The 230,686-nt window shown below is 47.7% G+C and carries 196 protein-coding genes and 1 tRNA gene (2 of these 197 cut by a window edge); 82 read left to right on the top strand and 115 right to left on the bottom strand.

Annotated features, from left to right (window positions below):
- Both GJR95_RS14510 and GJR95_RS14505 read left to right on the top strand, forming a co-directional pair.
- A protein-coding gene (locus GJR95_RS14510; protein ID WP_232541189.1) for a CsgG/HfaB family protein crosses the window boundary here: on the top strand, positions 1-459 show its final stretch. 957 nt of this gene lie to the left of the window's left edge; 459 of the gene's 1,416 nt are visible here — the last part of the coding sequence; the start codon falls outside the window, past its left edge; its stop codon occupies positions 457-459.
- A gap of 34 nt (positions 460-493) precedes the next feature.
- Positions 494-2,002 carry a carboxypeptidase regulatory-like domain-containing protein gene (locus tag GJR95_RS14505; RefSeq protein ID WP_162386547.1) on the top strand — a complete coding sequence of 503 codons (1,509 nt, stop codon included), beginning with the start codon at positions 494-496 and terminating at the stop codon, positions 2,000-2,002.
- A gap of 111 nt (positions 2,003-2,113) precedes the next feature.
- On the opposite strand, the gene GJR95_RS14500 is transcribed toward GJR95_RS14505, so the two are convergent.
- From GJR95_RS14500 to GJR95_RS14450, 11 genes are all read right to left on the bottom strand, one after another.
- Positions 2,114-2,692, bottom strand: a complete 579-nt coding sequence (locus GJR95_RS14500) for a hypothetical protein (RefSeq protein WP_162386546.1) — start codon at positions 2,690-2,692, stop codon at positions 2,114-2,116.
- A gap of 159 nt (positions 2,693-2,851) precedes the next feature.
- Positions 2,852-4,294, bottom strand: coding sequence for an efflux transporter outer membrane subunit (locus tag GJR95_RS14495; RefSeq protein WP_162386545.1), 1,443 nt, complete (start codon positions 4,292-4,294; stop codon positions 2,852-2,854).
- Between the two features lie 24 nt (positions 4,295-4,318).
- Positions 4,319-7,525: an efflux RND transporter permease subunit gene (locus tag GJR95_RS14490; protein ID WP_162386544.1), complete on the bottom strand. Its 3,207-nt coding sequence runs from the start codon at positions 7,523-7,525 to the stop codon at positions 4,319-4,321.
- A 44-nt stretch (positions 7,526-7,569) separates the two neighbouring features.
- Positions 7,570-8,778, bottom strand: a complete 1,209-nt coding sequence (locus GJR95_RS14485; RefSeq protein WP_162386543.1) for an efflux RND transporter periplasmic adaptor subunit — start codon at positions 8,776-8,778, stop codon at positions 7,570-7,572.
- Positions 8,779-8,967: 189 nt separating this feature from the next.
- On the bottom strand, positions 8,968-9,312 hold the full coding sequence (locus GJR95_RS14480) for a hypothetical protein (RefSeq protein ID WP_162386542.1): 345 nt from the start codon (positions 9,310-9,312) through the stop codon (positions 8,968-8,970).
- 88 nt (positions 9,313-9,400) lie between these two features.
- Positions 9,401-9,748 (bottom strand): hypothetical protein, encoded by a 348-nt coding sequence (locus tag GJR95_RS14475; protein WP_162386541.1) that lies wholly within the window; start codon positions 9,746-9,748, stop codon positions 9,401-9,403.
- Between the two features lie 75 nt (positions 9,749-9,823).
- Positions 9,824-11,410, bottom strand: a complete 1,587-nt coding sequence (locus GJR95_RS14470) for a hypothetical protein (protein WP_162386540.1) — start codon at positions 11,408-11,410, stop codon at positions 9,824-9,826.
- A 354-nt stretch (positions 11,411-11,764) separates the two neighbouring features.
- A complete protein-coding gene (locus tag GJR95_RS14465; RefSeq protein WP_162386539.1) occupies positions 11,765-11,923 on the bottom strand; it encodes a DUF5615 family PIN-like protein in 159 nt (52 codons plus the stop codon).
- Positions 11,920-12,141 carry a DUF433 domain-containing protein gene (locus tag GJR95_RS14460; RefSeq protein ID WP_162386538.1) on the bottom strand — a complete coding sequence of 74 codons (222 nt, stop codon included), beginning with the start codon at positions 12,139-12,141 and terminating at the stop codon, positions 11,920-11,922. Before GJR95_RS14460 ends, GJR95_RS14465 begins: the two co-directional genes overlap by 4 nt.
- Positions 12,142-12,193: 52 nt before the next feature.
- Positions 12,194-13,765, bottom strand: coding sequence for an alpha-amylase family glycosyl hydrolase (locus GJR95_RS14455; RefSeq protein WP_162386537.1), 1,572 nt, complete (start codon positions 13,763-13,765; stop codon positions 12,194-12,196).
- A gap of 165 nt (positions 13,766-13,930) precedes the next feature.
- Positions 13,931-14,524 (bottom strand): Maf family protein, encoded by a 594-nt coding sequence (locus GJR95_RS14450; RefSeq protein ID WP_162386536.1) that lies wholly within the window; start codon positions 14,522-14,524, stop codon positions 13,931-13,933.
- A 94-nt stretch (positions 14,525-14,618) separates the two neighbouring features.
- On the opposite strand from GJR95_RS14450, the gene GJR95_RS14445 reads away from it, so the two are divergent.
- From GJR95_RS14445 to GJR95_RS14430, 4 genes are all read left to right on the top strand, one after another.
- Positions 14,619-15,149, top strand: a complete 531-nt coding sequence (locus tag GJR95_RS14445) for a GNAT family N-acetyltransferase (protein WP_162386535.1) — start codon at positions 14,619-14,621, stop codon at positions 15,147-15,149.
- Positions 15,150-15,307: 158 nt separating this feature from the next.
- Positions 15,308-17,233 carry a BamA/TamA family outer membrane protein gene (locus tag GJR95_RS14440; protein ID WP_162391710.1) on the top strand — a complete coding sequence of 642 codons (1,926 nt, stop codon included), beginning with the start codon at positions 15,308-15,310 and terminating at the stop codon, positions 17,231-17,233.
- 61 nt (positions 17,234-17,294) lie between these two features.
- Positions 17,295-17,750 carry a MarR family winged helix-turn-helix transcriptional regulator gene (locus tag GJR95_RS14435; protein WP_162386534.1) on the top strand — a complete coding sequence of 152 codons (456 nt, stop codon included), beginning with the start codon at positions 17,295-17,297 and terminating at the stop codon, positions 17,748-17,750.
- 49 nt (positions 17,751-17,799) lie between these two features.
- Entirely contained in the window at positions 17,800-18,405 is a 606-nt protein-coding gene (locus GJR95_RS14430; protein ID WP_162386533.1) for a YceI family protein, read from the top strand.
- Positions 18,406-18,586: 181 nt separating this feature from the next.
- Here the strand turns inward: GJR95_RS14430 and GJR95_RS14425 are convergent, their stop codons facing one another.
- Positions 18,587-19,030 carry a type I restriction enzyme HsdR N-terminal domain-containing protein gene (locus GJR95_RS14425; protein ID WP_162386532.1) on the bottom strand — a complete coding sequence of 148 codons (444 nt, stop codon included), beginning with the start codon at positions 19,028-19,030 and terminating at the stop codon, positions 18,587-18,589.
- Between the two features lie 108 nt (positions 19,031-19,138).
- Here GJR95_RS14425 and GJR95_RS14420 point away from each other — a divergent pair, with 108 nt between their 5' ends.
- The 4 genes from GJR95_RS14420 (at position 19,139) to GJR95_RS14405 (ending at position 22,560) form a co-directional block, all read left to right on the top strand.
- On the top strand, positions 19,139-19,909 hold the full coding sequence (locus GJR95_RS14420; protein ID WP_162386531.1) for an AMP nucleosidase: 771 nt from the start codon (positions 19,139-19,141) through the stop codon (positions 19,907-19,909).
- Positions 19,910-20,173: 264 nt separating this feature from the next.
- On the top strand, positions 20,174-20,626 hold the full coding sequence (locus GJR95_RS14415) for a carboxymuconolactone decarboxylase family protein (protein ID WP_162386530.1): 453 nt from the start codon (positions 20,174-20,176) through the stop codon (positions 20,624-20,626).
- 294 nt (positions 20,627-20,920) lie between these two features.
- On the top strand, positions 20,921-21,268 hold the full coding sequence (locus GJR95_RS14410; RefSeq protein ID WP_162386529.1) for a YciI family protein: 348 nt from the start codon (positions 20,921-20,923) through the stop codon (positions 21,266-21,268).
- A 56-nt stretch (positions 21,269-21,324) separates the two neighbouring features.
- Positions 21,325-22,560 carry an RNA polymerase sigma factor gene (locus GJR95_RS14405; protein WP_162386528.1) on the top strand — a complete coding sequence of 412 codons (1,236 nt, stop codon included), beginning with the start codon at positions 21,325-21,327 and terminating at the stop codon, positions 22,558-22,560.
- Positions 22,561-22,796: 236 nt separating this feature from the next.
- On the opposite strand, the gene GJR95_RS14400 is transcribed toward GJR95_RS14405, so the two are convergent.
- From GJR95_RS14400 to GJR95_RS14390, 3 genes are all read right to left on the bottom strand, one after another.
- Positions 22,797-24,011 (bottom strand): PQQ-dependent sugar dehydrogenase, encoded by a 1,215-nt coding sequence (locus GJR95_RS14400; protein WP_162386527.1) that lies wholly within the window; start codon positions 24,009-24,011, stop codon positions 22,797-22,799.
- 119 nt (positions 24,012-24,130) lie between these two features.
- On the bottom strand, positions 24,131-24,844 hold the full coding sequence (locus tag GJR95_RS14395) for a LytR/AlgR family response regulator transcription factor (RefSeq protein WP_162386526.1): 714 nt from the start codon (positions 24,842-24,844) through the stop codon (positions 24,131-24,133).
- The gene (locus GJR95_RS14390; RefSeq protein ID WP_162386525.1) at positions 24,844-25,890 is read right to left on the bottom strand and encodes a sensor histidine kinase; all 1,047 of its coding nucleotides are present in this window, start codon (positions 25,888-25,890) and stop codon (positions 24,844-24,846) included. Before GJR95_RS14390 ends, GJR95_RS14395 begins: the two co-directional genes overlap by 1 nt.
- A 277-nt stretch (positions 25,891-26,167) precedes the next feature.
- Here GJR95_RS14390 and GJR95_RS14385 point away from each other — a divergent pair, with 277 nt between their 5' ends.
- Positions 26,168-26,992, top strand: a complete 825-nt coding sequence (locus GJR95_RS14385) for a hypothetical protein (protein ID WP_162386524.1) — start codon at positions 26,168-26,170, stop codon at positions 26,990-26,992.
- Between the two features lie 206 nt (positions 26,993-27,198).
- On the opposite strand, the gene GJR95_RS14380 is transcribed toward GJR95_RS14385, so the two are convergent.
- Together GJR95_RS14380 and GJR95_RS14375 are read right to left on the bottom strand one after the other, a co-directional pair.
- Positions 27,199-28,119 carry a helix-turn-helix domain-containing protein gene (locus GJR95_RS14380; RefSeq protein WP_162386523.1) on the bottom strand — a complete coding sequence of 307 codons (921 nt, stop codon included), beginning with the start codon at positions 28,117-28,119 and terminating at the stop codon, positions 27,199-27,201.
- Positions 28,120-28,131: 12 nt separating this feature from the next.
- Positions 28,132-29,055, bottom strand: a complete 924-nt coding sequence (locus GJR95_RS14375) for an NmrA family NAD(P)-binding protein (protein WP_317167060.1) — start codon at positions 29,053-29,055, stop codon at positions 28,132-28,134.
- Positions 29,056-29,652: 597 nt separating this feature from the next.
- Here GJR95_RS14375 and GJR95_RS14370 point away from each other — a divergent pair.
- Positions 29,653-29,925 carry a DUF4242 domain-containing protein gene (locus tag GJR95_RS14370; protein WP_162386522.1) on the top strand — a complete coding sequence of 91 codons (273 nt, stop codon included), beginning with the start codon at positions 29,653-29,655 and terminating at the stop codon, positions 29,923-29,925.
- A gap of 300 nt (positions 29,926-30,225) precedes the next feature.
- Here GJR95_RS14370 and GJR95_RS14365 read toward each other — a convergent pair whose 3' ends face one another.
- Complete coding sequence (locus tag GJR95_RS14365) at positions 30,226-30,402, bottom strand: hypothetical protein (RefSeq protein WP_162386521.1); 177 nt, start codon at positions 30,400-30,402, stop codon at positions 30,226-30,228.
- 222 nt (positions 30,403-30,624) lie between these two features.
- Between GJR95_RS14365 and GJR95_RS14360 the strand changes: the two genes are divergently transcribed.
- The 9 genes from GJR95_RS14360 (at position 30,625) to GJR95_RS14320 (ending at position 37,564) form a co-directional block, all read left to right on the top strand.
- Positions 30,625-31,611, top strand: a complete 987-nt coding sequence (locus GJR95_RS14360; RefSeq protein WP_162391708.1) for an aldo/keto reductase — start codon at positions 30,625-30,627, stop codon at positions 31,609-31,611.
- 22 nt (positions 31,612-31,633) lie between these two features.
- Positions 31,634-31,807, top strand: a complete 174-nt coding sequence (locus GJR95_RS14355) for a hypothetical protein (protein WP_162386520.1) — start codon at positions 31,634-31,636, stop codon at positions 31,805-31,807.
- Positions 31,808-31,891: 84 nt separating this feature from the next.
- Complete coding sequence (locus tag GJR95_RS14350; protein ID WP_162386519.1) at positions 31,892-32,770, top strand: helix-turn-helix domain-containing protein; 879 nt, start codon at positions 31,892-31,894, stop codon at positions 32,768-32,770.
- 122 nt (positions 32,771-32,892) lie between these two features.
- A complete protein-coding gene (locus GJR95_RS14345; protein WP_162386518.1) occupies positions 32,893-33,648 on the top strand; it encodes an SDR family oxidoreductase in 756 nt (251 codons plus the stop codon).
- Positions 33,649-33,756: 108 nt separating this feature from the next.
- Positions 33,757-34,170, top strand: coding sequence for a cupin domain-containing protein (locus tag GJR95_RS14340; RefSeq protein WP_162386517.1), 414 nt, complete (start codon positions 33,757-33,759; stop codon positions 34,168-34,170).
- Between the two features lie 255 nt (positions 34,171-34,425).
- Positions 34,426-35,469, top strand: coding sequence for an NAD(P)-dependent alcohol dehydrogenase (locus tag GJR95_RS14335; RefSeq protein WP_162386516.1), 1,044 nt, complete (start codon positions 34,426-34,428; stop codon positions 35,467-35,469).
- 66 nt (positions 35,470-35,535) lie between these two features.
- A complete protein-coding gene (locus GJR95_RS14330; protein ID WP_162386515.1) occupies positions 35,536-36,114 on the top strand; it encodes an NAD(P)H-binding protein in 579 nt (192 codons plus the stop codon).
- Positions 36,115-36,954: 840 nt separating this feature from the next.
- Positions 36,955-37,245, top strand: coding sequence for a hypothetical protein (locus tag GJR95_RS14325; protein ID WP_162386514.1), 291 nt, complete (start codon positions 36,955-36,957; stop codon positions 37,243-37,245).
- Between the two features lie 109 nt (positions 37,246-37,354).
- Positions 37,355-37,564, top strand: a complete 210-nt coding sequence (locus GJR95_RS14320) for a hypothetical protein (protein ID WP_162386513.1) — start codon at positions 37,355-37,357, stop codon at positions 37,562-37,564.
- A 136-nt stretch (positions 37,565-37,700) separates the two neighbouring features.
- On the opposite strand, the gene GJR95_RS14315 is transcribed toward GJR95_RS14320, so the two are convergent.
- A tRNA-Ile gene (locus GJR95_RS14315) sits at positions 37,701-37,774 on the bottom strand.
- 127 nt (positions 37,775-37,901) lie between these two features.
- On the opposite strand from GJR95_RS14315, the gene GJR95_RS14310 reads away from it, so the two are divergent.
- The 5 genes from GJR95_RS14310 to GJR95_RS14290 all read left to right on the top strand — a co-directional run bounded on the left by GJR95_RS14310 (position 37,902) and on the right by GJR95_RS14290 (position 43,499).
- Positions 37,902-39,155: an HD domain-containing protein gene (locus GJR95_RS14310; RefSeq protein ID WP_162386512.1), complete on the top strand. Its 1,254-nt coding sequence runs from the start codon at positions 37,902-37,904 to the stop codon at positions 39,153-39,155.
- A gap of 178 nt (positions 39,156-39,333) precedes the next feature.
- Positions 39,334-40,362: a UDP-3-O-(3-hydroxymyristoyl)glucosamine N-acyltransferase gene (lpxD, locus tag GJR95_RS14305; protein ID WP_162386511.1), complete on the top strand. Its 1,029-nt coding sequence runs from the start codon at positions 39,334-39,336 to the stop codon at positions 40,360-40,362.
- Positions 40,363-40,478: 116 nt separating this feature from the next.
- The gene (locus tag GJR95_RS14300; protein ID WP_162386510.1) at positions 40,479-41,873 is read left to right on the top strand and encodes a bifunctional UDP-3-O-[3-hydroxymyristoyl] N-acetylglucosamine deacetylase/3-hydroxyacyl-ACP dehydratase; all 1,395 of its coding nucleotides are present in this window, start codon (positions 40,479-40,481) and stop codon (positions 41,871-41,873) included.
- Between the two features lie 100 nt (positions 41,874-41,973).
- Entirely contained in the window at positions 41,974-42,768 is a 795-nt protein-coding gene (gene lpxA / locus GJR95_RS14295; RefSeq protein ID WP_162386509.1) for an acyl-ACP--UDP-N-acetylglucosamine O-acyltransferase, read from the top strand.
- 98 nt (positions 42,769-42,866) lie between these two features.
- On the top strand, positions 42,867-43,499 hold the full coding sequence (locus tag GJR95_RS14290; RefSeq protein WP_162386508.1) for an ABC transporter ATP-binding protein: 633 nt from the start codon (positions 42,867-42,869) through the stop codon (positions 43,497-43,499).
- Between the two features lie 14 nt (positions 43,500-43,513).
- On the opposite strand, the gene GJR95_RS14285 is transcribed toward GJR95_RS14290, so the two are convergent.
- The 31 genes from GJR95_RS14285 to GJR95_RS14135 form a co-directional block, all read right to left on the bottom strand.
- Positions 43,514-45,046, bottom strand: coding sequence for an NADH-quinone oxidoreductase subunit N (locus GJR95_RS14285; protein WP_162386507.1), 1,533 nt, complete (start codon positions 45,044-45,046; stop codon positions 43,514-43,516).
- An 86-nt stretch (positions 45,047-45,132) separates the two neighbouring features.
- On the bottom strand, positions 45,133-45,945 hold the full coding sequence (locus tag GJR95_RS14280) for a TerC family protein (RefSeq protein ID WP_162386506.1): 813 nt from the start codon (positions 45,943-45,945) through the stop codon (positions 45,133-45,135).
- 171 nt (positions 45,946-46,116) lie between these two features.
- Entirely contained in the window at positions 46,117-47,658 is a 1,542-nt protein-coding gene (locus tag GJR95_RS14275) for a C1 family peptidase (protein ID WP_162386505.1), read from the bottom strand.
- A gap of 45 nt (positions 47,659-47,703) precedes the next feature.
- Complete coding sequence (locus GJR95_RS14270; RefSeq protein ID WP_162386504.1) at positions 47,704-48,663, bottom strand: hypothetical protein; 960 nt, start codon at positions 48,661-48,663, stop codon at positions 47,704-47,706.
- A gap of 116 nt (positions 48,664-48,779) precedes the next feature.
- Complete coding sequence (locus GJR95_RS14265; protein ID WP_162386503.1) at positions 48,780-49,280, bottom strand: hypothetical protein; 501 nt, start codon at positions 49,278-49,280, stop codon at positions 48,780-48,782.
- A gap of 99 nt (positions 49,281-49,379) precedes the next feature.
- Complete coding sequence (locus GJR95_RS14260) at positions 49,380-49,679, bottom strand: PAAR domain-containing protein (protein WP_162386502.1); 300 nt, start codon at positions 49,677-49,679, stop codon at positions 49,380-49,382.
- A gap of 83 nt (positions 49,680-49,762) precedes the next feature.
- Complete coding sequence (locus tag GJR95_RS14255; protein WP_162386501.1) at positions 49,763-50,902, bottom strand: hypothetical protein; 1,140 nt, start codon at positions 50,900-50,902, stop codon at positions 49,763-49,765.
- Between the two features lie 71 nt (positions 50,903-50,973).
- A complete protein-coding gene (locus GJR95_RS14250; RefSeq protein WP_162386500.1) occupies positions 50,974-51,822 on the bottom strand; it encodes a TssN family type VI secretion system protein in 849 nt (282 codons plus the stop codon).
- 81 nt (positions 51,823-51,903) lie between these two features.
- Positions 51,904-52,869: a type VI secretion system baseplate subunit TssG gene (locus GJR95_RS14245; RefSeq protein WP_162386499.1), complete on the bottom strand. Its 966-nt coding sequence runs from the start codon at positions 52,867-52,869 to the stop codon at positions 51,904-51,906.
- Positions 52,870-54,672 (bottom strand): type VI secretion system baseplate subunit TssF, encoded by a 1,803-nt coding sequence (locus tag GJR95_RS14240; RefSeq protein WP_162386498.1) that lies wholly within the window; start codon positions 54,670-54,672, stop codon positions 52,870-52,872. It abuts the gene before it with no gap.
- Between the two features lie 10 nt (positions 54,673-54,682).
- Entirely contained in the window at positions 54,683-55,105 is a 423-nt protein-coding gene (locus GJR95_RS14235; protein WP_162386497.1) for a GPW/gp25 family protein, read from the bottom strand.
- 5 nt (positions 55,106-55,110) lie between these two features.
- Positions 55,111-55,644, bottom strand: coding sequence for a hypothetical protein (locus tag GJR95_RS14230; protein ID WP_162386496.1), 534 nt, complete (start codon positions 55,642-55,644; stop codon positions 55,111-55,113).
- A 1-nt stretch (position 55,645) separates the two neighbouring features.
- Positions 55,646-57,517 (bottom strand): type VI secretion system Vgr family protein, encoded by a 1,872-nt coding sequence (locus GJR95_RS14225; protein WP_162386495.1) that lies wholly within the window; start codon positions 57,515-57,517, stop codon positions 55,646-55,648.
- A gap of 60 nt (positions 57,518-57,577) precedes the next feature.
- Positions 57,578-58,258: a hypothetical protein gene (locus tag GJR95_RS14220; protein WP_162386494.1), complete on the bottom strand. Its 681-nt coding sequence runs from the start codon at positions 58,256-58,258 to the stop codon at positions 57,578-57,580.
- Positions 58,259-58,312: 54 nt separating this feature from the next.
- Positions 58,313-58,813, bottom strand: a complete 501-nt coding sequence (locus tag GJR95_RS14215) for a hypothetical protein (RefSeq protein ID WP_162386493.1) — start codon at positions 58,811-58,813, stop codon at positions 58,313-58,315.
- Positions 58,814-58,888: 75 nt separating this feature from the next.
- Positions 58,889-59,281: a type VI secretion system tube protein TssD gene (gene tssD / locus GJR95_RS14210; protein WP_162386492.1), complete on the bottom strand. Its 393-nt coding sequence runs from the start codon at positions 59,279-59,281 to the stop codon at positions 58,889-58,891.
- A gap of 39 nt (positions 59,282-59,320) precedes the next feature.
- Complete coding sequence (locus GJR95_RS14205; protein ID WP_162386491.1) at positions 59,321-60,694, bottom strand: type VI secretion system contractile sheath protein TssC; 1,374 nt, start codon at positions 60,692-60,694, stop codon at positions 59,321-59,323.
- 42 nt (positions 60,695-60,736) lie between these two features.
- On the bottom strand, positions 60,737-61,192 hold the full coding sequence (locus GJR95_RS14200; protein ID WP_162386490.1) for a hypothetical protein: 456 nt from the start codon (positions 61,190-61,192) through the stop codon (positions 60,737-60,739).
- A gap of 28 nt (positions 61,193-61,220) precedes the next feature.
- Positions 61,221-62,267 carry a hypothetical protein gene (locus GJR95_RS14195; protein WP_162386489.1) on the bottom strand — a complete coding sequence of 349 codons (1,047 nt, stop codon included), beginning with the start codon at positions 62,265-62,267 and terminating at the stop codon, positions 61,221-61,223.
- Between the two features lie 118 nt (positions 62,268-62,385).
- Positions 62,386-62,841, bottom strand: coding sequence for a hypothetical protein (locus GJR95_RS14190; protein WP_162386488.1), 456 nt, complete (start codon positions 62,839-62,841; stop codon positions 62,386-62,388).
- 195 nt (positions 62,842-63,036) lie between these two features.
- Positions 63,037-64,041 (bottom strand): hypothetical protein, encoded by a 1,005-nt coding sequence (locus GJR95_RS14185; RefSeq protein WP_162386487.1) that lies wholly within the window; start codon positions 64,039-64,041, stop codon positions 63,037-63,039.
- Positions 64,042-64,130: 89 nt separating this feature from the next.
- On the bottom strand, positions 64,131-66,662 hold the full coding sequence (locus GJR95_RS14180; protein ID WP_162386486.1) for an ATP-dependent Clp protease ATP-binding subunit: 2,532 nt from the start codon (positions 66,660-66,662) through the stop codon (positions 64,131-64,133).
- A 237-nt stretch (positions 66,663-66,899) separates the two neighbouring features.
- On the bottom strand, positions 66,900-67,373 hold the full coding sequence (locus GJR95_RS14175; RefSeq protein ID WP_162386485.1) for a hypothetical protein: 474 nt from the start codon (positions 67,371-67,373) through the stop codon (positions 66,900-66,902).
- A gap of 101 nt (positions 67,374-67,474) precedes the next feature.
- Complete coding sequence (locus GJR95_RS14170; RefSeq protein WP_162386484.1) at positions 67,475-68,227, bottom strand: caspase family protein; 753 nt, start codon at positions 68,225-68,227, stop codon at positions 67,475-67,477.
- A 27-nt stretch (positions 68,228-68,254) separates the two neighbouring features.
- Positions 68,255-69,403, bottom strand: coding sequence for a caspase family protein (locus tag GJR95_RS14165; protein ID WP_162386483.1), 1,149 nt, complete (start codon positions 69,401-69,403; stop codon positions 68,255-68,257).
- Positions 69,404-69,489: 86 nt separating this feature from the next.
- Positions 69,490-70,017, bottom strand: coding sequence for an OmpA family protein (locus tag GJR95_RS14160; protein ID WP_162386482.1), 528 nt, complete (start codon positions 70,015-70,017; stop codon positions 69,490-69,492).
- A gap of 13 nt (positions 70,018-70,030) precedes the next feature.
- Positions 70,031-70,804 carry a hypothetical protein gene (locus tag GJR95_RS14155; protein WP_162386481.1) on the bottom strand — a complete coding sequence of 258 codons (774 nt, stop codon included), beginning with the start codon at positions 70,802-70,804 and terminating at the stop codon, positions 70,031-70,033.
- A gap of 35 nt (positions 70,805-70,839) precedes the next feature.
- Positions 70,840-73,215, bottom strand: a complete 2,376-nt coding sequence (locus GJR95_RS14150) for a hypothetical protein (protein WP_162386480.1) — start codon at positions 73,213-73,215, stop codon at positions 70,840-70,842.
- A 254-nt stretch (positions 73,216-73,469) separates the two neighbouring features.
- The gene (locus GJR95_RS14145) at positions 73,470-74,630 is read right to left on the bottom strand and encodes a caspase family protein (RefSeq protein ID WP_162386479.1); all 1,161 of its coding nucleotides are present in this window, start codon (positions 74,628-74,630) and stop codon (positions 73,470-73,472) included.
- A 64-nt stretch (positions 74,631-74,694) separates the two neighbouring features.
- Positions 74,695-75,486, bottom strand: coding sequence for a hypothetical protein (locus GJR95_RS14140; protein ID WP_162386478.1), 792 nt, complete (start codon positions 75,484-75,486; stop codon positions 74,695-74,697).
- 13 nt (positions 75,487-75,499) lie between these two features.
- The gene (locus GJR95_RS14135) at positions 75,500-76,642 is read right to left on the bottom strand and encodes an outer membrane protein assembly factor BamB family protein (protein ID WP_162386477.1); all 1,143 of its coding nucleotides are present in this window, start codon (positions 76,640-76,642) and stop codon (positions 75,500-75,502) included.
- A gap of 501 nt (positions 76,643-77,143) precedes the next feature.
- Here GJR95_RS14135 and GJR95_RS14130 point away from each other — a divergent pair.
- Positions 77,144-82,225 (top strand): translocation/assembly module TamB domain-containing protein, encoded by a 5,082-nt coding sequence (locus tag GJR95_RS14130; RefSeq protein ID WP_162391707.1) that lies wholly within the window; start codon positions 77,144-77,146, stop codon positions 82,223-82,225.
- A 6-nt stretch (positions 82,226-82,231) separates the two neighbouring features.
- Positions 82,232-84,709 carry a translocation and assembly module lipoprotein TamL gene (tamL, locus tag GJR95_RS14125; protein ID WP_317167059.1) on the top strand — a complete coding sequence of 826 codons (2,478 nt, stop codon included), beginning with the start codon at positions 82,232-82,234 and terminating at the stop codon, positions 84,707-84,709.
- A gap of 99 nt (positions 84,710-84,808) precedes the next feature.
- Here the strand turns inward: tamL and GJR95_RS14120 are convergent, their stop codons facing one another.
- Positions 84,809-85,522, bottom strand: a complete 714-nt coding sequence (locus GJR95_RS14120) for an arylesterase (protein ID WP_162386476.1) — start codon at positions 85,520-85,522, stop codon at positions 84,809-84,811.
- Positions 85,523-85,740: 218 nt separating this feature from the next.
- Between GJR95_RS14120 and GJR95_RS14115 the strand changes: the two genes are divergently transcribed.
- From GJR95_RS14115 to GJR95_RS14105, 3 genes are all read left to right on the top strand, one after another.
- A complete protein-coding gene (locus tag GJR95_RS14115; protein ID WP_162386475.1) occupies positions 85,741-86,430 on the top strand; it encodes an ABC transporter ATP-binding protein in 690 nt (229 codons plus the stop codon).
- A 112-nt stretch (positions 86,431-86,542) separates the two neighbouring features.
- Positions 86,543-89,044, top strand: a complete 2,502-nt coding sequence (locus GJR95_RS14110; protein ID WP_162391705.1) for an ABC transporter permease — start codon at positions 86,543-86,545, stop codon at positions 89,042-89,044.
- Positions 89,045-89,268: 224 nt separating this feature from the next.
- The gene (locus GJR95_RS14105) at positions 89,269-89,955 is read left to right on the top strand and encodes a class I SAM-dependent methyltransferase (RefSeq protein ID WP_162386474.1); all 687 of its coding nucleotides are present in this window, start codon (positions 89,269-89,271) and stop codon (positions 89,953-89,955) included.
- Between the two features lie 72 nt (positions 89,956-90,027).
- Here GJR95_RS14105 and GJR95_RS14100 read toward each other — a convergent pair whose 3' ends face one another.
- Together GJR95_RS14100 and GJR95_RS14095 are read right to left on the bottom strand one after the other, a co-directional pair.
- Positions 90,028-90,165: a hypothetical protein gene (locus tag GJR95_RS14100; protein ID WP_162386473.1), complete on the bottom strand. Its 138-nt coding sequence runs from the start codon at positions 90,163-90,165 to the stop codon at positions 90,028-90,030.
- An 85-nt stretch (positions 90,166-90,250) separates the two neighbouring features.
- The gene (locus GJR95_RS14095; protein WP_162386472.1) at positions 90,251-91,189 is read right to left on the bottom strand and encodes a PLP-dependent cysteine synthase family protein; all 939 of its coding nucleotides are present in this window, start codon (positions 91,187-91,189) and stop codon (positions 90,251-90,253) included.
- Between the two features lie 315 nt (positions 91,190-91,504).
- Between GJR95_RS14095 and GJR95_RS14090 the strand changes: the two genes are divergently transcribed.
- Positions 91,505-92,992: a hypothetical protein gene (locus tag GJR95_RS14090; RefSeq protein ID WP_162386471.1), complete on the top strand. Its 1,488-nt coding sequence runs from the start codon at positions 91,505-91,507 to the stop codon at positions 92,990-92,992.
- Positions 92,993-93,063: 71 nt separating this feature from the next.
- Here the strand turns inward: GJR95_RS14090 and GJR95_RS14085 are convergent, their stop codons facing one another.
- Entirely contained in the window at positions 93,064-94,701 is a 1,638-nt protein-coding gene (locus GJR95_RS14085; protein WP_162386470.1) for a CotH kinase family protein, read from the bottom strand.
- Between the two features lie 132 nt (positions 94,702-94,833).
- On the opposite strand from GJR95_RS14085, the gene GJR95_RS14080 reads away from it, so the two are divergent.
- Positions 94,834-95,103, top strand: coding sequence for an ArsR/SmtB family transcription factor (locus tag GJR95_RS14080; protein ID WP_162386469.1), 270 nt, complete (start codon positions 94,834-94,836; stop codon positions 95,101-95,103).
- 96 nt (positions 95,104-95,199) lie between these two features.
- Positions 95,200-96,294: an alkene reductase gene (locus GJR95_RS14075; RefSeq protein ID WP_162386468.1), complete on the top strand. Its 1,095-nt coding sequence runs from the start codon at positions 95,200-95,202 to the stop codon at positions 96,292-96,294.
- A 92-nt stretch (positions 96,295-96,386) separates the two neighbouring features.
- Here the strand turns inward: GJR95_RS14075 and purQ are convergent, their stop codons facing one another.
- From purQ to GJR95_RS14035, 8 genes are all read right to left on the bottom strand, one after another.
- Positions 96,387-97,073, bottom strand: coding sequence for a phosphoribosylformylglycinamidine synthase subunit PurQ (gene purQ / locus GJR95_RS14070; RefSeq protein WP_162386467.1), 687 nt, complete (start codon positions 97,071-97,073; stop codon positions 96,387-96,389).
- Between the two features lie 138 nt (positions 97,074-97,211).
- Positions 97,212-98,135, bottom strand: a complete 924-nt coding sequence (locus tag GJR95_RS14065) for a bifunctional metallophosphatase/5'-nucleotidase (protein WP_162386466.1) — start codon at positions 98,133-98,135, stop codon at positions 97,212-97,214.
- Positions 98,113-98,859, bottom strand: a complete 747-nt coding sequence (locus GJR95_RS14060) for a 5'-nucleotidase C-terminal domain-containing protein (protein WP_232541187.1) — start codon at positions 98,857-98,859, stop codon at positions 98,113-98,115. The genes GJR95_RS14065 and GJR95_RS14060 overlap by 23 nt, the downstream gene beginning before the upstream one ends.
- Before the next feature lie 110 nt (positions 98,860-98,969).
- Positions 98,970-100,634: a M1 family metallopeptidase gene (locus tag GJR95_RS14055; RefSeq protein WP_162386465.1), complete on the bottom strand. Its 1,665-nt coding sequence runs from the start codon at positions 100,632-100,634 to the stop codon at positions 98,970-98,972.
- A gap of 37 nt (positions 100,635-100,671) precedes the next feature.
- A complete protein-coding gene (locus GJR95_RS14050) occupies positions 100,672-101,817 on the bottom strand; it encodes a hypothetical protein (RefSeq protein ID WP_162386464.1) in 1,146 nt (381 codons plus the stop codon).
- Positions 101,818-102,024: 207 nt separating this feature from the next.
- Positions 102,025-103,335: an adenosylhomocysteinase gene (ahcY, locus tag GJR95_RS14045; protein ID WP_162386463.1), complete on the bottom strand. Its 1,311-nt coding sequence runs from the start codon at positions 103,333-103,335 to the stop codon at positions 102,025-102,027.
- 312 nt (positions 103,336-103,647) lie between these two features.
- Entirely contained in the window at positions 103,648-103,857 is a 210-nt protein-coding gene (locus GJR95_RS14040) for a hypothetical protein (protein WP_162386462.1), read from the bottom strand.
- 30 nt (positions 103,858-103,887) lie between these two features.
- Positions 103,888-104,352, bottom strand: a complete 465-nt coding sequence (locus GJR95_RS14035; protein WP_162386461.1) for a RidA family protein — start codon at positions 104,350-104,352, stop codon at positions 103,888-103,890.
- Between the two features lie 137 nt (positions 104,353-104,489).
- Here GJR95_RS14035 and GJR95_RS14030 point away from each other — a divergent pair, with 137 nt between their 5' ends.
- A complete protein-coding gene (locus GJR95_RS14030) occupies positions 104,490-105,464 on the top strand; it encodes a bifunctional helix-turn-helix transcriptional regulator/GNAT family N-acetyltransferase (RefSeq protein WP_162386460.1) in 975 nt (324 codons plus the stop codon).
- 27 nt (positions 105,465-105,491) lie between these two features.
- Here GJR95_RS14030 and GJR95_RS14025 read toward each other — a convergent pair whose 3' ends face one another.
- On the bottom strand, positions 105,492-106,151 hold the full coding sequence (locus tag GJR95_RS14025; RefSeq protein WP_174260205.1) for a GDSL-type esterase/lipase family protein: 660 nt from the start codon (positions 106,149-106,151) through the stop codon (positions 105,492-105,494).
- Between the two features lie 149 nt (positions 106,152-106,300).
- On the bottom strand, positions 106,301-107,650 hold the full coding sequence (locus GJR95_RS14020; protein ID WP_162386458.1) for a UDP-N-acetylmuramoyl-tripeptide--D-alanyl-D-alanine ligase: 1,350 nt from the start codon (positions 107,648-107,650) through the stop codon (positions 106,301-106,303).
- Positions 107,651-107,775: 125 nt separating this feature from the next.
- On the opposite strand from GJR95_RS14020, the gene GJR95_RS14015 reads away from it, so the two are divergent.
- Complete coding sequence (locus GJR95_RS14015) at positions 107,776-110,037, top strand: FG-GAP-like repeat-containing protein (RefSeq protein ID WP_162386457.1); 2,262 nt, start codon at positions 107,776-107,778, stop codon at positions 110,035-110,037.
- A gap of 116 nt (positions 110,038-110,153) precedes the next feature.
- Positions 110,154-110,516 carry a hypothetical protein gene (locus tag GJR95_RS14010; RefSeq protein ID WP_162386456.1) on the top strand — a complete coding sequence of 121 codons (363 nt, stop codon included), beginning with the start codon at positions 110,154-110,156 and terminating at the stop codon, positions 110,514-110,516.
- A 103-nt stretch (positions 110,517-110,619) separates the two neighbouring features.
- Here the strand turns inward: GJR95_RS14010 and GJR95_RS14005 are convergent, their stop codons facing one another.
- The gene (locus GJR95_RS14005) at positions 110,620-112,176 is read right to left on the bottom strand and encodes an ATP-binding protein (protein WP_162386455.1); all 1,557 of its coding nucleotides are present in this window, start codon (positions 112,174-112,176) and stop codon (positions 110,620-110,622) included.
- Positions 112,177-112,613: 437 nt separating this feature from the next.
- Here GJR95_RS14005 and GJR95_RS14000 point away from each other — a divergent pair, with 437 nt between their 5' ends.
- From GJR95_RS14000 to GJR95_RS13965, 8 genes are all read left to right on the top strand, one after another.
- The gene (locus GJR95_RS14000; RefSeq protein WP_162386454.1) at positions 112,614-112,841 is read left to right on the top strand and encodes a heavy-metal-associated domain-containing protein; all 228 of its coding nucleotides are present in this window, start codon (positions 112,614-112,616) and stop codon (positions 112,839-112,841) included.
- Positions 112,842-112,898: 57 nt separating this feature from the next.
- A complete protein-coding gene (locus GJR95_RS13995) occupies positions 112,899-115,169 on the top strand; it encodes a heavy metal translocating P-type ATPase (RefSeq protein ID WP_162386453.1) in 2,271 nt (756 codons plus the stop codon).
- Positions 115,170-115,446: 277 nt separating this feature from the next.
- Positions 115,447-117,372: a CocE/NonD family hydrolase gene (locus GJR95_RS13990; RefSeq protein WP_162386452.1), complete on the top strand. Its 1,926-nt coding sequence runs from the start codon at positions 115,447-115,449 to the stop codon at positions 117,370-117,372.
- A 267-nt stretch (positions 117,373-117,639) separates the two neighbouring features.
- The gene (locus GJR95_RS13985; RefSeq protein WP_162386451.1) at positions 117,640-117,987 is read left to right on the top strand and encodes a hypothetical protein; all 348 of its coding nucleotides are present in this window, start codon (positions 117,640-117,642) and stop codon (positions 117,985-117,987) included.
- A gap of 107 nt (positions 117,988-118,094) precedes the next feature.
- Positions 118,095-119,408, top strand: a complete 1,314-nt coding sequence (locus GJR95_RS13980; RefSeq protein ID WP_162386450.1) for a cryptochrome/photolyase family protein — start codon at positions 118,095-118,097, stop codon at positions 119,406-119,408.
- Positions 119,409-119,562: 154 nt separating this feature from the next.
- Entirely contained in the window at positions 119,563-120,744 is a 1,182-nt protein-coding gene (locus GJR95_RS13975) for a beta-alanine-activating enzyme beta-propeller domain-containing protein (protein ID WP_162386449.1), read from the top strand.
- Between the two features lie 73 nt (positions 120,745-120,817).
- Positions 120,818-122,011: a DUF4249 domain-containing protein gene (locus GJR95_RS13970; protein ID WP_162386448.1), complete on the top strand. Its 1,194-nt coding sequence runs from the start codon at positions 120,818-120,820 to the stop codon at positions 122,009-122,011.
- A gap of 30 nt (positions 122,012-122,041) precedes the next feature.
- Positions 122,042-124,438, top strand: a complete 2,397-nt coding sequence (locus GJR95_RS13965; protein ID WP_162386447.1) for a TonB-dependent receptor — start codon at positions 122,042-122,044, stop codon at positions 124,436-124,438.
- A gap of 14 nt (positions 124,439-124,452) precedes the next feature.
- Here the strand turns inward: GJR95_RS13965 and GJR95_RS13960 are convergent, their stop codons facing one another.
- The 5 genes from GJR95_RS13960 to recQ form a co-directional block, all read right to left on the bottom strand.
- Positions 124,453-125,670, bottom strand: coding sequence for a lytic transglycosylase domain-containing protein (locus GJR95_RS13960; protein WP_232541186.1), 1,218 nt, complete (start codon positions 125,668-125,670; stop codon positions 124,453-124,455).
- Between the two features lie 143 nt (positions 125,671-125,813).
- Complete coding sequence (locus GJR95_RS13955) at positions 125,814-127,076, bottom strand: lytic transglycosylase domain-containing protein (protein ID WP_394369992.1); 1,263 nt, start codon at positions 127,074-127,076, stop codon at positions 125,814-125,816.
- A gap of 40 nt (positions 127,077-127,116) precedes the next feature.
- Positions 127,117-127,491 carry a hypothetical protein gene (locus GJR95_RS13950; RefSeq protein ID WP_162386446.1) on the bottom strand — a complete coding sequence of 125 codons (375 nt, stop codon included), beginning with the start codon at positions 127,489-127,491 and terminating at the stop codon, positions 127,117-127,119.
- 406 nt (positions 127,492-127,897) lie between these two features.
- Positions 127,898-128,983, bottom strand: coding sequence for a lytic transglycosylase domain-containing protein (locus GJR95_RS13945; protein WP_162386445.1), 1,086 nt, complete (start codon positions 128,981-128,983; stop codon positions 127,898-127,900).
- Positions 128,984-129,165: 182 nt separating this feature from the next.
- Entirely contained in the window at positions 129,166-131,298 is a 2,133-nt protein-coding gene (recQ, locus tag GJR95_RS13940) for a DNA helicase RecQ (RefSeq protein ID WP_162386444.1), read from the bottom strand.
- Positions 131,299-131,509: 211 nt separating this feature from the next.
- Here recQ and GJR95_RS13935 point away from each other — a divergent pair, with 211 nt between their 5' ends.
- The 6 genes from GJR95_RS13935 to GJR95_RS13910 all read left to right on the top strand — a co-directional run bounded on the left by GJR95_RS13935 (position 131,510) and on the right by GJR95_RS13910 (position 139,670).
- Positions 131,510-132,202, top strand: coding sequence for a hypothetical protein (locus GJR95_RS13935; protein WP_162386443.1), 693 nt, complete (start codon positions 131,510-131,512; stop codon positions 132,200-132,202).
- A 214-nt stretch (positions 132,203-132,416) separates the two neighbouring features.
- Positions 132,417-132,989 carry a DUF1572 domain-containing protein gene (locus GJR95_RS13930; RefSeq protein ID WP_162386442.1) on the top strand — a complete coding sequence of 191 codons (573 nt, stop codon included), beginning with the start codon at positions 132,417-132,419 and terminating at the stop codon, positions 132,987-132,989.
- A gap of 130 nt (positions 132,990-133,119) precedes the next feature.
- Entirely contained in the window at positions 133,120-133,896 is a 777-nt protein-coding gene (locus GJR95_RS13925; RefSeq protein WP_162386441.1) for an META domain-containing protein, read from the top strand.
- A 164-nt stretch (positions 133,897-134,060) separates the two neighbouring features.
- Positions 134,061-137,483 carry a ThuA domain-containing protein gene (locus GJR95_RS13920; protein ID WP_162386440.1) on the top strand — a complete coding sequence of 1,141 codons (3,423 nt, stop codon included), beginning with the start codon at positions 134,061-134,063 and terminating at the stop codon, positions 137,481-137,483.
- Positions 137,484-137,878: 395 nt separating this feature from the next.
- Positions 137,879-139,135 (top strand): hypothetical protein, encoded by a 1,257-nt coding sequence (locus tag GJR95_RS13915; RefSeq protein ID WP_198424842.1) that lies wholly within the window; start codon positions 137,879-137,881, stop codon positions 139,133-139,135.
- Between the two features lie 250 nt (positions 139,136-139,385).
- Positions 139,386-139,670 carry an osmoprotectant transporter permease gene (locus tag GJR95_RS13910; RefSeq protein WP_162386439.1) on the top strand — a complete coding sequence of 95 codons (285 nt, stop codon included), beginning with the start codon at positions 139,386-139,388 and terminating at the stop codon, positions 139,668-139,670.
- A gap of 31 nt (positions 139,671-139,701) precedes the next feature.
- On the opposite strand, the gene accC is transcribed toward GJR95_RS13910, so the two are convergent.
- On the bottom strand, positions 139,702-141,210 hold the full coding sequence (accC, locus tag GJR95_RS13905; protein WP_162386438.1) for an acetyl-CoA carboxylase biotin carboxylase subunit: 1,509 nt from the start codon (positions 141,208-141,210) through the stop codon (positions 139,702-139,704).
- A 223-nt stretch (positions 141,211-141,433) separates the two neighbouring features.
- Between accC and GJR95_RS13900 the strand changes: the two genes are divergently transcribed.
- Together GJR95_RS13900 and GJR95_RS13895 are read left to right on the top strand one after the other, a co-directional pair.
- Positions 141,434-142,738 (top strand): aminotransferase class I/II-fold pyridoxal phosphate-dependent enzyme, encoded by a 1,305-nt coding sequence (locus tag GJR95_RS13900; protein ID WP_162386437.1) that lies wholly within the window; start codon positions 141,434-141,436, stop codon positions 142,736-142,738.
- A 143-nt stretch (positions 142,739-142,881) separates the two neighbouring features.
- Positions 142,882-143,067: a histone H1 gene (locus GJR95_RS13895; protein WP_162386436.1), complete on the top strand. Its 186-nt coding sequence runs from the start codon at positions 142,882-142,884 to the stop codon at positions 143,065-143,067.
- A gap of 73 nt (positions 143,068-143,140) precedes the next feature.
- Here the strand turns inward: GJR95_RS13895 and GJR95_RS13890 are convergent, their stop codons facing one another.
- Complete coding sequence (locus GJR95_RS13890; RefSeq protein WP_162386435.1) at positions 143,141-143,557, bottom strand: MaoC family dehydratase; 417 nt, start codon at positions 143,555-143,557, stop codon at positions 143,141-143,143.
- A 193-nt stretch (positions 143,558-143,750) separates the two neighbouring features.
- Between GJR95_RS13890 and GJR95_RS13885 the strand changes: the two genes are divergently transcribed.
- Positions 143,751-144,992: an acyltransferase family protein gene (locus GJR95_RS13885; RefSeq protein ID WP_162386434.1), complete on the top strand. Its 1,242-nt coding sequence runs from the start codon at positions 143,751-143,753 to the stop codon at positions 144,990-144,992.
- Between the two features lie 18 nt (positions 144,993-145,010).
- Here GJR95_RS13885 and GJR95_RS13880 read toward each other — a convergent pair whose 3' ends face one another.
- Positions 145,011-145,508 (bottom strand): YybH family protein, encoded by a 498-nt coding sequence (locus GJR95_RS13880; RefSeq protein ID WP_394369991.1) that lies wholly within the window; start codon positions 145,506-145,508, stop codon positions 145,011-145,013.
- Between the two features lie 68 nt (positions 145,509-145,576).
- Here GJR95_RS13880 and GJR95_RS13875 point away from each other — a divergent pair, with 68 nt between their 5' ends.
- The 7 genes from GJR95_RS13875 (at position 145,577) to GJR95_RS13845 (ending at position 152,232) form a co-directional block, all read left to right on the top strand.
- Complete coding sequence (locus GJR95_RS13875; protein ID WP_162386433.1) at positions 145,577-146,314, top strand: beta-ketoacyl-ACP reductase; 738 nt, start codon at positions 145,577-145,579, stop codon at positions 146,312-146,314.
- A 168-nt stretch (positions 146,315-146,482) separates the two neighbouring features.
- On the top strand, positions 146,483-147,361 hold the full coding sequence (locus tag GJR95_RS13870; RefSeq protein WP_162386432.1) for a diacylglycerol/lipid kinase family protein: 879 nt from the start codon (positions 146,483-146,485) through the stop codon (positions 147,359-147,361).
- Between the two features lie 9 nt (positions 147,362-147,370).
- On the top strand, positions 147,371-147,526 hold the full coding sequence (locus GJR95_RS13865; RefSeq protein WP_162386431.1) for a hypothetical protein: 156 nt from the start codon (positions 147,371-147,373) through the stop codon (positions 147,524-147,526).
- Between the two features lie 156 nt (positions 147,527-147,682).
- Positions 147,683-148,897, top strand: a complete 1,215-nt coding sequence (locus GJR95_RS13860; protein WP_162386430.1) for an argininosuccinate synthase — start codon at positions 147,683-147,685, stop codon at positions 148,895-148,897.
- Positions 148,881-150,137 carry a glycosyltransferase family 4 protein gene (locus tag GJR95_RS13855; RefSeq protein ID WP_162386429.1) on the top strand — a complete coding sequence of 419 codons (1,257 nt, stop codon included), beginning with the start codon at positions 148,881-148,883 and terminating at the stop codon, positions 150,135-150,137. The genes GJR95_RS13860 and GJR95_RS13855 overlap by 17 nt, the downstream gene beginning before the upstream one ends.
- Positions 150,138-150,258: 121 nt before the next feature.
- A complete protein-coding gene (gene argC / locus GJR95_RS13850) occupies positions 150,259-151,239 on the top strand; it encodes an N-acetyl-gamma-glutamyl-phosphate reductase (protein WP_162386428.1) in 981 nt (326 codons plus the stop codon).
- Between the two features lie 45 nt (positions 151,240-151,284).
- Positions 151,285-152,232, top strand: a complete 948-nt coding sequence (locus GJR95_RS13845; RefSeq protein ID WP_232541185.1) for a hypothetical protein — start codon at positions 151,285-151,287, stop codon at positions 152,230-152,232.
- An 80-nt stretch (positions 152,233-152,312) separates the two neighbouring features.
- Here GJR95_RS13845 and GJR95_RS13840 read toward each other — a convergent pair whose 3' ends face one another.
- The 6 genes from GJR95_RS13840 to GJR95_RS13820 form a co-directional block, all read right to left on the bottom strand.
- Complete coding sequence (locus tag GJR95_RS13840; protein WP_162386427.1) at positions 152,313-152,525, bottom strand: DUF4926 domain-containing protein; 213 nt, start codon at positions 152,523-152,525, stop codon at positions 152,313-152,315.
- A gap of 11 nt (positions 152,526-152,536) precedes the next feature.
- Entirely contained in the window at positions 152,537-152,872 is a 336-nt protein-coding gene (locus GJR95_RS42100; RefSeq protein ID WP_232541184.1) for a DUF6883 domain-containing protein, read from the bottom strand.
- Between the two features lie 32 nt (positions 152,873-152,904).
- A complete protein-coding gene (locus GJR95_RS13835; protein WP_162386426.1) occupies positions 152,905-154,176 on the bottom strand; it encodes a replication-associated recombination protein A in 1,272 nt (423 codons plus the stop codon).
- A gap of 94 nt (positions 154,177-154,270) precedes the next feature.
- The gene (locus GJR95_RS13830; RefSeq protein WP_162386425.1) at positions 154,271-154,870 is read right to left on the bottom strand and encodes an RNA polymerase sigma factor; all 600 of its coding nucleotides are present in this window, start codon (positions 154,868-154,870) and stop codon (positions 154,271-154,273) included.
- A gap of 101 nt (positions 154,871-154,971) precedes the next feature.
- A complete protein-coding gene (gene ade, locus GJR95_RS13825) occupies positions 154,972-156,675 on the bottom strand; it encodes an adenine deaminase (RefSeq protein ID WP_162386424.1) in 1,704 nt (567 codons plus the stop codon).
- 3 nt (positions 156,676-156,678) lie between these two features.
- Positions 156,679-157,824 carry an acyltransferase family protein gene (locus tag GJR95_RS13820; protein WP_162391699.1) on the bottom strand — a complete coding sequence of 382 codons (1,146 nt, stop codon included), beginning with the start codon at positions 157,822-157,824 and terminating at the stop codon, positions 156,679-156,681.
- Between the two features lie 188 nt (positions 157,825-158,012).
- On the opposite strand from GJR95_RS13820, the gene GJR95_RS13815 reads away from it, so the two are divergent.
- Together GJR95_RS13815 and GJR95_RS13810 are read left to right on the top strand one after the other, a co-directional pair.
- Entirely contained in the window at positions 158,013-159,686 is a 1,674-nt protein-coding gene (locus GJR95_RS13815; protein WP_162386423.1) for a UxaA family hydrolase, read from the top strand.
- A gap of 99 nt (positions 159,687-159,785) precedes the next feature.
- The gene (locus GJR95_RS13810) at positions 159,786-160,559 is read left to right on the top strand and encodes an SDR family NAD(P)-dependent oxidoreductase (RefSeq protein WP_162386422.1); all 774 of its coding nucleotides are present in this window, start codon (positions 159,786-159,788) and stop codon (positions 160,557-160,559) included.
- Between the two features lie 52 nt (positions 160,560-160,611).
- On the opposite strand, the gene GJR95_RS13805 is transcribed toward GJR95_RS13810, so the two are convergent.
- Complete coding sequence (locus GJR95_RS13805) at positions 160,612-163,857, bottom strand: Ig-like domain-containing protein (RefSeq protein WP_162386421.1); 3,246 nt, start codon at positions 163,855-163,857, stop codon at positions 160,612-160,614.
- A 183-nt stretch (positions 163,858-164,040) separates the two neighbouring features.
- Here GJR95_RS13805 and GJR95_RS13800 point away from each other — a divergent pair, with 183 nt between their 5' ends.
- The 14 genes from GJR95_RS13800 (at position 164,041) to GJR95_RS13735 (ending at position 179,852) form a co-directional block, all read left to right on the top strand.
- A complete protein-coding gene (locus tag GJR95_RS13800) occupies positions 164,041-164,901 on the top strand; it encodes a fumarylacetoacetate hydrolase family protein (RefSeq protein ID WP_162386420.1) in 861 nt (286 codons plus the stop codon).
- 73 nt (positions 164,902-164,974) lie between these two features.
- On the top strand, positions 164,975-165,799 hold the full coding sequence (locus tag GJR95_RS13795; RefSeq protein ID WP_162386419.1) for an amidohydrolase family protein: 825 nt from the start codon (positions 164,975-164,977) through the stop codon (positions 165,797-165,799).
- Between the two features lie 75 nt (positions 165,800-165,874).
- Positions 165,875-166,660 (top strand): L-fucose dehydrogenase, encoded by a 786-nt coding sequence (locus tag GJR95_RS13790; protein WP_162386418.1) that lies wholly within the window; start codon positions 165,875-165,877, stop codon positions 166,658-166,660.
- A gap of 124 nt (positions 166,661-166,784) precedes the next feature.
- Positions 166,785-168,176, top strand: coding sequence for an L-fucose:H+ symporter permease (gene fucP, locus GJR95_RS13785; RefSeq protein WP_162386417.1), 1,392 nt, complete (start codon positions 166,785-166,787; stop codon positions 168,174-168,176).
- A gap of 2 nt (positions 168,177-168,178) precedes the next feature.
- The gene (locus GJR95_RS13780; RefSeq protein ID WP_162386416.1) at positions 168,179-168,505 is read left to right on the top strand and encodes an L-rhamnose mutarotase; all 327 of its coding nucleotides are present in this window, start codon (positions 168,179-168,181) and stop codon (positions 168,503-168,505) included.
- 129 nt (positions 168,506-168,634) lie between these two features.
- Positions 168,635-169,102 carry a hypothetical protein gene (locus GJR95_RS13775; protein ID WP_162386415.1) on the top strand — a complete coding sequence of 156 codons (468 nt, stop codon included), beginning with the start codon at positions 168,635-168,637 and terminating at the stop codon, positions 169,100-169,102.
- Positions 169,080-169,280, top strand: coding sequence for a helix-turn-helix transcriptional regulator (locus GJR95_RS13770; RefSeq protein ID WP_162386414.1), 201 nt, complete (start codon positions 169,080-169,082; stop codon positions 169,278-169,280). The genes GJR95_RS13775 and GJR95_RS13770 overlap by 23 nt, the downstream gene beginning before the upstream one ends.
- 184 nt (positions 169,281-169,464) lie before the next feature.
- Positions 169,465-171,645, top strand: a complete 2,181-nt coding sequence (locus tag GJR95_RS13765) for a hypothetical protein (RefSeq protein WP_162386413.1) — start codon at positions 169,465-169,467, stop codon at positions 171,643-171,645.
- A gap of 111 nt (positions 171,646-171,756) precedes the next feature.
- Positions 171,757-173,295: a sulfatase family protein gene (locus GJR95_RS13760; RefSeq protein WP_162386412.1), complete on the top strand. Its 1,539-nt coding sequence runs from the start codon at positions 171,757-171,759 to the stop codon at positions 173,293-173,295.
- 70 nt (positions 173,296-173,365) lie between these two features.
- A complete protein-coding gene (locus tag GJR95_RS13755; protein ID WP_162386411.1) occupies positions 173,366-174,631 on the top strand; it encodes a helix-turn-helix domain-containing protein in 1,266 nt (421 codons plus the stop codon).
- 74 nt (positions 174,632-174,705) lie between these two features.
- Positions 174,706-175,404 carry an ABC transporter ATP-binding protein gene (locus GJR95_RS13750; protein ID WP_162386410.1) on the top strand — a complete coding sequence of 233 codons (699 nt, stop codon included), beginning with the start codon at positions 174,706-174,708 and terminating at the stop codon, positions 175,402-175,404.
- A gap of 15 nt (positions 175,405-175,419) precedes the next feature.
- Complete coding sequence (locus tag GJR95_RS13745; RefSeq protein ID WP_162386409.1) at positions 175,420-177,828, top strand: FtsX-like permease family protein; 2,409 nt, start codon at positions 175,420-175,422, stop codon at positions 177,826-177,828.
- Between the two features lie 241 nt (positions 177,829-178,069).
- Positions 178,070-178,588: a GNAT family N-acetyltransferase gene (locus tag GJR95_RS13740; protein ID WP_162386408.1), complete on the top strand. Its 519-nt coding sequence runs from the start codon at positions 178,070-178,072 to the stop codon at positions 178,586-178,588.
- A 343-nt stretch (positions 178,589-178,931) separates the two neighbouring features.
- Positions 178,932-179,852 (top strand): metallophosphoesterase family protein, encoded by a 921-nt coding sequence (locus GJR95_RS13735; protein ID WP_162386407.1) that lies wholly within the window; start codon positions 178,932-178,934, stop codon positions 179,850-179,852.
- 49 nt (positions 179,853-179,901) lie between these two features.
- On the opposite strand, the gene GJR95_RS13730 is transcribed toward GJR95_RS13735, so the two are convergent.
- The 3 genes from GJR95_RS13730 to greA all read right to left on the bottom strand — a co-directional run bounded on the left by GJR95_RS13730 (position 179,902) and on the right by greA (position 184,703).
- Entirely contained in the window at positions 179,902-183,597 is a 3,696-nt protein-coding gene (locus GJR95_RS13730) for a M12 family metallo-peptidase (protein ID WP_162386406.1), read from the bottom strand.
- Positions 183,598-183,749: 152 nt separating this feature from the next.
- A complete protein-coding gene (locus GJR95_RS13725; RefSeq protein WP_162386405.1) occupies positions 183,750-184,139 on the bottom strand; it encodes an HIT family protein in 390 nt (129 codons plus the stop codon).
- Positions 184,140-184,229: 90 nt separating this feature from the next.
- On the bottom strand, positions 184,230-184,703 hold the full coding sequence (gene greA / locus GJR95_RS13720) for a transcription elongation factor GreA (protein ID WP_162386404.1): 474 nt from the start codon (positions 184,701-184,703) through the stop codon (positions 184,230-184,232).
- 317 nt (positions 184,704-185,020) lie between these two features.
- Here greA and fmt point away from each other — a divergent pair, with 317 nt between their 5' ends.
- The 3 genes from fmt (at position 185,021) to GJR95_RS13705 (ending at position 187,579) form a co-directional block, all read left to right on the top strand.
- A complete protein-coding gene (gene fmt, locus GJR95_RS13715) occupies positions 185,021-185,944 on the top strand; it encodes a methionyl-tRNA formyltransferase (RefSeq protein ID WP_232541183.1) in 924 nt (307 codons plus the stop codon).
- A gap of 75 nt (positions 185,945-186,019) precedes the next feature.
- Entirely contained in the window at positions 186,020-187,006 is a 987-nt protein-coding gene (locus tag GJR95_RS13710; RefSeq protein ID WP_162386403.1) for a polysaccharide deacetylase family protein, read from the top strand.
- Between the two features lie 51 nt (positions 187,007-187,057).
- Entirely contained in the window at positions 187,058-187,579 is a 522-nt protein-coding gene (locus GJR95_RS13705) for a dihydrofolate reductase (RefSeq protein WP_162386402.1), read from the top strand.
- 58 nt (positions 187,580-187,637) lie between these two features.
- Here GJR95_RS13705 and GJR95_RS13700 read toward each other — a convergent pair whose 3' ends face one another.
- Genes GJR95_RS13700 through GJR95_RS13680 form a run of 5 tightly spaced genes read right to left on the bottom strand, consistent with a single transcriptional unit; the run spans position 187,638 to position 197,469 of the window.
- Entirely contained in the window at positions 187,638-188,651 is a 1,014-nt protein-coding gene (locus tag GJR95_RS13700) for a bestrophin family protein (protein WP_162386401.1), read from the bottom strand.
- 34 nt (positions 188,652-188,685) lie between these two features.
- Positions 188,686-189,858 (bottom strand): PP2C family protein-serine/threonine phosphatase, encoded by a 1,173-nt coding sequence (locus GJR95_RS13695; protein WP_162386400.1) that lies wholly within the window; start codon positions 189,856-189,858, stop codon positions 188,686-188,688.
- 42 nt (positions 189,859-189,900) lie between these two features.
- Positions 189,901-190,767, bottom strand: a complete 867-nt coding sequence (locus GJR95_RS13690; RefSeq protein WP_162386399.1) for a sensor histidine kinase — start codon at positions 190,765-190,767, stop codon at positions 189,901-189,903.
- Between the two features lie 32 nt (positions 190,768-190,799).
- Entirely contained in the window at positions 190,800-194,594 is a 3,795-nt protein-coding gene (locus tag GJR95_RS13685; RefSeq protein WP_162386398.1) for an ATP-binding protein, read from the bottom strand.
- Between the two features lie 25 nt (positions 194,595-194,619).
- Positions 194,620-197,469, bottom strand: a complete 2,850-nt coding sequence (locus tag GJR95_RS13680; protein WP_162386397.1) for a HEAT repeat domain-containing protein — start codon at positions 197,467-197,469, stop codon at positions 194,620-194,622.
- A 204-nt stretch (positions 197,470-197,673) separates the two neighbouring features.
- Between GJR95_RS13680 and GJR95_RS13675 the strand changes: the two genes are divergently transcribed.
- Positions 197,674-198,444: a hypothetical protein gene (locus GJR95_RS13675; RefSeq protein ID WP_162386396.1), complete on the top strand. Its 771-nt coding sequence runs from the start codon at positions 197,674-197,676 to the stop codon at positions 198,442-198,444.
- Here GJR95_RS13675 and GJR95_RS13670 read toward each other — a convergent pair.
- The 23 genes from GJR95_RS13670 to GJR95_RS13560 all read right to left on the bottom strand — a co-directional run bounded on the left by GJR95_RS13670 (position 198,377) and on the right by GJR95_RS13560 (position 222,234).
- A complete protein-coding gene (locus GJR95_RS13670) occupies positions 198,377-201,070 on the bottom strand; it encodes a TonB-dependent receptor plug domain-containing protein (RefSeq protein ID WP_162386395.1) in 2,694 nt (897 codons plus the stop codon). The two genes, GJR95_RS13675 and GJR95_RS13670, sit on opposite strands and share 68 nt — an antisense overlap.
- A 12-nt stretch (positions 201,071-201,082) precedes the next feature.
- Positions 201,083-204,232 (bottom strand): WD40 repeat domain-containing protein, encoded by a 3,150-nt coding sequence (locus tag GJR95_RS13665; protein WP_162386394.1) that lies wholly within the window; start codon positions 204,230-204,232, stop codon positions 201,083-201,085.
- Between the two features lie 26 nt (positions 204,233-204,258).
- The gene (locus tag GJR95_RS13660) at positions 204,259-204,684 is read right to left on the bottom strand and encodes an ATP-binding protein (protein WP_162386393.1); all 426 of its coding nucleotides are present in this window, start codon (positions 204,682-204,684) and stop codon (positions 204,259-204,261) included.
- 262 nt (positions 204,685-204,946) lie between these two features.
- Positions 204,947-205,261 (bottom strand): STAS domain-containing protein, encoded by a 315-nt coding sequence (locus GJR95_RS13655; RefSeq protein ID WP_162386392.1) that lies wholly within the window; start codon positions 205,259-205,261, stop codon positions 204,947-204,949.
- A 124-nt stretch (positions 205,262-205,385) separates the two neighbouring features.
- The gene (glgX, locus tag GJR95_RS13650) at positions 205,386-207,503 is read right to left on the bottom strand and encodes a glycogen debranching protein GlgX (protein ID WP_162386391.1); all 2,118 of its coding nucleotides are present in this window, start codon (positions 207,501-207,503) and stop codon (positions 205,386-205,388) included.
- A 2-nt stretch (positions 207,504-207,505) separates the two neighbouring features.
- Positions 207,506-207,844 (bottom strand): STAS domain-containing protein, encoded by a 339-nt coding sequence (locus tag GJR95_RS13645; RefSeq protein WP_162386390.1) that lies wholly within the window; start codon positions 207,842-207,844, stop codon positions 207,506-207,508.
- A 108-nt stretch (positions 207,845-207,952) separates the two neighbouring features.
- Entirely contained in the window at positions 207,953-209,848 is a 1,896-nt protein-coding gene (locus GJR95_RS13640; RefSeq protein ID WP_162386389.1) for an AGE family epimerase/isomerase, read from the bottom strand.
- Positions 209,849-209,901: 53 nt separating this feature from the next.
- A complete protein-coding gene (locus tag GJR95_RS13635; protein ID WP_162386388.1) occupies positions 209,902-210,324 on the bottom strand; it encodes a VOC family protein in 423 nt (140 codons plus the stop codon).
- A gap of 92 nt (positions 210,325-210,416) precedes the next feature.
- Positions 210,417-210,986, bottom strand: coding sequence for a DJ-1/PfpI family protein (locus GJR95_RS13630; protein ID WP_162386387.1), 570 nt, complete (start codon positions 210,984-210,986; stop codon positions 210,417-210,419).
- Between the two features lie 96 nt (positions 210,987-211,082).
- Positions 211,083-211,508: a hypothetical protein gene (locus GJR95_RS13625; RefSeq protein WP_162386386.1), complete on the bottom strand. Its 426-nt coding sequence runs from the start codon at positions 211,506-211,508 to the stop codon at positions 211,083-211,085.
- Positions 211,509-211,621: 113 nt separating this feature from the next.
- Complete coding sequence (locus GJR95_RS13620; protein ID WP_162386385.1) at positions 211,622-212,014, bottom strand: nuclear transport factor 2 family protein; 393 nt, start codon at positions 212,012-212,014, stop codon at positions 211,622-211,624.
- 17 nt (positions 212,015-212,031) lie between these two features.
- Positions 212,032-212,697 carry a hypothetical protein gene (locus GJR95_RS13615; protein WP_162386384.1) on the bottom strand — a complete coding sequence of 222 codons (666 nt, stop codon included), beginning with the start codon at positions 212,695-212,697 and terminating at the stop codon, positions 212,032-212,034.
- A gap of 32 nt (positions 212,698-212,729) precedes the next feature.
- On the bottom strand, positions 212,730-213,137 hold the full coding sequence (locus tag GJR95_RS13610; RefSeq protein ID WP_162386383.1) for an ester cyclase: 408 nt from the start codon (positions 213,135-213,137) through the stop codon (positions 212,730-212,732).
- Positions 213,138-213,189: 52 nt separating this feature from the next.
- Positions 213,190-213,627, bottom strand: coding sequence for an ester cyclase (locus tag GJR95_RS13605; RefSeq protein ID WP_162386382.1), 438 nt, complete (start codon positions 213,625-213,627; stop codon positions 213,190-213,192).
- Positions 213,628-213,709: 82 nt separating this feature from the next.
- Positions 213,710-214,147 (bottom strand): ester cyclase, encoded by a 438-nt coding sequence (locus GJR95_RS13600; protein WP_162386381.1) that lies wholly within the window; start codon positions 214,145-214,147, stop codon positions 213,710-213,712.
- A 90-nt stretch (positions 214,148-214,237) separates the two neighbouring features.
- Positions 214,238-214,645, bottom strand: coding sequence for a hypothetical protein (locus GJR95_RS13595; RefSeq protein ID WP_162386380.1), 408 nt, complete (start codon positions 214,643-214,645; stop codon positions 214,238-214,240).
- Between the two features lie 66 nt (positions 214,646-214,711).
- Positions 214,712-215,500: a nuclear transport factor 2 family protein gene (locus GJR95_RS13590; RefSeq protein WP_162386379.1), complete on the bottom strand. Its 789-nt coding sequence runs from the start codon at positions 215,498-215,500 to the stop codon at positions 214,712-214,714.
- 31 nt (positions 215,501-215,531) lie between these two features.
- A complete protein-coding gene (locus GJR95_RS13585; protein WP_162386378.1) occupies positions 215,532-215,945 on the bottom strand; it encodes an ester cyclase in 414 nt (137 codons plus the stop codon).
- Positions 215,946-215,979: 34 nt separating this feature from the next.
- The gene (locus tag GJR95_RS13580; RefSeq protein WP_162386377.1) at positions 215,980-216,855 is read right to left on the bottom strand and encodes an ester cyclase; all 876 of its coding nucleotides are present in this window, start codon (positions 216,853-216,855) and stop codon (positions 215,980-215,982) included.
- A gap of 72 nt (positions 216,856-216,927) precedes the next feature.
- The gene (locus tag GJR95_RS13575; protein ID WP_162386376.1) at positions 216,928-218,445 is read right to left on the bottom strand and encodes a GMC family oxidoreductase; all 1,518 of its coding nucleotides are present in this window, start codon (positions 218,443-218,445) and stop codon (positions 216,928-216,930) included.
- 146 nt (positions 218,446-218,591) lie between these two features.
- The gene (locus GJR95_RS13570; RefSeq protein WP_162386375.1) at positions 218,592-220,295 is read right to left on the bottom strand and encodes a thiamine pyrophosphate-binding protein; all 1,704 of its coding nucleotides are present in this window, start codon (positions 220,293-220,295) and stop codon (positions 218,592-218,594) included.
- On the bottom strand, positions 220,285-221,112 hold the full coding sequence (locus tag GJR95_RS13565; RefSeq protein WP_162386374.1) for a type 1 glutamine amidotransferase domain-containing protein: 828 nt from the start codon (positions 221,110-221,112) through the stop codon (positions 220,285-220,287). The genes GJR95_RS13570 and GJR95_RS13565 overlap by 11 nt, the downstream gene beginning before the upstream one ends.
- Before the next feature lie 336 nt (positions 221,113-221,448).
- Positions 221,449-222,234 carry a response regulator gene (locus tag GJR95_RS13560; RefSeq protein ID WP_162386373.1) on the bottom strand — a complete coding sequence of 262 codons (786 nt, stop codon included), beginning with the start codon at positions 222,232-222,234 and terminating at the stop codon, positions 221,449-221,451.
- Positions 222,235-222,640: 406 nt separating this feature from the next.
- Here GJR95_RS13560 and GJR95_RS13555 point away from each other — a divergent pair, with 406 nt between their 5' ends.
- Positions 222,641-224,437 (top strand): tetratricopeptide repeat protein, encoded by a 1,797-nt coding sequence (locus GJR95_RS13555; protein WP_162386372.1) that lies wholly within the window; start codon positions 222,641-222,643, stop codon positions 224,435-224,437.
- A gap of 28 nt (positions 224,438-224,465) precedes the next feature.
- Here the strand turns inward: GJR95_RS13555 and GJR95_RS13550 are convergent, their stop codons facing one another.
- The 4 genes from GJR95_RS13550 to infB all read right to left on the bottom strand — a co-directional run.
- On the bottom strand, positions 224,466-226,439 hold the full coding sequence (locus tag GJR95_RS13550; RefSeq protein WP_162386371.1) for a HAMP domain-containing sensor histidine kinase: 1,974 nt from the start codon (positions 226,437-226,439) through the stop codon (positions 224,466-224,468).
- Between the two features lie 475 nt (positions 226,440-226,914).
- The gene (locus GJR95_RS13545; protein ID WP_162386370.1) at positions 226,915-229,002 is read right to left on the bottom strand and encodes a BatA domain-containing protein; all 2,088 of its coding nucleotides are present in this window, start codon (positions 229,000-229,002) and stop codon (positions 226,915-226,917) included.
- 88 nt (positions 229,003-229,090) lie between these two features.
- Entirely contained in the window at positions 229,091-229,795 is a 705-nt protein-coding gene (locus GJR95_RS13540) for a metallophosphoesterase (RefSeq protein WP_162386369.1), read from the bottom strand.
- A gap of 365 nt (positions 229,796-230,160) precedes the next feature.
- On the bottom strand, positions 230,161-230,686 hold the 3' portion of the coding sequence (gene infB / locus GJR95_RS13535) for a translation initiation factor IF-2 (protein WP_162386368.1). The gene runs 2,951 nt beyond the window's last position; 526 of the gene's 3,477 nt are visible here — the last part of the coding sequence; its start codon lies beyond the right edge, outside the window; its stop codon occupies positions 230,161-230,163.

Raw genomic sequence — 230,686 nt, 5'->3', positions numbered from 1 at the left:
CACGGTATCCGGACGGGCTACGGACTGACCGCCGACGTTTATCTGTCCAACTCCTTTGGTATTCAGGTTAATGCGAGCGTTGGAACACTCGCCAGTGATCAGAAATTCAGTTGCCCGGTTAGTACCCTCCAGGGCAATCTCATTTATCGATCCCTGCCTTTCCGGCGTATAACGCCACTGGTATTTGCGGGCATCGGCGTTATCGGATGCCGCACTGGAAGTTCGCCCGTCGATGTAGGTGGCAAACAGTACGTTTTACTGAATGGCGGTATCGGCACCGAATATGCCATCAATCATGTATTTGGCCTTCGAACGACGCTTGATTATCAGCAACCCATGACCGATGCGCTGGACGGAATCATGTCTGGAAGCCACAAAGACTATTATCTGCGCGGCTCCGTTGGTCTGTCTTTCTACCTCGGGCGTTCCGTTCGGCGCCCCGCTCCCCTTCATCGATAAAAATACGTCTCCATTAAACTGATCAACCAAAGTCATGAAACGTTTACACAATTTTATATACCTGATTCTGCTGCTAACCAGTATTTGGGGCTGCAATGAAGAGATTTACGTAGAGCCGCTGCAATATGGGTCTATCAGCGGCCAGATTCTGAGCAAAAAGGATGGCAAGCCCGTTCATAAAGTATCGGTTCGCTTGAATCCGTCGGGTAGAACCCTGCAGACAGACACAACCGGCCGGTTTCGCTTTGATACGGTTCTGGCGGGCAAATACACCTTACAGGCCACCAAAGAGGCATTTCGCGATGAACTAACGACGGTTGAAGTCGGTGGTAACTATGGAACGGCCACGGTGATGTATATCGTGAACGAAAATCCACTTCCTACAGAACCTGCTCTACTTAATCCGACAGCCGGGAGTAGTTCGGTATCGACCACAACCGTTTTAAAATGGAAATCTACCGATCCGAATAAAGATCCGCTTACCTACGATGTTGCCATAACCCGAGAAGGAAGCACGGTGCCTACGCAAACGGCTACAGGTCTTACTGCCGATTCGCTCGTGCTGAAGGGACTGGATTATGGAACCACATATTATTGGCAGGTAACCGTTTCGGATGGTGTGAATTCAGTGACCGGTAAGACGTGGAGCTTTCGGACAAATCCGTTTCCTGATGTTGCCTACGTGTTTGCCCGGCGCGTAGATGGTCGTTATCAGATTTTTGCTTCTACGGATGGTATAAGTTGTATTCAGCTTACACAGTCTGGCAGCAACTGGCGCCCTGTGGTCAGCCCCAACCGGAAACAGATCGCATTCATTTCCAACGCCGAGACTGATTTACACCTCTTTGTCATGAATTTTGACGGCAGCAACTTACACCGGGCCACAACCGTGCCGGTGTCGGGCCTGATGCCCACCGACTTGTCATTCTGCTGGTCGCCCGACGGTACGCAATTGCTCTACCCAAGCAACAACAAGCTGTACGCGGTGCAGGCTGATGGTTCGGGCAATGGCTTACGACTGGTTTCGCAGGCCCCCGCCGGGCGCTTCTTCGCCGGATGCGACTGGACAATGCAGGGCGACCGAATTATCGCACGAACAACTGGCTCCAGCGTTTATGACAATCGGTTTGTATTGATGGCGGCCACGGGTAAAGACACCTCAACGGTATGGACTCGGGTAGGCGGACGCGTCGGAAATCCGGTTTTTTCGATTACCGGCGAAAAGATCCTCTTCTCGTATGACAAAATTCCTTATCAGAATTCGCAGGGCCGACAATTGAATGCGTTGATCGCTTTGCTGACGCTTAGTAATAAACAACTCACGGATGTAATGGCTTTGGGAACCGATGCCAAAGCAAACAAACCAGCAGGGACGAATGATCTGGAACCCCATTTCTCGCCAAACGGTGCGAAAATAATATTCACCAATGTCAGCAATACCGGAACCGGTGAAGCGACAGTAACAACGGTCGATTTTAATGGGGAGACTGGCCAAAATCGAGTCCCTTTGATCAATGTCGCAGAAATGCCCTACTGGCGATGAATGCAGTTCGCATGAAAACGTATAGTAGGGCGTATGCCTGCTGGCCAAAACCAGATTTGGCCAGCAGGCATACGCCGATAAATTGGAGGTTCAATTACAGGCGATTATAGCTTAATGAGGTCCGCGGGGTGCGCCTTGCGGACCGTGCTCGCTTCCGCGCGGATTGCTGCCATTGGATCGACCCACCTTATCGTGTTCCGGGCGGGCATTACCGTTACTTCGCCGATTTCCTCGAACAGCCTGATTATGAAGTGGGTGGTTATTGATCACAAAGTATTTGGAATCACGACTGTCGCGGATAGGTTGCTGGTCGTAGCGCCCCTTAAATGACGCATATTGGGACCGATAATCGGAGTTGCGTAAATAAGGCTGTTTGTCATTGATGACAACCTTGTGCAGACGGTATAAATCATACTGGCTGTAGCGGGGTGGGAGCACTGTCGTCGTAATCCAGCGTCTACCGTCAAAATAAATCCACTGCTGAAGCGGAACGTAATAATAGATATCCAGGTCTGGCAGGTAGTAGTAATTGACATAATTATAGCCAGTAGGGCCCCAAAGTGGCTGGCTACCAATATTGATGTTGACATTTACCTGTGCGTAACTGATCGAATACATACCCATACCAGCCATCAGGCCCAGCATAAGCAGCAGGTTTTTCATAACGGAGATTACTCGTAATTTCTTCATGATTTTACACTGAGTTTAAATTTATGCCTTCGATTGAGAGCCGTGCCACGGTTACTGATGATGGCCAACAAACCGTGGCACGGCTCTCAGTCATTTATCCATCTGTACTCAGCCGTTGCCACCAGCGTTGCTAAGGCGATTGTAATTGGCTTTGTTTTCTTATCGCCAGCCACCACCCAATGCCCGATAGAGGGCAACGGTCGCCTGGAGTTGCTGCAATCGGTCGTTTACGCCGTTGAGTTGAGCCGCCAAAAGGTTCTGCTCGGCGGTTAGCACATCGGTGAAATTGGTGTTTGCTGTGTATGTCAATAATTCTTTCGTGAACGAAACTGCCTTTTGCAGAGCCGCCAATTGTTGCTGTCGGGCATTGGCTTTGTCGACCGCCATCTGGTATGAATACAAGGCGTTGGAGACTTCCTGCCCGGCCGTCAGCAAGGTGGACTGGTACGTATAAAAGGCTTCTGACTGAGCGGCTTCGGCCCGGTTCAGTCGTTGACGATTAATGCCCTGATTGAAAATGGGTTGTGTTAGGCCGCTGATCAGGCTGCCGTAGAACGTTCCGGCAAAGAACCCGGTCAAGGTGTTCGCGGTTGCAAAGCCACCCGTGCCGGTAATGGTAAGGGCGGGGTAGAAATAGGTACGGGCAACATTCGTTAGTTCGAAGGTATTCCGGAAGGAAAACTCTGCTTCCTGCACATCGGGTCGATTGCCCAGTAGTTGGGCCGGAATACCCGTTTGCAGGGAGCCAATCGGTTGCTGGGCTTCTAATCGAGTGCGCGCAATGCTGTCGGGCGGTGTAGCCAGTAAAATACTGAGCGCATTTTCTGTTTGCCGAATATTCTGCCGAATGTCGGGTAGGGTTACTTCGGCTGCATAGCGATTGGCTTCACTCTGAGCCACATCCGCACCCGTCACCACATCCCCTTCCTTCAGGGCTTTCATGGTTTCTATCTCTGTCTTGCGGTTCTCGACGGTTTCTTCGGTGATCTGTAATTGCTTATCGTAAGCGAGGAGTGCGTAATAGTCGCTGGCAATGTTGGCAATCAACTGCGTTTGAACAGCCCGACGGTAGGCTTCACTTTGCAGATAGGCGGCCAGATTGGCACGTTTCGTACTGCGAAGTTTCCCCCAGACATCGGCCTCCCAACTGGTACTTGCCGTCAGTGCATACTGCTTTACAGTCGGAATGGCCGTTGTGCTAACCGTATTGGAGCCTGATTCGGTATTCTTGATATTCAACGACCGTAACTGCGCCGACGACGATTTGGAAATGGTAAAAGCTCCATTGGTACTTAGCGTCGGGAAGAACGCCAGCTTACTTTGCTGCAAATTCGCTTCAGCGGCCTGCATCCGGGCCACAGCAATTTTAAGGTCCAGATTGTTGGCCAGTCCCCGCTCAATTAAGTGCTGTAAAACCGAATCGGCAAACATCTGCCGCCACGGAACCGTCGCTAAGGTGGTTGAGTCGGTCGTCTGGTGGCCACGGTATAGACCATTCGTGGTGATATCTGGTCGCTGATAGGGTTTGGTGATGCTACAGGATGCCATCAGCATTCCAAGCAGAAAAACCATCAGTTGCTGTTTTATTGGTAACGTTTTCATGGTGATTGTCTCCGGAGGATTCGTCTAGGCACCAATCTTATTGATTACGATAGGCTTGTGGTTGGTTTCATGGCCTGATCGCGTGCTGGTATCGTCGTCATCGGGGTCGTGCAGACCGGGTGGGCCACTGATTTTCTCCTGTAATCCCTGGAAAATGATAAACAGCGTTGGGATCACAAAGACCCCGAGCAACGTGCCGAACAGCATACCGCCAATGGCCCCCGTACCAATCGACTGATTGCCTTTTGCTCCGGCTCCGCTGGCAAACATCAGTGGCATCAGCCCAAACACAAAGGCAAAAGAGGTCATCAGAATTGGTCGGAGACGGGCTTTGGCACCTTCTACCGCCGATTCCAGCAGACCCATGCCCTTTTGCCGACGCTCTACGGCAAACTCGACGATCAGAATGGCATTCTTGGCCAGTAAACCAATGAGCATAATGAGCGAAATCTGCATGTAGATGTTATTGTCGAGCCCAAATAACCGCGCAAATACGTAAACACCCGTTAAGCCGACCGGCATCGACAACAGGACCGCGAAGGGCAGCAGATAGCTCTCGTACTGCGCACTCAGGAGCAGGTAAACAAAGGCCAGACACAAGACAAACACATACAGCGTTTGCGACCCCACATTCTGTTCCTCACGGCTAATGCCCGAGTACTCAAACCCGTATCCGGCCGGGAGCGTTTGGGTAGCCACTTCCTGAATCGCGCTCAGTGCCTGACCAGTACTGTAGCTGGGATTCGGGGAGCCGTTGACCGATATGGACGTGAAGAGATTAAATCGCGATACGCTTTCTGGCCCGTATATCCGTTTGAGGGAAATGAATTCGGTAATGGGAGCCATCGTATTGCTGGCCGTTCTCACCGCTATTTTGTTCAATCGGTCGGGGCTGGCCCGGTAGCTGGTGTCGGCCTGCATAATGACGCGGTACTGCTTGCCGAACTCATTGAAGTTGGATACGTACGAACTGCCATAAAACACCTGCATGGCATTGAGCACATCGGTCACGGTAAGTCCTGCTTCTTTGCATTTCGCCACATTCACATCTAATTGATACTGCGGGAAATTTGGATTGAAAGGCGTAGCTGCATACTGGATCTCAGGTCGTTTACTCAATTCGGCCAGGAAATTCTGCGACACTTTATAAAAAGCGTCGGTCGTATGACCACCCTTATCCTGCAACTGAAACGTGAAACCGCCACTGGTGCCAAAACCCGTAATGGTAGGCTGCTGCATGAAAATGACGCTGGCATCGCGAATGGTGGCCGTTTTCTGCTTTAACTGCTGGATTACATCGTCGTCGGTTACGCCAGGGCGTTCATCCCAGGGTTTTAATTTCAGAATGATCATGCCATAGGCACTGCCGCTCCCGGCTATGAAATTCTGCCCCAGATTTCGCAGGCTGTTTTGCACCTCAGGGATCGTGTGAGCAATGCTGTCCAGCTTGTTGGCCATAGCCGTTGTTCGCTCCATCGACGACGCGGGCGGAAGCGAAATATTTACGAAAATGACACCCATATCTTCTTTGGGAACGAAGCTGGATGGTGTGGTTCGCATCAGCCAGTAAAAGGCACCACCAAACAGACCAATGGCCATCAGAACCAGCCATTTCCTGGCGGAGAGAAACGTGACCGATCGGCTGTATTTATCCGTAATGGCATCGTAGGCTGCGTTGAAACCGACCCCAAATCGCTGGAGCAGGTTTCTGTCTTTGGGGTCGTCGTCGTGGTGGGGCGGTTTGAGGAAGAGAGCAGCCAGGGCCGGGCAAAGCGTTAAGGCATTAACGGCCGAAATGATGATGGCGATCGCGAGAGTAATGCCAAACTGTTTGTAAAACACGCCTGCCGAACCTGTAATAAACGTAACGGGCAGGAACACTGAGGCCATGACCAGTGTAATGGAAACAATGGCGCCCGATATTTCGCTCATGGCATCAATGGCGGCTTTTCGGGGTGATTTATAGCCACTTTCCAGTTTAGCGTGGACAGCTTCTACCACCACAATGGCGTCATCGACCACAATCCCAATGGCCAGTACTAACGCAAAGAGGGTTAGCAGGTTGATGCTGAAACCAAACAGGTATAGAAAGAAAAACGTACCGGTAATGGCCACCGGAACCGAAACGCCGTGAATGATGGTGGAACGGAAGTCCTGCAGAAAAATGAAGATGACCAGAAACACCAGCGCAAAACACTCGATGAGCGTATGGATAACTTTGCTGATGGAGGCATCCAGAAACTGATTGATATCGACCAGGTAAACGAAATGGATGCCCGCCGGAAATGACTGAGATGCCTGTTCAATTACCTTTTTGGAGTTATTGATAACATCGCTGGCGTTGGAGCCGGGCGTCTGGCTCACCGAAATACCAACCGATTGCTTTCCATTGGTGGTCGTGAAACTGGAGTATGTCTGCGAACCCAGTTCGATTCGGGCAATGTCTTTCAGGCGGAGGAACTGCCCGTTACCCGTCGATTTTATGATGATATTCCCAAACTGATCTGTCGATTGCAGCCGACCACTGTACCGGATCACATACTGAAACGATTGGTTATCATTTTCGCCAAACTTACCGGGAGCTGCATCGACGTTTTGTTCCGTGAGTGCATTCGATACATCGTCAGACGTAACGCCATAAATAGCCATTACGTCGGGCTTGAGCCAGATCCGCATCGAATAGGTTTTGGCTGAGCCGAAAACGTTGGCGCTCCCTACACCATTTACCCGCTGGAGCTGAGGAATAATGTTGATGGCCGCATAGTTCTGCAAAAATGTCTGATCGTACGCGGGATTGTCACTGTAGATCGACATAATCAGCAGGTTACTACTTTGTTGCTTTCGAACCGTAACCCCCGCTTTTGTAACCTCCTGTGGCAAGAGGCTGGTAGCGGCTGAAACTCGATTCTGTACATCGACGGCAGCCTGATTGGGGTCGGTGCCCACCGCAAAATAAACGCTGATGCTGCCTGCTCCATCATTTGTGGCTGTGGAGGTCATGTAGGTCATGCCTTCCACGCCGTTGATCTGTTCTTCAAGTGGAACGATCACACTTTTCAGAACGACGTCGGCATTGGCACCGCTATAACTGGCCGATACCTGTACTGTTGGCGGGGAAATATCCGGATATTGGGCAATCGGAAGCTTTACCAAGCCCAATACGCCCAGTAAAACGATGAGTACCGAAATGACGGTACTGAGAATAGGCCGTTCAATGAATATCTTAAGCATAATTCGCGGCTTTAGTCGAAGAAAACGCCACTGACAAACGGCAGTTATTGGGCTATATGCTGTTTATCAGCGTTATACGCACTATCGGGGTTAGCTTCTACAGGCTTTATTTTGGTTCCATCCTTGATGCTGTTTCCCCCATCCAGTACGACCCGGTCGCCCGCCCTGAGTCCCTTTTGCACGACGAAATACTGGCCATCGGGTGTTGCCGTGACCGCCACGGCAACGTTTTTAATCGCGTTGTTTTTGTCGACGACATAGAGAAAATGTTTATCCTGAAGCTCATAGGTCGCGCTCTGCGGTACAACCAAGGCCGCTGCGATAGTGCGGGGGATACGAACGGTACCACTGTTGCCACTACGCAGCAACGACTGCGGATTAGGAAACGTAGCGCGGAAATTACTGGAACCGGTTTGGGTATCGATCTGACCAATAGCCGTTTTTACACGGCCTTTGTAGTTGTAGAGCGACCCATCGGCCAGCAACAGCAGAACGTCAGGCATTTTAGCCAGTTTCTCCTGTAGCGTGTTGCCGCTAACATCGCGGGTGAAGTCGAGTAGCTGCTTTTCATTCAGCGAAAAATAAGCGTAAACCTCACGAATGCTGGAAATGGTGGTGAGCGGATTGGTGGTGGAGCTGGTTATCAGACTGCCAATTTTATAGGGAATGGAACCGATCACCCCATCGACAGGACTGGTCAGACTGGTGTAACCCAGATTGGTTCGGGCATTGGCGAGCGTGGCTTCGGCCTGCGCCAGGGCCGCTTGTTTGGACTGGAGAGTATACTGCGCTGACTCCAGTTCGTACTTGCTGATAATGTCTTTTTCGACCAGTGGCCGAACCTTATTGACGGCCATTTCTGCTGCGTTGACATCAGCCTGAGCGGTTTGGATACCCGCCTGTGCGGTGCGAACATCCTGGGCATACTGAGGAGCATTGATGCGGAAAAGCCGTTGCCCTTTTGTAACGGTTGCCCCCTCATCCACGAAAATAGCTTCGACATAACCATCTACCTTGGGCCTGATTTCGACGTTCTGCTGGCCCTGAATAATGGCAGGGAAATCGGCGTAGAGGGTTGTTTTGCGGGGAGTTACAGTCAGTACTGAATACGTCTTTGGCTGATCCTGAGCCTTTGTGTCCGCTTTTTTGTCGCCTTTACTACAAGCCGTCAGGAGCCATCCACTCAACAGCGAAGCGACAATAACCTGACGGGCGTATGTAAATAGGGTAGCATAATTCGTTAAAACCTTCATAACGCGTCCTGCCCTGATGGGCATTAGGTACGCCACAAAAGTCATTGCAGGCAGTTACTTCGGGAAACGAAAGTCTTGGAATCCGGGATTTTTCAGCGTGAATCGGCAATTTTAGCCGCTGAATGACGAAACTATGTAGATTAAAATCCGATTAATAGTGACTTGGTCGACTGGTGCTCAAGTTATTTCTCACTTCTCCTTATTAAAAGCTATAATCATAGATTTTACAGAGCGGTTAGGAGCATCTATCTTATTCTCCGTCCGAGTCCAGTAGTAGGCGTGAAATTTTACTCCGTTCGCAATGATATAAGGCTTTTCAAAATGTACCTCAGAAGTCAAGCAAGTCGTAACTGGAGGGGTAACGAATTGTCCTTTATCTTTTAATTCCCAATAAAAATTGATGGGGATGTCAGGCATATTTCCAATTTCTTCCTGTATGATTGAAAAGTGCTCATCAGTTTCTGACTGGAAAATGCCATTTTTCTCGCATGAGGAACAAAAGAGAAGGGAAATTATAATAATAAAAGCTCTCATTTGTTTAGTTATTTTTACAACTATTTGAACAACGGAACCGAGGCTCAGAGTGGGTAATGTAATTGTATGTTATACTGAGTAAATTCAGTTAATTCTCATGATTAAAAGCGATAAGTATTAAGTCTACTTTAAGATCATGCCCAACTAACTTGTTCTGTGTACGAGACCAATAGTATGCATGAAATTTAACGCCGTTTGCAATAATATAGGGATACTCAAAACGGACTTCCTCAGTTGAACAAGAAGTAATCTGATTAGTTTGGAGAGAATCCCATGAAGCAGGCTCCCAATAAAAACTAATTGGAGTTTGTGGCATGCTGGTAATATCCTCTTTTATGATAGAAAAACGTTCATCCGTTTCAGAACGAAAAATATCTTTCTTTTCGCATGAAAAGCAAAAAAAGCAAAAAAAGAAAACAATCACAATTGACCTCATTTTTATGAAAATTTTACAGTAAAATTCGATAAAGTGTCTAAGAAAAATTATTCTCTTAGACACTTTATTTTTTAATTAATACACGCGTAAAATAAACTCTGTGTTGCCAGTGCTAACAGGTGATTTAAATGCCCCATACTGCCCGTTGTAATCAATTTGTTGCTCGAACACATTGTCATCACCATCTAACCAACTCACCGTAGATTTGCCTCCCATATTCCCAGTGAAACTTAGATTGCTGCCATCTTTTTTGGCAGGCGCTGCTGTAAGGCCAACTGACCAAGTTCTTTCTTCAGTGTGAGTTACATTACCATCTTTTTCTAATACAAACAGTATCGCTTTATTACCATAATCTTCAGCGTCCCAAGTAAATATTTCCGCACCTCTCCAATCTAACCATATTCCACTATTTGCTGATGAACCACGGTTGTCAAATAAAGTATTATTATTTCGATACTCATTAAACTTATCCTGATATGGATTAACAGTATGGCAGCCCCAAAACGTATTGGGTACACAAACGCTACCCCATCCTGATTCGACTTGTTCAGCAAAGCCAGGGACAGTGAACTGTGCAGCTAGCCGCTCGAATGAAATATTTCCAAATGAACGACTTGTGAAAGATTCAGGAACTCGACCAGCGATAAGTACTCGACCAGTCAGTTCTAAGTTACCTTCTGCCCAGTTTTCACTAATGTCCTGTATTTTTCCATCAGTCAAAAATCGCAAAAAACCTATTCGATCTTTCACCGTATAGTCTAGCTGTCCAGGAAAGAGTTCACTCATATTGGTCATTAGTTGACCATTACTATAATAAGTCTTATAATAAGCATATCCACGGGGTGCTTCAGGACGGTAAAGATGAGAGCGATACTCAGGAGAATCTGATCCCACATTAAAATCAATACCTATTGCTTTTAACTTGGCTCTCTTATTGATTTGAGACCGTAGACTTCTTTTCGATTTGTTGAAATTGATACTTTGATAATAATAATACCGACCGTTATCAGTCATTAAATAATCCCATTGAGCCTTTTCAGTATATTTGCTTGAAGACACACGGAGACCACTTGGACTAACATCAGATACTTCAATCCTTTCGTTATCTTTAACAACTAGTATTAGTTCGTCAGGATCTCCTTTCGCCTTGATTTTATGGCCCTTTCCTTTGCTATCATAAGCTGTTACATCGTGCCGGTCGTCATTTATATGAAAAAAGGCCACTTTGGGTATGAAATGCTCAGTATCCCATGTTGCCGCTGAATTATAATACCTTTCGTTTAAAAGCTCAGGAATAAGAATAGTCAACTTGGGGAGGCTTTCAGTAATGTCAATAAGATCTTGCTTTGAACTATTATAAGACGCGAGGATATCAAAAAAGGTAGTATTACCTGTTACAATCTGGTTTTTCTGAGCGTGAAATAAAATGTCATAATCTTCATCAAACTGTTCTAGGGCTTTAGCTTTTAAAAAATCTCGTAACTCTTTTCTTACAAGCGCCTTTGCTAATATTTGTGCAAAGGCGTCTCTGGCTTCTTTCTCACCCTTTTTGGAGAAAGAGATACGTGCATTTGAGGGGTCAGCTACTTCAACTTCTGGGGCATTACAGGCAGCCATTAATGTGACAACCCCGATACTGAGGTAATATGTAATCTTTTTCATTAACTTTACAAAGTTTAGTGTTTGACATTAGACAATTGATGAAAGCCCTACTTTCGGTCGCCAAACTGCTGTGGGGCTTTCTTTTTGTGACAATATTTGCTATATTGTATATAAATAACAAGCTAGATTTGCTCGTTATTAGAAAATTTATAAATTGTAATCGTAAATAGAATTAATGTTACAATAGATAATTGCCTTAAAAGATCAAGCATAATGTATCTTTATGTTCATTTAAGGTACTTATCGTGATGGCTTTCTAAGTGATGTTTTACTATAATATATTAGTAAGTTCTTTAAAAAGAACAATTTAATCTGCTGAACAAATATGGCTATGGTCGCTGAGAATGATAAAGCCTATTCGACCCTCTCGTCAGCCATGCTTCGTTCACAAATGTAATTGTCAGGTATGTGCTCGTTGGTGAGTAGAGTCGTAACGTGAACGGTATCAAAGCCTTTGGTTTGGAGCCAACTGGCAAGTAGATGAGGTAGCTGCTCATCGATAAGAAATTTCATGCAGCTAATGACAGTGTACTAAAGTGGGCCAACTGAACGGCATAGGTCAGGCATTCCTGAATATCGCCGTACTCCAAACCTGGGTAATCTGCCAGAATTTCATCCCATGTCATCCCACTTGCCAGCAGTTCCAGAATGGTTGTGACCAATAACCGGGACCCACGGATAGTGGGTTTGCCGTGGCATACAGTTGGATCAATGGTGATGCGTGTAAGCATTGTGTTGATTTTTTGTAAAGTTAAGTCAGGGAATACGTATTCACAATCGACCTTATTCGACCACCACACAACTATAACCGGGTACTGTAATCCGACCATCGGTGAAGGAACTGCCGGGCAGCGTTTCGAAAACAATACACCGACACCATTCCTCCGTTGGTGAAAATACGACGTCAATGGGTTGGCTGGTCAGGTTATGAACCACCAAAATACATTTACCACCGGTAGGTTCCTGCCGAATAAAAGCAACGATACCACCCTGTCGAATACCAGCCTGAAGCAGTCGACTAAGATTATTATTCAGAATGGAATGACTATTACGATACTGAATCAGGCGTTTGTAATGATTCAGTAGCGAACTCGGATCGGCTTGCTGTTGCGCCACTGCACGAACCGTCTGGCTGGTGCTGTATTTGCCCCGACGCCAGCGCGTCCGTTGGGTATCACGTTCGCGCGTGTTCCATAGAAATGGTTCACGTATGTTTTCGTCAGGTTTCTTACCCAGCATTCCAATTTCTTCACCATAATACAGATACGGTAAACCGGGTAAGGTCAGCAGCAGATTCGCGGCTACCTTTAAATGATCTAGATTGCCGCTGAGCAAGCCTCCAATCCGGTTCTGGTCGTGGTTCGACAGGAGCAGCGCATCAATGAAGTTCGGGTTGATGGCTCCAAAGCTGGCATGTACATACGACAGAAATTCGACCAGGTCTTCCGTATCATTTTCATTCCGAACAATTTCCGGAATCATCAATTGAAGATCGAAATTGAAGTTAGCTTTCAGGCCCCGAAAGTAAGGGGCAATTCGATCAGGACGTGTCCAGACCTCGCCAACGGTATAGGCTCCGGGCTTAGCCGCTTCGACCACCCGACCGAACTCTTCCCAGAACTCATAGTTTTTCGACTCTTCCGACTCGCGGTAAAGATGACGGGCTGCATCGAGCCGGAAACCATCTACTCCCATCTCGTTGAGCCAGTAATGGGCGATCTTGAACACTTCATCGCGCACCGGCTGGTAATCGAAATTAAGGTCGGGCATTCCGCTCCAGAACATCCCATAATATTGTTCAACGTAGGTTGCGCCACGCACCGAATGCCACGGACTGCGTTCGCCCGAATCGGCTGTAATGTCGCGGGTGGCCAGGTTGCGCCGTTTGATTTCGTCGGGACGGAGCCATTTGTAATAGTTTCTGTATGGATTATCGAGGCTTTTGGAGGCTTCCTGAAACCAGGGATGGTAGATGCTGGTATGATGCAATACCAGATCGATAATAACGGCAATTCCCCGCTGATGGGCCTCGGTCACCAGGCGTTTAAAATCATCGACAGTGCCATAATCCGGATCGATTCCGTAATAATCGGTAACATCGTATTTATGGTAGGTCGGCGACGGGCTGACGGGCATAAGCCAGATTGCCGATATACCAAGATCCTTCAAATAATCGAGGTTATTGGTAACCCCATTAAGGTCACCGATGCCATCGCCGTTCGAGTCGGCAAACGAGCGAACGAAGATTTCGTAGTGAACGCCAGTCCATCCCGTCGAAGGTTTAGGAATGGGAAAAAAGCCTGACTTAATAGGAGCAATTGATCGATCCGATTGAACGGAAGCTGTTGCCGTCATTGGTATAGGTTAAGCATTTTTAAACAGAACAAGTACGACAGGTGATGAGTTTGGCAAAGAACATGAAACTTGGATAAATTTAGTTAGAATGTCAATTGATTTGCACAAGGACTGCCTGAAATTGAATTATTTGTAGTTATTTGTGACAGGGATTACGACAAGGCATCAATGGCTATACGGTTTCAACGCCTGATAAACCCGGTGGGTTGGCAGACCCATTACGGTATAAAATGAACCTTCCAGTCGTTCAATGCCAACTAACCCGATGAAATCCTGGGCTCCATACGACCCTGCCTTATCGAATGGAGCGCACACTCGAATGTAATAGGAAATTTCTTCATCGCTGAGTGACACAAACCGAACCGTCGTTTCGTCCGTAAATGAGTGGATGTTTGGTTCTGTCGTATCGTTTGATGGGGCCAGAATAGCGACGCCCGTTCGCACTCGGTGTGTTTGTCCCGATAAGGCCCGAAGCATCTGGCGGGCATGTTCTTCGTCCTGTGGCTTATTCAGAATCTGGTTATCCAGAATCACGACTGTATCGGCGCACAGAATGATCCGATTTCCGGCATCGGCCATAAACTGGTCAGCTTTTTGTCGGGCCAGGTATTCAGCGACCTCATCGGCAGGCATTGTCTCGGGAAAAGTCTCCTCGGTGGGCCGTGTTTCAATGGTGAACTGGAAGCCAGCATCGCTCATGAGCTGTTTTCGGCGAGGTGACCCCGATGCCAGCACGAGTGGGAAGCGTAAGGTTAGCATGTACTGATTTTATCCGATATGAGTGTACGATTTGCGGGTAAATTTCGGGCTATATTCGTAAATCGCATGTTGTATCCTATAAATATCACGTCACTTGCCGATCCGAACCGCTACTCTTGCCGATGCAACACTGCTTTCTGAGCTTGCTTCTACAACCATGCGTGAAGCATTTGGCCCGCCCTACAACACCGCTGAACTCGTGGAGGAATATATACAATCGTCTATATCACCAGCTATTCTTGACGATGAACTTGCCGATCCCAATTCAATATTCTTCATTGTCGAACTCGCCGATAAAACACCTATTGGGTACGCAAAACTTCGGCGAACGAAGCCGCCGAGGCAAATGACTTCGGAGTTCCGGCAAATCGGGAAGGCGATTGAAATTCAGCGTATTTATTTAGTACAAACCCAGGTAGGGCAGGGGCAGGGCCGGCTATTAATGGACTATTGTTTAAACTGGGCTCGCCAGGCGGGGTATATAGCTGTTTGGCTCGGCGTTTGGGAGCGAAACGAACGGGCCCTTGCCTTTTATCAAAAAATGGGTTTCGAACGCATCGGGTTTCATTACTTCCAGTTTGGCTCCGAACGGCAGCGGGATTTTTGGTTACAGAAACAGTTATAGCCTAACAAATCGTTATAGACAATGCGTATTGACGCAGCGAAACCGGCAACGACAACGTATTGAAGATAATTCGCATCTTATCTAAACGAATCGCAGTTTTAACACTCTAAGAAAAAAAAGTTACAGTGAACCGCTCCTATCTGAACCTGTTACTGCGTATGCCAAGCCATTGGGTGGTATGGTGTGTGGCATTACTAGGAATAGGCGCTTATGGACAGAATGACTCGACGCGCTATGTGTCGAAAAAGACGAACGATTCACTGGCGACGAAGATCTCACCGGCAATAATTGACACTGCCCTGATGCAGCGCGACAGCATGTTTTACAATCGGCTGAAAGCGAAAATGTATAAACATCGGATGACGCGCCAACTGTATGATCTGGTTTTTCAGGATGTTTATAACAGTCAGGCCAGAACGGGGGAAGTTAGTCAGATCGAAGTAAATCCATTTAAGCCCTTTGAAGGGCGGATCATTGGGGATATTTACATTCGCCGGTTAGGCGTATTTGGCCAGTCGGTTTATGATACGCTTCGACAGCCCGGTAACTGGGTAGAACGAACCGGTAATCGACTGCACACCAACACGCGCGAGAATATTATTCGCCGATCGTATTTGCTGTTTAAAGAAGGTGATGCATTAGATCCGACCATATTGCGCGATAATGAGCGACTGTTGCGCACAACATCAATTTTCCACGATGCCCGTATTTTGGTATTGCCGCGGCCGGGAAGCCGACAATTTGTGGATGTATACGTAATCACACAGGATGTTTGGTCGCTTCTGCCTACCGGTGGTGTTGGGTCGCTAAACCAGTTCAGTCTGGGATTTGAACAGAATAACTTCCGGGGACTTGGTCATCAGCTCCATGCTCAGGTGGCGTATTCCGGGGCCGACCCACGCCAGAAAATTGAATATCAGGGCCGATACACCGTGCCGTTTATTGGTAAAACATTCCTTACCGCTCAGGCTGATTTTATTTATTTACGTGATCTCAAACAGATCGCGTTTCGTTTATACCGCCCGTTTCTGACGCCGGATACCAAATATGCCGGGTCGATTGAAGTGAACCATACACGGGTAAACAACCGGCTGGTTGCCCGAAATGACAGTGTGCTGCTGGTGCCACTGAGTTATAACTATTCTGATATCTGGATCGGCCGATCATTTCGAATTTTCTATAGTCCGAATGACGCCGAAGGGAAGGGTCGATCGAGGCTGGTTTTGGCCATTCGCAATACCAATTATGAATATTTTGAGCGGCCGACGGTTACGGCCGATACAAATCAGCTTTACCAGGATAGTCGCACAACGCTCTTTACGATAGGATACTCCCGGCGGAAATACGTTCGTGACGTGCTGATTTATGGATTTGGTCGTACGGAAGACGTTCCTGTCGGTGAGGCCATATCAGTTGTTGTTGGATTCGACAATGCAGAGCTAGGGCCACGAAAGTATGCCGGTTTGAATTTCTCACAGGGCAAATACCTCAATAAGGCGGGCTACCTCTATGCGTTGGCCAGCCTAGGAGGTTATACCCGTAACCAACGAATTGAACAGGGTGTATTCTCGTTGGAAGGAAATTATTTTAGTCCGCTCATGACTACCAAGTGGGGGAATATGCGCCACTTTTTCAACAGCCGGTTCACCGTCGGTATTGATCGATTTGATAACGAATACATTACCCTGAATAGCAGTAGCGGAAGTGGTATCAATACCGACGGAATAGGAATCAACAATGATGCCTTGCGCGGAACAAATCGCTGGTTGATTAATTATGAAAACATTCTGTTCTCGAAACTGAATCTGGTTGGGTTTCGGGTTGCCTTTATTTCATTCGCAAACTTAGGGCTGGTCAGCTTTCAGGAGCGATCTCTTCTTCGCGGACCTATTTATCAGGGGTATGGTATCGGATTTCGATTACGAAACGAAAACTTGACATTCAACAGTTTTCAAATTAGATTAGCTTATTATCCAAATATCCCGAATAATGCCTATCCATTTCGATTTGCCTTCGAGGGAATACCCGTTTTACGCTTCAGAGACTTCGATTTATCAGCTCCTCAACTTATTCCCTACCGGTAGGGAACTAATAAAATTGTATATAATGTTGATACATTAAATGTTGTTGCATTATATTTGCACCATGTCAATAGAAACCGACATCAAACAAACCACGCCGTTTAAGACGCCATATCATCGGGTAATGGTCAACCTGATGTATACCAGCAACTGGGTAGCCGATGCTCAGATGCGCGTGTTAAAACCATTCGGGTTAACCTTGCAACAGTACAATGTCCTGCGGATATTACGCGGGCAGTATCCTAACCCGGTGAAAGTAAGTGACATTACCGAACGGATGCTCGACAAAATGTCGAACGCATCACGGTTGGTAGACAAACTGGTCGCTAAGAAGTTCGTGTTAAGAACCGAATGCCCGAGCGACCGACGGGCAGTCGATGTTGTCATTACAGACAAAGGGCTGTCATTGCTCAAACGATTGGATATCCACCAGGCTGATCTGGACGAAAACCATCGTAGTAAGCTTACAGAAGAAGAGGCTGTCTATCTCAGCCAGTTGCTCGACAAATTGCGGGCATAAGTTGCATCAATTTCAATTTAATATACAACCAATAAACAAAACAAGTAGAATGAAAACGCGTCAATTTTTAGTAGGGCTGGTAGCTGTAGCAGTAATGGCTGGAACATCGGCTTTTGTTGGCCCAAAAAAGGTATCTACATTTAAAGTAGATACACAGAAAAGTGGTTTAAACTGGAATGGTAAGAAGGTAACAGGCGAACACTCTGGAACGGTTAAATTAACGGATGGTTCGTTGGCAATAGATGGTGGTAAACTGACGGGCGGAACGTTCACATTTGATATGAACAGCATCGTTTGTACCGACCTGACCGATGCTGGCTACAATGCCAAATTCATCGGGCACATGAAGTCTGAAGATTTCTTCAACACAGCGAAATACCCGACGTCAACGTTCAAAATCACGAAAGTAACGCCAAAAGGTGGTGACGCATATGACATCACGGGTAACATGACCATCAAAGGCATTTCTAACGCTGTTACCTTCCCGGCAACGGTTAAAACAACCGCCAATGGTATTGAAGCCAGTGGTAAAGCAACGCTCGACCGCACGAAATATGACATTCGTTATGGTTCGAAATCGTTCTTCGAAAATATTGGTGATAAAGCTATCTACGATGATTTCACGGTAGAAATCAAAGTTGTTGCTGCCAAATAAATTCAGATCGGCATTAGACCGACCCTGTTTAAACTGAACCTCAGTAGAGCTTTGTAAAATAAGCTGAAACGGTTTAATCCTGAAAATCCCCGATGCTCATAGTGTCGGGGATTTTTTGTGGCATTCAGGAACAGAATCGTAGCGGAGCCTACAAAAAAGCCAGTGGGCGATGTGCGGCAATTTATACAAATGCCGGAAAATCATCCAGAAACCGGACTTCAGATGTCGTATAATCGATGCCGCAGCAGTAATGCGTTAGCCCATTCGTAATAACCAGATAAGGAGCATTGTGAACGTGATTGTACCGGGCAACCTGGTCAAATACGGCCTGGGTCAGAGGAATATGGGGAGCTTTACATTCAACGACCAGAAAGGGCTGCCCCTGTCGATCGAAGGCCACCACATCGGTGCGTTTTTGGGTCATGTTCAGCGTCAATCCACCTTCGGTACGAATCAATGCTTTGGGGTAGCTATAATGCGTAAGAAGCAGGTTGACGATATGTTGCCGTACCCATTCTTCGGGCGACAACCGGACATACTTTCGGCGCAACAAATCGAAAATATACGGTTTCCCGTCGACTTGTTTAGTTTTGCAATCAAAATCAGGCAGGTTCAGCGTAACCATGTTCCAAATATAAAAGGCGGAAGAGTGAATGAGTAAAAGATTTATTCTTTTTATCATTGCTTTTGCTTCGGCCCGGCGCACCGGTTTCACTCATTCACGTTTACTAGGATGAAGACCAAAGAAGAAATAGTCCAGAACTGGTTGCCACGTTATACGGGCACTCCAATCGAACAATTCGGTGAGTATATTTTGCTGACCAATTTTATCAATTACGTCGATCTGTTTGCTCAGAAATTTAACGTAGAGATATTTGGTATGGGGCGAGCTATGCAGACGGCAACGGCCAATAACATCACGATCATTAATTTCGGGATGGGTAGCCCCATGGCGGCAACGGTTATGGACCTGTTGTCGGCGGTTGAACCGAAGGCCGTTTTGTTTTTAGGAAAATGCGGTGGTCTTAAAAAAACGCAGATTGGCGATCTGATTCTGCCCATTGCAGCCATTCGGGGTGATGGAACCAGCAACGACTACATGCGACCCGAAATTCCGGCACTACCGTCGTTCCGGTTGCAGCGCGCGGTTTCGTCAACCATAAAAAAATACGAGCTGGATTACTGGACTGGTACGGTTTATACGACCAACCGGCGTATTTGGGAACACGATGAGGAGTTTAAAAACTACCTGCGCGAAATTCGGACGATGGCTATCGACATGGAAACGGCCACTATTTTTACCGTTGGTTTCGTAAATTCCATCCCACACGGAGCGTTACTGCTGGTTTCTGACAACCCGCTCGTGCCAGAAGGGGTTAAAACAGAAGAAAGTGACAAACGTGTAACCGGACAATTCGTTAACAAACACCTCGAAATTGGGATTGATGCCCTGCTTGAGCTCGAATCGTCCGGGGATTCGGTGAAACACTTAAAATTTGAATAGGGCTAATTACAATGTCTCTACAAGGAGCCTTGCTGAGTCTCCTGTTCATTAACGTACAGTTAATGAACAGGAGACGTTTCGTTTAGATAGAGGGATTTCGCTTATCTATCATCAGTAACCGTGGCACGGCTCGAAGCGAAAGCCCTGAGATCGTTAGGTACATCTTAAACCAATTATCAATCACACCGAAAAAAAGTTTAGCTACTTTGTCCAATCCTGAAAACTCGATTGTCATTGGTTTTTACAATTTGAATTTTCAACGAAATGGAACAGCGACTGAACGTCCACGAAAAAGGGCAAAATGCCCTGAAAACACTTTATGGTATGGGTGTTTACTTGAAAAAATCACCCCTTGAGCCCGCGCTTAGAGAACTGGTCTATTTCCGGGTATCGCAACTGAATGGTTGTGCTTACTGCCTCGATATGCACTACAAAGATGCACGGGCCAAAGGCGAAACCGAACAACGGTTGTATGGTTTAAGCGCCTGGCGAGAAACGCCCTATTACACCGACCGGGAAAGAGCGGCATTAGCCTGGGCAGAAGCCGTAAACCAGTGTCATGTACCTGATGAGGTGTACAGTCAGGCCAACGAACAATTTTCTGAGGAAGAACTGATCGATCTGACGCTTGCTATTGCCAGCATCAACTCCTGGAACCGCATTAACCTTGCCTTCCCCAATACGCCGGGTACTTATCAAGTCGGACAATTTGGGTGATTGGTGGTATTGCCCGAATTTTGAGCGGAACTCAGGCTACCCGCTAGCTGATCACCGACACATGTGCACTCTCTTTGGTGTAGCGCTAAACGATCAATCACTTAGGATAACCCACGCATCGGAACAATCCGGGATGGTGGCTGGTTAAGCCAATCTTTGGTGAAGACATAAACTGATAAAACCGGGTGAACGTATCGTTTGCCGAATCGATCGTAAATTATATGTTAGCCCGGTTTATATCTTTCCTGTTTGACAAGACTTTTTAATTAATTCCTATCGCTAAAAAACCACGACATGAACGAATTCCTATTAGTAATCCATAGAGATCTGACCAGTAAAGACGCCACGCCATCACCAGAGCAGATGCAAGCTTCCATCAAACCGTTTCAGGATTGGATCGGTGGTATTGCGGCTCAAAACAAACTGGTTAATCCACCCCAACGATGGGATCTGGGCGGCCGGGTTATAAAACAAAACAGTACCGTACTAAATGGACCTTATGCTGAAATTAAAGAATCGGTTGGGGGACTGTTTTTGATTCGGGCATCGGATTATGACGAAGCGGTCGAAATTGCAAAAGGCTGCCCCGTTTTAAAATGGGGTGCCGTTGTAGAAGTGCGAATGGCAATGCCAACGGCATAATGGATTGACTTAAACAGACAACTGTCTTTTCGTAAACAGACAGTTGTCCAGTTGGTATGGAAGCGAACGAACTATTGCCCCAACTATTTAGAACAGAGTACCGAAAACTGGTATCCGTGCTTTGCTATTTATTTGGTATTGAACATATTGAGCAAGCTGAAGATATTGTTAGTGATACATTTCTTTCGGCCACTGAATCGTGGAGTCTGAAAGGATTGCCCGAAAATCCTACAGGCTGGCTCTATACCGTGGCGAAAAATAAAACCAGGAATTACCTAAAACGGAATACACTTTTTGAACAGAAACTTGCTGCCGAACTGAACTATAATGCACCCCAGGGTGAAGAGATTGATCTTGACTTGTCCACTAAAAATATTGCCGACAGCCAGTTGGCTATGATCTTTACGGTTTGCAATCCTTGTATTTCCAATGAGTCACAAATTGCCCTTGCACTCAATTTGCTTTGTGGATTTGGCATTCAGGAAATAGCCGACGCCTTTTTAACGACGAAAGAAGTCATTTATAAACGCGTAAACCGGGCGAAGGAAAAACTGAAAGAAAGTCAGATAAAGATTCAACAACCAACTTTATCTGAAATAAATGACCGACTGGAAACGGTTTTGACAACCTTGTATTTATTGTTCTCCGAAGGATATTACTCAACGTCTCAAAACATTCCCCTGCGTAAAGATCTGTGCGCAGAAGCCATGCGTTTAACGCATTTGCTGGTCGAGAATGAAACCACGGCTAAGCCTGTCGTTAATGCGTTGTTTGCCTTGATGTGTTTTCATGCATCCCGCTTTGAAGCACGAACCAATGAACAGGGTGAAATTATTCTGTATCAGGATCAGGACGAAACCCTCTGGAATCAGGATCTGATTGACCAGGGCACCTATTATTTAAACCAGGCTTCCACCGGTACAAAACTATCAACGTATCATTTGGAAGCAGGCATTGCTTATTGGCATACTCATAAAGAGGATACCCCTGAAAAGTGGGAAAATATATTGCAACTCTATAATCACCTACTCATTTTAGAATACTCGCCTATTGCAGCCTTAAACCGGACATTTGCTCTGGCTAAGACCAACGGAAAACAGGAAGCGATACGTGAAGCCGAAAAACTAAAGCTCACGGATAATTATTTTTATTATTCATTGCTGGGAAATCTGTATACCAACCTCGATAATAACAAAGCATTAACACAGTACGAAAAAGCCCTGGCGCTCGCGAAATCTTCGGCCGACAAGGCACTTCTACTCAAAACTATTTCTTGCCTTATTGATCCGTGAATTCGGCTGAAAAGCAGTCGATGTGGTGTCAGTTTCTTAAAACTGACACGGTGCGGTTTCTCAAAACCGACAGGACAAGGACGATTCGCCGATGCGATGGTTCGCCGTGGCGTTTCTCAAAACGGCAGAGGGCAGGTTGAAGAACCTGCCCTCACACGAATCAACCTGACTTCATGCTACTACCCGCTAAACGGTGTCAAACTGCTAGCCATGATTTGCAAGGCTTTAGACCGACGTTATTTTTTATCGACTCGATATAACCGACCCTGGTCTGTAATGGCATACAAGGCACCATCCTTACCCTGAGTGATATCACGAAAACGCTGAAAATCAGCCGACAATAATCGTTCTTCGCCCACTACTTTATCATTTTTAATGATAAGCCGCAGGATGTGCATCCCGCTCAGCGTCCCAATAAAAAGGTTGTTCTTCCATTCAGGAATGTGGTCACTATTGTAGAACGTCATACCACTGGGCGATACGACCGGATCCCAATAATAAACGGGTTGTTCAAGTCCTTCTTTTTGCTGAATGGCATCGCCCACTTTTTCACCACTATATTCGATCCCGTAGGTAATGGTCGGCCAGCCATAATTCTTGCCGGGTTTAATATGATTGAGTTCATCACCCCCTCTCGGACCGAATTCAGCTTCCCACAGATCGCCCGTTGCTGGATCAAAAGCAAGGCTTTGAACGTTCCGATGCCCATAGGAATACAACTCTGGTCTAGCTCCCGCCTGGCCTGTAAATGGATTGCCGGGAGCGGGTTTACCTTCTTTGGTAATTCGGATGACTTTTCCCAGACCCGAATTGAGCGACTGAGCCTGTGGGCGTGTTACTTTATCCGAACGCTCTCCAGTGCTAATCAGCAGATTGCCATCTTTATCGATCAGAATCCGGCCGCCGTAATGCAGATTACCTTTATAAGCTGGTTTTGCCTCATAAATGACCGTTGCTCCTTCAATCTTTTTTTCATCTGCCGACAATTTTCCCTTGGCAACCGCCGTCAGATTTCCCTCAGGAAGGGGTTCCGAAAACACCCAGTATACCATTCGGTTTGTCTCAAAAGCTGGATCAACCCGAACACCCAGAAGTCCGCCCTGGCCGGAGGGATTAACCTTCGGAATGCCAGTAATGGCTTCTCCTACTTTACCCGCTGGCGTGACGATGCGCATCGTGCCTTCTTTTTCTGTAATGAGCAGTCTCCCATCTGGCAGGCTCGTAATGCCCCAGGGACTCTTAAGCGCTTCTGTCAATACTTTCCCTTCGTAATTGGTAGCTGATTTTACCCCTGCAATTCTGGTTTGGCCTGGAAATGCAGATTTATAGGCTGAATTTGGTTCCTTGGTTTCTACGGGAGGAAGAGAATTTCTGGTATCAGTCGTCGTTTGGCCAAAGGATGCTAACGTTAGCGAGGTGCCCGCCAGGGTTAGTAGAATACTGTTTTTCATTTTTGTTCGGATCTTGTGCTTATTTAAGGTGAATTAGAGGTTATCTAGTAATGGACTAGACAAACATACGAAGCCCGGCGCCAAATTATAGTAGGCTTATTTAAAACAAAGGACCTGGATCAATCCCGCTGGAGTACTTCCTCCAGCTTGGCTTTATAGATTCGCCCAATAGGAATTTCTTCATTGTTGATCCGAATATACGTTGCGCTGACGGCCTGAATATGGTCCAGTGCTACAATAAACGATTTATGAATCCGGGCAAACCGATCCGGAGGCAATTTCTCTTCCAGATAACTGATTCGCAGATAAGATACCAGCGTGCCCGACACGGTGTGAATCTTTACGTAATCCTTCAGCCCTTCAATCCATAAAATATCCTCCAGAAAGAGTTTGACCATCTCTTTGTTAACCTTGAAATACTGATAGTCTTTGCTGGCTTTAATCGGCTCCGGCGATTCTGGTAGGATGGGGACCGCTGGCGAAAATCGGTAAATTTTTCCCACTGACTGGAGAAACCGCTCGAACGAAATGGGTTTTACCAGAAAATCCAGCACGTCAAATTCATAGCTGTCGAGCGCATACTCCCGAAAAGCCGTCGTAAAGATTACTTTCGGCCGATAGCCCAATGGACGCAGTAAATCGAATCCACTCAGCCGGGGCATCTGAATGTCCAGAAAAAGCACATCGACCGGCATTTGCTGCAACGTTCGTAAGGCTTGCGTTGGACTGTTGGAAACACCAATCAGTTCCAGATCAGGCAACCGACTGATGTAATCTTTCAATAAATCAGTTGCCAGGGGTTCATCATCCAGCACAAAACAACGAATCGCCATCAGTCTACATTAAATTTCAGGACGGCCAGAAACTGGCTGTCCTCCTGGAGTGTAACTAATTCATAGCTGTCGGGAAAGAGAATGTCCAGTCTTTTTCTTAGGTTGGTTAACCCTAAACCCGTTGTTACCGGGCTGGACACTCCATCGGGTATCGAGTTTTCGGCCGAAAAAATCAGGCGCTTACCACTTCGCGAGAGCTGCAATTGAATCCAGCAGGCTTCTTCGGTTTGAGCGGCCCCATGCTTAAAGGCATTCTCCACAAAGGGCAACAGCAGCATCGGTGGAATCATCAGATTCGTCAGATTGGTGAGCTCACTAAAATTCGTCTGTACATCCAGGCGATCTCTATAGCGAATTTGTTCCAGCGAAATATAGTCCGTCAAATACGCTAGTTCTTTGGTGATCGCTACGGTTGGGCGGTGGCTTTCATGCAGTTGGTAGCTGAGTAATCCGGCCAATCGTTGCAGTAAGTGCGGCATCTGGGCCGGTTGATGCAAAGAAACCGAGATCAGGTTATTGAGCGTATTGAACAAGAAATGGGGCTGGACCTGCGATTGGAGAAGACGGTATTCGGCCGAGAGTTTTTCTCTTCGGTAGGTCTCGCTTAACTGCTGCTGGTGAAGCGCATGCCGGACCAGATTCACCGCCACAAAGAGGGCAACCACTAAATGCAATTGCACGGCTTCGGCCAGAATTTTAGGCCAGTACAAGTAAGGTTTAAGCAAGCCTTCCGGATAATAGACGGGATAGTACCAGGTATAACTGATGGCGCGCCGGAACAGGCCGAAAACCAGTAAGCCGCCGATCAAACTAATCCAAAAGCCAGTCAGTCGATTCGACAACAGAAAGTGACGGACCGTAATGAGAAGATGCCAGTAGCCTGCAACTATTAGCAGCGGTAAATTCAATGTAATGTAACAAAGGCTTTGCTGGAAGTCATCCATGTAGGCTCCGGTATTGAGCCATTCGAACAGGAAGTAACCTAGCCAGAAAAGCCCTTGCGCCCCTATTTCCCGGTAAGGCTTAAGCATACTAAAACGGGCCATTGTCCATAATGTGTTTCACTGGGAAAGAGTAAATTTACGTTCTCTCCTAATTTGAAACCAGCTAATTAGCTCAACAACGTCTGTAAGCTCCTCAACAGTGGAAGCCCTCGACCAACAACGGATTTTCTCGACCAACTGCGCTGAGTGAGCATAAGCTGTCATGTGAAGGGGCTGTCGAGTCGTACGTCTAAAATCGCTTACGCTTACGGAAATAGTCAATTGCTTTGCTACTATTAATACAACCTTGACTAGTGTGTTTGTTAAACAACTCCTTGCTATGCTACTCCATCGAATCAGTTCACGCCAATTGCTTGCCAATCCCGCCTGCTTTGTTTCAGGTTTCAGCCGGACCTGTTTTGTGTGGCTTCCTGTTTTTATGTTACTGATGCTGACCCAGACAGGATACGCTCAGATTGACCAGACAACTCCGGAAATCGCAGCCGGAACCGATCCAGATCGGGGTTATTGGCGGCTTAAAACACAGGCGGCTACCCGAAGCACACTTATTCAGTTTTTTGGACTGAATAAGCAGCTCCTTTATGAAGAAATCCTACCTGAAAAGTGGGTCAAACTCAGCCGGAAAAATCAGAAACAGTTCGACCAGTTATTAGCGCAGCTTCTGGCGAATCAACTCCTGGCAGACCGAATCAAAACAGAACCCTTACCTCCGACACTGGTAGAACCAGTTCCATCCCAGGTAGCTGTACGGTCGAATACATCTCACTATTACTCGTCGACAATGGCGGCTTATCGAGTCCATGCCTACGTCAATCCGACGGGTAAGCTGTATCTTATTGTGGATAATCCCGACCGATTGCGCTATAAAATTCTGGTGTCTGATCAACATAATAGGGAGGTCTACGAGGAGTTTACCAATCACAATAAATACATGCGAAAGCTGGATTTATCAGCCCTGCCGTATGACTCCTATCAGCTTATTGTTCAGATTGATAATAAACCGTTTATCTATAAAATAAGCAGACGGGATACCCGGTTTGCCTATAGCATTCAGTCACCGGATTTCGTGAATCAGCAGACGGCCAATGAACAAAAGCGAGAAGTTAATAAACCTTCGCCTGTACCCGATAAGATCGATTTATAAAAGTTAGGCCTTTCGCATAGAGCCGTGACACGGTTCAAAACCGTGTCACGGCTCTATGCGAAAGGCCTAAAAATATCAGATTCCTAAAGATTTTGCCCCATTCTCCCCGTTCGTATGCCCTTGCCATTCACCCATAATTGGTTTGCCGATTATTACTTGAGAACATTTGCTTGAAATCGATTGCTGCTTTTAGGGTGCTAGGTTTTTTAATTGAATGACTGTCTGAATTCCAACGGCGACACATTGGTTTTTATCTTGAATAGTTTGCTGAATGACTGTGAATGTTCAAATCCTAATTCAAAGGCGATTTCGCTAATTGATAAATCGGTAGTAGACAGTTTTTCTTTTGCCTTTTCAATCAACTTGTCGTGGATGTGCTGCTGGGTACTTTGCCCCGTTAATACTTTAAGTAGCCCACTTAAATAATTGGGTGAAACATTTAATAATTCGGCAATATAGTGAACAGTTGGTAAGCCTTTGTTTACCAATGAATCACTATTAAAATAAGCAGTAAGAATATTTTCCAGGCGATTGAGGATGCTGTGGTTCGTAATTTTTCGTGTTATGAATTGGCGATGATAAAATCGCTCCGAATAAGAGAGCAATAATTCCAGTTGAGCGATAATAATGTTCTGGCTGAATCTGTCAATAGTTGAGTGATATTCCTGCCCGATATTTTGCATAATATCGACAATAATTGTTTCTTCTTTCTCTGAAAGATGTAAAGCTTCGTTAGCCGAGTAATCGAAATATTCGTATTGCTTTATGGCTTTTGCCAAAGGGGTATTCCATAAAAAATCAGGATGGATGAGTAAAATCCATCCTGAATGTTTTAATGCGGGCTCTTTATTAACCTCAATGCTAAAAACCTGACCGGGTGATATGAAAAACATGATACCCTCATCGAAGTCATATTCCTGCTGACCATATTTCATTTTAGCATTGAAATCCCGTTTAAGCGAGATCGAATAAAAATCGAATACCCAGCTTACCGGATTATTTTCGGGCGAATGTTTGATCGATCCATAATCGATCAAACTGATTAACGGATGTTCGGGTTTGGGTAATTCCCTGAGCCGATGATATTCGCTTATCGTTTTAATCCTGTGAAGTTGTTTGGTTACCATGTTACAATATACTTATTCTTGTTTAAACGAGGCAGCAAATTCCTTGGCAAAATCCGTCAGCTTTACGTTGCCCATAATCGCTGGTTTATTGCGGTAATAATCCTCGGTTAATAAGCCACTATGCTGGCTTGCAAACATGGCAATCAAACCGGCAGCGATGCGCGGATTCATCCCGGCCGCTTCTAAACCACGCTGCCATTGTTCACCAGGAATAAGTATCCATGTCAAATCCGGCTTCCCGATAGCCGCCCCTAAAATTCGGGCCGTTTCATTGCCGGTAAGTTCATCGCTTACCACATACCGTACCTTTGTGCCAACCAGTGGTGTTTCGAATTCTTCAGCAATGGCGGCAGCAATATCGATTGGAGAAACCCATACCAGTTCTTCTTCTGCCCCATAATTTGCCTCGATAAAGCCCTGCTGTTTTATCATCGGCACGAAGCCATACAAATTGTAATAGAAGCCAACAGGCCGCATATGCGTAATCGCTAGGTCAGGCAATTGGTTGTTTAAAATTTGCTCTACATCGTGAGCACCAATTAAAATCCCGTTGCCTTTGTCTAAATGAGCCCCAACGCTACTGAGATTAACCACACGCTTTAGGCCCGACTGCCCGATGGCTTGTGCATAGTTAGTACCGATTCTGCGATAATACGCCGTCAAATCGAGGGTATGATCGAAGTAGTTGGCTGGTGGTACCATTGTATAGACGGCATCTGCACCAGTAAAAGTGGTTGTAAGAAAATCGACATCTTCCAGCGAGCCGATGGCTGCTTTGGCACCCAATGCGTCAATGTCTTTTTGTTTTTCGGGCTTGCTGCTGATAACCGTTACAGCATGTCCTTTTTGCACCAATTCTTCGGTCAGTGGCTTGCTGATGTGTCCTAATGAACCCGTCACTATGATTTTCATTTTTCTATTTTTTTGTTTCTGCAAAATTCAGCAGCCACAAAAAAATCGACGTAGCCAAATCTATGGTTGTTGTAGTCAAAACAGGTTTAGCTATACCCACTTCAGCAGGGAATCACGATTTTAGCGCTTCCCATTATATTAGGCATTACACCCGTTTCACTCAGCCGAATAAAAAACCGGAAATAATCGGGCTCTTAACAATTGTTATCGTTTTCTCGCGACTAGATGATGGATGTTTTTGTCAATTTATACAAACAGATAAGTCGTCTTTTGGAGCTGTGGTTGCCTCTGCTATAAGCAATGGAACGATGAATCGATTCAGAGAATTTTATAACCAGGGACGGATTCATTCGGGGCTCGGCTACCGAAGTTCGTATCAATTCCTATTAGCCAGATGATCATTGGGCAGTAACTAGTTACCCAATCACCCGCTTCGCAGGAAGGACAGTATGATCGGCGTTACTCAGCCGGAGCTGACTGTCATCCTGATAATGCCTCTGCCTTGATTTTCAAGTGGGCCGAATTCAGACCATTTGTTTAAAAATATCCGGTTGCCTTTCGAAGTCAGCTTACCAGTTGGCTATCTTCTTATACTCCTTACAACTTTAAACCCGAACGACTATGCCTAAGTATGTTATTGAACGAGAAATCCCAGGAGCAGGAAACTTAACCCCCGACGAATTGAAAGGGATTTCACAAACCTCTTGTGATGTTCTAAGAGCGATGGGTCCTGAAATTCAGTGGGTAGAAAGCTACGTCACGACGGATAAAATCTATTGTGTTTACAATGCGCCTGACGAAGCCCTGATTCGGGAACATGCAAAACAAGGCGGATTTCCGGCCAATGTCGTCAGTAAGGTCTCAGCGATTATCGATCCGACAACGGCAGAATAATTCAGTTCATAAATAGCTAACTTAAAACGGGTAACCAGTAATTCGACATTGTCTGGCTATCTGATACCCCGGTGATGCACATTACGTGAAGTAACGTTTACCCGTTTTCACAGGCCTACTTCACTGGAAACTCATATAACCCCTGGAATGGAGACAAACGTTAACCCTACAAAAGCAGCTTTCATGCTCATAAAGCTTTGTATTGTGTGACAGCGGACCGCAGCCACAGTAGTTATAGAACCGGGTTGGGAAAAATCCAGTAGTGATATACTATTTCACTACTGGATTTTTTGTACGTTGTTACTCATCGCTCTCATCTTGCGACTTTGCATTTGCTGACCGTTCCTGATCTGCTTCTAAAGCGTTCTCAGCTTCTGTTTGCTCCCGTGAGAGTTCCTGGAAAAGTTCTTTCTGCTGGTGTTCAAGGTCTTGCTGCTCCTCTCGCCTTGTTTCTTCTTTCCCCTCGTTGTCAGTCATAGCTATACAATTTTCGTACACAATTGACTAAATTAAAACAAACTAATTCACTTACACGGCAGACTAAGTGATAAAATACAATCCTGGGTATTTAAATAGGCCGCTTGTGAAGGACTTATCCTGCTGCACAGCATTCGGCAAACTGGTTGATTTTCATTATTAAACGATTTGCCGCCCCAGTAGTTTTGTATGGTAATTAATAGACACGTTATGAGTACAACAATGCAAACGCGCAAACTGGGAAACAGCGGTCTTGAGGTATCTGCCCTTGGTCTGGGCTGTATGGGCATGAGCTTTGGCTATGGCCCCGCTAAGGACACTAAAGAAATGATTTCGCTGATTCATGCTGCTGTGGAACAAGGTGTTACCTTCTTCGATACGGCTGAAGTATACGGTCCGTTCACGAACGAAGAACTGGTCGGCGAGGCCCTTGAGCCGTTCAAAGGCAACGTGGTAATTGCTACTAAATTCGGCTTTAATTTCCAGGATGGGAAACAGGTTGGATTGAATAGCCGTCCGTCAACCATCAGAGCAGTGGCCGAAGCGTCGATGAAGCGGCTCCGAGTAGATGCAATTGATTTATTCTACCAACACCGGGTTGACCCGAATGTACCAATAGAAGACGTAGCGGGAACGGTGAAGGACCTGATTCAGGAAGGTAAAGTGAAATACTTCGGTTTATCGGAAGCGGGCGCGCAAACCATCCGCCGGGCGCATGCCGTCCAGCCAGTTAGCGCTCTGCAAAGCGAGTATTCGCTCTGGACCCGCCAGCATGAAAAGGAGATCATGCCAACGATCGAGGAATTAGGCATCGGTTTGGTAGCGTATAGCCCGCTTGGAAAGGGTTTTCTGGCCGGTAAAATTGATGAAAGCACCAAATTTGCCGAAGGCGATATTCGTAATGTTCTGCCGAGATACACCGAAGAAGCTCGTATGGCCAATAAAGCCCTGCTGGATTTGCTGGACCAGTTTGCCGAACGCCGGCATGCTACGCCTGCTCAAATTGCCTTAGCCTGGGTGTTGGCGCAGAAACCCTGGATTGTTCCCATTCCGGGCACCACGAAGTTGCACCGCCTGACGGAAAACAACGGAGCCGCTGCTATTCAGCTAACGGCGCAGGAACTTCAGGAGATTGAGGATGCCTCTGCTCAAATTGATGTGGTCGGGTCTCGATACACCGAACAAATGGAGAAATCGACAGGGTTGTAAGGTATAAAGCGAAATAAGTCACGTGCGCATCAACGAAGTTCCTGAAATCGAAGTGCACATTCTGGCAGAAGGTGGTAAAGCAAAAGGGGTGGGCGAGCCGGGATTGCCCGCTTTGGCTCCTGCACTGGCCAACGCCATTTTTGCTGCTACAGGTAAGCGGTTCTGTAAGATGCCCTTTGCGCTAGACGGTGTTTAGAATCATCTGGTTCGATCGTTTCTCAAGCCAGGTATGTTATTCATAGCCTATCAACTCAACGTTTGAATTTATTAACTTTGCAGCATGGATAATCCTGGTGCTGCCCCTGGTTCTGATTTCAATGCTGACCTTAAACTCAAAGGGTTTAAGGTATACGAAATAAAGAGCGAGAGTAATATTGTTCGCAATTACAATCGGAAAGACTTTTACAAAATTTGTCTGAACACCGGTAAGAACATTATTCATTATGCGGACCGGAGCTTTGAAACCGACGGCAGCGTTTTGTTTTTTGGGAATCCCCATATCCCGTATTCCTGGGAAATCGTTTCACCATCGTATAACGGCTACGCCTGTCTCTTTACGGAAAATTTTTTAAAAGGGCATGACCGCTCGGAAAGCCTTCAGGAATCGCCCTTATTCAGAATAGACGGAACGCCTATTTTTTCGTTAAGCTCTGAACATAAGGACTTTATCGCTACGATATATCAGAAGATGATCGTAGAACAAGACACTGACTATGTCTTTAAAAATGATCTCATTCGGAACTACATCAATTTGCTTATTCATGAAGCGCTAAAATTGCAACCTTCAGAAAACTTTTCTAAACACAAAAATGCGGCAGAACGGATTGTCTCCTTGTTTCTTGAACTACTGGAAAGGCAGTTTCCCATTGAAAGTATCGAACGTCCGTTGCAATTGAAAACGGCACAGGATTTCGCGAATACGCTGGCTGTACACGTTAATCATCTCAATCGTTCGGTTAAAGAGGTTACCGGCAGGCCAACGACCGCCCATATTGCCGAACGAATTATCAGCGAAGCCAAAGCCCTGTTACACCATACCGACTGGAGCATTGCCGACATTGCTTATGGGCTGGGCTTCGACTATACCACTTATTTTAATAATTTCTTCAAAAAAATGACCGGAACAGCTCCCGGAGCATTGCGTGTGCAAGTTGTTTGAAATTCTTAAGTTTTGGTTTGATAATCTTTACCCGCACATGAATGGGCTATGCTAGTTTTGTCCTGGGTTTACTCAAGTACTCAACTAAACGTTAAAGCCGTTACGGCAAACGTAGCCAAACCATGAGCAATAATAGCAATAATATAGAAGGCAAGGTGATCGTCATCACTGGAGCTAGCAGCGGTCTGGGCGAAGCAGCAGCCAGACTTTTATCGAAAGAAGGTGCCATTGTCGTGCTAGGTGCCCGGCGCACTGGCCGTATCCAATCGTTGGCCGATGAACTGACAACTGCCGGTGGCAAGGCCCTGGCGCTGGAAACCGACGTTACCGACTACGAGCAGGTGAAGAAACTGGTCGATATCGCCATTCAGACCTACGGGCGTATCGACGTAATGATCAACAATGCGGGCCTGATGCCGCAATCCCTGCTGGAGAAACTCAAGATCGACGAGTGGAACCAGATGATCGATGTCAACATTAAGGGTGTTCTCTACGGAATTGCTGCCGTACTGCCGCACATGAAGGCCCAGAAGGCAGGCCATATCATCAATGTATCCTCCGTAGCCGGCCATCGGGTTGGTCCGGGGAGTGTCGTTTATTCCGCTACCAAATATGCTGTGCGGGCCATATCGGAAGGGCTTCGTCAGGAAGTAAAACCGTACAACGTCCGCTCAACCATCATCTCGCCGGGTGCAGTTGCGACCGAACTACCCAACACCATCACCGACGAAGAGACGGCCCAAAACATCAACGCATTTTACGAGCAGTATGCTATTCCGGCCGATTCGTTTGCAAGGGCAGTCGCTTTTGCCATCAGTCAGCCCGAGGACGTGGACATTAACGAGATTCTGTTCCGACCTACCAGCCAGAAGTCGTAGGCCGATATGAGCTAAACGGATGCATTTCTGTTTGAAATCCTTTGTTCGCTACAATGGATTTCTGTTTCAATTTGTCCGCTGTTTATACCTGCAAAACAGGAAAGACCTATGAATACCACAGAAAATCAAAACGCCATTTTTACGAAAGGCGAAAAAGTGCCGTCTGAATACTTCACGGGAACGGCCTGGCTGAACATGCTGGTTTCGAACAATTCTGTGTTCAATACCACTGTGGGCAACGTCGTTTTTGAGCCGGGTTGTCGAAACAACTGGCACAGCCATAAAGGCGGTCAAATCCTGATTTGTACCGATGGGGAAGGCTATTACCAGGAAAAAGGCAAGCCCATACAGTTGCTTCGCAAAGGCGATGTAGTACAAATCCTTCCGAATCTGATACACTGGCATGGGGCTACACCTGACAGCGAATTTACGCACATTGCCATCGGTCCCAATTCGCAATTAGGTGCTGCAGATTGGGTGGAACCGGTGACAGATGAAGAATACAACAGCTATCAGCCATAAACCGCTCTGGCAAACCGTAAAAACTAGCGTTTATGGAACCTGAAACCTAGCAAAATACCACCCGACCTGTAACAACCATAACCGAAGCGGCCAACCGGAACCACGAGAAATTACCGCCCTACGTAGGCTATCCGCGCACCCTGACGGCGTTAACATGCCTGAATGAGGTTGTGAAGGAATAGGGATTGGCTGCGCAGTGAAAAATTTGATTCTCCGCTTACCTAACGTTTTTTATTAACTAACTAACCGACAAGTATGATAGCTGCAAAAGGCTATGCCGCTCAAACTAAAGATACCCAATTGGCACCCTGGAATTTAGACCGACGTGACGTTGGTGCACACGATGTTCAATTTGATATTACGCATTGTGGTGTTTGTCATTCTGACCTTCACCAGATACGGGATGAGTGGGGCGGTGGCATTTTTCCGATGGTTCCCGGACACGAGATTGTAGGCCGGGTAGTAGCGGTCGGCAACCAGGTGACTAAATTTAAAGTTGGCGATCTGGCAGGTACCGGCTGCATGGTCGATTCATGCCGTGTCTGCGCTAATTGCCAGCACGGATTGGAGCAGTATTGCACCAACGGTAATACGCTCACCTACAACAGTCTGGAGCAGGATAAGAAAACGCCTACCTACGGAGGCTACTCGAATACCATTGTGGTACACGAAGATTTCGTACTCCACATTGCTGAAACGCTGGATTTGGCGGCCGCGGCCCCACTACTTTGTGCGGGTATCACGACGTACTCTCCCCTCCGGCACTGGAAGGTAGGCAAAGGGCATAAACTGGCCGTTCTGGGCTTGGGTGGCCTTGGACATATGGGGATAAAATTCGGTGTGGCGTTCGGTGCGGAGGTGACCGTTCTGAGTACCTCACCCCAAAAAGAAGCAGACGCCCGAAAGCTGGGTGCTCACAATTTTATCGTTACCAGCGACCCGGCCCAACTGGAATCTGTAACGGGTTATTTCGATTTTATTCTGGATAGTGTTTCGGCTGAGCACGACTACAATCAGTATCTCGCTCTGCTGAAAACCGACGGTGTACACATTTGCGTCGGCGCTCCTCCAACCCCGTCTGCCCTGTTGGCATTCAGCCTGATTCCCGGTCGAAAAAGCATCGCAGGATCAAGTATTGGTGGCATTGCAGAAACACAGGAAATGCTGGATTTCTGCGCTGAAAACAATATCGTATCCGACATTGAACTGATTAATATCGAAGACATACACCCGGCTTACGACCGTATGCTGAAAGGGGACGTCCGATACCGGTTTGTGATCGACATGGCGTCGCTGTAAAATCAATAAAAGCTGCTTCACCCGGTGAGGCAGCTTTTATTGATTTTACAGATTAACGAGTTGACAATGAAAAACGTAATTATTCTGGGTGCGAGTGGTACGATCGCGAAACAGGTTATTGATCTGTTAGCAAAAAAAGAGGATATCAACCTGACATTGTTTCTACGAAATGCCCGCCGATTAGGGAGCAGGGATGTTTCCAGCTATCGCGTCATTGAAGGCAATGTACTGGAGTATAACCAGCTAAAAAAAGCTATTTCCGGTCAGGATATCGTGTATGTGAATCTGGCAGGCGATCTGGCAGCAATGACCAAAAACATAGTAAAGGCCATGCATGAAGAATGGGTCAAAAAAGTCATCTTCATCAGCTCGATTGGTATTTATGATACGCCCTTAAGACCCGTTTTGACACCTTACCGCAAAGGGGCCGATGTGTTTGAAGCTTCAGGCCTTGACTACACGATTTTACGCCCAACCTGGTTTACCAGTGCGGATGAAGTGGATTACGAAACTACCCGAAAAGGCGAACCTGAGAAAGGTTCGGTCATTTCCCAGAAAAGCCTGGCAACGCTGATCGTCGATATTATTGATCATCCTGAAAAATATGCCCGTGAAAACCTGGGTGTAAACAAACCCAATTCGTAATCTCGATCTAATGGGTTTAATACAGTTACCCCTACTCATCGCACGGTGCCACTCTACGGGTAACCTTACACATACAGCAATTGCCATCAATAATAAAAAAGGTGGGCGGGTTGTAAAAAGTAATTGACAAGGAATACAGTAACGTAAAAGAAAAGTAGAGATTCATTATCTGTGTGCTACTACGGATTGAATAGGCTAGCTAATAATAGCATCAGAATATTGCCGCGCCACGCGGCTTCGTAAGGCACATCTCTGTACCTAACATTCCTATACAAACACCAGCTTATACCTCCGGTTGTCGTGATTGGCAGGCTACTTAGGAAAATAATGTAGATAGGCCAAAATGAAGGCTTATCCATATCGATGAATAAGCCTTCTTAGATCAGTTGTAGCCTACCCTGGGTTCGTTGAATGTCGTGCAGAGGGCATCCGATGATTTGTTGTCCCGGAACTCTGCTTAAGGATAGGGGGAAAGCAGCGCTTGGCCTCAACTCCCTTGACTAATCTGATCCTGTAGTCCGGCAAACTTTCGGTCTTAATCCGATTTGTAATGGATTTCCGCATAGGGGCTCTGCACTCGGTAACATCAATCCGGCCCGATACCAGTCCATTAATCGCATGAAATTGCTCCACGTAGTGATGCATAGGGCTGTTGTTTTGAGGATACTAATACGATCAACCGACTCCAGTTAGAATGAAAGAGTAAATAATTGTTAGTTGTAACAATTATTATAGACGAAAATTACGCGATTCTAACAAATAAACCAAATTCTTTTTGTTAGATTTGCGTAATTCTTAGGCAACGACTACACAGCTAGTCCGACTCAACCGGTTGCGAGCATGAAAAGTGATCCTGAAATTCGGAGCAGACTGAGGAAAGAATTTAAACGCATCGGTGTTTCCATCGAGGATGTCGCCGTGGCATCGGGTATTGCCAAAGGCACGCTCGATAACATTATGATTGGCCGGGTGGAATCGATGAAGGATGTTCACCTGAAGGCGCTATGGCAGGCCTATCCTATGTTGCGGGTTCAGTATATCTTGACGGGTAGACTGGAAGAACAATTGGCACCTTCGGTCTATATTTATAAATCAGGAGTTGTCAATGTCGAAATTCGGGGTGAGCATTAACGTGTGGTAATCCGCACGGATAACTCCAAGAGACTGACCGACTTGCTGTACGATCATAACTTTCTACTCAATTTTCTGCTTTATTAGTTAAATCGCTGATATCATCCTTATGAAAAAGCAAGTAGATACCGATAAAGAGCAGTTAGCTAAGCCGATAGGAACGGATAATTCGGGCACACCAGAATCCGATCAGGTGCATTATCCTGACCCTAGTGATGGTATTCCCATGCATATTGAAGAGCTAAAAGAAAACCTGGAGGCAATTAAGGAAGAAACGGGTATCGACCCGAATCTGCTCCCGGAAATTGAGCAGGAGTGAGTAATAGCTGTTAGCTTCAGGAGTGTACTGCGGATTAGTAAAGGACAAACCGGCGATATAAGACGCAAAAAAGCCCATGATCCGAATTGGAAATGGGCTTTAGGGATGACGGAAAGAGATTGATAATTTCGAGTTGTGGGCCAGGCAGGGCTCGAACCTGCGACTTACTGATTATGAGTCAGGCACTCTAACCGACTGAGTTACAAGCCCATTGCTGATCGATTACTCAGATTCAGCGGTGCAAATTTACGATTTTTTCGACAGAATTGCAGTATGTTGCTAATTATGGTGAAAAAATCCTGTCAATCCTGTTCGCTCATCTGCCTATCTTTGCTGAATGTCAGCGCATAACAAGAAGAAAATACTCAATGATCCGGTTTATGGATTCATTAGCATCCCGACCGACTTGTTGTTCGATTTGGTAGAGCATCCATTTTTCCAGCGATTGCGCCGGATTAAACAGTTAGGATTGTCGGAATATGTGTATCCGGGGGCACTGCATACCCGTTTTCACCATGCCCTGGGTGCCATGCACTTAATGGGGCAGGCTACCCAGACACTCAAAGGGAAAGGTCATTATTTGTCCGACGATGAATGTGAGGCCGCACAGATCGCTATTCTGCTTCACGATATTGGCCATGGGCCGTTTTCGCATGTGCTGGAATGTTGTCTGCTCGACGACGTACACCATGAAAAAATTTCGCTGCTGCTCATGCATGAACTGAATCGGCAGTTTAATGGCCGATTAACAATGGCCATCAGCATGTTTGAAGGAACGTACGAACGCCCATTTTTCCATCAACTGATTTCGAGTCAACTGGATATGGACCGTATGGACTACCTCAACCGCGACGGTTATTATACGGGCGTGGCCGAAGGAGCCATTGGTGCCGAGCGGATTATTAAGATGCTCGATTTGGTTGATGACCAGCTTGTAGTAGAAGCTAAAGGTATTTTGAGCGTCGAAAATTTTCTGAACGCCCGACGGTTGATGTACTGGCAGGTTTATCTGCACAAAACGTCCATTTGCTGCGAATCGATGCTGATTCAGATTCTGCGTCGGGCCCGGTTTCTTATCCGGCAGGGAGAGACGGTTTTTGCACCCCAGACGTTCATGTTGTTCTTACGCGAAAGCGTTTCGCTCGATGCTTTTCTGGCAAGCCCGGCCTATATCGAAGCCTTTACCCAATTAGACGATTACGATGTCTGGGGATGCGTTAAACAATGGGCATTGCACAACGATTCTGTATTGTCGGCACTTTGTCAGATGCTGCTCGATCGGCGTCTGTTCAAAATTATGCTCTCAACCGAACCGTTTGCGGGCGAATTGCTCAATGAACTCGAAGAGCAACTGCGTCAATTGGGTTTACCAGACGAAGAACTATCGTATTTTCTGGTAGAGGGCCAGGCAACGAATGCGGCTTACCTGCCCTCCGGCGACCGGATTAACATAAAGCTTAAATCCGGGAAGGTGATTGATATTGCCGATGCGTCTGATCTGTCAAATATTCGGGTGCTAACCAATATTGTCCGCCGATATTATGTTTGCTGGGCGAAAGAACTGAAAATAGATAACTGGGTAGGTAAATGAGCTGATAACCGGGGAGTTTACGGCCGATCATGCTATCGCCAGTTTGCCGAATCCACCAATTACCCAACCACACAACACTATTTCCGGGGATTTTATCCGAAAAGTGCAATTTGTTACCTACCTTAGCGCCCAAAATAGTCGGCATAAGCGACTGTTTTGCGATGGTCGTCATACGCATATGGAGTTTACAGTCAAGCAGATTGCCACGTTACTGGGAGGTGAGGTAGCCGGGAATGATACACTGGCCATTACTAAATTAGCTAAAATAGAGGAAGGCCGGCCCGGTGATATTTCGTTTTTGTCGAACCTCAAATACGAACCGCATCTCTACACAACGCAGGCATCGGCGGTGATTGTTGATCGTTCGTTTCAGCCTCGAAAACCCGTTGAGGCAGCGCTTATCTTTGTCGAAAATTCGTACTCGGCCTTCACGCGTCTCCTTGAAGAGTATCACCAGCGAATGAGCTTTGCGCGCGTTGGCGTAGAGCAGCCCGCATTTGCCGGTGATGGTGCCCAGTTTGGTGAACAGGTTTACCGGGGAGCGTTTTCTTACGTTGGGCGAAACTGCCGCATTGGACACAACGTTAAGATTTATCCCCATGCCTACATCGGCGATAATGTCCGCATTGGCGATAATACAATTATTCATACTGGCGCTCGCATACTGGACAATTGCATTATCGGGCAGTATTGCGTTATTCATCCAAACGCTGTAATTGGCAGCGAAGGATTTGGCTTTGCACCCCAGCCCGATGGTACGTATAAAACCATCCCGCAGCTTGGCAATGTCATTCTGGAGGACTTTGTCAATGTGGGCTCCAATACCACAATAGACTGTGCCACAATGGGGTCGACCATTATCCGGCAAGGGGTTAAACTAGATAACCTGATCCAGATTGGCCACAATGTTGAAATTGGTAAAAACACGGTAATAGCCGCGCAAACTGGCATTTCTGGCTCGACGAAAATCGGCGAAAATTGTACAATTGCCGGTCAGGTGGGCTTTGCCGGCCACCTCACTATTGCCAATGGTACTAAAGTGGGTGCACAGTCGGGCGTCGGTAAAAATGTGTATGAAGAAGGGACGGCCCTCAACAGTTCTCCCGCTTTTGGACTAAAAGAAAGCATGCGTTCACTGGCCGTTTTCAGGCGCTTACCAGACCTGGAACGACGACTGACTTATTTGGAAAAGAAAACAGAAAAATAGTTTACACCGGGCCGCCGGTGCGGTTTGGAGTTTTTAGGGTTCAGTAAAGCGTTCCGGTCTGCCGGGGCGCTCAGTCAACTGAAAACTGAGAACTGAAAGCTGAGAACTGGATAAGAATGAATACCAAACAACAGACGATTCAAAAAGCCGTTTCGGTATCAGGTGTAGGCTTGCATACGGGCGTTTCGGCTACGATGACATTCCTTCCCGCTCCGACTAATCACGGCTATAAATTTCAACGCATTGACTTGCCTGGGCAGCCTATCGTCGATGCCGATGTCGACAATGTAGTCGACCTGTCACGCGGCACGACCATTGAACAGAGTGGAGCGCGCATTCATACGGTCGAACATACACTGGCTGCATTGGTCGGTTTACAGCTAGACAATGTGCTGATTCAACTGGATGGGCCAGAGCCACCAATTATGGATGGTTCGTCGATTCAATTTATCAATGCACTTCAGGAAGCTGGAATCGAAGAGCAGAACGCAACACGTAACTACTTCGAAGTCAATGAGTATGTTCATTATAAGAACTCCGAAAAAGATATCGAACTGGCTGCGCTTCCGCTCAATGATTACCGACTGACGGTGATGGTTGATTATAATTCGCGGGTGATCAGCAGCCAGCATGCTTACCTGAACGACATTAGCCAGTTTCCTGAACAGATTGCCAGCTCCCGAACATTTGTCTTTCTGCATGAGCTGGAAGCCTTATTCAAACAGAATCTGATTAAAGGGGGCGACCTGACCAATGCCATTGTTATTGTAGACCGCGATGTTGAAGATGGCGAACTGGACTACCTGGCCGATCTGCTTCACAAACCCAAGGTCAGCGTGAATCGGCGGGAGGGTATTCTGAATAATACGCAGTTGCATTACCCGAACGAAATGGCTCGCCATAAACTGCTGGACGTGGTTGGTGATCTGGCTCTGATTGGTCGGCCTATCAAAGCACAGATTCTGGCGGCTCGCCCTGGACACGCGGCTAATGTCGCTTTTGCCAAAAAAATCAAGAAACTCATCCAGAAAAACGCGGCTAACCAGGTACCTCATTACGATCCCAAGCAGCCACCTGTTCTGGACATCAATCGTATATCGCAGTTATTGCCGCACCGCTACCCATTCCAGATGATCGATAAGATTATTGCGCTGGATGAAAATAGCGTAGTGGGTATCAAGAACGTGACAATGAATGAGCCATTCTTCCCTGGCCATTTTCCGGGCAATCCGGTAATGCCGGGTGTAATGCAACTCGAAGCAATGGCGCAAACAGGTGGTATTCTGGTTCTTAGCACGGTGCCTGATCCAGAAAACTACTGGCCTTACCTGATCGGTATTGAGAATTGCCGTTTCCGTCGCAACGTTTTGCCAGGGGATACCGTAATCTTTAGATGTGAATTTACGTCACCAATGAAGCGGGGAATCGTAAAAATGCAAGGACGTGGTTATGTGAACACCAATCTCGTTTGCGAAGCCGATATGATTGCCAGTCTTGTCAAAAAGAAATAGTTTTCAGTTTTCAGTTTTCGGTTTACAGTTAGCCGACGGCGCTGCTAGTTAAGTCCAGGCAACTGTAAATTGTAAATTGAAAGCTATTTGAACTGAAAATATGATTCAACCATTAGCCTATATTCACCCTGAAGCGAAGATTGCGCAGAACGTGGTGATTGAGCCGTTTGCCATCATTCACAAAGACGTTGAAATTGCCGAAGGAACGTGGATTGGTTCGCACGCCGTTATTAACGAGGGAGCACGTATTGGTCGTAACTGTAAGATTTATCCGGGTGCTGTTATTTCATCAACACCACAGGATTTAAAATTCAATAACGAATACACCCGGACATTCATCGGTGATAATACAACCATTCGGGAGTATGCCACCATCAGCCGGGGTACCGAAGAGCACTGGAAAACCGAAATCGGTGCCAATTGTCTCGTCATGGCTTATGCACACGTAGCGCACGATTGCCGTATCGGAAATCATTGCCTGATTATTAACAACGTACAGATGGCCGGTCATGTCCATATGGGCGACTGGGCTATTATTGGCGGGTCAAGCTCGGTGCATCAGTGGGTTAAGATCGGCGCTCATGCCATGATTTCGGGCGGGTCGCTGGTTCGAAAAGATGTCCCGCCTTTCACAAAGGCAGCTCGTGAGCCACTCTCTTATACGGGAATCAATTCGATTGGGCTCCGTCGTCGTGGTTTCGATAACGACAAGATTAATCAGATTCAGGAAATTTACCGCTATATCTATCTGCGTGGGCTGAATAATGCTGAGGCTTTAACTCAGATTGAGCTGGAGTTACCACCGTCCGACGAGCGTGATGAAATTGTGAATTTTATCCGTAGTTCGGAACGAGGTATCATGAAAGGCCCCTCAACAAACGGAGATCGGGAGTAGGGTTAATGGATAGTATAAATGGATACGGTAAAATGACAAGGTGAGAAACGTCATTTTACCGTATCCATTTATACTATCCATTTATACAAAATTCGTTTATGGTAATCAGAGCTGAGCAGTTAGGGAAAAAATACCGGAAAGAGTGGATCTTTCGCCGGGTTGACCTAACCCTCACTGCCGGAACAAGTTACACATTCGTCGGGCCGAATGGCAGTGGAAAATCAACGCTATTACAACTACTTGCTGGCAACTTGCCCGCTACGGAGGGGAAACTGGTGTATAGCCGACAGGATAAGATAATTGACCCCGATGATTGGTTCCGACAGGTGAGTATTGCGGCTCCTTATCTCGAACTGGTTGAAGAACTTTCGCTTGATGAGTTATTGACCTTTCACCAGACGTTCAAGCCTTTTAAAGCCGGCCTTACGCCCGAGCTGGTTGCCGAACGGTTAATGCTGACTCATGCCCGCCATAAAGAGATCAAGTATTTTTCATCGGGTATGAAACAGCGGGTTAAACTCGGTCTGGCTTTTTTCTCTGAATCGCCGGTCGTTATTCTCGATGAACCAACGTCCAATCTGGATCGACAGGGCGCAGCCTGGTATAAAGAGCAGGTATTACAACTTACCGGACCAGCCAATCATTCTCCCCAGCTTCTGCTCATTGGCTCCAATCAACCAGATGAATATGATTTCTGTCCGAATGTTCTGGACGTCATGCAGTGGAAATGAGTTGGTCTGATCCATTACCATCCCGTCAGAAATTGCAGTAACCAGTCTGGCTTTAAGAAAAGCCCAATGATTGGCACGACCAGCCCCACCGCCAGCCAGACCGCCGGTTTCGCTACGTTTTCGGCTGATGGTTGCTCCGATGAAGCGAGGGCTGGTCGGAAGAAGAGCAGAAAGGGGATTTTCAGGTAATAAACCAGCGAAATCAACGCATTTAGCAAGCCCAGTACGAAAAGTGCCAGTAGCCAATTATCACTGGTATGCTGGTAGGCATCGAAAAGTGCCGAGAATGCCAGGAGTTTTGCCGTAAAGCCAACGGTTGGCGGCAATCCTGTTAGCGCAAGCATAACGACCGTCAGCGCAACCGACAAGAGCGGAAATTTCGGGCCAAGACCCGCGAACTGGCTAATGGTTAGGTCAGTACCATTGGCACGAGCCAGCAAATCGATCAGAAAGAAAGCTGCCAGTGAAATGAACAGATACGTTCCGGCATAAAACAGAACGGCCTCAAATCCAGCTTCCGTTAAGGCTACAACACCTACTAGCAGGAAGCCAGCATGGGCAATCGTAGAATAGGCGAGTAGTCGCTTGGCATCTGTCTGGCGAAGGGCCGATAGATTTCCGATCAGAATACCGGCCAGCGCCAGCACAGCCAGTGGTGTTTGCAGAGAAATGATCGTTGTTCCGGTCAGTGTTTGCGCTATCGATGAGCCAACGGGTAAGGTCGTTACGATCCGCATTAGAACCAGCACAGCGGCTGCTTTGGGGGCAACGGAGAAAAACGCGGCTACGGGTACGGGAGCTGCCTCATAAGCATCGGGTGTCCATACGTGAAACGGAACGCCAGCTAATTTAAACAGTAAGCCAGCCAGGGTGAGTAAGATGGCAACGGTAGCGACGGCCGCATCCTGACTGGCGAGTTCGATACCGAACGTTTCGGCCGTAAGGTCGAGGGTTCCCGTCATACCATAAAGCAATGACATACCGTATAGCATGACAGCTGAGCTAACAGCCCCGAATAGCAAGTATTTAATGCCGCCCTCCGACGCTTTCCGGTCGGCGGTGAGGGCAGTGAGCAGGTAGGAACAAATGGAAACCAGTTCGATACTCAGATAGATACTGAGCAGGTTTACCGATACGGTCATTAGAAATAGCCCCAATGTCATTGCCACCAGAATCGAATACCATTCTACCGGGAGCAAACCTTCTTTAGGCTGGTGTAGGGGCCGGGTGGTCAATAATTCATACAGTAGGACAAATACGCCCGCTAAGGCAATGACTACCTGGAAATAAATAGCCTGGTTATCGACAAACAGCAGGTGCATAAACAAAAAACCTCGTGTGGGCGATAGCACCGTCCATACGCCAGCGAGTAGGATCGAGGTAATGCTTAGACCAGCCAGCCAGTATCGCGTTTTAATCCGCGACGTTGACCGTATTAGAATAAGTTCAGTGATTAATAGTCCACAAAAAGCCGCCGACAACCAGGCCATAGGCCCGAAGCCGCCAAGACTTCTCAGAATGTCGTTAAGCTGGTCGGTGAGAGACAAAATAACTAAAGTTGTTGATCGATAGGCGTCAGTAGTCAGCAGGATTTTCTGGCCTGAAACGCCTGACTGACGCCTATCGATTCAAATTAAATCATACCCTCGCGATGCGCTTCTTCTTCGTAGCCGTGCAGTTGAATAGGGTCCTGCTTTTTCCGAAGACGAATGTTGAGGAATTCTACTAGCAGTGAGAACGCGATCGCAAAATAGAGGTACCCTTTCGGCACCGTACCAACTTCCTGCTTGAAAATGACGACTTCGGAGAGGTGTGCACCTTCAGCTACGAGCATAAAGCCAATCATAATCAGGAATGCAAGCCCCAGCATCTGAATCGTGGGATGGTCGTTGACGAACTTACCGACCGGCCCCGCAAAAAACATCATGATCAGAATAGAAAGCACCACGGCAATCATCATGATCGCAACATTTTGGGTCAGACCGATAGCTGTCAGAATGGAATCGATCGAGAATACAATATTGGTAATGGCAATCTGAGTGACCACACTGGCCACGGTTGATTTCCCTTTGGCACCCCCTTCGGTTTCTTCGTGCTCACCCCCTTCCAGCTTGTGGTGAATTTCGGAAGTCGCTTTATACAACAGAAACAATCCACCCGCAAACAGAATCAGGCTCTGGCCCGTGAAAGCAGCCTTGAACCAACCCGCATCAATGTGGGTAAAGGGCTTGCTGAGCGAGATCACAAATGAAATGCCAAGCAGTAAGATCAATCGGAAGGCCATTGCCAGTGCTAATCCGATGTTGCGCGCTTTAGCCTGATCCTGGCGAGCCAGTTTGTTGGCGGCAATAGAAATGAAAATGATGTTATCGATTCCCAGGACAATTTCCAGAAATGTCAGGGTCAGTAAACTGACAATCGATTCGGCAGAGAAGAGATCGGTCATGGTTGAACAAAAGTACAGCCCAAAAATACCGGCTGCAAGCCGTGTCTGCAATATCTTGTTCAGGAATGAACGCCAAACCGTACGAAAGGTGCTAAATTGGGGTGATTGGTAAGCGGGAAATTAGCGTAACGGGGTAATGCCGTACTAACCTGATTACCCCGTTACGCCTAACTACTTGTATTGTAATTCAATAATTAGTGGAACAACATTGCCCGTAACGCCGGGCTTAACCTCGAACCCAACCTGATTATCGCGATAGCGGATCTGGTCCTGTTTGACCAGCTGGTCGCCCAGCACATCGGCCACACGTTTATCGAGCGGACCTTTTTTGCGATCAAGCGTTTTGATGAAACCGTCCATATTTAGCGGGCGCTTGGCAAACAGAATCAAGAGATAGTCTGCCTTATTGCCCTTGTGCTTTTCCATCACGATCGAACTGTTTTCCGACGGATAAGCGATGGTTGTGTTGGGGCCCAGCAATGGGCTGGTCAGTTCGTCAGCCGGAAACAGTTTTTCGATTTCACCGTCTTTTTGCGTCGTAAGGGCATAGACATAGGCGTTTTCAGAATTGTTCAGATAGAACTTGAACCGGGTTCCGGAATCGTAGGCTTTAGCCATGCGATAGGGTCGGATGTCGGTAGGAGCCGACTCATCGGAGACAACTTTCAGGTCGCGCGTGGCCTGACGGGTTACTTCCATAACTGAACCATCATTCAGCTTAAGCTCAGCGGAGCCTCGGCGCAGATCGTCGCCCGGCCGGATTTCCGCTTCTTTATTCCCCTTGCTGGTGCTCGTCAGCACTACCGTTCCAGGGCGATTACCCGCTTCCTGAACCGCTTCGTAAACCTGAAACGCATTCAGCACAAATTTCCCGAAGTACGTATAGGGAATCCAGCAGAACCCTTTTTCGCCCCAGCCGGTATTCCAGCTATTGACAATCCGGAAAGCACCCCCATATTGTTTATCACTATAGCCGATTACGCAGATAGCCTGGTTATACAGAATATCCGTGGCTTTTTCGTTGGGGGCTGGTTCCCAAACAGTTCGGGCTTCTTCGAACGACAAAGGCGCACCAATACCGGCTACAACCGGATTGCCTTCGGCCAGTGCTTTCTTTACCGCCAGTACTTTCTGAGCCGACTCGGTCTGTTCGGTAAATAACTGCTGATAATCACCAATCCGGAATTGAGAGGCTTCTTTAGCCGCCGTAGGTGGAATGGCCTGATTACAAAGCGGATACGTTAACGTGCGCAACTTAGGTACACCGTCGACTTTCAATACGTCCAGGGCTTCTTCGATGGTACCCCCTCCCTGGCAATTCACGTCTTTCGGGTCCCGGATTTTATCGTAAACAAAGGTCGGCGAAAAGCGGGCATCGTCAATCTGTGGCTTTTGGGTGAGGTTCTTTTCCTTTCCCTCCATGATTGTCCGCAGGTAATAGGCTGTCGCAAAGGCAACCGATGTTTCCTGTTTCCCCTGGTCGCCAACACTCGGGCAGAACTGTTCGTAAGACACCTGGGCGGGCAGGTTTGCAAAACTGCGCGTTGCCAGTGGAGCTTTGGTCATGACCGTCAGCGAGCGCGTTCGATTCAGGCGCATTCCTCCCGCATATTTACGTACAGGTTTATCCTGTGCCTGAGCGGTCAGTGTTGCCAGTCCTGCCAGAACGAAAACGGCAACCCCGTATCGTTTCAATGATGTGTTTTCTTTCATGGGAGTAGTAAGGTAAGTAACTAGCCTAAGCTGGCTACGTTAAACTCATTCTTTTTCTAACTCGACTTTAATCTGTTTTTTTAGTTGAATTGACAGCGCACTTCCACCCGTAGCTCCAATATCGAGCCCGGTCGTATTACCATTTATCATTAGGGTCATTAGCCCTTCAGCAATGGCAAACTGATCTTCCTTTGTGTTTTTATCGATATAATTGATTCGCCAGGGTGTCCGCTCCGGAACCGATAATCCGACGATTTTAAACCCAGGAGGAGCGGTATAGAGCTCTTTTCGTTCGGTCACTTTGGCCAGGGTTCCGGCTTCGGCACCGCCGGTTTCAAAGTATACGGCCAGTACTACCTGATGTTCGCGAACAATCATGAATTGTACGGAAGCGTTGATCTCAGGTTGGTTTTTGCCAAATTCGCCAGTTCCTGAAATGAGCAATGGTTTGAATGGGCCATACAGCCCTGGATTAATGACCGGGCCTGCCGGTGCGGCAGGCGCTGGTTTAGCTCCGCCTGGTTTCGGCGCTGCGGCTATTTCTTTCAATTCTTTACCGGTAGCCGCCATGGCGGCCAGTAATGCGGCTTTTTTTGCTTCAAGTTGAATTTTTTGCGAATTCAGCAGTTGAACGCCTTCGTCACCCACCTTACGGGCATTCTCATACTCACCAGCCAACTGTCGGTAGCTGTTGGTGGTAGCCATAAATAATGGTTTCGGAAATTGCTGATCCAAAGCACTGGCATTGGCGTAGAACGTTCTAAGCCAGTTATCGGTCAGCGGAGCGCCCTGTTCGATGTCGGTCAGCATCTTGTCCGTTCCGGTGAGTTGTTTCCGATAAGCCATCAATTCCTGCATGGTTTGATTTTGCTGTACGCTGGTTAATTGCGGAATCAGGGCCAGTGATAACCACCAGCTCAATGCCGTTAGTAGGAGTAGAGTGGCATATAGGCCGAGAAATTGGCCCCACCGTTTCGTTCGTTCAACTTGATTAAGTGGCTTCATAGAGTGTGTAAGGCAGGAAGTATTTACAGGAATTACGGATAAAGAAATCAGGCATTACGATCACTATTGTCTGATTGCTTTTACGTTAACCTTCTCGTTTGCTTCCTACATAGAAATTACGGTTGGGTGGCTTTAATGGTGCGCAGGTTTTCCAGACTCGATTGTTTGAGCATTAATTGGGTTTCCAGACTTTGAACCTCCGTTTTTAACGTAGCGACCTGATCCACCAGTTGATCTTTTGTTTCGGCTTTCGACTGGCGATCAGAGGCTTGTAGCGCAACTGTACCCAATAACTTGCTGTAATTCCGGCCCGTTACCTGCGAGAGCGACCGAAAAACGGTATCGGCTTTATAACCCGTTTCCATGCGGCCAATTGCTTCTTCCTGCCTGAAGCGCAGGGAGGAAAACTCACTGGCCTGCTCGGTAGGATCGGTTTTTTTGAGTTTTATGTGTAAGCTGTCGGCTTGCCGGACATCGCTCAGGAAATGCTCTTCCTGCTCTACGGAAGTACCCTTACCATCTGACGGACCCTGCCCGCTCAGTGCATAAAAAATAGCTCCGATACCTCCGCCCAGGAAAAGTGTTACCAGCAGAAATTTTATAAAAGATGCATTCATGGTTATTATGGATACTGGACTTTGGGTTTTTAAGATGCTGGATGTGCTCCGTCAATTCGCCCGGAGCTATTACCCTTGACGAATTGACGGAGCGCTGTATCAGCCAATCATGACCGTTGGCAGCCCCAACGTAATCGTGCCACCGTGAGCAGTCGTATCGCCCATTCGAGCGGCTGGCTTTCCGCCAATCAGGACCGTCATGGAACCCAGGATAATGCTATCGGGTGGGCCAACGCAGACACACATATCGCCCACACAGGCGGCTGGTTGCCCACCAATCAGAACCGTTATGGCACCGGGAGGTAAAATAGGTCCCCCCACGTGCGGAATGGGTGGAACGCCCGGTGTAACCATCGGGCAAACGTGCAAATCGCCCACGCGGGCAGCTGGCTGTCCCATACTTGACTTTTGTTTAGTAATTGAGTGCTTTGGGTTTCTATACTTCAGAAACCAAAGCACTCAATCAGTGACTATAAACTAGTTTATCGACCCCAAAAACTAGGCTTAGGGCTGGGTTTGGCAGGAGTATCCTGCCGATCCACAAAAAATTCATCTTTATCCTTTTCGACGTAATTCAACTGACTTAGCTTCCCATAAAGCGCAATCACTACGTCGCATAGCCGAATGATGGAAGCCAGAACCGGTTGGCAATCGGCATGAGCATACTCCATATCCAGCACTTCCTGCATGGCTGATTCGAATTGTACAGGACTAATACCACACCAGTTTTTGAAGTAATTGAACATAGCCTCTTTCTCTCGGTCGGGCGTGCTGCGGATCATCAGCGTCATGGCGCGGGCAAACCGCATCCCGAATTCTGCCACGAACACCGGCGACTCATACGTACCCCGTAACTGGAAGGCATCCAGATTGTCGGCGATGGTTCGTACGGTAGATTCTGCCAGATAACCGATGGTGGTAGCCAGTAAATTCTGTTGTCCTGAGCGGGCATTGGTACGTACGCGTACGATGATGGACGTCGCAAATCCCGCAATTTCACCCATACGGCTACCAATCGTCAGATAGTGCTGCTGCATGGCTGGCAGTACACCAACCATCCGACACGGAGGCAGGTAATCAGGTGCCAGACTAAATACGCCATTGGCGAGCAGTAACCGACCGACCGGCATATGAAAAGCGGCCGACAGTGGGCTGGCAAGCGCCGATTGCGGAACCGCCCCCAACCGATAGCCGGGCGTTGTAAATGGATAGCGCAGCGGGACTTCTTCAGGATCTGGCTGCCCCCAGGGTTGTGGCTCGAACGGATTTACTTCGACAACGGCATAACCCGTTGACTGCCCTAACCGTATCCACTCATCACGAGCAGCGCTTAAGGCCAGACGCAGGGGCGGTTGAGATGCATCCAGTTCAATCCTTGCCCCACCGGGTGTTACGGCCCGGCAAACACTCAAAACCATCTCATGGCCATCGCAAATTATTGCCAGTGGACTGTCTTTCCCGGGCGATGGTGGTAATAAACCGTACGTTAACGGGCTTAGCAACATGCCCCCCGCATCCCGAACCGCATCGCGAAAGGCGTTGTCGTTGCCCAGCAAATGCGACCGGGTTATTTTCATTCCATCGGCCCAGTTGACTGGCCAGTGTGAGAGTTCAGGTAACATAGATTGGGTTTTCTGAGAATTGGGTAAATGATTGATCAGACAGGTTTAAGGTACTAAATTGCCTGATTACTTTATTCAGTACTGACAAAACTCCGGGCGATAATAACGTCATTGGCTTTTATCCCATTACGGGTTAACGTTAGTGCCGGATCCAGAAACTGTTTCGAAATACCGCCAAACGACTCTTTATAAAAAACCCATCCCAGTAAGCTTCCTTCGTGGTTTTGCTCATAATACAGAATGGGCTGTTCCGGATTCTCTTCGGCGTTGTGCGAATAAATCATATAGTGGAATAGATCATGGAGTGTTCGGTCGATGGGTGCTTTGACGGTGTAAGTGGCCAGTTCTGTAACATCCGGTGCTTTGGCTACGCGGAAATTAAGTCGAACTGTATCGTTTAGCTCAATAAGCGGTACGGCCCGGTCGATCGGATAGAACCACTTCCGATAAATTCTGGGTGGAATGGCTAACCAGGCCATGTAAGCATACAGAAATAGCAGTGGTAGCAAAAACGGCAACAGACCCGAAGCCAGGGCGGGCAGAAACCGGTCAGATCGTTGAAGGCCCTGAAAAAGTCCGGTAAATGCCCCTGCGATCAAAAACAGGATGGCCCCCGTAAACAATAGTTCTGACCAGAACCCACCAGTTGCCTGAAACAGAAATAGCTTTCTGGAAATCAATACATGAGCAATACCCAGCATCAAGGCCAGACCTTCGAGCCAGTAGAATACGGTTACGAGCGATTCTGAACGGGCAAAAGCTGCGCCCAGAGCGGCAGCAATCGCAAGTGCCCCTACTGAATACATCAGCAGTTTTTTCGTAAACACGTCTTTCGCCGAATGTCGCATGAACAGGCCGATCAGGCACAAGATCGCCATAACGACGTAAAGTGAAACGGTCAGTATAACGTCTGTTTTCATCGATAATGTGGGTTCCTTTGAGTCAATTTGTTAGTCGTTTCTCCCTTCATTTTTGCAAACCACCGTTGATTGAATGGCCGGTTAACTCAGCGTTGAGGTTAAACCCAGCCGTCCGGCAGTTCCACTTGCCGAGAGCATAAAGGCTTCGTTTACCGCGTCGGTCAGTATATCCATTCGCCAGTCGGCATCGACCGGGAATAAATACCCGGCCAGCAACTGAACATGCTTTAAACCCCGGCCACCCGGCAAAAAACCATGTAATTGGCTGTCTGTCAATGGGCCAATGGTTAACCGGATAAGGCCTCCATCGTCCAGCATGGCTGGTTGAGGCAACACCCAGTCTAACCCAAGTCGACCGTCGCCCAGCCGATTCGGTTGCCAGCTGCTTGCCGAGCCTGCTGGTCTGTTTACGGCAACCACTTGCCGACCATACCGAATCTGAACGGGTGCCTGTAAAAAACTACTGAAATAATAGGCAGTCAACTCCCAGTTGCCTACAACCTGATACGCCTGACTAATCAGCAGAAATAGGGTCAGTTTCTGCTGATTAGTCAGTGAAAACGTTTCGGCATCGGGGGCTACCAGCTTCAGTAATTCGGAAACGAGTAATTCATCGTCGCCAGCCAGCGTTCGGGTTTCAAACCGGGCAATGGCTGCTCGCTGATGATTGAACTCGCTATCGAAAGGTAAAAAAAACTCCCGCGATTCCTGCTCCTGCTTCTCTTCCTGTTGCCGTATTTCGGCCCATTCGTCTTCGTCTTTGGTACGCTTTTTTGCCCGATGAAACAGCCGCTCCGGCAATGTATCATAGAATCCGTCGCGCGGAATCCCGATTTGCCAAAGCTTTTCGTGCTGATCATTCGATCGGTCACGGATTTCCTGAATGTCGCGTTCAAAATTATAGGCCGATGTTCGTTCGGGGCTAATCACCAGTTCATCTTTGGCAATCAGTCCATCGTCCAGCAATTCGTTCACAATATTCTCGAATCGTAGCCGCCGGGTAGCCGCCTGATTCAGTAATGATTCGATATCGGTTGTTTGTGCCATTTACTTTTTCAGCATAACCCGGTAAGGCATCGCTGCAAACGACTGTTGTTCAATAAGATGTTTTAGGCGATGACAATAATCCTCCCATTGCTCTGCCGTTACTGGTTTGGCCGGATTAGGCATTAAGATCACATCAATAGTTCGCGTTAATCCCTGTGTTTTCATGGCCCCGGTTGAAAGCCCTTTGGTCACCCGAACACCACTTAGCTTGTCGCCGAGCTCAGCAAAGCAAACGGCTTTTATATCTTCGATCGTTACGACCCGTCCTCTGGTGAGCAAAGCCTGCCGGAAGGCGGGTAGGTTTTCGTCCGGTTTCAGCCGTTGTTTGCCGCCGGTTGAGGTGGTCAATAATACGGTTTCGTCGTCCGAAAAAACGATCTGGCTGCGATCTTTGCTAAGTTTGGTTCCGAAGGGAATCCGGTTGGCCAGATCGCCTTTCGTACTCCAGAATTTCACGGTTAGCCGTCCGGTTTTTTCGGTCGTTTTTACGGTCAGAAAGGTATTCTGATCATTCCCTTCGCCAATGGCGGTGTTGATTTTTTCGAGCCGTTTCCTGATCTCCTCGACCTCACTTTCCAGTTCACTCCGCCCTAAGGCCATAAACATGGCACTTTCATCGCGCAACAGGGTAATCAGGTACGACACAATATCGTACCCATCTCGTTCGTCGAAGCGTGTAATACCACCCTGACGCAGCACATACTGATTCTGGGCATCGCGGGTAATTTGTTGCGCCTGACTGATTTTCTGCCCGTTATTCGTTTCGAGATCGATCATTTCCAGAAATGACTCCTGCGCTTCAAGTCGAACCGGAAAAACGTTGAACAACGGGCGCAGGTCGTGCGGATCGATGCAGAGTTTGCGATTCACGACCGGAAAGGCATTGACGTCAATTTGTGTTCGGTAGGTAACGTCGTCGGAGAGGCTTTCCGGAAATTGCAATTTTAGCCAGACTAACTCCTGCGAGAAAAATTTAGCGGATTCTTCGGCAGACAGGCCCTGACTTAATTCTGCGGGACATTTCTGGCGATTTTCGGCCAACGAAAGCGGCTGGTCCGTTTTTTTTGAGACACTGCTGATCGACAGGAAATGTCGGCCATAATACCGGCGGGTATGCTCGTGAAGCTGACTGGAAAGAGAATTGTCACTGAGCAGATAACTCTCGGGTAAGCCAGGAGTCGCGTTAATCTCCGTCTGGCCCAGATACAGCCGGATGTCGGCTACCTGATCGAGGTGTACGGAACGAAGGGGGTCGTTACGCCAGTCGAAAAATAGGAGCAGATTTTCGAACGAATCAAGATCGGGGTCAACGGTCAACCCTACCCAGCATTGGTTGCCGGGCAGAATCTGGTTCATGAACGATTCTTTAGCCGATGGACCGTATTCCTTGATTTTGTTCTGAACGACAACGGTTTTGATTTTTGCGTTGAAGAGCGGGAACGATCCAGCCGCCGAAAAATGGATCTCCCGACCACCTACACTACACGAAAAAGGATGTGTCGGCAGTACCTCAAACGAAGGGTCGATGACGTGCGTCCGCATGATCGCATGAGCCGGTTGCGGGCCGGTCATCACATCGGGCGTGAGTAGGGTGGCCAGCCGTTGCACGATGCGACTGCGCGAGTTCTGCAATTCGTGGTGTAGCCCTTCGATCCCGGTGGCAAACGCACCCAGCAGCATGCCGACCAACGGGTCGAAGCTCTCGACGGCCATATCAGACTCATCATAGCTCCAGAGCCTGGCTACTTCCTGAATCATTTCGCTGCGAATGGCCTCGCGAGATCGTTGGCGTTGCGGAGTCATAGGTATGATTTTATGAATAACGCACTACCCGAAACTTCATTTCGGGTAGCATTTCACGGGTTTGGGTCAATCGGCAGCGAACCACGATCTGCACATAGCGGCAGATACGCGGATTACGGCCATCTATTTTTTCTTCTACGTCAGCTACTTCAATCGCTACCCGCTCTGGCTCGATTCGTTTATCGAACTTACGCAGGTAGTCTTCGATGGAGCGTTTGATCTGGTCTTTACTGGGCGTTTCGTTGAGTTCCTGAAATTCGTAGTTGTGAATAATACAACCATAGGCCGAATCGAAGTGATACTCGCCGGGCCGGGTCGACAGGTAGAGTGCAATGTTCTGTCGCACGGATTCGTCGAGCGGTAGTTTGTCGAGTGACTGGCGTTTGACCAGCGCACCGAATGAGGGCGGTATGGCGTAGTAGTCGGCTGGCATTGGCTTTATTCGTAAATTCCCAGATAGATCGTTCGATGCATAAAAAAGTGTATGACATGGAGCTTTCGCATATTCCAGACCATACGAATTGTTTTCGTACCGGGCGATCGTGGACCGGCTATTGTACTTCCCCCGAAAATCAGGGGAGCATTGTGCGGGCCGATCCGTTTCGACAACACAACGGCAACATGGCCTTCGCTCTGGCCGTAGTCGATGCTATTGGTTGCCGCAATGATCAGCCGTCCCTGCTGGGCATAACTGATCGCTTTGCTTAACCCTTCTTTACCTACGCCGAGCTTTTGCCATAAAGAAACATAGTTGTTATTGACCGTCATCATTTCCAAATACGCAAGAATACCATCGGCTCGCAGATTAGGCACATAAAAGCCCATTTCCTGGCCTAACGACTTGAGGAAGCCTGAGCAGTTTTCACTGTTCGGTGGTAAGGCCTCATTGAAGCGGCTTTTATACGCTTTCATCAGTACCTCATTTGCGGTCACCATTCCGGTTTCCTTATCAGTCGTTCTGGAGTCGGCCATATTAGTTGATCATGACAATTGTTCCTTTCAACGATGCCTGGCCACTACTTTCCAGTGCCAGCTGGGCATTGGCTTTGATCGACGCTTTTGCCTGGGCTTCTATATCAATCGTTGCCCCTTCTACTTTTACGCCAGCCTGACCCGCCACTTCAACCTTGGCATTTGCATTTATTTTCATGCCCTGATCGTTGTTAATTTCGGATTTGCCTGCTTTTACTTTCCATTCCTGATCAGCAGTCATATCAATCGTTTTAGCCTTCATCGTAATCGTGTCTTTGGCCTCGATGTTGATATTTCCCTCGCTTTTTATGTTGATAGTCGTTCCGCCGTCGAGCAGCAGTTCGATGGTATTTTTCTGATCCTTGTTGTAAATTTTAATGCTCTCCTTGCCCGATTCGTCATTGATCAGGATGTGGTTACCACTTCGGGTAATGATTCCTTTGATGTTGTTGTCTTTGTCGAATAGTGGGCCTGGTGTTTTATCGCCGTGAAACATACTGCCCCGCACAAACGGTAGATCGGGGTTGCCCATCTCAAAATCAACGAATACAACTTCGTCAATTTCCGGAATAAAATAGACACCCTGGTCTTTATAGGCCATGGACTGGGCCACGCGAACCCAGGGAGTTGTCTGGCTACTATCCTGTTGCCAGGCAAACTGTACCTTCACGCGCCCCAGGCTTTCTTCGTCGTCTACTCGCTTCACAATGGCAGGCTGCGGGGGAGCACTAGGCGAACTGATCTTGTAATCGACGGGCGGAAAATCAATATCCTGCGGAATAGCCTCAAAATTAGCCTGATAAATACCTCTTGAATCGAGATAATGGCTTAGGCGCGTAATCAGAAACGTGCCATAGTCAATGGTTTCCTGCAACTGAGCTCCCTGGCGGGCATCACTGACGCCATAAATCTCATCTTTGACTTTGACCGTACCGCCGATTTTCAACTGCATTTCGGAGGTTCGCCCTTGTAGCACCGCTAATTTGTTGGAAATTTCACTGATTTTGAGTTTGGCAACGTCTTTCAGTGTATTGTCTTTCTGGTGGTTCTGATAGCCCAGTTCAACGGGGTTATCTTTGAATAAGGCACTGGATTTGTCACGAACCAGTTTGGCAAATTCCTGTAAACCATCGACATCATTGCTCGTTACTTCGGCTGATAAATATTGATCGGTGGAGAAATCATAGTACTTCGCGTTCATCTTCATTGGAGCCACGCGCAGGCTATACTCCATATCGAAGAAGTTACTGCCATGAACAAGCGTGACGCCTGTGTCGGCCGACTTTTTACCATAGTATAGCTTTTCACCATCGTAAAAGAACCATTGACCGTAAGCTTCAGCCAGCCGCTGGACAAAATGGAGGTCGTCTTCTTCGTATTGCGTAATGTAAGGCAGTACGGGATTACTGGTGGCCGAAACAGTAACGCTTAGCCCCAACGAGGAAATGATCTTTTCGACAATAGCACTCGGTGTCATTTCATCGAACGAGCGGGTTGTACGGCCTGCATTTAGCAGGAGTGTGGGGCTGCTGCCGCTAATGAGAATGGATTGGGTGGCAGACTGACCCTTGGAGAGTTGTACGCCCGTAACAATGCCTTTAAAGGTTAAATTTTGTTTTTCAGATTTAAGCGTTCCTTTGTCCATTTCGCCCTGTTTGAGCTTGATGGTAGCTAACTCGCCTACAAATTTCTGTCCTAATTCTTTCAGCTTAACCGTTGCCGTTCCACCATCGAGCATATCGGGCGAAAGGCTTAGTTCAAAATCATGATGGCCGTCAAAACGCTGACTGATCCGAACGCTATTAAACCGCTTCAACGGAGTGCCATTGATCGTTACTTCGGCTACTGCAATATATTGATTGGTGGAAGACATAATCGATCAAGGGTAGTAATTAACAGGTTATACTAGGTTGAGTATTCAGGTACTTCGGGGTTAAAATACCATCGGTTTCATGGCCCAGACTGGATAATATAATGTGCTGATCTGGTAAAAGCCATCGGCTTCGCCCGCTAAAACAGCGGCTGCATTCTGAAAAAGATGAATGTTTGCCTTGTTGCGCGGAATCACTCCAGGATTACCCGCTTCCCGAATCCGGCAATTGTCGGCGGCTACATCAAAATCCATTCGTTCGCAGGCTCCGGCAAACAGTGTCCACTTATGCAAATTGCCTGGCCCCATTGCCCATGCCATGCTTAAAATCGCCATTTGAGCATCGGCAGGCCAGTTATCAAAATTCTTAAATGGTTTCTGTCTTTTAAGGAAGCTTTCATTTTGTAGGAGCCGATTCTGAATCAGTTTGTTAATAGAATCGTCACTTAGTTCAAGATTCGTAAATTTCTCACAGGCGCGATGGCCTAATTTTGCCAGTTCCTGTTTGCCTTTCAAAAGTTTCCACTCGGCTTCGATCACGTTCGTAGCGGCAGGTGCGCCCGGTGTTTTAATACCAGGCTTGTTTTTATATTGAAAGGGTAGGCTTAAAGCTGCACTTATTGGGTCGATGAGATTGCCAACTCCCACCGTAACTAATCCTAGAATATCAAGGTACATGAACCGAACAACGCCTTCGAACGGCTCATTGAATGCTCTAAATGACTGATTAACGCTGGTGTGCATAGCTGTAATGGACTGATTAGTTGATCGATGACCGATCCGACTTTAAACCGATAGCTAGAGCTTCTTTTGAAAGCGGGCTTTATCGAATGTACCACGCGCTCCACAATACACCTCCCGGCAGTACATGCCCGAGTCCTGCAAGGTTATTATCGCGCCGTTGATTCGGAGCACAAGTTGACAGGGCTTGGCTTCATCGAGACCATCGGCCTTTACTGTTAGCTGGCCGTTGCTCCAAACGGCATCGCCTTCCAGTTCACAACTCTGGCCTTTATCAAATGTCATCGAAATCGTCACCTTCGCATCGGCCGTCGAGCTTCTGGAAATCTGTATTTTATCCGTTTTTTTAGTCGGCAGATATTGACCACTCGATTTGCTTTTGTCTGTAAAGCCGACATACTCGCCGAAAATAGTTGCCGGTGGTTTGGCCGCACAGGCTGAATATGCACTTGCCAAAAACAAGGCCAGTCCGGCGAAAAGACCTACCCAGTAGCTAACAGAGCTTATTCGCTGGGTGTATCGAGGTCGATATTTTTTTTGGCGTATTGACGTTTTCATGCACTTGCATAAACCTATAAGGTCTCTAAGACCTTATAGGTTTTGGGTTTAGTTCGCTTTCCTGGACTAGATGCTTTATTCGCGCAGTAGCTTCAGCTTCTGGCCATTCACATCCAGATCGCGTGAACAGATCGTGAAACTCTGTGTACCTGTGCCACTGCCCGACAAACTGAACGACTCGCTGAAGTTGATAATGGCCGAGTGGTCGAACTTGATGGTTCGCAATTCTTCGCCCTTCTGGTTTTTCAACTCGATGCTTCCGCTTACATCATCTTTATGAGGAAGGACCATCAGTTCGATAATCTTGGCGTCGGCGTTGCGGGTTTCAATCGATACATCGATGTTACCACCAAATACTTCCGAAGTTGTTTCGTTCGTGTTAGGATTGACATGTTGGTGAAAACTGTAAGAAAGGGAGAGTACTTCAAACTCTTTACCGTCGATTTTGAGGGTTGACTTGTGAGCCATTGTCGTAATTAGTTTTACGTGATTAAAAATTGGTTTGGTTTATTGTTTTAAGTCGGCATCCCATTGACCTTTGGTTCCGGTCAGGTTGATTTCAAATACTTTAGCTGGGAAGAATGGTTTGAGTTTTACATTCACAATGACGTGGGTCGGAATGGTTGGATGCCGACGGATGTCAAGATTGCTGAAGTCTTCGATGATCTTGCCAGGTCCCCGGATGGTGGCTAAAAAGCTGGCCACCTGTCCTTTGATTTCTTCGATCATCTTATTGTCGATATTCTCGAATGTCCGACGATTCAGAAAATCCTGAAATACTTTTCCGATCCAATCGAATACCCGTACAACGCTGTAGGTTTGCAGGCCTACGTTGTCACCGTTGAAGAGCGTTTTGGCCGAGAATGGAATTACCCGACCATATTCATAGACCATTGGAATCAGACCTTTGTCTTCCAATTGGGCAATTTCACCTTTACGCATGCTGAATCGGACACCACTGGCCATTTTGAGCTTACCATGCTGTACACCGGCCGATGGCTGGGCAATGTGCCCTCCCCAGAGCATTCCGGCCAGGGCCATGGCAGGCGACACATACAGGTGTTCTTCCTGACCCAGTTCGGTGTAGGCTTCGCGACCTACGATCCAGTTACACGGCATCATCACGTTGGCTTTGTGCGGATCTGCGCCGGTTAGTTTGTCGCGCTCGAAAGTCGCTTCAACGCTATCCGGGTCATCCAGGTGACGATAGTCCGTCAGCATCATCACCTTGTTCTGATACGCCAGCGAAGCCCATTTGTCGACAATGACATTTTTCTTGAGCCAGCCCGGTAATACCAGCAGCGAGTAGTTTTCGGAGAGATCTAATTTATCGTACCCATCACGCAGTTCTTTCGCAACCTGTTCGAAAATGCCCGTCGGATTGCTGAACCCATCGGCGTCGGTTGTCATGTCATTACCCGCATCGAACAACACAAGGTTTTTGACCTTTTCTGACTCAGCGTTCTCGAAAAACAGCGACAATGACCGATAAGATGCCTCTAACTCTTCGGTTTGAGTGAGCACAGTAGCCAGATTCTTTTTCAGCGTATTGCTGGCCGAAGCAGCCTTTTGTTCGGCTTCGGCAATCATGTCGGCTACATTGTCGTGTGCGGCCAGTAAATCGGCAAAATCCCTGAGCCGTTTTTTGAGTTTTTTTCGGTCCTGTTTGTTGTCCTCCTCCGTCAGAAAGATCGACTTACGTGCTTTTTTAGACGGGTCCATATTTTCGGTACCGTCTACGACCGTTTTAATGAACTCAAATCCGCCAAATTTGGTCAGTTGCTGAACGCTTTCGGTGAGTGAACGCGTAGGCTTTTGTTGTTCAACTACGCGCGCTCTGAGCAAGGGCGCATTCTCCGGATTCTGTTCTTCTTTTGCCATCGTTGCAATGCGTTTTATGCGATGAGTGGGGATGATTGGAAATTAATTTGCGTCGGCGTCGTCTAGCTCATTGGCCATCACATTCAGGGCGTCGATAAACGCCTGTTTCGCCTGCGGATCGGCCAGTAATTTTTGAAAGGCTTTGTTCGACATGAGCCGTTTAATCAGGCTCTGGTAATTGTCTTCCTGCGACTGAAGGGCTTGTAAAAACGCGCTCTGGTCAATGATGCCCTGCTTGCTGAAAGCCGTCAGATTCTGAAAAAACAGGGTTTCATTGACTTCTTCGCCATCTTCGGTCTCATGTGTTACATCGACCTCCGGCTGAAACGTATCGAATGCGTCCTGTAATTTCTGTACCCCTTCAACAGGAGCCTGACTCATGGAATCGGCCGTAAATTTGCCAACCATTGCCGTTTTATTTTCCTGGAGGAACTTGATAGCCTCGCTGGTTTCTTCGGGGATAATGACTCCCCCGATCTGGGGTTTATTGACTGCCATGTATGCTGGGGTTTAATAGAGTTTTTGATTAAAGCATGTTGTCCATAATTCGGATTCGTTTCGTCCATGCGCCGGGTTGAGCCGCGTGATAAATAGCGGTGTCGGTAACGCCAATCGGCGAATCGGCGGCCTGTACGATTTTTGCCGTTTTGCCTTCCATATAGACCATACCGATGTGGTGCCAGCCGCCCTTTTCGCTATACTGAGCAATGATATCGGCATCGAGCACATCGGTGGAATCAGCTACGACAACGAAACCATAATTGGCTGGTCGGGTCATGAATTCCACAATACTAGTCCCAAAGGGATACTTGCTCTGGGCTACAAACAGACTGTAGCAATAATTAACAAAGCCAATACAGTCGAAGTGTTTCACATTCTCGCACCCTCCGCCCCACACGATTCCGTTGTGGCTAACGCCAATCGGCTTCACCTCTCCATTGAACTTATAAAGCCGGGGGGTCACGTTAATCAGTGGCAATGGCATATCACCGACCTGTTTGCGTAACGCGAGATAATCATTAGTGGCTTGTGTTGTCAGTTGAATCACTGTATTCGACGAGCCAGCACAAGTATTCCGTCCGCCAATGTCGGTGAAGGCCGTCTGAACGGATGGTTTTTTCGTATCAAAGGAATCGACCTGCATTTTTACGATGGAAGGGCGGTATTTAGCACCATCCGACATTCCCGGCGAATTGCCCGCTGCTCCCCACAGGTAATGGGCCTTCCCGGCATGACTACGGGCTTCATTGACAATGGCCTGCCGTTGCACTAATTTTCCCTGCGGAGTGAACATTTTTTTCGTCACCTTCACCCCAATCGGGATGGCATAATCGAACAGGCCCGCATAGGCATGGAGGATGGCATCGCCGGGTTTTAAGCCGGTTAACTCAAAATAGCGGAAGTTTTTTCCTGGCTTTTTTTCCTGCATTTTCACCAGACTCTGATCAATGATAACCCCCAGATCATTTCCGAAGAAATCGCCACCAAAAAGGCCAACCGTTTTTTTCTGACCTACCTGCAGAGGGCAGTCGACTAGTGGAGCGGTTGTTGTTGCATCAAAGAAATGTGCCATGATTCTAACCCGTAACGTTGTTATAATTGGACTTCCGAACGCGAAACGTCGTATTTCGTTGGTCGCATTTTTACGTAATTCGAGAAACTACCAACTGAGTAAACGGTCTTGTTTGGCTTTATTTGGGTATTGGCCTGTAAAACCACCAGCTCCCGCCCAGCGTAACACTGTCCGTATTCTTAAAATAGAGGGTTGATTTTTTGACCGGCCCTCCATCCGGAATATTCTGTTCATAAACAACTACTTTCCCGCCAGCACCTACCGAAGCTACAATGGCGGTATGCCTTGGCTCACCCCGACCTTCTTCTCGCCAGCTTCCATCTGCGTTGTCGATGTGCATGGTGTAGTAATTGAATTGGACAATGTCGCCCGGTTGAAGGTTGGCCAGCGATGTCTCGGTGCCCCAGACGTAATCAGCGTCAGAATTCACCCCGTCGGCACCCATAATATCATTCGATGTTTTGGCATGCGCATTTTTAAGGGCTTTTTCGGCCAATGTCCAGCACTGTCCATCGCCATCGCGGTGCCCAACTTTATTGGCTGCGTACTGCACGATTACTTGATTGACACCCATTTTTTGGTTGTTTAAGGACCATTATCTTCGTTAATGCAGTAAATTCAGTTAGCTACCACACCAATTTTGAACTTATTGATGGCTCTAGGCCAAGGCGCTATTTATGTTATGGCGACATGAGATTTAGAAGTTTATTCTGTCAAGCTTATTTTTCATGAGTTTTGGGGCCGTTCAAGGTTTGAATTTTGCTCACTATTAATTAATTGATAGGTTAATTAATCGATAGGATTCTCTTATTTTAGCAGTTTCCCAAACAGCCTTTTCTGTAAGTCTCAATAAATACTGGTATCCGAGTTCATATCCTGATCTAGACCATTCATTTAATCTTCCATTTCTACCAAAGACACCAATGTAATCAAGGTGGTCTTTTATTTCGTTTCTATTGAGATAATCTAGCTGGCCATTATGCCTAATTGAGACCATCCAGAATAGCCATAAATCCTGTTCAATTTTCCTGGCTGATGGAAGAAGAAATTTTCGAGCTGTGTTGTATGTTTTTTCTATATCAGAGGTTAAATTATTTAGGTCGTAGGTGCTTAATTTTTCTCTATACTTAATTAGTTTATTTTTTGCTTCAAGTAATTTTGGTAGGGTATAATCTGTAGACAGACCGTTTTTCATTAATGCAAACTGGCCTTGTAGCCTTTCGGCCATACCAAAAGCCAGTCCAACATTTTGATAGAAATATTGAATTTTCTGAAAATTGTCGTAAGAAGTAGCAAGATTTTTCCATAATCTTGATCCTATTACACCTGGATGAAGCCCCGTTGGTTGTAAATCAGCCCCATTTACTTCTGTTAATGATTTACTGGCAACTCCTATCGAAGCTTCAATTACTTCTGAACCTACCCCAATTGCTAATGCCGCTGTTCCGGAAATCGTTGCAGTCAGTAAGCCACCTCCTAAACCTAGTGCTACCCCAATTGCTAACCCCGCTAAAATTTCTATAATTTCCTGCTCAAATTTGGCATTCATTCGTACTATCATCATTACATCAGAATAAGAATCATAAGCTTGACTATATATTTCACTAAACCGCACAAAATTATATTTTAAGTAAGTGGTGCATAATTGTCCCCGAACGTTAAAAAGTTTAAGTTCAGCTTGTTTTAGGTAAAAATCATTACTTAACTGCTGCATTTCCCGCTCCAGTGTTGAAGCCTGTATTCGATCAGCCTCACTGTATTTATTTTTACCCATTGCCTTATTGGTTTTTTTCTAGGAACAAAGTTGCTTTTTATCAACTTTAGTCAAGTGAAAATTCCGTTTAAGCAAACTGCACCAATTAGTTAAACGGTCATCTGTACCGTTTCAAAACTCAATTCGCCTAACTCATTCGTTACCAGCTTAAGGTGAGAGCCTTTGCCGATCTCTCCCGACACAATCATGCGTGAGAGCGGTCGGCGGAGCCGATTCCGGATCACACCCCGCAACGGTCGTGCACCATATTTGGGTGTGTAGCCTTCGAGCGCCAGTTGCTTGCGGGCTGCATCGTCGATAGTGACCGTGATGCCTTGTTTATCAAGCATTTTGAGGAGCGATTTCAACTGAATATTGAAAATGCTCACAATCGCTTCTTCTGAAATGGGCTGGAAGGGAATAATTTCCGTCAGACGTCCCAGGAATTCCGGCCGGAAAAAACGGCCCATTATTTCCAGCAGATCGTTCGATGCGGCTATCTCACCCTTAGCGGCTTTTTCCACCACATAATCACTCCCAATGTTGGAGGTGAACAGGATGATCGCGTTCGAAAAATCACCCTCCCGGCCAAGCCGGTCGTGAAGCAATCCTTCATCCAGAATTTGCAGGAAAATATCGAATACCGATGGGTGCGCTTTTTCGATCTCATCGAATAGGACAACCGCAAAGGGCTGTTGCCGAATTTTGGTTACCAGCAAACCCCCTTCTTCATAGCCTATATAGCCCGGAGGGGCGCCATAGAGCAGGGCCGCTGAGTGTTCTTCCTTAAATTCAGACATATCGAACCGGATCAGGGCGCGCTCGTCGTTGAAAAGAAAGTCAGCCATTGATTTTGCCAGTTCGGTTTTACCGGTCCCGGTTGGACCGGAGAAGAAAAACGAGCCAATTGGCTGTCCCGGTCGGCTAAGACCCGATCGGTTTTCCAGAATGGCATCGGCAATGATCTTCACGGCATGATCCTGACCAACCACGCGCTGTTTCAGATGCTCATCCAGCGCCAGGAGTTTATCGCGCTCTTTCGACTGGATTTTGCCAAGCGGAATTCCGGTACGGTTCGCAACCACAGCGGCCACTTCGGCAGGTTCGACCTTATCCCGAACCTGTTCACTTAGGGCTTCGAGTTTCGTAAGCAGATTGGCCAGATGGTCGGCCAGGGCATCAGGTACTTCAAATGAATCGGTATGCAGATCTTCTTCGACCTGACCGAGTAGAACAGGGCTAAGCCGGTTCTTCATCTGAAGCTCAAACCACCTAACGTTAGGCATATACGTCAAAGGGTCTGCTATGTCTGCATTTTTGCGTATATCGGCTAGTTCGGTCCTCAGTCGATCGATTTCGGGCTGAGTGGTTTCTGCGGCCATTTTCATCGCAGCCATCGTTCGGTCGATGAGGTCAATGGCAGCATCAGGCAATCGTCGGTCTTTCAGATATCGTTTGGCAAGACGAACGGTTTCGGCAACGGTTGTTTCGGCTACACCGATCTGGTGATGTTTCTCGAATAACGGGAGAATGGTTTGCACCATCCGGGTAGCCGTCTGTTCGTCGGGCTCTTCAACGGCCAGCACCTCAAATCGGCGGGCAAAGGCTTCGTCTTTTTCGAGGTATTTGCGGTATTCGTCGTTGGTCGTTGCGCCAATAAGCGTCAGTTCACCCCGCGCCAGTTCGGGCTTAAGCAGGTTTACCGTACCAACTGCTCCTCCGTGTGGGTCCATCAGCACATGAATTTCGTCGATAAAGAGCAGAGCCCGGTCAAACTGTTTCAGGTCGGCCAGAATTCCTTTAAGCCGGTCTTCGATTTCGCCTTTGTAGGATGCTCCGGCAATGAGCGATCCCATATCCAGTTGAAATAACTGGGCATTTTTAAGATGCGGAGGAACATTGCCAGCCACAATCTGCTGGGCTAAACCTTCAACAAGTGCGGTTTTGCCAACGCCGGGTTCTCCCGTAATAATGACATTTGGTTTGAGCCTGCGCCCAAGGATTTCGATCATCTGGCGGGTTTCGCGATCGCGCCCAACAATAGGATCTAGTTTACCTTCACGGGCCGATGCTGTTCGGTCGGTGCAGAATTTAAAGAGCGTTTTACCCGTTGCGCCTGAATCACCAGCCCCGGCTGAAACAGAGCTGTTACTGACCTTCCCGTTGCCTGCTACACCTCCCGTTTGGCCATTGATAGCCTGCTGAAAGCCAACATCCTGCATGGCTTTTTCGAGCAGTTGATTCTCGGTTAGTGGAAAGGATTTAAGCTGGTCACGTGTGAAAGCCACATCGGGTTTGCACATGGCCGTTAGTACAGCCATTGGGGTGAGTTCGTGCTCACCGAGTTTCATCCGAACCACATCCGACACTTCCATCAGAGCCTTGACCTGCGTGTCACCGGCGGGTTCCTGGGTTGTTCGGGCCGATTTCGGATAGCTTTCGACACGAATATCGGCCCAGTCGCGTAAATAGGGCACATCGACATCCCAGACGGTCAACTGCGAAGCCAGCCCAACGTCGTTATGAAGCAGTCCAGTTAGCAGATGTCCCGGTGAGAACGTCAGGTGCTGGTGTTCTCGCGCAATGGCCTGAGCAATGCTGACGGCGCGTCTTAATTCTTCAGTGTAAGCAAGGGTTAGCATGGTCTGGACGGTTTATTTTGCCCCAAACGTGGATTCAACTTACCGATTTGTTGCCCGTGGTCGGTGGTCGTTTGAGTGAATGGCGGTTTGATTGAGTGAACGGTCACAATTGCCTAACGATCAATAGATTTGTTACTCATTGATACAGGAAACGGCAACTATGTCTATAGACACTTTGTCTTAGTCGGTCAAATTGCGGTTACGGAAAACAAGAAATAGTCAATTAGTCAGCGTAACCTAGGTTATGGAAAGGGTCAAGGCAGTTCCCGTTCCGAGTTTGTCTACCTTAAAGGCACCATACCGTCCGTCACTTGTCTGGTAAGCAATGACAATTCCTGCTTTTATCGGTGTGCTGGAATCGGTAGCAATCGAATTATCTGAGTACGTTTGTTGCGTTTGTGTTGAATACAACATTGATCGGGACTGTTGCAAGACGGTTTGAGCCAGTATGGTTGTGGCAAATTTTGCTCCATTATGGGCATACAGTTCTCCTCTGGGTACTTTTGTGAGCTGCTCAACATTCCAGTAAAAATCAGCTGGTGTCGACCCATCGGCCAGTACACTGCCTCCATCAAGATCATAGCCTTTTAAGATAGGAATTTCCACCCGCCCTTTCGAAAAAATCCCATAATCAGGATTTCCGCCAGTAGGGATTACTTTAGGCTCCAGGCTCCATTTGTAGCCTGGCATCACTACTAATAAGATTTTCATAACGCGATAATTTCATAGAAACTTTTTTGCTATTGATTGCCAGCATTATTGCCTTCTCTCATGCATTTACGTTACCGTTGCGTTACAGGCAAACAGCCTATTTACTTCCGTCGGAAATAGAAATCGCTCGTTAGTGAGGTCGACTCCCAGGGTAGCTGCTTGTTGTTTGACTGTTTAATCACATGTGCCCGAACAGTCTGAAACATCTGAATCAGCGTTTGATCAGGGATTGCCATTGCCTGTAACAATGCTTCGGTATAGAGGCTGTTTCGGCCTTGGTTATCAACCAGCGCTTTGCCTGGCGCGGTTGAATAAGCCACGACAAACCCTAATGGAGTGTCTAACGAACGGGGTGAGTTACGAGTGTACATTGATTCAACAGGATTGGTGCGGTCGGCGTCGATCAGAATGATATTGACAGGTACTTTCGCAGCCGCCACTTCCTCGACGAGCTGACTAAGGGGCAGACACATGGACTTTATCGCGTCCGTTTTACTGAAATCGGCGTCTATTGGTACCAGATACTCCTGATTTTCTGCCTGAATACCGCTCCCCGCGTAGTAAATCATGCCTACCTGATAGCCCTTTAGTTTAGCGCTGAATTCGCTGATCGCCCGTTTCAGAAATGTCTTGTCGACATTTGTAAACAGCATGACTTCGAATCCTGCCCGTGGCAAAGCGACAGCCATATCGTTGGCATCATTGATCGCCTTGGGCAACGATGCCCCATTGGTGTAGTCGCCATTGCCAATAACCAGCGCCAGTCGCTTTTCATTGGCCTGCCCCGAATTACCCGTTTGCGCAAGGCAATCCAGGGCAAAGCTGGCTACAAGCAGAAGGCATATAATTTTCATGAAGGAATGAACAATAGGAGAAGCTCATCACTTGCGCCGGAAATAGAAATCGCCAGTTAGTGATGTTGACTCCCAGGGTAGTTGTTTGTTGTTCGATTGCTTAAGCACTTCGGCCCGAACCCGCTGAAAGAGCTGGGTCAGTGGTTGATCAGGAACTTGTAGTGCTTTTAACAAGGCGGCTGTATATAAGCCATTGCGACCGTTTCCGTCGGCCGCCGTTCGGCCCGGTGAGGTTGCATAGGCAATCACCGATCCAACAGGGGCATCCATTGTTGTAAGTCCAGTATTTTCACTACCTCCCCGGCTCCAACTGCGTTCGAAAGGATTGTCGCGGCAGGCATCCAGTACCACAATGTTGGTGCGTGTGCGGGCATCCTCCATTTTGGTCAGTATCCGGTCGGCCAGAAAACAGTCATACTCAATTTCGTTTTCGCTTTCGGGTTTTGCGTCAATCGGTACCAGGAAGTTGCGGCCTCTGCTCTGCACACCATGACCCGCATAATAGAACAATCCGACCTGGTAATCCTTAAGTTTATTGCCGAATTCATCAATGGCCCGACGCATGGATCGAACGTCCATATTCGTGTGAATCATCACTTCAAAACCCACATTTTTAAGGGCTTCGGCCATATCATTGGCATCATTAGCCGGGTTGGTCAGGCGATTTGATGATGGATAATCGGCGTTGCCAATCACTAAAGCCAGCCGTTTTTCGGCAACAATTGCTGCGGGTTTATCATACCTGATCAGAAACGATTCAGATGTAATACCTCCTTCGTTTTGGGCTACCAGTTTAAGCCGGTTGTCGCCTTCCCGAAGCTGAACGGTTTGTGAAAGGGCCTGATCGCACTCCTTTTGAGCCCCGTCGGATTGTACTTTCAGTTCCCGACTGGCCTGTTGTAAGGCATCGTTCACAAACAGGTTTAGGCGGGTTAGGGGCTTGCTGGTTTTGATGCATGCTTTTACAACAATTTCATCGGTCTGAACTGTACTGCTTTGTCCATCGCCCATTTGAAACGTAATCTGCGGAACATTGACCGTTTCGGGGGCGTAGAAGCTTTGCGTATTTATTTTTTGACGACTACTTCGAGAGGTTGAAATACCAGGTTCCGATTCCTGTGCCTGTGCTGTCTGCACGACCAGAAATCCGATGAAGAACAGTATATTTAGTTTCATGATATTAAGAGGGTTATTGTGTATTGGTCTGGCTAACATTGGTTTATGATTCGTTGGCCGTTCCTTTATTGCTAGCTAGTTGACTGTTATTGTTTCAATACATACATCTCTACACGCCGGTTTAGCTTTCGTGTCGTTTCGGTGCTATTACTGGCAATCGGGCGAGTCGGACCATAACCACGTGTCGTAATGCGACTGGACGCAATGCCATTTTTTACTAAATAATCCTTCACTAAATCCACGCGTTTTTTCGAGAGCAGCACATTCTGGTCGAAATCGCCCTGATTATCGGTATGACCAGCCAACTCGATTTCAACAGTTGGCTTACTTCGCATAAAGGCTACTAACTCTTCGAGCGCCGGCTGGGAACTGGGCAGGAATTCGGCCTGGCTCTGCACAAACTGTATGGCTTGCAATGGATTGGCCGCTTTCTCCTCCGATGGATTTGTCCCTTTCGGTTTTTTCGACGATGCTGCTGGCTCGGGAACATAAAGGCTTTTGGTACTGATCTTCTGACGTACACTACGAGAGACCGAGACACCATCTCCCGATTCCTGCGCCTGAGCTGTAAACACAAGTAAAAGCCCGGCTAAGAAAAGTCCAATTAGTTTCATCCTATTGAGCGGCTTAAAACGTATGCACCAGACCAACACCCATCGATTGGCTGGCAGGTCTGATCTGCCAGGCAGTACGTAGTTGGTTCGGTTTGCTATTCTGATTTGATTTACGAACGACGGTATACACAATATTGGCGATGAGCAGGGCGGCCGTAGCCCCCGCTACAATGGTCACCGTTCCCCGGCGGCTATCGATGTCTTTTCGCTTGTCTTCGGCAGTGTTCCATTCTGCCAGGGTATTGGCCACTGTTTTCTGGTTGTAGGCATCAACATCTTTGTTGAGACCCGAAGCCAGCACAAACGTATAGGCTGCCAGACCACCCGTAGCGATCCAGCCAATAATGGGAAGCGGTGATTTTTTCTGTACGCTAACCACGGGAGCCGGAACGGGTGGTTTCGGTTTGGCCGCCGTGGCTGGTCGGGTAACGTTTACGCCCCGTACGAGCCGGATAATTACCTCCACCTCTTCGTCGAGCTGGATCTTGTCGCGGACAATGTCCCAGTAAATGGTTTTATTTCGACCAGCCGTGATTGCTTTCCCAACATTGCCACTAACGGAAATAGGCCGTAAATGCCGCCCCGAAGCAGTCTCTATCTCGACGTAGAGCGAATCGCCGGGTTGTACACTCAGCAAGTCGTACTGGATAACCAATCGCCTGGTTTTCTCGTCTGGCGAAATCCGGATGTTGGTTGCTTCAGATGGTGCCTGTTGTGCATGAACGGCCAGGCTGGTGAGCAGTATGACCAGAAAGGGAAACAGGCGATGATATAAAACTCGATTCATAGTATTGAGTTGGCGTAGATGGTTATAGCGCGGTTTTAGGGTGTGAACTCCCACCAGTCAGCATTCCGAAGGCCGAAGTAGGCTTTTGTACCGACCCCAACACCGATACCAACGGTTCCTGTCGGGTTGTTAAGTGTAGCAACTTGTGTGGGAATAGCCTTGGTAGTTAGATCGAAAACCCACGTTTTGTGACTACAATCGACGATATAGGCTTTTGTGCCAACCACAAATGCCGTGTATTGCATCCGTCCGCCGGTGTCGCCGGTTGGGCCTGTGCTGGAGCAATCGTTAAAGGTGGTAGGGAGCAGAGCCACCTGTTTCAACTCACTCGTTTGGGCATTATAAGACCAGATTTGTCGGCTGTTGAAATAGGTGCTGTAGGGTAGATTGGCACCTACGGCATTATAGGCGCTGGCGATCAAACCGCCCCCAAAATAGACTATGTTGCCATCCTGAAAATAAAAGGCTGCCGAGCGTGCTGCTGAATAGATCACGTTGTTGGCAAGCCCTTTGTCATTCAGAGGGAAGCTGACATCCCAGGAGCCATTGCTTCCGGCGGATGGATCAAGTCCATACAGTGAATTATAAATATTGGTCAGATTAACATCGTTGTTGTAGGGGCCTCTGCCAAATAGGGCATACACTTTGTTGTTATACGTAAACGGAATGGCGCCAGCCTGTAGATTATATACACCCTGTCCGCCGACCTTTGTGGCTGGGGGAGTGCTTAATCCGCGCCAGTTATCCGTAGCCGGGTCATACTCCCAGGCATCGGATGTATAGGTTACCTGGCTGGTATTGAGTCCTATACCAAAAAGAACGTACGCTTTGTTGTTCAGTACCGTCACGGTGGGCTCTATGCGGGCTGTTCCCGGCAGGTCTTTCTTTTTAGTCCACATGTTGGTTTCTGGGTCGTACTCATACAACTGCTTGAAATAACTGTAATTTACCCCGCTACCAATAGCCTGCCCGCCTACATAAACTTTACCGTTTATTGTAAACAGTGTGTTGTAGACGCCAGCCAGTTGAGTAGGTAAATTGGCTAGTTGTCGCCAGTTGCCACGTGGTCCATACTTAGTCTGAAAAGCTGCAAATTCCTTCGAAAAGACAGTCTTACCCGTCGCATCTTTCGCAAAAGCTACGGCATAGTAAGGCGAATTTTCGGTTAGGTCTTTTATCTCAAAATCAATTTTGCCGTTAGCTGGAGCAGCTGTAACAAATCGCCGTAAGGGTGCGGCAGTCCCGGCCATCAATGCACTTATTTGATTCGGATCAGGCGTTAATACCATGCCGTATTCAGTAACCGCAGCGGCCGGGTCTACTGTAAAACTGACCGTGGCGGATATATTGCCTAATAGTAGCGGTTTGGTATTGAGTAATGCCACGGTACTGACAGTTGGTGTCGCTGCTCCCGTCTTGAGCTGCTTGACATCGCCGTAGGTCGTAGTTCCAGCTCCATTGGTGGCATACGAACGGTAGTAATACGTCGTGTTGGGTTGCAGATTACTGATGATCAGGGAAACCGATGCACCCGTAACTCCCGACGCAACGGCTTTGCTGTCGGCGATAGTTGGTGTTTGGCTGGTAGGCGAATACACGACTCCATACTCTTTTAACGTAATCTGACTGGCATTACTCACCTGAGCCTGCAGTACAGCCGAACTCGAAGACGGTGTACCAACTGGGTCCTGGGTTTGAACTACCGGAGCTGGCTCGCCCGTTTTAATCTGCTTGGTATCACCATAGCTCACATCGCCCGTACTGGTGATGGCATAGGCCCGATAATAATAGGTGGTATTTGGCTGTAGATTAGTAAGCGATACGGGTGTGGTTGCACCCGTGGTGCCCGTAGCGAGTACTTTGGTGTCGGCTGTAGTGGGCTGTTGATTCGTTGTCGAATAAACGATACCATATTCTTTAAGGGTAACCGTGCCGGTATTCGTAACCTGCACCTGTACCTGAAAGGACGTTGCTCCCGGAGTTCCTACCAGATCAAGGGTTTTAACTTCGGCAATGACCGTCGCTGTCTTGAAGGATAACGTTTCCCCATAGCCAATCAGCCCCTTATTATTGATGGCATACGTACGGTAATAATACGTCGTGTTGGGTTGCAGCCCGTTCAGAACGACCGGTGCACTGCCACTGGTTCCGGTTGCAACTACTTTGGTATCGCTGGTTGTGGGTTGTTGATTGGATGTGGAATAGACAACGCCAAACTCCTGAAGAGTATTGGCACCTAAGGCTTCGATGACGCAATCGACCTGCACAGAAGTAGTAGCCGGACCAGCAGGAGGAGTTCCGGTCTTAACTTGCGGAATTAAATCATACGGATCGAGTTTCCACTTAGAGCAATTGATCAGCAACACGCCGACTGCCAATAGAAGTAAGAGCTTTCGTAAAAGAGTAGGCATGGATGAATGATCGTATTAACTTCTTGTATATCAATTAATTGGAAACAAATATAGCTAACTGCCTGAACTATGACAATACCACTTTCACGGTATTTTTAGGGTAGAAATACGGGACTTGTTTCCCTTAAATTCCCGGAGTGTATTTTAGGCTTATATAGGTTCCCTTTTTGTTGCCTCAGCGGAGAAAATCGCTGAGTAGTAGAGATACTGGCATAGCCTAACGTAACCAAGGTTACTTTACGAAAAGTCTAGGCTTATTTCCGTTGGAAATAAAAATCACCAGTCAGGGAGGTCGACTCCCAGGGCAACTGCTTATTGTTCGATTGCTTAAGTACTTCAGACCTGACTTGCTGGAAAAGCTGAATGATGGTTTGATTCGGGGCTTGTAACGCTTTTAGTAAAGCGGCTGTGTAGAGTCCGTTACGTCCATTCCCATCGGCGGCTGTACGGCCCGGCGAGGTAGCATAGGCAATCACGGAACCCATGGGGGCATTCATACTGGCCAGGCCCGTATTATCCTTGTCAGTACCACGGCTCCAGCTACGATCCAGAGGATTGTTTCGGCAGGCATCCAGTACAACGATATTGGTGCGCGTGCGGGCATCTTCCATTTTAGTCAGAATGCGATTCGCATCAATGCATTCATACTCAATCTCGTTTTTGCTTTCGGGTTGGGCATCAATCGGAACCAGGTAGTTGTTTCCATTATTCTGTACTCCATGACCCGCATAATAGAACAAGCCAACCTGGTAATCGCGGAGCTTTTCGCCGAAATTGTTAATGGCCTGCCTCATTCCTTTATTATCGAGATTGGTAAAATGAAGCACTTCGAATCCTAATTTCTTCAAAGCCACTTCCATATCATTGGCGTCATTAACGGGGTTAGTCAATTTGTTGGCTCCCAGGTAACTCGCATTGCCGATAACAAGGGCTAGCCGTTTTTCGAGGACGAGCACGGGCGGCTTTTTGTAGGTAACGTTCAGATTAGAAGCCACTTCTGCTCCGTCTGTCATGTAGGCGACCAGGCGCAATTTATTCTCACCTTCAATGAGTTGAACTGTCTGATTGAAGGCCTGCGGACAATCTTTGTCGCGTTCAACTTTAAGATCGCGCGCCTGTGTCTGCACTTTATCGTTCATCAGCAGGCTATAGCGAACAACGGGTTTGGCCGAAGTGACGCAGGCTTTTGCAAGAAAAGTCGGTGATGAAACGGTCTGGTCGGCTTCCATGTCGCTCTTCCAGTCGATACGCGATGCAACAGTTGGAGTCGGAGCATTTGGGAACAGAGGCAGTGTATTCAACCGCGTAGTCGGGCTCTGGAACGTAGCGACAGGCTTCGGCCCCGATGGGGTAGACTGTGCCAATAACGAACCGGCTATCAACAAACCACAGATAGAAAATAAAAACGATTTCATGGGAATTGATAAGCGACTTAAAGGTTTTGGAAACTGGTTCAGCGTTGAATGCCAGCCAGGAGCGTTAAAACGTACGACTCAAACCGACACTCGTTATGCGATTGCCCGACTGAATCAGGAGTGATGTACGAGCTGGTTTGGGTTTTGCCACGAATGTATAAATCACATTGGCGATGGCGACAGCCGCGGCCGCTCCTGCAACTATGGTAAAGGTGCTTTTATTCTTATTGACCTTTTCTTTGAGGTCATTGAAGCGCTGAAGATCGGCTGCATCATCTGCAAATGGCTTGCTGTTGTATTCATCTACATCCTTATTAATGCCAAGTGCCAGTACCGTTGCATAGCCCGTTAATCCCGCTGTGGCAATCCAGCCGATGAGGGGTAGGGGCGATGATTTACGAACCACGCTACCGGGTTCGGCAACCCGGTCGGAAGTTGGGCGGGGAGCTTCCGTGACTGGCGTTGTTGTTTTGACAGTGGGTGGGGCCGCTGCCACGGTGGCAGGACTGGCTACGGTTACCATCCGGGCTACCCGCAGGAGCACTTTTACGTCTTCATTGATGCGGACATTATCGCGCACAACGTCCCAGGCGATTAATTTAGTCTTGCCCGGTTTGAGTGCTTTGCCAACATCGCCATTCACGCTAACTGGGCGAATAATAAGTCCTGATGCTGTTTCAAGTTCTATGTAGATCGAGTCGTCAGGCAGTACCTGAGGCAGCTCATATTCAATGATAACCTTACGTACAGTGGCATCGGTGCGCAGGCGGATATTACTGGCCGACGTCTGAGCCTGAACTAGCTGGCTGGTCAGAAGCATCAGGAGCGTAAAGAGAAGTTGGTATAAAGGCTTCATGAGGTTGAGGCAATTAATTGACGATTCCACTGATGGTAGGATAGTCACCGGCAACGGCACCACTGTTCAGAACCAGCGGAGTAGCATAGATTTGATCACCCGTGGCAAACTCCCATTTTTTTGTCCCATTGGTCGCATCCAGACAGTACATCTTGCCGTCGTTACTGCCAATGTAAACAAAACCATTGGCCACCACCGGGCTCGCATATATTTCGTTATTTGTGGCAAATTCCCACCGCTTGGTGCCATTGGTCGCGTCGAAAGCGTACACTTTGTTATCGCCACTACCCACATAGACCAGCCCGTTGTTGTAGGCAGGACTACCTCCTACAAAGCTGCCTGTTTTGGCCGTTGTCCATAAAATCGCACCCGTTGCTGTGGCTACGGCGTAGAGTTTAAAATCGTCGGTGCCAACGTAAATAGTGCTGCCAACGACTAGCGGGCAGGAGTTAACTTTATCACCCAGTATGGCTGCCCATTTTTGTTTGCCCGTTGTGGCATCAATGGCATAGAGTTTTTTATCACTGCTGCCGATGTACACCGTTCCACTCACTACGGTTGGGCTGGATAAAATATAACCGCCCGTCGGGAATGACCATAAGGTGGTACCGTCTGACTTGAGCGCATAGACTTTAGCATCGCTTGAGCCAACGTAAATGATTCCACCGCTAACTGCCGGGCTGGGAATGATTTTATCACCAGCTGTAAAACGCCATTTTTCGTTGCCCGTTGCCGCATCGATCGCAAAAAGTCGTTTATCGTCGTTCCCGATATACAAAACACCATTATCAATGACGGGACTACTTTCAAACTTATCGGCAGCCGCTTGTCTGGACCATTTACGGGCACCTGTTGCGGCATCGATCGCATACAGATAGGCATCGAACCCGCCTACATAAACAGTTCCATTGAGAAAAGCAGCGCTGGTGTTTACCGTACCACCATTGGTAATAAATTCCCATTGTTTCGCTCCCGTAAGGGCGTTGAGCGCATACACTTTCTTGTCTTTACTACCAAAAATGACAAGTGAGCTGGGCGGTGTTCCAGTACCAGGCCCAGGGTCGGTAGGCTTGATGGTTTTATCCGCAAGATTCCATTTCGAACAGCCTGCCAGCAACAGACCGACCAAAATTGGCGTATATAGAGTGTGACGCATAATCAGTTTGTGTTTCAATCAAAAACCAACGTCATCAATCAACAGGTGCGACTGAGTTCTGATTAGTAAATGACTCAGCTTTTGCGGCTTACAGAACATGCCGGAGAAAACAAATCAACATCTATTTTTGGTTAATTAGCCATTGATTTGAGCATTCGGTCGGTTCTCTTGAGTATTCGGTAAGTTTGGGCTTAGCGTTCCCGTGTTTATCGTATGACGCTAGATTAGTCGCAGCTTGCGATCGATAGGGAAACGTAGAGGTGGTCAGAAAAAAGTGGACCACTTAATCGGTATAATTATTGAGAGGTCTTAAAAGGGGTTACTGACCGGGCCAATTTCTGTGCTGAAGAGATAATATCTCTTCGGATCATTCAGTAGCTTTGGGGCCGTCTGGTAACATATTCCCTTCATACTCGTTATAAAGGCATACTTTGTTGCCGTAAACAACAAGAAGACTGGCTTCGTGTCTGCCGGAAAACCCAATATCCACGACGAATGTCTGTGTCAAAAACGCTTGTCCGTGTTCTGATTGGTTTGCTTGCCCTCATCTTACTGTTGGCAGGTTTTGTTATGCTCGTGGCTACCACGCCCTGGGGCCAGCAGTTCGTAACAAACCAGGTCAATTCATACCTGGCCCAACGATTACAGTCCCCTTTTCGAATTGGACGGATCACTTACACCATTCCTGACTGGATTGAACTCGAAGATGTTTATTTCAAGACACCCAAGGGGGATACACTCCTGAATGGTGGCCGGATGCGCGTAGACCTCGATATGTGGGGGTTGCTCAACAACCGGGTATCCATCAATCAGATTGAGCTGGAACGAACACAGGTGAATATCAGCCGTACGCTACCCGATACGGCATTTAATTTTCAGTATATTCTCAATGCGTTTGATACGGGTTCGTCGGAGCCTGAGCCAGCGGATACGGTATCGACACCAATGGCAATCAACCTGAAAGGAATTATGCTTCGGGACGTTCGCATCAAATACCGGGATGATGTGGTCGGAGCCGATGTAAATACGTTTGTCGATAGCCTGAAAGCCACCTTCGATGAGACCGATGTGTCAAAGTCGCGGTATCATTTGGCGAGCGTAACGGTTGATGGCTTAAATGCCAATACGCGATTATATCAGGGTTTGCCAACACCGCCCAGCCCGCCCGGCAAGCCGGGCGATACGCTCGATATTGGGCTGGGTAAATGGCAGATCAATCGGGCTAAATGGGATGTTCGGGTTGAAACATCGGATTTCCGGACGCAGGGTAGCGTTGGGAAATTGGCAATGGAATCGAATTACTTTTATCTGGAAGGTGAAAAAATCGGCATCAAATCGCTTGACCTGGCGAATGCCGACATTGCGGCCATTCTAACAAAACCCGCCAGCAAATCGGCTTCCCGAACTACACCCACGGCCACCGCCAGTGCCTCTTCCGGCGCTCCGGGCTGGCAGGCTAGAGTAACGAATGTACGGTTTGCCAATAACCGGATTCGTTTCGACGACGAGACCGCACCCCGGCAGAAACGAGGGCTCGATTACGGGCATCTCGATCTGCAAAATCTGGGTATCGATGGAAAGTTTCTGAGCTATGCCGATCTGGGCAAACGCGGTCAGCGGATCAGTGGTCAACTCCGGAATGGCCGTTTTCGGGCCACGAGCGGATTTGTGCTCCAGAGCCTGAACGGCGACGTTTTATATACGGATACGACGACAACCCTGACCCGTCTGTTCATTCAGACACCAAACTCTGTCATTCGCGATCAGGTCGTGTTGCGTTATGATTCGCTGGGTCAGTTAAGTAATCCGCGTTTTGCGAAACGGGTAGGTGTTCGGGTGAATCTTCGCCAGAGCCGTCTGTCGGTAGACGATGTGTTGCAATTAGCCCCTTTCCTGGCCGATACGCCACCCTTTGCGGGTAATCGTGGGGGCGTGTTCCGGGCCGATGCACAGGCCGTTGGTACACTGGCGGTCCTAAATCTGCCCAAACTTCAGTTCGATATGCTGTCGGGTACACGAATCGTAGCCAGCGGGCGGCTAACGAACGTGACCGATCCTGAACATCTGGGTGTTAATGTGGCCGTTAAGGAAGCGACGACTCAGTTGGCCGATATTACTAAACTGGCACCCAAAGGTTCGATTCCATCGTCGATTGCATTGCCTCCTGCCATTAAGTTAACCGGGCTCGTTAAAGGCCAATTGAACGACCTGATTCTGGATGCCAAAATCAATACCGACTGGGGTACTGCTGCGTTTGATGGACGGCTGGCCGGTTTTGTGACAGGTAAAAACCAGACCTACAAAGGAACCCTCAATCTCAATGATTTTAATGCGGGCAAGTGGCTGAAACAGGAGGGAACGGTCGGCAAAGTAACCGGGCGGGCAACCGTCGATGGTAAAGGGATCGACGTAAATACACTGGCAACCCGTTTCGATCTGGCCGTTCAATCGGCTGATTTGAACGGCTATCGGTATCAGAATTTTGATGCCAGGGGTAACCTGGTCAATGGTAATCTCGACATTACAGGGACTCTTAAAGACCCCAACGCAAACCTGAGCCTGGACACGAAAGTGGGCCTGAAAGGCGATTTCCCGAGTGTTATCGGCGAAACAGTTATCAATGAGCTGAACTTACAACAGCTAAAACTCTACAAAGACCCACTTTCCCTGAAAGGGCGCATCGTGATGGATATGGTATCTACCAATCCCGCTAAACCCGTAGGTACGATTTCGGCAAACGATGCGGTGATTACCTTACAGGGAAAGAGTTACCCGATTGACTCGCTCTATGCCCGATTAACGGCCGATGGGACCGAGAAAGGGGTTGTTGCCCGATTGCCGGGCGCGCAAATGAGGCTAAACGGCCAATTTGAGTATGCTCAGCTGTACGATATTGTCGTGGGTGAAATCAGCAAGTACATTGCTTTGCCCGCTCTGACCTATAAAACCATTCCGCCCCCTCATGCTTTCACGATGAACCTGAAGGCCTACCAGAATCCACTCCTGCAGGCGTTCGTTCCGGCTTTGACCCGACTGGATACAGTTCGTCTGGATGCCTATCTTGACAACCAGAACCGTGACACGACACTTTCGGCCACGATTCGAACGGGTGTACTCGTCTATGATACAACGACCGTACAGGGAAGCCGTTTCGCGCTGCGGGGGGTAGGTAATCAGCTACTGGTAAACGGGCGCATCGATGGTATTCTGTATGATGGGCTGAACATTCGGCAAACGGATCTGGCGGGAACAGCGTCCAATAATCAGTTCCGTTTTTCGGTTGTCAATAAAGATTCAATCAATCAGGATCTGCACGGACTGGCGGGAACACTCAGCATTGTTGATTCCAGTTATCGCTTCCGGTTTGCGCCGAACGGGCTGCTCACCAACTACCAGCGCTGGCAAACCGACACCAGTGGATTTGCTCAATACGGGAACGATGGTGTCCTGATCAATAACGTACGTATTGAAACCGGTCAGCAATCGCTTGAAATAAACAGCACGGAGCAATATGCAAATGCGCCGATTCGGGTTACGGCACGGGCTATTGAAATCGCTAACCTGGCTCGGTTAGCCAATCAGGATACAACCCTGGCGAGTGGTCAGCTAAATGGCACGGTGATCGTCCGGGACTATATGGGTCAGGATAGCAATCTGTCATTCCTGGGTTCCGTTTATGTCGATAGCCTACAGGTGATGCAAAAACCTATTGGTAACCTTACCGCCCGGTTTAGTAATAACTCTGATGGCCGAATCAGCGTAAACACAACCCTGACCGGCCCCTACAACGACGCTACCGTTACGGGCTTTTATAATCCGGCAAACGCCAAGGAAGCGCTCGATCTGGCCATTAATCTGAAACGGCTGGATGCTCGCACCATTGAAGCATTTAGTTTCGGTGAATTGCGGCAGGCTCGGGGAAAACTCACGGGTTCGTTCAGCGTAGCCGGAGCTACGGATAACCCGGAACTAAGCGGTAGCGTCGCGTTTGATTCGGTGGCGTTCAATATCAAACAACTCAATGCTACGTATCGCATCGATCAGGAAAAGTTAGCGTTCTCGGGCCAAACGATCACATTGACGGATTTCAACGTGCGCGATACACTTGGCCGAACCCTAACGACCGATGGAACCGTCGTTCTGAAAAACCTGCCGAATGCTGCTTACAATCTGCGGGTTCGAGCCAACAATTTTCAGGTTCTGAACGCGGCCCGGAAAGATAATGATTACGCCTATGGTCAGGCTGCGGTCAGCGCCGATCTGCGCATTAAGGGAACGGGCTCCAGTCCATCCATAAACGGTACTGTTCGTCTGGAAGATGGCAGTAAAATTTCAATGGTTTTACCCGACGAATCGATGGATGTGAGCGAATCGAGCAAGATCGTTACCTTCATCAATCACAACGATTCATTAGCAATTGCCAAATACCTCTACAAGCCCAAGCGCGATACGGTAGCAACACCCCGTTTAGAGTTTGATCAGCTTAGCAACGCTACGATTTCTCTTGACCTCGAAGCCGACGAAAAATCGGAGCTTACCATCGTGGTCGATGAACTGAATGGCGATTATCTGCGGGCAAGGGGAAATGCCCGGCTAAATGTGGGCATCAACGCGGCCGGACAACTGACTGTGCTGGGCCGCTACGACGTGACCGAGGGCGAATACTCGATGACTTACGAAGTGCTTAAACGCCAGTTCAAGATTCAGAAAGGGGGCTATATTCAGTTTACCGGCGATCCGTTAAAAGCCGATATTAACATTACCGCGATCTATCAGGTATCTACCTCCCCTGCCGATTTGATTGGCAATGAATCGACTACGGTCCCTACGACAGCAACTAATCGTAAGCTACCATTCAACGTTGCCCTAACCATGAGTAATAATCTGGCGGCACCGAAACTGGATTTTGATATTCGGCTACCAGAGGTTGAAGACGCCAATAGTGCAGCCGCATCGAGCGCCTTTGGGACAACGATCGAAAATAAATTGAAAACGTTGCGCCAGGATCAATCGATGATGAACAAACAGGTCTTTGCCTTGTTGATTTTAAATCGATTCCTGCCCGAAAATACCGCCGATTTCTTCTCCGGTTCGAACAACGGCGGGCTGGATACGCAGGCGGAGGGCATTGCCCGGAACAGTGTTAGCAAGCTTATCTCGGATCAGTTGGGCCGACTGGCTTCGGGCATTCTGAAAGGGTTTGACGTTGACTTTAACCTGCTCTCGCAAACAGGAAGCGCCAACACCGGCGGAACAACCAATGGCGCACGAACTGATCTTAATGTCGGCCTGTCGCGGAGTTTTCTGGAAGGGCGGCTTACGGTTGCGGTTGGTCGGAATTTTGTGCTTGAAAATGCGGCAAATAGTGCTACCCGTAACCCGAATGAAGTATTCGACAATGTGTCGCTGAACTATAACCTTACCCGCGATGGCCGATATGTATTGCGTGGCTATCGGCGAAACGACTATCAGGCCGTGCTGGATGGCTACATCATTGAAACGGGTGTTGGGTTTGTCATTACCGTCGATTACAATACCCTGGCCGACATCCTGCGCCGGTCGCCTGGCCCGTCGCTGAATTAATTTATTATGGTGTATTTGTTCAAAATTATAATTGGGTTTATTGGGAATCGTATCCTTGCTGCAACAGGCACCGCCCGGCGGCTCAACGGGTTTCCGACCCGTAGTGCCAATAGGAAAAGGCTGGCGTGGCATCGGGTACAGAGAGGGCATTCATCGCTTTTTTCGGTTGGTATCCTGATCGCCATGACGTGCCTGCTCAATGCCTGTAATATTGGAAAGCATTTGCCAGCCAAAGAACGCCTTTATGCAGGAACGGATATCAACATAAAGGCAGATTCGACCATTTCTAAAGATAATCAAAAGGCAATTCAGGAGCAGCTGGCCGGATTGGCTCGCCCAAAACCAAACAAGCAACTATTCGGATTCCCGTATAAAGTTGGTCTCTATTATCTGTTTGGAGAGCCTAAAAAACCGAAAGGGTTCCGGTCCTGGTTTCGGCGGAAATTTGGCGAAGAACCCGTTTTGGCCAGCGCCAAAGCGATTACATCCAACATACCCATCTGGAAAGCTACCTTACAAAATGACGGATACTTTGGCTCGGAGGTAACCGGTGAATTAAAGGAAAGTGGCTACAAGGCGCGGGGTGTTTATGAGGTCGATGTGAAGCCGCGTTATTCTATTGATTCGGTTGCCTTTCTGGTCGATTCGACGCCGGTTCGAAAAGCGCTGTGGGCATCGGCTCGCCGGACAGTTATTAAAAAAGGCAGCCCGTATAGCTTCGATAACATTAAACTGGAGCGGGAGCGTATTAGCCAGGCGCTTAAACAACGGGGGTTTTATTATTTCCTGCCCGACTACGTGGCTGTTATCGCCGACAACGACTCAAGTATTCACCGCACCAAGCTCTATTTTGCCATCAAGCCCGAGATACCTGCCGCAGCGGGGGTTCCGTATTCCATCCGAAACGTATTTATTTACCCGAACTATAATCTGTCTACGGCCCGTCAGGATACGAACAAACTTCAGGCTTATCAGTCTGAAGAACAATTTCATATCGTTGACTCCACCCGACGCTTTGATCCACGGCTTTTCCGGGATATTATGGCCGTTCAGCCGGGAAGACGTTATAATAGCCGGGCTCAGGATTTAACGCTTTCACGCTTTATCAATGTTGGTGCGTTTAAATTTGTTCGTAACCGTTTCGACCCGGCTCAACAGGGCGATTCGGCCGTTCTGGATGTTCATTACTACCTGACGCCCTACCCGACAAAATCGGTACGGCTGGAAATTGACGGCACCTCACGCTCCAATAATTTTAACGGAACGCAGGCTATACTTAGCTGGCGAAATCGGAACTATTTTAAGCGGGCTGAACTACTGACCCTTAATGCGAATGCGGGTATCGAATTTCAGGTAGGGGGCGGAGCGCAGAGCATAACGAATTATCGCTTTGGGGCTGATGCGCTCTTAAGCTTTCCGCGTTTGGTGAGTCCAGTAAGGTTTCGCTATGACCAACGACAGGCGTTACCCAAAACAAACGTTACGTTGGGCTATCAGCTCATCAGGCGGGGTGGGCTCTATGACCTGAATTCGTTTCAAACAACGTTTGGGTATGTATGGCGGCAAAACCAACAGATTGAACATGTTTTCCAGCCATTTAATATTACCTATGTCCGTCCGTCGAACATCAGCACTGCCTTTATTGATTCAGCAGCAAACAACCCGTTTGTGTTTCGGCAGTATTACGCCATACAAAATTCAAAGCAGCTTATTCTGAGTACGTTATATACGTTCAATTATAATTCTTCACCGCGTTCAGCGTCGCCAACAACCTTCCGATTATCGGCTAATATAGAGCCCGCTGGAAATCTGGCTAATGTGTTGTTTGATAAGCGGGACGACAATGGTGATCAAATTATCTTTGGTGTTCCATTTGCTCAGTTTGTGCGTGTCGATGTCGATGCCCGTTTGTACCGGAAATTATCGAAGAATGTGACCTGGGCGAATCGCATTTTTGCTGGTTTAGGTGCTACCTATGGCAATTCCAAGGGAATGCAGCTACCGCTGACCAAGCAGTATTTTGTGGGTGGTCCGAATAGTATTCGGGCTTTCAGATCACGGGCTATTGGCCCTGGCCTGTTTACGCGCGATACGCTTCGGGAACTACAGTTATTTCAGGATGGTGGTGGAGACATCAAGCTGGAAGCCAATACCGAAATTCGGGCCAAGTTTACTAAGTTTCTTGAAGGTGCCATTTTTGTGGATGCTGGCAACGTCTGGACATTCTCGAATAACGATATTTTAGGGGCCGAAGCGCAGGCCAAATTCAGCCCGGAATTCTACCGGCAAATCGCCATTGGTACCGGTATCGGTCTGCGTCTTGATCTATCATATTTTCTGATTCGCTTCGATCTGGCCACACCGCTCCGAAAACCGTATAAAACCGATGGAAGTGAATGGGTCATTAATCAGATCAATTTCCGGGATTCGGAATGGCGGAAGCAGAATATTGTCTTTAACATAGCCGTGGGCTATCCGTTCTAAAGGCTTGTGCCTACAAAGGCAGGACTTTTATTCAGCACCCTGGTACGATACCGAACAAAAGTCCTGAGAAGACACAAAACTGTCATTCTGGGAGAAACCTTACTGCAATACCGGCTGCAATACCTTCCATACCGTTTCGGCCACGATTTTATGACCGGCTGGGGTAGGGTGGATGCCATCGGGTTGATTAAGTTTCGGTATACCGCCAACTCCTTCGAGCAGGAACGGGATCAGAACCAGTTTGTTCTTATCCGCCAGTTCTTTAAATAAACCTCTGAATTCCCGCGTATAATCGGTGCCCAGATTGGGTGGAATCTGCATACCGGCCAGCACGATGGTTGCCTGTGGGCTTTTCAGCCGAACGGTGTCGATAATGGCTTGCAGATTTTGCCGGGTCGATTTGAGCGGAATGCCTCTAAGTCCGTCATTGCCACCCAGTTCAAGTACAAATATGGCAACGGGCTGTCGCATAACCCAACTGATGCGACTTTTGCCACCCGCTGTTGTTTCGCCACTGAGCCCGGCATTGACAACCTGGTAGTTCAGCCCGGCGGAGTCTATTTTCTGGCCTACCAATGCCGGGAATGCCTGCGATGGCTCAACACCGTAGCCTGCGGTCAGGCTATTGCCATAGAACAATACGATTGGTTTTTTAGCGGTTGTCGCTGATTTGGTTTCAGCGGATTTCGAGGCACTGGTGGTCGATGCTGATTCAGTTTTTGAGTCAGACGATCCGCATCCCCACGCCGTTAAGAGCAGCATCAGGCCGCTTATCACAGAATACGACGTTTGGCGAATGTGTAAGAACTTCATTGGTTTTATGGTGGTTACGATTTAAACACGGAGCAAATAGAAGATTACAGGCTATAATCCCAAATTTTCTATAGGAGTTTGTTTCAGTGAACGCGGTACCACGGTAAAGCCGGTCCATCCATAAACCGTGATACCACATTCCGCGTAACGAACTCCTGATTTATGTGCTCTGTGTAAATCTCCGTTATCTCTGTGTTTAGAACAACCTTTTTGGTTCCATGAGTATTCTACACGTCGAAAATCTTACAAAAACCTATCAAAGTGGTGGCCGGGAACTAACGGTTCTGCATGGCGTCAACTTTACGCTCGAACCGGGCGATACGTTTTCCATTGTTGGCCCATCGGGTAGTGGCAAAACCACCTTACTTGGGCTTTGTGCGGGATTAGACCGTGCTTCGTCGGGGAGTGTCTATCTGAACGATATTCGGTTGGATACGCTCTCGGAAGACCAGCGGGCGGCTATCAGGAACCAGTACGTCGGATTTATCTTCCAGAATTTTCAGCTTCTGCCTACCCTTACGGCCCTTGAAAACGTAATGGTGCCGCTGGAGCTGAGGGGCGAAAAAGGAGCACAGAAAACCGCCCAGGCCCTTCTGGAACGAGTTGGTTTGGGCCAGCGCGGGCATCACTATCCCACTCAACTCTCAGGTGGTGAGCAACAACGGGTTTCGCTCGCCCGTGCCTTTGCGAATCGGCCTAAACTGCTGTTTGCCGATGAACCCACCGGTAACCTCGACGCCGACACCAGCGCGACGGTTGTCGATCTACTCTTTAAGCTGAATCGTGAAGCAGGCACAACACTGGTTCTAGTCACACACGATTTGGAGTTAGCTGCCCGCACCCAGCGGGTTATTCGCATAAAAGGAGGCACCGTTGTCTCTGATTCGCTCCAATTAGTAAATGAGTGATCAGGTGAATTGCTGACCTCTATTTTATTCTCTCAGTTACTCCTCAATAATGGACTCACCACGATTTTATTCGACGCTGTATCCGAAGCCCGGTTTCTCGTGGCTTTTTCGAATGGCCTGGCGCGATAGTCGCCGGAGTCGGCAGCGGTTGCTCCTGTTTATGTCGGCCATTGTGCTGGGTATTGCGGCTTTGGTTGCTATCAACTCCTTTGGCGATAATCTGGCCCGTAGTATCGACGATCAGGCTCGTGAACTGCTCGGCGCTGACCTGACACTCTCCTGGACGCGTCCGCCTTCGGCCAAAACCCTGCAATTGGTTAAAACGATGGGTCGCGACCGGGCCTATGAAGTTTCGTTTGCGTCACTGGTATCGATTCCTAAAACGGGCGGTGTTCGACTGGCCCAGATAAAAGGTCTGCAAGGTAATTTTCCGTACTACGGAACCTGGGAAGTAGCACCTGCTTCAGCTATTCAGACATTCCGACAGGCGCAAAGCCGTATTGCTCTGGTAGATGATGGCTTACTGGTTCAACTTGGTGCCCAGCCAGGCGATTCGGTGAAGGTTGGTAAACTATCGTTTCTGATTGCGGGCCGGGTTACCAAAACACCGGGACAGGCGGCCATTGCCGCTACGGTTGCGCCGACGGTATTTATTCCAAGTCAGTTTCTGGCCAGTACGGGGTTGCTGGAGCGCGGTAGCCGGGTAGCCTACAAATACTACTACCAGTTTGCGCCCGGCACCGATGTGTCGGCATACATCAAGAAATATGCAACAAAACTGGATAAGGAAGGCGTCAACATCGACACCGTTGCTGATCGTAAACGTCAGACAGGTCGTTCGTTTGCCGATCTGACCAAATACATGAGTCTGGTTGCGTTTGTGGCGTTGTTGCTTGGTTGCGTAGGGGTTGCCAGTGCAGTGCAATTGTATGTTAAGGAAAAGATTACATCGGTAGCAATCCTGCGAACACTTGGGGCCAGCGGACGACAGGCCTTGCTGATTTATTTGTTCCAGACCGCCCTGATGGGGTTGATTGGGGCAACAGTTGGGGCTCTGGTTGGCTCGGCAGTACAGCTGGTATTGCCGCAGGTGTTCGGCCGGTTTTTGCCGGTTGCTGTCGATACCACGTTATCGGCTCCGGCCATACTGGGTGGCATCGGTACAGGATTACTTATTTCCGTGTTGTTTGCTCTTCTGCCCTTGCTGGCGATTCGGAATGTGTCGCCCCTGCGAACCCTCCGAACGTCTTATGAAGATGATTTGAGTGGTCGTGATCCGTGGCGATGGCTGGTATACCTGCTTGTTATCGGATTCATCGTTGGATTCGCCTATTTACAGACGAAAAACCTGATGCTGGCTATTGGTTTTACCGGTGGACTAACCGTGGCGTTTGGCATCCTGACCGTGCTTGGTTTGGGATTGATCTGGCTCGTTCGGAAGTTTTTTCCAACCTCGTGGAGTTACGTCTGGCGGCAGAGTCTGGCCAATTTATACCGACCCAATAACCAGACGTTAATTCTGGTGACGGCCATTGGTCTGGGTGCCTTCCTGATCGCAACACTCTACCTGACGCAGGGGTTACTACTCGGCCGGGTCGAACTATCGGGTAGCGGCAATCAACCGAATATGGTTCTGTTCGATATTCAGAAGGAGCAGGTCGCGGGCGTGCGTGCGCTGGTTAACCAGCAGAAATTGCCGGTTTTGCAGGATGTGCCTGTCGTGACCATGCGCCTAACGGACGTTAATGGAAAAACGCCTGAATCCGCTAAAAAAGATACTACCCTAAAAACACCCAACTGGGCATTCACCCGCGAATATCGGGTTACGTATCGTGATTCATTGATTTCATCGGAGAAACAGGTTTCCGGTAAAGTACCTTATCAGGCCAATGGCAACATCTATGTCTCCATCGAGAAAGATTTTCTGGATCGGTTGCACGTGAAGCTCGGCGATACGCTCAATTTCAATGTGCAGGGTATGCTGATACCGGCCATTGTTGGCGGAACGCGGGAGGTAGAATGGAATCGGGTACAGACTAATTTTCTGGTTGTATTTCCTTCGGGCGTGCTCGAACAGGCTCCTCAGTTTCACGTCCTGATGACACGTGTACCCGACAGTCGGACCTCGGCTATACTACAACGCGGCCTGGTCAGTCAGTTTCCGAATGTTTCCGCTATTGATCTTGGGTTAATCTTAAAAACGGTAGACGAAATTCTGGATCAGATTTCATTCGTCATTCAGTTTATGGCCCTCTTTAGTATCCTGACTGGTTTGCTGGTACTGGGTAGTTCGGTGGTTATCAGCAAATACCAGCGATTGCGCGAAAGTGTCCTGCTTCGAACGCTCGGGGCCAGCCGCAATCAGATTCTGCGCATTACCGCGCTTGAATATGGTCTGCTTGGTCTGCTGGCCGCGCTGTCGGGCATTCTTTTGTCGATACTCGGTACCTGGGCGTTGGCCCAATTTGTGTTCGAGGTGCCGTATCGACCCAATGCGGTACCGTTGATCATTGTCGCTTCTATCGTAACGATTCTGACCGTATTGATCGGTCTTTTCAACAGTCGCGAGGTATTGGTACGCCCACCGTTAGATGTTTTGCGCTCGGAAGTGTGAGAATAAGTTAGTTAACAAAGTCAGTTTCAACTCGGCTGTTGGCAGAAGAAAGTAGCTTCTGCCAACAGCCGAGTTGCTTTAACGGAATTTGTCCGTGATTTTCCGCTGTTGAGTACGGGTAATTACGCATTTTACAAAAGCCGTGAATTCGCGCTAAAACAAAGCGGAACTGATTCGGAACTTTGTGACATCAAACGCATTCCGAAACGGCATCCTCTTTTATCATGGAAAAAGCATTTTGGTTCAACTCCTGGGAATTGGAAGGACATTATACCAGCTTTCATCGTAAAGACATTCACCCTTACGCCATTAAATACCTGCCTCCTTTCGCTCTGGAAGGACAAACCGTATTTGTACCACTCTGTGGTAAATCGCTGGATCTACTGTATTTCAGCCGGTTTGCAACGCGGGTCATTGGGGTAGAAATTGTTGAGAAAGCAATCCACCAGTTTTTTGAGGACAATCAGTTGGCCTACCGCCAGATCGGAAGCCGTTTCGTGTCGGGTAATATCACCATTCTCTGCCGTGATTTTTTCTCGCTGAAACGCGAAGATATTGGACCATTCGATGTTGTCTATGACCGGGCCGCGCTGGTCGCGTTACCACGCCCGTTGCGGATGCGTTACCTGCAAACGCTCGAATGGCTGGCACCAGTTGGCACGCTGAGTTTCCTCAATACGCTCGAATATGCACCTACGCTGGCAACACCACCGTTCAGTATTTCGCCGGATGAGGTAGCCAGTTATTTCCCGAACTACGCCATTGATCATGTGGAATGTCAGGAGGTTCCTACTCACGGAATGGTGCGCAAATACAACCTGTCGTATTTGAAAGAACACGGTTTCATGATGCGTAAACTATATGATTCGCCCGTGTTGATCGATATTGAAGATCTGATGGAAACAGCGTAGGCTATTTCGATCAATAAACGAATCACCCGCTGTAGTTCAGTTTCGGAGACTATAGCGGGTGATTCGTTTATTTTAACGATACTCATCAGGATTACTGACCATTTGTTGAAGTACTTTAACGTCATTAAACAAGGGCTGATGACCCCTCTTAAGGAGCGTCTTGATTGGATAGATGAATAATTCCAGGGCTTTGGCTTCGAGCCGTGCCACGGTTCTTGATGACGATTAATAAACCACGGTCCGCCGTGCGGTGGCACGGTTCGAAGCCAACGCCCTAAATCTAATACTGAGATTTTTAGTCTGTGTATAAACTGCCTGATAAATATTTCATGCCTGAATCGCAGGCAACCGTAACGACCGTATGCCCTGGTCCCAGCTCCTGAGCTAACTGGAGGGCCGCCGTAATATTTAAACCGCTGGATATTCCCGCAAAGATGCCTTCCTTTTTTGCTAGCATTCGGGCCATTTGCCGCGCTTGGATTTCATCTACCGTTCTGACTTCATCGTAAAAGTCTTTCGACAGCAATGGGGGAACCATACCAATGCCAATACCTTCTACGGTATGTGTGCCGCGAGTACCTGTCGATAGCAATGGGGCCGAAGCGGGTTCCAGCGCAATAATTCGGGTGGTCTGGTTCGCTTCACGAAAAGCACGGGAAACGCCCATCAGCATACCCGCCGTGCCGACGCCACCGCAAAAAGCATCCACGGGTCGGTCAAGTTGCTGAAGAATCTCCTGGCCAATGCGTGAATACCCTTTCATTGAATTTGGATTATTGATCTGGTCCGTAAAATAGGTTCCGTCGGTTTCCGATAACTGTCGGGCTTTTTCGCGCATGGATGGGATCAGATCGGGTGTAATCCTGCCGCCTTCGCTGGCTACAATGATCAGATCAGCGCCAAACGCCCGCATGGTTTGCAGTTTCTCCTTCGCGAATGCATCCGATGTTACAACCTGAAAAGAGTAACCTTTTACGGCGCAGACGAACGCGAGCGACGTTCCGGTGCTACCTCCCGTACATTCGACAACGGTCATACCTGGTTTCAAAGCCCCACTCCGTTCGGCCTCTTCAATCATGGCCAGTGCCATTCGGTCTTTGTAAGATCCGGTTGGGTTATAATATTCCAGTTTGACAAAAACGTCGGCGCTGTTTGGCGGAACGACCTGATTTAACCGGACCAGTGGCGTATTGCCGATTGCCTGGAGTGTTGTCGATGCGTAGTTGTCTAGCATAAAAATAAGGGCGAAGAATGATGCTGGAGACTACCGAGTGATGGCTACTAGAGAATTGATACCAGCTGGTCAAATTTAAGTCTATCACCCTGATTTTCTTGCAATTAATTAGTAAGCGTGCTGGGCAGAGATTTTCAGATCGGGTTATCTGGCCAAAAGCTGTCAAACCAAAAGTTGATTGATAAAGCAAACCGATAAAGCCAATTGTCGTTTCGTAGAGCATCATCAAAACTTTTTTTCTAAAATCCATTCACGCTCTGCACTGACTGCCTATTAACGGGTAGTGAAGTTCACGTTTATCCCTAAATCTGTTTTATGAAAAACAAGTACGAAGCGCTAACGAGCTGTAGAGAGCTGGTTATGCTGATTTTGAGTTTGATTCTGGCCATGCCTTTTACGGTAGTAGCCCAGGGCCCGTTAAGAATGACTGCACCTTCCTACAACTGCCAGACCGGGGCTATCACTTTTAACACCGCCGATGGTGATGGGTCGACCATTATTTATTCGGCTCCGGGTATTACGCGGGCGTCGGTGACCGATAATTCTGGTATCGTTGAACAGGGGTTGCGAAACGATCCGAAACCTATTACGATTCAGGCGACCCAGAGTGGACATACTGCTACCTATATCTTCAACTTTGCTGCCTATTGTGCCAGTCCACTGTTACCCGTGCCGGTTTGGTCAGCCATCCCTGATCGAACATTTACGGTCGGCCAGACGATAACGGCTTACCCTGACTTCCAGATTGGCAGTGGTTTCTATCAGGAGGGAGAGCCGTATAATTATTTGACCTGGCCTATTAGCGCAACGGGCTTACCGCCTGGAATGAGTTTATCGAGCGGCCTGCTGTCAAGAACGGCCTTCTATGTGGGAATAGGCGGGAGTCCGACTACCGCGGGGACTTATCCAGTGACGGTTACGGCGATTAATCCACGCGTTCCAAATAACCCTCCGTTTACAACCAGCTTTACAATTACGATTATTAATCCATCAGGCAGTTCGTTAACACTGCTGGCTCCCACCTATAACTGTGCTACCGGGGCGATTACCTTTAACACAAGCGGTGGCAATGGATTACCCATTACCTATAGTGCACCCGGTATTTCGCGGGCATCTGCTACAGATAACTTCGGTATAGTAGAACAAGGATTACGAAATGATCCAAAGCCTATTACCATTCAGGCAACCCAAAGTGGCCAGACCGTGAGCTATACATTTGATTTAAGCGCTTATCTGGCTTCCAATTGCAACAATCCCCAGCCTCCTGTGGGGAATGGTCTATGGCTACTGGCCCCCACTTATGACTGCACTACGGGGGCCATTACCTTCAATACCTCAGGTGGGAATGGATCGCTGGTTGAGTTTAAAGCCGTTGGTATTACCGATTGGACAACCAATCCCGCCCAATTTGTGGACAAAGACAGCCGGACAGCCAATGATGTGCAACCTTTTACCTTGATGGCGCGTCAGAGTGGCCAGACCGTCACCTATACCTGGGATCTGAAAGCGACCTGTGGACGGGCTCGTGCTGGCGTACCGGAAACGAGCGCTAATTTATCACTGACCCTGATGGGAAATCCAGTCCAGAAACAAGTACGCGTACTGATCGAAGGAGCACAGGGACAGCCGGTGAAACTATGGCTAAGTGACCTGACTGGCCGCTTGCTGGAAAGTCGGCAAATTGAGTCGGCAGGTGTGTATGAAGAGCAGCTATTTCGGCTAGACCAGCAAGCCCCAGGGTTGTTGTTACTAAAAGCGGCTACTAGTCATCAAGTGCGTACAGTGAAGATTATCAGGCAGTAAGTACCTGTTATCGTGAACCAGGCAGACCACATTACCGGATCTGTCTGGTTCATTAACTGGGATTGTGTTGCTTAAAGCCTAAGGATTTTTCGGCTGACGGGTTGTCCGTCGGCATCTAGTTGCAGCAGGTAAGTGCCTGGCGCCGTTGGAAGACTTTGCGTTGGCAGGGTTTGCTGGTGTTCGCCCGCAGCCTGACCCGGCCAGAGGATAGTTCGGAGCGTTCGCCCGGTTGCATCGGTAATGGTCAGCCGGAGATCGGAGCGGTGGACGAGCCGGTAGTGTACCGTTATATCGCCCGCCGACGGATTCGGATTGATTTGCAGATCAAACGCATTCGTTGGCTCTATTGCCAGAATGTCGGTGCCGAACGGTAAAATAGCCGTGTCCATCCAGCTTAAACGTTGTCTTATCCATGACTTCAGGTAGCTGGTTTCTTCCTCATACGTTTTGCCAACGAAGTTATTTGGCCAGACGGCTACGCCAATAACTGGCCATCGCTGAAAATTTCGAACGCGGGCCTCGGTCAGCACCGTCGCTACTGAATCGATATACGTGTTTATGCGATCAGTTGTTAAGATCGTTTTGCGTAAAGCCTGATAGTTTACTCGCACCTTTTTGGCAAAGGCCCGGTCACTCAGTAACCGATCCCACCAGAACGGCATCTGATACGAATCAGTCGGGCAAGTACGGTTGAAATCATAAGCCCAGCCCTGATACGAGTCACCCGCGCAATAGTTCGCATTGCCGTAGGTCAGATTATAATCCCAGATAGGCCCCATAACCAGTTTGCCGCCTTTTGAGTCGCGATCCTTATAAAAAAAACTACTGAGCCGATAACCGTCTACATTCTTACAGATCTCCGTTAATAACAGGTAATCAACAAACGAGTCATCCTTGATGTAGTTGCGGTAACCAGCCGTCGAATCCTGGTATTGATCTCCCCGTAAGGCATTTTCGAAATCAGTTATAAATTTTTTCGTGTATTGAAACTGCTCTTCGGCTAAATCTTCGGGTTTTGGTCGATCAATCTGAATCGGAATACGTTGGCCCTGAGCACCCGTATAGGGCGAAACCCAGGAGCGAGAGGGTGAACCTTCTGTTTTATCGACTTTAAAAATATAACCGCCTGTCAGGGCATCGCCTGACACGTCGGTTTTTTTGATACTGGAAATATCGACGCGATTTTTGTCACGCTTGATTTTTTCGAACAAAATGTAAATTCCTTCGTAACTGTTGTTTAAAATAACCTCACAATAGCGATACCGGGGTGTATAATACTTGCTCAGTTGCCGGTTAAGATCATACGTAAGCGTTTCACGGATAAGTGTTTTATCATTGTAAGTAGCATTAAGCACCCAATCTGATTCCGATGGCATACCCAAAACAGACGCATTGATCGAATTCAGCCCCGATGTGTCGCGTAGTTCGATGCCGTATGGTTTTTTAGGGAAAAATTGCTGTGAAGTAGCTCCTCTTTTTTCGATGCCTATTTTGCTGATGAAAGAAGGTTTATCGGTTACATTATTTCGCTTACCAGCTCCGTTATCGATAATTCGCAACTCAGCCACGATCTTAGGTTCATCCTGAATGGCTTGCCCGTTGGTATTGATCAGTATAATGGGTAGATTGGAAGAGCTAAGCGTCTGGGCAAGAGTTGATGTAACTACTAGGCTCAGAAAAATAACCGGAAATATACAATAGGTTCGCATAGCTGGTAAAATTACCTCGTGTTTAATTTTTTTATGTAAAAATATAAATATTTTTGGGCGAATTTGTTGGGCACCTTGTTGGCGCAGATTTTGTTAGATTTGTTCAGAAAAGCGGAGTTAAGCCGCATCGCAATGGAGAATCGTTTTGTTGAAAAAGCTACGGGTGCTATTTCGGATAAATACCGACTGGCAATTTTATTGGAACTGTCTAACAAAGGAAGCATGACATCTTCCGACATTCAGGAACTAACCGGATTATCGCAACCTTGTGTATCCCACCATGTTAAGCTGCTGACAGACAGTGGATTGGTTAATGCGCAAAAAGAAGGTAGAAACCTACATTTGACCTTAAATAAAGAATCGCTTCAGCAGTTATCGGGCTTCATCGAAAAGCTCACCTGAGTTTTTTTATTTCAATACATTCAAACTTTTAAATATTTGATTGTGTTCCATGCAGGAAACAAACCTTAAAAACCGTTTCACTACGGCTAATAAATTATGGTACAAAAGCTTTTCTCTGAAACTAAACTTGGCAACCTGACTCTCCAGAACCATGTCGTAATGGCTCCTATGACCCGGAACCGGGCAACGGCCAATCACTTGCCAACCGACATTATGGCAACGTATTACGCTCAGCGGGCATCGGTTGGGCTAATTATTACAGAGGGCGTTGGCCCATCGCCCAATGGTGAAGGATATGCCCGAATGCCGAGTATTTATAGCGCAGCGCAGGTCGAGGCCTGGAAAAAGATAACAGAGGCTGTTCATGCGAAAGGAAGTAAAATTTTTGCTCAGCTGATGCACACTGGCCGTATCGGGCATCCGAATCACCTGGCCGAAAATGCTGAAGTTATAGCCCCGTCGGCGGTGGCCGCGGCTGGCGAAATCTACACCGATGAAGCAGGTATGCTGGCGCATCCAACCCCTCGTGCCCTAACCACCGACGAAGTTAAACAGACTATTCAGGAGTTTGTAACAGCCTCTGAAAACGCTATTGAAGCAGGTTTCGACGGCGTGGAACTACACGGAGCGAATGGCTACCTGATCGAACAGTTTATCAGCCCCGATACTAACCAGCGTACTGACGAATACGGTGGCAGCAGCGAAAACCGCAGTCGTTTTCTACTCGAAATTGCCGAAGCTGCCGGACACGCAATCGGGTTCGATAAAGTGGGCGTTCGTTTGTCGCCTTATAATATCTTCAACGACATTAAACCCTATGCCGATGTCGATCAAACCTATGAATACATCGCTCAAAAATTGAATGAGTTAGGCCTGGTCTATATCCACCTTGTCAATCATTCGTCGATGGGAGGGCCTGTTATCCCCGATTCAGTTGTCAACGCAATTCGTGACGCCTACAAAGGGGCACTGATCCTGAGTGGTGGTTATGATGCACAACGGGCTGAAGATGATCTGACGAATGGGCCTGGTGATCTGATCGCTTTTGGGCGGCCCTTGATCGCTAATCCTGATTTTGTTGAACGCCTGCAAAGCGGTGCTGAATTAAATGAGCTCGATTATTCAACATTCTATACAACCGGCGAAAAAGGCTATACCGATTACCCTGTTCTGGTAGAGGTGAATGGATAGTAAGTTGATTCGTTCGTAAAGGCAAATGAGTGATTAGATAACTGGCTAACAACCAGATTTCTAATCACTCATTTGCCTTTATGGATTAGTGATTAAACCAAAACCGCTTTCAGTATTTGGTCGAGAATCAGTCGCCCATCCGTATTGCCGAGCAGAGGATCAGCCGCACGTTCGGGGTGGGGCATCATGCCAAATACGTTTTTGCCTTTATTGGTAACCCCCGCAATATTTTCCAGACTACCGTTCGGATTGGCCGATTCGACGATTGCACCCGTTTCGTCGCAGTAACGGAAGAGAACCTGCCCATTGTCATTCAGGGCTTTGAGCGTATCGGCATCGGCAAAATAGCGTCCTTCGCCGTGGGCCATTGGAATCTTATAAGCCGGACGATCGAGCCCTACTGTTAAGAGTGCATCGGGCGATTGAGGAGTCAGGTAAACGTTTTTGCAGACGTACTGCTGATTGGAGTTCCGCAACAGCACACCCGGAACGAGCCGGGCTTCGGCCAGAATCTGGAAACCATTGCAGATACCCATCAGATAGCCTCCCCGGTTTGCATGGGCAATGACTTCGTTCATGATTGGCGAAAACCGGGCCACTGCGCCCGTACGTAGGTAGTCGCCGTATGAAAAGCCGCCCGGAAGGATTATAAAATCGCAACCTTGCAGGTCGTGGTCTTTGTGCCAGAGTTTAACGACCTCCTGGTCCATTAGTTCCAGCGTATCGACGGCGTCCTGATCGCAGTTAGAGCCGGGAAAAACAACAACGCCAAATTTCATAGGGGTGAAAGAGCGAAAGAGTGAAAATGCAAAGAGTGAACAAACGAAAGAGTGAAAGAGAAGCGTCAGCCGGTATGCCGAGCCATCACGTTTTATGCTTTCACTTGTTCACTCTTTAGATAAGCAAAGGTACGAACTTTACTTTACTTCAACAGACTTTCCGGTACTGGAAACGGCCTTGCCCTGCTCAAATGCCAGATCGAGCCGTCCCAGATTGATACCTGCAAACCCAACCTGATTGATCCATACGGGTTGTCCATCCGGATTATTGACGGCTACTGGCGCATCGAGAAAGGTGTGCGTATGACCGCCGATGATGAGATCGATGTTGCGGGTTTTAGCCGCCAGAACGTTATCCGAAACGGTCGGTTCATTGTATTTAAAACCCAGATGAGACAGACAGATCACGTAATCGCATTTCTTGTCTGAACGAAGCTGGGCTGCTATGTCATTACCAATTTCGATCGGATCGAGGTATTTGGTTTCTTTATAGGCATTTTTCGGAATGAGCCCTTCGGGCTGAATACCCAGTCCGAAAACACCGACCCGAACTCCTTCCTTGTCAAAGATTTTATACGGCATCGAACGGCCATCCATCACCGTATTCTTGAAGTCGTAATTGGCGATTAACAGGGGAAAGCTGGCTTTACCAAACTGCGTAACCATGTTGTCAATACCACCGTCGAAGTCGTGGTTTCCAATCGTTCCGGCATCATAACCGAGCTTGTTCATGGCCAGCACTTCCGGTTCGCCTTTATACAGATTGAAGTAGGGAGTTCCCTGAAATACATCACCTGCATCGAACAGCAGCACATTTTTTTGCTCCTGCCTGATTTGCCTGATCAGGGTAGCCCGGCGAGCAACACCACCTTTACCCGCATTGCGGCTGCCATCCATCGGGAATGGGTCGAGCCGACTATGTACATCATTCGTATGGAGGATGGTGAGTGATGTCGTTTTGGCTTTACTCATTGCCAGCACATTCGGAGCAACCGAACCGACAACGGCGGCTGTGCCCAGTAATTTCAAAAACTGACGTCTATTCGAGGCTAATGCGTCCATCAGAAACAGGATTGATAGGTTGACCGGTTTTGCCCTGATTGCGGAAATAGTCGATCAGGGCATCACGGATTAAATAGCTAATGTTTTCGCGCTTGACCGGATTCTTGAGGAAACCAGCATCATCGCCCCCGTCGGCCACATAGTCACTCATGGCTACGGTATAGGTCTCGTTGGGTTGAAGTGTTCGACCGTTGTTGAATGTTACCGAAGTGGCCTGTCCATTGTGAATTTTAGCCCGCAAACCACCCACAACCAATTTATTGCCAACGGCAAAATGGTTCAGCATCTGTTGCAGCATATCGCCCTTAAGCGTAAGAACAACAAGCTGATTATCAAAGGGCATAACCTCAAAAACTGAGCCAGTCGTGATGTTGCCCTCAGGCAGGTTATTGCGAATGCCGCCGAAATTGAGATGGGAGCAGTCAATTGGCTTGCCATATCGTTGGCTTGACTGTTTCAGCAGTGCATCGGTTAGCAGGTCGTTGAGTGGACCGTCGGGTTGCCCTTTTTCGATACGCCCGGTTGATCGGGCCAGCACCTCGTTCATGGCTTTGTCGAGGCCCTGCCGGTAGGGTTTCAGGAAGTTGGCAATGCTGCTATCTGCCGGGGCCGCAACAGAGTCTACGCCTATGCGGTTGGCCGTTCGGTTGGTGAGGTGATAGCCGCCAGGGTTACAGGCCGATAGACCAACAAAGGCCAGTAACAGTAGGTGTTTCTTCATCATAAGTGCAAGTTCGGAAAGTCTTGGCAATCGTGTGTTAATAAATGGTTAGAAACCCCGGCCTTTGGGGTAATACAGGCCATCATTAGTGAGCTCTGACGCGGTTACTGGCTTTATTCCACCGTTACTGACCGTGTCGTGAACAGGCCATTGTCCACATTGATTGCCACCGTACCGGTTGTGTTGACGGTAGTCGTTTTCCAGTCGCTGGTAGGGCGAATTGTTTGCCATTTACCCTGCCCAACCCGAACCGTTACCGGCAGATTAAAGCCATCAGCGTCGGCCACCCACCGGTAGCTCAGTATCAGTTCGCTGGTATTTTTCGCATTGATCTTATACTCCAGCGAAGGCAGATTGGGATGGCGGAGGTATTGATTAAACAGCGGTTTTAGATCGACTTCTGTTTTTTTGCTCAGGAAATCAACGATTTCATCCGTGTAAACGATCGATAATCGCTTTTCCGTCGTCAGCGCTTTGAGGGCTGCGAACCATTTTGCGTCGTCACCTACCGCATTCCGGATCGTGTGAAGCATCCACGTTCCTTTGAAGTAAATGTCGGTATCTTCCTGATCGTAATTGACACCCAGTGGACCCAGCATGGGAAATTTATTCCGGATCAGTTTTCGCTGGGTATTCAGGTAGTCAACGGCCTCTGTTTTGCCTTGTGTATACTCAACAAACAAAGCTTCTGCGTAGGTTGTAAACGCTTCGTGAATCCACATTTCAGCATGGTCGGCGCAACTCAGGCTATTGCCAAAGTACTCGTGCCCGCTTTCGTGGATGATGATGAAATCGAAGCCAAATGGATTGTTGTAATAATGATTGCCGTAAGCAATGGCGCTCTGGTGTTCCATGCCCCAATACGGTGTTTCGACGAGTTTATACCCGTCGCGCCAGAAAGGATATTTCCCGAAATATTTTTCGAAGCAGCCGAGCATTGTTTTCACTTGCTCGAAATGAATTTTGGCTTTCTGAACATTACCCGGCAATACGTAGTAATCCAACGCTAGTTTCTGTCCGTCGCGGGCGGTATACGTATCGGCAATATGGGCGTAATCGGTGATGTTGAGCGTAACGTTATAGTTGTTAATGGGGTAATGCACGAACCAGGTCCATTCAGTTTGATGGCCATCCTGAGTCGGTTGCTGACTGATTAGCTTTCCATTTGAAACGCAGGTCAATCCGGCCGGAACCCGGCAGCGAATCCGCATGGAATCGGGCTCATCGGAGAGATGGTCCTTGTTGGGCCACCACAAGCTGGCTCCGGTTCCTTCGCAGGCAACGGTTATCCAATCCGGACTTTTAGCGGTTGTCGTATCGGTGCGCCAGACAAATCCGCCACCCCAGGGCGGGTTTAGGGCAATCTTCGGACTGCCTGAGTATGTAATGGTCAGTTCCCGAATTTGTCCGGCGGGTTGTGTATCGTTCGTGGTAATAAAAATTGCGTTTCCATCGCGGGTGTAGGCGAGTGATTTCCCGTTTTGCTGAATGGACTTTATCGCCATATTCGCGAAGAGGTCAATCTGCATTCGCCGGAAAGAGCGAACGGCTTTGTAACGAATGGTATTTGTTCCCGTAATGCGTTTTGTCGTTGGATCGACGCTCAAGCTCAGGTCGTAGAATGTTACATCGTAGCAGGTTCGCTCCGGACGAAGGCTCCCGCGTAGAGAGTCGGCATGACTAAATGGCTGCGGAGAGACAGTCGCTTCCTTAGCCATTCCCGACAAGGTGAATAAGCTGAAGAGCAGTCTTAAAACAGCTTTTCGAGATCGATTCATAAGTACGTACCGACGTAGAATTAGCGAAAAATACAGACTAAAGTATACTACCTGGCAGCGGAATAGCGGTCCGTTCGGGCTTATAACTGACTTTACGGATTCGGCCAAAACCACCCAGCCCGATTTGCAGATTGATCAACCCGCCCGAAAATGGAGCTGTCGCCTGAACCGGACTGACGGAAAGTTTGGTCCGTATGAACCAGAAGCTATCTTCCGATCGATCGGGTTTCTGGGTATTATCGCCTAATTTAAAATCGAAAATAAGACCTGCAGTGGGGGCATGATTTGTCAGCGAATAGCCCTTATACCGCTCATCGTTGCGGTCGCGGGGCGATAGATCGAGCAGGCGATAACCAACATACGGAATTAACCGACTACGAGGTGAATCATACACAACACGCCCGATGCCTACTTCAAGTAAGGACGGCCGAACACGCATACCCTCTTCCCACGACTGATTCTGGTGCATAAATCCCTGGGTCAGCTTCGAATTATACTGGGTCGGATGGAGCAGCAGTATCGTGCGCCGAAAGGCAATATCCAGACCCATTGCCAGGCCAGCGGGTGGAGTGATTGTTTCTGCCAGCGGGCCGGTTGGTAAGGCCCCGCTTACACCAAAGAAAACGCCAAAGCCGACTTTCGACGAATGGAATGTTGTTACCAGATCGGGCGTATCATAGAGTCGCTGTACAACCTGACGTTGCCAGCGTTGCAAGGCTTCCAGATCGTCGCCCCCGCCGGTTTCGCCCCTGAAGCGGTTGACTTCGGAGCCCAGTTCCGAATTGGTCAGGTATTCGATTTGTTTGGCCTTTTGTTTAAAATGCCGATCGGCCCGCAGCGAAATCAGTTTTGCCTTCATCTGCCGGGCATGTACTTCGACCAGATCAAACAGCACCTGATTATAGGCCAGTGTACGCTCATTTTTGGCCGTTTCCGAAACCCACGACAGGTTCCGAAACATCAGGCAGTAGGCATCAACGGCGGGTTCGCTCCAGAGTGATGTTGGGCGTACCTCATAGCCGAGCTGATAATAAAATTCTGAACCACCCAGACCCGGTTGTGTCGGGGAACGGAAGTCAGAAAGCTGTAATCGTCGGGTCGCGCTCCAGTGTAGCGTGTCAATCGTCGCCTGCGCCGAAACGAGCAAGGGGGACAGAAGTAGCACGTAGAGCAGACGGTTCATAGGCAATAGAGCAACGCTGGGACATAAAAGTAATAACAAGAGCCTTATGATAAGATAGTCAAGCTATTCCTTGTTTCAATACTAACAAATTTTACGCAAAAATGGCGCGACTCGTTGCAGATGTCGCGCCATTTTTGGCAAATGGGTAAGTATGTAAATAAGCTAATAAGTGTAAATAGTAGCCTATTTTTAACCCGTTTTATTAACTTAATACCGGTACATTTCAGATTTGAAAGGCCCGTCTAATGTAACACCAATATAATCAGCCTGTTCCTGCTCTAGTGGTTCGAGTCTCGCACCGACGTGAGCCAGGTGTAAAGCGGCTACTTTTTCATCAAGTTTTTTGGGTAGAACATAAACTTTGTTCTCATACTTCTCGGAGTTAGCCCACAACTCTAGCTGAGCCAGTGTCTGGTTTGAGAATGAACACGACATCACGAAGCTGGGGTGGCCCATAGCGCAGCCGAGGTTAACCAGGCGGCCTTCTGCCAGAACGATAATTTCTTTACCTTCTACTTCATACATATCCACCTGCGGTTTGATCTGGCTTTTCGTATGACCGTAGTTTTCATTCAGCCATGCCATGTCGATTTCGTTATCGAAGTGGCCGATGTTGCAGACAATCGCTTTGTCTCTCATCGCCTTGAAATGCCGATCCTTAATAATACGAACGTTACCGGTCGCGGTTACGAAAAGCTGGGCGCGAGATACCGCTTCGTCCATCGGTACGACTTCGTAGCCGTCCATAGCAGCCTGTAACGCGCAGATTGGATCGATTTCAGTGACCAGAACCCGGCAACCAGCACCACGTAACGACTCTGCTGAACCTTTACCTACGTCACCGTAGCCAGCTACAACCGCCACTTTACCGGCAAGCATAAGGTCGGTAGCCCGACGAATCGCATCGACCAGCGACTCACGGCAACCGTATTTATTGTCGAATTTCGACTTCGTAACGGAATCGTTTACGTTGATAGATGGCAGGTGAAGCGTCCCGTTTTTCATCCGGTCATACAAGCGGTGAACACCGGTCGTGGTTTCTTCCGACAAGCCTTTGATGCCCTCAATCAGTTCAGGATAAACATCAAAAACCATGTTGGTCAGATCGCCACCATCGTCAAGGATCATGTTGAGCGGCTGGCGATCTTCACCGAAGAATAATGTTTGTTCGATACACCAGTTGAACTCTTCCTCGTTCATACCTTTCCAGGCATACACAGGGATACCGGCGGCTGCGATTGCGGCTGCTGCGTGATCCTGAGTCGAGAAAATATTACAGGAAGACCAGGTTACATCGGCACCCAGTTCAACCAGCGTTTCGATCAATACTGCTGTTTGAATCGTCATGTGCAGACAACCGGCAACACGGGCACCTGTGAGGGGCTTCGACGGACCGAACTCTGCGCGAAGGGCCATTAGGCCAGGCATTTCGGCTTCGGCCAATTTGATTTCTTTACGGCCCCACTCGGCCAGCGCGATGTCCTTAACTTTATAAGGAACGTATGTGGAAGTTTGCATACTGCTTAGTGAAATACGAAGAACGTGTACTGATATAGTGAGAAACAGCCTTCGCGGATTTGGATTCTTAGCAAAATACAAAAATAACGACCAACATCCAGAATCCCTACCTGAAGCGGAATACTTTAGCATCCGGCGTTCGTAACTTCAGAGAATTCGTGCGTAGTTCAACGAGTGATAGCGTATTTAACCCTCAGAAATCAGTTACTACTAAGTTGTAAGCGGGCCAATTAACCATCTATCGCGGTGACTGACACGTCAGATTTTTTAGGGTAAAACCCGCATTGTCGTAGCACTGGATAACTTGTGTGCCTAGTTTGCCGGTCGGGTTTGGCGATCAATAGCAGAGGGCACTACGTCGTCGGTTGGAATAAAGATAACACCATCGCGTTCGACAATGGGCGATGGAATGATTTTATAATCGTATTGGCAACATACGAACCAGACGATTAGAGGACTTTCGCTCAGATGCGTGCCACCGCTGCGTGCCACCGCACGGCGGACCGTGGTTTGTTTGCGCATCAGTAGTAACCGTGGCACGCATCTGAGCTATTATTTCAGAACGACAATTGCTTCTATTTCAATCAATACATCTTTATCATATAGCCCCTGAACGCCAACATAGGTACTGGCCGGTGGATTGGGACCTGTGTAAAATTGATTGCGTACTTCCCGTACAATCCCTATTTTCTCCTCATCGGTATTGACAACATAGGTCGTTAGTTTGGCTACATCGACAAACGTAGCGCCCATTGAGGCCAATGCTGTTTTCAGGTTTTCATGCACCTGCCGGGTCTGCCCCCGAAAATCGCCTTTATGAACAATTTCTCCTTGGCTATTGGCCGAAACCTGCCCGGAAATGTAGGCGACCCGGCTTGCCTGCGTGACAACAATCTGCGTGTAGTTTTTAGAAACGGGCAGTCCGGGCGGGTTACTATACTGAATTTTTTGAGCAACCAACTTGTGGGCACTTAGCAGCAGACAAAACCAGAAAAGTAGTTGACGAAAAGAGTTCATAAGGTTCAGGATTAGCTTTTACAAAACTATTCAGTTAGTCGATAAATCGCTGTCTGAAAAAATAATTGCCGATTTCCTTGCCGAACTAAGCAGCGTTCATTAACTATGTAAGAAATTACGTAAGTACTTACATAGTTATGGATTTTATGGCCGAAATGGCCGAACTGGCTCTTGCAAGTCGGCTTCGGCGGTTAAGTGATCTGTACTGGCAGGGTGTAACAGCCACCTATCGGCAGTCGGGGGTTGACTTCGATGTTCGCTGGGCAACCATTTTTGTCCTGATTGCCCGACAGGGACCGGTAGCTGTTATGGAAATAGCCGACCGGTTAGGTATTACGCATCCGGCTGTAATTCAGGTTATTAATGAACTCGAGAAACATGGCCTGATCGTATCGGCCAAGTCGGAGCAGGACGGGCGTAAACGACTATTGTCGCTGAGCCAAACCGGGCAGGACATGCTTCCTAAGCTTCAGCCACTTTGGGATGCATTTATTACTGTCAACCAGCAAATGCTGGCGAGGCAGACGCACAATATGCTGATTTCGCTTCAGGAAATGGAAGCACAATTAGCCGAACGTACCTTTTTTGATCGAATTCAGGATCAATTAAACATCAATAAATCGCTGCAACTGGCCATGAGTAACATTGCTATTGTTCCTTACTCGCCTGAATATCAGTCTGACTTTAAACGACTGAATATTGAATGGATTGAAACGTATTTTCGGGTTGAACAGCACGATCTGGAGCAACTGGATCATCCCGAAATCTATATTCTGCCGAATAAGGGCCAGATTTTCTTTGCAAAAGCTGATAACCAAATTATTGGTTGCGTAGCTATGGTCAATACCGGAACGACAGACCGGGGTGATTCAAGTTTCGAACTGGCAAAAATGGCTGTATCACCCGATGCTCGCGGCAAGGGTGTTGGTAAATTACTGTGTTTAGCGGCCATCGATTATGCCCGGCAGCTAGGCGTCAAAACGGTCTGGCTTGAATCGAATCGGGTACTGACTCCTGCTCTGACCATGTATGCAAGTGTAGGTTTCCGCGAAGTGCCCCGCGTGCCAACACCTTACGCCCGTGCTGATATTCGTATGGAAATAAACCTGTAAGCCCTGAAATAGCAAGCAGCATATTCGTCACTTCAGGTAAGGTTTCAATACCGGAGCCCAGCGTTGATAACCTGCATCGGTCATGTGCAGGCTGTCCGATTTGAATAAAGTGCCTAAAGGTTGATTGTTTGGGCCAAGCATCGATGGCCTGATATCGACAAATTTTGCGTCCGTCTGCTTCGCCAGATACTGACTGATGCGTTGGTTCGTCTCGTTAACCACAGACCAGAACTGCCGACGCGACGGGCTGTGCTTGATGGCAATATAGACAAAGGGAACGCCCGGTAGTTTTTGACGGACGTACTGGAAGAGATCAACGAAGTTGTCGTAGGTCTGCTGGGCGGTCAGTTTGCTGGACGCAATATCGTTTTCACCCGCGTAAAGTACGATTTGTTTGGGGTTATACGCTATAATGGCGCGGTCAGCAAAATAGCGCACATCACTTAGTTCCGAGCCGCCGAACCCTCGGTTCAAGACCACTTTATCCGGAAAATATTGTTGCAGATCAGGCCAGAGCCGAATAGACGAACTACCCACAAACAGAATAGGCTGCACTGGTGGTGGGCTTTGTTTATCCTGGGTTTCAAAGGCCTGGATTTCGTTCTCGAAACGATGGGTCTGCGCTGATGTACAGAATGTTAGTAACAGCAGGCCGAAAAAAATGAATGCTTTTTGTACGTGATTCATACGTGTCATGCAATCCGGAATCTAAACGAGTTGATCAGGCTCCCTGTCTGATTAACTTCTTCGAGCATGATCAGCTCGTCACATCCACAAGTTTCCAAACAGTAAAAACTACTGAAAAATACGCGTTGGTTTTATCCGAATCTTGCTTCTTATAAAAACGGCAGTACCGATTCCAGTCCCATACCTCTTGACCCTTTGACCAGAATATGTGTATCGGTCATGGGGTGATCCATCAGCCAGTTGTGCAGCGAAAACTTATCGGGAATGTAATAGGCTTTGGGTAACCAGCCCAGCGCATATTTCATGTCTTTCCCGGCTAAAATCACCAGATCGAACTGACTTTCGGCAACGAGTTTGCCAAGCGCTGCGTGTTCGGCTTCGCTTTCCTGGCCGAGTTCGTACATATCGCCCAGAATCACCACTTTACGCCTGGCGGGCATAGCGGCAAACTGACGTATCGCAGCGGCCATTGAACTCGGATTGGCGTTATAGGCATCGAGCAGAATGGTGTTGGTGCCTTTATGAATAACCTGTGAGCGATTATTTGTCGGGTTGTACTCAGCGATAGCGCGGTTGGCATCGTCTCTTGAGACACCGAAATAGCGCCCGATAGTCAGCGCCGACAGCATATTTTCAAAATTATACTGGCCAGGCAGGTACGTAATGACTTCATAGCCAGCCTCATCCCGATAAATGACCACCGGCGATTCCTGAATGAGTTCAATCGTCTGCTCGGTCGAATCGACGGCGGGATAAAAAATGGCTTCGGCAAAAACGGTTTCCGAACGTAAGGATTTCAGCCGTTCGCGGTACATAGCCATTAATACTTTGTCGCGGGAATTGATAAAAACCGTTCGGCCATGCTGAGCCAGATAGTCATATAGCTCACCTTTTCCTTTCCGGACGCCTTCCACTCCGCCGAAACCTTCCAGATGGGCTTTGCCAACGTTGGTGATCAGTCCGTGTGTTGGCTGAGCAATCGAGCAGAGCAGCTCGATTTCTTTCTGATGATTAGCGCCCATCTCAACAACGGCCATTTCGTACGGTGCTGTCGGTCCGTCGTTACGGATCGACAGCACCGTCAGCGGAACACCAATGTGATTATTGAGATTACCCACCGTGGCGTAGGTTCGGTAATTTTTCGACAGTACGGCGGCAATCAATTCTTTCGTAGTGGTTTTGCCATTGGTGCCCGTAAGACCAATTACCGGAATCGTCAATGTCTGACGGTGGTGGCGGGCCAGATCCTGAAGGGCCAGCAGACTGTCTGCCACCAGCAGGCAGCGGAGCTCCTGACTGGCTACCGCCGGATCATCGACAAGCGCATAACGGGCTCCGGATGCCAGCGCCTGTTGGGCAAACTGATTCCCATTGAAGTTGTCTCCTTTGAGGGCAACAAACAGGCAGTTGGCCGTAATCTTGCGCGTATCTGTCGAAACGCCAGTGCATTCCTGAAATTTCGAATAAAGTTCTGCCGTTGAGAGCATACTCGTAGACATAAATGAAGTAGCAGTTCGTTCTTTTCTGTGAATCCGGTCGGTGTTTCGGGCTAACCCCATTTTGTGAACAATGGGTCTACAGCGTTCACAAAGCCGCCATTTTACAGAGAATTGCCCAAAATTAGATGAAAAAGCTGTTTACGCTTTGTTTTTTCGTTATTCCGCTATTCGACTATGCCCAGTCGGCAACACCGGCGTTTAGCTTTCAGTACGACCAGCGCCCTACGGTCAGCATGAATGGTCGTGCGTTGCTTAATCCGTGGGCGGGTGGCCTGAACGCAACGCAATATGCAACCATGCGCCTGAACGACGACACGCGTGATGATCTCGTCGTGTACGACAGGGCAACCGGTAAAGTCAGTACGTTCGTTGCCATTGATAACCCAACCGGGAGCGGGATTGCGTGGCAATATGCACCCGCCTACGAGCCTGCATTTCCAACCATTAATGGCTGGATGGCGCTCATTGACTACGACGCCGATGGGCGAAAAGATTTATTCTCTCCCGGCCCATCGGGCAATATAAATGTTTATCACAATGATTCGCAGACCGGGCGTGTAGCCTTTGGATTGGCCGTTAGTTCGCTCACAACCGTAGGCTTTGGCGGCAAACAGAATCTTTATGTATCGCCAACGGATTCGCCAGCTATTACCGACTTCGACGATGATGGCGATGTCGACATTCTGACCTTCGACTCATCGGGAAACCTGATTACGTATCAACAGAACATGAGCGTAGAGCGAACAGGCAAAAAAGATGGACTGGATTTTAAACGGGCTGATTGCCAGGTGTGGGGGCATTTTATTAAAGAATTTTGTAATGATTTTACGTTCGGCATCTCGTGCGACGGTACGGTAGGTATGGGCAAAGCCAATCCGGTGGTGGGCGTTGCCAAACCGAGCGGAGCCCGACCCTTGCACTCCGGCAATACACTCACGATACTGGATGCCAACGGCGATGGCAAAAAAGACATGCTGTTCGGGTTCGTTTCCTGCGATAATATCGCTGTTTTACACAATGCCGGATCAAATAACGAAAACGCGAATTTTACCTCGTTCGATAGTCTCTTTCCGGCCCAAAACCCAATTACGTTTCCAGCCTATGCGGCAACGTATTGGGAAGATGTTGACGGAGATGGTATTAAAGACTTGCTGGCTTCGACCTATTCTGACTTCAACGAAAACAATGTGTATGATTTTCGGGCGTCGGGTTGGCTTTACCATAACGCTGGCACGAATCAAAAGCCGGATTTCAAACTGATCCAGAAAGATTTTCTACAAAGTGACATGCTTGATCTGGGCGAGAAGGCAGCTCCGGCTCTGGCTGACCTCGATGGCGATGGTGATGCAGATTTGCTGGTCGGGTATAGTGGTGTCCGCAGTGGAACGAGCTACCGCGCTGGTTTATGGCATTTTGAGAATAAAGGAACGACTCAGAATCCGGCCTTTGTGCTCATCACGACTGATTACCTTGGGCTAACGCAAGGACTCGGATTGAGTGATGTAATTCCGTCATTTGCCGATGTAGATGCCAATGGTAGCATTGATCTGGTGCTGGTCGGAACGGGTAAAGGGTCCGAAATTCGGGTATTTTTGAATAGTGCGTCCAAAGGCGCTCCCGCGCAGTATACGCCTACTGGCGCGATTCTCTGGCCGAATCCGGGCGGACAGATGATTCCCGGTGAATTTCCTACCCTGACCGATGTGGATCATGATGGTAAGCCTGATCTGTTGATTGGCAAAAGCGATGGAACAGTTCAGTATTATCGCAATACCGGAACGGCTACCAATCCGGTTTTACAATTGCAAAATCAGACGTTCGGTGGATTCACCAATGATAATTCGTACTACGACCGTGCCCGGTCATTGGTCGTTGCTGATATAAATGGTGATAAGAAAGACGAACTAATTACGGCATCGAACAACGGGAAGGTGCGAATTTACCAATTTCCCGATAAGCCGGATCAATCGTTGATCGTGCTCGATTCATTGCCTGCTTTAGGTTTGCCGGGAACGGGGTTAATTGCCGCAATGGCGGATCTTGACGGCGATCAGTTGCCAGACCTGATGCTGGGGAGCATAGCCGGTGGGTTGCGGTATCTGAAAAACACCTCTCAGAAAATAGTCGTCACTGGCTTACCCGAGGAGCCAACCGGCCCCTGGGCCTTCCCAAATCCAACGGATCGCTTCCTGACAGTTCGGCCAGTTTTTGCCGGCCGTCTCGATCTGGTGTCGATGTCGGGGCAAACCATGTTACCTGTTCAGGACGTTCGGGTCGATGTCGAAACGGTGATCGATCTGGGCAGTTTGCCCGACGGCACCTACTTGTTGCGGCTTTCGGCTGACAATCATCCGGCAATGGTACAAAAAGTAGTTGTGTGGAAGTAGTGAAAACTCTTTCTGGTCTCAGTCGTTACTAACGTTTAGAATGGGTTCGCTAATAACAACCGTGGCACGGCTTATCGCCAGCGACCCCATTCTACCGACTCTTGATTTAAATCACTATGGAAAATACCAACAACTCCGATCAACAACGCGTCGACCAGAATTCGGGTGGCCCACTAGAGGGCATGTCGCCCCAAAATACCAACATCCCCGAAAATAACGACGAAGAGGACGCTGTCGTTTATGCCGGTCTGGGCGTTAACAACGATCCCGATATTCTGAATCCCGGCGACGAGGAAGCTTCTGATACGTTGCTCTATACCGATACGCTTACAGCGCGTCATGCCACTGATGAAGTATCGAACGATGAAGATATGGACGATATTCCCGAGGATTTACTGGAGGATATTTCGGACGAGGAGCTGGATAATGAGATTGACGAGCTCGCCGAAGAAGAGGAGGAAGGCAACGAGCGGTATTAACCAGGGGAGCAGTTTTCAGTAGGCAGTTGGCAATCGAATGTTTGCTGCCTACTCTGCCTACTACCTATTTAAATTCAAGCGCTAAACGTAGGAAGAGCTTAATTCATAGATGGATCTGGTCTTCCAGGCTGCGCTGGTCGGGCAGGTAAACCGTAAACGTTGCGCCATTGCCCGGCTGGCTGTGTGCGCCAATATAGCCAGTATGGTTTTCAATAACTTTCTGTACAATAGTTAAACCAATGCCAGTGCCCTGGTATTCCCGGCGGGTATGGAGCCGTTGGAAAACCGTGAAAATCCGGTCTAGATATTTCTCATCGAAGCCAATCCCATTATCGACAATACTTACGGCAAAAAAAGGCTGATCCAGATCTATTTCGGCTACTTTCTGGTTTGGCAACGGAACAATTTCACGGCCTGTCAATTGCTCACAGTCTACACGAATACGCGGTACAGTTCCCGGTGGAACGAACTTTATCGAATTGCTCAGTAGATTTTGAAACAACTGACGAAGCTGAAGCGCGTCGCCCTGCACAGCTGGTAAAGTCGTTATATCAATGAGGGCTTGCTTATCGCGAATAGAGGTTTCGAGGTCAATCAAAACATCATCCAGAACGTCCTGAAGGTTAACCTGTTGGAGCGTACGTTTTTCGGAAGAGAGCCTTGAAAAGGTCAGCAGGTCATGAATGAGTGTATTCATGCGTGTGGCAGCCGACTGCATCCGGGTAATCAGGTTGAGGTTGTATTCATCAAGAGCGCCCGATGGCTGATTGCGAAGCATATCGCCAAATGACAGGATCTTTCGCAGCGGCTCCTGTAGATCATGACTGGTTATGTAGGCAAACCGCTCCAGGTTTTCATTCGACTGTTTCAGGTTATTGATAAGCTTCTGTAGTTCCTGCTCATAACGTTTTGACGCTGAAATATCCATAAACGTTAACAGCATGCCATCGCCAAGTTTACTGACTGACAGGTCGAACCAGGCATTTAAACCGTCGAACGTATATAGGCTCTCAAAACGCTGCGCTTCCCCCGTTTCTATTGTTTTGCGGTAACGATCAAAGAGTCCTGATGCATATACGGTCGGATACTGATTCGCCATTGTATCATTGACCATTTGTTCGACTGGAACCCCGGTTATGCGGGCTGCTGCATCGTTAGCCAGCCGAATACGGAGGTCCTGTATCTGTCCGGTTTCATCACGGATGGCTTCATAAGCGATCATGCCGTTTATGGACCCGTTCAGAACGCTTTCTATCAGATTAGCCTCCTGTTTTAAGCTGGTAATATCAGAAAACGAAACCGCTAAACCATCGCCGTGTTTCTGAAGGAGCACCGAATACCAACTTCCCGAAGAGTGGTTACTGGGTTGGCAGCTGAGTTCCGTTTTATATGGATCTCCTGTGTCAATGACCCGTTCGGCGTTCTGATTGATTTCGGTCTTTTCAGGAAACAGATCAGTCATTGACTGACCAAGGCTTTCCTCTTCGCTCTTTCCAATAATTTCTTCGGCGGGGCGATTCGCCAGTATGAGTCGAAAATCATGAATAGCCCCCGTTGCTGTACGCAGACAGTCAAATAACATAACACCGTTGCCAGATAAATTCAGTGCGGCCCGGAGCAGAACCGGGTTGTCGGTAGGTGCCATTGGTAGACTTTTCATGACTATTTTGCTGAGTTACGGTACTGACTTTTGGGAAAGTCACGTTATGCAAAACGGACTGATCGATTATTTTGTTTTAGTTATTAATTAAATGGTTCTCATATGCCGCAGAGCTGAGGGCTTTTGTGCTAGCTCGTAGTTGTCCTGCCAACAAAGCTCATACCAAACTAGCTTACTCCCCGAAGTATGCGTAAACAAATGCCAAAAATTAATTAATGGGCTGTTTATTAGATAATTGTATTTTGGTGGTGTCGTGATAAGCAACGCAACTCATTCAGCCTGTTTTAGGTTATTTTATAAAGCTCAGAAGGAATTCTATAACATAAATTGATCTGGTCGATACGACCTTTGTAACGCCAATCTGATCAGAAAATCAATCAGGTAATGAAGCTGATCATCGATAAGTCTGACATCAGTAAGCATAAAAAAATACGCTTATGGAAACGATAAAACAAAACAGTGTCCGGTTCAAAACCAATATCAAATGCGGTGGCTGCATTGCCACAGTCACCCCTTATCTGAACGAAGCGGTTGGCGAAGGCCATTGGCAAGTCGACATTCAGGACCCAAACAAGGTATTGACGGCCGACACCACATCGGCTTCTGCGACCCAGATTAAGCAGGCCATTGAAAAAGCGGGCTACAAGGCCGAACCACTGAATTAAACGGGTTTAGGATCTTCAGTTTATAGACATAAACTGAAGATCGAACCACAAAAACGAATGAACACACTTCTTAACGAACCGAAGGCAAAACCGTCGGCTTCGGACATAAAGAAAACGTTTCCGGTGCTGGAGATGACCTGCGCAGCCTGTGCTGTGAGCGTGGAGTCGATGCTGAAACATACACCGGGTGTAAGCGATGTGAGTGTTAACTACGCTAATCAGAGCGCCCTGGTGCAGTTTAATCCAGCCATTGTTAGCCCCGAAGGTTTACAAACGGCGCTGCGTTCGATCGGTTATGATCTAGTTATTGACACCGAAGATCCACAACGGGTACAGCAGGAAGCCCAGCAACGGCATTATGAAGCGCTGAAAAAACGGACGATCTGGTCCATAGTCTTATCGGTGCCTATTGTGCTGATCGGCATGTTTTTCATGGAAAGCAGTATGGTTTCGGTATCGTTCGGAAACTACACGATGATGGTGCTGGCTGCTCCAGTGGTGTTTGGACTAGGTCGATCTTATTTTGTGAACGCCTGGAAGCAGGCCCGTCATGGGAAAGCCAATATGGATACGCTCGTTGCCCTCAGCACGGGTATTGCCTTTTTATTTAGTGCCTTTTCAACGGTAAATCCCCAATTCTGGATGAATCGTGGCCAACACCCGCACGTTTATTTTGAAGCGGCTGCGGTCATTATCGCCTTTATTTCGTTGGGTAAATTGCTGGAGGAGCGGGCTAAATCGACTACATCGTCGGCCATAAAAAAACTGATGGGGCTTCAACCCGACACGGTACGACTCGTTGACGGTGAAGTAGAGCGCGACATACCTATTACTCAGGTACAGGCTGGAAACTTGCTGCTGGTTCGCCCCGGCGAACGTATTCCGGTGGATGGAGAGGTGCAAACAGGGGCGTCGTTCGTCGACGAAAGCATGATTAGCGGAGAGCCGGTGCCGGTTGAGAAAACCGCTGGAGCCACTGTGTTTGCCGGAACGATCAACCAAAAGGGCAGTTTTCGGTTTCGTGCCGATAAAGTCGGTTCCGATACCGTGCTGGCCCGGATAATTCGCACGGTGCAGGAAGCCCAGGGAAGTAAAGCCCCCGTCCAGCGATTAGTGGATAAAATCGCGGGTATTTTTGTGCCGGTTGTACTGGTCATTGCCATCCTGACATTTGTGGTCTGGATGGTAGCCGGGGGTGATAATTCACTAACAACGGCCCTCCTGACTTCTGTAACGGTGCTTATTATCGCCTGTCCCTGCGCGTTGGGGCTTGCTACACCGACGGCAATCATGGTTGGCGTAGGAAAAGGTGCGGAGAATAACATTCTGATTAAAGATGCGGAGAGCCTGGAATTGGGTTACCGCGTCAACGCTGTGGTTCTGGACAAAACGGGCACTCTGACCGAAGGCAAACCAACCGTAACGGATTTGCATTGGTTAATACCAGCCGATGAGCAGGTCCAATTGGCACCCGTTTTATATGCACTGGAAGCACAGTCGGAACATCCACTGGCTGAAGCCGTGACTGACTATTTGAAACGGACTGGTGTTTCGGGCGTTACGGTGAGCCGTTTTGATAGCATAACAGGGCATGGCGTAAAGGCTGATTATCTGGAAAATACGTATGTAATTGGAAATCGGCAGTTGATTGAAAACCAGGGCATTTCACTGGACGAATTGGTTGAGCAACGAGCCAATTCATTCTATACAACGGCGAAGACAGTCGTATTTTTTGCAAACCAGAAACAGGTTCTGGCCATAATTGCCATTGCCGATCCCGTCAAAGCGACATCCCGACAGGCGGTTGAGACCTTACAGCGTCGGGGTATTGCGGTTTATATGCTCACCGGCGACAATGCGCAAACCGCAGCGGCTGTAGCCAGCCAGGTTGGTATAAGCCACTATCGGGCTGGTGTATTGCCGGCAGATAAATCGTTATTCATTCAGGAATTACAGGCGCAGGGCAAGGTCGTAGCGATGGTTGGCGACGGCATCAATGACTCGCAGGCACTGGCGCAGGCCGATGTAAGCATTGCAATGGGCAAAGGCTCCGATATAGCGATGGATGTAGCCAAAATGACACTCATTACCTCCGACCTGAGTAGTGTTCCGAAGGCGCTACAACTGTCGCGAAAAACCGTTCTCACCATCCGGCAGAATCTATTCTGGGCATTTATCTATAACCTGATTGGTATTCCTATTGCAGCAGGAGTGCTCTATCCGGCGTTCGGTTTTCTGCTCAACCCAATGATTGCCGGGGCAGCAATGGCCCTTAGTTCCGTGTCTGTCGTTAGTAACAGTCTTCGACTACGGTCGGCAAGGCTTTAATAAATCTGTATTCAGAATGCTTCGGGAAGGCCAAACTCACAACTGAGTTTGGCCTTCCGATGTTTTATGGAGTTAGGCCTTTGGCATGGAGCCGTGCCACGGTTACCTATCAGAATAAATCAAACCGTGGCACGGCTCCATGCCAAAGGCCAAGGAGTAATTGGTTTGCGTGTTTTATCTGGCAAAGAACCGCGCGTAGGGAAACACAAAGTTGTTTCTTAGAGTCCTTTGCACCTAATTCGTATTCTTTGCTGCTAAACCAAAAGAAAACTAATTCATGATTCGTATACAACTACTCATCATCATACTGCTAGGTGGTTTTTCACTTAGCTATGCTCAATCGACCACATCTGATTCGTTGTTCGTCCGGCAGAACTATACGAAGCTTGACCGGAAAATCTCAATGCGCGACGGCACCAGACTTTATACCGTCATATACGTACCGAACGATGCCAGTCTGGCCAATCGCTACCCAATTCTGATGGAACGGACGCCTTATTCGGCTGGTCCCTATGGAGAAAGTAAATACCCTTCGGCTGGCCCTGGCCCGAACAAAGACCTGTCGCAGGAAAAGTACATTTTTGTTAATCAGGATGTTCGGGGACGCTATATGAGCGAGGGCAATTTCGAAGAGATGACGCCCGCCATAACCACATCGGGTCAGAAGGGGGTAAATGCCAAACAGCCATCGTCAGCCGGAGGTGCCAAAAAAAGCAGCCCGCCCGTTTTGGCGACGGATGAAAGCACCGATACGTATGACACCATTGAGTGGTTACTCAAAAATATTCCGAATAACAACGGTCGTGTTGGCCTTACTGGCATTTCTTATCCCGGTTTCTATGCATCGGCAGCCCTGCCAAATGCCCATCCGGCCCTGAAAGCGGTTTCGCCACAGGCTCCCGTTACCGACGAATTTATTGGTGATGATGCCCGTCATAATGGTGCGTTTTTTCTGCTCGATAACTTCTCGTTCATGAACTACTTCGATGCCCCGCGCAAAGGGCCGGTGGAGGACTATGAATCCTTATTTACGTGGAAGCCAACGGATGCGTACCAGTTTTTTCTCGATCTAGGCCCGATCAGGAATGCCAATGGACCAAATTATTTTAATAATCGCGCCAAGATCTGGAACGAGTATCTGGAACATGACACCTATGATGATTACTGGCAAACGCGCAATATTCGGCCACACTTAAAGAATGTTAAGCCCGCTACGCTGGTGGTTGGCGGCTGGTTTGACGCCGAAGACCTGTTTGGCGCTTTACGGACCTATGAAGCGATTGAAAAACAGTCCAGCGGAAATCGGAATACGCTCGTTATGGGGCCCTGGACACACGGGGCATGGGCGCGCGACGACTGGAGCCAGTTTGGACCACTTTCGTTCGGCCAGAATACGGCTAAATACTACCGTGATAATCTGGAATCGAAATTTTTTGCGTTTCACCTAAAAAATAAAGGAGACTTCAATGCCGCTGAAGCAATGGTCTTCGATACGGGTACAAACGAATGGAAATCGTTCGATACCTGGCCACCTAAAACCGTTCAGTCACGGCATTTTTATCTGGCACCGAATCGGAAACTAACAACCGATAAATCAACCGGGAATGATTTATTTAAGGAGTATATCAGTGATCCGGCCATACCTGTGCCTTATACAAGCGGTGTACAGACCCGGCGAAACAATCAGTATGTCATTGAAGACCAGCGATTTGTTGCCGATCGGCCTGATGTTGTCGTCTTTGAGGGCGAACCACTGACCGAAGACCTGACGGTGGCAGGCCCGATCAATGCCAAACTATTTGTATCGACAACAGGCACGGATGCCGATTTTATCGTTAAAGTCATTGATGTGTTACCTGATTCATCGGCGAGTCCCGATCCGAAAGGTAATTACCAGCGTTTGGTACGGGCTGACGTATTGCGCGGGAAATTCAGAAACAGCTTCACAACGCCAGAACCATTTAAACCGGGCGAAATAGCAACAGTTACTATCCAGTTACCCGATGTTATGCACACGTTCAAAAAGGGCCACCGGCTGATGGTACAGGTGCAGCATTCGTGGTTCCCGATTGTTGACCGCAACCCGCAAAAGTTTATGAATATTGCAAAAGCCGATACTGCTGACTTTCAAAAAGCCACCATGCGCCTGTATTATGACAGGAATCATCCCTCAGAAATTGAACTGAATAGTCTTGTAAAATAATGGTTTGTTAACATTGACATAATGTTGGAAATTAGGAGAGGTCGCTATAAAGTGGCCTTTTTTGTTTGTATAGTTCTGATAATTAGTATGTTATGTAAAATTTTGTTTTCTGGCAATATGGGCTGGAGAGCTTTCCAATATTAAGTTTTTCGATTCAGTTAACATTTGCGTAATATTTAAGTAATATTACGATAACATTAGTCCTTACGACTCGCGAGAGGGATTCGGGCGAGTGGGCATTGTACTATTTTTAACAAACATGAAGTCATGAAAAAGTCACTTTTTCTTCTTACGCTGGTAGGCTTCCTGGCGACGCAAGCCTACGCTACGCCGACAAAAATTCGCAAAACTAAAGCCCCTAGAGCTAATCTGGAGCAACAGTTAGCAAAGTATATATCCTATCCCGATGCGCTTAGACCGACCCAGCGGGCGGGCGTCGTTGTGATTCAATTTCGTGTCAATTCCGATAGTGAATTGTGCCAGTTAGAAGTATTTAGCAAGAATGAGCAAATCAATAATGCACTGCTTCGGCAACTGACAGGCAAAAAACTGGCTGGTTATGGCAGCGATGCCAGCGAACTACATACGGTTCGGCTTCGGTTCCAGCCTGAATAGTTTATCGATTACAAAAAGGCCTTTCGTCAATCGTTGGACGAAGGGCTTTTTTATGCCCGAACAATTCGGATAAACGAGCAGTTAGCCCTCAATTAACCACTCGTTCTATGTCTGAAACCCTATCGCTGGTCTGGCTCAGACGCGATTTACGTTTGCACGATAATGCGGCTTTATACCATGCGCTCAGAAGTGGCCGTCCTGTTCTTCCCCTATTTATTTTCGACCGTATTATTCTCGATGACCTGGAAGATCGGCACGATCGTCGTGTTGAGTTTATCGTTCAGGAGATCAACCGTCTGCGCGATGAGCTGGCTCAAATGGGCACTGCGCTTATTGTCCGTTATGGCAAACCGATTGATGTCTGGAAAGAACTTGCGGAGCAATACAACATTGGCGATGTGTTTACGAATCACGACTATGAGGTTTATGCAAAAGACCGCGACAAAGCAGTCGGCGAGCTATTGGCCGAACGAGGAATTGGCTTTCATACCAGTAAAGATCAGGCGATTTTTGAGCGCGATGAGGTACTGAGCGGCAGTAAATCGCCTTACACTGTATTTACGCCTTACAGCCGAAACTGGCACGGGAAGCTAAATGCATTTTATTTGAAATCATACCCGACGAAGCAGTACTTCAGGCAATTCTACAAAACTGGCGCATTGAGCGTACCAACGTTAGATGAAATGAATTTTCGACCAGTAGGGGAGCCTTTTCCGGCACGGACGGTTGCCGATAAGCTACTAAGCAAGTATGACGAAACACGCGACTTCCCGGCTTTGCCGCACAGTACGAGCCAATTGAGCATTCACCTGCGATTTGGCACAATCAGCATTCGTGAGCTGGCGAGGCAGGCAAAGAAAGCCGACGACAGGACTTTTCTGAATGAGCTCTGCTGGCGGGACTTTTACTTTCAGGTTCTCGACCATTTTCCACACGTTGAGAAACACTCGTTCCGGCGCGACTATGATCACATCAGATGGCGCAATAAGGAAAACGAATTTGAGGCCTGGTGTCGGGGCGAAACGGGTTATCCACTGGTAGATGCTGGTATGCGCCAGTTGAACACTATTGGCTGGATGCACAACCGCGTCCGGATGATTACGGCTAGTTTTCTGTGCAAGCACCTCCTCATTGACTGGCGGTGGGGCGAAGCGTATTTCGGTAAAAAACTGCGGGATTATGATCTTTCGGCCAATAATGGTGGCTGGCAGTGGGCGGCTGGTTCTGGAACAGATGCCGCTCCGTATTTCCGGGTTTTCAATCCAACACTACAGGCTCAGAAATTTGACCCCAAAGGTGAATACATTCGCCACTGGATTCCTGAATTGAATAGTCTGAATTATCCACAACCTATCGTTGAGCATGCTATGGCGCGGCAACGGGCAATTGATACGTATAAGAAAGGATTGACAAAAGATTGAAGAGCAGGTCATTATGAAAAAGCATTCTGGCTAAACTTAAATCAATGGAAGTCGCCAGCCGCTATACATTGACGCGAGGTTTTGATAAATTATTTCATGATTTTGTCATAAATTGCCCATCTATGAATAGTTTACTCAATCGTCTATCAATCATATGCTACCTTTTTTATCCTTGCTTCGTTTTATAGGAGGTAGTGTTTTGGGAGTACTGCTCTTGAGTGGGCTAACAGGATGTGAAGAGACATCCAGATCGAGTGTAACGCCAGTTGTCACCATACCAACATCGGCTACCGTTACTAAACCACCATCCGTATCGATAATAGCCCCTTTACTCTACGTAGCCAGCTTTGATAATAACCTCTATGCACTCGACACCACAACGGGTGCACAACGCTGGGTATTTCGGGCTGATACATCCATCCAATCCAGCCCCACAGTTGCCTACGGGATGGTTTATGTTGGGAGTAATGATTATAATTTATATGCCATTGATGGCACAACCGGCCAGAAGCGCTGGCAATTTAAAACGGGTGCTATGATTTACTCAAGCCCGGTGGTTGCCGATGGGGTAGTTTATGTCGGAAGTCAGGATGGTAAATTATATGCTATTGACGCCACAATTGGAAACCTTCATTGGGTATTTACGGCGCCATTAGGGCTCTACTCCAGCCCCGCAGTGGCTAATGGCATGGTATATATTGGCGCGCAGGATAACCAGGTATATGCCCTGGACGTCAATACAGGCGTGTTGAAGTGGCGATTTAAAGCACAATACTTCATTTTATCGAGCCCAGTGGTTGCCAATGGACTCGTCTATATTGGTAGTCAGGATCACAAACTTTATGCCCTTGATGCCGCCACTGGACGACTACGCTGGGCATTTACAACCGGCAGCGCAGTCGATTCCAGCCCGGTTGTTGCTGATGGTGTTGTCTATATAGGGAGCGCTGACCAGAAACTTTACGCGTTAGATGCCGCAACGGGTAGCCAGCGATGGGTCTACAATACAGGTGGAGTCATCTATTCAAGCCCGGTTGTCGCAAACGGAGTCGTTTATATTGGCAGTCGGGACCATAAGCTTTATGCCGTCAATGCTGCTACCGGGCAACTGCGGTGGGCATTTAGTACCAATTTTGATATTTATTCTACTCCTATGGTCGCCAATGGAGTTGTCTATGTGGGAAGTAACGACTTTAATCTTTATGCAATTGATCGCATTACGGGCAGGCAGCGTTGGGCATTTCGAACGGAGGGGATTGTTATTGCCAGTCCGGTCGTTGCCCAAAAGAGCGTAGTAGCGGGTACCTATCCAACAATAAGTGGAGGAGGTAAGTGAACGATATCATGAATCAATCCACTACCTGCTGGTGCTAAGCATGTGGTCTTATAGTTATTAATAGCTGTTCAGAATGCGTCTACTCATTTGTTGGGGTATTGTTTTTGGTTTACTGGCTGTCATGCAGAGCTGCATTGAGGCTTACGACCCAAATGTGGCACTAAATGCTAATTTAGTTGTGGTGAGTGGCATCGTAACGGATCTTGACGAACAGCAAACAATCAGCTTAAGCCGGTCTTTGTCTTCTGCTGATAGTGCCAATGTCAGTATGCCTATTCAGGGAGCCACCGTTACTATAGTGGTGAATGGTACAACACCGATTTCACTACTAGAGACCCAACCCGGCACGTACAGCTTTCCGGCTGGTTTTCGGGGAAAGCTCAGTAATAGCTATCAGCTTCGTTTCCAGACGCTCGAAGGCAAAACGTATGAGTCGTCTGTAGAAACAATGGTATCAGTACCACCTATTTTAAAAACCTACGATCAGTTTAATCCTGAGGGCCCTAAAAAAACTGCGAACGGGTTGCCGATCCCTGCCAATGATGTTTATGTCGATTTTCAGGATCCCGTCAATGAGCGTAATTTTTATTTATGGCGCTGGAGGCTTTATGAACAGCAAGCCTGGTGTGCTACCTGTCAACAGGGGCGATATGTGGTCTCAGATATCGGTCCCATTGGGGCAGGTCCTTTAAATGTGATCGGTTGTGTTCGGGATACGACACTGAGCACATTCAATTTATTCGATTACCCGTGTCGGGGTTTATGCTGGGATATTTTCTACAACACGACTATCGATATTTCATCGGATGTGTATACGAACGGGCAAACACAAATTGGGCATAAGGTTGCCAGCATACCTATTTATCAGCGCGACCCGGCGCTGATCGTGGTTGAGCTATTATCGCTTTCTCCCAACGCCTATCGCTATTATAAACTCTTTGCCGACCAAACCCAGAACACGGGCACCCTGGCTGATTCACCACCGGCTCCCCTTGCGGGTAATGTACATAATTTGGCCAACCCGACGGAGAATGTCGTTGGTTATTTTTCTGCGGCATCAGTGGCCGTCAATCGGCATAAGATTAACCGTCAGGATGTAGCTTCGGGGATGTTTCAAGGCCTGTTCTTTGCCATCAATGGTCGGGTACCTCGAACGGAAGCTGATTTGCCAGGCAGTAACAATCCATTTGGTACAAGTTCATCTTCTTCCTTGTGTATTCCTAGCCAAAGCCGAACCGATCAACTTCCGCCCGGTTGGAATGATTAAATGAAAGTTCTATGCTTTTTCTACGTTCCAATGATCCGATTTATACAGTTACTTCTTGTAAGTCAATTGCTTAGTCTGGCCGTACACGCTCAACTTATGGTAAAGGTGAGTGGAGTTGTCCATGATTCGACTACAGGAAGCCCACTCGCCGGGGCCGCTATTGTTATTGACTATCGTAAAAATCTTACCGGAACGCATACCAATACGGAAGGGTATTACGCTATCAATCTGCCTGCCGGTGAACACATTTTGGTAGCCCGGCTGGTCGGTTATACGCCAGTCCGTAAGGTTTTTAGGGTCGGATCAGGTCCTGTTGTTGTAAACGTGAATATGGCCTCTGTTGTGAGTCAACTGGAAGAGGTAGTCGTCACTACTAAAGGCTTTGATCAAACCATACGTCAGCCTATGCTAGGTGTTAATCAGTTGAATATTAGTGCGTTAAAAAAACTTCCGGCAGCACTGGGCGAGGTCGATTTGTTGAGAGGGTTACAGATGCTTCCTGGTGTATCGAGCGTTGGAGAAGCGTCTAACGGTGTCAATATTCGGGGAGGCACGACTGATCAAAATCTGATTCTACTTGATGATACGCCGATTTTTAACCCAACACATATGTTTGGGTTGTTTTCTGTATTCCCTACCGATGCCATCAGCACCGTTGATCTCTATAAAGGGAATGTACCCGCTCGTTTTGGTGGCCGGGCGGCCTCTGTGCTTGATGTAACACTGCGAAACCCTAACCTGGATAAATTTAGTCTGTCGGGTGGAATAAGTGTGGTTTCAAATAAGATCACGGCGGATATTCCTATTGTGAAGGGTAAGTTTGGCATTCTGGTTTCGGGGCGCGGAGCCTTCAATGATTTTCTGCTGCCTCTGGTGAGCGATAAGCTGGCCAATATTCGAGCTAAATTTGGTGATGGAGTGCTGAAGGCTTTCTGGCGAATGGATGATCGAAATACGCTAACCTTTACGGGTTATGCGAGCAAGGATTTATTTCAGACAGATTTGTTAGCTAATCTACCCAATGTGAATGGAACGGCTTCCCGATACGATCATCAAACGGTTAATCTGATGGCCCGCTGGTTTAGGGCAATTTCGCCCCGGCTAAACATGCAGACCTCGGGCATTTACGTACACTATGTTCCGCGTATTCTATCGCCCGAATTAAATGGGAATATTGTTACACTGCGGTCGTCGGTTTTGCAACGGCAGATAAAGTCAAATCTGAACTATCAGCTTACAAACCAGAAAATCGAAGTAGGCATCAGCGGAACGCATTACCGGGTAGAACCGGGAACCTTGCTGCCTGGCAGGAGCGAAAGTGTCAATTATGTAACTACGCCTACCGAAAATGCACTCGAACTGGCCATTAATGCCGATTATGAACGAAGTGTAGGTGAAAAACTAGCTATTTCAGCTGGACTTCGTTACTCGCATTTTCTGTCGCTGGGTCCATCGCTGGTGAGACAGTATGCCGTAAATGAAACCCGCGATGAATTTTCGGTAATCGATTCCACCCGCTACGGTGCGGGGAAGATTGCGAAAGGATATGGTGGCTTTGAGCCTCGGTTGGGTATTCGTTACACTTTAGGAACCAACTCGTCCCTGAAGTTTGGCTATAATCTAATGCGACAATACCTGCAGGTTGTTACCAATACAACAACACCATTACCGACATCACGCTGGAAAACATCAGACCCCAACATTCGGCCACAAATCAGTCAATTGCTGACGGCGGGTTATTTCCTGACGTTTAAAGAAAATATTTATGAACTGACCGTCGAAGGCTACTGGCGTGCTACAAAAAACATTATCGACTACCGGCCAGGAGCCGATTTTCTGCTACAACCTTACCCAGAAACACAGCTATTGCAGGGGAAAAGCCGCGCTTACGGGATTGAGACAATGATTTCGAAGAAAAAAGGAGAGTTAACGGGTTGGCTTAATTATACCTATGCCCGGACACTTAACCAGGTTTATGAAGGGCCAACTGTGGAGCAGAATGTAAACGGCGGTGATTGGTATCGGGCGAATTATGACCGGCCTCATACGGTCAATGCGAACATGACCATCGATGTAGATCGCCATAACAGTTTTGGGTTTACATTCGCTTTCAGCACAGGCCGACCGTATTCTGCACCAACGGGTTATGTAACAATTGATGGGGCGCAATATCCGTACTATGGTGTCAGGAATAACGAACGACTGCCAGCCTATCACCGACTGGATTTTACCTGGAATATCTACAACCCCGGCATGCGTAACCGGCGTTGGGAGGGGCGCTGGGCATTTACGATTTATAATCTATACGCCCACAAAAATGCTTACTCCATTTTCTTTAAAGCCGAAGATGGAAAAACCAATGCTTACAAACTGCAGATTTTCGCGGCTCCTATTGCGTCTCTATCGTATAACTTCGTGTTCAAATAACCTAGCCATTTAGGCTACAACTTCCACTGGACTACCCAACCCGGCCTGATTGTTTTGGGCCGTGGAATTCCGGCGAAACCGGTGGCCGGATTCATGGCGATTAGCGTAAGAGGAATCACGCTTTTGGTTTCAGAGGAAATAAGTTTGGTAGCCCGGAAGAACAGATTACCCTGAGCATCGATTTCATCTACGACGGCATATAATGCGTCGCCTGTTTTTAGCGCATCTTCGCCAATCTGAACATCTTCAGTTAAAGAAAATGTCCAGCTTTGGCCTACTTTAAGCTGGCCCGCCCGGATTAATTTCGCGGACAAATCACCCAGGAAAACAGGCGATGAAACTGACTTGCTTTTAAGCAACTCATTCAGAACACTATCCATGGCAATAGCCTCAGCTCGGGCGCTAACGCCAGCGGCCTTAGGCAGCGACTCAATCGGTATACCAACGGGCTCCGGCTCTTCATCCTGAAGCCAGCCCATCCGTCGGGCCTGAGCCCGTTCCCGTTCGTAAGCATTCCCTGATGCAATGAGCATGGTCGTACTCATCCCATAGGTAGGATTTGTGAAAAGCTCTTTCATGGCCAGAATCCGATACAGATAATAGCCTGTTTCGGCATTCATACTCATAGCATAATAATCGCGATGGCCAACGCGTGTTATTTTACGTTGTACCATACCGACGCCACCGTTGTAAGCTGCCGCAACGAGTGTCCAGGAGCCTAACTTCCGATAAAGAAACTGGAGATAACGGCAGGCTGCTTCGGTCGATTTTCGAAGGTCTGTTCGTTCGTCATTGCCAGGGGCAATCGAAAGTCCCATATCCTGGGCAGTATCGTCCATGAATTGCCAGTAACCAACGGCACCCGCCGACGAAACAGCATTAGACTGCCATGCACTTTCGATGAGTGGTAAATATTTAAAATCGTTGGGTACACCGTGTTTGCTCAGGATGGGTTCAATAACGGCGAAATAGGGAGCCGATCGGGCTTTTAGGCCATTTACGTGACTGCTGTAACCAGAACTACCAGCCAGGGCGAATGCTAGTTTTGTAGACACGTCGCCCTGTTCGGTCGGAACGGTTTCCCCACAAAAATGAAGCCTGGTTAAACCAACGGTGGGCCGTGGTTTTGGCATCGCCGGACGAATTGCACTTTTTTTCTGAGCAAACACAGCGGATTTACCTAGTAAACCGATGAGAATCAATATAGAAGCGAATCGTATGGCAGAAGTCAAAATAGTTGGTTGATGGTTCAGCCCGTAGACAACAAAACCAATGAAAGGTTTAGTTCAGGCAATTAGGTTACGTTGGGGTTATATTCGGCAAGCCGATCCCCAAAACTCACCAGAGAGTTTTCCAGATAGCAAAAAACACAGACCTATAAGGCCTTCCAGGTCAGAATCCAGCCCGATTTGACCTGATCCATATCGGGCAGTTTAATGCCAATGCGCCCTGTTGACGCATCTACCGCTGCGAGCGCAAGATTATAGGTATGTTTTTCATTGGCTGAGTACAGTCTGTCGGCCCGAAGGAATAATTTTCCTGTCTTCGTGTCAATGTCTTCCACAACAGCATAAAGAACGTCTCCTTCATCCACATCCTTCCCTCCGGCAATGCCGTCGCGGGTGAGGTGAAAGACCCAAACCTGACCACGTTGCAAACTTGACGATTCTGATAACCGCGCCTTTATCCCACCCAGAAATACATCGGCCGCGTTAGGTAATGGAATATCGTCAGTACGACCGTTTGCTACTATCTGCGATCCCTGAACAGGCGTATTCACCGCTGATTGCGTGGCTTCATCCATTACAATTTCTGAGAGTAAGACTTCATCACCGGCCTCATCTGAATCTGGGGAAAGAGGCTGACTCAGGTAGGCTATCATCTGATCGGAAAGTAGGCTCTCGTAACACCGGTAATTGGAAAATAACTCTTTGAAGGCCAGAATCCGATAAAGGTATTTTCCCGTCTCCGCATTTAGTCGCAGATAATAATAATCACGCTGCTGTTGCCGACGAATATTTCCCAATAAAGCACCAATACCATTGTTATAGGCGGCAGCGGCCAGGGTCCAGGAGCCAAGCCGATTATACAGGTAGTTTAGATACCGGCAGGCCGCTTCGGTCGATTTTACCAGATTTCGGCGTTCATCATAGCCAGGTCGAATCGATAAGCCTAATTCGCGGGCAGTAGCCGGCATAAACTGCCAGTAACCAACCGCTCCCTTGGGCGAAACGGCAAAGCCAGTTAAGGCACTTTCAACCAAAGGAAGGTACTTAAAATCCGACGGTATGCGATGACGAGCCAGTATCGGTTCAATAATAGGAAAAAACGAAGCAGCTCGTTGCCGGATACGGTATAAAGCCTGGTTTTGATTTGTATTGACTACTAAAGCCGATACCAGCCTTCGGGCAACCGTTTCCTCATGAAGTGGCACTGACTCTCCACAGAAATAAACGGGGGGAAGCAGTGGTTTCAAATTGGGTTCAAAAGAGATGCCAAATGTGGAAGCGGTGACAGCAACTTGTGAACTAGTCGGTACCGACAAATTGAACGCGTACGATTGACCAGTTAACGCTAGTAATCCTGTCGCCAGCGATAACGAAACTAAGAAATGCATCAGGACTGTGAGTACTTTCATCTATAGGTTATACTATTCAGACTTTACTTTTTGTCTACAGTTACACTATAGTATGGGTATTTTTCACCCCCAACGAAATAGGCCGTCCCGTCAATCCAGTATACTTGATGGGTGGTGATCCTAACGCGAAGCGCCATTTTTGAGCGGCTGAAAAGAAATCGTGGGGGTAGCCTGCACCCCAAACGATACTAATCTCTGAAACGGGTGAAATTTTCTGTTTGGTTATGGAGACCCTATTTTGGTCATTGACAAACTGTACAATGGCGAATAAGGTCGCCCCGTAGAAGTCGTCAGGCTGCCATTGACATAACCGGGAATTGCCAACCGAGGAACGGGCTAATCGATTAAATGCCAGGGGTTGGTCGGGAATTGGCAAGCAGGGGAGAAAAAACGAACTGTGAGTAGAGATGTTCATACATATAGATTAAATTCTGTCCACTAAGGGTATTAATCAAGATGTATGCCTTTGGCTTGGAAAAAAAAGTACTATATTTTTTTGACTTATGTAAGCCCAGAAAAAGGTATGAAAATGCTTTTTACCTTTATGAAACGATCACCTGGCTTGACTGAAAGCTAATTTAGAATAGATAAGAAGCTACAATTGGATTACAATTTGCTTATACCAACTCAGGCTATGTGTTGCGAATTCTAAACATAAACTTATGTCAGATTCGTAGCCTTCCCAACATCCTCAAAGTAAAGCCGAAGGGTACTTTATTCGCAGCGAATAAAGTACCCTTCGGCTTTAGAATCTTCTCTGGACTTACTTATTAATAGCTAGCCAATAAGCGTGGCAAGCTGACTATTGATTATAAAATAACTTAGAGCCAATCCCAGAAGTGGAGGGGGCGAATGCCTTCACCTTCCCCTTTTTTCCATTGCAGGATACGCGGCCGACGGAATCGCAGGACCATCAGACCCATCATCAATTTTTTGATGGGTAAGCCTGAATTTTGCTTTTCCAGATCCGCATTTGGCATATCCGATAGCTTTTTTGCCGACGTTGCCATGGCAATAAATTGTTCCGTATCGGAAGGGGCTTTTGTCAGTGCCGTATTAGGACGTGGTCCCCAGGTAGGATCAGTGTAGTCGGCGTCGACGAGTTCAACGGTTGGGGCGTCTTTAATTTTCTTCGGAAGCGCCAGTGGTTTGTGCCAGCTTGGCAATGGCTTCATCAATTGCTCAATCGTGGACGTGCGAAGCAGCAAGGCATACTGACGGGGGTTACTCAATAATTCTTTATAAGCCAGAATGCGGAACAGATAGTGGCTCGTTTCGCGGTGTAGCCGTAACTTATAATAATTTGAGTGGCCCTGCTGCTCCATTTTGTTCTGGATATGCGTAATACCACCATTATAGGCAGCGGCAACAAGCGTCCAGGAACCTAATTGACCATACAACTGGTGGAGGTACCGACAAACAGCTATGGTCGCTTTTTCAAGGTCATATCGTTCGTCAAGTTTCTTGCTCACTGTAAGCCCCAATTCCCGGGCGGTTTCGGGCATTAGTTGCCAATAGCCCGATGCGCCTTTAGGCGATACGCAGTCATTGACCAGCGCACTTTCGGCAAGTGGCATAAACCGAAAATCACGCGGAATTTTGTACTTCCGAAGGATCGGATCGATGATCGGAAAAAAGGTCGAAGCCCGACTGCGGAGATCGAAAAGGCATTCTTCCTGAGCGCCGTATGTGCGTAGGGTTTGCAGCCACCGGCGTGATACGCGGGGTTCGTGAACCGGAACTTCTTCTCCGCAAAAATAGATGGGGAAAACGCGTCTGGAGGAGTCGACAACCAGTAACGCGGGGTTGTTCAGGCCGTTTGACGACGGAAGCGATCGGCTCGTATCGGCCCCCCATTTGGGTGGGGCGACAACCGGCGTAGCAACGCTCGGTTTTATCGCGGCCATGAGCAGTGAAAAACTTACTTCTTTAATCAAGATAACGGTATTTGCTGTGAGACATAAGACGAAAAAACCCGTACCGAAGTAGCGGGTCCGTCCAAGAACATTATACGAATATAACTGATAGTCTGGTATATACCAAATGATTGATCTAAGAATTATCCAGCGGTCAGGCAGAAAATAGGATTTTATTTGTCCATAAGGCCTACTACAATGGTCAATTTACTATAGTCGTATCGGCCTCCTAAATGATCGAAAACGGGCTTTAAGCGCCCTTCGTCAAGGCCAACCATTGTGATTGCTTTTTCTATTTCGCGTCGTTCGGCAGGGCTGATTAATGACTCCAGATCAATAGCGTAACCCGCCTTTGAGAGTTGTACTAAGTGACCCGCAATAGAGCCTGTTGTGAGTTTCCGTTCGGCAGCGATCTGCTCAATTGTCATGCCGTTGTTGTAGAAATCGAGGGTCATTAATTGAGTTGAACCTTTCGGCTTTTCACCGGCCTGTACCCGTCCGCGAACATAACCGATAATTTCGTCGAGGAATCGTTTGCCGAACAATTGCAGCTTCCGCTCACCAACCCCGCTGACATTACGCAAAGCATCTGGAGTAATAGGGCGCTGCCGGGCCATATCTTCCAGAGTGGTATCCGTAAAGATAACGTATGGTGGAACGTTCTGCTCGTCGGCGAGTTGTTTGCGAAGTGCCCGTAATCGCTCGAAGAGTTCGTCACGATTGGTTTCAGTTTTGGTCTTTGTTTTTTCGACCACTGCTTTGGGTGCATCATCGGGCCGCACAAGATCGATCCTGCGGTTACCATAAAGAACCTGATCGGCCAGAATACCCCGGCGCAGGGCATAATGCTGATCGTAAGCAACTTCAATAACGCCAATGTTGATAAGCTGGTGCAGGTAGTTACGCCAGTCCTCAAAGCGAAGATCACGACCGGCACCATAGGTTTTAATTTGATCATATCCACCCTGCAACACTTGCTGGCTGCGGGAGCCGCGAAGAATATCGATCAGCAGGTTCATTGGTACGCGTTCGTGTGTGCGAACGATAGCCGACAGCGCTTTTTGGGCGAGAATCGTACCATCGAAGGTTACGCGTGGATCACGGCAGACATCGCAGTTGCCGCAGGGCTCAGACAGTTCCTCCGAAAAATAGGAGAGGAGTATCTGACGGCGACAGGTATGCGCATCGGCATATTGCTGCATGCGCTCCAGTTTGGCCAGTTGAAGACCCAGATTGGCCGGACTGTTTTCGGCCAGCATTTCCTTATACGTTGCTACATCGGCGAAGCTATAGAACAGTACTGTTTGGGCTGCGGCTCCATCCCGACCGGCCCGCCCGATTTCCTGATAAAAGCCCTCAATGTTTTTTGGCATGTTGTAATGAATCACCCACCTTACGTTCGATTTATCGATCCCCATACCAAAGGCAATCGTTGCACACATAATTCGAACATCATCGCGGAGGAATGCCTCCTGCGTACGGGAGCGGTCGGCGGGGTCCATGCCCGCGTGATAAAAGGCCGCATTGAAGCCTTTTTCCTGCAACTTAGCCGCCAGCGATTCCGTGGACTTTCGGCTCAGGCAGTAAATAATGCCGGATGTGTCGGGTTTCTGCTGTAAAAGTTTAAAAATCTGCTGGATACGGTTCTGACCCGGCAATACCTGCAAGCTCAGATTCGTCCGGTTAAATGAGGCCACAAATACGGCAGGATCATTCATGCCAAGCCGTTGCGAAATATCCTGCCGGGTGAGTTTATCGGCGGTAGCAGTCAGGGCAATGGTTGGTGTATCCGGGAACTGCTCCTTCAGAATATTCAATTGTGTGTATTCAGGCCGGAAATCATGACCCCAGGAAGAAATACAGTGTGCTTCGTCAATAGCGAAAAGCGAAATTTTGATGCGTTTCAGGAAATGGAGAAACGATTCGGTCAGCAGTTTTTCGGGTGAAACGTACAGCAGTTTGAGCTTGCCACTGAGTGCATCCTCTTCAATGTCCCGTTGCTCACGGCCATGTTGAGTACTGTTGATATAAGCGGCCGGGATGCCGTTCATATGCAGTGCACCCACCTGATCTTTCATGAGCGCTATCAGCGGTGAAACGACTATGGTAATGCCGGGAAGCATCAATGCCGGAATCTGAAAGCAAACCGATTTGCCACCCCCCGTTGGCATCAGAACGACCGTATCCCGCCCACCCAGAATGGATTGGATGATGTCCTCCTGCATAGGCCGGAACACATCATAACCATAGTATCGTTTTAGGTAGTCAGCAGGATTCTGAGAGCGGATTGGAGCTTCACTGGTCATGGAATGAATTCTATACGTAGTTCGTCGGATAAAACGACGTTCAACAGTAAATACAAAGCGCTATTATCCAATGGCTAACAGGCTTTAGTCTTTCTGTCAAATTTAAGAAAAATTTAAGTGGTTTGCGTAACCAGAATGGTGATTTTATGCTCATCTTTCCGTCGCAATACCCTTAATCCAGTGTTTTTCTAACAAATTCTAATTAGTCATTATGAAAAAGACGTTCGTTATGCTGAGCCTTGTACTCAGCCTTTTAGTCGCTTTTAACGGTGTGGCTCAGGACGAAAAGCCGGGTAAAAATAAGGCTAAGAAAGAGCTAAATGACGCTGATAAAGCGGCTAAGAAAGCTGCCAAAGCTGAGAAGAAAGCAGCCAAGGAAGCAACCATGACCGACGATGAAAAGGCAGCAAAAAAAGCGGCAAAAGCAGAAAAGAAAGCCGCTAAAGAGGCTACCATGACCGACGCTGATAAAGCGGCTAAAAAAGCAAAGAAAGCCGAGAAGAAAGCGGCTAAAGAGGAAAAGAAATCAGCATCGACTGATGCCACTAAACAAGCAGCTGTAGAGGATCGGATGGCAAAAGCCAGAGCAGCCAAAGCCGCTAAAAAGGTCGCTGCGGATGGAGCCGCTACAACTGATAACGCAACGGCTAAAGCATCGAAAAAGGCCGATGAGGTTGCTGGACTGAAAGACGATAAAATGAGCAAGTCGGCGAAGAAAAATGCCGATGAAAAGGTCGCAAAGTTGCCAAAAGAAGAAAAAGCGACTCCTGCCGACTACAAAGCTCCCGTCGACAAAGCCACGAAAGGGCCAGACGGGTCAACAGTTTACATTGGCCCAAGAGGAGGCAAATACTACATTAATAAGAACGGTAACAAGACTTACCTGAGCAGTGTGAAAAACTAACCGGAACGGGATGTTTGCTGGAGTCGGGCCTGGACACTGCTCCGATCAGGCTACAGCAGACATCCCGTTTTTGAAAGTTTGTTGTTATATATCTCTAGGACTTTCGCTTCGAGCCGTGCCACGGTTAGTTTATCCATCAGTAGTAACCACGGTCCGCCGTGCGGTGGCACAGCTCGAAGCGAAAGTCCTAATGTCTTAAACAAATAGCAAAACAATGACTTCGGACTATCTTGAAAGTGCACGAAAACAGTTTGAGTATTATAAACTGCTCGGCGAAAAGACATTTTCTCAGGTTTCGGACGAACAGCTGTTCTGGCAATATAACGAGGCCAGCAATAGCATTGCTACCATTGTCAAACACCTTTGGGGCAATATGCTCTCCCGGTGGACCGATTTTCTGACAACGGATGGCGAGAAAGAGTGGCGGGACCGGGAGGCCGAGTTTGATAACGATATTGCGACGAGAGAAGAACTGCTGACCAAGTGGAATCAGGGCTGGGACTGCCTGCTGAATGCGATTGGTTCCCTAACAAATGAGGATCTGGAAAAGGAAATCTATATTCGGAATATGGGCCATACCGTAACGGAAGCCATTAATAGACAACTGGCTCATTATCCGTATCACATTGGCCAGATCGTTTTTATTGGTAAAATGGTTTGTGACGATAACTGGACATCCTTATCGATTCCAAGGGGTAATTCGAGTACTTATAACGCCGGAAAATTTGCAAAACCCAGGCATAAAGAACACTTCACGAATGAATTTTTAAATACCCGATCAGAGTAACCAGTATAGCTGGGTTGAGCTTGAGTTTGGCCGACTGATTTCATGTGGCCATTCGATTGGAAAAGCCAGGGTTTAAAAGGAATCTGCTCTTAAGATTGTTCTGCTGATAAGGCTCTTATACCCATTTGCCATGCGACTCATTCTGCTCAGCGTTTTACTCCTTTTCGCATCCTGCCGCCGTCCTTCCAAACAGTTGGCCGCTATGTTTACGCCAACGAATCAGTCCGAAATAGCTGATTATACCACGCACCTGAAGGCAGGCGACGAACTTCTGGCCGTAGGCAACGAGCCTTCCTGGTCATTGACCATTAACTCCTCGAAAAATACGCTGCGGTTTAAATCGATGGCTGGCGATAGCCTGAACATACCAGTACCGGAGCGCCAGGCTGATTCAGATGGTTCCTTTCGTTTTGATGCGCCCGTTGAGTCAGGGCGCCTTAAAGTACTATTCGCGCTCGATAGCTGTGTCGATAAACTATCGGGTCAACGGTTCGATTATCGCGTTGAAGTCGATCTACGGGGTAAAAATTATTTGGGGTGTGGTGTTTCCCTGCGTCGAGTCGCACTCCTACAGGACATTTGGGTGCTGACGGACTTGCAGGGTCAACGCATTACAACGAATAGCTCGAAAAGCGAGGCTCCCCGCCTGGAAATTTCGCTCACCGAAGGGTGCGTAACGGGCACAACGGGCTGCAATCGGCTGAATGGGAGCGTACGGGCCGATAGTCGGCTGATTCGGTTCGGGCCGTTGGCAACAACCAAAATGGCCTGTGCTGGTGACGTGAATACGATCGAGGCAAAACTCCTGACCAGTCTGTTGCTCCCCTTGGCGTATCAGGTTGGTGAAGGGAAGCTGATTTTACTACAACAGGGCAAGCCAATAGCCGTATTTAAAAAGGTTGATTAACGGTTCACTGATCGGTTAATTCGAGCGGAGATATCTACTATAGCGTTAGGTTTTTCGTTACTTTTGCTTCTTACTAAAAGACAATCGAATAATCGAATAAGTTAACCTTTGATTTTCTTTCAGGCTGTTTTTACCTAACCAATCTGCAAAAATCCCGAATCTCTATGAAAAACTTCCGGCTCCCCTCCCGCGCGATGTTGCTGGCGGGCGTGCTGGCTGCTTCTGTGCCTGGTATGGCGCAAACGACAGCTAAGCGCAACATAGCCACCAAACCAGCAACGACTTCGGCTCAGGCACCTGTTGCCCTTAACCGGGTGCTGGTTTTCTCGAAAACAAAAGGCTACCGTCACGCATCGATTCCGGTCGGTAAGGTAGCTATTATGAAACTTGGTCAGGAAAACGGATTTGCTGTCGACACGACCGAAGACGCCAGCAAAATCAATGAAGCGAATCTGAAGCAATACAGTGCCGTCATTTGGCTTAGCACGACGGGTAACGTACTCGATGATGCCCAACAGGCGGCCTTTCAGCGATACATTCAGGCAGGCGGAGGGTACGTCGGTATTCACGCAGCCGCCGATACAGAATACGACTGGCCGTGGTATAATCAGTTGGCTGGGGCTTATTTCCTGAGCCATCCTAAACAGCAAAACGCCGAAATTGAGATTATAGACAAAAATCACCCATCAACGAAAATGCTACCCGACCGCTGGAAACGGTGGGATGAGTGGTATAGCTACAAGAATATTCAGCCTGATTTGAAAGTACTGGGTAAGCTGGATGAAAAAACCTACGAAGGCGGTAAAAATGGCGATAATCACCCATTTATCTGGCACCACGATTTCGACGGCGGTAAAGCGTTCTACACGGGTGGTGGGCATACGGATGAATCCTATAGTGATCCGCTATTTTTGCAGCACATTCTGGGTGGTATCAAATCGGTAATGGCCACCAGCCTCAAATTCGGTCAGGCAAAAACACAGCCTTATCCCGAAGAAAACCGTTTCGAACGGCAGGTACTGACGGCCAATCTCGATGAACCAACTGAGCTGGTCGTGCTTGACAACGGTAAGGTGCTTTTTGCCGAACGCAAAGGCGCTCTTAAACTCTGGGACCCTCAGAAAAAATCGGTTAAAGTAGTTGCCAACTTTCCGGTATTTACCAAGTTCGAATACGGCTTGATGGGTTTAAACATCGATCCGAATTACAAACAGAACAAGTGGGTATATGCTTACTATTCTCCGTTGACCGGAAATTCGGTTGCCGATACGGCCCAGCACCTGTCGCGCTTTGTTTACGATGATGTTAAAGACACACTACTGCTGAATACGGAGAAAGTATTACTGACCATTCCGGTAAAACGCGACGGCTGCTGCCATACGGGTGGCTCGATTGCCTGGGACCGGAAGGGTAACCTCTATCTGTCGGCGGGAGACGACACGAACCCTTTTAACTCCGACGGATACGCTCCCATTGATGAACGGCCAGGTCGTAGCGGTTGGGATGCTCGTCTGACGTCGAGTAATACCAATGATCTGCGGGGTAAAATCATGCGGATACACCCCGAAGCAGATGGCACTTACACCATTCCTGAAGGTAACTTATTCCCGAAAGGAAACCCCAAGGCTCGCCCCGAAATCTACGTCATGGGCAACCGCAACCCGTACCGTATTTCGGTCGATCAGCGGACGGGTTTTCTGTACTGGGGTGAAGTTGGCCCAGATGCTGGTAACAACAGCGAAAAGTACGGTCCTCGTGGTCACGACGAAATCAATCAGGCCCGAAAGGCGGGGTACTTCGGCTGGCCTTTATTTGTTGCCGACAACCGCCCTTACCACACACGTACCTTTGCCGACAGCACCGTAGGGCCTCTTTTCGATCCACAGAAGCCCATAAACGATTCGCCCAACAACACTGGTCTGCGCGAGTTGCCGCCGGCTCAAAAAGCATTTATCTACTACCCCTATGCTGATTCGCCGGAATTTGGTGAGATCGTCGGGAAGGGTGGCCGTAACGCTATGGGTGGCCCTGTCTACTATTACGACGACTATCCGGAAACACCCGTTAAATTTCCGCGTGCCTATAACGGAAAATTCTTTGCCTACGACTGGATGCGAGACTGGATTCACCCCGTCACGATGAAAGAAAACGGCGATTTTGTGCAGATGGAGCGTTTTTTGCCCAGCACGAAATTCTCGCATGTGATCGATATGCAGTTTGCTAACGATGGATCGCTTTACACGCTCGAATACGGTCAGCAGTGGTTTGCCGCCAATGCTGATGCACGCTTATCACGCATTACCTATAATGCTGGTAATCGCAAACCAGTTGCTATGGCCAGTGCGAACAAACTGGTTGGGGCGGCTCCGCTGGTTGTGAAGTTCGATTCGAAAGGGTCGATGGATTACGACAATGATGCGCTCAAATACGAATGGTCGTTTGGGAATGGATTGCCCAGGCAGGCAACCGCGAACCCGACCGTGACCTTCAGTAAGCCCGGCACTTATACCGCCATGTTGAAGGTTACTGATGCTGCCGGAAACTCGGCTACAAAAGCAATGGATATTAAAGTGGGCAACGATGAACCCAAAGTTGAGGTCGCTGTTGCTGGGAACAGAACCTTCTATTTCCCAAATAAACCCGTCAAATACGCGGTAAAGGTTGTTGACAAGGAAGATGGTTCCCTTCAGAAGGGAATCAGCCCTGAAGACGTTACGGTAACGATCGATTACCTCGAAGGCTTTGATAAAACAATGCTGGCTCAGGGGCATCAGGCCAACACGGGTTCAGCTACCGGAAAGCGTTTACTTGAACTGAGCGATTGTAAAGCCTGCCATTCGATCGATAAAAAATCAATCGGACCTGCGTATATCGACGTTGCCAAAAAATACAAAGGTGGTTTTCAGGTCGAAGGAAAACTGGCCCGCAAAATCATCAGTGGCGGTGGCGGTGTGTGGGGTGAGCAATCAATGAGCGCGCACCCACAGTTGAAAGAAAGCGAAGCCACCGATATGGTTCGTTATATTCTGTCGCTGGCAAATGAGAAGCCTGCTAACCGGCAGCCACTCGCGGGCGATTACGTGCCTGCTCAGCAGAAAAAAGATGGCTCCTACGTACTTACGGCCAGCTATACCGACCGGGGCAATGGCGACATTGGTCCAAACACGGGTTCAACAACACTGGCTCTGCGGTCGCCCCTGGTGAAAGCGGTTTCGGCCGATGTAAAACAGAATATCTTTGAGTACGACATTCCAAAGATAGGCCCAGCTGCCATCGGTACGCAATCGGGAAGCTTTCTGGCGTTTAACGATGTTGATTTGACCGGTATTCAGGGACTTACCCCAACCGTATTTGCTTCGAATGAGCAAGTTGTCGGTGGAAAACTGGAAGCACGGCTGGATTCTCCTACTGGCACGTTATTGGGAGAAGCCGATGTAAAACAGGGAACAATGGGGCCCGTGAGTTTGCCATTCCGTCAACCGGTTCAGGGCGTTCACAAATTGTACCTGATTTTTGTAAACCCTGATGCTAAACAGAAATCGTTGTTTGCCGTAGATAAAGTACAATTCTCTACCCAGGGAATGTAACTACAATCTGTTTAAAAAAGGACATTACAACCTGTTTTGTACACGGCCCGCTCTGGCGGGTCGTGTTTTTTTATACGCTAGTGTGTCCAGCTAGAGCCACCGATTCGTGTATTCAGTGATGTTTTTGAGCTGTGGCAGTCTGCTCAATATATGAAAATTATTGCCCTACTGGTTAAGCAAAATTTGATCAGGTAAATGTTTACTTTTTACCGCAAAAATTAAGTAACTTGTGCCCTTATAAATCGCCCTGATGAAAACGATTTATAAGGCTGGAAACGCTCCGCAAGGCACGTTGAAAAGCTGTTTAGTTTGCCCCCCAACAAATCCTGAATTTCTTATTTTGACTGCTTACGAAAAGCAGCCTGGCGCACTTATAGTATCACGTAGTTTCATCTATGGAAAAAATTGTTCGGGTCACAGATCCGGTGGTTTGCAAAACGCTTAATAAAATAGGGTGTGCCAAAGAGCTGGCGATTGATGCCAACTTTGCCTTTGATGAGTCAGTAAAGCAGTTTCTGCGCGATTGGATAGAAGATAATTCAGGTTTATCAGCTGCCCAAAATCTGAACAACGAGACTAGTCTTGAGGAGTTCATTGAGAACGGTGCCCTTTATAACTTCTTTAAACACACGAATAAGGCATTGGAGTGTTTGCTGGAACAGCCAGCTATTGCCCACCATTTACTCCGGCCCGTTACTGAAGTCTACTTTCAGGGGGATGCTTATGAGCCTTTATTTGCCAAATTTGAGCAGCGAATCTACAATCTGGCCCTACAGCGCGAGCAAGCTGAAATACCATTTCGGTATAGCCCTCCAAGCCGGCATGGCGTTTACGGCGACACGATCGGACTTGCGGAGATGCATCCAGATCACAGGAGAGAAGATATTGGGGTCTATTTCGGAACCCGGCGTTCCGATCAGACAGCGCTGACCATTCTGGCTCGACAGCTTCGTAGCGCCGTTTCCCCGGCTTCATCGTTGCCGGTTCATGTCATTACGGAAGGGTACATGGAAGATTCGCTTCGTATGGTCAAAAAAATGACCGAGCGCCTACAGGAAGACGAAGTAGCTGAACCGCACTGCTTCGTTATCCAACGACGTCATGCAGCAGACGACCGGCACCTGGGGGCTGCACTGCTGATCATGCAGCCTCAACAGCCTGGCAGGCCACAGCGCATTATCTTCTGCGATACACTGAATCCGTCGGGGATTCCTCCCTGGTGGAATTCGTTCAAGCGAAAAGTAGATGCGGTTTTCCCACAGCCAGACGGAATCTCCCCGGTTTCGGCGATTCTGGAAGATGGTGGCGTTAAACTTCAGCGACTTCATGATGGTGTGCCCGTACGACACCAGGACATTGATTGTGCCTTTTATACGACCTCAATGGTTCGTGCACTAATTCAGATCGCCCAATCTAAGCCAGATGTAATTTTAGAAAGACCTATCGAGGTTGTGGTAAGCCAAATGACGGCCCGAATGTCTGACTATTATGCAGCAGCAAACCAGCCTAAAGAGCAGGAGGTTGTTCGGGAGGTTAATGTCCACTGCCGCTGGGAGACAGGTCGGGAAGCGTTGACCAATATTTTATTAAGCAGACTGACTGAATCGCCACCGCATCAGCCATACGTTGCTGAATTGACATTAAAATTCTGATCGTGCTTTTCGGCCACTCTGCCGATTAGCTAAATTCAATAATTCGTATACTTGTAAGCCGTGATCGAGCATTTACTGTACTCGATCGCGGCTTACAAGTATACCCAGAAGTCTCCTGAAATAGTTCTTCCGTTAGTTATTCGTCGATCGCTACCAGTTATGAACTTCGGCTTGATTGTCAGTAGTATATCGGCCAATTTGCCTGCCAAAACAATGGCCTGCCTCCTGGCTATTTAATCAAGGCTAAACCATGTATCTCTTTTGGATTTTATGGAGTATCGATGCGATAATCTCTCTGGTTTTTGTCTACTTCTTCTTTATTGGCCTGGCTGACAGTACGATTTCATCATCTAATGCAGGGACCTGGGTTCTGATTCTAAGCGGTTTCGCATCGCTTCTGATTGCCAGCTATTGGCTACAGGCCCATCAATATGGAGTTCTGGCCAAGATTATTCTGTTACTACCAGCGGTGCCGTGTTTGTTATATGGCCTGTTCCTGCTTTTGATGTTGAACTCAAAAGCGAGATGGAACTGACGGCATTTTGATTGACTACAATACCTGAAAATTACCCCAATCGATTTGCTTTCCACTGGCTTTTTTTCGTGCCACTTGCCGTGCCGTTCGACATTGACTGAGTTGCTTTGGGCTTCGTATTTTCCAGTAGGTAGGCGGCAAGAACAGCTGCCAATGCGGATTCGGTTGTATTGGCCGGTGTCGCAAGTTTCTCCGGTGTGAAATACTTACTCACAAAACCCGTATCGAACTGGCCGGATCGGAACGCTTCGTGTTCCATCACAAACCGACCGAAAGGCAGCGTCGTCTGAACGCCCGAAATCTGGTATTCATCGATGGCCCGGATCATTTTCCGGATGGCTTCGTCGCGCGAGTCGCCGTAGGTAATGAGTTTGGCAATCATCGGGTCGTAATAAATCGGAATGGCCATACCCTGTTCGAAACCATCGTCAACCCGCACACCATTGCCCTGTGGCCGAATGTACGTATCGAGTGTACCAACATCAGGCAGGAAGTTATTGGCCGGGTCTTCGGCATAAACGCGTACTTCGACCGCATGGCCTTTAATCTGTAGGTCTTCCTGGCGGATGGTCAGCGGTTTGCCCTCAGCGATATAAATCATCTGCTTCACCAGATCGACGCCTGTGATGAGTTCCGTAACAGGATGCTCCACCTGAAGGCGCGTGTTCATTTCCAGAAAATAGAAATCGAGCGTATCATTCACAATGAATTCGACGGTTCCGGCTCCGTAATAGCCACAGGCACGGGCTACGTCGACAGCGGCCTGGCCCATTGCGTTACGGATTTCGGGCGTTAGAATAGCCGACGGCGCTTCTTCTACCACTTTCTGATGACGGCGCTGCACCGAACATTCCCGCTCGAAGAGGTGAATAATATTCCCATGCTGATCGCCCAATACCTGAATTTCGACGTGCCGGGGCGAGGTGACGTATTTCTCAATGAATACCGATCCATCGCCAAAGGCCGACAGGGCTTCACTAACCGCCCGGTCCATCTGCTCATCGAAGTCGGCCTCGCTTTCGACCACACGCATGCCTTTACCGCCCCCGCCTGCACTGGCTTTAATAAGTACCGGATAGCCAATTTGAGCGGAGATCACTTTGGCCTCATCGCGGTCAGTAATGGCCGACGGGGTTCCCGGAACCATTGGAATATTATAATGGGCCACAGCGGCTTTGGCTGCCAGTTTACTACCCATAACTTCAATACTTTCGGGTGAAGGCCCAATAAAAAGTAGACCTGCATCGCGGACTATCCGTGAAAAATTCGCATTTTCGGATAAGAAACCGTAGCCAGGGTGAATGGCATCTACGTTTAGTTTTCGGCAAACCTCAATAATCGTATCCGCCTTCAGGTAGGATTCGGATGAGGGGGCCGGGCCTACACAAACTGCTTCATCGGCATAGCGGACATGCAAGGCATTTCTGTCGGCTTCGGAGTAAATGGCTACCGTTTGAATGCCCATTTCCCGGGCTGTACGCATGATTCGGAGGGCAATTTCACCCCGGTTGGCCACTAGAATTTTCTGGATGGTAGGCATAAAGGATGTAGGGTAATAGAGTCTGGACGCTGGATTTTTGGCTGTAATTGGTTGGCTACAATCCAGAGTCTATTGTCCAAGATCTTCCCAAATTAAAGCAATTGTAACAAAACGATTATAAAACTGAATTTTCGGGGATGAATTTGTACTCCCAAAAGTTAAGCGTATTTTTGCACTTACCGCGTAAAAAAGAAGGGATTAGCCCATTAAACAATAAAAAAAAGTGGATTTATTTGAGAAACTGCGCACCAATCTAGGCCCAATCGGCTCGCCATCCCGCGAGTTCAACGGCCACCATTATTTCGCGTTCCCCAAACTTGAAGGCGAACTTGGTCCCCATATGCGCTTCCAGGGCAAGGATATGCTCAACTGGAGCCTGAACAATTACCTGGGGCTGGCTAACCACCCCGAGGTTCGTAAGGCCGATGCGGAAGCAACTGAGAAATGGGGGTTGGCTTACCCGATGGGTGCCCGGATGATGTCGGGTAACAGCGATCTCCACGAACAGTTCGAAAAAGAACTAGCTCAATTTGTTGGAAAAGAAGATGCGTTCCTGCTTAACTACGGTTATCAGGGCGTTATGTCGGCCATTGAGGCTGTTGTTGATCACCGCGACGTGATCGTTTACGACGCCGAGTGCCATGCTTGCCTCATTGATGGTATCCGGCTTCACAAAGCCAAGATGGGCGAGTACTACAAGTTTAACCATAATGACATGGCTAGCCTGGAGAAAAATCTCCAGCGGGCTACAAAAAAAGCGGCTGAGAAAGGCGGCAGTATTCTGGTCATTACGGAAGGTGTGTTCGGTATGTCGGGTAAAGTGGGTAGCCTTGACAAGATTGTAGCACTCAAAAAAACGTATAATTTCCGTTTGCTGGTCGACGATGCGCACGGCTTCGGTACGATGGGTGCAACCGGCGCGGGCGTTGGCGAAATGCTCGACTGCCAGGATGGTATCGATCTGTATTTTTCGACGTTCGCCAAATCGATGGCAGCTATTGGCGCGTTCATCGCCGGCGACCACGACATCATCATGTACCTCAAGTACAACATGCGGTCGCAGACGTACGCCAAAGCCTTACCGATGCCTTATGTGGTGGGTGGCCTGAAACGGCTCGAAATGATCCGGAACTCCGACGAGTTTCGCGAAAAGCTCTGGACGAACGTGCGGGCGTTGCAAAACGGTCTGCGCGAACGTGGGTTCGACATTGGTGATACCCAATCGCCGGTAACGCCCGTGTTGCTACAGAATGTGAAGGGGGGTATTCCGGAAATTACCGCTCTGATCCGTGACTTGCGGGAGAATCATGGGATCTTCTGCTCAATTGTTGTTTATCCGGTAGTGCCGAAAGAGATCGTTATGCTGCGAATCATCCCAACGGCTGCCCATACGCTCGACGATGTACACTATACACTCGAAGCATTCTCGGCAGTAGCTGAAAAGCTGGCTAAAGGCGAGTACCAGCAAAAAACGACCCAAATCGCTCCAGAAACCCTGGAAGTATCGGCTGAAGCAGCCACTGAGTAGGGTTTTTGTCAAAAAGTTGCATTTTTTTGTTATTTTTTTGGCTAACCTATTGCGCTGTATGGGAGAATGACTAAATTTCAGCCGAAAACCGCGTTTTTAGCGGAATTTGGGCATTTTTCACACTTAAACCCATACATATCGATATGGCTCGCTTCGATGAAGTAAAAAATCTGGTTATGTCGCTGGAAGGCGATTTTGAAAAGTTCTACGAGAAGAATAACCAGGCTGCCGGTACTCGTGTTCGGAAAGGGATGCAGGATTTGAAGACGCTGGCGCAAGCCATTCGTTCGGAAGTTCAGGACACCAAGAACAATGCTGAAAAAGCATAGTCGGGTCTCTTTGCGAACATAAAACTCCCTCGTCAGGCATGGATCTGGCGAGGGAGTTTTATTTGATCGATTACTATACGATTTTTTCGCGGTGCATCAGGGTCGCGATTCCGCGGGTCGTCACTTTTTTGGTCTGAACATCGCGAATCTCGCCTAAAATCTGGGCTGTATGTTTAGCTGCATCAATCGACTGTACCGTAAATGTGGCTTCATAGTCGGTATCAACGAACATAGGACGCAGAAACTCCAGGGTCTGGCTCAGATAAACCGATCCGTAGCCCGGAAATTCGGTGCCGAGTACTTTGGTGAATACACTTGCTCCGAGCATACCATGAATAATGGGCCGTTTGAAAGGCGTTGTCGCGGCAAAGTCAGCGTCGAGGTGAAGCGGATTATTATCGCCCGTAACTCGGGCAAAATCGGCTACCTCGGCTTGCGAAAACCGGAAAGCATACTGATGAACGGCGTTTAGTGCGAATTCTGGAATCATAATGAGTAATGAATATAGGACTTACTTTGGCTAGGAGCCGTGCCACGGTTGCTAGTGATGCGTAAACAAACCGTGGCACGGCTCCTAGCCAAAGCCCTGGAATAATGAAACAAAAGTCGGTAAAATTCGGGACGTACCTCTAAATCATTCGCCATTTATCATTCATTATTCTCCCGTACCTTCGCGGATAATTATGCTTAAAAACCTGTTTTCCCTCAACACGTCCCAGACGAAGCGCGTGTTTGGGTTAGATGTCATGCGGGCAATCGCGATCCTGGTTGTAGTCGACGCCCATGCACGAGTTGCTCTGGGTGACTACTATAGTGGCGCATTCTGGCATCAGCTTATCCCCGATGGCGTAGAGCTTTTCTTTGTGTTAAGCGGCTTTTTAATCGGCGGTATCCTGATTCGATCGTACGAAAAAAAAGGTCGTTTCGATGGCGATTTGCTCCTTAATTTCTGGACGCGCCGGTGGTTTCGCACGTTACCCAATTACTACCTGGTTCTGGGTGGGTTAATTGCTATTACGCTGCTGCGCGCGTGGCGCAGTGGACTACACCATACATTGCCCGCCAAAGGGATACTGATCAAGTATTTTTTCTTCCTTCAAAATTTTGCCAGTTTCGTTCCTGATTTTTTCCCGGAAACATGGAGCCTGGCGATTGAAGAGTGGTCATACATTACCCTGCCGCTGGTATTATGGATCATGCACCTGGTGTTACCTGCCCGTTGGCCACGTCAGCGCATTGTGCTGGTAACGATCCTGTTTGTCATAATCGGAACAAATCTGTATCGCTTCATTACGGCATTGCAAGTGCCTATTTCGGCGGGTGAACTGGGCTATCGGGGCATCGTTCTGGCCCGGCTGGATGCGATCTCATACGGTGTACTGGCCGCTTATGCCAAGCAGTATTTTCCAACTCAGTGGACTAGTCAGCAAGTCCGGCAACGATTGCTTACCGTCGGCATTATTCTAACGGTACTGGCTGCTTTTTCAGCGTCTATCTATATTCTGCGGTTCTATGTGGTCTCGGGCATTTACCCTGCCTACGTTTTCTACAAGCGAACGTTTTATTTCCCATTTATTGGGCTGAGTATGGCTCTGGTAATGCCGTATATGGATGGATGGCGGATGGCTGGTGGTGGCTGGGCGCGTTTTGGTATCGCACGCGCCATTACGCACATTAGCCTGATTTCGTATTCCATGTACCTGCTCAATCTGACGCCCATTATGATGACAGTTATTGAGCATTTTCCGACAACGTCACTTACTGTCGGCTGGTTGAAAGTGGCGATTTTCTGGGTGCTGGTAGTGGGATTATCGACGCTGTTGTTCAAGTATTTTGAAAAACCTGTCACCGAACTACGCGACCGGATATCGAAGAAAGAACCGACTTTGCTGACTGAGCGGAAAGGAGAACGGGTAAATGAGTGAGTTAGCTCGTTCGGTTTTTTAGCTCGTATGATCGCTGACAATAATCCAGCGTTTTTTGATTTTACGCCAGAGCAATGTAAAATGACCGCCCTTGTCGCCGATCTTAGGCCGGTTTAGGTGCCAGCGGCCAATGACGTAAGCAACGTTGGGCGCCGGAAAATCCATTTGCAGGATGTCGAACTTAAGCGTTCCCATCGAGTCCCGGTCTGGATAGCGTTTTTTGTAATTGGCCAGTGTAGCCATATAGCCATAAGTGATGCCTGTTTGGCTGACAAAAGTAAGCGAGTCGGAAGGCCAGTAGGTACTCATAAACCGATCAACTCGTCCGGCGTTCCAGTCGTTGGTCTGTTGCTTAAGAGCCAGTAGAATCGCCCTCCGGTCGGTAGCCTGTTGACTGAAAGCGGGGAACGTAACTAAACTGAGTAAGGTAAGAATGAAGAATTGCTTTATCGTTGACTGCATTTTTCGCAAGATCTGAGCAGGAGAGACATAAATAGAAAGACCAAGATTTAGCATAATTGATCGTTGATAGAATTTATTCAATCATAATACCGTACACTTAGTTTATTGTTTATTTCTAAGCCATGCGATTACAGGACAAAGTTGCTATTATTACCGGCGGGGCTCGGGGTATTGGCCAGGGAGCTGTCGACTTATTCTGCCGTGAAGGAGCCACCGTCATTATCTGGGATTTGCTTGACGAAGGCGAGGCAACAGCCCAATCGATGCGGAATCAGGGTTTTCGCGCTGATTTTATGAAAGTCAGTACGACCGATGTACCCGGCATTGAAGCGGCTGCCCGTGAGGTATTTGACCGATACGGCCGTATTGACATTCTAATCAATAATGCCGGTATTACGCGCGACAAAACCCTGCTCAAAATGTCATTTGCTGAATGGCAACAGGTTATTGATGTGAATCTGACGGGTGTATTCAATTGTACGAAAGTCATTGCGCCCTATATGGTCGAGCAGCAATACGGTCGGATCATCTGCACCTCGTCTATCAACGGCGTTCATGGGGCTTTTGGCCAAACGAACTATGCGGCTGCCAAAGCCGGAATCATTGGCATGGTTCGGTCGTGGGCGAAAGAACTCGGTCCGAAAGGCATTACGGCTAATGCAGTCGCGCCGGGCTACATCCGAACACCGATGACCGACGCTATGCCCGAAGAGGTTAAAAAACAGGCGGTGTCCACTATTCCTGTTCGGCGTATCGGCGAACCACAGGATATTGCCTATGCTTATTTGTATCTGGCATCAGACGAAGCTTCATTTGTGAATGGGCATGTTCTGGCCGTTAATGGTGGACAAGCCCTGTAAGACCGAATACGACAAACTGATTACCTTTACAGAAGGATTCAGCATTATGCCTCTATGAACCGAATCAGAAAATTCTACAGGGAGTACAAGCCATATATTTTTTCGGATGGCTGGTACTACGTTTTTATTGTCGTTTTTATTCTCATACTTTTTATTTTCTTTTCCTGAGTGGCCACTTTATCGTCCGTTCTGGCCATCATCAACCCGCTGTCGGGCACAACGACTGCCGAGCAGAAAGCCTTGCTGCGTGATGCGTTTCTGCGTAAGGCCGAGGCACTCGGTTATGCTCCCGAAGTTGCCATGACCGCCCATGCCGGTCATGCAACTGAACTGGCAGCCGACGCTGTTCAGCGGGGTTTTAGCCGGGTATTAGCCATTGGCGGAGATGGTACAATTAATGAAACGGCGCAGGCATTACGTCGATCGGCCACCGCGCTGGGAATTGTGCCGATCGGTTCGGGAAATGGACTGGCCCGGCATCTGGGCGTTCCACTCAATCCGATGAAAGCCGTTGAACGAGCCCTGAACGGCAGACCCGTAGTGATTGATAGCGCCGAAATCAACGAGCATCCATTTTTCTGCACCGCCGGATTGGGCTTCGAGGCTCATGTTGCCCATGCGTTTGCGCAGCAGGCCGTTCGTGGTCTGCCTACCTATATGCGAACCGCATTTCGGGCATTCTGGGCTTATAAACCGACGCGATTTTTACTCGATGGTCAGGAAAAAGAACTGTTTTCGCTTACGTTTGCCAATGCCGGTCAGTTTGGTAACAATGCCTGGATGGCACCTAAAGCCAATATTGCCGATGGGCGGCTGGAACAATGTGAAATACGCCCTTTCCCGGCGCAGGCTACCGGTATATTAACCTGGCGACTTTTTAATAAAACAATCGATCAATCAGCCTATTGGCGCGGCCGATCCATTACGAAAGCTATTGTTCAGGCCGAAGGACCGTTGCTCATTCATGCCGATGGCGAACCGTTGACATTGCCCGACGGGAAGGCCGAGGTTCGAATAGTACCAGGGAGTTTATTGGTGCTGTTATGATTATATTCTATGCCCAGACCAAGCCGTAAACTAGTCGTTACGGAAGCGATTGGAAGCGGGGAAATTCCCATAAAAATAGGGTATAAATCGATCTATGGCGAACAGTGGCGTTTCGATTCAACTCCCCAGCGAATCGAACTTCGAAACATTAAAGTTGATGCGTAAGCAATTAAAAACAGCTAATCTGACCGCCAATTAAAAACGATAACAAATTCATTGGCGCAACATAACGCTGAAAGCCCGATATTTGCCCCTCCAAAACTATCCTGATGGCGGACAGGCAAACCCAAAGCGGTTCAGTGTCCGGTGTCCAATGTCTAAATGTCTCAGAAAAAAGTAGTTCTTGCCTTCAGCGGAGGCCTCGATACCTCCTTTTGCGTTAAATATTTGTCCGAAGACCGGGACATGGAAGTTCACTCTGTACTGGTCGATACGGGCGGCTTTTCGGATGCCGAAATCAAGGCTATCGAAGAGCGTGCCTACTCGTTAGGTGTAAAATCTCACGCGACTATATCAAAAACAGATGACTACTATCAGCAATGTCTGAAGTTTCTGGTATTTGGTAACGTGTTGAAGAACAATACCTACCCACTAAGCGTAAGTGCCGAACGGATCTTTCAGGCTATTGCGGCTGCTGAGTACGCTCGGGAAATTGGTGCAACAGCCATTGCCCATGGTTCGACCGGAGCAGGTAATGATCAGGTGCGATTTGATATGGCCTTCCGGATCATTATTCCCGATGCCGAAATCATCACGCCCATCCGTGACCTGCGCCTATCGCGCGAAGCCGAAATTGAGTATCTGAAAGCGAAAGGTGTTGTTCAGGAATGGCATAAAGCGGCTTACTCGATCAACAAAGGATTATGGGGTACATCGGTTGGCGGCAAAGAAACGCTCACATCGGATCAATTCCTGCCCGAATCAGCCTGGCCTACGCAGGTCACAAAAACAGAACCCGAAACCATTACGCTGACTTTTCAGCATGGTGAAATTAAGGCGATCGCCGGGTCGACGTTCGACGACGAAACGTTTGCCAATCCGGTTGATGCGATCCGTAAACTGACCGCACTGGCAGGGCCTTTTGGTATTGGCCGCGATATTCACGTTGGCGACACCATCATCGGCATCAAAGGTCGTGTTGGTTTCGAAGCACCGGCTCCGCTGATCTTGATCAAGGCGCATCACACGCTCGAAAAACACGTGCTGGGTAAATGGCAGATGTACTGGAAAGAGCAACTCGCCAACTGGTATGGCACGATGCTTCATGAGGGGCAGTTTATGGACCCCGTTATGCGGAACATCGAAACCTTCCTGAGCGATACTCAGGGCCACGTATCGGGTAAAGTTCATGTGCAGCTGGCACCTTACCGTTTTCAGGTACTGGGTATCGAATCGGATTATGACCTCATGTCGTCGGTTTTTGGTAGTTACGGTGAAATGAACAATGCCTGGACGGGCGACGACGTGCGGGGCTTCTCGAAGGTAGCTTCGAATCAGGTCATGATTTACGAGAAAATCCGTGAACATAATTCTTGACGCCAGCCCGCTGGGTATTGGGTTTTATCACCGGCAGGCTCGAACCGGCATCAGCCGCGTTGTTGAACAGTTAGTTGCTGGTCTGCAACAGGCTGATGGCGTTAATCTGCTATTAGCCGCACCGACACACCTGGCCGAAACGATGCGCTATGCGCAAACCGCGTTTGGAAACCGGGTCCCGTCGTTTGCAAATGCCTCTGGCGAACAGTCGCTGGCACGGTTTGAAAACAGCCTGCTGAGCCCTTTGTCTCCAGATGGTAAACCGTCTAAAGCTATTCGGGAAATGGCTTATCGGACGCGTCGTGCCTTTGGGCGGGAGGTGTCGCGTTTTGAGGTAGCTCAGTTGCCAGATAATTCCGTATACCACGCTACCTTTTTTCCAGCTCCTGAAGTGCTGCGCAAAAATCAGCGTATTCCAGTCGTGCAGAGTGTCTATGACATGATTCCGATTTTACACCCGGAGTGGTTTACTTCCGGCGAACAAACCGTGAAGCAGGTGTTGGCGACGCTTCCGGCCGATGCCTGGGTAACGACCATTTCTCAGGCAACAAAAGACGACTTCTGCGAGCATACGGGTTTCGATTCTAAGCGGGTCGTTCCGATTTTGCTGGCGGCTTCACCAGCGCTGTTTTATCCCGCCGTCGATGAAGATCGAAAACGGGCCGTGCGGCAAAAGTTAGGCATTGGCGATGAACCCTATCTGCTGAGTCTGGCTACGCTGGAGCCACGCAAGAATATTGCTCATCTCATTCGCTGTTTTGGTCAGCTGGTCGATGGAGGAGAACTGCCCGCTGATGTGAGACTGGTATTGGTCGGTACCAAAGGCTGGAAATTTGACGAGATAATGGCAGAGGCCAGTAAAAACCCGGCGTTAGCATCACGGCTAATTTTTACGGGTTTCGTGCAGGACGAAGAGCTGGCTCCACTCTATGGTGGAGCAACGGCATTCGTTTATCCTTCTTTATACGAAGGATTTGGCCTGCCACCGTTAGAAGCTATGCAATGCGGGCTGCCGGTGATTACGTCTGATATACCGGCCATTACGGAAGTTGTGGGCGATGCCGCCATTCGCGTTTCGCCAACCGATACCGATGCGCTTTGCCAGGCTATAACTACAGTGGTAAAGTCACCGTCGATCCAGGCTGAATTGACGGCAAAAGGGTTAAAACAGGCAACCTTGTTTTCATGGGACAAATTCACCGCAGAACACGTTGTCTTATACAAACGAATCCTTGGCTAATGGTTTAGTCGGGGAAACGATATCTCTTTTCAGTGGCGTATGACTCGAGGCTCAAGAGAAGAATCAGGAAAACAATTGAACTACGGGTTAGAAGACGCATTAACTGGCCCTGCAAGATAGTATGGAACTGAATGTTGGTATCATTGGTGGAGCTGGCTACACGGGTGGCGAATTGCTTCGAATTCTAATTAATCACCCATTTGTTAACGTAGCTTTTGTGCATAGCAAAAGCCAGGCGGGAAAACCCGTTTGGGTAACCCACACCGATCTGCTGGGTGACACGGACCTGACGTTTTCGGGAGAAGAACCGGCAGTTTTATTGGCTCAGGAAGGGCTGGATGCTGTTTTTCTATGCTCTGGGCATGGCGCATCCGCTACGTTCATGGCCGAAAATGAAATTTCGGACGACATTACCGTCATTGATCTTAGCACCGATTTTCGCGATGAGCACGACGATTTCGTTTATGGCATGCCCGAACTTCAGCGTGAACGGATTCAGGAAGCCACGCGAATTGCGAATCCGGGTTGTTTCGCAACCAGTATTCAACTAGCCCTGCTGCCCTTGGCCAAAGCGAGCCTTTTGCTGAATGACATTCAGGTTAGTGCCATTACGGGCAGCACCGGTGCAGGGCAGGCTCTCGTACCAACCACGGGCTTTACGTGGCGCAATAATAACATTTCGATTTATAAAGCATTTACGCATCAGCACCTGACCGAAATCCGCCAGAGTCTAACAACACTCGACCCGGCTTTTACTCACGCGATCAATTTCATACCCTACCGGGGGGACTTTACGCGCGGTATCATGGCAAACGTCTATACGCCGTTTGCGGGTACGCTGGATGAAGCTAAAGCCTTGTACAAGACTTATTATGCCAATCACCCGTTCACGCACGTAAGCGATACGGCCGTAGATGTAAAGCAGGTGGTGAATACGAACAAATGCTTTCTGCATCTCGAACTCCATGACGGGCAATTGTTGATCACAAGTGTCATTGACAACCTAACCAAAGGGGCTGCTGGTCAGGCTGTTCAGAATCTGAATCTGGTGTTTGGCTTACCCGAAGATACGGGGCTACGCTTGAAATCCGTAGCATTTTAGCGCAAAAACAAGTAGAATTACCAGCTCACCTCTGGTTCAACTTGTATGCAATCCTTGCTTGGAAAGGCTTCATTGGTAGCCACTTTGATTGGTTTATTAGTGGCCTGTCGTTCAACGAAAGAACTTTATCCGCAAACAAAATTCGGGAGCGATTACTGCGCTCCCGTTTTGCAGTATACCTACAACCCGGCCTACCTGCCCCGCCCCGACATTGATTCTATTCTGCTGATTGATACCAGTCTGACCAACCGGTATACACGACATGATTTGCTCATGGCTAATGCCACGGGCGTTTTGCCTTTATTGCAGGAACTGAATCAGTTAGTGAAACGGGTGCCTACAACGGATGTACGCTTAGAGCAGGTTATAAAACGACAGCAAATCCAGCAACGCTTATCGCTGGCATCGACGGAGCTGTCGAGCTTTGCGGCCGAACTGGATTGTGAAGGCGAACGCGCCGATCAATTGGCTACTTATCTGGACCAGAAAGATACCCGACGCATTCGCCGACTAACAATTTTTTCGGTCGTTGTCGGTGCGATCACAACGGTAGCGACTGCACTAATTGAGGCCGATAACGCGTCTAAGATTGTGGGCATATCGGGTGGTCTGGTCAGTGCTACAGCCGGTGGACTTGCCGCGTTTTCGTCTAACAAGACCGTTTACTTTGCGCATAAACGGAATCTGCTGGCCGATCTTTGGTACCAGCCTAAACAATCGTCGGTTTATCCACCGCTCATCTGGTATGTACTCAACGAAAAATCATTCAGCAATGGCGGTCAGACATCTATCAGCCACAATACACGCCAACGCTGGCAGGGTTTTGTACTGACTGGAACAGCTAAAGATCAACAGGAGTTATATTTTGGATCGGGCGGAAATTATCAGGCCGACGACCTGCATACACGGGCTAATATGCTGAATCAACTCCAGTCGTCAGTCCGGTCAATAAACCAGGATTTGCAGGGCTTAATGCTAAGTTTGGCAAATTGATCTCGCTCCTCAATAGCCATACCACTCTCCCCCCCATTTCTGTAAACTCCGGCGGATTTCGGCCTCGCGGGTGTTATAATTTAAGCGGCAATGGGCTTCTGATATACTTTCAATAGCTGAGTAGCTGGCAAAACAGGCATAGCGTAGGTAGCACCGTTTAGATCAGCAAATTCAACAAGAAAATTTCCATTATCAAACGTCTCTACAATAGTTCCCAAACTGCCTTTTCGCAATTTTTCGGCTGGAATATCGGTGAGCAGTACAACGACATCTAATAAAGTGGGCGAATCCATAATTTATTGCGCTAATCGTTTATATAACAACTGACTAATCGGGGAAACGATTCATTAAATATAATAATCCATGCTGTTCTAATTGTAGCTGTTCGTTCCTGGTGAGTCATTGTAAAATCTACCGTATATAAATCACCTTGCTGATTTGGGCCAGCCGCTTGCACCTCGTTCAACAGTATTTCCGTTAAAATCGTCTCCTTAAGTAAGAGGTAATCGGTTGCAGTAAGTCCCAGAACTGATTTAAAAACGCGGGCCTTATGTTTTCCCGTGATATGGGTCTCGGATAAGCAGTAATCAACTAACTTTTGGTCGTCAATATAGGCCTTTTCGGCAAAAGGTAGGAGCATGGGACAAATGTAATAAAACAACTATTGGTCACTCAATAGCCATACCACTCTCCCCACCATTTCTGTAAACTCCGGCGGATTTCGGCCTCGCGGGCATTCTGGCCGGGTTCGTAGAGTTTATGGCCTTTCAAATCATCAGGCAAAAAGTTCTGCTGGGCAAAATTACCTTCGTGATTGTGTGAATACTGATAATCTTTGCCATAACCGATTTGCTTCATCAGTTTTGTAGGTGCATTCCGCAAATGGAGAGGCACAGGCAGATGGGCAGTCTGTTCGGCCAGGGCGATGGCGTCGTCAATCGCTACGTAACTAGCATTGCTTTTGGGCGAGGTCGCCAGATATACGGCTACCTGCGACAGAATAATCCGGCCTTCGGGCATGCCAATCGCTCGAATCGCCTGCACCGCTTCCGACGCCATGATCATGGCTGTAGGGTTCGCATTTCCAATATCTTCCGACGCCAGAATCAGCATGCGTCGGGCAATGAAAATCGGATCTTCACCGGCTATAATCATCCGGGCCATCCAGTAAAGAGCTGCATTGGGGTCTGAACCACGCAGCGACTTGATAAAAGCTGAAATGATATCGTAATGCTGCTCGCCTGATTTGTCGTATCGGGCAATGTTCTGCTGGGCAACGGTTGTTACACCCTCGTCAGTAATAACCAGCGGATCGGTTGAAATGTGGGCCGAAGCAACCAGTTCCAGAAGGTTCAGCAGTTTACGCCCGTCGCCACCCGACAAACGAAGCAGGGCGTCATAGGATTCGACCGTTATTTGTTTCGACTTCAAAAATGCATCCTGCTCAATAGCCCGATCCACGACCTGAATCAATTCGTCGCGGCTAAGGACCTCCAGAATGTAAACCTGACAGCGCGATAATAAAGCACTATTTACTTCGAAGGATGGGTTTTCGGTGGTTGCCCCAATGAGCGTAATCTGACCTTTCTCAACGGCTCCCAGCAATGCATCCTGCTGACTCTTGTTGAACCGGTGAATCTCGTCGATGAAGACCACCGGAGGAAACATGCCCGACGGGCGGCTCAGCACATCCCGGATTTCTTTGACGCCCGAATTGATGGCACTCAGGGCGATAAATGGTCGTTTAACGGCTTCGGCCAGCAATAGAGCCAGGGTAGTTTTTCCGACGCCGGGTGGTCCCCATAAAATCATGGATGGCAATCGTCCGGCATCGACCGCCCGACGCAGGGCGCCTGATGGGCCTATAAGTTTACGTTGACCAATAACTTCGTTGATGGTGCGGGGGCGAACCCGCTCGGGTAGTGGCGTTGAGTCCGTATTCATCTGGCGAAGTTACATACAAAAAACGGTAGCCACTTGCGTAGCTACCGGGTTCAGAAAAGGTTTAGGAATAATCAGGGGTTAAGAATAGTCAGGGTTATAGGGATACGTTTTCGGGTGTGATATAGCGCTTTAGATTGCTCATGGCGCCAAAAATCAGATTGTAAACAGACTGGATATTGATTTGCATCAGGCTTGAAATTTCTTCATTACTCATGTTTTGAAAGTAGCGAAGATGAACGGCTTCACGCTGACGGCGGGGAAGTTTTTCGAGCGCCTGATGCAGGCAGTCATTCATGTAAGAGTCTTCTTCAAAGGCAATTAGCAGGTTTTCGTGAGAAGGGTCTGCGCCGGGAAGGGTATCACCCACTCGCCGACCGTTGCTTATTTCATCCTGGCTTACTAGTTTCTGTTCTGCGGTTAAGTGACGAACTAATTTACGTTTAATCGAGGCCATCAGATAAAACCTTACTGATGTTGTTGGACCGATGGTTGTTCGGTGTTTCCAGAGCTCAACAAACAGATCATGGATGCAATCTTTGATCAACGCTCGGTCGGTTGCAAAATGGGCGCAATAATGGTAGAGCGTTTGAACATAGTTTTGATACAGGCGGGCGAATGCAGTTTCATCGCCACTGCGAAACTGGTTCCAAAGAGTTTCGTCGTCAGGTCCGGTTTGCGTACGGGAACGAGGCATGAGCAGGTAGGTATAGGTTGAGGAACGCGAAAGAAGTCTGTAAACATATTGATAATAAATTGAATTTAAAATGGTATGGCAAATAAAATTTTTTTGTGGCCTTATTTAACAATTTGAAGAGGGGTGAAAGAGAACGTTTTACCATCGAACAACCCCTTGTCACTTAACTTCAGCGCCGGAATTACCAATAAGGCCATGAACGACAATGTCATAAATGGGGCTTTTAATGTACTGCCTAACACTTGTTTGGCGAACTGATCCAGAGTGGCATATTGAGTGGCTACCTCATAACCATCTACGTCAGTCATGAGTCCGGCAACAGGCAATGGAAGCAACTGTGTTTCGGGTGTTGTTGTGATGTGCAAAAATTCACGTCGGCTCATTAGTTCTGCATCGTGCTCGTGCGGATGTGATCCTGATACCGCCGATAGCCCGCCTTTGGCGTCGATAACCAGATTAATGGCCCGGCAGATAGACTCGTCATCGCAGCCTACCGCCGTGATGTTATGCGAGTCGTGCCCTACCGACGATGCAATGGCCCCATGTTTTAGCCCAACGTTTTTAATGAAGGCAATGGCTGGCGGAACATTCATGTACCGATTGACAACAACCAGTTTGAGTATGTCACGCTCCCGATCGGGTACGATCTTCGTATGCTCTATTTTGGGTTCAAGATGGAGTTCGTTGGTGATGAGCTGGCCATCAAGGGCTTCAATAACGCGAATTAGGGCTGATTCAGAATCGGCATGAACGGCAAACTCATCTGCTGTTTTTGGCGCGCAGTTGAATTGATTGAGGTGTTCGCTCCGTAAATCAGGAATCATAGACGTACCATTCTGGGCAACGATCTCACCATTGATGACGGTTTGCTGTATCTGGAAGTTTTGCAGATTATCAACGATAAGATAATCGGCGGGGTCACCTTCGCGCAGCAGACCAACAGGTAAGCGATAATGTAGAACCGGATTCAGACAGGCGGCCCGCAGGACATTCCAGAGCGAGTGGCCTTTGGCTAACGCCCGCAAAACCAACTGGTTAATGTGCCCTTCCGCGAGTGTATCCGGGTGTTTGTCGTCGGAGCAGAACATAATCTGTTCCGGGAATTCGGCCAGTAGGGGAATAAGAGCCTCGAAGTTTCGGGCCGCACTTCCTTCACGAATCAGAATACACATACCGCGCTGGGCCTTGTCGAGCCCTTCTTCGTAGGTAAAACACTCGTGATCAGTACTGATACCCGCGTCGATGTAGCGTTGCGCATCATCGCCGGTCAGACCGGGGGCGTGGCCGTCGATGGGTTTGTTAAAGGCATTGGCGAGTGCAATCTTGGACATAACATCCGGGTCTTCGTGCAGAACACCCGGAAAATTCATCATCTCGGCCAGATAACCAATCTCTTTAAGGCCAAGCAGATACCGTACATCGCGAACACTGATGGCTGCCCCAGCCGTTTCGAAACTAGTAGCCGGAACGCATGACGGAGCACCGAACATAAACTTAAAGGGTACTTTCGCGGCTTCGCGAAGCATGTATTCGACACCGGCAACGCCTAACACGTTTCCGATCTCGTGCGGGTCTGATACAGTGGCAACCGTACCATGAACCACGGCCAGCCTGGCAAACTGGGGAGGAGTGAGCAGCGAGCTTTCGACGTGAACATGGGCATCGACGAAACCCGGTAATATATACGGTTCGCCAGTCTGCTCAGGGCCGAGTCGTTCGATACGGGCAATACGACCATTGTCGACGGTTAGAGCGCCATAAAAGATCGTTTGGTCGAAGAGATTCAGAATGTTGGCCGTGGGCATAATTTAAATTCGGATAAAGAGTTTTCGGCGGTACATCCACCAGAGAATAAGGTAAAAAATGCCTAACGTGGCAGCTCCAACCAGTAATTGTTCATAAGCAGGGCCAAATAGCTGAAATGGACTATGGCCTAAATGCGTGTAAAGAGAGGTAATAATAAATCGGTCGATCAGATGAACCAGGCAATAAATAGCAATCGAATTCATACCCACTACAACCAATGGAAACGCCCAACTGCGCCGTTCCGATACATCGATAACGTAATAGAAAAAGGCCAGTAGCCAAAAACACCAGCCACCACTGAACAATACCCAGGCGGGTGTCCAGATTCGCTTGACAATTGGGCATATACCGGCAACATGGAGCAGAACTCCTCCTGCCAGGCCAACCGCTCCGGCAATAAGAAATCGTTTCAGAAGGTCAGCAGGCGATAAGCCGGACCGAAGCCACCGGCCAGCCTGTAATCCCAGCAGCATGGTGCCCAGCGTTGGTATAAAGCTAAGCGTTGCATATCCTCCTCCATTAAACTCAAACGGACTTTTACGCGGGAAAAGATTAAGAAACCAGCGGTCGAAAGCCCAGGCCAGGTTACTGTTCTTATTAAAATGCGCCATTAGACCTGAATAATGCTCCGGCCAGTTTGCCGGAACACCGACCTTACTATAATCAAAAGACGTGCCTGGCGTGTACAGCACAAACGCCAGCCAGTAAGCGAATAAAATCAGCCCCAGAGCAAGCCAAACGGTTCGGGAATTCGTCTTGCCAAGCAGAAACAGGAAAGGGTAGCCGAGGCCGATTTGTGTGAGCGTATCTTCGAATGTAAAGTACGTTTGATCTGAATGAGTGGAGCGAAGAAAAATACCAAGCAAAATTAAAATCAGCGATCGCCGAAGCGCATGGGCAAACTGAAGGCGAAACGGTTGACCCTGTGCCGCCCGACTGGCGACCGAATAGGGGAGAGCCACGCCAACTAAAAAGGAAAAGGATGGCTGAATGAGGTCGTGCAGTGAACAGCCTGCCCAGGACACATGATCCTGATGGTGGGCCAGAAACGCCCAGAACGAACTATCCGGAAAGGCTTCGTGCAGACGATGGAAGCTCAGCAACTCGGCGGCCATCAGCGTCATGACGAAGCCCCGGTAGGCATCCATAGACATCAGGCGGCCCGCCGGTAAACCGGTTTGATTAGTACTAAAGGAAGGAGGCATAGGTAAGGAAGGAAATCCGAGACCAAAACTTGGGATTGCTGCCCACATTAGCAATAGTGTTGTGTAAAGTTTTTTAAGAAAGAGTGTATATTTCGGACCAATGCGTTTCTTACCGTAAAAATAGCTTCCTAATGTCTGCCCGTGTGCTAAAAGTTCATCCTGCCGATAATGTGATTGTCGCTTTGCGTAATCTATCGGCTGGTGAACGAATAGAGTTTGATAATGCTGTTTATGACCTTCCGTATGCTGTTGGTGCTAAACATAAATTTGTAACGGAAGACCGGCAACCCGGCGATCCGATCACCATGTATGGTGTACTGGTTGGGAAGGCTACTCAGCTCATTCGTCGGGGAGAACCCATTACGACGTTTAATCTGAAGCATGATGCTGACCGCTATGGTCTCGACAAAAAACAACCTTACTCCTGGCAGGCTCCTGACGTGTCGGAATGGGAAGGGCGTACGTTTCTGGGCTATCATCGTGCCGATGGTAGTGTCGGAACGCGCAACTACTGGCTGGTCGTGCCACTGGTGTTCTGTGAGAACCGAAATGTTCTGATTCTGAAAGATGCCTTCGAGCGTGAACTAGGCTATTCACAACCCGAAACCTACCGCGAGCAGGTTCATGAGCTTTTGAGTCTCTACCGGGCTGGTGATATGAATATCATCAAAAAGATGGAGCCCTTTGTCGATGAGTCACAAAATCAAACGCTTAATCATACACGTCACCAGGTAAATCGGCCGTTCAAAAATATCGACGGCATCAAATTCCTGACGCACGAGATGGGTTGTGGTGGTACGCGGCAGGATTCCGCTTATTTATGTTCGCTACTCGCGGGTTTTATCAATAACCCAAACGTTGCCGGGGCAACCGTTCTAAGTCTGGGCTGTCAGCACTTGCAGGCCGACATGATTGGTACCGAAATTCGACGACAAAATCCTAAGTTCGATAAACCATTGCTGTTGTTCGAGCAGCAGGCCGGAACTGAATATGCGTTGATGTCGCAGGCGGTTAAGGAAACGTTTCTCGGGTTGATTGAAGCGAACAAGATTGAACGAAAGCCTGCTCCATTGAGCGCGTTGACGGTTGGCTTAAAATGCGGTGGGTCCGATGGTTTTTCGGGTATTTCGGCAAACCCCGCCATTGGGCATCTGTCAGATATTATTGTAGGATTGGGCGGTAAGACCGTACTGGCCGAATTCCCCGAACTAAATGGTGTAGAGCAGGAGCTTATTAACCGCACCGCCGATACGGCAAAGGCTCAGAAGTTTATTGACCTGATGGGCAACTATTCGGCGCAGGCCGAAGCGGTTGGGTCGGGTTTCGATATGAATCCATCGCCGGGTAATATTAAGGACGGCCTCATTACCGATGCCATTAAATCGGCAGGGGCGGCTAAAAAGGGCGGTACAGCACCCGTTGCTGATGTACTGGATTATGCCGAACCCGTTACTACGCCTGGACTGAACTTACTTTGCACACCTGGCAACGACGTTGAAGCAACGACAGGTATGGCTGGTTCTGGCACGAATGTGATCCTGTTCACCACTGGTTTAGGGACACCGACTGGCAATCCCGTTAGTCCGGTCGTTAAAATTTCGACCAATACGACGCTCAAAAACCGGATGCCCGATGTCATTGATTTCGATAGCGGCCCAATTGTCGACGGTGAGCAGAGCATCGAGCAAAACGCCGACGCCTTGCTGGAATACATTATTCATCTGGCTTCCGGTGAAGAAATTACCCAGGCCGAGCGGCTTGGTCAGGACGACTTTATTCCCTGGAAGCGGGGTGTTTCTCTTTAAATTGTGAACGAGCGAACGAATGAATCTGTGCAACTAACGCATTAGCCAGTCTGCCCGGTCATCACTCGTTCGCTCGTTCATTCTTTCGCTCGCTAAATAATGTTCTCTCTTAACAACAAAACAGCCCTTGTTACGGGCGGTGCCAGTGGTATTGGGCTGGCCATTTCTCAAACTTTTGCGGAAGCTGGCGCAACGGTTCACATACTGGAAATCAACGAAGCTCTGGCGCGCCAGGTAGCCGATGATATAAACGCATCGGGTGGCCGTGCCGAAGCGCACGCTATCGATGTGTCGAATCAGGCACAGGTCGTTGAGTTGGTTGGCCAGATTGCGGCACAGGGCCCGATCCATATTCTGGTCAACAACGCAGGTGTTGCGCATGTCGGCAAGGCCGATACAACCGCAGAAGCTGATTTTGATCGAATTTTCCGGATCAATGTCAAAGGGGTTTACAACTGCCTGTATGCCATTATTCCCCATTTTAAAGCCAATGGCGGAGGAGTGATTCTGAATATGGCTTCGGTGGCTGCATCAGTTGGTATTCCGGATCGCTTTGCCTATTCGATGAGCAAAGGCGCCGTGCTGACAATGACCCTTTCTGTGGCGAAAGATTATCTGAAAGACAATATTCGCTGTAACTGCATTTCGCCAGCGCGGGTGCATACACCATTCGTTGATGGATTCCTGGCAAAAAGCTACCCCGGTCAGGAGGCCGAAATGTTTGAGAAACTCTCGAAAACTCAACCCATTGGCCGCATGGCTGAACCTAAAGAAGTAGGAGCTCTAGCACTCTACCTCTGCTCTGATGAAGCGGGCTTTATTACAGGCACCGATTATCCATTGGATGGCGGCTTTATTCGATTGAATAATTAAGCTATTTAAGCCAAAACCTATAAGGTCTCACAGACCTTATAGGTTTATAAGTTTAATTCCCCACTTTTAGTAACTTGATTACGCGTGGGGTTTGATTCTCGTAGCGAATATGTAACAGGTAAATACCGGCCGAAAGTTGTTCGCCAAACGTTACCGTTTCACCAGATCGAGCAGCACCGAGTTGAAATCGTTCGCGGCCGGTTTGGTCGGTAACACGCATCGACTGGATATTCCGTTCTGCTATAAACGTAAATCGGTTGTTGGTTGGGTTTGGAAATACGAGATTATCGGCTACTTCGTCGGCACCGACTCGGGCATTGGCCGGACAGACCGTTATCGTTTTGCAAAATGATTTATACCACGGCGACGCTGAATAATTTATGCCCACGCAAACCTGCCCTCCCGTAAACCACGGCCCAAAGTTATAGGTCGCTTTGCCTGCCTGAGTTGGCGTTATGCTTTGTGTAGAGCCAGTACACCACCACGAAAACTGGGTTGCATTGGGCAAATTTCGCGCATTCACTTCGTAGCTCTTGACCTCATTGACACGCACACAATCAGGGCCGATCAGATCGGCATCGGTGTTCGCCGTTGTCGATACTGGATTATTTACCTGGATCGTAACAATTGCCGACGAGGTTGTTGCACCCAGATTATCAGTGGCTTTGGCCGTTAGCATGTAAGTACCGGCACTTACGTTACTCCAGCTAACCTGATAAGGCGTGCCAGCGCTTTCGCCCAACTTGGTTGATCCATTAAAGTACTCGACTTTTGTAACGCTGCCATCCTGATCGCTGGCGTTTGCTGATAATACTACCGTTGCCGGAGCCGTAAAGGTAGCGCTATTGGCTGGCGAAGATAAGGTTACAGAGGGAGCCTGATTAGGTGGGGCCACAACGCTAATCGTGATTGTCGACGATGTTGTGGTAGCTCCCAGATTATCGGTAGCTTTAGCCATTAGTGTATAGCTCCCCGCATTCACACCTGCCCAACTAAACTGATAAGGAGAAGTGGTAGCCTCGCCCAGTTTGCTCGTACCATTGTAGAATTCCACTTTTACTATGTTTCCGTCGAGGTCACTGGCCGATGCTGTTAAACCAATGGTGGCAGGTGAGGTGAATATAGCGTTATTGGCTGGGCTGGTTAACGCTACACTTGGCGCCTGATTCGTTGGCACAGGATTACTTACCTGAATAGTAGCTACACCTGATGTGGTGGTGGCTCCGGCGTTATCGGTCGCTTTGGCCGTTAACGAATAGCTGCCTGCGCCGACACCCGTCCAGTTAAACTGATAGGGCGAACTCGTGCTTTCTCCCAGTTTGAACGTGCCGTTGTAGAATTCAACTTTCGCAACACTGCCATCCTGATCGCTGGCCGATGCTGTCAGGGCAATGGTGGCTGGAGCCGTAAAGGTCGCATTATTGGCTGGTGTGGTTAGCGTTACCACCGGAGCCTGATTCGTTGTTGGGGGTGTTCCGGGGCAAATCGTAACGCTTTTACAGTATTGGCTATACCAGGGTGCTACGGAATAATTGATACCGACACATACCTGCCCTCCCGTAAAGCCTGGGCCGAAGTCAATGCTGGCTTTGCCGGGTTGACTAACTGTAATGCTCTTCGTAGAGCCGGTGCACCACCACGAAAAACTGGTTGCGTTGGGTAGTTTGCTCGAATTGACGCCAAAAAGCTGTACGGCATTCTGGAAAACACAGTTTGGCCCGATCAGATCAGCCGTGGGGTCCGGATCGCCCTGGTTGTAGACAAATACGGTAATTGCGCCGGAGGTCGTAACGGCCTCCTGATTATCAGTGGCCCTGGCCGTAAGGGTATACGTACCAGAGGCTATATCCGTCCAGGTGAACGCATACGGAATCGATGTGTCTTCGCCGAGCTTTGTACTTCCGTTGTAGAACTCAACTTTCGAGATACTGCCGTCAGTATCAGCGGCAGTGGCGGCAATCGTAATCGTTGCCGGAATCGGGAACGCAGCATTGTTGGCGGGTGATGTCAGGCTCACGGTTGGTAGCTGGTTGGGTGCCGGAGCTGCCGTAACCTGCACGGCTGATGAGGTTAAGGAACCTCCACTGGGAAGCACCGCTTTAGCCGTGAACGAATAACTCCCCGCTTGAATCGTCGGGATAATCCACGAATAGGGTGTCGTTGCATCTTCACCAAGCTTAGTTGTTCCCTCGTAAAATTCAACGGTAGTTGCCGTGGTATTGCTAACGGCAGCTGTAAGTGTTACCGAACGACCAATGGTTATGGTCGTGTTATTGGCCGGGCTTGTGAGTGAAACAGAGGGCGTTGCAGGGCCAAAATCATCGACTGGGCTCAGAATATGATCTTTTACCCAGGTGCCCGAAGGGCTCGTATTGTTCCACTGCTGATTATCGCAGGCATTGGCGTTCAGGGCGGCCGAGCTTTCTGATGCCTGGCTAAACGTCCAGTTGCACCAGCTGATTTTCTGACCAGCCGAATTTTGACCGGCCATCAGATTTAGCCATGCCTGAGCATTGTTAAAATCCAGGCTGCCACCACCCGAATAGGTAGAGGTTCCCCATTCACTACAAAACAGGGGAAGCGAATTGACGACCGACTGAATATCGCTCTGGAAAAAGTGCGATGCTGCGTAGAAATGAAAGGTATACATAATATTATACCCATTGGCTCCGGTTAGCGGATCACTGAGTACATCCTGTGGACGCTGGCACCAGTTGGGTGTTCCTACCAGAATAATCGCTTCGGGATCATATTGGCGGATGACGGGTATAATCTGCTCTGCATAGCTTTTAATCTGGCCCCAGCTTACTCCGTTCGGTTCGTTACAGATCTCGTAGATAACGTTTTTCTTACCCGCATTACGCTGAGCCATCAGTTGAAAAAACTCTTTGGCATCGGCGGTATGAACGTTGGGATCGCCAGGATTCAGGATGTGCCAGTCGATAACACAGTACATACCGTTCTGCTCCGACCAGTCGACGATTTGGTTGACTTTTGTGCGTATGCCAACCTTATCATTGAGATAGCCGCCTTCATCTACATACATAGCGGCTCTTAAGACATCAGCGCCCCAACTACCGGCTAGTGCCTGTACGGATGCCTGCGTATAACACTGGCCAAACCAATGCAGGCCGTGGGTACTCATACCCCGGAGCTGGATCGCTTTCCCGGCTTCATTGGTCAACTGCCGGTTCACAACTTTAAGCCGCCCATTGGTGGCCAAAGGCGCTGGTGACTGAGCTAAGGTCAACAAATTTGAAAAAAAGAGACCTAAAAAGAGTGCTGTATAAATTTTCATAAGTAAGGGATAGTTAAAATTGAAGGCGAAATAGGTAGGAAATATACTGATCCTGTAAATTATAAGTAATCAAATACAGGTTTCCTTGTCTAAAATCATAAATCTCCAGAGAGTCAGGTTTCCCGAAGAATGGTTAAACTTGTAGCCTAGTCTGCTTTACCAGTTAACGTATCTTTTTTCTGCATGAAACTATTCCGCTTCGGCCAGCCCGATCACGAGCATCCTGGTGTATTATTGCCTTCCGGCCAGCACATTGACGTAACCCATTTTGGCGAAGATTTCGACGAATCATTTTTCGCCAGCAATGGCCCTGAACGATTGACACATTGGCTCACTTCTCATGCCCAGAACTGTCCCGAAGTTCCGGCTGATGAACGCTTCGGGCCTTGTATCAAACGCCCATCTAAAATTGTATGCGTTGGTTTGAACTACGCCAAACACGCAGCCGAAACCAATGCACCTGTTCCGGCCGAACCAATCCTGTTCTTTAAGGCAACAACCGCTATTATGGGTCCAAACGACAATGTTGTGATTCCAAAGCGGTCTGAAAAAACAGACTGGGAGGTTGAACTGGCCATTATTATTGGTAAGAAAGCCAGTTATGTAGAACTGGATCAGGCGATGGACTACGTGGCTGGCTACGCGCTGCATAATGACTACAGCGAACGCGCCTGGCAACTGGAGCGCGGTGGTCAGTGGGTGAAGGGCAAGAGTGCCGACACATACGCTCCACTGGGGCCGTATCTGGTCACAAGAGACGAGATTGAGAATCCGAATGCCCTTCGTCTTTGGCTGAATGTCAACGGAGAGCCGTTGCAGGATTCCAATACCGACGATATGATTTTCAACGTGCCGACGCTCGTTAGCTACATCAGTCAGTTTATGACCCTGCTTCCGGGTGATGTCATCTCAACCGGAACACCAGCTGGTGTCGGTATGGGGTTGAAGCCACAGCGATTCCTGAAACCCGGCGATGTGGTCGAACTGGGGATTGAAGGGCTGGGTGAGCAGAAACAGACGGCAGTTTCGTTTAATGGAAAATGAATACGGTAGCATGGATGATGATCGGGTAAGACTTGCTCATTATCCATGCTACCGTATGTGTTGAAGTAACCATATGATTATTGACGCTCACCAACATTTCTGGCACTACGATCCCGTTCGTGATAGCTGGATTACTGAGGATATGGCCGTAATCCGGCGCGATTTCCTGCCCGCCGATCTGGAGCCTGTTCTGACTGAAAACGGAGTTGATGGCTGTGTTGCCGTTCAGGCTTCGCAGTCAGAAGAAGAGACAATGTTTCTACTCAGCATGGCACAGAGCTACGACATTGTTAAAGGCGTTGTCGGGTGGGTCGATCTGCAATCACCTGCCCTGCACGACCGACTACAGGCGTTCTCAACGTATAAGGAAATTAAAGGGTTTCGGCATGTAGCTCAGGCTGAACCCGACGATTTTCTGATGCGACCTGCCGTTATTCAGGGCATCCGTCAACTAGCCGAGTTTGGTCTTACCTACGACATCCTGATTTATCCCAGCCAGCTTAAAGCGGCTTTGCATCTGGTGCGCGAGGTTCCGGAAGTTAATTTTGTGATCGATCACCTGGCGAAGCCGTATATCAAAAAGCAGGAGATTAGCCGATGGTCGAATTTTATGACTGAAATCGCTAGGCACCGGAATGTTTCGTGCAAGCTGTCGGGCATGGTAACCGAGGCCGACTGGCAAAACTGGAGTAAGAAAGATTTTTTCCCATACCTCGATGTGGCCTTTGAACAATTTGGTCCCGACCGGCTGCTATTTGGCTCCGACTGGCCCGTATGTCAGGTAGCGGCCAATTACACTCAGGTTAAAAATCTCATCGAAGAATACCTTATTCCCTGGGGTGATGAGGTTCAGGCGAAAGTGATGGGAGCCAATGCCGTGACTTTTTATAGCCTGTAATGGCTGGGCCAAACTCCAGTTTGGCCTTTTAATATAAAGCTCGACAGGCCAAGCTGGAGCTTGGCCCAGCCAACAATGAATCTAAACCTGACCAATAAAATCATCCTCGTTACAGGCGGGGCAAAAGGCATCGGCGAAGGGATTTCGACGGTCCTGGCGGCAGAAGGGGCCATCCCGGTTATTGTTGGCCGCAACGAAGACGATAACCTTCGGACAGTTAACGCCATTCGGGCAACGGGTGGGCAGGCGCATCAGTTTTCCGCCGAATTAACCAAACCCGAAGACTGTAAGCGTGCCGTTGAGCAAACCCTGGCTCAGTTTGGCCGCATTGACGGACTCGTCAATAATGCGGGGGTTAATGACGGTGTAGGGCTGGAAAATGGTAGTTATGAGGATTTTATGGCATCGCTTCATCGAAATCTGGTCCATTATTACCTGATGGCGCACCATGCCTTGCCAGCCCTCAAAGAGTCGAAGGGAGCCATTGTCAATATTGGCTCGAAAGTGGCCGAAACAGGGCAGGGGAACACGTCAGCTTATGCCGCTGCCAATGGTGGGCGTAATGCGCTGACCCGCGAATGGGCGGTCGAACTGTTACCCTATAGTATTCGGGTCAACTGTGTGATTGTGGCCGAAAGCTGGACGCCTTTATACGCCAACTGGATTAAAACCTTGCCCAATCCGGAGAAAAAACTTCAGCAGATCGTCTCGAAAATTCCGCTCGAGCACCGCATGACAACGACCGAAGAGCTTGCGAATGCGGTTGCATTCCTGTTATCAGATAAATCCAGCCATACAACTGGCCAATTAATTCATGTTGATGGTGGTTATACACATCTTGATCGGTCGATTACGGATTGATTAAACAAAAGTGAACAGTTGCGAGCCGCTGGCTCTACCGTGTACTGATTGATGCATAGGAACGGCACGTACTGTACTGGCCGCTGTTCACTACTTACCCAAACAAACACCTAAACCTAAAAGAATGGCTTTACCAACACCAACGACTCCGCCCAAAATTAAGTCGGGCGATAGCGGCAGTTACGGTCTTGCATTTGCACTCGTTACCAGTCTGTTTTTTCTGTGGGGTTTGGCTAATAGTCTCAACGGCTCACTCATTAAGCAGTTTCAGATTGCACTTGACCTGAACCGTTTTCAGGCTGGCATCGTCGATTTTGCATTCTATCTGGGCTACTTTTTCATGGCTTTGCCCGCCGGATATGTCATGCGGAAATTTGGCTATAAACGCGGAATTCTGTTTGGCTTACTGCTCTATGGCGGAGGAGCATTCCTGTTTTATCCGGCTGCCGAAGTCCGGGTCTATAGCTTTTTCCTGCTGGCATTATTCACGATGGCTTGCGGAATTGCTTTTTTAGAAACGGCTGCTAATCTGTACGTTACGGTGCTTGGTGATCCGGCTAAGTCGGAGTGGCGACTGAACTTTTCACAGTCATTCAACGGCATCAGTATCATTCTTGGGCCAATTATCGGGGCGTTGTTTATCTTCTCCAAAACGGAGTACACGCCCGAAATGCTCACCGCCATGGCTCCTGCCCAGGCAGAAACGATCCGAATCGAGGAAGCGCTCTCTGTTCAGGGTCCGTATCTGGTCATCGGATCGATCATTGCCTTTGTAACCGTCTTGTTTGCCGTAACAAAAATGCCCGAAGTGGGCGCTGAGGAAGAACAGGCTGCGGGCAAAACATCCATCTGGGGTGTATTGCGACATCGGCATCTGGCGTTGGGGGTTGTTGCACAGTTTGCTAATGTGGGCGCTCAGGCAACTCTGTGGGGCTATTTTGTTGATCTTAAGCTTGATTTCTCACGGGATGGACACTGGGCACTGGCGGAAACCTATATGAATGCTATTAATGCGATAACCGGCTCACCAACAGATCTGTCGGCGACGCAAATTGCAGGATTCCACGCTTCGTTCGCACTGGTCCTGTTTATGCTGGGGCGATTCGTTGGTACGTCGCTAATGACACGTGTCAGGCCGAATGTCGTTCTGGCCATTTATGCCATTGGTGCGGTAGCGATGGTCGTTATCGCTATGCTGGCTGGCGGACTCACGGCAGTGATTGCATTGAGTTTTACGTATTTCTTCCAGTCAATTCAGTTCCCGACCATCTTCGCGCTGGCTACTAAAGGATTGGGCGCCGAGTCGAAAATTGCATCGTCGCTGGTGATTATGAGCATTGTAGGCGGGGCTCTGATGCCCTTAGTAGCTGGCGCTTTGTTCGCTAAGGGTGCAGTTTATGCCTTGCTGGTGCCGCTAATTTGCTTCGCATTCATCGTTTATTTTGCGCTGAACGGCTATCGGACCAATACCAGTGATCTACATAATCCTAACATCGCACCCGAAATCGCTCCTTAACTATGCGTTACTGTCTTGCTCTCGACCTAAAAGACGACCCAGCTCTAATTGCTGAGTATGAGGGATATCATAAAAAAATCCGGCCCGAAATTGAAGCCAGCATCCGGGAGTCGGGTATAACGGAGATGGAGATTTACCGAATCGGTAATCGACTATTCATGATTATGGAAACTGACGAAACGTTTTCGTTTGAGGCCAAATCGGCTGCCGATGCCGCCAACCCGAAAGTGCAGGAATGGGAAGCGCTGATGTCGACCTACCAGCAGACCTTGCCGATGGCAAAACCGGGAGAAAAGTGGCTGCTGATGGATCCGCTATTTAAGATGTGACTATGATCAGGCTATTTGATTAGCTGCCGGGTCTATGATGCCCGGCAGTTTTTTTGATAAAAATGTAAAGAATACTTTACAATAAGGAAAATTAACTTTACGTTTCTTTGGTATAAACGAACAGATTACATGAAAACGAAATGGTTATTTCCGCATTCGTACCGCCTGATTGGCTGGCTGATTTTCATTCCATCAGTTGTGCTGGGATTCGCAAACCTATATGCTGAATTTAATTTGCCTTTTCTGGCAGTTCCGTTCGGTAGCTGGAAAATACCGGGTGACACCGTTCCACAAAACTTGACCGACGAATTGGCTGGTATTGGGCTCATTACTGGTCTATTGCTTATTGCTTTTTCGCGCGAGAAGGTAGAAGACGAAATGATCGGGCAACTTCGGCTCGAAGCCTTGCAATGGAGTGTGTATGCCAATTATCTGGTGCTGGCAATTGCCATTTTGACGGTTTATGACATGGCGTTTTTTACCGTTCTGATCTACAACATGTTTACGGTTCTGCTGGTCTTCATCGCCCGGTTTCGCTGGCTTATTTTCGGGACAACGATCATTCACGCACGCTATGAAAAATCGACTGAAAGTTGAGCGGGCCGAGCATGATCTCTCACAAAATGAGCTGGCAGACCGTATTGGAGTCAGTCGGCAGACCATCAATTCTATTGAAACAGGGCGGTATGTTCCGTCAACGATTCTGGCGCTAAAACTGGCGCAGGTTTTCGGTAAGCCCGTAGAGCATATCTTTATGCTTGACGAAACAGACTGAAGAATAGCCGTTTTTTTATGAGTGAATGTAAATAAAGCATCGCTAATGAAGAAAGGAAGCAACCAGGAGAAAGGCCTGATAGAGTAGGACAGAGAAATTATTGATTTAGGGTAAATAGGATACTGGCAACGCTAGCGACGAAACCACTAGTGAAAAGGAAGTACAATCCATCTCGACCTACTCGATGAAGCTTATTTTTTACCTGTTTCTGGTTTGCGTTGGTAAGGCTCTCCACGCTCAGTCGCCTAAATCGGCCGTGATTAGGCCCGATAACGGTCGTCCCACACTATTTGTCAACGGAGTTGCCCAAACGCCCACCTTTTATGCCCTTACGCATGCGTATGGCGGACGATGGTCGTGGGAGGAGGTGCCTGCCCGAAATCTGAATAATTTCTGCCAGATCGGCTTTCGGTTGTTTCAGGTTGATTTGTGGCTTGAAGATATCTGGGCTAAAAACAGCGACACACTCGATATCCGTAAGGCACAGCGGCAGGTGCGGGGAGTGCTCGATCAATGCGCCGATGCCAGCGTTGTAATACGCATTCACGTCAACGCGCCCTTTTGGTGGAACAAAGCTAATCCGGACGAGTGCACACAATTTGCCGATGCTCCGGTCGATACAACCCTGAAAGCGGGGCCGCCGTATCATAATGAAGAACACGATATTCACGCAGCCCTGCGGGCGAGTCTGGCGTCGGCTAAATGGAAGCAGGAATCAGGGGAAAAGCTGGCCGAACTGTGCCGGAAACTAGCGAAAACTCCCGAAGGAAATGCCGTCATTGGCATGCATGTAGCCGGTGGTATTTACGGTGAATGGCATTATTGGGGCTTCATAGAGCATGATCCTGATACGGGTCCGGCCATGACGAGTTATTTTCGTAACTGGCTCAGAGCGAAATATAAAACCACTAAAAACCTGCAAAAAAGCTGGCAAACAAAGGGCTTTACCCTCGACAATGCAACGGTGCCCACTACCGTCGAGCGGCTCAGGACCCAGGATGGTTTTTTCAAAGATCCCGTTCAGGAGCAGCGTACGATTGATTACTTCAACGCTCAGCAACAAGTGGTGGCCGACGATGCGATTTACTTCTGCAGGTTAGTGAAAGAAACCTGGCCTCGTCCCATTGTTACGGGTATTTTCTACGGCTATCTGCACATGACCTTCAACCGTCAGACGGTGGGCGGGCATTTATTCATCAGGCAGATTCTGGATAGTCCCTACATCGACTACTTATCGGCTCCACAAACCTATTGGCCCGACAGCCGAAAAGCGGGCGGGTCGGGTAACTCGCGGGGCATTATTGAATCGACTTTGTTACATGGTAAACTATGGCTCGATGAGATTGATAACGGCTATCTGCATGCTAAAAACGATTTTGAGAACATCCGTTACACGGAACGGTACGACTCGACCTACGCCAACATCATTCGGCGGTGTGCCTTACTGCCACTGATGCGGGGTATTGGCTACTGGTTCTATGACTTTGGTCCACAGAAGGGTTTCGGCTGGTGGGATAATCCGAAATATCTGGCCAGTATGAAGGAGGAGAAACAGTTTTTCGAAAAACGACTGTCTATTCCCTATCATTCCGAAGCCGATGTATTGTATGTCTGGAGCCAGGATGTGTTTTATTATTTGAAATCGGCCCCATTACCCATTACGGTTAATGTTCTTGACCAATCCATTGAACAGGCTTTACGGTCAGGTACGGTTGGTGATCAGGTCTATGATTTTGACCTCGACCGGCTTAATCTGGATCAATACAAAGCCGTTGTGTTCATGAACGTCTATAAATTGACGGATACCCAGCGGAAATTTATCATGGAAAAGGTAGCAAAAAATGGCCGTACCATCGTCTGGAACTACCTGACGGGTTATACCAATGGCAATCGACTAGACCTGAATTTTGTGAAATCGCTGACGGGTATGAACCTGGAACGAGCCCATGGTAACCAGATCCCGATAGTGAAATTTTTAAAGCCCAGCTATACCTATAAATTTAGCGGAATTGTGGAGCCTTTGCTGATTGTGAATGATAAAACTACGCAGACGCTGGCCGAGTTAGATGACACCGGGCAGGCCATTATCGCCCGCAAACAAGGTGAAGAATACACATCGGTTTTCTGTGCTTTACCGCTGAATGGCACAGACGGCTTCCGGGAGGTATTTCGGCAAGCTGGTTGCCATATTTACAACGAACAAAATGACTTTACCTACGCTAATTCGGGCTTGCTCCTGTTGCATACTAAAGAAGGTGGTTTACGAACGATTCGGCTAAAAAATGGAAAGTCGGTTAGTTTTTCGTTAAAACAGGGAACAAACCTGCTGTTGAATGTAACGACAGGTGAGGTAGTGTTGAGATGAATAACAATTAATTGATGTAATTTGGTCACTTCGTGGTTTCGTTCAAAACCGTGGCACAGCAACGGCGAACCGTGCTTCTGAACGAAAGCCCTATCCTTATTCGAAAAAACAATGACCTGGTTTACGAACGCTTTTTTAGGCTTGATTACACTGCTTGGCCTTGCCGCTTTTCGTTGGTTTCCGGTAACGAAAATGGCTACTCCCCGGCCAAACATCATCATTATCTTTTCCGACGACCACGCCCTGCAAGCCATCAGCGCTTATGGTAGTCCTTACATTCGAACCCCAAATATTGATCGGATTGGGCGCGAAGGGGCTGTGTTTCAGAACATGTTCTGCACGAATTCGATTTGTGCACCTAGCCGGGCAACATTGCTGACGGGGAAATACAGCCATAGTAACGGCCACCGCGACAACTACACTACCTTCGATGCCAGCCAGCCGATGTTTCCGAAGTACCTGCAACAGGCTGGTTATCAAACAGCCTGGATTGGTAAATGGCATCTTAAAGCGAATCCTCAGTACTTTGATTTCTGGGAAGTGCTGCCAGGCCAGGGATTGTATTATAATCCTAATATCATTCAGATGGATGGTAAGACTGTTCGGAAGGAAGGCTATGTGACAAACCTGATTACCAATGATGCGCTGAACTGGCTGCAAAATAATCGGGATACATCGAAGCCGTTTTGTCTGGTAATTGGTCATAAAGCCCCCCATCGCGAATGGCAACCCGACACCACCGACCTGCACGCGTTTGATGGCCAGACATTTCCGTTACCCGCTACGTTTTATGACACCTATGAAGGCAGAAAAGCGGCCCAGCATCAGGATATGCAGATCACAACCACCATGCGATTGGGCCTCGACCTGAAAGTCGATATTGATACGATGCCAATCATTAAGCGCATGAATCCAGCTCAACTCCGTGCCTGGAAAGCCTACTATGATCCACTCAATCAAGACTTTAAATCCCGGAATCTGACGGGTAAAGCGCTGGATAACTGGAAGTACCAACGGTATATGCACGATTATCTGGCTTGTGTTTTGTCAGTTGACCGGAATGTAGGACGTGTGCTCGATTATCTGGATAAACAGGGAATGCGCGACAATACCCTGATAATGTATTCGTCAGATCAGGGATTTTACCTGGGTGAACACGGTTGGTTCGACAAACGGTTTATGTATGAAGAGTCGATGCATATGCCATTGCTGGTTCGGTATCCGCCCAGGCTCAAAGCGGGCACTGTTACGAATCAACTGTTTGTCAACACCGATTTTGCGCCAACCATTCTGCAAATGGCGGGCCTGCCAATCCCGGCTGATATGCAGGGAAAGTCGTTTTTGCCGCTACCAAAACCGAGCGAGGCCCGCAAAGCTGTTTATTACCATTACTACGAATATCCGGCCGATCACCGGGTGTTGCCACATTTCGGTGTTCGGACAGATCGCTATAAACTGATATACTTTTACGGAAACGGCGAATTCTGGGAGTTTTTTGATTTGAAAACCGACCCAAATGAGCTGAAAAATGATTACGCCAATCCCAAAAATCAAGCTATAATCAGCCAGCTAAAAAAGGAGCTCAAGAAACAAACACTTGCTTATAAAGACACGGAAGCCGACGACATGCTGGCGAAAGAGGGGCTCTGACAAAAGCGTATTGAGGGCTTTCACCGTAACATCAGCTCTAGTTGAGTACAACCGGTGAGCTGGCCATCATATGGAAACGGCGTTGGGAATAAAGCGATGGTTTGTTGACAATAACGTGTCCATCAGAATCCAGCTGGACGAGTGCCATGGCGTCAATTCGTACTTTTACGCCCGTAAAACGTGTTTTTTCATTCCAGAGCCATTCAGCACCTTGTCGGTATTTTTCGAACAGCTTTCTCTGATTTTAACCTATGCAGGCATTGTACAGGGGATTTTTGTTACGTTGCTCCTGAACAGCAAGAGCGTTCGGGAAAGCCGGGCGAATCTGTTTCTCTCCATTTTGCTCCTGGCCATGTCGTTCAGTGTTCTGCACATTTTATATGCCGGACGGATAATGACGCACTTTTCCATCAAAGCCTTCCGGCTCGGCGATCCTACTTTTTTTCTTATTGCTCCTTTGTTATGGTTTTATACTCAGGAACTTACGGGGCACAAAGCCAAACAATCGTTTCGGTTAACCGTTCATTTTATTCCGTTCCTGGTACTGATTTTCTCCTCACTTATTCTAAAAAAAATACCTTCCGACGACCCTGTGATAGTCCATTTAAATGGCCATTCACATTGGCTGGCTATTCTGTTCTGGGTTTTCGTGGTCGTTCAATTTTCTGTGTATCTGTTCTTTATCAATAAACGATGGCTGTCGTATCAGCGATTCATTGAACAGGAGGTCTCCAATACCGAGAATGTTAGCATTGCCTGGGTGCGCTTTTTTATGGGGATCTTTCTGGGAATCACTCTCTTTTTTCTGCTTGTTCTGATTAACCTGATTCATCATGGTAATATGGCCTGGATAAATCGGACCATTGCGGTAATTTTCTCACTGTCTATATTCGCTTTAGGCTACAAAGGGATACTTCAGAAAGAGGTTTTTCAGTTTGATGATGCCGAAATTCCGGCGAGTTCACCTTCGCCGGAAACAGTGGTTAAGAAACCCGACCAGCAACTGATCGATCGTTTACGCCTGTTCATGGAAGACGAAAAGCCCTATCTCGATCCGGAATTAACCCTTAGCAGTCTGGCCAAACAGCTTAATCTTAGCCGGAGTGTTTTGTCACACCTGATCAATGAGGGTGTGGGCGATAACTTTTACGATTTCGTGAATAAATACCGTGTCGAGCAGGTAAAGGAGTTTATGAATGATCCTAAAATGAAGCACTTTAGTCTGCTGGGGGTAGCCCTGGAAGCCGGGTTTAAATCGAAATCGACCTTCAATCTTATCTTTAAACGCTTCACCGGCCTGACCCCAACCGAGTATATGAAAACGGTTCCGAAATAAGACGTCCAACAGGATTTTACCAGACGATCAGCGTGCTCTTGTTCCCGAACATTGCCTAAAAACAAACGAACAAGGTGCAACACAAAAACGCAATCGAACTCACCAGCGTCACGAAATCATTTACGCTGGCTTCCGGCTCATTTCAGGCCTTAAAAAATGTTACCCTTCGTATTCCAGCGGGACAACTAGTGGCCGTAACCGGGAAATCGGGTAGTGGGAAATCCACATTGCTCAACCTCATTACCGGTATAGATAAGCCATCCGAAGGAAGTGTTTCGGTCAATGGAGTTCACATTGACAAACTTTCGGAGAGCGCGCTGGCTTCCTGGCGGGGCCGAACTATTGGGGTAGTGTTCCAGTTTTTTCAGCTACTTCCTACGCTGACAATTCTGGAGAATGTAATGCTGCCAATGGATTTCTGCGATACGTACCCGAAGAAGAACAGGAAAGAACGAGCCCTCCAGCAGTTAGATCGGGTAGGTATTCTTGACCAGGCCGATAAGTTTCCCTCGACCTTATCGGGTGGTCAGCAGCAACGGGCGGCCATTGCAAGGGCTTTGGCAAATGACCCTCCCATTGTCGTTGCCGATGAACCAACCGGCAACCTGGATTCTCAAACGGCATCCTCCATTTTCCTCTTGTTCGCTTCGCTGGCTCAGGCAGGTAAGACCGTCATTGTTGTTACCCACGAAAAAGAATTCTCGGCCTTTTTTGAGAATACGATCGCTATTTCGGATGGGGTTATTACCAATACCTTCACGGTAGCAGCCTAACTACGACCTGAACTCATGAAAATCAGATACCTGAAAGTCCTGCGGGACCTGACATCGGATTATCCGAAAAACATGATGCTAGTCCTCGCGATTGCCATTGGCGTATTTGGCATTGGTAGCATCCTGGGCGGTTATGCGGTCGTGAAGCGGGAAATGGCAGTGAACTACCTGGGCACCCAACCAGCCTCGGCCACTATTGAGCTGGAAGAAGGTATTTCGCGCGAACTAGTCGATCGTGTAAAAACGCTGCCCGGTATTCAGGAAGCCGACCGGCGCGCTACGTTACAAGCCCGAATGAAAATCCACGATAAGTGGTATCCCTTGCTGCTTTTTGTTATTGACGATTTCAGGAAGTTACACATCAGTAAATTCAATCATGTGTCTGGCGATACCGAACCTTCGCTGGGAGCGATGCTTGCCGAACGAACAGCGTTGGGCATGATGGATGCCGGAGAAGGGGCAGAAATTACGATAAAAACCCAAAACGGTTCACCAAAGCTAATTCGAATAACGGGCACTGTCCATGATCCGGGACTGGCTCCGGCCTGGCAGGAACAGGCTGGTTATGGGTACATTACGCTGGCTACGCTGCACTGGCTAGGAGAAAGCCAAAATTTTGATCAGCTCAAAATAAAGGTGAGCACGAATGAAAACTCCCGGCAGCACATTACCCAGCAGGCAAAAGCGGTTTCGGCCTGGCTATCGAAGAGAGGTTATGCGATCCACGAAATTCAGGTTCCACCACCGAATCGGCACCCTCACCAGGGTCAAATGAATGCCGTGATGTCCATTTTTATCGTATTCAGTTTTCTGATTCTGATTCTGGCATCCATTCTGGTTGCTACATCAATGGCTACGCTGATGGTGAAACAGATTCGCCAGATTGGAGTCATGAAAACAATTGGTGCGAACTCGGGGCAGATCGCCAGACTTTATCTGTTTATGATGCTTCTGCTTTGCCTGGCAGCCTTAAGTATCGGCATACCACTCAGTTGGGTGGCTGCCTCGATCTTCTACACAAAAATTGCCGTACTGCTCAATATCGACCTGACCGATCGCTCGATACCGAATTGGGTGTTTCTGGTACAGATGGCTACTGGTATCGTCATTCCTGTTCTGGCCGTTTCGGTTCCCGTTATCCGGGGAAGCAGGCTGTCGGTACGGAGCGCTATGGACCATTATGGATTATCACAAACGAGTTCGGCTCATTCGAGCTGGGTTACCTGGCTAACTCAGGCCCGATTTTTAGGCGATACCCTTAAGCTTTCTCTGCGGAACGCTTTTCGGCAACGCTCACGATTAGGTATGACACTCGGTTTGCTGGCCGCTGGTGGAGCTATGTTTATGACGGCGATGAATGTCTCGGAAGCCTGGACTAATAACCTGCGCCGAATTTATACGCAACGGTTATATGATCTTGAAATACGACTAAACGAGCCTATTCAAGCCGAAACGCTGGCGGCAAAACTGAAGAATATACCTGGGGTGAAGATCGTGGAAATGGGTACTTATGCCCCTGCTTCATTCCTGAAGGATGGCCCTTATACCATTACGCATACATATCCAGATAAGGGCCATGGCAGTTTTACGATACAGGCGATTCCGATTCCAACCCGATTATTAAAACCTACCTTACTGGAAGGGAGCTGGTTAAGTAAGCGTAGCGCAACCGATGTGGTATTGAATCAGTTAGCCCGCGCCGTATCGCCGGGTATCAAATTGGGTGACACCATAACCCTATCCGTCGACGGAAAAGCAACAACCTGGAACGTGATCGGATTTACGGAAGATGTTGGTTCTCCGGCAACCGCTTATGTTTCTTCAGATGCCTTTGCCAGGTACATGGCTACTGACGGCCGCTCAACCTCGTTGCGTATTGCGTTTATGGATCGGAATAAAGCGTATGCAACCAACAAAACCCGTGAAGTTGAAAAGGTACTTGAGCGGGAGAATATCCCCGTTCGTTCGAGCGTACCGGTCTGGCTGTTGCATAATGCCATTGCGGGCCACATGAAGATCTTAATAAATTCACTGCTGGCGATGGCCATACTTATGGCATTGGTCGGTACGCTTGGGTTGTTATCTACGATGAGTATGAATGTTATGGAGCGAACGCGCGAAATCGGTGTGATGCGGGCCATTGGCGCAACACCCCGGAAAATCAGAAACCTGATTGTGTGGGAGGGGCTGGCAATTGGGGCCTTGAGTATTGTACTCGCCTTTGGATTCTCTCTGCTTCTGTCAATCTATCTTGGGCGTTTTATTGGCAATTTGGCTTTCCGTACGCAATTGGGACTCATAATTTCACCGCTTGCCTGTAGCATCTGGGTCGGAATTATTGTGGCTGGTTCCTATCTGGCAACCCTATTTCCAGCGCGCCGGGCTAACAAGCTCACCACACGCGAAGCTCTGGCTTATGAGTAATGAACGGTTTGCCTAATGAGCTTCCTGAACGTTTCATGTTTGGGGAGGTTCATTAGGCAACCTTTTTTTGAGCAGTACCGAAATTAATAAGACCATTGAAAGTCGCCAGTCTCCAATTCATGATTTCAAGCCACGGTTAGTTGTTTTAGTAGCCTATGTATGTCCGAATGTATTCGGACTGGTAATACTTTCGCTATATTCTGATCAGAAACTGTATTTCCTTTGACGTAAACACATCAGTATGCGTATCGACTGTGGCCCTTGTGTTATCCGCTCCTGGCAGCATGGCGATGAAAAACGTCTTCACATCCATGCCAATAACAAAGCAATCTGGCTTAACCTGCGGGATCGATTCCCACATCCCTACACCCAAACGGATGCACAGGCATGGATTAAGCATGTAATTGACCAAAAGCCAGAGATTAGCTTTGCCATTGATGTTGCCGGTGAAGCCGTGGGAGCCATTGGTTTAGAGTTGCATCAGGATATTGAGCGTTGTTCGGCCGAAGTGGGTTACTGGCTGGGCGAGCATTATTGGGGAAAGGGGATCGTGACGGCGGCCTTAAAAGCCGTAACCGAATATGGCTTTAACCAGTTTGAGTTAACCCGTATCTATGCTGTCCCTTTTGTCCGAAATACGGCTTCCATAAAAGTATTGGAGAAGGTTGGCTATCAGCTGGAAGGTATTATGCGCCGGAGCGCCATCAAGGATGGCGAGGTATTAGATCAGGCCTTATATGCCTATATGACAGATCAGTAACCCCGTAAATTATGTTGTCTGAATACGCATCCGAGCCACCGAATCGATTCGGTGGCCTCGCGTAAAGCTGGAACGAGTTTATTGACGGCTTTGCAGATTTTCCAGCCTGATCGCATACTGCTTTTCAGCCGCATTGTATTCGTACCGGAATCGTCCAGGTATTGACGAAAAGTGGTCATCAATATTCATGATCTATCCTGCTAAAGTTCCGCCAGATGAGTATAACATGTTGATTTTCTGTGAACAAATCCGGTTGAAGTCCGCAATTAACTAACAGAAACATAAAACGCGTTTAATCAGCAGTTCACAGGCGAGTCCGTACTTTGCGCAAACCAATGTATGCATGAATCGTCGGGACGTAGTTAGGCGAATGGGTACGGGCCTTGCGGCTCTTTCTACTACTAAGTTGACCGCTGCTCCTCTGGTAGCAGCATCAAAACAACGGGCGCTCCGAATCGCGCATTTAACGGATGTACATATTCAACCGTTGGTGGGGGCCGCAAAAGGCTTTGAAAAGTGTCTCCACCATGCACAGGGGCTGCCAGACAAACCTGATCTGATTATCAACGGGGGCGATGCAGTTATGGAAGCACATGGCCGTGGGCAGGATAGCGTTCGTCGGCAGTGGCGGCTTTATCAGGATGTTCTGCAGAATGAGAACGCATTACCCATTCTGAACTGTATTGGCAATCACGATATCTGGTGTAAGCAGGAAACCACGGCCTGTTTTGAAGCAGGTCGTAAGTGGGCAATGGATGAGTTGCAGATGCCGAGCCGGTATTACAGCCTCGACCGCAATGGCTGGCATATTATTGTTCTCGACAGCGTTCAGCCTAAAGCGGATGGAAGCTGGTATACGGCTCATATCGACGATGAACAATACCATTGGCTTGAAGCTGATTTAAGGGCAACTCCTGCCGAAACGCCGATTCTGGTGATCTCACACGTTCCAATTCTGGCCGCCTGTGTCTTTTTTGATGGTCAGCGTTTTGCCGGTGAAAACTGGAATATACCCGCCCGCTGGATGCACAGCGATACGATTCGATTGACCAACCTGTTTCAGCGTCACCCAAACGTGAAATCAGCCCTGAGTGGCCACATTCATCTTGTCGACCGGGTCGATTATAACGGTATTTCCTATTTCTGTAATGGAGCCGTTAGTGGAGCATGGTGGTTTGGTAGGTATCATCATACGGCTGCCGGGTATGCGATCGTGGATTTATACGATGATGGTTCGGTAGAAAACACCTACGTCAATTATTGAGAAACAAGACTAACCGGTTTTTAGAAAATCGGTTAGTCTTGCCTGCTGGCTATTGCTTTATTACCCGCCAACTGGCGTGCTGGCCGTCGCTGGTCTCAATAAAAAGGATGTATTGTCCGGTTGGTAACGTGCTGATATCCCATTCATCCCGTCGTGTGCGCAGAGCCGGTTGTTTATGGCCTACTTCCCGACCCTGATTATCGTGTAGTCGAAGCGCAGCAAGCGGGGCTCTGGCTGGGCTTACCTCTATAGTCAGCCGAGACGTGACAGGATTTGGATAAACCAAAATGCCGTCAGCCGCCGTCGGTTCATTAGCTAAGGCCAGTGCGCTAACTACGATTGAATTTTTGATTGTACCTGCCGCGCAATTGGTGTCGCTAAGGCCGCTCAACGACAGGCTATAATTGGTAGGTTGGGTAGCCCGTAACAGGAACAGATAGGGCGAGTTGCTTGTCTGGATTACCTGCCCGTCCCATCGGGTAAATTTCCAGGGAGCCAGCCCCGTCAACGCCACCGAAACGCGGGCACTGTCGCCGAGTGGGAACGTCAGTTTATTGCTGCTTAATTCAGCCGTTGGTAGGGCTGATACGGTTACCTGCACCGAATCGCGGGCGCGTACGACGGGCTGGGTTGTTTCCAGATAAAGCACGTAGCGGCCGGGGGCTAGTGTAGCGGGGAGGAGTAACGATAGACCTGCTCCGCGCACAGAAGCCGGTAAGGCCGTCTGTTGATTGCCCGATTTAAAGACAAACGAGAATTGATTGCCAGCTGCCAGTTTTCCCTGCAACCCGTAGTTAGCCGTTAGTGAATCGCCCAGGCAATAGGCCGCTTTATTGATCTTAAGTAAGGTTATCTTCGGTAATACGGTTAAAGTCAGGCTTACTTCATCGCCTGAACATCCGCTGGTGTAACAGCGACTTTTATAAATAGTATTCGCTTCTGGCTTGACCACTAATTGATTGGTACCCCGCACCAACCGGTTCGTGATCGTTTCGGTTTCGCTGGTCCAGGACCATAGTACGTCCGAACAGCCAGCCGCCTGTAGGGTTGTACTTTCTCCAATGTCAATAGTCTGTTTGCTGGCCGTCAGTGTTGGGGTTGGCGCATTGGCACAGGCTGCGTAACGAATTAATTGAAGACCCCCATTGAACCAGACATTTCCCTGAATATCAGCCGTCATATCGCCCATATTGGTATATAACGGCATTTCTGCTAATTTTTTCCAGGTAGTGCCATCATATCGGTAGAGAACATGGGGCGATGCATTGTCTACGACGTATAAATTCCCCATCGGGTCATTGGCCATACTAATTGCATACGAAACGGGCATTGTCGAACTTTTGTCGATTGATGTCCAGGTCTGGCCATTGAATTTAGCCAAAGGCGGAAACGGAAACGTTGAGCTTGACTGCGATACCCACAGGTTTCCTAGTCCATCGGTTGCCAGGCTACTCAGGTATTTTCCCAGCTGTGGCGTGTTATCGGCGTTGAAAATCTGGGTAGCACGCGTTATCGTGTTTACCTGTACCAGTTCATAGGGAGCCGTAGTACTTGCTGAATTGTATTGAATCATCCAGACAACACCCGGCCGGGTAAGGGTTCGATTAATTGAGCGGTTGGCAGGCAGCGAATAGAAACTAGCCAGGGTATCGGCTTTCTGTTCATAAATGCCATTATATGCATAGAATAAGCGTGGGCTGGCCGTAAAGCTCGAAAAATAGTTATTGGTGTTGTAGCTGACTTTATCCGTTAAGTCATTTGTTGCTTCCGAAATTTTTCCCACCTGATAGTAAGGAACGGCAAAGCTATTCTTGAAAATGTTGATCGATGTTCGGTACGTTGCCCAGATCGTACCTGAAGCATCACTACTGATGGCAGATGATACATTCCCAATTTCCCCGCTGGTTGTTTCTCGATTAAACACGCGCAAGGCCAGGCTATCCTGACTGATGCGGGTTGGTCCGTTTATGGTGTTAAACCAAACCGCATTAGTAGCAACAGCCAGTGTTCCAAAGGCTCCGCCCTGGGGCCAATTCGCATTTGTGCTGTTGTTTAGAAGTGACCAGCGATCTGGCAAAACACCCGTACCCGTTTTGAATGATTGAACAATTCGGGTCAGTATACCCGCTGGATATTCCGCGAGCTGCGGATTACTTTCTTCTACTTTAATGTAATACTTCGTATTCGGCAGAAGCTTGTCTGCGATGCCAGTCAGAACGTTACTATTCTGACTATTAGGAGCGGTTCTTATGTAAACGGGATTTGTAAATGTTGAATCGGTAGCGAGAACCATCTGCACTGTCGATTGGGCGCAGGTTTGGTAATACGCATACGGAAATGTCAACGCCGATGCGTCCGAGCTGTAAAACGGCAAACTGATATAATACGGCTCCGGATTAACAACAAACCTCCCGGCTGCCGACCAGGGGCCTGCTTTATCGTTAACAATGGCTCTGGCCCGCCACCGTATGGTACCTGTCGTGTTGATTGTGGCTGTGAAGGAAGCCGTGGGTTGTGTTATTTTTACCGAAGGATTCTTGAAAAACGCATCGAACGCACCCGTCGTTTGAATTTCATACTTCGTTGCGCCATCAACGGGCTGTATGGCGAACTGACAGACGCCCTGATTATAGGGTATAAACCGCTGATCCTGATTCGGTACTAATAGCGTCGGCGCTGCAATGCCCAGAGCCGAAGCCCGCTGAAGCTGGCAAACGCCGGACCAGGCCGATACGCCGAATTTATTGACTGCCCTGACCCGCGCAAAATACGTCTGTCCGACTATTAATTTACTCATGTCATACCCATTGATGATGGTCGTATCGCTGCTGACTGTCTGGGTAAATCCAGCGTCATTTGCGATCTGAATGTCATACCGTTCGGCCAGTGGCTGGCCGGGCCAATACAAAAATGGTGTTCCTGAAAGAGCTACCTGAGCCGGAAGGACGGGTGCTTTATTGGGCAGGCTTAATGTCGCTAAATTTTTGACGGCGAAGTCAGTGATCAACGCTTTGCAAAGCGGATGGAAGGTTAGGTCGCTGCTGCAATAACTCATGATGGAGCCCTTAATACTTTGCAGGGAGCCTGTGTAGCAATCGCCTTCGGCAGTTGAACAAAAATCGATAGGTCCGCCAGGCCAGGTGCAATTATGCGTATGAGGTGAGCCAAAACAATGGCCAAGCTCATGGGCAATGGTGTTCAGGTCGGCCAGGTTCGCGCACGTTGCCTGAACACCTCCACCAAGTCCTCCGGCACCTACTACGGGTTTTGTTGGGAAATAGATCCGTTTATCATAAGGGATCTGGTTGAATTTGCCCGTCCAGTTATTGCTGAAAATAGTGTGAAGCTTATAGATATCCAGTTCGCCCCGATAAGGATCAGGTTCGGTATCTTTCCAAATATGGAAATAAACGACAACCAGTTGTGTGTTAATGTCGCGCTCAAAAATTTTGGATGTCTGTTGAATGCGGTTCAGAAAAAAACTGCGAATGCGATTCGTGTCTTTATCGAATTCCAGGTACGTATCCGAGTCAATTTCAATAGCGATTCGGCATGTATTCCGTTCACCAGCTGCTTTTCGGGCGCGTTGATCGGCCATCAGTCGGGGCAGTTGCCCCATAAGTCGGACCGTACTATCAGGCAGATGACGATCATCGACTCCACATGTAAGCGTTGTCTGGGCCAGCGTTTTTAGAGTAAATAGGGTCAGACAACCGAGTAGTACTACTACGGAGAGGTTCTTCATGTATATGGTGTGGTTCTAATAAAGTCGCAACCAACTACAAAATCTAAGATTATAGATAAGGTGGGTTATCGATGTTATTAATCGGTATCTATACCAAACAAAAACGCCAGCTAATTCGAATTAGCTGGCGTTTTTGTTCGTTGTGATTGTTGTTATAAATGCTGTCGGATAAGGGCTGCTGTCTGCGCCAATTCCTGCTGGCTTGGCTTTAATTTATTATAAAAATTCATGTCGGCTATTGAGTTGAGTGGAATCAGGTGAATGTGTGCATGAGGCACTTCCAGACCAACAACCGCTACGCCAATGCGCTTGCAGGGAATTGCTTTTTCGATAGCAGGCGCCACTTTTTTAGCAAAAGCCATCAATCCGGCGTACAGATCGTCGTCCAGATCAAAAATATAATCAACCTCTTTTTTGGGAATAACCAGCGTATGACCTGTAGCGGTTGGCATTACATCCAGAAAGGCCAGATAATCGTCGGTTTCCGCGATTTTATGAGCTGGAATTTCACCAGCGACGATGCGGGAGAAGATAGAGGGCATAAAAAATGACTAATGTGAACTGGATAATGACTGATGCAAGATAGGAGCCACTACTCATTATCCAGTTCTCATTAGTCATTATCCATTCGTTTACCGGGCAATTTCAACGACTTCAAATTCCATAATTCCTGCGGGCACTTTAATTTCGGCGGTATCGCCAACGCGCTTGCCCAGGAGCCCTTTGCCGATTGGAGAACCCACCGAAATCCGGCCTGATTTTAAATCAGCTTCTTCCTCCGAAACGAGCGTATAGAGCATTTCCGCTCCGTTTTTCTTGTTCTTGATTTTTACCTTCGACAAAACAGATACTTGAGAGGCATCAATCGTGGATTCATCCAGAATACGGGCGTTCGACAACACTTCTTCGAGTTTCGATATTTTCAACTCATGAAGGCCCTGAGCATCTTTTGCAGCATCATATTCGGCATTTTCGCTAAGGTCACCTTTATCGCGGGCTTCAGCAATCTGGCGGGCAATTTCAGTCCGGCCTTTAGTTTTCAGGTCATTCAGCTCTGCCTTGAGCCGGTTGAGTCCTTCTTCGGTATAATAAGAAATTTTTGCCATAATACGTACGTAACTTACTTACTCGTTTTTTCACATTGGGTTTTGGGTTGCTCCTAAAACAAAAAGAACGGTACACCGACCGTTCTGCAACCAAATTGGTTTTCTTTGCAGCCGTGTCAGCGTCGCCGTCGGGAGACCGAAGCGAGCGGTTTAGGGATATGATAGTCTGTTCGTCGCATGGGCATAACCATTTGCCGGTCGATCACTTCTGACGAGACACGTTTGGAGCAACGCATCGTTGATACAAAAATAGAAATACTTCCCGGCTATATCAACAGTTGACTGATCTGCTGGTACAAAAACTGAGTTAAGGATTCATGAATAAACCACTTCGCATTGTATTTATGGGCACGCCCGATTTTGCCGTTGCCAGCCTGCAGCGACTACTGGGCGGTGGCTGCAATGTCGTTGCTGTTGTCACCGCTCCTGACCGACCATCGGGGCGCGGTTTGCAGCTTACGCCCTCTGCTGTAAAGAAAGCGGCTCAAGAGGCCAACCTTCCAGTACTGCAACCTGAAAAACTTCGTGATCCAGCGTTTCTGGAACAATTGGCGAGTTATGAGGCCGACTTGCAGGTGGTCGTAGCGTTTCGGATGTTGCCCGAGGTTGTCTGGGCAATGCCCACTATTGGAACGTTTAACCTGCATGGATCATTGTTGCCCCAGTATCGGGGAGCGGCTCCCATCAACTGGGCCATCATGAACGGCGAAACACAAACAGGCGTCACTACTTTTTTCATTGAAAAAGAAATTGACACGGGGCAGATGATTTTTCAGGATTACGAACCCATTTATCCCGACGACAACGCCGGAACGGTGCATGATCGGCTCATGGAGCGTGGCGCTGCGCTGGTCCTGAAAACCGTTCGGGCTATCGAAGCGGGCGAGTATCCACGAACACCTCAACCTACGGCTGATGAGATGAAACCGGCTCCGAAACTAAGCCGTGAAACCACCGAGATCGATTGGAGCCAATCAGTACATACCATCCGGAATTTCGTTCGCGGTTTGTCACCTTATCCAACGGCCTGGACGATGATAAACGGAAAATTCTTTAAAGTCTATGCGGTTACAGTAGTTAATGACTCGCCTTTTGCGGCCGAAGTAGGGGAGGCTTATACCGATAACAAAAAGACGATTCTGGTTCGGGCGGCCGACGGCTGGTTAAGCCTCGATTCGATTCAGGCCGAAGGAAAACGGCGGATGACTGCTGAGGAGTTTTTGCGGGGGAACCGCCTTTGATCACTTTGTCTAACCGGCTAATTTTGTGATTAACCGGACTCTGTTTGCTGTTATTCCTCCTAAAACCGTTCACATATGAAATTATTTATCGCTTTCTGTCTTCTGATTACAACTGGTGTAGCACAAGCTCAAACGGCAACCTATGCTGAAAAATTAGGCTTCCCGAAAGGGAAAAAAGTAGTCATTTTTCACGTAGACGATGCCGGAATGAGTTATGAATCGAACGTCGGAACGATTAACGCCATCGATAAAGGCATTGCTAATTCGACGAGTATTATGATGCCCTGTGGATGGGTTCCGCAATTCTTCAAATACCTCAAAAAGAATCCAAATGTGGATGCGGGTGTTCACCTTACCCTGACTTCAGAATGGGATAACTACCGATGGTCGCCACTGGTTGGGCGCGACAAAGCCCCCGGTTTGTATGATGAACAGGGTGCGTTCTGGCATTCGGTGGCGCAGGTCGTAGAACACGCATCGGTGGAGGAGGTAGATGCTGAAATCAGGGCGCAACTGGCTCGTTATCGGTCGTTTGGGTTTCAGCCTACGCATATGGATTCACACATGGGTACGCTCTTCCAGCCGAAGTTTGTGATGAGCTACGCAAAGCTGGCGATGGAGGAAAAAATTCCGATCCTCTTTCCCGGTGGTCATGCGTCGTTAATTATTAAGGCTAACAATGTGCCTGCTGACTTGCAGAAGCTGATTCACCAGGTTGGTCAGCAACTTTGGGATGCGGGGCTCCCGGTTCTGGATGATCTGGATGGTACGAGCTATGGCTGGACTTTGCCCGCGGGTACGCCTGTAACCGATGAAAACGTACAGAAATACAAGACCCAGAAGTTCATTGAATTACTGAAATCGGCTCAACCGGGTCTGACTTACATTATCATGCACTGCACGGCGCCAACACCAACATTTGACCAGATCAGCGGTTCGGGTCAAACCCGAAACGGTGATATGCTGGCCATGATGGACCCGGCGCTGAAGGCATTTGTCGAGAAAGAAGGTATCATTGTTACAACCTGGCGCGAACTATTGGAAAGGCGCAAAAAAATGTAAATGAGTGAATGCTGCCTGGTAGGCAGTCGCTCGTCTACTCAATTATTCATTATGAAAATTAGCTTAATCGCTGCGGTTGCGCAGAATGGGGTAATTGGTCGTGATAATGACTTACCCTGGCATTTACCCGATGATTTTGCGTTTTTTAAGCGAAAAACCAGCCATCACCCAATTATTATGGGGCGTAAATCGCTTGAATCGCTGGGGAAACCACTACCTAATCGTACAAACATTGTTATTACCCGAAATCTGAATTTTTCGGCCAGTGGTGTACTCATTGTTCATACCCTCGACGATGCTATTGCTGAAGCAACGAAAGCGATCGAGCAGGCATCGGCCTATCAACCTGATGAAATTTTTGTAATTGGGGGTGCCGAGATTTATGCAATGGCTTTACCCATTGCTACAACATTATATTTGACCGAGCTTTATCAGACTTTTGAGGGCGATGCGTATTTCCCGGCCTTCAACAAAGAAAACTGGCAGGAAGTTAGCCGTCGACCGCACCCCGCCGATGAACGACATGCGGTGGCTTTTGATTTTGTGGAGTATGAGCGAAAAAACATCCTGTAACGGGTCTGACAACCACCTTCCCGAACGTTTAACTGGCGTTTCGGGAAGGTTAGGTTCTTTACATTAGTATGTTGTCGACGGCCTGAACCCGCTGGGGAAGTTCAGTCTCACCGAGCATTTCGCGTAGGTCAATTTCAATGTTACGGCAAATGGCTGTCATGGGAATGTCGTTGATGCTGTTTTCAAATGGATTCTCGCTGGTATCGCCTACAACTTCCATTGTATAGAATACCCAGGCAATTATCGTATAAAAGGGCACCGTTAACCATAGATGTGCGGGGCTTACTTTACTCATTTCGGTGAGTAGTCCGAAAGGGAGGATACCGACGAACATCATCACAAATAAGTAACTGAAGAAAGCGTATTGCCTGGGAAACGGAAACGATTTGATGCGTTCACAAGCTCCCTGTTGCGAATAGAACTCAGTCAGCATTCGCTGCATGTCGGTGTGATAGTATTCTGAAATCAATCCGGCTGCGCGAAGCTCCCGCAATTGTTTCGACTGGCACTTGATAATTTGCGTAGCAGGATTCTGTCGATTAACGAAATATTCGACCTCGTCGTCATGCAGAAACAGGCTCAATTCCTTATCCAACTGCCCCTGATTAAAAGCCTGTTGTTTTTCAACGATATTGGTACCAATGTTGACGTCTTCCTGCCAGATGGGCCGACTGCGCAACTGGATTCGGAGCGCGTTCAGATAGGCGATGTGCCGATAAATGAGCAATTGCTGCATACGATACAATTCGGCGGGTGGATAGCAAACCGGCGTATTGAGCGTACTAACGTAATCCATTACTAAAATCCCCCACGATCGGCTGGCATTGACCAGACTACCCCAGATACGTCGGGCTTCCCACAAACGCTCATAAGAAGAATGACTTTTGAAGCCGATATAAAAGGCAACGGCGGTGCCAATTGTAGCAATTGGCACGAACGGTACGGCCAGAAATGTCCAGCCAGCCCACACATATAACGCACAGATAATGAACGAGTATACGGCAAAAAAAAGGACGGCACGCCAGGCAAATGGGGCTATTATGCGAAAAGGAATACGTTTAGCTGTATACATGATTTGAGCACAAGTTTAAGAGGGATGAAGTGCCTCAGCCTGCATAGTGCAGTGTCAGCGCCGTAATGTCGTCGAACTGAGCATTGTCGCCGATAAATGCCTGAATCTCTTTGAGCACAGTTTCATTAATGTGCCGGGGAGCAGCCGAAACAGTTTCTTCAGCCAATATTTTCTTTACCCGTTCTATACCGAAGCGTTCACCAGTACGGTTGTTGGCATCAGGTACGCCATCTGTATAGGTAAAGAGTGTATCGCCCGGTTTCAGTACAAAAGTGCTCGATACATAGGGGTATTCGCCATCAATGCACAACGCCATACCTCCCATCTTTTTGAGCACTTCAATCTCATTGTTGTGCCGAATAATGAGGGGTGGTTCATGACCAGCGTCTACATATTCAACTACGCCGGTTGTTAGATCGAGAATAGCAACGAATGCCGTAACGAACATCATCGACTGGTTATCGGCACTGAGAAATGAATTGATCCGATAGACTTCTTCGGCAATTTCTTCACAGTTTTTATTGGAAAAATGGCTCTTGAAAATCGCTTTGGTAATGGCCATGAACAGCGATGCGGGTATACCTTTATCAGAAACATCGCCAATCAGGAAAAACAACCGATTTTCGTCCATCAGGAAGTAATCAAACAAATCGCCCCCCACTAGTTTGGCCGCCTTCAGGAAAGCATGAAGATCAAAATCGGTTCGGTGAGGAAACGGTGGAAATGTTTTAGGCAGCATGGCCTGCTGAATTTCCTGCGCAATGTTGATGTCATTCTGAATGGCTATTAACTGATCGTGCTCTTTTTGCGAGTTTACCAGCATCTCGACGTGCCGGATCGTTTTATTGATCGTGATTTCCAGATCATCGAAATTGATTGGCTTCGTCACGAAATCGAACGCTCCCCGGTTCATCGCCGTCCGAATGTTGTCCATATCGTTAAACGCCGAAACCATCACCGCTTTGAGGTACGGATTGTTCTGATCGTTCAGTTTTGACAGAAAAGTCAGGCCATCCATCTCGGGCATATTGATGTCCGATAAAACCAGACGAACATCTTTGTTTTCCTCCAGCTTTTCGAGCGCTTCTGAACCATTGGATGCGAAAATAAACTCAAAATTTTTGTCGCGGATTTGCCTTCTGAATCGCTGAGTTATCAGCATCTCCATATCCGCTTCATCATCTACACTAAGAATTTTAATTGCCATTGTTTTGATTATTAAAGAGTTATAGAACGTTTCTGCACTCGCTTAGTTAAGCGGCAGGTTGATGGTGAATTCAGTAAAATTTCCGGGCTCCGACTCCACGCTTAAGCTTCCTTTGTGCAATTCATTGACTATCTGGAGGCTCAATGACAGGCCAAGGCCTGTTCCTTTTCCAACGGGTTTTGTCGTAAAAAAAGGAGTAAACAATTTTTGCTTGACCTCATCAGGGATACCATCGCCGTTGTCACGAATTTTGACGTCAATATGATCGTCTGACCGCTGCGACGCCACTGTAATGGTTGGCTTATAGCCATCGACCTGTTTTTTTCGGCGCTCATTCACGGCATAGCAGGCGTTAAGCACTAAATTCAGGATGACACGGTTAAACTCATAAGGTGCCAGCAGTACCTTTCCGACGGTTGGATCTAACTGAAATACAAGCGATACCACGAAATCTTTGTCGCCTGATCGCACACCCTGATAAGCCAGTTTGGTAAACTCTTCCAGCATTGTATTCAATTCCGTTAATTCAAAATTCGACGAACCTGAATGTGTTTGCGCCAGCATGCCCAGAATGACCCGTTCGGCGCGTTCGCCATTTTCCCGAATGCGGGTAACATTGCTTTTAAGCATCCCCAGTACGTCAATCAGGTCAGGATATTCTGGGTGATCCTCAAACTTCACCGTAATGCTTTCAATCTCATCAATCAGGTCGAAAGATAGGCGGGCATAGTTGGTGATAAAATTGAGCGGGTTCTTAATCTCGTGCAGAATGCCTGCTGTGAGCTGACCAATTGATGCCAGCCGATCCAGTTCTGCTACGCGTTCCCGGAGCAAGGCCAGTTCCGGATCACCTGTCGGTGAAGAATCTGACGGGCTTCCTGGGTTTGTTACTTGTTTAGAGTCTTCCATACGCAGGGTTTACGAGGTAGTAGTGGTAAAAATCATAAGGTTTTAATTGTAGGTAGTGTCACCAAAAGCTCCGTGAATTCCCCCTCCCTGGATCTAATTTCAACTTTGCCTTTATGCGTTTCAATGATGTCTTTGACCATAAACAAGCCCAAACCAGTACCTTTTGAGGTTGGCTTTGTGGTAAAGAATGGACTGAATATTTTTTCGATTTCCTGTTGAGGAATCCCCTTGCCATTGTCACGAAACCGTACTAAGACCTGATCTTTAACCGTTTTTGTCTCGATAAGCACCTCAGGTGTGAAGCCGGTTGCGTGCTTACTCTTTTCAAAAAGTGTATAACAGGCGTTGCTGACCAGGTTTTGCACGACCTGCCCAAATTCATAGGGTAAAAGCTTCGTTCGGATTGGATTACGTTCCAGGTTTAACGTTAGATTAACGGCAAAATCTTTGTAATTAACTTTAGATTCCTGCAAAGCCGTTCGTGCTTTACTTTCAATAAAACTATTGAGGTCTGTCTCCAGAAAATCTTTGGATTTTTCCCGCAATAATTTCTGCATATCTTTTAAGATACGCGTTGTACTATTACTATGTTCCTGAATTTTTTCCTGGTTGTTTTTCAGCATCGTTAACTCTACAACCAGATCATCACATGTGTCAGCAGGAAGGAGGCCTTTCTGTTTTTCAAGAATCTCAATTATTTCATCAATTAAATCATCGGATGATTGAGAGAAATTATTGACATAATTTAGTGGATTTAAAATACGGTCAACAATTCCTTTGGTCAATTGCCCAACCGAAGCTAATTTCTCCTGGCGAATAAGTTCACCCTGTGTGTTTTTAAGATCGTTGAGCGTATTTTCAAGGTTTTCGAGCAGCCGGGTCTTAATGTAGGCCGCAATTAAATGCTCTTTCAGGTTACGCAACATGCTTATATCACGCTGATCGAACGCATATGATCTGGATATGTTTTCAAGCAGAATGAATGCCTCAATTACACCCTCATTTTTTATCGTTATTGTTAATAATGATTTAGGTGTGTTTAGGTTATCGATTGGGTTATTTAGTGGGGTGAACTGAAAATTATTCTTGTAGAAAATATCTTCGTATACTTCCTCTGATTGCGCCAGGTATCGTTCTTTTGCTTGTGCTAATGTTAACTCAATCGATTCAAAGGCGCTTAAATCCTGAATGCCGCGTAAAGCCTTAAATTTGAATGTATCGGACGTTTTATCGTAAGTCAGAAAACTACCGTTATCCATGTTACGAATAACACTAAATTTGGCGAGAATTGTCTGGAATAAATTAGAAAAATCAACCTCGGCGTTTATGGACTGGACAATTAAATCAATTTTTTCTAACTGGTCATTTTTTGCAGCCAGCTCTTCAGACTGATGCTCTAGTTCTAACTTTTGATCGACAATCTCTTCCGTCCGTTCCTTAATTAAACTTTCGAGCTGTTGCCGCTCTCTATTTGATTTTTCCAAACGCCACCGTATCAGGCTAATAAGTAAAAATCCTCCCAGAAATATATAGAAAATAATAGCCCACCAGCGCTCATAAAGAGGTGTTTTTACGGTGAATGTAAAGGATGAATCTGTGCTTTCAAGGCCATATATATTTTTTGCCTTTACATAAAATGTATAGCTCCCTGGCGACAAATTTGTATATTCTTTAGTAGACTGAATTGTCCAGTCAGACCAATCGCTATCAAAACCACTTAAATAATACTGAAACTGTAGTTTATCATTTGGCGCATAGCTAGCCGCCGAGAAGTCGAATTTTAAGTCGTTTATCTGGGAGTTAAATACTACATCCCCATCCGGATCCAATGATTTATCGACCAGGCTCCCGCTTACGCTAAATCCATTAAATAATACACTATCGCCACTGGTAATTTTACGGATAAAAGCCTGATAGGGGCCTGTATTTTTTTCTTTAAAAGCTAAATTGAATCGAATAAGCTCTTCTGAGCCACCAAACCATACGATGCGATTTGTATCTGTGTGAATAGCACGAATAGATACGTCGGAAAGTGGTAAAAAGCGGATGGTATCTTTCTTAAATAAAGTACCTGTCCGTTTATAGTAAGCAATATTTTTGTCGTCACCTCTCGTTACCCAATAGTTGTTATAACCATCTTTGGCAATTAAGCCATACCAATTTTTGTTGCTGAAGTTGGTTTTAGTATTTTTTTCATTCAGAAAAGGCGAAGGGAGGAATGCATTAACTGGTTGATTGTACTGAAAAACTCCTTTTGCATTATATAATATAATTCCCTGATCTGATTGTAAAATATGGTTGCCAACTCTGGTTAATTCGCCATTAGGTGAGGTATAAAGATAGTTATTAGTTTCTCCACTTGTAGGCGAATAACGGAAGATACCTCTTGAAATACTTTCCATCCAGATATCACCAGCATCGTCGCAAACAATAGTAGTGATATTATCATCATATTTTTCAAGCTGTTGGTAGGAAGTTGTATTGCTGGTAAAGGTTATGAGCGCTAACCCATCTCTATTTCCAACGTATACTTTGTTTGCATTTCTTTTATCCTGTACAAGACAAAAACTGTATTCTTTATTTACACGTTGCGGAACAGATACTAAAGAGCTTAAAAGATATACCCCATTGCTACTGGCTACTAATAGATTTCCGTTTACCTGTAGCAGGCCCCAACAACCTATATTAATCCCATTTATAGGTATGAACCTGGAGTTTTCCAGATAAAATAACCCTTTGTTAGTCGCTAAACATAATTTTCCTTTATAGCGAATAATGCCATTGATGCTCCCAAAATTATTAGTCGAAGCCAAAAACTGCGATATAGGCGAATTAATGCTTAATTGAGCTAGCCCGTTATCAAGAGCCAGCCATAAATTTGAATCTTTATCTTTAAAAATAGAATTGACCCGACTATTTTCTATTTTTTCTTTATTATTGCTTAATCTGTTTATTGACCCATCATAATTCATTAATAATAATCCTTTTTTTGCCGACCATACGGCTATTGTATTTTTGTTATAGGGGTAAACACTAGTTACAGCGCCGTTAGTTAATAAAGTAGTAGAAGCACAATTGAATAGGCTAACAGAGTTTCCCGAAAGCTTGTAAATTCCACTCTCCTGAGTAAATAATAAATTAGTTGTTGAGTTTAGGGGTATGATATCAACAATGTCTTTTAATCCAGTGCTTATTTGCCCAGTAAATTTTAGCGATAATTTATCCATAAAGACAATAGTATTGTTTTTTTGAACTAATACTATTTTATCGTCTAGAGAATAGACTGATTGAGTTTGTTCGCTAAGTGATGTTGACTTTATTTTGTTGTTTTTTAAGATGAATATCTTTTTGTTGGAAATAAAATAGATTTGATTTTCATATTCAGTAATCCTGCTTATTTCTCCGATTGCTGAAGTGATTGCGTTACTAAGCGATTTGAAAAGTAATTTTCCGGATTTATCAGGATATAAATAACCAAATTCGTCACGGGCACCAACAAACATAGTGCCTGAACGGCTATAGTAAAGCGAAGATACCTTTGTTTGGGTTGTTGTTACAATTGTGCGCCAGTTTACGCCATCGTATTCCAGAATTCCGCCGAAATTGCCAAAATACATGACCCCTCGTTTATCCTGAGCTATGGCGAAATTTTCATCATGATTTTTGTACTCATCTGCAGAAAATAATTTGATAAATAGCGCTCCGTTTTCACTAACAGTTTCATGTGATTGAGCCAGTACCAGATTCGACAATACAGTCAATAGGAAACTAACCAACAGGTAGGTTGATGATAGAGAGTAGGATGCTATTTTTCCGATTCTATTCATAAATGCTATACTTAGCTTCAGGTTTTTAGGCTGTTGTTACTAAGCGTTGATCAGCAGGTTTTTCGACCGTTAAGGGATACTCTGTTACATAGAGGCTACTGTTACCAATAGCGCGTATAGACTTTACCGAATCTGGAAGTGATTGACAATCAAAAGTCGCTAAAATCGTCTCAGTGTAGTCTTCATTAGTTATTTGTATTGACCCTTCTATGACAATAAAGCCTGTAATCGTGCTAGCTTGAGAATCCCAAAAAGCAGGCTCTACTAATTGATCGTCCTGCAATGAAACGACTGTAAGCGAGCCGCTTATAGTTTGCAGGTAATCTAGATTCCAGTTCCTTGTTACCCTGGAGAAAACCAATGCTTCAGCTTTGCTAATGACTAGGTCATATTTGTCGTTATAGGATTGGACCTTCGCGCAAAGAGCAGCATATTTGCGATCATCTTTGGCTTTAAAATAGCTTGACAGTTCAATAAATCGCACCGGATTTAGTTTCAATAATCCAAAAAATGCTGTTTCTGCAAGCACAATACTTTCAGCAGTAGTATTGGCCGCCAGAGCATTTATTGCTTTTTCGTCAGTATAGTTTAGAAGCTGCTTTAGGGCAAGCGCCTTTGTCCAAATACTCAGATTGTCTTTATTTATTATTGATAATAGCCGTTGCTCAGGTGATAAGTTCTGTTGTGGATATCGGTCCTGGTATTTTAGTAAAATTTCATAATCGGATATATTTTCAAAGAGTGTTAATACTCTCATTTTAACTTCTTCTAATTCAATTAAGAAACTGACCAAATCTGCTAAATAACTCTTTGCTTTAGATTCGGGATTGAACATCAATTCTACTATTTTCTCGAACTTTTTGTCGCCACGCAATAGCGATAATATTTTCAATATTTTTAACATAACGCTTTTGCGTTCCTTACTTAAGGCTTTAACCAATGTGTTGCATGCTTCTGACTTTTTTAGATCAATTTCAGCGGAAACAATCCATAAATAGGTATCTACTTTTAAATCAAGTTGCGCAATAAGCTGAGATTCTTCACTCGTATTTACAATATATCCTATTTCAATGAGCGACTCAGTAGCTTTATCGACCACCTCATTTGATTGATGTACTAATTTTGACCGCAGGAAGCGAGATGCTTTTGGACCACCAATTATTTTTGCGGTGTCAATTAAACTGATCAATACGTCTATATTGTTATTGTTTTTATTGACATAGCTAGTGAAATAATCTATTGCCGATTCACCAAGCTTGTGCAAACTAGTTTGCGTTGCCAGCTTAAGTTCAGGCTGGAGAATACACGGTAATAAATAGGGGACAATTTCTGGACGATTCATTTGTGATGCGGCCGTAATAGCTGCAAGGCGTACGCTAATGTCTTTGTCCTCCAGTAGTTTTATAAGGTATTTGAATGAAGAATACCGACCTGAACTAGTTAATAAACAGGCAGATTGTTTTCTTTCTTCGCTATTTGTTGATTCAGATAAACCGATAATAGCATCAAACTCTAGATTGACCTTATTAATTAGCTCTTGGCCTTCTGAAACTGGTGTTGCGATTTTTGATAAATTATTTTTAGGTAATTCTGTCAGCGAAAGGATATTTAATAAAGTAGATTTATATTCTTTCTGCATCATGAAGGCAAGAACTGCCCATATTATCAGAAAAACCAACAAAAAAGAATAAACGTAAATTGTATTTGATAAATTGAATTTTAATAAAATAATCAGCGAAAGGCCTGCAATAACGTAGCCTAATGGTTTTGCATAAGTTTCGACCTGATTTTGTAGTTTTATGCTTTCTTTGCCAGGAATTGGTTGATATAATAGTTGATACGATGTATCACTGAATGACCGACGGACAGACGTAATTAAAAAGCGACTGATTAGGATAAGGAAAAATACCTTTACGTTAATAGTCGTCATGAAAAACAATAAAATTGTAACTATTATTAATGAAACTGGCATCAGTATCAATCCTGACATGATTCCATAAGTGGCTGTGACGAAGCGGAATAGAACTCCTTTTACTAAAAACTCAATTATGGAGCAGATGAATAAAAACTGCCCTAAAAATATTGCGAGTTGCTCTTTGTCTGGAAAGTAAGCTTTGCTATCTACTGAAAAACTGAACTCAATAATGTAAAGACAAGCCAGTGGTATTAGTCCTAATAAATACATCAATACTGAATATTTTTTACTGACAGAACTTATTGTAGCATCGGTTGCTGTCCGCGCACTTCTTTTGAATGATAGCCTTTCTCTATTTTTAGTTGTGATTCTACTAATGAAAAATAAAGAGCAGGCAATGAATGTGAGTGCTATGTAGAGTAGTTCTTCAACCTGAACTATTTTTTCACTTATTAATGTTTTTACAAGAAAGTTTGCAGCTATTGAAGCTAAAACTTCTCCTGTGCCAATCAAACTATATAATCGTTTTGCCTGACCTAAATCAAAGACTCTGGAGGCCGATACCCAAAAAGTGAAACTAAAAACGAATAGATTAGCTCTAATCCAAAGGTAAAGTAAGAAAATTATCCATTTATTTTCAGTAATTTCATAACAAAGCAGAAGTATTACTAACGACAGAGTAAGAGATAAAACGAGGCCAATCGCTAGTGACGAAAATTTAATATACTTCTGAATGAATGAATTACTTTTGGCAATGATAAAAAGAAAAAGCCCGCCAGCTATGTAGGCAACTGGTAGCATCGCTCCATCGAACTTTGTTAGAAATAATGTTGTCGCAGCGGTATAATATATATATAATCCCAGGCTAATGCAAAAAGAGTAACCAAACAGGAGCAAAACCATTGGTTTTTCTTCCTGCCTGATAGTTAAAAAATTTGCTATAGCGTCACTTCTTGTCATTTCAAATTAATTTGCACTCTTTTTACTATTTTTACCGGTTGTCTGCTCTACTGTAAAGTTATATAATTTTGAACATAATTTCTACAAGTAATTTCATGACTGCCTGTTCTATACATGACTTTTTTTAACTTTTAATTTAGATATTTATTCAATAAATTAGTATTTTTGTTTAGTGCCATTTTTTTTGTTTTGCTTTTTTAACCTATGGATAATTTCTTATTAACTTATGATGTGCTTGAAGATGATGCCTTCAAGGAAGATAAATATTTTAAAAATCGACTTGTTCTTTTGGTTGGTCAAAGTTATATGAATCCAGCTGATCTTATCGAACGTGTTTATTCGGTAAATGACATTGCTTTTGTTGCTAAAATAGGTACTGAAATTGTTGGCATTCTGCTTTTTAATTATCGAAATCGTTGTACGGTTGTTTTAGAAAATCAACGTTTTTCTGCTATTTATAACGGTTATGCCGTTACGGACCTTCGTTATCGAAACCAGCGAATTATTCAGAAACTTATTGCGTTCGCTACTGCCGAATTTAATCGCCGGATTGAGCAAACAAATACGCAGCTTTTACTCTATGCCATTACATCAAATCCTTATGCATTACGAGCTTACCGAAATGTTTGCGAATACATGGAGCCTTTCTCGGATGGCTCTTTTTCAGTACAGGGGTCTCAACTAGTTACCCGACTTAAAAAAGAGTTAGGCATTACCGTTTTTGAAGATGCTCACCCGTTTAAGTTTACGACTTCCCTACCGCAGCGTTATAGTGATTTCGAACAGGTAAATCTTGATAAAGCTCCTGAAGCTGAAAAGCTTTTCCTGCAACGGCTTGGTGTAATTGAAACAATGGGTGATCGTGTCATTTTTTTCTGGGGCCCTCAGGATCTGCTTTCAACTAGTTCTACAAGGAAATCATCAGGCGAACCGTACCATTTATTCCCTTTTGGGGCATCCGATAGGACTGACTAGTTCCGTTGGCTGAGCGAGTTCCGGGGTCAAAATACTCTAGGTTAAGAAGGTTGTTGCCAATGAGCTGAATCTGAGCCACTCTATTTAGCTGGTAAGTGACTGCTCCATTCACAAGTATATAAGCCGGGAATACACCGCCGGGTTGCAACGTGTTCGTCGGCACCGATGTACCCGGCCCTACCGGCCTGTCGCCAACATAATTTACTCTCAGATTGCCGTTTAGCCGATTCTTGAGAAATCGACCATTGATGCCAGCATTAAAATGATGCCTGGCAATATCGCCGATAGTAAGTGATGTTCGCTGCGTTTCATTTTTTTTCAGAGTATCTTCCCGTGTTCCGTTGGTGTATGTATAATTAGCATATACCTTAAAGCGACTGCTTAACTGCAAGTCGGCTGTTGCCTGTACGCCAAACACATTGGCCTTGCCCGTATTTTGCTTTTGCTGGGTTCGACCTGTGCCAAAGCTGACAGAACTTTCCTCGACAATGTCAGAAAAGGCTGAATAATAGGCAGTTGCGCCTATCTGTGTTCGGCTGCTCTGTGCATACGTAACGGCAAGCTCAAAATTGTCGATACGGTCGGGTTGAAGCGTTGGGTTCGATAGTAAACGAGTCGAACTGATGGCGTACCGGTCACGGCTGGACGCATCCTGAAATGCTTTTGCATAGATGGCTTTGAAAGCCAGCCGGCCAGGAGTAAAGATCAAGGCAATTCTTGGGTTGAATTCGGATCCATAACCGCCTGTTTTACGAATTTGGGCGTAATCGTATCGACCACCGAGCGTCATCGTAAAGAGGCTATTAACGGCATAAGTGCCCTGAAAAAAAGCGCCTAAGTTGAAGAATTCAAATAGATTACCACCTGCCGTATTGTCCAGCGTGCTTCTGCCATAATCTTTAGCACTTGTATCAATAGGGGTGGTCAATGTCTTGCTTATTGTGATTGTCTTGTAATCACCCTGAATACTACTGCTACGAAACTCAAGTCCACCAACCAGATCCAGCCGGTCATTGGGCGTAGCCAGCAGGCGCAACTCGTTTCTGAACTGGTTTGAATGTTGATAGAAATACTGTGTTTCCCAGTAAGGTACCGTATTTTGACTTAAGTTATAAGCCAATCGAACGCTGGAAGGGTCGCTTGCAATTGGAGCATTGGCCGTCCTGGAGAGCGCAGTCAGCCCCAGATTACTATAATTACGCAATGTAACGGAGCGCGATTGATCACCAACTTCTGCCACTCTATATTGGATTGTATTGATGATAGACAGTTTATCTTTGATGATTTCGTTGTTATAAACCGCAAAAACCAGACTTTGCATTGGCCGCCAGATATTGCCATTTTTTGACCCAGCCCGCGAATTGTCGTTGGCAGAATTGAGCGTTCCTTCACTCAGATTCCAGGTCTGAAAACCAAGAGTAATATCATTGAAGGCAAGTTTTGCTTTCAGATAATAGGCCTTCAATTCATTTGAATAAGCAACTGGATTACCATTCGGCGTTTGCTGTAATGCCTGCTTATCGAGATTCTGGGCAGCGGTGATGCCAGCAGCCGTCAGCAAAACTGAATCGCCAACTGTTGTAAAATAAGGGCCTCCAATTCCATATTTTTGGGCGTTACTGGCCCCCTTGAAACTCAGTGACTTCCTGTAGTTTACCTTGTTATAATCATCCGGATTGAAGTCATATTCCTGGTATTTTGACAAATCGGCCAGGTTCGAAAAATAGCCCCTGCCTGTAACACTGACCGACATGTTTCCCAGGCGACTTGCCGCCGTAACATCGGCGTAGCGTGTGTTGTAGGAGCCATACCCTAAATCGGCGATTACAGCCGCTTTCTTGTTCCCTAATAGCTCCTTTGGTGTTTTGGTAATGACATTGACAACCCCCAGAAAGGCATTTGCTCCGTAAATTGTGGAAGCTGGCCCATACACAATTTCAACCCGCTTTACATTCGAAATTGGGATTTGGGTAGACCAGTAAACGATGTTGCTCCATAGGTCATTCTCTTCAATACCGTCAATCATAAACAGCGTTCGTTCTGTATTATCGGAGCGGTATCCGCGCTGGTAGATGTTGGAATACGTCAGACCGTAAGTCCGGGATACATCGAAACCGGGTAAATCACTGAATAGAATTTCCAGATCCGTATAGCCACGCTGACGAATATCTTCATCGCTGATGACCATAACGGTGGCCGGAGCCTTATAGAGATCTTCAGGTTTTTTAGAGACCGATGTGACCCGAATAACCTGTGTTTGCGTCTGCTTGATCACATTGACCATGTTAACAAAGCGATAGGGCAGCAGCAAGTCGGCCTCCGGTTCATAGCCCGGATTGTAGACCAGCATTTGGGCAATGGCCTCATTTGCCTGCTGAGTCGAGTCGAGAGCCAGATACGTCAATGAAAGCAGCTTATACGCCAGTATCTTTTGCTTTGTGTCAAATCCATTGTTCAGACAGGGTATGAGCAACTCAAAGACCTCGTTGAAATTGGCCCGGTCATAATTATCCTGCGCGTCTTTGATTTTATAATCGCCACATCCACCTTGGGCAATAGCCGGCGTTACTGAAGCAATAACGCCCAGAAACACAGCTAAAAACGCCAGGTAAATCATTGGTTTCATATTATTATTCAGCTAGTTTGTGTTGAGTAAGATCCCTGGTTGTGCCAGGTAGCCAGCCATTAGTTTATTCCATTCCTGATCAGATAAGTTACCTTTGGCGGCTTTGAGGACATTCGTATAGAGCATCTTTGTATTGATGCTCATCGATCGAATTGTCTGATCGGCCCCGTAATAGAACAGCCGGTTGCCATCCGTACTAAGGGTAATATTCATAATCCAGGTCCGGTAATCGCTGATCATGATTGGGGCCTGCCGAATGTCGGCATGAGTCCAGATGCGAACCGACCCATCCAGACTACTCGTCAGAATGTATTCGCCATTGGGCGAAATAAGCGCACCGGTTACACTGGCAACATGAGCGCCTGGCAGGAACGATACCAGACCACTAATTCGGTTATTGCTAAAATTCCAGAGAAGCACCTCGCCCGATAAACTACCCGTGACCAGTGATTTGCCATCTGAACTAAATGCAAGGGCAGATACGCGATTTCCTCTGAGTTCGGGTCGACTCGTAACCACGGGTGCTTTGGTTCTGTCGGCCAGATTGATGGCTACCAGCCGTCCGTTGTCAGATCCACAAACCAGATGAGTGCCATCGGGAGATAATTGGGCCGCGTAGAGTTTATAGCCTGTCGAGATATGCGCCAGCGAGTCGAGCCCTTTGTCGGTAATTTTCCAGATTCTGACATTCCCCGATGTGCTCACCGAAACCAGTTGTGAGCCATCTTTGTAGGGTAATAAGTCAAAAATTGGCGAGGGTGTAGTCGAATAATAGATTCCTTTTTTCGGCTGGGCGATATCCCAGACATGGATCCGACCGTCGGTATTCCCAGCAAATAACTGTTTACCATCGCCAGAAAAGGCCACTGACCGAAATCCACCCGTCGATCGGCGGGTGGGTGTAAAAACGGTAACAGCCTGATTGTTGTCCAGTTGCCAGACCCGAACCGTGCCATCGTCGCTCGATGAGGCAATGAAGTTTCCGCCGGGTTTTATCGCCACCGCTCTGACATTGTCGCGGTGTCCCTCAAAAATAGCCTTTTTATCACCCGCTTTCGATAGGGCAGAAAAAATAGCGGGCGAATTGGGCTGCCCGCCACTGGCGATATTGAGTTGATACGCGACTACCGATAACAGTTTGGGTAGTGAATCTTTGTTTTTTTCGGGAAGCTGAAGTGACTTGATGGCAATGGATTGGGCAATGGCCAGCATACTCAGCCGACTCGCTTCTTTCGCATTTTGTTTCTCCCGCTCGCTGGTCTTTTCGGCCAGCACTTTCAAACTATCCGAAATTATACTGGCGGCTTTGGCTCGTTTTTCGGCAGCCGAGGCAATACCCGTTGCAATATCGGCCAGGGTTTTCTGCTGAACGGCAATGCCCCGTTCTTTGTCGGCCCTGATCTGCTGACTGATCGCAAGTTTTTGTTGTTCCTGGGCGTATTGTCGCTGCGATTCGGCGATTTTCTGCTGTTCTTCAGTTAATAAGCGTTGCTGCTCGGCAATTTCCTGCAACTGCTTGGCAATTTTGCTCTGTGAAACCGCTTCTTTAGTCTGGTTCTCGGCGTTTTGCTGCTCTCGACGGGCATTTTGCGCATTGCTTTCAGCGTCTTTTCGTGCCTGTTTGGCTTCGCCCGCCAGTAGGGTAAAATAAATAGCCGTTATGATGGCAAGAACGGCTAATGTGATGCCAGTAACGGCCAGTATCCGCGTTCGGCGGATGTCTTGTTTCTGGCGTTTTTCCCGGCTTTGAACTTCAAACTCATACTGGTCTTTGCTATATTCCAGGTAGGTTATGGCTCGCTCAAAGAAGATGTCATAGCGTTGAGCCCAGGCTAATGTTGGCTTATTTTCTTTCTGCCACTTGAGCGCAATATGGAGTTCAGGAGGAACCAGCAAACCTGTTTTTCCTTCCTGATACTGTGCCGATGATTTGGCAATTTCTTTGTAGAGTTTGGCCGATTCAGTTTCTTCCTGACTCCAGACCAGCAGACGCTCCCACAGTTGAACGATCCGGCCCCGTGAAATGCTGATAATCGTATCCTGGCCAACCGATGTACCGGCAAAAGGCATCAGAAAAGACGCTTCGCGCGCCCGAAAACGATCTACTATGTCGAAAATTAAATACTCCGGCAAGCCGGTTACTGCTTTTATATTATTGATACTGAGTGAATTAATTACACTTCTGTCGTCGATTCCCAGTGTAATTAACGACTTAAAAATTTTTTCAGCAGCCTGCCTGCTTTTATCCGATGACAGGCTGGCGTACAATTCTTCGGCGTGGATCGAAATGGCATTGGCCATTGTGCCGATGGCTTCGTAATGCCCAATATCAATTGCCTCATCGGGTGTGGCCGTTTCTTTCCAGCATTTCCAGATGCGCATCAGTGCATGTTGCAAAACGGGCAACTGATGCGCATTCTGGCCTGTGTCGAGAAGCAGTCTTTCGGTTAGAGATGGTGTAATCTGGGCACCTAATGTTTCTATGGGTTTAGTGATTACTTCCTGAATTTCGGCCTTATTCATTTTGGGCAGCAGATACGACCCTGTGTTGATGGCCTCAGTAAGCCCTTCGTAGAGTGTACAATAATCCAGAAAGTCAGAACGCATGGTCAACACGATAAAGATTGGATTATCGCGCTGTTGGATGGCCACCAAAAGCAGCTGAATAAAAAGGGTGACGTCGTCTTGTTGGGTAGCTGCCTCTGAGTCGTCAAGTCGATACCGGAAAATTTCCTCAAACTGGTCAATAAACAGCAGAGTAGATTGTTTTTGCTGGTTAGGAAGAAGCCTGGTTAACGTATCCGGATCGTGACGAAGCAGGTGGTCGATATCCAGATTGCTGATATCGATTTTCTGATCAGTAAAATATTGCTGAAGTGCCGCAGTAAGACTTTGAAATGGATTGCCACCCAGGGTTAGGGTGATAACCGACCAATTTGTGCTTTCGCGTTGTAGGGCAGGAATCAGACCAGCTTTAATAAGTGATGATTTGCCACTCCCTGAATTGCCGACAATGGCTAACAGGGGAGCCGTATGCAACATCGTCCTGAGTTCGCGGATGTGTTGATCACGGCCAAAAAACAAGTAGGAGTCTTCGTGGTCGAAACTCCTTAACCCAGGGAAAGGATTTGTATAGTCGATTTTATTGTAAATCTCTACCATCTCTGATTTCCAAAGTCGCTACTTGTTTAGTTGTCGCCGGTTTTTACGATAAAAATATTGCGGTTTCGATTGTCGGCCAGTTCATACTTGAATTCATCAACTGCGTTGATCGTCAGGTGTATACCCATCCCTCCAATGGGCCGCTCTTCGAGAGGCTTATTGAAAAATTCTTCATTGGGTAACTCCCGTTTCAGCGGATCGAACGGTGGGGCATCATCTTCGAGAATGACCGTAAGTTTGCCGTCAGAATTCTCGGTTAATACATCTACCGGTCCTTCATTACCCGTTTCTTCGTAGCCATGAACGATGATATTGGTAGCAATCTCATCGATGGCCAGGATGAGATTATAAGCGGCTTTCTTGGACAATCCGGCCCGCTGGGATTCTTCTTTTACTATCTGCCGGATACCCTCAAGCGAATCGAGGGTACCCGGAAACGTTATACGTTCCATCGGTATAGGATTGAAAAGTGATATACGCCCGGACAGGGGCAGTGGGAGTTCATTCGCTTAACTGTGGCTTGTCTGAAGGGAGTTTTATAGCCTTCCGTTGACCGTGGACAGTGTCAGTTACTGAATAGATCACTGATTACTCACTGTAAACGGCCAATGGAAGACTATTCACCCAACTATTTATGCAGATCTGTACCAACCTTTAACCGGGCCACAGTCAGGCGAATACGCTCCCACCGGGCCGAACCGTTCGGGTTCGACCTTAGAGGTACTGATCCACGATGTTGACGCTGTGTTGAAGGCCGGTTTTTTCCAGCGTTTCAATAACCGACTCCTGAGGCTTCACGATATAGATCGCCAGGCCGGAACCCATTTTTTGCTTGGCAAAAATCAGTACCCGTAAACCGGCTGAAGAGATGAACGTGAGGTTCTCAACAAAGAGTACCAGCTCATCCGGCGACTCTGCCGCCATCTTCTCAATCTCTTTCTGGAACTCTCTTGCCGAAAGCGAATCAATTTCGCCCGTCAGTGTAATCTTGGCAATTTTTTTAGCTTCTGCGAGTATTGTAAAACTCATGATAATGCTTGATTTAAGGTGAAAAAGATGCGTTTTAGGATGTATGATATACGATGTATTATGCAGTAAAGCATCTGTTCTGGTACCTGCCTTTTACACCAACTATCGTATACCACAAATCTGTCTACTTGCCGATCAGGATAACTACGCTACGGCTACCAACCAGAAAATCAGACTGATTGGCCAGTAATGATTCCTGTCCGTTTTCGTAGATGTCGACTGGAGATGGCATATCGGTATTGGCGAATAGATACCATTTTTTTTCGGGGGGCAGCGCAGGCAGCTCGAAATGAAGCCCTCCCCAGTACATATTCATGGCAACGTACACCATATCGTCTTTCACAATACCCTGCTTGGCATGATCACCACAGAGCAGGAAGGCAAAGGACCGACTTGATGCCGACCGATCGCAGTTCCAGGCTTTGGTTCCGTGGAAGCTGATGTCCGGATAGCCACTGCCAACGTAGTCCCAGTACTGAAAATGAGTTGGGCTTCGCAACACGGGGTGTACGCGCCGGAAATTGATCATGCCCCGGGCAAAATTGTACAGATCGGCGTTTGTTTCTTGCTGCGTCCAATCGAACCAGTTGAGGTCATTGTCCTGGCAATAGGTATTATTATTGCCTTTCTGGGTCCGGCCCACTTCGTCGCCCATCAACACCATCGGTACGCCCTGGCTTACCAGCAGAATAGCGAGCGCATTTTTAACTTGCTTGTGACGCAGGAAGTTAATGGCCGGGTCACTGGTTTCACCTTCCCAGCCACAGTTCCAGGAGTTATTGTCATTCGCTCCGTCATTATTGTTCTCGCCGTTCGCTTCGTTGTGTTTTTCGTTATACGCAAACATGTCGTACAGCGAAAAACCATCGTGGCAGGTAATGAAGTTGATACTGGCCGTTGGACCGCGCAGACTGTATAAATCCGGCGAACCCATAACCCGCTGAATCATGCCACCAACCTCACCGGGGTCGCTCTTCAGAAACTTGCGGACGCTATCACGGTATTTACCGTTCCATTCGGCCCAGCGGCCGTAGGCTGGGAAGGAGCCAACCTGATACAGGCCACCCGCATCCCAGGCTTCGGCAATCAGTTTACACTTGGCCAGAATAGGGTCAAAAGCCAGCGACTCCAGCAGGGGTGGATTACTCAGCGGCCGACCATCCTGAGCACGCCCAAGAATGGCGGCCAGGTCGAAGCGGAAACCATCGATGTGGTATTCCGATGCCCAGTAACGCAGGCAATCGAGCACCATGTTACGAACCACCGGATTATTACAATTCAACGTATTACCGGTGCCGGAGAAGTTGAAATAATAGCCTTCCGGCGTCAGCATGTAATAGGTCTTGTTGTCGATTCCCCGAAACGAAATCGTTGGGCCCCGATGATCGCCTTCGGCAGTGTGGTTGAAAACCACATCGAGCATGACCTCGATGCCGCTTTTGTGCAGTTCCTTAATGAGCGTTTTTACCTCATCGACCTGCATCCCAAACTTACCCGTAGCGGCATACCCAGCTTTGGGGGCGAAAAAGTTAACGGTGCTATAGCCCCAGTAATTAACCAGAACTTCGCCCGTTGTGGGGCTTTCGCGACTATTTTCCCACTCATCGAACTCGTAGATGGGTAGTAGCTCGACGCAATTGATACCCAGCTCTTTCAGGTAGGCCACCTTGGAGCGGATGGCGCTGAATGTGCCCGGATTTTTAACCCCCGACGATTCGTGTTTCGTAAAACCCCGAACGTGCATTTCATAGATCACCAGATCTTCGATGGGTGTTTCGAGCGGGTGATCGTGCTCCCAGTCAAAGTCTTCGAAAGCCAGCCGTGAGCGATACTGGTACACATTGTCCCAATTGGGTTTGTTCAGCCAGGTATCTCGTCCACCAATAACTTTTGCATAAGGATCACTCAGAATGAGCGACTTATTGAAGCGTAGACCGGCGGCTGGATTATAAGGCCCATCCATCCGATAACCGTATTCGAGCCGTTCGTAATTGAGCTCAAAAACGATCATGGAATACACATTCCCGATCCGAAATTCATCGGGGAACGGAATTTCGGCGAATGGTTCGGCTTCGCCCCGCTCAAAAAGCACGAGCGTACACGAAGTCGAAGCGCTGGAGTAAATGCTGAAATTGACACCATTAGCCACCATTGTTGCTCCGAATGGTAGTGTATGGCCGCGCCGAAACTTGATGCCCTCATGCTCGTGGGTTGGGTAATAATCAATCCGATTATCGGTCATGGTTACGAGGCTTTAAGGGTTTTGATGCCTTCGTCGAGCGTATCGACCGTGATAAAGAAGGATAGAAACCCGGTGTTGGCCATGATGTCCTGAATTTCTTCGGATGTGCCCACCAGCACCACTTTGCCGCTTTGGGTTTTTACCTGTCGGTAAATCATCAGTAGTACCCGTAAACCGGCACTGGATAAAAACTCGACATTGGTCAGGTCGATGATGACTTCTTTTTGTCCCTGAATAGCCGCGATAGCTGTCCGTTCGAATTCGGGTGCTGTTTTGCTGTCGATACTACCAGATGCTTCGATGACGGTGATGGCCTCAACCGTACTTGACGTTACGTTCATGCCTGTTTGTGTTTAGTTGGTCAGTGACTTGGTCAGTTGGTCAGCCAGGAAGGGTCAATCGGTAAACTTGATTTTTACCGATTGACCAACTCACCAACCGACCGACTGTTAAACCGGTGTAATCAAAACCTTTACACGCACCTGTTCGCTGGAGTCTGGCAGTTTTACGGTCAGTTCTTCGGCGTTGAAGTTTGTGTAGGGTTCATCGTTAATAAAACATTCACTGATGTAGATGCTTCCTTTAGGCAGAATGTCCGGCGATACATACAGGATGTTATCCTTAAATGAATCTGGATACGGCTTGAAGTAGAAATACGTTGGTTGTTTGGTAATCAGCAGGTTGGTGTATACCGTTGAGAGGTAGCACAACTCGGTGCTGTGATAGGCGCTCATCGAGTGGCTACCTTTGAAACGTTCGTTACCCAACAAATAAGGCATCCCGTTGGAGAAAACGTTGAAATAAACGCCACCATCGTCGGTATCCAGGAAGAAGGCATTATAGAAGGCAGCCGCTTCGCGAGCTTGCTTTTCGTATTCTTTATCGTCCAGAATCCCGTACAGGATCATATAGGCCAGAATCGCCTGCTCCTGCTGCCACCACGCTTTGCGGTCATGCCAGACAAACTGATGGCGCTTTGTGTTTGGCTTCACCTGACGTTCGACAACATCGTACCAGCCACCCCGCTGCTGATCAGAACCCGCTTTGGGCATGAGTTCGGCAATCTTCTTGGCAAAGTCGAGGTATTCCTGCTTCGGTGTGAGCGACTGCATACGCATCAGGTTCCAGGCAATTTTGAGGTTGTGACCTACTACCGCCCGGTTTTGCTGCCAGCCCCAGGTCTGGTCTTTGCTCCAGTCTTCCATGAACTTCTCCTGAACAAACGGACTGTTTTCGTAGTCAGGGAAATACTTGGTGATCGTATCGAAGGTATACTCCAGGAAGTCGGCGTATTTCTTTTCGCCAGTAGCCAGGTATAAATTAATCAGATAGGCAGGAGCGTGGTCACCAACGGAATTCCAGTTCTTACGGGCGCGGTTGTGAGCCAGCGACTCATCGCGAGGATCGAGTCCGATTGGGTCGATGTGGGAGAAATAGCCTTCCTGCTCTTTGTCTTTGTAATACATCTCAAAGAGGTCAATTGTCTTTTCGATGTCGAACAAAATGTTTTTATCGCCAGTGATGCGGAAGGTTTGCGTTGGTCCGGCAAGCGCATAAATCTGCTCATACATCGGAATCGAGTAGTAATCGTCGCCGAATTCTGAGGTAAGCAGTTTTGTTTCTTTTGCGCCATCTAGTTTCAGGCCGTGATACCAGTAAATGAGGTCGGCATCCTGATCGAAGAAACGCATGTGTTCGCGCAGATACTCGGTTCCTTTTTCGGCACCTTCCAGAAACGAATCGTTACCGGTTAGCATGTAAGCCGAAGCAAATCCGTAAATCATGCGGGAGATGGTGTCGGTTTCCTGCAGATAATCTCCTTTTTTGGCTCCGGCCAGGTGCAGCATTGTCCGATAGCGGCTGTAGTCAATTGGCTCCTCGGGGTAGTTGAATTGCCATTTGAGGTAGCTTGTTGCTATGGAGCTGATCTGGTGAATCCACCAATCCTGGCTTTCATGCCGATACTCCATTGGGTGATGACCCGGAAAGATCAGCCACTGCACTTCAAATACGGGTTCGCCTTCGTCAACACCCGGATAGAAGGTACCATAGGCATGAACGAACTGGCCTTTCTGAGAAAGCATCTCGAACATGACTCCCGTAGCGTCCTGATACGGCTCATCCAGGTTGCGCACTGACCGGGCGTAGGTAGACGCAATCAGATACAGCTTGAATTGACGACCATCAGACGTTTCCAGAATAAAGGCCTTTTCGGTCGGAATAAATTCGACGACATAGCCCGAAATTGTATCCGAAAACGTGAAGTCGATCCGCATGTTGGCAGTTCGCGTAGCGGAGGATTGCCCATCGGCACCCGGAGAAATGTTTGTGATGTCAGTTTCCATAAATGCTTGATTGGAGGTTTGAGGTTGAAAAAATCATACTGGCTGGAGTGCCACTAGTCTGTCTGATCGGTATAGCCCTGGCTGATTTCAACGATATTGCCATCTGGATCTTTGAGCCAGACGGTTTTCCAGCCGGGTATAAAGTCACTGAAATCCAGTGGCCCCAGGGTAATCTCGGCCGCGCTTCCCATGGCTTTCACGGTGGCGTCGACGTCGGAAACCTGAAAGGCAAGGTGCCGGATACCCACATAATGCGGCCCGTCGTTCGTTGCTACAGGCACGCCCGGATTCTCGGCATCGGCCCGGAACAACTCCAGATAAACGGATTGATCGTTTTTCAGGAAAACGATCTCATTATCACCACCCAGTGGAATTACCCGTCCCCGGCGAAATCCAAAATGTTCACTATAAAACTGTTCGGTTTGGGCCGGATCTGCGCAGGACAGCGCGATGTGTGAAAAAACCATGTCTGCCATAGATTAATTGGTACAATGGAAAGTCGGCGAATCGAGGTAAGTGGCAAATGGCCAGTCAGTACCTGAATTGGCTTCGTGTGCCATGTACATAGTTAAGGTGTGGATAGAAGCTCAATGATTTTTTTTGCGAACAGATGGGCGTGTCCACCCGACCGACCCGTTACCAGATCACCATCGACCACAACGTCTTCGTTGGTATAGATGGCCCCGTATGCTTTGGCGTCGCCAATGAGGTTGTTATGGCAAACCAATGGCCGCCCTTTTATCAGCTCAGTAGCAGGAGCTGTCAGCCAAAGACCATGACAGATAATTCCTTTGAGGATCGATTTCTCGGCGAAGGCCCGTTTCAGAAACTCCGTTGCGGGCGGAATTTTTTCAACGTCTTCGGTGTAGCGAAGCCGGTCTGACACCATGCCCGAAGGCACAATGATGGCTGAATAACTCCGCAATTCCTCGTCGCTCATGTTCTCGAAACTCTCCCAGCAATCCATCGGTGCTCTGTATTCGTGCCCGTGGAAGGTGATGCGTTCATTCCCCCACAGCCGCGTCAGGAAGTGCAGGTCAGCACCTTCTTCGGGGAAGCGGAACTTGTAGTAGAAGATTTCATTTTCGAAGTAGTCGCTTTCCAGAAGAACTCCGATTTTCTTGCCGCTCAGTTTCATGAGTTTTTGGTTTAGTATTTTTCGGGATGATTTACGGGTTTAGGTATTCGCGTGACAGCTTCGGCGCACCGGTCAACCAACTACCGTAAATCAGCTTTATAGAGTGGCCGACCCTTCGCGGGGTACGAAATCATCAACTACATACTTGGTGAGGATGGGCGAACCGTCTGGGCCAGCTTTTAAGCTCCACGTCTGATAGGCGTCGGCATTAATGCGCTTGCTGCTTGCATCGGGTGCGCTCCAGACGCTTGCTTCCCACTGTACGACAACATCCACGGTAGCCGTATCGCCCTGAATATCAGCCTCCGCCTTCGTTACGGTATGCACTTCATCGAAGAATGTACGAATAACACGCTGGTACCAGCTTTCAAAACCGGCATAGCCATAAACGGTTACCTCAGGGAATACACATTCCAGTTCAGCATCTGCCAGCAAAGGCAGCACTTCTACCATCGGTGCGTGAACGTCTAATTTTTTGTACCAGTCGGCAACAAACGCCTGTATAGATTCTTGAGTCAACATTGTGTTTTTCGTTAAGTAGTTTTTGGTTTACAGTTTTAAGCATTCGGTTTTAGAGATTCGGGATTCTTCAGGAGGCCCTGTAAATACCGAATCCCTAAAACCGAATACCAGATCTACGCCAGCGAACCGTCGGGGTGTTGTACCATTCCCGCAAAGTGAATTGCGATCTGGCCGTCGCGAAGAACCCAACTGTCGGCAAAGCGCATGTTGGCATCGCCATCTTTGGTTTTCATCGTGATCTGCTCCGTAATCATCAGCGTTTGCGGATCTTCGGTTTCTGCCCAGAAAATAATGTCAGTTTCCAGACCATCGATGCCCAGAATGCCCTGCATATGCTCACGAATCTGCTCGCGACCCTTATAAATGATCGGCTTCTTGCTGAAGCTGCTGATGAGCAGCGCGTCGTCGGTGTACTGGTCTAGCAGAGCCTCAATGTTTTTGTCGAGAATATGCTGAATATGCTCCCGGTACATCTGGCCCAGCGGGCTGTCGGGTACGTTTGTCATGACAAAAAAGTGAACAGTTAAGTCGTTAATTGTTTAGGGGCGGATTCGTTAACAAGCCGTTTTTCTAAATTCCGGAGTCGGTTAACTGACCAGAAAGCAATAACAGCCATTGTTACTAATACCAGCCCAATACGGAGGCTCTGATTAGGAGCCGTATCCCATTTCGTAGCAATCAGCAGGTAATAGGCGAGCCCTAAGGCATAGTATATCCCGCTGATTATGACATGGCTTAGCATATCTGACGAATGCCCGGTCCGGCTCGTATTCTTAATGATTACGGGCCACAGATACCAGATCGCCATGACCAAATGCCAGGTGGCCAAACCCCAGACAAATACCTGAAAATGGGAAGGTGATTCGGCTAGAAAAGACCACATCAACAAGGGGAACAAGGCAGAGAACCGCGCCGTATCGAATAAAAAACGGTTGAAAGAACCCTGATACGGTACGCGCTCAATGAGCACACTAAATCCTAACCAGGCGGTCACGATGAAGAGCAGCGTTGTTAAAAACGAAACGAGTACCAGCACGTCGTTCCAGACAGTGATGTCAAACGTTGGCGATGTGTTCCAGTGAAACCGGTCGTTCAGCAAACGAAAGCCAGTTACCAGAGTCAGCGAAAAAAACAACGTGATCAGGTTCGGTAGCCGTACTAGTACCTTCGATAAGGCGGTGGGTTCCATGATGATGGGGTTAGTGAAGCGTGAATTATAGCTTAGCGAAGTTGCTCGATCAGCCCCCAGTCATCCCAGTTTGCCCAGGCTTCGGTAATCTTATCATCAACAACGTGGTACATAACGAGCCCTTTCCAGGTTGCTTTGCGGCCTGTTCCTTCGATACCGGCAAAGGTGTTCTGGTGCGTGCCAGGTGCAGCAAACCGAACCACTACTTTGTCGCCCTCGGCTACCATATCAACGATTTGGAGATCCAGGTCCGGGAAGGCACCATACAGCATATCCATCTGGTTATGCAGGGCATCAGCCCCGGCAATTGCCTGTGGAACGGCCGAACGATCAATGTAAAAGCCGGGAGCGGTGAAATCGCTGAACTTACTAAAATCACGATTGACGAGGATCGCATTAACGTATCCGCGGACAAGTTCCTTATTTTCTTCGACTGACATGATGAGTTGTTGTTTTTACTTGAGAGTTAATGGATAAATAGGCAAAAGAGGCCTAGAAGTCATATAGTTTTTTGATACCACCAATCTGATTCATCAGACTCATGACATCATTCTGAACGCGGGCTTCGATAATCTTACCGTCTTCGCTGAAGCGGAAAAAAGTCATTCCGCTGATCGAAACCTGCTTATTGCTGGCTGGCACATTACGCCAGGTGCCAATATGTTTGGAATCCATTTGCCAGAAAGCAGCTCCTTTCAGTTCTTCGGCAACAATGTCGTCCGGCGCTACTGAATACGTCAGATTCTCGAAAATGCCCCGATTCCGTTGAACTAATCCCAGAAATGCGTCGCGTCCATCTAAGTGTGCAAAAGCCAGAATGAACTGGAAGTTAGGATCAACGATTCGTTCGGCTACTTCAACATCACCTTGCGACCAGACGAGTTCCATAAACTCGCGTACTGTTTTCGTGTTCTCTTCAATACGAGTCATAATGACAGGGGTTTAGCACTGGAATAATAATGGTAGATAGAATGATATTATGACTGCGTAGGCCAGCCACGAGGTCGTATTATTAAGCACCTGGCGGTGGAGGAACAACACCCAACTGTTGGAGCAAGCCCAGTTCATCGACATTCGCCCAACGTTCAGCGATTTTTCCATCAGACATCCGAACGGTCGTCGTTCCGGTAAAGGTTAACGTCTTGCCGCTAGGTGGCATGCCCATTACACCACCCGTATCGGTGCCGGTCAGGCTCCAGCGGTGAACAACTTTATCGGCTACATAAATCTGATCGAGCAGCGTCAGATGAATGTCTGGCATGGCGTGACGGAACATGCCAATGATTTGCTTAAAGCTTCCTGAACCTGGTTCGGTTTTGGATTTACCACCCACAAACGAGTGATCGAGTGCATCTGCTGTCAGCAGGTCTTCGCGTACAACGCCAGTATTCCAGGCTGTTTCAAAAAATTCAAGGCAAAGGGCGTTATTTTCTTCGGGTGAGAGTGCCATAATTGACAGGTAAAAAAGGGTTATTTGATTTGATTGAGTAATTAATTGAAAAAGGGAAGGTAAACGTATGGTGTCTTTGATGGATGGTTGTTATTTGGTTACGCGCCAGCCTAACCCGACGGCAACCGTCCATTTGCGTTCTTCACTGATATAATGCAGGGGCACAAGGAGCAAAACACGTTTATAGGCAACGTAGATGCCGGTTCCTAGTGTTGGCGTAATAAGTGGCGATGGGCTGCCCTCGGGACGACCGATGCGCAGGGATGGATACATATTGATCGCCACGCGCCAATTTCCCTGACTAATGCCTACCGATGGACCTCCCAGGCAGAAAAACGCATAATGCCCATCGGTAGCCATTGACAGAATGCCGTCATAATGGGCATGCGCTTTCATGCTTGGTGCTGGTGGAGACCGGGTACTGTCGGCAAAACTGACATGGTTAGCACGGGCCGTTATCGTTATCGCTACGAATATAACCAGTAAATAAGGTTTCATATAAGCGTTTAGATAGACTCAGTTTAACGTAAAGGCACTTTTAGACTGACTATTTCTCCTGCTGACTTATTCACTGCCAAAGGCCGCTTCGGTGGGCAAAACACCCATCAACTGCCCTACTAACTGCAAGTGAACCCTGCCATCACGGATGAGCATGATGTCGTAAACACGTCGTTTGCCCAGCGAACTCGTAACGGTTGCTTCAAACCAGACATAATCCGGATCACTCGTAATATTTTCGACCGATAGTGGCGTAAATCCAGACTCTTTGGCGAACAGGTTCTGAAACATTTGCCGGATTGGTTCCCGACCAGCGATGTCTACGCGAGCGGTAATCAACTGGGCGTCTTCAGTAAAAAAATCGTCGGCCAGCCCATCCGCATCACCCCGGCTGTGGAAGTCGAGATAGCGGTTATGAAATGTTCTGGCGTTTGAGCTGTTCGGTGGCGTAAAGTCGCTGAAGTCACCTTCCTGCCATACGGTCCCCTGACGAAGACCGTATAACTGGAGGTAAATCTTGCCTGACCGCAGAAACTTTAGTTCATAGACCTTTATCGGATCGCCCTGCGGGTTCTGAATGGTCATTTCCATCCAGATATAATTTTTACCCGTCTCGAACTTATCCATTGACCGGTCGCCCAGGACACTCAGCCGTTCCAGATATAGATTGACCAGCTCTTTGATGGCCTCATGTCCCTGTGCCCGGAACGTGAATCCGTGCATGCGGGCATCATCGGTATAGCACGCCTTTACCATGCCATCAATATCGCCCTTCTGAAGAAAAGCGACTTGGGTAGCCTGTAGTGCTTCTGCTTCAGAAGCACTTGTTTCAACAGATTGGTGAACTGGCTGCATGGTACAAATGAGTTATCTGTTCAGGTTGCAATTACGATGGAAGTACGCCAAGCTGGTGGAGTAATCCCAGGCTATCGCCAGACATCCACAGTTCAGCTATTTTGCCATTTTCAACACGAAACATATTGATACCCTGGTCGGTAACTCGCAGGTTTGTTGCTTCATGGCCCAGAAATCCACCCGTGTTGGTGGCTACATACGACCACCGGCACACGACTATGTCGCCTTCGGCAATGAGATCGTGCATCGTGAAGTGCACATCCGGAAACGCCGACTGGGCGGTTTCAAACCATCGTTTAAGCGAAGGCGGCTGATGGGCCTGTCCTGGTGGGAAATGTAGTTGGAGGTCTTCAGTCGTAATTTCACTGATAAGATCACCCTGCTTTTGGTTCCAGAAGTCCTCCCAATACCGGGTGACCACTGCTTTATTGGCTTCCACTGACATAGTTTACTTACTTAGCGTGAAAAATGAGTTTCATTTAAGCTGGAATAACACCCAATTGCTGCATGAGTCCGAAATCGTTTTCGTTGACGTGCACCGAAACGATCTTGCCGTGGCGAATTGTGAAAATGTCGATACCAAAGTCTTTAATGTGATTGCCCGTTGCTGGTGCACCCAGAAACTCGCCATTGTGCGTTCCTTCGATCTGCCAGCGGCTGGCGACCTTATTTCCTTCGGCCATTTGGCGTAACACCGTAAATTTGATGTCGGGGAAGGCATTGCGGAGGTAGAGAACAAAGCCACGGAATGCATCATAGCCAGTGATTGGCTCTGGTTGTGTCGGGATGATAAAAGCAAACAACGGATCAAGAATTTCTTCGATTACTTCCAGTTTGCCCTCGCTCATGATGTCGCCAAAATACCGGGCTACCAGTGCTTCGTTTTCGGCCGGTGTGGTTGGTGCTGGAGCACTTTCCTGCGGAGGTAATACGCCAAGTTGCAGCATCAGGCCAAGCGTATCTTCGTGACCGATTGATTCCACAATCTTGCCGTCTTTAATGGTATGCCAGGTCATGCCATCGATCTGGAAAAAATTTCCCGTTGCTTCAACGTTGCCTTTTACCGTTAGCAATGGTCCGCCGGTGTGCGTACCACCACCTAACCAGCGTGTAGCAACCCAGTCGCCATCGGCAACCATATCCTGTGGATCGATGTAAAAGTCAGGGAAAGCACTGTGCAGCATCTGTACAAGACCGATGAAGCCCTCGGGGCCATGAAATGGTTCGGGGTGCGTTGGAAGGGTAAAGACAAAGTCAGGAGACAAAATTTCAAAGGCCGTATCTGCATTGGCCTGATTCATGATTTCGTGAAAATAGCGCCGGGAAACGGCCTTGTTTGAATTGCCTTGTGCCATTGGAAGGGGGAGATTTTTGGTTAATGGTTTTGGTCTACAGAATTAGTTGACGGATGTCGTAACGAATGAACGCTAGGCATCAGACAGAATCATATCGGCGAGTTTCTCGCCGATCATGAAGCAGGCTGCAACGGTATTTCCACTCGTGACGACAGGCATCACCGAGGCATCGGCCACACGAAGGCCAGATATGCCATGAACCCGTAGCTTAGAATCGACTACGGCAAGCGCATCGCTACCCATCCTACAGGTTCCGGCTGGATGCCAGAGTGTAGAACTTTGCGTACGAATAAAGCCATCAGGATCACCCGGACCCGGAGCCAGCTCACCACCATTGAGTGGCGAAAACGCTTCCGTTTCACTCAGCTTTCTGATAATACCCAGCGCCTTTCGAAACACCTCAACATCAGCTTCTTCCTGCAAATAGTTAGGGTTAATGACTGGCTTGTCGAGTGGATCGGCCGAACGAAGTTTAACCGTACCTACACTTTTAGGCTGTACCAGAATCGGTAGAAAAATGCAGACATTACCCCCAAAATCGGGTAAGAATGGAGCCAGCGGTGCGGGAATACTGGGTGTAAAATTCAGTTGCAGATCGGGGGCGGGTGCTTCGTCATTTGTCTTGACAAATAGCACGTTACCCGTTAACAGCGTGGTGTGGGGTCGATCGATTTTCGCCCGGAAAATAACGGGTAACTGAACATGATCCTGTAGGTTTTGCCCAACACCAGGTAAGTTAACATGAACCGGAATGTCAAATTCATGCAGATGCTCGGTTGGGCCAATTCCTGACAACATCAGAATCTTGGGTGAGTTAAGTGCTCCTGCGCTGAGTATCACTTCTTTTTCGGCCAGCAACTGGTGTGTTTCGCCGTTCAGCTGATAGTCAACACCAACGGCCCGGCCTTCGCGAATCAGAATGCGGGTTACCTGCGCGCCCGTAATCAGGGTCAGATTCGGACGGTCCAGAACGGGTTGAAGAAAAGCTGTAGCACTACTGGCACGATGCCCATCGGGGGTGATGTGGAACTGCAACAGACCGGCACCGTTTTCCTGCCGGGCACCGTTATAATCCCAATTCGGTCCATCGTAACCCAGTTCAACGGCACCTTCCAGAAATTCTGGTGAACGCATTACGTCATCCGGGCAATCCCGTACCGATAGTTCGCCATCGGAATTATGGTACGCTGATGTTCCACCTTCGTAGGATTCGATCTTTTTGAAGTAGGGCAACACATCGTCGTAACCCCAGCCGTCGGCCCCCTGGGCTTTCCACTGGTTGTAATTGGCCGAATTGCCGCGAACGTACATCATAGCGTTAATTGATGTACTACCGCCAACTACTTTGCCCTGATTAATCGTCAATTCCCGACCGGCTAAACCATCCTGTGGAGTCGTTGGAATTGCCCAATCGATAGGTGATCCCCAGAGTTGAACAAACCCTCCCGGATCTGCCACATTGGCGCCTTTATCCCACTCACCAGCTTCGAGCAATACAACCTGACAATCAGGGTTTGCGCTGAGCCGATTGGCGATAACACTCCCAGATGCACCCGCTCCAATAATGGCGTAGTGACAATGTGATTTCATGAGTACGGTTAAAAAAGAGGTAGGATATTAAGGGTCTTCAGCAGGCAGCCTTCAGGATGCAATCGTCAGTACAGAACTCATTTTCCTGTTCGAAAATGCTTACTACTTACTGAAGACTGTACACTGCGGACTGCCTGCTGTTTAATCTATTGCGAGCAATTTGTCTTTACCCAATCACTATGGTGGTTGCCTTCCAGCACCAGATCGATCAGGAACGGCTTATCATCGGCCAGCATCCGGTCGATAGCGGGGCCAATTTCTTCCACGCGCTCCACCCGAACGGAATCGACACCCATTGATTGGGCCAGAACATCGAACCGGATTGGCGGAAATGAAAGATCGAATGAGAGCGGATGTTCACGACTGGCAATACTGCGTTCCTGCCAGTATACGTCAATGTTGAGTTGCAGCAGTTTGTATGAACCATTGTTGCAGACTACAAACTTAGCCCCGGTATTGTGTCGCACTGCCGACCACAACGCCTGAATCGTATACATGCTACCACCGTCGCCTGAGAACCCGATCACTGTTTTTTCGGGATGGGCCAGTTTGACGCCAATCGCTCCCGGAAATCCTACGCCGAGCGAACCACCGCGTGTCGTAAAATACGAACCTGGTTTACGGGGTGGAATAGCCTGTTGAACAGCAGGAGAGTTTGTCAGCGCTTCGTCGAAAATAACGACATCGTCGGGTACTTTTTGAGCCAGTACCTCGGTAAACTGCGCCATTTTGAGTGGTTTGACTTCTGCCGATTCGGGTTCCGTCACAACAGGGCTCGGAGCTGGTTTTTTAGCGTCGCGGGCAGCCTGTAACCGGCTATCGGCGGCAGATCTCTGCGAGTCGCTCTGCTTACTTTCTATGGCTTTTGCCAGTGCCTGCAGAGATAGTTTAGGATCGCTGACAACGCCTAGATCGACATGGTGATTCTTGGCTATTTCGTACGCATTCAGGTCAAAGTGAATGACTTTCGCGTCAGGCTGATAGATGTCTTCCAGTCGGGGAAATACTTCCGGAACCATATACGTACCAACAATCAGATTGGCATCGCCTTTACTGGTCATTGGGTGGCTATACTCGCCGAACATGTGCCCCGTTGTTCCCTGATAGAGCGGATGGGTCGTATCGATAAAGACATCCCCGAAATCGACCCCATAAACATCGGCACCCAGTAACTCAGCTACCCGAACCAGATCGTCGTTGGCTCCGGAATAGGCAACACCATCGCCTGCAAAAATGACAGGCTTCTCGGCTGCTAATAGCATGCTGGCAGCCTCGTCGATTTGCTCAGGAGTAGGTGCTACTCGCGTCGATGGGAAACTGGTTGGAACAACAGGTTCGTCGTTTATGGCGTCCAGTACATCCATTGGTAAACAGACGTAGACAGGACCCATTGGGGGCGTTGCCGCAATCTTAATAGCCCGGCGTATTGTGCGTAGCAGCGATTTCGGGCTGAGAACCAGGGTCGAATACTTGGTCACGGGGGCCATCATGGCGACGAGGTCGTTGGCCATTTGGGCGTCCATGTTCATATACTGCAAACCGGCATCGGCTCCAATTACGACCAGTGGTGCATGACCTCGCTTAGCCTGATAAAGGGCTCCAACCGCATTACCGATACCGGGCGAACTGTGTAGCTGTACCAGTGTTGGTTTCTGTGTTGTGCGGGCATACCCATCGGCCATCATTACGGCCACACTCTCCTGAAGCGTCAGGATGTATTTCATGTCCGGATAGTCGGCAACGGCATCCAGGAAACCCTGTTCAACCGTGCCGGGATTACCGAACATGTGATTCATACCATCGGCCAGAAACTGTTCGATAATCTTCTGATTCCCAGTCTTACCAGCCATATCGCTTCAATCCATTATCGAGAACGTTAACGAACTGATCGCCAAACTCAAACGAGCATTGCAGCGAGCGGGCAGTGATGAACGGATAATCGACAATGACGGATGTTTCTTTCCCAAAATTGCCATGATACTGGCCTTCTGGTCCGACAGCATCGGTGAGAATATACTCCAGTACATATGGCGGAGGTCCCATGTTTAGATCCGTATGCAGGAATCCAGTACCATCGTGGTAATCGTACTCAATGCAGTGCCCCGTAACGTGCTTACCCCGAATAATTGATCTACGCTCGTTAAAATCACGGGCAAAAACCAGCGGAGCAACCCCGTAGCAGATAGCCCCGATTGGCATATCTTTCTTGTAAAAAGCCAGAATAATGTCGTGAACGCGCTGGTTATTAACCATATCGATGATCGGGCCGCTACCGCCAACGAGGAGTAGCGCATCATACTCTGTTGTCAGATTTTCCTGAGCTACTTTCAGATCGCTGAAATATTTTTCAAACGTGCGCAGGAAATCAGGAGCCGAAAAATAAGGGCGTTCCGGTACTACTTCCGACATATTACTACGAGTCTCTAGACGATTCGTAGCCTCGAATGCCTGTACCATTTCAGCGGCTAGCGGGGTTGTAACACAAGTTCCTAACGGTGGATCTACATACGTTGTGTCATAACTAGGCGGTAAGGCTTCTGCTTTTTTTCCCTTGGGGGTCATAAACTCGACGGTGTACCCAGCTTCTTCGAGTTTTGTTAATGGACCCACCAGTTCAATTCCCCAGTATCCGTATTCTGATAGGATAGCCAGAACTTTCTTAGACATGTAACAGAGTAGTTATAGTAAAAAAAGAGAGATAAGTGCGTAGAAATAACCGACAACACTCGCCGGGCGAGTGAGGACTTGAGTAGCCCTCTGGCTGTGTATAACAAAAAATGAAACGGACTAGCGGGTGTGTGCTAGAAGTAGGAAGCGGACCTACAAAGAATTGTGAAGTTGACTTGTTTCATAAAAAAGAGGAAGGGAATTAAGGTGATGGCTCTGTCTTGGATTACTGATCAAAACTATCAGTTTAAAATCACCAAAACAGATATTTGCCGTGAACAACGAGAGACATGGAGTAAACGACACGCTTTTGGGCGTGAATAAGAAAGCGGGTTTTTAGCGGAAACGAAAATGGTGTAAAAACTCTTCTTTGTACACTCTTCCGAGCGGAACAGTCTGCCCCGGAACCTGCACTTCATAGTCGCTGAATGACTCCACATGGGAGAGGTTAACCGCAAATGAGCGGTGTACCCGGATCAGGGTCATATCGGCCAGCCGCTGCAATAAAACGGCCAGTGAAAGCCGTAAAACAAACTTTCTGGTTGGTGTTACAACCGTTGTGTATTTGTCTTCGGCTTCAATATAAAGTACCTCACCTTTGTGTAAACGCACAAATTGGTAATTCTGCTTGATAAAAATATAGTCGCCAACCTGTAAAATCGTCTCACCTTCGCGGGCGGCCATTGGCATTGACATTGGCTCATGAATGACGGGTGCATTACTGGCTGTAACGTAGGCAAAGTTGCTTAACGCAATTTCAATGGCAATCCGCAAACTGTCGGTCGTGACAGGCTTTGTCAGATAGGCTGCAGGTTTTGTTAATTTGGCTTGTTCGAGGGTTGCGCGGTCGGTTAAGGCTGAGAGATAAATAATCGGTATTGGATTCAGGGCGGATAGTTGGCGGGCAGTTTCAATGCCAGTCCAGTCGCCCCGCAGGTTAATGTCGCAGATTACAATATCGGCGGTTTGTTCTTTATGCAGGGCAAGGGCTTGCCGACCAGTTGTAGCCGTGCCAGCAATGTTATACCCTTCAGCTTCGAGTTTCACACAAAGCTCTAGTGCCAGTATCGCTTCGTCTTCAACGATTAGAATAGAAACAGGTTTAACAGGGATGGTGGTCATGATTTTATCGACTCTTATTTACAGATTGATAAGGTTATCACAGTTTCCTGGCCAAATGCATCAAGCTAACACGAAATACCGAGTTAAAGCTGATAAAGTCACTATTTTATCCGCGATTCATTTAATTTTTGGGGTTTATTAACTAAGCGGTAATAACAATGACATCTACTAACTATGTTAATAAAAAAAAGTATTTATTTAAGACAAAAACAAGGACAGAATAAACAAATGTATTGTTAAAAATACGCAGAAGAATAAGCAAGTGATAGACGGTCTTTTATGGGAAATGATCACCGAAGAGGCATGCCATATCCCAACAAATATAAATGGAAAATCATATACTTTTGACGTCGTTGTAAAATGAATATTAGTAAGTACAGCTCTCTTACTGATGTAACTAAAAACTATGAGTAAACTTTACTTTTCATTGATAATTTACTTTTTAACCCTTAGCTCTTCGTTTGCTCAGGCTACTTTGTTACCCGACTCGCTGGCCAATGCACCGGATTCGGTAAAGATGTGGGCCTTACGAGAGGTCGGCGATTCATTAATCTTTGCAGGACAGTACGTCATGTCCAAGCAGGCGTTTCAGCAGGCACTGGCATTGGCGCAGACAAAAGGTGATCGGAATGCGATTGCTATGGGGAATCGGGGTATGGGTTTCTGGCATGAGCAAACAGGCGATTACGGACAGGCAATTGCCTGGTATCAGAAGGCGTTACAGGCGTTTCAGGAAAGCGGTAACACGAAGCAGTTTGCCCGAACGCTACGATTTGTCAGTGAATGTTATGATCGATTACAGGACTACAAACAAGCACTGAGCTATATTAAACAGAGTCTGGCCTTAGCCGAGAAATACCAATATACCGATCTGATAATGCAATGCTATGAAGGGCTTGCTATCTATGAATCAAAGGCTAAGCGATACCAGCAGGCACTAGCACTTCGAAAAAAAGTATTGGCTTATTATGAGTCGACCAAAGACTCGCTTTCTTACTACCAGGCGTTGTATAATATTGGTTTACTGTACAAGAATATGGGTCAATATGGTCGTTCGGAGCAGGCTTTCAAAGATGTTCTAGCCTATGGAAAACGCCAGAAGAACGATTTTCTAATTGGTTATGCGTATATCAGTTTGCCCTATGCGCTGATTCCTCAAAATAAACTCGATGAAGCTGAAACCTGCTGTCGATTGGCTTTGGCCTGGGTGGAACAGGTTGGCGGAGAGAAACATACATTTCTGGAGGAGATTAATGGGCACCTGAGCCAGCTTTGGGAGAAAAGGGGAAATTACCAGCAGGCTTTACAGTATTACCGTTTGCAGATGGTTAGCCATGATAGTATTGTTAATGCTGAAAAAAATCGGCAGGTAGCTGAACTGGAAACCCGCTATCAAACCCGGCAGAAGGAAGCCGAAATACAGGAGCTAGCTGAATCCAATGCCGAGAAGAATCGGCAGATCTGGGCCGCAGTAGGCGGGCTGATACTTTTAGCGGTATTACTGGGGACTTTGTATAATCTGTATGAACGTGTCCGTCGGAACCGCCAGAAAATCCAGCACCAGTCTGAGCAGTTAACGCTGATGATGCGGGAGATTCATCATAGGGCAAAAAATAATCTGGCAATCGTATCGAGTTTGCTTTATTTACAGACGGCTAGCCTTGATGATGACGACGTTATCCAGACCATGCGGGTAGGGCAGCAACGGGTAGAAGCTATGGCCCTTATCCACCAGCGGCTGTATCAGACCGACCAGACAACGACTATCGAAATGGCCGAATACCTGACCGATCTGACCGAGAGCCTGTTGAAGGCGTATGGTTATCAGGTCGATGATTTTGATCTACAGCTTACTATCGATGTCGAAGAACTGGATGTGGATATCGCCATGCCGCTTGGGTTGATTACCAATGAGTTGATTACCAATTCGTTAAAATATGCTTACGAGTGCGGCCAACGCCCTTTGCTGCACATCTGGTTAGGTACTGTCAGTAGATTATCGGAGTCGGATATTATTCTCGAAGTTCAGGATAATGGCCCCGGCATAGACATGGCTGACTGGCAACAGACCGGGAAGCGGAATACGTTCGGTAAGCATCTGGTTACACTGCTTAGTCAACAGTTGAACGGTATGTTTGAGGTGATAAACCATAATGGAACCTTGTTCCGCCTGATCATTCCGCAAAGTCGATTAGACGCTTAAAATCAATTAGTTAGCCAAATCTAGGGGCTTATTCTGCGCTAACGGGAAGCCGAATAGTTACTTCGGTGTACTGGCCGAATTCGGAGGTCGTTGTCATTATACCTGCATGGCCCTGTGTAACAATGTTATAGCTCAGCGATAACCCCAGGCCGGTGCTTCCCTGCCCGGTTGGTTTTGTTGTAAAAAAGGGCTGATAAATTTTGTCGAGTATGCTATCCGGAATGCCCGTTCCGTTGTCGCGAATGCAAACGACGACCATTTGACTGCCCGGATCGGTTTGGGTACTCAACACTATTGCCGGTTTATAATCGGTGTTGAGCTGTTTCTGTTTTTGATTGACAGCATAAAAGGCATTATTGAAAACATTAAGCAATACCCGGCCGATATCCTGCGGTACTACTTTCACGTGATCAATAGTAGTGTCTAATTGTACCGACAGTTCTGCGCTGAAGTTTTTATTTTTGGCCACCATCTCCTTGAAGGCCAGTTGTAAATACTCCGATACCAGGTCATTAAGGTTAGTCGGCTGCTTTTTGCCCGTGCTGGTACTGCTATGCGACAACTGCAACATTCCCTTGACAATGCTGTCGGCGCGCTGCCCGTGATTCGAAATACGCTGCACGTTTTGAATAAGATCATCCGCGAGATCGGTGGCATCCGTTTTATGGTCGGCCGTAATTTCTTCTTTAAGTTCCTCCAGGAGTTCAATGCTGATCTTCGAGAAATTATTGACGAAGTTCAGCGGATTCTGGATTTCGTGAGCGATCCCGGCAGTCAATTCTCCCAGCGAAGCCATTTTCTCTTTCTGAATAAGCTGCACCTGAGTCTCCTTCAGTTCGAGTAGTGTTTTCTCAAGAGAATCCCGCTGAATTTCCAGTTCGCTTTTTTGTTGGGTTATCTCGGCTGTTCGTTCTACGATCTGTTCCTCCAGTTGTTCGGTGTACATTGTCAGCTCATCATTCGCTTTTTTAAGCGACTGAGTCATCCAGTTGAAATTTTGCGTTAGATCGCCGATTTCGTCAGGTAAGCCAACCGGAACAACGGTCGTCAGATTGCCCGAATTAACCTGCTGAACGCCTTCCAGTAATTGCTGTAACGGACGGGTAAGGGTAACGCGGAGAATTCGGGGCAGAATTAAAATCAAACCAGCAGTAGACAAGGTGATGATTGCCAGTAGTTTAATGATGCCGTCCTGCTGAGCCATTCGAGGGCCGTAATCAGTAGGGTATAATGGTGGATAAAATACCAGTGTCACGATCAGCAGTACGGTGGCTATCATGACGAATGTAAAGCCTACTAATTTGATTTGAAAGCTGGTCGGCACCGCGGCATATGTAATCGAAACGACAATCTGAGACAGATTTCCCAACCAGATCAGGATGAAAAACGTCCAGAAACCAACCGTGCTATAGATCCCGTAAATGACCGCAACAATACAGGGTATAACAAAGCATAAATTAACAATTGCCATGTACGAATTCCCTTTTGCCGCTCGTTCATTGCCCTGTTTGGCGAATAGACGCCCTTTTCGCCACCCCAGATAGATGGCCCACAGGTTTGTCAATAAACCATAGATAAACATAGACGATTGCATCAGGAGCAAATGGCTCCCGTTATAGAATTCATTCCAGCTGTTAAATGCAATCAACCCAACTACATACGCGATCATTACGTAAAAGACGATCTTTCGTTCACGTTCAAAAGCGGGTTTAACAAAGCGGTAGAGGAATTGAATGTAAGCAATTTCAACAAGGCCCAGAGCGGGCACAAACATGAGTATGATCTGAAGTTGATAGAGCAGAGAGCCAACATAAGCCGGATGAATGCTGTACCGTATCATATCGCCGGTTTGCCATACGATCTGGCTGAAATAAAAGATTTTAAACCATTGCTTTCCGGGAGCCTCGACCTTAAGATTGACGAGATATACATACATACTACTCGACACCAAGACAAGTATGTAAGCCATTACCGAATGAGTATGCAGTAAAATCAGATCCATTTTTGCTAAGTAGTGTATGGGCTACAGATGTATGTCGACGCTGATTATAAAACTAACCGGAACCATTATTACTTTACATTCTATAAGTGATAAGACGCAGAGAAAGAGCCTTTTATACGAATGTGTATGAAGCTTACTATGGTATGGCGAATACATCAATAGTACAGTTGAAAGTAATCAATTGGCTGAAGGGTAGCGTGTATTTGCCGCGAACAACGAGAGACATGGAGTAAACGACATGGTTTTGGGCATGACTTTCGTTGCCCGTGCCAAAATGATAAGCGTCTGAGCGTTAGCGAAACCGCTGCGTTCGCGAAGAATCCGATTGCAAACTTATGGTAATTAGAAACTATCGATAACGTATATTGAGTAAAAGGACAGGTTTAATAAAAAGTTTCGCCGATGACTGTCGATCTACTTGGATTGACAGTCATCGGCGAAATGCAAATGCCTGAAAAAGAAAATAACTATGGCTTCAGCCTTTCATGAACCGTACCAGTCCAATTTCAAACAACAGGAAGGCAAGTGCGGCCAGCAAGAAATATTTCCAGAGACTACGCCCTAAATTTTCCTGTTCCAGTACCTGCACAAAATCACCATCCTGAATACTATCGAAAACCTCAACATTGGGCTGATTGGCAAACGCCCGGCGTAATTCGTCGGCGGAATAAAAATCCATAACCGACTCTTTGTTGCCATGATTGAACGCTAATAAACGCTCGGTTTTTCCATCAAGCTGTAATTCATAATAACCAGATTCGATTTCCTGACCAGCACTCAATTCATTACTCTTGGGCATTTCGAGCAGGAGCTGGTTGCCGATGGTGCGCTGTACGGGAATAATTTCCAGTTTACCATGCTTCAGTTTGTAAACTGCCCGCTCGGATGGGTTCGTGACCGGAATGGTGATCAGGTTATCGTCGAAGGAGTACGCCGTTCGTTGTCCCCGGACACTAAGTGCTGCCATTTTGTACATGACCGGAACAAAAAGGGCATGTTCGGCCAGGTTACCGTAAGCACTCGCTAATGGATTAGCAATCAGATATACGCTTCCCTGGCCCGCCTTCGACTGAGTAAGTAATGGACTGCCATCGCGTAAGCTGAGAAGTCGTCCGCCCGCGTTCCAACGCCAGACAGGGGCCGCATTCGGCATATTGAGTGGCTCCGACTGATAGCTCTGCTGGAACACATCCCGGAAGAACGGATTCCGGCGATCGGGGTCAGCAACGGGTAGGGGAGAGGGATTACTACCCGGCGTGCCGGCTGTACTTTGCACATTACCCAGCCCTAAGGTGTTTAGAAATGGCCCGTAAGTGGCCATATCGGGATTCGTGGGCGGTATGATCGTCAGACTGCCTCCTTGCTGAACAAACCGTTCCAGTTCAGTTCGTAGGGTGCCATTTACCTGAGCAACACCTTCCAGTATTACCAAATCCGTTTCTTTCAGTTGACCAACATCGAAATTCTGCGCATTGAAACTCCGCCGGACAAATAAGCTGTCATTCGAATAAACGGCATCAACATAATCAGTAGAACGACCCGGAGAGCTGGACTTCTGCTCGAACAAATGCAGAACACGAACAGCAGGTGAGGCTTCAATGACAAAGAAATACTGGTTATCGAATGTAATGGGGAAATCCTCGAATACAATCCGGCCCCTATGGTATCCTTTTTTCGTCACATTGAAGTTGAGCGATATTGTTGCCGAGCCGCCCGGCTGCAGGGTGGCCGAAGCCGTCGACGTCTGCGTGTCATCCAGATATAGCCGTACCGGAAGGTTTTTTACATTTTCGCGTCCTCCGTTATTCAGTTTAACATTCAGGCTATTATTCTGCATTTCGCGGATAAATGGCGTACTTAGCCAGACTGAATCGACGTAGACATTTTTAGTAGCCTGAGCCTCTAAAGGCACAACAAACAATCGGTCGGTCGTATCGATCTGTAGACGCGCCAAATCACCGACTGTACTCTTCTGGAAATCAGAAAACCAGAATAACTGATTACGTCCTCCCGGATTTAAACTCGATAGCAGGTTTCGCTGCCGCCGGTAAACCGTTTCAAGTGCTCGTGGCGTATGCGCGAAATGTATGGAGGTGACGCGGTCGCGAATCGATTCGGCCGTTCCTGTCTGCTGTTCAGCCGCCGAAAAGTCGTTCGTGAGGAGTTGTAGTGAAGTGGCGTTTCGAAAGAGCGTCAACAGTTCATCCAATCGACCAGTTGCGATGTCGAGATAGCGTTTGGTATTCCGCTCATTCTGCATGCTGAATGAATTGTCCAGATACAGGCTGGTAACACCCTGCCGTGATAACCCCAGTTTATTTTTACTAGGGATAAACGGTTGGGCAAATGCCAGGACCAGACAAACCAGAAACAGGCAGCGAGCCGCCAGAATAAGCCAGTGTTTCAACCGTCTGAACGACTTAGTTTCGGTCTGAACAGTACGGAGCAGGGCTACATTGGTGAAAAACACCCGTCGTGTCCGCCGGAAATTAAAGAGATGAATAGCAATTGGTACCGATACAGCCAGCAGGCCGAAGAGGAAGGACGGATATAGAAAATTCATTCAGGGTGTTTTCGACGAAATTATTGCTGCAAACGTAGGTCATTTTATTAACGACCCAACTCAGGACTTTGGTTTCTGCATGCCCAAGTTAATCAGGGATTATGATTTCATAAAATGCTGTTCTTGTTTGTAATACGTCTGTATAGGTTATCGAACTGCTTGTCGTACCGATTGTCGTGAATTTGTCAACTGGCGTATGGCCTACGACCTGATGAAAATTGTGTAAATAGTCAATGCCTGATTCGGATCGGTCAGCCCAGACAGGGCCACTGAACGCATCGTAACCGCCCCGCCTTGCACTAACCTCAAAAAGGACGCTTTGTATTGGTAAAGGTTGCTTGTGGCTATTATTAATCAAGTCGGCAAGGTTTTTATCAGGACTGATCGTAGTCTCTTCATGCCCAGTTTTTGCCAATAGTCGTGCCAACCATTGATTTGTTACACCCGCATGGCTAAATAAATAAGAACCATACTGATGAGCCAGTTGAAACAAATCCCGATGTTTATCAAATAACGCACTTAATTTGGGTTGAGCCCAGCTCCGAAAGCCAGAACACCGATAATGTGGATAATGCAGATACTGAGCATCATGGTTGCCAATCAGGAGCACAAATCGGTCGGGTTCCTGCCGTTTTAACTCAATGATAGCGCTCAGGTTATTATAAATTGTCTCATCATCGAAGACGTAACTATCGGTATAATCGCCCAGAAAAATAACCTGATCATAGGCGTTGAGGTCCGCTTCCCGCCAAACGGATCGCCCGTGCAAATCACTGATGGTTAGGATCGTCATGCTGTATGTTTTCTCCGCCGGATAAAACCATCCAGTATAGTGTGTGAACTTTGCCGAAGGGCGAGTCGTAGCTATACCAGCACCTGATAATTAGTCGCTATTACTGATGATCCAGACAAGCTAAAGGGCGACGAATATTTCTGTTTTATAAGATTTTCCAAAAAACCTTTTTCAAGATACATCAGAATACCAGTTAACTGAAGAAATTAATGCAACTATGACCCGTGATGATTGAGAACTCAAAATTAAATGCAGCCTGTTCGTCGTTCGACAAAAGGACATTGATGATAAGTCTGTATAACAACAAAAAAAAGCCCCAACCGGTTATCCGATTGGGGCAAACTTATGAACTGAGGTTAATCAGTTTACAGCGTCCGCTTCACTTCTTTTAGTTCGAAGCTTTCGATAACGTCACCAACTTCGATATCATTGAAGTTTTTGATGCTCAAGCCACATTCGTAGCCAAACTTCACTTCATTGACATCGTCTTTGAACCGTTTCAGTGCACTGATTTCGCCAGTATGAATGACGATAAAGTCGCGGATAATACGGATTTTGTTGTTCCGCTTGATGTTGCCTTCTGTTACGTAGCAACCCGCCACAGTACCAATTTTGCTGATCTTGAACACATCGCGTACCTCGATATTCCCAACGATAACTTCTTCAACAGTTGGTGCCAACAGGCCCTCCATTGCGTCTTTTACTTCGTTGATCGCATCGTAGATAATCGAATAAAGTCGAATTTCGATCTGCTCCTGTTCTGCCAGTCTCCGTGCGCTCGATGAAGGGCGCACCTGGAAACCAACGATGACCGCATCCGAAGCCGATGCCAACAGGACATCCGATTCGGAAATCTGACCGACAGCTTTGTGAATGATGTTCACCTGAACT

The sequence above is a fragment of the Spirosoma endbachense genome (genome assembly GCF_010233585.1).
Taxonomy (GTDB): Bacteria; Bacteroidota; Bacteroidia; order Cytophagales; family Spirosomataceae; genus Spirosoma; species Spirosoma endbachense.
This window is presented reverse-complemented; position numbering and strand designations above follow the sequence as displayed.

Coding starts and splice junctions, on each gene's coding strand:
- GJR95_RS14090 (WP_162386471.1), top strand. CDS start 91,505: ATGAAAAACAAGTACGAAGCGCTAACGAGCTGTAGAGAGCTGGTTATG.
- GJR95_RS14465 (WP_162386539.1), bottom strand. CDS start 11,923: ATGAAATTTCTTATCGATGAGCAGCTACCTCATCTACTTGCCAGTTGG.
- GJR95_RS14145 (WP_162386479.1), bottom strand. CDS start 74,630: ATGAAATCGTTTTTATTTTCTATCTGTGGTTTGTTGATAGCCGGTTCG.
- GJR95_RS14205 (WP_162386491.1), bottom strand. CDS start 60,694: ATGGCAAAAGAAGAACAGAATCCGGAGAATGCGCCCTTGCTCAGAGCG.
- GJR95_RS14430 (WP_162386533.1), top strand. CDS start 17,800: ATGAAAACGCGTCAATTTTTAGTAGGGCTGGTAGCTGTAGCAGTAATG.
- GJR95_RS13590 (WP_162386379.1), bottom strand. CDS start 215,500: ATGCAGCCAGTTCACCAATCTGTTGAAACAAGTGCTTCTGAAGCAGAA.
- GJR95_RS14025 (WP_174260205.1), bottom strand. CDS start 106,151: ATGAATCACGTACAAAAAGCATTCATTTTTTTCGGCCTGCTGTTACTA.
- GJR95_RS13725 (WP_162386405.1), bottom strand. CDS start 184,139: ATGCCCTCTATCTTCTCCCGCATCGTCGCTGGTGAAATTCCAGCTCAT.
- GJR95_RS13545 (WP_162386370.1), bottom strand. CDS start 229,002: ATGAATTTTCTATATCCGTCCTTCCTCTTCGGCCTGCTGGCTGTATCG.
- GJR95_RS14110 (WP_162391705.1), top strand. CDS start 86,543: ATGGCCTGGCGCGATAGTCGCCGGAGTCGGCAGCGGTTGCTCCTGTTT.
- GJR95_RS14095 (WP_162386472.1), bottom strand. CDS start 91,189: ATGCTAGACAACTACGCATCGACAACACTCCAGGCAATCGGCAATACG.
- accC (WP_162386438.1), bottom strand. CDS start 141,210: ATGCCTACCATCCAGAAAATTCTAGTGGCCAACCGGGGTGAAATTGCC.
- GJR95_RS13880 (WP_394369991.1), bottom strand. CDS start 145,508: ATGCTAAATCTTGGTCTTTCTATTTATGTCTCTCCTGCTCAGATCTTG.
- GJR95_RS13780 (WP_162386416.1), top strand. CDS start 168,179: ATGCGTTACTGTCTTGCTCTCGACCTAAAAGACGACCCAGCTCTAATT.
- GJR95_RS14120 (WP_162386476.1), bottom strand. CDS start 85,522: ATGAAGTTCTTACACATTCGCCAAACGTCGTATTCTGTGATAAGCGGC.
- GJR95_RS14370 (WP_162386522.1), top strand. CDS start 29,653: ATGCCTAAGTATGTTATTGAACGAGAAATCCCAGGAGCAGGAAACTTA.
- GJR95_RS14200 (WP_162386490.1), bottom strand. CDS start 61,192: ATGGCAGTCAATAAACCCCAGATCGGGGGAGTCATTATCCCCGAAGAA.
- GJR95_RS14180 (WP_162386486.1), bottom strand. CDS start 66,662: ATGCTAACCCTTGCTTACACTGAAGAATTAAGACGCGCCGTCAGCATT.
- ade (WP_162386424.1), bottom strand. CDS start 156,675: ATGCCCACGGCCAACATTCTGAATCTCTTCGACCAAACGATCTTTTAT.
- GJR95_RS14170 (WP_162386484.1), bottom strand. CDS start 68,227: ATGAAAATTATATGCCTTCTGCTTGTAGCCAGCTTTGCCCTGGATTGC.
- GJR95_RS14340 (WP_162386517.1), top strand. CDS start 33,757: ATGAATACCACAGAAAATCAAAACGCCATTTTTACGAAAGGCGAAAAA.
- GJR95_RS14235 (WP_162386497.1), bottom strand. CDS start 55,105: ATGCCAGCCGACTACTACGCCATACCGCCCTCATTCGGTGCGCTGGTC.
- GJR95_RS13580 (WP_162386377.1), bottom strand. CDS start 216,855: ATGGCACAAGGCAATTCAAACAAGGCCGTTTCCCGGCGCTATTTTCAC.
- GJR95_RS14255 (WP_162386501.1), bottom strand. CDS start 50,902: ATGTTACCTGAACTCTCACACTGGCCAGTCAACTGGGCCGATGGAATG.
- GJR95_RS14360 (WP_162391708.1), top strand. CDS start 30,625: ATGCAAACGCGCAAACTGGGAAACAGCGGTCTTGAGGTATCTGCCCTT.
- fucP (WP_162386417.1), top strand. CDS start 166,785: ATGGCTTTACCAACACCAACGACTCCGCCCAAAATTAAGTCGGGCGAT.
- GJR95_RS14140 (WP_162386478.1), bottom strand. CDS start 75,486: ATGAAGCCTTTATACCAACTTCTCTTTACGCTCCTGATGCTTCTGACC.
- lpxD (WP_162386511.1), top strand. CDS start 39,334: ATGGAGTTTACAGTCAAGCAGATTGCCACGTTACTGGGAGGTGAGGTA.
- GJR95_RS13755 (WP_162386411.1), top strand. CDS start 173,366: ATGGAAACGGCGTTGGGAATAAAGCGATGGTTTGTTGACAATAACGTG.
- GJR95_RS14290 (WP_162386508.1), top strand. CDS start 42,867: ATGGTAATCAGAGCTGAGCAGTTAGGGAAAAAATACCGGAAAGAGTGG.
- GJR95_RS13885 (WP_162386434.1), top strand. CDS start 143,751: ATGCTTAAAAACCTGTTTTCCCTCAACACGTCCCAGACGAAGCGCGTG.
- GJR95_RS13610 (WP_162386383.1), bottom strand. CDS start 213,137: ATGTCAGTCGAAGAAAATAAGGAACTTGTCCGCGGATACGTTAATGCG.
- GJR95_RS13680 (WP_162386397.1), bottom strand. CDS start 197,469: ATGACAAGAAGTGACGCTATAGCAAATTTTTTAACTATCAGGCAGGAA.
- GJR95_RS14005 (WP_162386455.1), bottom strand. CDS start 112,176: ATGAAAAGTCTACCAATGGCACCTACCGACAACCCGGTTCTGCTCCGG.
- GJR95_RS14475 (WP_162386541.1), bottom strand. CDS start 9,748: ATGAGGTCAATTGTGATTGTTTTCTTTTTTTGCTTTTTTTGCTTTTCA.
- GJR95_RS14085 (WP_162386470.1), bottom strand. CDS start 94,701: ATGCGAACCTATTGTATATTTCCGGTTATTTTTCTGAGCCTAGTAGTT.
- GJR95_RS14030 (WP_162386460.1), top strand. CDS start 104,490: ATGGATTTTATGGCCGAAATGGCCGAACTGGCTCTTGCAAGTCGGCTT.
- GJR95_RS13945 (WP_162386445.1), bottom strand. CDS start 128,983: ATGGCCGCGATAAAACCGAGCGTTGCTACGCCGGTTGTCGCCCCACCC.
- GJR95_RS13935 (WP_162386443.1), top strand. CDS start 131,510: ATGAAAAAGACGTTCGTTATGCTGAGCCTTGTACTCAGCCTTTTAGTC.
- recQ (WP_162386444.1), bottom strand. CDS start 131,298: ATGACCAGTGAAGCTCCAATCCGCTCTCAGAATCCTGCTGACTACCTA.
- GJR95_RS13830 (WP_162386425.1), bottom strand. CDS start 154,870: ATGCCTCGTTCCCGTACGCAAACCGGACCTGACGACGAAACTCTTTGG.
- GJR95_RS14345 (WP_162386518.1), top strand. CDS start 32,893: ATGAGCAATAATAGCAATAATATAGAAGGCAAGGTGATCGTCATCACT.
- GJR95_RS13685 (WP_162386398.1), bottom strand. CDS start 194,594: ATGAATAGAATCGGAAAAATAGCATCCTACTCTCTATCATCAACCTAC.
- GJR95_RS14055 (WP_162386465.1), bottom strand. CDS start 100,634: ATGAATCGATCTCGAAAAGCTGTTTTAAGACTGCTCTTCAGCTTATTC.
- GJR95_RS14300 (WP_162386510.1), top strand. CDS start 40,479: ATGAATACCAAACAACAGACGATTCAAAAAGCCGTTTCGGTATCAGGT.
- GJR95_RS13970 (WP_162386448.1), top strand. CDS start 120,818: ATGCGTCTACTCATTTGTTGGGGTATTGTTTTTGGTTTACTGGCTGTC.
- GJR95_RS13965 (WP_162386447.1), top strand. CDS start 122,042: ATGATCCGATTTATACAGTTACTTCTTGTAAGTCAATTGCTTAGTCTG.
- GJR95_RS14240 (WP_162386498.1), bottom strand. CDS start 54,672: ATGACTCCGCAACGCCAACGATCTCGCGAGGCCATTCGCAGCGAAATG.
- GJR95_RS13980 (WP_162386450.1), top strand. CDS start 118,095: ATGTCTGAAACCCTATCGCTGGTCTGGCTCAGACGCGATTTACGTTTG.
- lpxA (WP_162386509.1), top strand. CDS start 41,974: ATGATTCAACCATTAGCCTATATTCACCCTGAAGCGAAGATTGCGCAG.
- GJR95_RS14160 (WP_162386482.1), bottom strand. CDS start 70,017: ATGAAACTAATTGGACTTTTCTTAGCCGGGCTTTTACTTGTGTTTACA.
- GJR95_RS14150 (WP_162386480.1), bottom strand. CDS start 73,215: ATGCCTACTCTTTTACGAAAGCTCTTACTTCTATTGGCAGTCGGCGTG.
- GJR95_RS13955 (WP_394369992.1), bottom strand. CDS start 127,076: ATGAAAGTACTCACAGTCCTGATGCATTTCTTAGTTTCGTTATCGCTG.
- GJR95_RS14450 (WP_162386536.1), bottom strand. CDS start 14,524: ATGCTAACCTTACGCTTCCCACTCGTGCTGGCATCGGGGTCACCTCGC.
- GJR95_RS13740 (WP_162386408.1), top strand. CDS start 178,070: ATGCGTATCGACTGTGGCCCTTGTGTTATCCGCTCCTGGCAGCATGGC.
- GJR95_RS13915 (WP_198424842.1), top strand. CDS start 137,879: ATGGAAAAAATTGTTCGGGTCACAGATCCGGTGGTTTGCAAAACGCTT.
- GJR95_RS14075 (WP_162386468.1), top strand. CDS start 95,200: ATGGTACAAAAGCTTTTCTCTGAAACTAAACTTGGCAACCTGACTCTC.
- GJR95_RS13660 (WP_162386393.1), bottom strand. CDS start 204,684: ATGGAACGTATAACGTTTCCGGGTACCCTCGATTCGCTTGAGGGTATC.
- GJR95_RS14260 (WP_162386502.1), bottom strand. CDS start 49,679: ATGGGACAGCCAGCTGCCCGCGTGGGCGATTTGCACGTTTGCCCGATG.
- GJR95_RS13995 (WP_162386453.1), top strand. CDS start 112,899: ATGAACACACTTCTTAACGAACCGAAGGCAAAACCGTCGGCTTCGGAC.
- GJR95_RS13975 (WP_162386449.1), top strand. CDS start 119,563: ATGCTACCTTTTTTATCCTTGCTTCGTTTTATAGGAGGTAGTGTTTTG.
- GJR95_RS13985 (WP_162386451.1), top strand. CDS start 117,640: ATGAAAAAGTCACTTTTTCTTCTTACGCTGGTAGGCTTCCTGGCGACG.
- GJR95_RS14065 (WP_162386466.1), bottom strand. CDS start 98,135: ATGGACGCATTAGCCTCGAATAGACGTCAGTTTTTGAAATTACTGGGC.
- GJR95_RS14310 (WP_162386512.1), top strand. CDS start 37,902: ATGTCAGCGCATAACAAGAAGAAAATACTCAATGATCCGGTTTATGGA.
- GJR95_RS14165 (WP_162386483.1), bottom strand. CDS start 69,403: ATGAAACTAAATATACTGTTCTTCATCGGATTTCTGGTCGTGCAGACA.
- GJR95_RS14455 (WP_162386537.1), bottom strand. CDS start 13,765: ATGACGGCAACAGCTTCCGTTCAATCGGATCGATCAATTGCTCCTATT.
- GJR95_RS13605 (WP_162386382.1), bottom strand. CDS start 213,627: ATGACTCGTATTGAAGAGAACACGAAAACAGTACGCGAGTTTATGGAA.
- GJR95_RS13710 (WP_162386403.1), top strand. CDS start 186,020: ATGAAATTATTTATCGCTTTCTGTCTTCTGATTACAACTGGTGTAGCA.
- GJR95_RS14155 (WP_162386481.1), bottom strand. CDS start 70,804: ATGAATCGAGTTTTATATCATCGCCTGTTTCCCTTTCTGGTCATACTG.
- GJR95_RS14270 (WP_162386504.1), bottom strand. CDS start 48,663: ATGAAGCCACTTAATCAAGTTGAACGAACGAAACGGTGGGGCCAATTT.
- GJR95_RS13640 (WP_162386389.1), bottom strand. CDS start 209,848: ATGGAAACTGACATCACAAACATTTCTCCGGGTGCCGATGGGCAATCC.
- tamL (WP_317167059.1), top strand. CDS start 82,232: ATGGTGTATTTGTTCAAAATTATAATTGGGTTTATTGGGAATCGTATC.
- GJR95_RS14320 (WP_162386513.1), top strand. CDS start 37,355: ATGAAAAAGCAAGTAGATACCGATAAAGAGCAGTTAGCTAAGCCGATA.
- GJR95_RS14325 (WP_162386514.1), top strand. CDS start 36,955: ATGAAAAGTGATCCTGAAATTCGGAGCAGACTGAGGAAAGAATTTAAA.
- GJR95_RS14350 (WP_162386519.1), top strand. CDS start 31,892: ATGGATAATCCTGGTGCTGCCCCTGGTTCTGATTTCAATGCTGACCTT.
- GJR95_RS14040 (WP_162386462.1), bottom strand. CDS start 103,857: ATGCGCAAACAAACCACGGTCCGCCGTGCGGTGGCACGCAGCGGTGGC.
- GJR95_RS13990 (WP_162386452.1), top strand. CDS start 115,447: ATGATTCGTATACAACTACTCATCATCATACTGCTAGGTGGTTTTTCA.
- GJR95_RS13765 (WP_162386413.1), top strand. CDS start 169,465: ATGAAGCTTATTTTTTACCTGTTTCTGGTTTGCGTTGGTAAGGCTCTC.
- GJR95_RS13645 (WP_162386390.1), bottom strand. CDS start 207,844: ATGAACGTAACGTCAAGTACGGTTGAGGCCATCACCGTCATCGAAGCA.
- GJR95_RS13630 (WP_162386387.1), bottom strand. CDS start 210,986: ATGAAACTGAGCGGCAAGAAAATCGGAGTTCTTCTGGAAAGCGACTAC.
- GJR95_RS13625 (WP_162386386.1), bottom strand. CDS start 211,508: ATGTTGACTCAAGAATCTATACAGGCGTTTGTTGCCGACTGGTACAAA.
- GJR95_RS14225 (WP_162386495.1), bottom strand. CDS start 57,517: ATGTCTTCCACCAATCAATATATTGCAGTAGCCGAAGTAACGATCAAT.
- GJR95_RS14020 (WP_162386458.1), bottom strand. CDS start 107,650: ATGTCTACGAGTATGCTCTCAACGGCAGAACTTTATTCGAAATTTCAG.
- GJR95_RS14280 (WP_162386506.1), bottom strand. CDS start 45,945: ATGACCGATCTCTTCTCTGCCGAATCGATTGTCAGTTTACTGACCCTG.
- greA (WP_162386404.1), bottom strand. CDS start 184,703: ATGGCAAAAATTTCTTATTATACCGAAGAAGGACTCAACCGGCTCAAG.
- GJR95_RS13770 (WP_162386414.1), top strand. CDS start 169,080: ATGAAAAATCGACTGAAAGTTGAGCGGGCCGAGCATGATCTCTCACAA.
- GJR95_RS14000 (WP_162386454.1), top strand. CDS start 112,614: ATGGAAACGATAAAACAAAACAGTGTCCGGTTCAAAACCAATATCAAA.
- GJR95_RS14425 (WP_162386532.1), bottom strand. CDS start 19,030: ATGGTTACGCTGAACCTGCCTGATTTTGATTGCAAAACTAAACAAGTC.
- GJR95_RS14115 (WP_162386475.1), top strand. CDS start 85,741: ATGAGTATTCTACACGTCGAAAATCTTACAAAAACCTATCAAAGTGGT.
- GJR95_RS14495 (WP_162386545.1), bottom strand. CDS start 4,294: ATGAAAACGTTACCAATAAAACAGCAACTGATGGTTTTTCTGCTTGGA.
- GJR95_RS13575 (WP_162386376.1), bottom strand. CDS start 218,445: ATGAAATCACATTGTCACTACGCCATTATTGGAGCGGGTGCATCTGGG.
- GJR95_RS13820 (WP_162391699.1), bottom strand. CDS start 157,824: ATGGATGCCTACCGGGGCTTCGTCATGACGCTGATGGCCGCCGAGTTG.
- ahcY (WP_162386463.1), bottom strand. CDS start 103,335: ATGCAAACTTCCACATACGTTCCTTATAAAGTTAAGGACATCGCGCTG.
- GJR95_RS13615 (WP_162386384.1), bottom strand. CDS start 212,697: ATGGAACCCACCGCCTTATCGAAGGTACTAGTACGGCTACCGAACCTG.
- GJR95_RS13950 (WP_162386446.1), bottom strand. CDS start 127,491: ATGAACATCTCTACTCACAGTTCGTTTTTTCTCCCCTGCTTGCCAATT.
- GJR95_RS14365 (WP_162386521.1), bottom strand. CDS start 30,402: ATGACTGACAACGAGGGGAAAGAAGAAACAAGGCGAGAGGAGCAGCAA.
- GJR95_RS14275 (WP_162386505.1), bottom strand. CDS start 47,658: ATGAAAGAAAACACATCATTGAAACGATACGGGGTTGCCGTTTTCGTT.
- GJR95_RS13760 (WP_162386412.1), top strand. CDS start 171,757: ATGACCTGGTTTACGAACGCTTTTTTAGGCTTGATTACACTGCTTGGC.
- GJR95_RS14400 (WP_162386527.1), bottom strand. CDS start 24,011: ATGAAAAACAGTATTCTACTAACCCTGGCGGGCACCTCGCTAACGTTA.
- GJR95_RS13910 (WP_162386439.1), top strand. CDS start 139,386: ATGTATCTCTTTTGGATTTTATGGAGTATCGATGCGATAATCTCTCTG.
- GJR95_RS13795 (WP_162386419.1), top strand. CDS start 164,975: ATGATTATTGACGCTCACCAACATTTCTGGCACTACGATCCCGTTCGT.
- GJR95_RS13810 (WP_162386422.1), top strand. CDS start 159,786: ATGTTCTCTCTTAACAACAAAACAGCCCTTGTTACGGGCGGTGCCAGT.
- GJR95_RS14385 (WP_162386524.1), top strand. CDS start 26,168: ATGCTACTCCATCGAATCAGTTCACGCCAATTGCTTGCCAATCCCGCC.
- GJR95_RS14135 (WP_162386477.1), bottom strand. CDS start 76,642: ATGCGTCACACTCTATATACGCCAATTTTGGTCGGTCTGTTGCTGGCA.
- GJR95_RS13840 (WP_162386427.1), bottom strand. CDS start 152,525: ATGGATTCGCCCACTTTATTAGATGTCGTTGTACTGCTCACCGATATT.
- GJR95_RS14395 (WP_162386526.1), bottom strand. CDS start 24,844: ATGGCGATTCGTTGTTTTGTGCTGGATGATGAACCCCTGGCAACTGAT.
- GJR95_RS13845 (WP_232541185.1), top strand. CDS start 151,285: ATGCAATCCTTGCTTGGAAAGGCTTCATTGGTAGCCACTTTGATTGGT.
- GJR95_RS14245 (WP_162386499.1), bottom strand. CDS start 52,869: ATGGCACAAACAACCGATATCGAATCATTACTGAATCAGGCGGCTACC.
- GJR95_RS13695 (WP_162386400.1), bottom strand. CDS start 189,858: ATGGCAATTAAAATTCTTAGTGTAGATGATGAAGCGGATATGGAGATG.
- GJR95_RS14435 (WP_162386534.1), top strand. CDS start 17,295: ATGTCAATAGAAACCGACATCAAACAAACCACGCCGTTTAAGACGCCA.
- GJR95_RS14010 (WP_162386456.1), top strand. CDS start 110,154: ATGGAAAATACCAACAACTCCGATCAACAACGCGTCGACCAGAATTCG.
- GJR95_RS13705 (WP_162386402.1), top strand. CDS start 187,058: ATGAAAATTAGCTTAATCGCTGCGGTTGCGCAGAATGGGGTAATTGGT.
- GJR95_RS14195 (WP_162386489.1), bottom strand. CDS start 62,267: ATGGCACATTTCTTTGATGCAACAACAACCGCTCCACTAGTCGACTGC.
- GJR95_RS14470 (WP_162386540.1), bottom strand. CDS start 11,410: ATGAAAAAGATTACATATTACCTCAGTATCGGGGTTGTCACATTAATG.
- GJR95_RS13875 (WP_162386433.1), top strand. CDS start 145,577: ATGCGATTACAGGACAAAGTTGCTATTATTACCGGCGGGGCTCGGGGT.
- purQ (WP_162386467.1), bottom strand. CDS start 97,073: ATGAAATTTGGCGTTGTTGTTTTTCCCGGCTCTAACTGCGATCAGGAC.
- GJR95_RS13700 (WP_162386401.1), bottom strand. CDS start 188,651: ATGTATACAGCTAAACGTATTCCTTTTCGCATAATAGCCCCATTTGCC.
- GJR95_RS14480 (WP_162386542.1), bottom strand. CDS start 9,312: ATGAGAGCTTTTATTATTATAATTTCCCTTCTCTTTTGTTCCTCATGC.
- GJR95_RS13730 (WP_162386406.1), bottom strand. CDS start 183,597: ATGAAGAACCTCTCCGTAGTAGTACTACTCGGTTGTCTGACCCTATTT.
- GJR95_RS14390 (WP_162386525.1), bottom strand. CDS start 25,890: ATGGCCCGTTTTAGTATGCTTAAGCCTTACCGGGAAATAGGGGCGCAA.
- GJR95_RS13815 (WP_162386423.1), top strand. CDS start 158,013: ATGTCTGCCCGTGTGCTAAAAGTTCATCCTGCCGATAATGTGATTGTC.
- GJR95_RS13555 (WP_162386372.1), top strand. CDS start 222,641: ATGAGTAAACTTTACTTTTCATTGATAATTTACTTTTTAACCCTTAGC.
- GJR95_RS13620 (WP_162386385.1), bottom strand. CDS start 212,014: ATGACAAACGTACCCGACAGCCCGCTGGGCCAGATGTACCGGGAGCAT.
- GJR95_RS14460 (WP_162386538.1), bottom strand. CDS start 12,141: ATGCTTACACGCATCACCATTGATCCAACTGTATGCCACGGCAAACCC.
- GJR95_RS14410 (WP_162386529.1), top strand. CDS start 20,921: ATGAACGAATTCCTATTAGTAATCCATAGAGATCTGACCAGTAAAGAC.
- GJR95_RS14080 (WP_162386469.1), top strand. CDS start 94,834: ATGGAGAATCGTTTTGTTGAAAAAGCTACGGGTGCTATTTCGGATAAA.
- GJR95_RS13585 (WP_162386378.1), bottom strand. CDS start 215,945: ATGTCAGTGGAAGCCAATAAAGCAGTGGTCACCCGGTATTGGGAGGAC.
- GJR95_RS13595 (WP_162386380.1), bottom strand. CDS start 214,645: ATGAAACCTTATTTACTGGTTATATTCGTAGCGATAACGATAACGGCC.
- GJR95_RS13860 (WP_162386430.1), top strand. CDS start 147,683: ATGTCTCAGAAAAAAGTAGTTCTTGCCTTCAGCGGAGGCCTCGATACC.
- glgX (WP_162386391.1), bottom strand. CDS start 207,503: ATGACCGATAATCGGATTGATTATTACCCAACCCACGAGCATGAGGGC.
- GJR95_RS14330 (WP_162386515.1), top strand. CDS start 35,536: ATGAAAAACGTAATTATTCTGGGTGCGAGTGGTACGATCGCGAAACAG.
- GJR95_RS14490 (WP_162386544.1), bottom strand. CDS start 7,525: ATGCTTAAGATATTCATTGAACGGCCTATTCTCAGTACCGTCATTTCG.
- GJR95_RS13565 (WP_162386374.1), bottom strand. CDS start 221,112: ATGTCTAAGAAAGTTCTGGCTATCCTATCAGAATACGGATACTGGGGA.
- GJR95_RS14440 (WP_162391710.1), top strand. CDS start 15,308: ATGCCAAGCCATTGGGTGGTATGGTGTGTGGCATTACTAGGAATAGGC.
- argC (WP_162386428.1), top strand. CDS start 150,259: ATGGAACTGAATGTTGGTATCATTGGTGGAGCTGGCTACACGGGTGGC.
- GJR95_RS13675 (WP_162386396.1), top strand. CDS start 197,674: ATGGATAATTTCTTATTAACTTATGATGTGCTTGAAGATGATGCCTTC.
- GJR95_RS13600 (WP_162386381.1), bottom strand. CDS start 214,147: ATGGCACTCTCACCCGAAGAAAATAACGCCCTTTGCCTTGAATTTTTT.
- GJR95_RS14035 (WP_162386461.1), bottom strand. CDS start 104,352: ATGAACTCTTTTCGTCAACTACTTTTCTGGTTTTGTCTGCTGCTAAGT.
- GJR95_RS13655 (WP_162386392.1), bottom strand. CDS start 205,261: ATGAGTTTTACAATACTCGCAGAAGCTAAAAAAATTGCCAAGATTACA.
- GJR95_RS14185 (WP_162386487.1), bottom strand. CDS start 64,041: ATGGGTAAAAATAAATACAGTGAGGCTGATCGAATACAGGCTTCAACA.
- GJR95_RS14015 (WP_162386457.1), top strand. CDS start 107,776: ATGAAAAAGCTGTTTACGCTTTGTTTTTTCGTTATTCCGCTATTCGAC.
- GJR95_RS14265 (WP_162386503.1), bottom strand. CDS start 49,280: ATGAATGCATCTTTTATAAAATTTCTGCTGGTAACACTTTTCCTGGGC.
- GJR95_RS13745 (WP_162386409.1), top strand. CDS start 175,420: ATGAAAATCAGATACCTGAAAGTCCTGCGGGACCTGACATCGGATTAT.
- GJR95_RS14485 (WP_162386543.1), bottom strand. CDS start 8,778: ATGAAGGTTTTAACGAATTATGCTACCCTATTTACATACGCCCGTCAG.
- GJR95_RS14335 (WP_162386516.1), top strand. CDS start 34,426: ATGATAGCTGCAAAAGGCTATGCCGCTCAAACTAAAGATACCCAATTG.
- GJR95_RS14500 (WP_162386546.1), bottom strand. CDS start 2,692: ATGAAGAAATTACGAGTAATCTCCGTTATGAAAAACCTGCTGCTTATG.
- GJR95_RS14060 (WP_232541187.1), bottom strand. CDS start 98,859: ATGATGAAGAAACACCTACTGTTACTGGCCTTTGTTGGTCTATCGGCC.
- GJR95_RS14175 (WP_162386485.1), bottom strand. CDS start 67,373: ATGAAAATCTTATTAGTAGTGATGCCAGGCTACAAATGGAGCCTGGAG.
- GJR95_RS13635 (WP_162386388.1), bottom strand. CDS start 210,324: ATGGCAGACATGGTTTTTTCACACATCGCGCTGTCCTGCGCAGATCCG.
- GJR95_RS14230 (WP_162386496.1), bottom strand. CDS start 55,644: ATGGCCGACTCCAGAACGACTGATAAGGAAACCGGAATGGTGACCGCA.
- GJR95_RS13805 (WP_162386421.1), bottom strand. CDS start 163,857: ATGAAAATTTATACAGCACTCTTTTTAGGTCTCTTTTTTTCAAATTTG.
- tssD (WP_162386492.1), bottom strand. CDS start 59,281: ATGGCTCACAAGTCAACCCTCAAAATCGACGGTAAAGAGTTTGAAGTA.
- GJR95_RS14415 (WP_162386530.1), top strand. CDS start 20,174: ATGGAACAGCGACTGAACGTCCACGAAAAAGGGCAAAATGCCCTGAAA.
- GJR95_RS14250 (WP_162386500.1), bottom strand. CDS start 51,822: ATGAAAACAGACGTTATACTGACCGTTTCACTTTACGTCGTTATGGCG.
- GJR95_RS13735 (WP_162386407.1), top strand. CDS start 178,932: ATGAATCGTCGGGACGTAGTTAGGCGAATGGGTACGGGCCTTGCGGCT.
- GJR95_RS14215 (WP_162386493.1), bottom strand. CDS start 58,813: ATGAAAACGTCAATACGCCAAAAAAAATATCGACCTCGATACACCCAG.
- GJR95_RS14190 (WP_162386488.1), bottom strand. CDS start 62,841: ATGGGTGTCAATCAAGTAATCGTGCAGTACGCAGCCAATAAAGTTGGG.
- GJR95_RS13670 (WP_162386395.1), bottom strand. CDS start 201,070: ATGAAACCAATGATTTACCTGGCGTTTTTAGCTGTGTTTCTGGGCGTT.
- GJR95_RS13540 (WP_162386369.1), bottom strand. CDS start 229,795: ATGACGATCCTAACCATCAGTGATTTGCACGGGCGATCCGTTTGGCGG.
- GJR95_RS14405 (WP_162386528.1), top strand. CDS start 21,325: ATGGAAGCGAACGAACTATTGCCCCAACTATTTAGAACAGAGTACCGA.
- GJR95_RS13890 (WP_162386435.1), bottom strand. CDS start 143,557: ATGATTCCAGAATTCGCACTAAACGCCGTTCATCAGTATGCTTTCCGG.
- GJR95_RS14105 (WP_162386474.1), top strand. CDS start 89,269: ATGGAAAAAGCATTTTGGTTCAACTCCTGGGAATTGGAAGGACATTAT.
- GJR95_RS13665 (WP_162386394.1), bottom strand. CDS start 204,232: ATGGTAGAGATTTACAATAAAATCGACTATACAAATCCTTTCCCTGGG.
- GJR95_RS13790 (WP_162386418.1), top strand. CDS start 165,875: ATGAATCTAAACCTGACCAATAAAATCATCCTCGTTACAGGCGGGGCA.
- fmt (WP_232541183.1), top strand. CDS start 185,021: ATGAATAAACCACTTCGCATTGTATTTATGGGCACGCCCGATTTTGCC.
- GJR95_RS14505 (WP_162386547.1), top strand. CDS start 494: ATGAAACGTTTACACAATTTTATATACCTGATTCTGCTGCTAACCAGT.
- GJR95_RS14420 (WP_162386531.1), top strand. CDS start 19,139: ATGAAGACCAAAGAAGAAATAGTCCAGAACTGGTTGCCACGTTATACG.
- GJR95_RS14220 (WP_162386494.1), bottom strand. CDS start 58,258: ATGCACACCAGCGTTAATCAGTCATTTAGAGCATTCAATGAGCCGTTC.
- GJR95_RS14380 (WP_162386523.1), bottom strand. CDS start 28,119: ATGGTAACCAAACAACTTCACAGGATTAAAACGATAAGCGAATATCAT.
- GJR95_RS14050 (WP_162386464.1), bottom strand. CDS start 101,817: ATGAACCGTCTGCTCTACGTGCTACTTCTGTCCCCCTTGCTCGTTTCG.
- GJR95_RS13560 (WP_162386373.1), bottom strand. CDS start 222,234: ATGACCACCATCCCTGTTAAACCTGTTTCTATTCTAATCGTTGAAGAC.
- GJR95_RS13895 (WP_162386436.1), top strand. CDS start 142,882: ATGGCTCGCTTCGATGAAGTAAAAAATCTGGTTATGTCGCTGGAAGGC.
- GJR95_RS13690 (WP_162386399.1), bottom strand. CDS start 190,767: ATGGAAGACTCTAAACAAGTAACAAACCCAGGAAGCCCGTCAGATTCT.
- GJR95_RS13800 (WP_162386420.1), top strand. CDS start 164,041: ATGAAACTATTCCGCTTCGGCCAGCCCGATCACGAGCATCCTGGTGTA.
- GJR95_RS13925 (WP_162386441.1), top strand. CDS start 133,120: ATGCGACTCATTCTGCTCAGCGTTTTACTCCTTTTCGCATCCTGCCGC.
- GJR95_RS42100 (WP_232541184.1), bottom strand. CDS start 152,872: ATGCTCCTACCTTTTGCCGAAAAGGCCTATATTGACGACCAAAAGTTA.
- GJR95_RS13550 (WP_162386371.1), bottom strand. CDS start 226,439: ATGGATCTGATTTTACTGCATACTCATTCGGTAATGGCTTACATACTT.
- GJR95_RS13865 (WP_162386431.1), top strand. CDS start 147,371: ATGCCCAGACCAAGCCGTAAACTAGTCGTTACGGAAGCGATTGGAAGC.
- GJR95_RS13835 (WP_162386426.1), bottom strand. CDS start 154,176: ATGAATACGGACTCAACGCCACTACCCGAGCGGGTTCGCCCCCGCACC.
- GJR95_RS13775 (WP_162386415.1), top strand. CDS start 168,635: ATGAAAACGAAATGGTTATTTCCGCATTCGTACCGCCTGATTGGCTGG.
- GJR95_RS13920 (WP_162386440.1), top strand. CDS start 134,061: ATGAAAAACTTCCGGCTCCCCTCCCGCGCGATGTTGCTGGCGGGCGTG.
- GJR95_RS13930 (WP_162386442.1), top strand. CDS start 132,417: ATGACTTCGGACTATCTTGAAAGTGCACGAAAACAGTTTGAGTATTAT.
- GJR95_RS13570 (WP_162386375.1), bottom strand. CDS start 220,295: ATGGCTGGTAAGACTGGGAATCAGAAGATTATCGAACAGTTTCTGGCC.